The sequence below is a fragment of the Halorubrum depositum genome, from assembly GCF_007671725.1.
Lineage (GTDB): Archaea > Halobacteriota > Halobacteria > Halobacteriales > Haloferacaceae > Halorubrum > Halorubrum depositum.
Genome location: NZ_VCNM01000002.1, coordinates 448461 through 667160, shown reverse-complemented (window position 1 = coordinate 667160; position 218700 = coordinate 448461). Strand labels below are relative to the sequence as shown.

At 68.5% G+C, this 218700-nt stretch carries 229 protein-coding genes, 4 tRNA genes, 1 other RNA gene and 5 pseudogenes (2 of these 239 running past the window's edge); 136 read left to right on the top strand and 103 right to left on the bottom strand.

Annotated features, from left to right (window positions below):
- Positions 1-679, top strand: partial view of a hypothetical protein gene (locus FGM06_RS10820; RefSeq protein WP_144799261.1) — the 3' portion only. It extends 890 nt beyond the left edge of the window; 679 of the gene's 1569 nt are visible here — the last part of the coding sequence; the start codon falls outside the window, past its left edge; the stop codon is at positions 677-679.
- Between the two features lie 432 nt (positions 680-1111).
- Here FGM06_RS10820 and ffs read toward each other — a convergent pair.
- Both ffs and FGM06_RS10810 read right to left on the bottom strand, forming a co-directional pair.
- Positions 1112-1423: signal recognition particle sRNA (gene ffs, locus FGM06_RS10815), an RNA gene on the bottom strand.
- A gap of 48 nt (positions 1424-1471) precedes the next feature.
- On the bottom strand, positions 1472-1879 hold the full coding sequence (locus FGM06_RS10810) for a DUF7548 family protein (protein ID WP_144799260.1): 408 nt from the start codon (positions 1877-1879) through the stop codon (positions 1472-1474).
- A 156-nt stretch (positions 1880-2035) separates the two neighbouring features.
- Here FGM06_RS10810 and FGM06_RS10805 point away from each other — a divergent pair, with 156 nt between their 5' ends.
- Positions 2036-2494 carry a hypothetical protein gene (locus FGM06_RS10805; protein ID WP_144799259.1) on the top strand — a complete coding sequence of 153 codons (459 nt, stop codon included), beginning with the start codon at positions 2036-2038 and terminating at the stop codon, positions 2492-2494.
- A 28-nt stretch (positions 2495-2522) separates the two neighbouring features.
- On the opposite strand, the gene FGM06_RS10800 is transcribed toward FGM06_RS10805, so the two are convergent.
- Both FGM06_RS10800 and FGM06_RS10795 read right to left on the bottom strand, forming a co-directional pair.
- Complete coding sequence (locus tag FGM06_RS10800; RefSeq protein ID WP_144799258.1) at positions 2523-3548, bottom strand: aldo/keto reductase; 1026 nt, start codon at positions 3546-3548, stop codon at positions 2523-2525.
- Between the two features lie 45 nt (positions 3549-3593).
- A complete protein-coding gene (locus FGM06_RS10795; RefSeq protein WP_144799257.1) occupies positions 3594-3872 on the bottom strand; it encodes a ribonuclease P protein component 4 in 279 nt (92 codons plus the stop codon).
- Positions 3873-4009: 137 nt separating this feature from the next.
- Here FGM06_RS10795 and FGM06_RS10790 point away from each other — a divergent pair, with 137 nt between their 5' ends.
- From FGM06_RS10790 to FGM06_RS10770, 5 genes are all read left to right on the top strand, one after another.
- Positions 4010-4204, top strand: a complete 195-nt coding sequence (locus FGM06_RS10790; protein WP_186311006.1) for a methytransferase partner Trm112 — start codon at positions 4010-4012, stop codon at positions 4202-4204.
- A gap of 60 nt (positions 4205-4264) precedes the next feature.
- On the top strand, positions 4265-4846 hold the full coding sequence (locus FGM06_RS10785) for a DUF7524 family protein (protein WP_144799256.1): 582 nt from the start codon (positions 4265-4267) through the stop codon (positions 4844-4846).
- A 100-nt stretch (positions 4847-4946) separates the two neighbouring features.
- Positions 4947-5135 (top strand): hypothetical protein, encoded by a 189-nt coding sequence (locus tag FGM06_RS10780; RefSeq protein WP_004050211.1) that lies wholly within the window; start codon positions 4947-4949, stop codon positions 5133-5135.
- Between the two features lie 21 nt (positions 5136-5156).
- Positions 5157-5606 (top strand): RNA-binding protein, encoded by a 450-nt coding sequence (locus FGM06_RS10775; RefSeq protein WP_144799255.1) that lies wholly within the window; start codon positions 5157-5159, stop codon positions 5604-5606.
- 76 nt (positions 5607-5682) lie between these two features.
- Positions 5683-7113, top strand: a complete 1431-nt coding sequence (locus FGM06_RS10770; RefSeq protein WP_144799254.1) for an FAD-dependent oxidoreductase — start codon at positions 5683-5685, stop codon at positions 7111-7113.
- Positions 7114-7122: 9 nt separating this feature from the next.
- On the opposite strand, the gene FGM06_RS10765 is transcribed toward FGM06_RS10770, so the two are convergent.
- The 6 genes and pseudogenes from FGM06_RS10765 to nth form a co-directional block, all read right to left on the bottom strand.
- Positions 7123-7656, bottom strand: coding sequence for a hypothetical protein (locus FGM06_RS10765; protein ID WP_144799253.1), 534 nt, complete (start codon positions 7654-7656; stop codon positions 7123-7125).
- Entirely contained in the window at positions 7653-8147 is a 495-nt protein-coding gene (locus FGM06_RS10760) for a phosphopantetheine adenylyltransferase (RefSeq protein WP_144799252.1), read from the bottom strand. Before FGM06_RS10760 ends, FGM06_RS10765 begins: the two co-directional genes overlap by 4 nt.
- A gap of 97 nt (positions 8148-8244) precedes the next feature.
- Positions 8245-8873: pseudogene (locus FGM06_RS10755) on the bottom strand (winged helix-turn-helix transcriptional regulator).
- 109 nt (positions 8874-8982) lie between these two features.
- Entirely contained in the window at positions 8983-10062 is a 1080-nt protein-coding gene (locus FGM06_RS10750) for a glutamate--cysteine ligase (RefSeq protein WP_144799250.1), read from the bottom strand.
- A 196-nt stretch (positions 10063-10258) separates the two neighbouring features.
- Positions 10259-10813, bottom strand: a complete 555-nt coding sequence (locus tag FGM06_RS10745) for a DoxX family protein (protein ID WP_144799249.1) — start codon at positions 10811-10813, stop codon at positions 10259-10261.
- Between the two features lie 179 nt (positions 10814-10992).
- On the bottom strand, positions 10993-11676 hold the full coding sequence (gene nth / locus FGM06_RS10740; RefSeq protein WP_144799248.1) for an endonuclease III: 684 nt from the start codon (positions 11674-11676) through the stop codon (positions 10993-10995).
- Between the two features lie 140 nt (positions 11677-11816).
- Here nth and FGM06_RS10735 point away from each other — a divergent pair, with 140 nt between their 5' ends.
- Entirely contained in the window at positions 11817-12182 is a 366-nt protein-coding gene (locus FGM06_RS10735; protein WP_144799247.1) for a hypothetical protein, read from the top strand.
- An 11-nt stretch (positions 12183-12193) separates the two neighbouring features.
- Here the strand turns inward: FGM06_RS10735 and FGM06_RS10730 are convergent, their stop codons facing one another.
- Positions 12194-13477 (bottom strand): RNA-guided endonuclease InsQ/TnpB family protein, encoded by a 1284-nt coding sequence (locus FGM06_RS10730; protein WP_144799246.1) that lies wholly within the window; start codon positions 13475-13477, stop codon positions 12194-12196.
- 231 nt (positions 13478-13708) lie between these two features.
- Here FGM06_RS10730 and FGM06_RS10725 point away from each other — a divergent pair.
- The 4 genes and pseudogenes from FGM06_RS10725 (at position 13709) to FGM06_RS10710 (ending at position 16179) form a co-directional block, all read left to right on the top strand.
- A pseudogene (locus FGM06_RS10725) lies at positions 13709-14741 on the top strand (VOC family protein).
- Positions 14738-15460, top strand: coding sequence for an alpha/beta hydrolase (locus FGM06_RS10720; RefSeq protein WP_144799245.1), 723 nt, complete (start codon positions 14738-14740; stop codon positions 15458-15460). The pseudogene FGM06_RS10725 and the gene FGM06_RS10720 overlap by 4 nt, the downstream one beginning before the upstream one ends.
- A gap of 88 nt (positions 15461-15548) precedes the next feature.
- Positions 15549-15839, top strand: a pseudogene (locus FGM06_RS10715) (cupin domain-containing protein); the annotation flags it as partial.
- 55 nt (positions 15840-15894) lie between these two features.
- The gene (locus tag FGM06_RS10710) at positions 15895-16179 is read left to right on the top strand and encodes a transcriptional regulator (protein ID WP_144799243.1); all 285 of its coding nucleotides are present in this window, start codon (positions 15895-15897) and stop codon (positions 16177-16179) included.
- 27 nt (positions 16180-16206) lie between these two features.
- Here the strand turns inward: FGM06_RS10710 and FGM06_RS10705 are convergent, their stop codons facing one another.
- The 4 genes from FGM06_RS10705 to FGM06_RS10690 form a co-directional block, all read right to left on the bottom strand.
- Positions 16207-16884: a type 1 glutamine amidotransferase domain-containing protein gene (locus tag FGM06_RS10705; protein WP_144799242.1), complete on the bottom strand. Its 678-nt coding sequence runs from the start codon at positions 16882-16884 to the stop codon at positions 16207-16209.
- Between the two features lie 416 nt (positions 16885-17300).
- Entirely contained in the window at positions 17301-17870 is a 570-nt protein-coding gene (gene hpt / locus FGM06_RS10700; RefSeq protein ID WP_144799241.1) for a hypoxanthine/guanine phosphoribosyltransferase, read from the bottom strand.
- A gap of 158 nt (positions 17871-18028) precedes the next feature.
- Positions 18029-18808, bottom strand: coding sequence for an enoyl-CoA hydratase/isomerase family protein (locus FGM06_RS10695; protein WP_144799240.1), 780 nt, complete (start codon positions 18806-18808; stop codon positions 18029-18031).
- A 93-nt stretch (positions 18809-18901) separates the two neighbouring features.
- A complete protein-coding gene (locus FGM06_RS10690; protein ID WP_144799239.1) occupies positions 18902-19123 on the bottom strand; it encodes a hypothetical protein in 222 nt (73 codons plus the stop codon).
- Positions 19124-19272: 149 nt separating this feature from the next.
- Here FGM06_RS10690 and aroC point away from each other — a divergent pair, with 149 nt between their 5' ends.
- The 3 genes and pseudogenes from aroC (at position 19273) to FGM06_RS10675 (ending at position 21218) form a co-directional block, all read left to right on the top strand.
- Positions 19273-20460, top strand: a complete 1188-nt coding sequence (aroC, locus tag FGM06_RS10685) for a chorismate synthase (protein ID WP_144799238.1) — start codon at positions 19273-19275, stop codon at positions 20458-20460.
- A 110-nt stretch (positions 20461-20570) separates the two neighbouring features.
- Positions 20571-20894, top strand: a complete 324-nt coding sequence (locus FGM06_RS10680; RefSeq protein WP_144799237.1) for a MarR family transcriptional regulator — start codon at positions 20571-20573, stop codon at positions 20892-20894.
- A pseudogene (locus tag FGM06_RS10675) lies at positions 20891-21218 on the top strand (hypothetical protein). Before FGM06_RS10680 ends, FGM06_RS10675 begins: the two are co-directional and overlap by 4 nt.
- Positions 21219-21254: 36 nt before the next feature.
- Here the strand turns inward: FGM06_RS10675 and FGM06_RS10670 are convergent.
- The 3 genes and pseudogenes from FGM06_RS10670 to FGM06_RS10660 form a co-directional block, all read right to left on the bottom strand.
- Positions 21255-21464, bottom strand: coding sequence for a hypothetical protein (locus FGM06_RS10670; protein ID WP_144799236.1), 210 nt, complete (start codon positions 21462-21464; stop codon positions 21255-21257).
- A gap of 51 nt (positions 21465-21515) precedes the next feature.
- Positions 21516-21659: pseudogene (locus FGM06_RS10665) on the bottom strand (ZIP family metal transporter); the annotation flags it as partial.
- A gap of 80 nt (positions 21660-21739) precedes the next feature.
- Positions 21740-22324, bottom strand: coding sequence for a TIGR04206 family protein (locus tag FGM06_RS10660; protein ID WP_144799235.1), 585 nt, complete (start codon positions 22322-22324; stop codon positions 21740-21742).
- A gap of 126 nt (positions 22325-22450) precedes the next feature.
- Here FGM06_RS10660 and aglM point away from each other — a divergent pair, with 126 nt between their 5' ends.
- The 6 genes from aglM to FGM06_RS10630 all read left to right on the top strand — a co-directional run bounded on the left by aglM (position 22451) and on the right by FGM06_RS10630 (position 29102).
- Positions 22451-23779 carry a UDP-glucose 6-dehydrogenase AglM gene (aglM, locus tag FGM06_RS10655; protein WP_144799234.1) on the top strand — a complete coding sequence of 443 codons (1329 nt, stop codon included), beginning with the start codon at positions 22451-22453 and terminating at the stop codon, positions 23777-23779.
- Between the two features lie 194 nt (positions 23780-23973).
- Positions 23974-25377 carry a selenium-binding protein SBP56-related protein gene (locus FGM06_RS10650; protein ID WP_144799233.1) on the top strand — a complete coding sequence of 468 codons (1404 nt, stop codon included), beginning with the start codon at positions 23974-23976 and terminating at the stop codon, positions 25375-25377.
- Positions 25378-25383: 6 nt separating this feature from the next.
- Positions 25384-25713, top strand: coding sequence for a 2Fe-2S iron-sulfur cluster-binding protein (locus FGM06_RS10645; RefSeq protein ID WP_144799232.1), 330 nt, complete (start codon positions 25384-25386; stop codon positions 25711-25713).
- 79 nt (positions 25714-25792) lie between these two features.
- Positions 25793-26635, top strand: coding sequence for a DUF7847 domain-containing protein (locus FGM06_RS10640; protein WP_144799231.1), 843 nt, complete (start codon positions 25793-25795; stop codon positions 26633-26635).
- A gap of 83 nt (positions 26636-26718) precedes the next feature.
- Positions 26719-27798 (top strand): M48 family metalloprotease, encoded by a 1080-nt coding sequence (locus FGM06_RS10635; protein ID WP_144799230.1) that lies wholly within the window; start codon positions 26719-26721, stop codon positions 27796-27798.
- A complete protein-coding gene (locus FGM06_RS10630; protein WP_144799229.1) occupies positions 27795-29102 on the top strand; it encodes an outer membrane protein assembly factor BamB family protein in 1308 nt (435 codons plus the stop codon). Before FGM06_RS10635 ends, FGM06_RS10630 begins: the two co-directional genes overlap by 4 nt.
- Before the next feature lie 64 nt (positions 29103-29166).
- Here the strand turns inward: FGM06_RS10630 and FGM06_RS10625 are convergent, their stop codons facing one another.
- Positions 29167-30513, bottom strand: a complete 1347-nt coding sequence (locus tag FGM06_RS10625; protein ID WP_144799228.1) for an alkaline phosphatase family protein — start codon at positions 30511-30513, stop codon at positions 29167-29169.
- 135 nt (positions 30514-30648) lie between these two features.
- Between FGM06_RS10625 and FGM06_RS10620 the strand changes: the two genes are divergently transcribed.
- Complete coding sequence (locus tag FGM06_RS10620; RefSeq protein ID WP_144799227.1) at positions 30649-31620, top strand: phosphoadenosine phosphosulfate reductase family protein; 972 nt, start codon at positions 30649-30651, stop codon at positions 31618-31620.
- A 51-nt stretch (positions 31621-31671) separates the two neighbouring features.
- Here the strand turns inward: FGM06_RS10620 and FGM06_RS10615 are convergent, their stop codons facing one another.
- Together FGM06_RS10615 and FGM06_RS10610 are read right to left on the bottom strand one after the other, a co-directional pair.
- Positions 31672-31947, bottom strand: coding sequence for a DUF7521 family protein (locus FGM06_RS10615; protein WP_144799226.1), 276 nt, complete (start codon positions 31945-31947; stop codon positions 31672-31674).
- A 3-nt stretch (positions 31948-31950) separates the two neighbouring features.
- Positions 31951-32301 carry an ArsR/SmtB family transcription factor gene (locus FGM06_RS10610; RefSeq protein WP_144799225.1) on the bottom strand — a complete coding sequence of 117 codons (351 nt, stop codon included), beginning with the start codon at positions 32299-32301 and terminating at the stop codon, positions 31951-31953.
- Positions 32302-32415: 114 nt separating this feature from the next.
- On the opposite strand from FGM06_RS10610, the gene FGM06_RS10605 reads away from it, so the two are divergent.
- On the top strand, positions 32416-32982 hold the full coding sequence (locus tag FGM06_RS10605) for a DoxX family protein (protein ID WP_144799224.1): 567 nt from the start codon (positions 32416-32418) through the stop codon (positions 32980-32982).
- A gap of 30 nt (positions 32983-33012) precedes the next feature.
- Positions 33013-33411, top strand: coding sequence for an SHOCT domain-containing protein (locus FGM06_RS10600; RefSeq protein ID WP_144799223.1), 399 nt, complete (start codon positions 33013-33015; stop codon positions 33409-33411).
- Positions 33412-33469: 58 nt separating this feature from the next.
- Here the strand turns inward: FGM06_RS10600 and FGM06_RS10595 are convergent, their stop codons facing one another.
- Both FGM06_RS10595 and FGM06_RS10590 read right to left on the bottom strand, forming a co-directional pair.
- A complete protein-coding gene (locus FGM06_RS10595) occupies positions 33470-35695 on the bottom strand; it encodes a heavy metal translocating P-type ATPase (RefSeq protein WP_241662563.1) in 2226 nt (741 codons plus the stop codon).
- Between the two features lie 95 nt (positions 35696-35790).
- Positions 35791-36219, bottom strand: coding sequence for a universal stress protein (locus tag FGM06_RS10590; protein ID WP_144799222.1), 429 nt, complete (start codon positions 36217-36219; stop codon positions 35791-35793).
- 93 nt (positions 36220-36312) lie between these two features.
- Between FGM06_RS10590 and FGM06_RS10585 the strand changes: the two genes are divergently transcribed.
- The 4 genes from FGM06_RS10585 (at position 36313) to FGM06_RS10570 (ending at position 39768) form a co-directional block, all read left to right on the top strand.
- The gene (locus FGM06_RS10585; RefSeq protein ID WP_144799221.1) at positions 36313-37203 is read left to right on the top strand and encodes a CPBP family intramembrane glutamic endopeptidase; all 891 of its coding nucleotides are present in this window, start codon (positions 36313-36315) and stop codon (positions 37201-37203) included.
- A 98-nt stretch (positions 37204-37301) separates the two neighbouring features.
- The gene (locus FGM06_RS10580) at positions 37302-38132 is read left to right on the top strand and encodes a hypothetical protein (protein ID WP_144799220.1); all 831 of its coding nucleotides are present in this window, start codon (positions 37302-37304) and stop codon (positions 38130-38132) included.
- A gap of 91 nt (positions 38133-38223) precedes the next feature.
- Positions 38224-39033, top strand: a complete 810-nt coding sequence (locus tag FGM06_RS10575) for a CPBP family intramembrane glutamic endopeptidase (RefSeq protein ID WP_144799219.1) — start codon at positions 38224-38226, stop codon at positions 39031-39033.
- A 78-nt stretch (positions 39034-39111) separates the two neighbouring features.
- The gene (locus tag FGM06_RS10570) at positions 39112-39768 is read left to right on the top strand and encodes a hypothetical protein (protein WP_144799218.1); all 657 of its coding nucleotides are present in this window, start codon (positions 39112-39114) and stop codon (positions 39766-39768) included.
- A gap of 87 nt (positions 39769-39855) precedes the next feature.
- Here FGM06_RS10570 and FGM06_RS10565 read toward each other — a convergent pair whose 3' ends face one another.
- Positions 39856-40116: a hypothetical protein gene (locus FGM06_RS10565; protein WP_144799217.1), complete on the bottom strand. Its 261-nt coding sequence runs from the start codon at positions 40114-40116 to the stop codon at positions 39856-39858.
- A 276-nt stretch (positions 40117-40392) separates the two neighbouring features.
- Between FGM06_RS10565 and glmM the strand changes: the two genes are divergently transcribed.
- Entirely contained in the window at positions 40393-41715 is a 1323-nt protein-coding gene (gene glmM, locus FGM06_RS10560; protein WP_144799216.1) for a phosphoglucosamine mutase, read from the top strand.
- Between the two features lie 222 nt (positions 41716-41937).
- On the opposite strand, the gene FGM06_RS10555 is transcribed toward glmM, so the two are convergent.
- Positions 41938-42855 carry an NAD-dependent epimerase/dehydratase family protein gene (locus FGM06_RS10555; protein ID WP_144799215.1) on the bottom strand — a complete coding sequence of 306 codons (918 nt, stop codon included), beginning with the start codon at positions 42853-42855 and terminating at the stop codon, positions 41938-41940.
- A 201-nt stretch (positions 42856-43056) separates the two neighbouring features.
- Here FGM06_RS10555 and FGM06_RS10550 point away from each other — a divergent pair, with 201 nt between their 5' ends.
- From FGM06_RS10550 to FGM06_RS10520, 7 genes are all read left to right on the top strand, one after another.
- Entirely contained in the window at positions 43057-44373 is a 1317-nt protein-coding gene (locus FGM06_RS10550) for a sulfatase (RefSeq protein ID WP_144799214.1), read from the top strand.
- A gap of 65 nt (positions 44374-44438) precedes the next feature.
- Positions 44439-45329, top strand: a complete 891-nt coding sequence (locus FGM06_RS10545; RefSeq protein ID WP_144799213.1) for a hypothetical protein — start codon at positions 44439-44441, stop codon at positions 45327-45329.
- A 489-nt stretch (positions 45330-45818) separates the two neighbouring features.
- On the top strand, positions 45819-46718 hold the full coding sequence (locus FGM06_RS10540; RefSeq protein WP_144799212.1) for an alkaline phosphatase family protein: 900 nt from the start codon (positions 45819-45821) through the stop codon (positions 46716-46718).
- Between the two features lie 109 nt (positions 46719-46827).
- On the top strand, positions 46828-48258 hold the full coding sequence (locus FGM06_RS10535) for an oligosaccharide flippase family protein (protein WP_144799211.1): 1431 nt from the start codon (positions 46828-46830) through the stop codon (positions 48256-48258).
- A 58-nt stretch (positions 48259-48316) separates the two neighbouring features.
- Positions 48317-49702 carry a sulfatase gene (locus tag FGM06_RS10530; protein WP_241662584.1) on the top strand — a complete coding sequence of 462 codons (1386 nt, stop codon included), beginning with the start codon at positions 48317-48319 and terminating at the stop codon, positions 49700-49702.
- Positions 49699-50736, top strand: a complete 1038-nt coding sequence (locus FGM06_RS10525) for a glycosyltransferase family 4 protein (protein WP_144799209.1) — start codon at positions 49699-49701, stop codon at positions 50734-50736. Before FGM06_RS10530 ends, FGM06_RS10525 begins: the two co-directional genes overlap by 4 nt.
- Positions 50733-51650 (top strand): hypothetical protein, encoded by a 918-nt coding sequence (locus FGM06_RS10520; RefSeq protein ID WP_144799208.1) that lies wholly within the window; start codon positions 50733-50735, stop codon positions 51648-51650. Before FGM06_RS10525 ends, FGM06_RS10520 begins: the two co-directional genes overlap by 4 nt.
- A gap of 52 nt (positions 51651-51702) precedes the next feature.
- Here the strand turns inward: FGM06_RS10520 and FGM06_RS10515 are convergent, their stop codons facing one another.
- The 6 genes from FGM06_RS10515 to FGM06_RS10490 form a co-directional block, all read right to left on the bottom strand.
- Complete coding sequence (locus FGM06_RS10515; RefSeq protein WP_186311005.1) at positions 51703-52263, bottom strand: FkbM family methyltransferase; 561 nt, start codon at positions 52261-52263, stop codon at positions 51703-51705.
- 661 nt (positions 52264-52924) lie between these two features.
- Positions 52925-53833, bottom strand: a complete 909-nt coding sequence (locus FGM06_RS10510) for an alkaline phosphatase family protein (RefSeq protein WP_144799206.1) — start codon at positions 53831-53833, stop codon at positions 52925-52927.
- Positions 53830-54735 (bottom strand): alkaline phosphatase family protein, encoded by a 906-nt coding sequence (locus tag FGM06_RS10505; protein ID WP_144799205.1) that lies wholly within the window; start codon positions 54733-54735, stop codon positions 53830-53832. The genes FGM06_RS10510 and FGM06_RS10505 overlap by 4 nt, the downstream gene beginning before the upstream one ends.
- 70 nt (positions 54736-54805) lie before the next feature.
- On the bottom strand, positions 54806-55429 hold the full coding sequence (locus tag FGM06_RS10500; protein WP_144799204.1) for a glycosyltransferase family 2 protein: 624 nt from the start codon (positions 55427-55429) through the stop codon (positions 54806-54808).
- On the bottom strand, positions 55426-56514 hold the full coding sequence (locus FGM06_RS10495) for a glycosyltransferase family 4 protein (RefSeq protein ID WP_144799203.1): 1089 nt from the start codon (positions 56512-56514) through the stop codon (positions 55426-55428). The genes FGM06_RS10500 and FGM06_RS10495 overlap by 4 nt, the downstream gene beginning before the upstream one ends.
- Positions 56511-57653 carry a glycosyltransferase gene (locus tag FGM06_RS10490; protein WP_144799202.1) on the bottom strand — a complete coding sequence of 381 codons (1143 nt, stop codon included), beginning with the start codon at positions 57651-57653 and terminating at the stop codon, positions 56511-56513. Before FGM06_RS10490 ends, FGM06_RS10495 begins: the two co-directional genes overlap by 4 nt.
- 175 nt (positions 57654-57828) lie before the next feature.
- Here FGM06_RS10490 and FGM06_RS10485 point away from each other — a divergent pair, with 175 nt between their 5' ends.
- From FGM06_RS10485 to FGM06_RS10450, 8 genes are all read left to right on the top strand, one after another.
- On the top strand, positions 57829-60966 hold the full coding sequence (locus FGM06_RS10485; protein WP_144799201.1) for an oligosaccharyl transferase, archaeosortase A system-associated: 3138 nt from the start codon (positions 57829-57831) through the stop codon (positions 60964-60966).
- A 6-nt stretch (positions 60967-60972) separates the two neighbouring features.
- Positions 60973-61917 (top strand): DUF368 domain-containing protein, encoded by a 945-nt coding sequence (locus FGM06_RS10480; protein ID WP_144799200.1) that lies wholly within the window; start codon positions 60973-60975, stop codon positions 61915-61917.
- A gap of 66 nt (positions 61918-61983) precedes the next feature.
- Positions 61984-63108 carry a CapA family protein gene (locus FGM06_RS10475; protein ID WP_144799199.1) on the top strand — a complete coding sequence of 375 codons (1125 nt, stop codon included), beginning with the start codon at positions 61984-61986 and terminating at the stop codon, positions 63106-63108.
- 57 nt (positions 63109-63165) lie between these two features.
- Complete coding sequence (locus tag FGM06_RS10470) at positions 63166-64182, top strand: NADP-dependent oxidoreductase (RefSeq protein ID WP_144799198.1); 1017 nt, start codon at positions 63166-63168, stop codon at positions 64180-64182.
- Between the two features lie 110 nt (positions 64183-64292).
- Positions 64293-65573: an amidohydrolase gene (locus tag FGM06_RS10465; RefSeq protein WP_144799197.1), complete on the top strand. Its 1281-nt coding sequence runs from the start codon at positions 64293-64295 to the stop codon at positions 65571-65573.
- 94 nt (positions 65574-65667) lie between these two features.
- Positions 65668-66315: a hypothetical protein gene (locus FGM06_RS10460; RefSeq protein ID WP_144799196.1), complete on the top strand. Its 648-nt coding sequence runs from the start codon at positions 65668-65670 to the stop codon at positions 66313-66315.
- 455 nt (positions 66316-66770) lie between these two features.
- Positions 66771-68405 carry a BCCT family transporter gene (locus tag FGM06_RS10455; RefSeq protein WP_144799195.1) on the top strand — a complete coding sequence of 545 codons (1635 nt, stop codon included), beginning with the start codon at positions 66771-66773 and terminating at the stop codon, positions 68403-68405.
- Between the two features lie 68 nt (positions 68406-68473).
- A complete protein-coding gene (locus FGM06_RS10450) occupies positions 68474-69835 on the top strand; it encodes an aminotransferase class III-fold pyridoxal phosphate-dependent enzyme (RefSeq protein ID WP_144799194.1) in 1362 nt (453 codons plus the stop codon).
- A gap of 39 nt (positions 69836-69874) precedes the next feature.
- On the opposite strand, the gene FGM06_RS10445 is transcribed toward FGM06_RS10450, so the two are convergent.
- Together FGM06_RS10445 and FGM06_RS10440 are read right to left on the bottom strand one after the other, a co-directional pair.
- The gene (locus FGM06_RS10445) at positions 69875-71164 is read right to left on the bottom strand and encodes a threonine ammonia-lyase (RefSeq protein ID WP_144799193.1); all 1290 of its coding nucleotides are present in this window, start codon (positions 71162-71164) and stop codon (positions 69875-69877) included.
- Positions 71161-72483 carry an amidohydrolase gene (locus tag FGM06_RS10440; RefSeq protein ID WP_144799192.1) on the bottom strand — a complete coding sequence of 441 codons (1323 nt, stop codon included), beginning with the start codon at positions 72481-72483 and terminating at the stop codon, positions 71161-71163. The genes FGM06_RS10445 and FGM06_RS10440 overlap by 4 nt, the downstream gene beginning before the upstream one ends.
- Before the next feature lie 135 nt (positions 72484-72618).
- On the opposite strand from FGM06_RS10440, the gene FGM06_RS10435 reads away from it, so the two are divergent.
- Positions 72619-73605: a D-2-hydroxyacid dehydrogenase gene (locus tag FGM06_RS10435; protein ID WP_144799191.1), complete on the top strand. Its 987-nt coding sequence runs from the start codon at positions 72619-72621 to the stop codon at positions 73603-73605.
- 33 nt (positions 73606-73638) lie between these two features.
- Here the strand turns inward: FGM06_RS10435 and FGM06_RS10430 are convergent, their stop codons facing one another.
- A complete protein-coding gene (locus tag FGM06_RS10430) occupies positions 73639-74820 on the bottom strand; it encodes a M24 family metallopeptidase (RefSeq protein WP_144799190.1) in 1182 nt (393 codons plus the stop codon).
- Positions 74821-75046: 226 nt separating this feature from the next.
- Here FGM06_RS10430 and FGM06_RS10425 point away from each other — a divergent pair, with 226 nt between their 5' ends.
- From FGM06_RS10425 to FGM06_RS10415, 3 genes are all read left to right on the top strand, one after another.
- Positions 75047-76714, top strand: a complete 1668-nt coding sequence (locus FGM06_RS10425; RefSeq protein ID WP_144799189.1) for an aldehyde ferredoxin oxidoreductase family protein — start codon at positions 75047-75049, stop codon at positions 76712-76714.
- 102 nt (positions 76715-76816) lie between these two features.
- Positions 76817-77428, top strand: a complete 612-nt coding sequence (locus tag FGM06_RS10420; RefSeq protein WP_144799188.1) for a DUF1326 domain-containing protein — start codon at positions 76817-76819, stop codon at positions 77426-77428.
- A gap of 16 nt (positions 77429-77444) precedes the next feature.
- Positions 77445-78242: a DUF2182 domain-containing protein gene (locus FGM06_RS10415; protein WP_144799187.1), complete on the top strand. Its 798-nt coding sequence runs from the start codon at positions 77445-77447 to the stop codon at positions 78240-78242.
- Between the two features lie 72 nt (positions 78243-78314).
- Here the strand turns inward: FGM06_RS10415 and FGM06_RS10410 are convergent, their stop codons facing one another.
- Positions 78315-79676 (bottom strand): aspartate aminotransferase family protein, encoded by a 1362-nt coding sequence (locus FGM06_RS10410; RefSeq protein ID WP_144799186.1) that lies wholly within the window; start codon positions 79674-79676, stop codon positions 78315-78317.
- Positions 79677-79874: 198 nt separating this feature from the next.
- On the opposite strand from FGM06_RS10410, the gene FGM06_RS10405 reads away from it, so the two are divergent.
- The gene (locus FGM06_RS10405) at positions 79875-80024 is read left to right on the top strand and encodes a rubrerythrin-like domain-containing protein (protein ID WP_144799185.1); all 150 of its coding nucleotides are present in this window, start codon (positions 79875-79877) and stop codon (positions 80022-80024) included.
- Between the two features lie 33 nt (positions 80025-80057).
- On the opposite strand, the gene FGM06_RS10400 is transcribed toward FGM06_RS10405, so the two are convergent.
- A complete protein-coding gene (locus tag FGM06_RS10400) occupies positions 80058-80654 on the bottom strand; it encodes an NADPH-dependent FMN reductase (RefSeq protein WP_144799184.1) in 597 nt (198 codons plus the stop codon).
- The gene (sfnG, locus tag FGM06_RS10395; protein ID WP_144799183.1) at positions 80655-81803 is read right to left on the bottom strand and encodes a dimethylsulfone monooxygenase SfnG; all 1149 of its coding nucleotides are present in this window, start codon (positions 81801-81803) and stop codon (positions 80655-80657) included.
- Positions 81804-82199: 396 nt separating this feature from the next.
- On the opposite strand from sfnG, the gene FGM06_RS10390 reads away from it, so the two are divergent.
- Positions 82200-84839: an ATP-binding protein gene (locus tag FGM06_RS10390; protein WP_144799182.1), complete on the top strand. Its 2640-nt coding sequence runs from the start codon at positions 82200-82202 to the stop codon at positions 84837-84839.
- Between the two features lie 384 nt (positions 84840-85223).
- Here the strand turns inward: FGM06_RS10390 and FGM06_RS10385 are convergent.
- From FGM06_RS10385 to FGM06_RS10375, 3 genes are all read right to left on the bottom strand, one after another.
- A tRNA-Leu gene (locus FGM06_RS10385) sits at positions 85224-85308 on the bottom strand.
- Positions 85309-85392: 84 nt separating this feature from the next.
- Positions 85393-85965 carry a phosphatase PAP2 family protein gene (locus FGM06_RS10380; protein ID WP_144799181.1) on the bottom strand — a complete coding sequence of 191 codons (573 nt, stop codon included), beginning with the start codon at positions 85963-85965 and terminating at the stop codon, positions 85393-85395.
- A 63-nt stretch (positions 85966-86028) separates the two neighbouring features.
- The gene (locus FGM06_RS10375) at positions 86029-86730 is read right to left on the bottom strand and encodes an endonuclease III domain-containing protein (RefSeq protein WP_144799180.1); all 702 of its coding nucleotides are present in this window, start codon (positions 86728-86730) and stop codon (positions 86029-86031) included.
- Positions 86731-86865: 135 nt separating this feature from the next.
- On the opposite strand from FGM06_RS10375, the gene FGM06_RS10370 reads away from it, so the two are divergent.
- Positions 86866-87174, top strand: coding sequence for a transcription initiation factor IIB family protein (locus FGM06_RS10370; protein WP_144799179.1), 309 nt, complete (start codon positions 86866-86868; stop codon positions 87172-87174).
- Between the two features lie 63 nt (positions 87175-87237).
- On the opposite strand, the gene FGM06_RS10365 is transcribed toward FGM06_RS10370, so the two are convergent.
- From FGM06_RS10365 to lonB, 6 genes are all read right to left on the bottom strand, one after another.
- A complete protein-coding gene (locus FGM06_RS10365; protein ID WP_144799178.1) occupies positions 87238-87876 on the bottom strand; it encodes a fibrillarin-like rRNA/tRNA 2'-O-methyltransferase in 639 nt (212 codons plus the stop codon).
- The gene (locus FGM06_RS10360) at positions 87873-88790 is read right to left on the bottom strand and encodes an NOP5/NOP56 family protein (protein WP_144799177.1); all 918 of its coding nucleotides are present in this window, start codon (positions 88788-88790) and stop codon (positions 87873-87875) included. Before FGM06_RS10360 ends, FGM06_RS10365 begins: the two co-directional genes overlap by 4 nt.
- A gap of 78 nt (positions 88791-88868) precedes the next feature.
- On the bottom strand, positions 88869-89111 hold the full coding sequence (locus tag FGM06_RS10355) for a hypothetical protein (protein ID WP_144799176.1): 243 nt from the start codon (positions 89109-89111) through the stop codon (positions 88869-88871).
- 74 nt (positions 89112-89185) lie between these two features.
- Positions 89186-89968, bottom strand: coding sequence for a CBS domain-containing protein (locus FGM06_RS10350; RefSeq protein ID WP_144799175.1), 783 nt, complete (start codon positions 89966-89968; stop codon positions 89186-89188).
- A 64-nt stretch (positions 89969-90032) separates the two neighbouring features.
- Positions 90033-90827, bottom strand: a complete 795-nt coding sequence (locus FGM06_RS10345; protein ID WP_144799174.1) for a CPBP family intramembrane glutamic endopeptidase — start codon at positions 90825-90827, stop codon at positions 90033-90035.
- 22 nt (positions 90828-90849) lie between these two features.
- Positions 90850-93132 (bottom strand): ATP-dependent protease LonB, encoded by a 2283-nt coding sequence (gene lonB / locus FGM06_RS10340; RefSeq protein WP_144799173.1) that lies wholly within the window; start codon positions 93130-93132, stop codon positions 90850-90852.
- A gap of 170 nt (positions 93133-93302) precedes the next feature.
- Between lonB and FGM06_RS10335 the strand changes: the two genes are divergently transcribed.
- Positions 93303-93833: a nicotinamide-nucleotide adenylyltransferase gene (locus FGM06_RS10335; RefSeq protein WP_144799172.1), complete on the top strand. Its 531-nt coding sequence runs from the start codon at positions 93303-93305 to the stop codon at positions 93831-93833.
- Between the two features lie 103 nt (positions 93834-93936).
- On the top strand, positions 93937-94770 hold the full coding sequence (locus FGM06_RS10330) for an SAM hydrolase/SAM-dependent halogenase family protein (protein WP_144799171.1): 834 nt from the start codon (positions 93937-93939) through the stop codon (positions 94768-94770).
- 34 nt (positions 94771-94804) lie between these two features.
- Here FGM06_RS10330 and FGM06_RS10325 read toward each other — a convergent pair whose 3' ends face one another.
- A complete protein-coding gene (locus tag FGM06_RS10325; RefSeq protein WP_144799170.1) occupies positions 94805-95266 on the bottom strand; it encodes a DUF5793 family protein in 462 nt (153 codons plus the stop codon).
- A gap of 176 nt (positions 95267-95442) precedes the next feature.
- Here FGM06_RS10325 and FGM06_RS10320 point away from each other — a divergent pair, with 176 nt between their 5' ends.
- The 3 genes from FGM06_RS10320 (at position 95443) to FGM06_RS10310 (ending at position 100052) form a co-directional block, all read left to right on the top strand.
- Positions 95443-97122: a type II/IV secretion system ATPase subunit gene (locus FGM06_RS10320; protein ID WP_144799169.1), complete on the top strand. Its 1680-nt coding sequence runs from the start codon at positions 95443-95445 to the stop codon at positions 97120-97122.
- The gene (locus tag FGM06_RS10315; protein WP_144799168.1) at positions 97119-99269 is read left to right on the top strand and encodes a type II secretion system F family protein; all 2151 of its coding nucleotides are present in this window, start codon (positions 97119-97121) and stop codon (positions 99267-99269) included. The genes FGM06_RS10320 and FGM06_RS10315 overlap by 4 nt, the downstream gene beginning before the upstream one ends.
- 81 nt (positions 99270-99350) lie before the next feature.
- A complete protein-coding gene (locus tag FGM06_RS10310; protein ID WP_144799167.1) occupies positions 99351-100052 on the top strand; it encodes a class I SAM-dependent methyltransferase in 702 nt (233 codons plus the stop codon).
- Between the two features lie 34 nt (positions 100053-100086).
- Here the strand turns inward: FGM06_RS10310 and FGM06_RS10305 are convergent, their stop codons facing one another.
- Together FGM06_RS10305 and FGM06_RS10300 are read right to left on the bottom strand one after the other, a co-directional pair.
- Positions 100087-100371, bottom strand: coding sequence for a hypothetical protein (locus FGM06_RS10305; protein ID WP_144799166.1), 285 nt, complete (start codon positions 100369-100371; stop codon positions 100087-100089).
- A gap of 13 nt (positions 100372-100384) precedes the next feature.
- Complete coding sequence (locus tag FGM06_RS10300; protein WP_144799165.1) at positions 100385-100909, bottom strand: DoxX family protein; 525 nt, start codon at positions 100907-100909, stop codon at positions 100385-100387.
- A 242-nt stretch (positions 100910-101151) separates the two neighbouring features.
- Between FGM06_RS10300 and FGM06_RS10295 the strand changes: the two genes are divergently transcribed.
- The 4 genes from FGM06_RS10295 (at position 101152) to FGM06_RS10280 (ending at position 103830) form a co-directional block, all read left to right on the top strand.
- Positions 101152-101222: transfer RNA gene (locus FGM06_RS10295), tRNA-Gly, on the top strand.
- A gap of 698 nt (positions 101223-101920) precedes the next feature.
- Positions 101921-102292 (top strand): MarR family transcriptional regulator, encoded by a 372-nt coding sequence (locus FGM06_RS10290; protein ID WP_144799164.1) that lies wholly within the window; start codon positions 101921-101923, stop codon positions 102290-102292.
- Positions 102289-102639 carry a type II toxin-antitoxin system PemK/MazF family toxin gene (locus tag FGM06_RS10285; RefSeq protein ID WP_144799163.1) on the top strand — a complete coding sequence of 117 codons (351 nt, stop codon included), beginning with the start codon at positions 102289-102291 and terminating at the stop codon, positions 102637-102639. The genes FGM06_RS10290 and FGM06_RS10285 overlap by 4 nt, the downstream gene beginning before the upstream one ends.
- Positions 102640-103590: 951 nt before the next feature.
- The gene (locus FGM06_RS10280) at positions 103591-103830 is read left to right on the top strand and encodes a hypothetical protein (protein WP_144799162.1); all 240 of its coding nucleotides are present in this window, start codon (positions 103591-103593) and stop codon (positions 103828-103830) included.
- Positions 103831-104064: 234 nt separating this feature from the next.
- Here the strand turns inward: FGM06_RS10280 and FGM06_RS10275 are convergent, their stop codons facing one another.
- Entirely contained in the window at positions 104065-104835 is a 771-nt protein-coding gene (locus FGM06_RS10275; RefSeq protein ID WP_144799161.1) for an SDR family NAD(P)-dependent oxidoreductase, read from the bottom strand.
- Positions 104836-104902: 67 nt separating this feature from the next.
- Positions 104903-105982, bottom strand: coding sequence for an NAD(P)/FAD-dependent oxidoreductase (locus FGM06_RS10270; RefSeq protein WP_144799160.1), 1080 nt, complete (start codon positions 105980-105982; stop codon positions 104903-104905).
- Positions 105983-106131: 149 nt separating this feature from the next.
- Between FGM06_RS10270 and FGM06_RS10265 the strand changes: the two genes are divergently transcribed.
- Positions 106132-106449 (top strand): hypothetical protein, encoded by a 318-nt coding sequence (locus tag FGM06_RS10265; RefSeq protein WP_144799159.1) that lies wholly within the window; start codon positions 106132-106134, stop codon positions 106447-106449.
- Between the two features lie 40 nt (positions 106450-106489).
- Here the strand turns inward: FGM06_RS10265 and FGM06_RS10260 are convergent, their stop codons facing one another.
- The gene (locus tag FGM06_RS10260) at positions 106490-107161 is read right to left on the bottom strand and encodes a metallophosphoesterase family protein (RefSeq protein ID WP_144799158.1); all 672 of its coding nucleotides are present in this window, start codon (positions 107159-107161) and stop codon (positions 106490-106492) included.
- Between the two features lie 535 nt (positions 107162-107696).
- On the opposite strand from FGM06_RS10260, the gene coaBC reads away from it, so the two are divergent.
- The 10 genes from coaBC (at position 107697) to FGM06_RS10210 (ending at position 118195) form a co-directional block, all read left to right on the top strand.
- Positions 107697-108872 (top strand): bifunctional phosphopantothenoylcysteine decarboxylase/phosphopantothenate--cysteine ligase CoaBC, encoded by a 1176-nt coding sequence (gene coaBC, locus FGM06_RS10255; RefSeq protein WP_144799157.1) that lies wholly within the window; start codon positions 107697-107699, stop codon positions 108870-108872.
- Positions 108873-109021: 149 nt separating this feature from the next.
- Positions 109022-110239 carry a monovalent cation/H+ antiporter subunit E gene (locus FGM06_RS10250; RefSeq protein WP_186311004.1) on the top strand — a complete coding sequence of 406 codons (1218 nt, stop codon included), beginning with the start codon at positions 109022-109024 and terminating at the stop codon, positions 110237-110239.
- Positions 110236-110541 carry a cation:proton antiporter gene (locus FGM06_RS10245; protein WP_144799155.1) on the top strand — a complete coding sequence of 102 codons (306 nt, stop codon included), beginning with the start codon at positions 110236-110238 and terminating at the stop codon, positions 110539-110541. The genes FGM06_RS10250 and FGM06_RS10245 overlap by 4 nt, the downstream gene beginning before the upstream one ends.
- Positions 110541-110876, top strand: coding sequence for a monovalent cation/H(+) antiporter subunit G (gene mnhG, locus FGM06_RS10240; RefSeq protein WP_206668684.1), 336 nt, complete (start codon positions 110541-110543; stop codon positions 110874-110876). The genes FGM06_RS10245 and mnhG overlap by 1 nt, the downstream gene beginning before the upstream one ends.
- Positions 110873-111448: a DUF4040 domain-containing protein gene (locus FGM06_RS10235; protein ID WP_144799154.1), complete on the top strand. Its 576-nt coding sequence runs from the start codon at positions 110873-110875 to the stop codon at positions 111446-111448. The genes mnhG and FGM06_RS10235 overlap by 4 nt, the downstream gene beginning before the upstream one ends.
- Entirely contained in the window at positions 111445-112146 is a 702-nt protein-coding gene (locus FGM06_RS10230; RefSeq protein ID WP_144799153.1) for an MnhB domain-containing protein, read from the top strand. The genes FGM06_RS10235 and FGM06_RS10230 overlap by 4 nt, the downstream gene beginning before the upstream one ends.
- On the top strand, positions 112143-112685 hold the full coding sequence (locus tag FGM06_RS10225; RefSeq protein WP_144799152.1) for a cation:proton antiporter subunit C: 543 nt from the start codon (positions 112143-112145) through the stop codon (positions 112683-112685). The genes FGM06_RS10230 and FGM06_RS10225 overlap by 4 nt, the downstream gene beginning before the upstream one ends.
- Positions 112678-114327 carry a proton-conducting transporter transmembrane domain-containing protein gene (locus FGM06_RS10220; RefSeq protein ID WP_144799151.1) on the top strand — a complete coding sequence of 550 codons (1650 nt, stop codon included), beginning with the start codon at positions 112678-112680 and terminating at the stop codon, positions 114325-114327. The genes FGM06_RS10225 and FGM06_RS10220 overlap by 8 nt, the downstream gene beginning before the upstream one ends.
- Entirely contained in the window at positions 114324-116411 is a 2088-nt protein-coding gene (locus FGM06_RS10215; protein WP_144799150.1) for a cation:proton antiporter, read from the top strand. Before FGM06_RS10220 ends, FGM06_RS10215 begins: the two co-directional genes overlap by 4 nt.
- On the top strand, positions 116408-118195 hold the full coding sequence (locus FGM06_RS10210) for a Na(+)/H(+) antiporter subunit D (RefSeq protein ID WP_144799149.1): 1788 nt from the start codon (positions 116408-116410) through the stop codon (positions 118193-118195). Before FGM06_RS10215 ends, FGM06_RS10210 begins: the two co-directional genes overlap by 4 nt.
- A gap of 70 nt (positions 118196-118265) precedes the next feature.
- On the opposite strand, the gene FGM06_RS10205 is transcribed toward FGM06_RS10210, so the two are convergent.
- The gene (locus FGM06_RS10205) at positions 118266-118619 is read right to left on the bottom strand and encodes a helix-turn-helix transcriptional regulator (RefSeq protein ID WP_144799148.1); all 354 of its coding nucleotides are present in this window, start codon (positions 118617-118619) and stop codon (positions 118266-118268) included.
- 73 nt (positions 118620-118692) lie between these two features.
- A complete protein-coding gene (locus FGM06_RS10200; protein ID WP_144799147.1) occupies positions 118693-119511 on the bottom strand; it encodes an NRDE family protein in 819 nt (272 codons plus the stop codon).
- A gap of 106 nt (positions 119512-119617) precedes the next feature.
- Here FGM06_RS10200 and FGM06_RS10195 point away from each other — a divergent pair, with 106 nt between their 5' ends.
- The 5 genes from FGM06_RS10195 (at position 119618) to FGM06_RS10175 (ending at position 123322) form a co-directional block, all read left to right on the top strand.
- Positions 119618-120688: a glucose 1-dehydrogenase gene (locus FGM06_RS10195; RefSeq protein ID WP_144799146.1), complete on the top strand. Its 1071-nt coding sequence runs from the start codon at positions 119618-119620 to the stop codon at positions 120686-120688.
- The gene (gene gfcR / locus FGM06_RS10190) at positions 120675-121310 is read left to right on the top strand and encodes a transcriptional regulator GfcR (RefSeq protein WP_144799145.1); all 636 of its coding nucleotides are present in this window, start codon (positions 120675-120677) and stop codon (positions 121308-121310) included. Before FGM06_RS10195 ends, gfcR begins: the two co-directional genes overlap by 14 nt.
- Positions 121311-121407: 97 nt before the next feature.
- Positions 121408-121752 carry a glutaredoxin family protein gene (locus FGM06_RS10185; protein WP_144799144.1) on the top strand — a complete coding sequence of 115 codons (345 nt, stop codon included), beginning with the start codon at positions 121408-121410 and terminating at the stop codon, positions 121750-121752.
- A 149-nt stretch (positions 121753-121901) separates the two neighbouring features.
- Positions 121902-122471 carry a DUF7110 family protein gene (locus tag FGM06_RS10180; RefSeq protein WP_123114670.1) on the top strand — a complete coding sequence of 190 codons (570 nt, stop codon included), beginning with the start codon at positions 121902-121904 and terminating at the stop codon, positions 122469-122471.
- Positions 122472-122605: 134 nt separating this feature from the next.
- Entirely contained in the window at positions 122606-123322 is a 717-nt protein-coding gene (locus FGM06_RS10175) for a diphthine--ammonia ligase (RefSeq protein ID WP_144799143.1), read from the top strand.
- A gap of 33 nt (positions 123323-123355) precedes the next feature.
- Here FGM06_RS10175 and FGM06_RS10170 read toward each other — a convergent pair whose 3' ends face one another.
- Complete coding sequence (locus tag FGM06_RS10170) at positions 123356-124609, bottom strand: Glu/Leu/Phe/Val family dehydrogenase (protein WP_144799142.1); 1254 nt, start codon at positions 124607-124609, stop codon at positions 123356-123358.
- A 63-nt stretch (positions 124610-124672) separates the two neighbouring features.
- Positions 124673-125566, bottom strand: coding sequence for an HpcH/HpaI aldolase/citrate lyase family protein (locus tag FGM06_RS10165; RefSeq protein WP_144799141.1), 894 nt, complete (start codon positions 125564-125566; stop codon positions 124673-124675).
- 123 nt (positions 125567-125689) lie between these two features.
- On the opposite strand from FGM06_RS10165, the gene FGM06_RS10160 reads away from it, so the two are divergent.
- Positions 125690-126163 (top strand): MaoC family dehydratase, encoded by a 474-nt coding sequence (locus tag FGM06_RS10160; RefSeq protein WP_144799140.1) that lies wholly within the window; start codon positions 125690-125692, stop codon positions 126161-126163.
- 23 nt (positions 126164-126186) lie between these two features.
- Here the strand turns inward: FGM06_RS10160 and cyaB are convergent, their stop codons facing one another.
- Positions 126187-126828, bottom strand: coding sequence for a class IV adenylate cyclase (gene cyaB / locus FGM06_RS10155; RefSeq protein WP_144799139.1), 642 nt, complete (start codon positions 126826-126828; stop codon positions 126187-126189).
- A gap of 115 nt (positions 126829-126943) precedes the next feature.
- Here cyaB and FGM06_RS10150 point away from each other — a divergent pair, with 115 nt between their 5' ends.
- Together FGM06_RS10150 and FGM06_RS10145 are read left to right on the top strand one after the other, a co-directional pair.
- On the top strand, positions 126944-127879 hold the full coding sequence (locus FGM06_RS10150; protein WP_144799138.1) for an FKBP-type peptidyl-prolyl cis-trans isomerase: 936 nt from the start codon (positions 126944-126946) through the stop codon (positions 127877-127879).
- Between the two features lie 117 nt (positions 127880-127996).
- Positions 127997-128257 (top strand): hypothetical protein, encoded by a 261-nt coding sequence (locus FGM06_RS10145; RefSeq protein WP_144799137.1) that lies wholly within the window; start codon positions 127997-127999, stop codon positions 128255-128257.
- A 43-nt stretch (positions 128258-128300) separates the two neighbouring features.
- Here the strand turns inward: FGM06_RS10145 and FGM06_RS10140 are convergent, their stop codons facing one another.
- The 4 genes from FGM06_RS10140 to FGM06_RS10125 form a co-directional block, all read right to left on the bottom strand.
- Positions 128301-128930 (bottom strand): RAD55 family ATPase, encoded by a 630-nt coding sequence (locus FGM06_RS10140; RefSeq protein ID WP_144799136.1) that lies wholly within the window; start codon positions 128928-128930, stop codon positions 128301-128303.
- Positions 128931-129004: 74 nt separating this feature from the next.
- A complete protein-coding gene (locus FGM06_RS10135; RefSeq protein ID WP_144799135.1) occupies positions 129005-129700 on the bottom strand; it encodes a MinD/ParA family ATP-binding protein in 696 nt (231 codons plus the stop codon).
- A 62-nt stretch (positions 129701-129762) separates the two neighbouring features.
- Positions 129763-130137 (bottom strand): YlbF family regulator, encoded by a 375-nt coding sequence (locus FGM06_RS10130; protein ID WP_144799134.1) that lies wholly within the window; start codon positions 130135-130137, stop codon positions 129763-129765.
- A 103-nt stretch (positions 130138-130240) separates the two neighbouring features.
- Positions 130241-130894 (bottom strand): alpha/beta hydrolase, encoded by a 654-nt coding sequence (locus tag FGM06_RS10125; protein ID WP_144799133.1) that lies wholly within the window; start codon positions 130892-130894, stop codon positions 130241-130243.
- 156 nt (positions 130895-131050) lie between these two features.
- On the opposite strand from FGM06_RS10125, the gene dph2 reads away from it, so the two are divergent.
- Positions 131051-132094 carry a diphthamide biosynthesis enzyme Dph2 gene (gene dph2 / locus FGM06_RS10120; protein ID WP_144799132.1) on the top strand — a complete coding sequence of 348 codons (1044 nt, stop codon included), beginning with the start codon at positions 131051-131053 and terminating at the stop codon, positions 132092-132094.
- A 104-nt stretch (positions 132095-132198) separates the two neighbouring features.
- On the top strand, positions 132199-132984 hold the full coding sequence (locus FGM06_RS10115; RefSeq protein WP_144799131.1) for a hypothetical protein: 786 nt from the start codon (positions 132199-132201) through the stop codon (positions 132982-132984).
- Positions 132985-133081: 97 nt separating this feature from the next.
- On the opposite strand, the gene FGM06_RS10110 is transcribed toward FGM06_RS10115, so the two are convergent.
- Positions 133082-133534 (bottom strand): TIGR00725 family protein, encoded by a 453-nt coding sequence (locus tag FGM06_RS10110; RefSeq protein ID WP_144799130.1) that lies wholly within the window; start codon positions 133532-133534, stop codon positions 133082-133084.
- Positions 133535-133628: 94 nt separating this feature from the next.
- Here FGM06_RS10110 and FGM06_RS10105 point away from each other — a divergent pair, with 94 nt between their 5' ends.
- The 3 genes from FGM06_RS10105 (at position 133629) to FGM06_RS16060 (ending at position 137026) form a co-directional block, all read left to right on the top strand.
- Entirely contained in the window at positions 133629-134285 is a 657-nt protein-coding gene (locus FGM06_RS10105) for an HAD family hydrolase (protein WP_144799129.1), read from the top strand.
- A 91-nt stretch (positions 134286-134376) separates the two neighbouring features.
- A complete protein-coding gene (locus tag FGM06_RS10100) occupies positions 134377-136749 on the top strand; it encodes an ATP-dependent DNA helicase (RefSeq protein WP_144799128.1) in 2373 nt (790 codons plus the stop codon).
- Between the two features lie 124 nt (positions 136750-136873).
- On the top strand, positions 136874-137026 hold the full coding sequence (locus FGM06_RS16060) for a hypothetical protein (protein WP_186311003.1): 153 nt from the start codon (positions 136874-136876) through the stop codon (positions 137024-137026).
- Between the two features lies 1 nt (position 137027).
- Here FGM06_RS16060 and FGM06_RS10095 read toward each other — a convergent pair whose 3' ends face one another.
- The 5 genes from FGM06_RS10095 to FGM06_RS10080 all read right to left on the bottom strand — a co-directional run bounded on the left by FGM06_RS10095 (position 137028) and on the right by FGM06_RS10080 (position 140359).
- On the bottom strand, positions 137028-138203 hold the full coding sequence (locus tag FGM06_RS10095) for a M24 family metallopeptidase (RefSeq protein WP_144799127.1): 1176 nt from the start codon (positions 138201-138203) through the stop codon (positions 137028-137030).
- Between the two features lie 103 nt (positions 138204-138306).
- The gene (locus FGM06_RS10090) at positions 138307-138918 is read right to left on the bottom strand and encodes a translation initiation factor IF-2 subunit beta (RefSeq protein ID WP_144799126.1); all 612 of its coding nucleotides are present in this window, start codon (positions 138916-138918) and stop codon (positions 138307-138309) included.
- A 77-nt stretch (positions 138919-138995) separates the two neighbouring features.
- Positions 138996-139172 carry a hypothetical protein gene (locus FGM06_RS16055; protein ID WP_186311002.1) on the bottom strand — a complete coding sequence of 59 codons (177 nt, stop codon included), beginning with the start codon at positions 139170-139172 and terminating at the stop codon, positions 138996-138998.
- A 132-nt stretch (positions 139173-139304) separates the two neighbouring features.
- Positions 139305-139748 carry a hypothetical protein gene (locus FGM06_RS10085; RefSeq protein ID WP_144799125.1) on the bottom strand — a complete coding sequence of 148 codons (444 nt, stop codon included), beginning with the start codon at positions 139746-139748 and terminating at the stop codon, positions 139305-139307.
- Positions 139745-140359 carry a DUF7344 domain-containing protein gene (locus FGM06_RS10080; RefSeq protein ID WP_144799124.1) on the bottom strand — a complete coding sequence of 205 codons (615 nt, stop codon included), beginning with the start codon at positions 140357-140359 and terminating at the stop codon, positions 139745-139747. The genes FGM06_RS10085 and FGM06_RS10080 overlap by 4 nt, the downstream gene beginning before the upstream one ends.
- Before the next feature lie 367 nt (positions 140360-140726).
- On the opposite strand from FGM06_RS10080, the gene FGM06_RS10075 reads away from it, so the two are divergent.
- The gene (locus FGM06_RS10075; protein ID WP_144799123.1) at positions 140727-141341 is read left to right on the top strand and encodes a hypothetical protein; all 615 of its coding nucleotides are present in this window, start codon (positions 140727-140729) and stop codon (positions 141339-141341) included.
- 181 nt (positions 141342-141522) lie between these two features.
- On the opposite strand, the gene FGM06_RS10070 is transcribed toward FGM06_RS10075, so the two are convergent.
- Positions 141523-141597 (bottom strand) — tRNA-Met (locus FGM06_RS10070).
- A gap of 130 nt (positions 141598-141727) precedes the next feature.
- A complete protein-coding gene (locus tag FGM06_RS10065; RefSeq protein ID WP_144799122.1) occupies positions 141728-141937 on the bottom strand; it encodes a hypothetical protein in 210 nt (69 codons plus the stop codon).
- Between the two features lie 114 nt (positions 141938-142051).
- Here FGM06_RS10065 and FGM06_RS10060 point away from each other — a divergent pair, with 114 nt between their 5' ends.
- Positions 142052-143668 carry a long-chain-fatty-acid--CoA ligase gene (locus FGM06_RS10060; RefSeq protein ID WP_144799121.1) on the top strand — a complete coding sequence of 539 codons (1617 nt, stop codon included), beginning with the start codon at positions 142052-142054 and terminating at the stop codon, positions 143666-143668.
- 13 nt (positions 143669-143681) lie between these two features.
- Here FGM06_RS10060 and ftsY read toward each other — a convergent pair whose 3' ends face one another.
- The 7 genes from ftsY to FGM06_RS10025 form a co-directional block, all read right to left on the bottom strand.
- Positions 143682-144809 (bottom strand): signal recognition particle-docking protein FtsY, encoded by a 1128-nt coding sequence (gene ftsY / locus FGM06_RS10055; protein WP_144799120.1) that lies wholly within the window; start codon positions 144807-144809, stop codon positions 143682-143684.
- An 8-nt stretch (positions 144810-144817) separates the two neighbouring features.
- A complete protein-coding gene (gene pfdA / locus FGM06_RS10050; protein ID WP_144799939.1) occupies positions 144818-145261 on the bottom strand; it encodes a prefoldin subunit alpha in 444 nt (147 codons plus the stop codon).
- Complete coding sequence (gene rpl18a / locus FGM06_RS10045) at positions 145261-145437, bottom strand: 50S ribosomal protein L18Ae (protein ID WP_144799119.1); 177 nt, start codon at positions 145435-145437, stop codon at positions 145261-145263. Before rpl18a ends, pfdA begins: the two co-directional genes overlap by 1 nt.
- Positions 145438-145723: 286 nt before the next feature.
- Positions 145724-146389, bottom strand: a complete 666-nt coding sequence (locus FGM06_RS10040; protein WP_144799118.1) for a translation initiation factor IF-6 — start codon at positions 146387-146389, stop codon at positions 145724-145726.
- Position 146390: 1 nt separating this feature from the next.
- Complete coding sequence (locus FGM06_RS10035) at positions 146391-146669, bottom strand: 50S ribosomal protein L31e (protein ID WP_144799117.1); 279 nt, start codon at positions 146667-146669, stop codon at positions 146391-146393.
- Positions 146670-146822, bottom strand: coding sequence for a 50S ribosomal protein L39e (locus tag FGM06_RS10030; RefSeq protein WP_004050128.1), 153 nt, complete (start codon positions 146820-146822; stop codon positions 146670-146672).
- A 96-nt stretch (positions 146823-146918) separates the two neighbouring features.
- Positions 146919-148037, bottom strand: a complete 1119-nt coding sequence (locus FGM06_RS10025; RefSeq protein ID WP_144799116.1) for a M20 family metallopeptidase — start codon at positions 148035-148037, stop codon at positions 146919-146921.
- Between the two features lie 396 nt (positions 148038-148433).
- Between FGM06_RS10025 and msrA the strand changes: the two genes are divergently transcribed.
- The 9 genes from msrA to FGM06_RS09980 all read left to right on the top strand — a co-directional run bounded on the left by msrA (position 148434) and on the right by FGM06_RS09980 (position 155388).
- Complete coding sequence (gene msrA, locus FGM06_RS10020) at positions 148434-148970, top strand: peptide-methionine (S)-S-oxide reductase MsrA (protein ID WP_144799115.1); 537 nt, start codon at positions 148434-148436, stop codon at positions 148968-148970.
- A 434-nt stretch (positions 148971-149404) separates the two neighbouring features.
- The gene (ribH, locus tag FGM06_RS10015) at positions 149405-149809 is read left to right on the top strand and encodes a 6,7-dimethyl-8-ribityllumazine synthase (protein WP_144799114.1); all 405 of its coding nucleotides are present in this window, start codon (positions 149405-149407) and stop codon (positions 149807-149809) included.
- A 31-nt stretch (positions 149810-149840) separates the two neighbouring features.
- The gene (locus tag FGM06_RS10010) at positions 149841-150995 is read left to right on the top strand and encodes a pyridoxal phosphate-dependent aminotransferase (RefSeq protein ID WP_144799113.1); all 1155 of its coding nucleotides are present in this window, start codon (positions 149841-149843) and stop codon (positions 150993-150995) included.
- Positions 150996-151132: 137 nt separating this feature from the next.
- Positions 151133-151642 carry a universal stress protein gene (locus FGM06_RS10005; protein WP_144799112.1) on the top strand — a complete coding sequence of 170 codons (510 nt, stop codon included), beginning with the start codon at positions 151133-151135 and terminating at the stop codon, positions 151640-151642.
- A gap of 93 nt (positions 151643-151735) precedes the next feature.
- Complete coding sequence (locus tag FGM06_RS10000; RefSeq protein WP_144799111.1) at positions 151736-152206, top strand: universal stress protein; 471 nt, start codon at positions 151736-151738, stop codon at positions 152204-152206.
- 99 nt (positions 152207-152305) lie between these two features.
- A complete protein-coding gene (gene gatC / locus FGM06_RS09995; RefSeq protein ID WP_144799110.1) occupies positions 152306-152656 on the top strand; it encodes an Asp-tRNA(Asn)/Glu-tRNA(Gln) amidotransferase subunit GatC in 351 nt (116 codons plus the stop codon).
- A gap of 1 nt (position 152657) precedes the next feature.
- The gene (gatA, locus tag FGM06_RS09990; RefSeq protein ID WP_144799109.1) at positions 152658-153965 is read left to right on the top strand and encodes an Asp-tRNA(Asn)/Glu-tRNA(Gln) amidotransferase subunit GatA; all 1308 of its coding nucleotides are present in this window, start codon (positions 152658-152660) and stop codon (positions 153963-153965) included.
- A 90-nt stretch (positions 153966-154055) separates the two neighbouring features.
- A complete protein-coding gene (locus FGM06_RS09985) occupies positions 154056-154805 on the top strand; it encodes a hypothetical protein (RefSeq protein WP_144799108.1) in 750 nt (249 codons plus the stop codon).
- Positions 154806-154881: 76 nt separating this feature from the next.
- Positions 154882-155388: a DUF5797 family protein gene (locus FGM06_RS09980; RefSeq protein ID WP_144799107.1), complete on the top strand. Its 507-nt coding sequence runs from the start codon at positions 154882-154884 to the stop codon at positions 155386-155388.
- 264 nt (positions 155389-155652) lie between these two features.
- On the opposite strand, the gene FGM06_RS09975 is transcribed toward FGM06_RS09980, so the two are convergent.
- Together FGM06_RS09975 and FGM06_RS09970 are read right to left on the bottom strand one after the other, a co-directional pair.
- Positions 155653-155991 carry a DUF7111 family protein gene (locus FGM06_RS09975; protein ID WP_144799106.1) on the bottom strand — a complete coding sequence of 113 codons (339 nt, stop codon included), beginning with the start codon at positions 155989-155991 and terminating at the stop codon, positions 155653-155655.
- A gap of 76 nt (positions 155992-156067) precedes the next feature.
- On the bottom strand, positions 156068-156610 hold the full coding sequence (locus tag FGM06_RS09970) for a carboxymuconolactone decarboxylase family protein (protein WP_144799105.1): 543 nt from the start codon (positions 156608-156610) through the stop codon (positions 156068-156070).
- Between the two features lie 106 nt (positions 156611-156716).
- Here FGM06_RS09970 and FGM06_RS09965 point away from each other — a divergent pair, with 106 nt between their 5' ends.
- Together FGM06_RS09965 and FGM06_RS09960 are read left to right on the top strand one after the other, a co-directional pair.
- The gene (locus tag FGM06_RS09965) at positions 156717-157646 is read left to right on the top strand and encodes a 1,4-dihydroxy-2-naphthoate polyprenyltransferase (RefSeq protein WP_144799104.1); all 930 of its coding nucleotides are present in this window, start codon (positions 156717-156719) and stop codon (positions 157644-157646) included.
- Positions 157647-157648: 2 nt separating this feature from the next.
- Positions 157649-158782 (top strand): mandelate racemase/muconate lactonizing enzyme family protein, encoded by a 1134-nt coding sequence (locus FGM06_RS09960; protein ID WP_144799103.1) that lies wholly within the window; start codon positions 157649-157651, stop codon positions 158780-158782.
- 18 nt (positions 158783-158800) lie between these two features.
- Here FGM06_RS09960 and FGM06_RS09955 read toward each other — a convergent pair whose 3' ends face one another.
- Positions 158801-159223, bottom strand: coding sequence for a halocyanin domain-containing protein (locus tag FGM06_RS09955; protein ID WP_144799102.1), 423 nt, complete (start codon positions 159221-159223; stop codon positions 158801-158803).
- A 99-nt stretch (positions 159224-159322) separates the two neighbouring features.
- On the opposite strand from FGM06_RS09955, the gene FGM06_RS09950 reads away from it, so the two are divergent.
- Entirely contained in the window at positions 159323-159778 is a 456-nt protein-coding gene (locus tag FGM06_RS09950; protein ID WP_144799101.1) for a DUF5799 family protein, read from the top strand.
- Between the two features lie 31 nt (positions 159779-159809).
- Here FGM06_RS09950 and FGM06_RS16050 read toward each other — a convergent pair whose 3' ends face one another.
- Together FGM06_RS16050 and FGM06_RS09945 are read right to left on the bottom strand one after the other, a co-directional pair.
- Positions 159810-159959, bottom strand: coding sequence for a DUF7557 family protein (locus tag FGM06_RS16050; protein WP_186311001.1), 150 nt, complete (start codon positions 159957-159959; stop codon positions 159810-159812).
- A gap of 88 nt (positions 159960-160047) precedes the next feature.
- The gene (locus tag FGM06_RS09945) at positions 160048-162216 is read right to left on the bottom strand and encodes a hypothetical protein (RefSeq protein WP_186311035.1); all 2169 of its coding nucleotides are present in this window, start codon (positions 162214-162216) and stop codon (positions 160048-160050) included.
- Between the two features lie 145 nt (positions 162217-162361).
- Between FGM06_RS09945 and FGM06_RS09940 the strand changes: the two genes are divergently transcribed.
- Entirely contained in the window at positions 162362-163363 is a 1002-nt protein-coding gene (locus tag FGM06_RS09940; RefSeq protein ID WP_144799099.1) for a phosphotransferase family protein, read from the top strand.
- A 33-nt stretch (positions 163364-163396) separates the two neighbouring features.
- On the opposite strand, the gene FGM06_RS09935 is transcribed toward FGM06_RS09940, so the two are convergent.
- A complete protein-coding gene (locus tag FGM06_RS09935) occupies positions 163397-164194 on the bottom strand; it encodes an aldo/keto reductase (protein WP_144799098.1) in 798 nt (265 codons plus the stop codon).
- Between the two features lie 180 nt (positions 164195-164374).
- Here FGM06_RS09935 and FGM06_RS09930 point away from each other — a divergent pair, with 180 nt between their 5' ends.
- The 7 genes from FGM06_RS09930 to FGM06_RS09900 all read left to right on the top strand — a co-directional run bounded on the left by FGM06_RS09930 (position 164375) and on the right by FGM06_RS09900 (position 171837).
- A complete protein-coding gene (locus FGM06_RS09930; RefSeq protein ID WP_144799097.1) occupies positions 164375-165187 on the top strand; it encodes a helix-turn-helix domain-containing protein in 813 nt (270 codons plus the stop codon).
- 91 nt (positions 165188-165278) lie between these two features.
- A complete protein-coding gene (locus FGM06_RS09925) occupies positions 165279-165662 on the top strand; it encodes a BlaI/MecI/CopY family transcriptional regulator (RefSeq protein WP_144799096.1) in 384 nt (127 codons plus the stop codon).
- On the top strand, positions 165659-167737 hold the full coding sequence (nosZ, locus tag FGM06_RS09920) for a TAT-dependent nitrous-oxide reductase (RefSeq protein ID WP_144799095.1): 2079 nt from the start codon (positions 165659-165661) through the stop codon (positions 167735-167737). The genes FGM06_RS09925 and nosZ overlap by 4 nt, the downstream gene beginning before the upstream one ends.
- 48 nt (positions 167738-167785) lie before the next feature.
- Positions 167786-168553 (top strand): hypothetical protein, encoded by a 768-nt coding sequence (locus FGM06_RS09915; protein ID WP_144799094.1) that lies wholly within the window; start codon positions 167786-167788, stop codon positions 168551-168553.
- The gene (gene nosD, locus FGM06_RS09910) at positions 168553-170133 is read left to right on the top strand and encodes a nitrous oxide reductase family maturation protein NosD (protein WP_144799093.1); all 1581 of its coding nucleotides are present in this window, start codon (positions 168553-168555) and stop codon (positions 170131-170133) included. Before FGM06_RS09915 ends, nosD begins: the two co-directional genes overlap by 1 nt.
- Positions 170134-170135: 2 nt before the next feature.
- Positions 170136-170873, top strand: coding sequence for an ABC transporter ATP-binding protein (locus FGM06_RS09905; RefSeq protein ID WP_144799092.1), 738 nt, complete (start codon positions 170136-170138; stop codon positions 170871-170873).
- A complete protein-coding gene (locus tag FGM06_RS09900) occupies positions 170866-171837 on the top strand; it encodes an ABC transporter permease (protein ID WP_144799091.1) in 972 nt (323 codons plus the stop codon). The genes FGM06_RS09905 and FGM06_RS09900 overlap by 8 nt, the downstream gene beginning before the upstream one ends.
- 122 nt (positions 171838-171959) lie before the next feature.
- Here the strand turns inward: FGM06_RS09900 and FGM06_RS16480 are convergent, their stop codons facing one another.
- Together FGM06_RS16480 and FGM06_RS09890 are read right to left on the bottom strand one after the other, a co-directional pair.
- Positions 171960-172736, bottom strand: coding sequence for an HU family DNA-binding protein (locus FGM06_RS16480; protein WP_241662561.1), 777 nt, complete (start codon positions 172734-172736; stop codon positions 171960-171962).
- Between the two features lie 143 nt (positions 172737-172879).
- Positions 172880-174274 carry a hypothetical protein gene (locus FGM06_RS09890; protein ID WP_186311000.1) on the bottom strand — a complete coding sequence of 465 codons (1395 nt, stop codon included), beginning with the start codon at positions 174272-174274 and terminating at the stop codon, positions 172880-172882.
- A gap of 135 nt (positions 174275-174409) precedes the next feature.
- Between FGM06_RS09890 and FGM06_RS09885 the strand changes: the two genes are divergently transcribed.
- From FGM06_RS09885 to FGM06_RS09855, 7 genes are all read left to right on the top strand, one after another.
- Positions 174410-174685: a DUF2249 domain-containing protein gene (locus FGM06_RS09885; protein ID WP_144799090.1), complete on the top strand. Its 276-nt coding sequence runs from the start codon at positions 174410-174412 to the stop codon at positions 174683-174685.
- The gene (locus FGM06_RS09880; protein ID WP_144799089.1) at positions 174682-175251 is read left to right on the top strand and encodes a hypothetical protein; all 570 of its coding nucleotides are present in this window, start codon (positions 174682-174684) and stop codon (positions 175249-175251) included. Before FGM06_RS09885 ends, FGM06_RS09880 begins: the two co-directional genes overlap by 4 nt.
- 101 nt (positions 175252-175352) lie before the next feature.
- Positions 175353-175574: a DUF2249 domain-containing protein gene (locus tag FGM06_RS09875; RefSeq protein ID WP_144799088.1), complete on the top strand. Its 222-nt coding sequence runs from the start codon at positions 175353-175355 to the stop codon at positions 175572-175574.
- A gap of 128 nt (positions 175575-175702) precedes the next feature.
- Positions 175703-176245 carry a halocyanin domain-containing protein gene (locus tag FGM06_RS09870; RefSeq protein WP_144799087.1) on the top strand — a complete coding sequence of 181 codons (543 nt, stop codon included), beginning with the start codon at positions 175703-175705 and terminating at the stop codon, positions 176243-176245.
- 127 nt (positions 176246-176372) lie between these two features.
- On the top strand, positions 176373-177047 hold the full coding sequence (locus tag FGM06_RS09865) for a helix-turn-helix domain-containing protein (protein ID WP_144799086.1): 675 nt from the start codon (positions 176373-176375) through the stop codon (positions 177045-177047).
- A gap of 64 nt (positions 177048-177111) precedes the next feature.
- Positions 177112-177423: a CGCGG family putative rSAM-modified RiPP protein gene (locus tag FGM06_RS09860; RefSeq protein WP_144799085.1), complete on the top strand. Its 312-nt coding sequence runs from the start codon at positions 177112-177114 to the stop codon at positions 177421-177423.
- Between the two features lie 97 nt (positions 177424-177520).
- Entirely contained in the window at positions 177521-178447 is a 927-nt protein-coding gene (locus FGM06_RS09855) for a transcriptional regulator TbsP domain-containing protein (protein WP_144799084.1), read from the top strand.
- 35 nt (positions 178448-178482) lie between these two features.
- Here FGM06_RS09855 and FGM06_RS09850 read toward each other — a convergent pair whose 3' ends face one another.
- Positions 178483-180003: an aldehyde dehydrogenase family protein gene (locus tag FGM06_RS09850; protein WP_144799083.1), complete on the bottom strand. Its 1521-nt coding sequence runs from the start codon at positions 180001-180003 to the stop codon at positions 178483-178485.
- An 89-nt stretch (positions 180004-180092) separates the two neighbouring features.
- Here FGM06_RS09850 and FGM06_RS09845 point away from each other — a divergent pair, with 89 nt between their 5' ends.
- A complete protein-coding gene (locus FGM06_RS09845; protein ID WP_144799082.1) occupies positions 180093-180830 on the top strand; it encodes a helix-turn-helix domain-containing protein in 738 nt (245 codons plus the stop codon).
- A 107-nt stretch (positions 180831-180937) separates the two neighbouring features.
- Here FGM06_RS09845 and FGM06_RS09835 read toward each other — a convergent pair whose 3' ends face one another.
- Positions 180938-181810 carry a proline dehydrogenase family protein gene (locus tag FGM06_RS09835; RefSeq protein ID WP_144799081.1) on the bottom strand — a complete coding sequence of 291 codons (873 nt, stop codon included), beginning with the start codon at positions 181808-181810 and terminating at the stop codon, positions 180938-180940.
- Between the two features lie 182 nt (positions 181811-181992).
- Between FGM06_RS09835 and FGM06_RS09830 the strand changes: the two genes are divergently transcribed.
- The 6 genes from FGM06_RS09830 (at position 181993) to FGM06_RS09805 (ending at position 188108) form a co-directional block, all read left to right on the top strand.
- Positions 181993-183324 (top strand): ABC transporter substrate-binding protein, encoded by a 1332-nt coding sequence (locus FGM06_RS09830; RefSeq protein ID WP_144799080.1) that lies wholly within the window; start codon positions 181993-181995, stop codon positions 183322-183324.
- Positions 183325-183333: 9 nt separating this feature from the next.
- Positions 183334-184293: a branched-chain amino acid ABC transporter permease gene (locus tag FGM06_RS09825; protein ID WP_144799079.1), complete on the top strand. Its 960-nt coding sequence runs from the start codon at positions 183334-183336 to the stop codon at positions 184291-184293.
- The gene (locus tag FGM06_RS09820; protein WP_144799078.1) at positions 184290-185504 is read left to right on the top strand and encodes a branched-chain amino acid ABC transporter permease; all 1215 of its coding nucleotides are present in this window, start codon (positions 184290-184292) and stop codon (positions 185502-185504) included. Before FGM06_RS09825 ends, FGM06_RS09820 begins: the two co-directional genes overlap by 4 nt.
- A complete protein-coding gene (locus FGM06_RS09815; protein ID WP_144799077.1) occupies positions 185497-186285 on the top strand; it encodes an ABC transporter ATP-binding protein in 789 nt (262 codons plus the stop codon). Before FGM06_RS09820 ends, FGM06_RS09815 begins: the two co-directional genes overlap by 8 nt.
- Entirely contained in the window at positions 186282-187064 is a 783-nt protein-coding gene (locus tag FGM06_RS09810) for an ABC transporter ATP-binding protein (RefSeq protein WP_206668678.1), read from the top strand. The genes FGM06_RS09815 and FGM06_RS09810 overlap by 4 nt, the downstream gene beginning before the upstream one ends.
- A 108-nt stretch (positions 187065-187172) precedes the next feature.
- Positions 187173-188108, top strand: coding sequence for a DMT family transporter (locus tag FGM06_RS09805; protein ID WP_144799076.1), 936 nt, complete (start codon positions 187173-187175; stop codon positions 188106-188108).
- Between the two features lie 52 nt (positions 188109-188160).
- Here FGM06_RS09805 and FGM06_RS09800 read toward each other — a convergent pair whose 3' ends face one another.
- A complete protein-coding gene (locus FGM06_RS09800; protein ID WP_144799075.1) occupies positions 188161-188958 on the bottom strand; it encodes an RIO1 family regulatory kinase/ATPase domain-containing protein in 798 nt (265 codons plus the stop codon).
- Between the two features lie 201 nt (positions 188959-189159).
- On the opposite strand from FGM06_RS09800, the gene FGM06_RS09795 reads away from it, so the two are divergent.
- Positions 189160-190305, top strand: coding sequence for an acyl-CoA dehydrogenase family protein (locus tag FGM06_RS09795; protein WP_144799074.1), 1146 nt, complete (start codon positions 189160-189162; stop codon positions 190303-190305).
- A 34-nt stretch (positions 190306-190339) separates the two neighbouring features.
- Here the strand turns inward: FGM06_RS09795 and FGM06_RS09790 are convergent, their stop codons facing one another.
- Positions 190340-191449: an OBG GTPase family GTP-binding protein gene (locus tag FGM06_RS09790; RefSeq protein WP_144799073.1), complete on the bottom strand. Its 1110-nt coding sequence runs from the start codon at positions 191447-191449 to the stop codon at positions 190340-190342.
- 173 nt (positions 191450-191622) lie between these two features.
- Between FGM06_RS09790 and FGM06_RS09785 the strand changes: the two genes are divergently transcribed.
- Positions 191623-191823 carry a VNG_1110C family protein gene (locus tag FGM06_RS09785; protein WP_144799072.1) on the top strand — a complete coding sequence of 67 codons (201 nt, stop codon included), beginning with the start codon at positions 191623-191625 and terminating at the stop codon, positions 191821-191823.
- 59 nt (positions 191824-191882) lie between these two features.
- Here FGM06_RS09785 and FGM06_RS09780 read toward each other — a convergent pair whose 3' ends face one another.
- On the bottom strand, positions 191883-192305 hold the full coding sequence (locus FGM06_RS09780; protein WP_186311034.1) for a hypothetical protein: 423 nt from the start codon (positions 192303-192305) through the stop codon (positions 191883-191885).
- Positions 192306-192569: 264 nt separating this feature from the next.
- Between FGM06_RS09780 and coxB the strand changes: the two genes are divergently transcribed.
- Entirely contained in the window at positions 192570-193346 is a 777-nt protein-coding gene (gene coxB, locus FGM06_RS09775; RefSeq protein WP_144799070.1) for a cytochrome c oxidase subunit II, read from the top strand.
- A complete protein-coding gene (locus FGM06_RS09770) occupies positions 193343-195841 on the top strand; it encodes a cbb3-type cytochrome c oxidase subunit I (protein WP_144799069.1) in 2499 nt (832 codons plus the stop codon). The genes coxB and FGM06_RS09770 overlap by 4 nt, the downstream gene beginning before the upstream one ends.
- A gap of 86 nt (positions 195842-195927) precedes the next feature.
- On the opposite strand, the gene FGM06_RS09765 is transcribed toward FGM06_RS09770, so the two are convergent.
- Positions 195928-196407 carry a zinc ribbon domain-containing protein gene (locus tag FGM06_RS09765; protein WP_144799068.1) on the bottom strand — a complete coding sequence of 160 codons (480 nt, stop codon included), beginning with the start codon at positions 196405-196407 and terminating at the stop codon, positions 195928-195930.
- 79 nt (positions 196408-196486) lie between these two features.
- Between FGM06_RS09765 and FGM06_RS16045 the strand changes: the two genes are divergently transcribed.
- On the top strand, positions 196487-196633 hold the full coding sequence (locus FGM06_RS16045; protein ID WP_186310999.1) for a hypothetical protein: 147 nt from the start codon (positions 196487-196489) through the stop codon (positions 196631-196633).
- A gap of 72 nt (positions 196634-196705) precedes the next feature.
- Positions 196706-197698: an NAD-dependent epimerase/dehydratase family protein gene (locus FGM06_RS09760; protein WP_144799067.1), complete on the top strand. Its 993-nt coding sequence runs from the start codon at positions 196706-196708 to the stop codon at positions 197696-197698.
- 49 nt (positions 197699-197747) lie between these two features.
- Here FGM06_RS09760 and FGM06_RS09755 read toward each other — a convergent pair whose 3' ends face one another.
- Together FGM06_RS09755 and FGM06_RS09750 are read right to left on the bottom strand one after the other, a co-directional pair.
- Positions 197748-198497 carry a GNAT family N-acetyltransferase gene (locus tag FGM06_RS09755; protein ID WP_144799066.1) on the bottom strand — a complete coding sequence of 250 codons (750 nt, stop codon included), beginning with the start codon at positions 198495-198497 and terminating at the stop codon, positions 197748-197750.
- Positions 198498-198618: 121 nt separating this feature from the next.
- On the bottom strand, positions 198619-198894 hold the full coding sequence (locus tag FGM06_RS09750; RefSeq protein ID WP_144799065.1) for a cytochrome C oxidase subunit IV family protein: 276 nt from the start codon (positions 198892-198894) through the stop codon (positions 198619-198621).
- A gap of 166 nt (positions 198895-199060) precedes the next feature.
- Between FGM06_RS09750 and FGM06_RS09745 the strand changes: the two genes are divergently transcribed.
- Positions 199061-199579, top strand: coding sequence for a hypothetical protein (locus FGM06_RS09745; RefSeq protein WP_144799064.1), 519 nt, complete (start codon positions 199061-199063; stop codon positions 199577-199579).
- A 75-nt stretch (positions 199580-199654) separates the two neighbouring features.
- On the opposite strand, the gene FGM06_RS09740 is transcribed toward FGM06_RS09745, so the two are convergent.
- Positions 199655-200191 (bottom strand): halocyanin domain-containing protein, encoded by a 537-nt coding sequence (locus FGM06_RS09740; RefSeq protein ID WP_144799063.1) that lies wholly within the window; start codon positions 200189-200191, stop codon positions 199655-199657.
- A 149-nt stretch (positions 200192-200340) separates the two neighbouring features.
- Between FGM06_RS09740 and FGM06_RS09735 the strand changes: the two genes are divergently transcribed.
- The 4 genes from FGM06_RS09735 (at position 200341) to FGM06_RS09720 (ending at position 203712) form a co-directional block, all read left to right on the top strand.
- Positions 200341-200931, top strand: coding sequence for a hypothetical protein (locus FGM06_RS09735; protein ID WP_144799062.1), 591 nt, complete (start codon positions 200341-200343; stop codon positions 200929-200931).
- Between the two features lie 88 nt (positions 200932-201019).
- On the top strand, positions 201020-202207 hold the full coding sequence (locus tag FGM06_RS09730; protein ID WP_144799061.1) for a redox-regulated ATPase YchF: 1188 nt from the start codon (positions 201020-201022) through the stop codon (positions 202205-202207).
- Between the two features lie 85 nt (positions 202208-202292).
- Complete coding sequence (locus FGM06_RS09725; RefSeq protein WP_144799060.1) at positions 202293-203123, top strand: amidohydrolase family protein; 831 nt, start codon at positions 202293-202295, stop codon at positions 203121-203123.
- Positions 203124-203211: 88 nt separating this feature from the next.
- On the top strand, positions 203212-203712 hold the full coding sequence (locus FGM06_RS09720; RefSeq protein WP_144799059.1) for a DUF371 domain-containing protein: 501 nt from the start codon (positions 203212-203214) through the stop codon (positions 203710-203712).
- Between the two features lie 42 nt (positions 203713-203754).
- Here FGM06_RS09720 and FGM06_RS09715 read toward each other — a convergent pair whose 3' ends face one another.
- The gene (locus FGM06_RS09715; protein WP_144799058.1) at positions 203755-204102 is read right to left on the bottom strand and encodes a hypothetical protein; all 348 of its coding nucleotides are present in this window, start codon (positions 204100-204102) and stop codon (positions 203755-203757) included.
- Positions 204103-204157: 55 nt separating this feature from the next.
- On the bottom strand, positions 204158-204760 hold the full coding sequence (locus FGM06_RS09710) for an NUDIX hydrolase (RefSeq protein ID WP_144799057.1): 603 nt from the start codon (positions 204758-204760) through the stop codon (positions 204158-204160).
- Between the two features lie 174 nt (positions 204761-204934).
- Here FGM06_RS09710 and proS point away from each other — a divergent pair, with 174 nt between their 5' ends.
- The 3 genes from proS to FGM06_RS09695 all read left to right on the top strand — a co-directional run bounded on the left by proS (position 204935) and on the right by FGM06_RS09695 (position 208955).
- Positions 204935-206410, top strand: coding sequence for a proline--tRNA ligase (proS, locus tag FGM06_RS09705; RefSeq protein WP_144799056.1), 1476 nt, complete (start codon positions 204935-204937; stop codon positions 206408-206410).
- Positions 206411-206538: 128 nt separating this feature from the next.
- Positions 206539-207636: a hypothetical protein gene (locus FGM06_RS09700; RefSeq protein WP_144799055.1), complete on the top strand. Its 1098-nt coding sequence runs from the start codon at positions 206539-206541 to the stop codon at positions 207634-207636.
- 143 nt (positions 207637-207779) lie between these two features.
- A complete protein-coding gene (locus tag FGM06_RS09695; RefSeq protein ID WP_144799054.1) occupies positions 207780-208955 on the top strand; it encodes a helix-turn-helix transcriptional regulator in 1176 nt (391 codons plus the stop codon).
- Positions 208956-209012: 57 nt separating this feature from the next.
- Here the strand turns inward: FGM06_RS09695 and FGM06_RS09690 are convergent, their stop codons facing one another.
- On the bottom strand, positions 209013-209144 hold the full coding sequence (locus FGM06_RS09690) for a rubrerythrin-like domain-containing protein (protein WP_144799053.1): 132 nt from the start codon (positions 209142-209144) through the stop codon (positions 209013-209015).
- Between the two features lie 227 nt (positions 209145-209371).
- Here FGM06_RS09690 and FGM06_RS09685 point away from each other — a divergent pair, with 227 nt between their 5' ends.
- On the top strand, positions 209372-209575 hold the full coding sequence (locus FGM06_RS09685; RefSeq protein WP_144799052.1) for a hypothetical protein: 204 nt from the start codon (positions 209372-209374) through the stop codon (positions 209573-209575).
- 46 nt (positions 209576-209621) lie between these two features.
- Here FGM06_RS09685 and FGM06_RS09680 read toward each other — a convergent pair.
- The 6 genes from FGM06_RS09680 to FGM06_RS09655 all read right to left on the bottom strand — a co-directional run bounded on the left by FGM06_RS09680 (position 209622) and on the right by FGM06_RS09655 (position 216500).
- Positions 209622-209694, bottom strand: a tRNA-Thr gene (locus tag FGM06_RS09680).
- A 634-nt stretch (positions 209695-210328) separates the two neighbouring features.
- The gene (locus FGM06_RS09675) at positions 210329-211336 is read right to left on the bottom strand and encodes a class I SAM-dependent methyltransferase (protein WP_144799051.1); all 1008 of its coding nucleotides are present in this window, start codon (positions 211334-211336) and stop codon (positions 210329-210331) included.
- A 104-nt stretch (positions 211337-211440) separates the two neighbouring features.
- The gene (locus FGM06_RS09670) at positions 211441-212943 is read right to left on the bottom strand and encodes an MATE family efflux transporter (RefSeq protein WP_144799050.1); all 1503 of its coding nucleotides are present in this window, start codon (positions 212941-212943) and stop codon (positions 211441-211443) included.
- A 99-nt stretch (positions 212944-213042) separates the two neighbouring features.
- A complete protein-coding gene (locus FGM06_RS09665) occupies positions 213043-213474 on the bottom strand; it encodes an EamA family transporter (protein WP_144799049.1) in 432 nt (143 codons plus the stop codon).
- Positions 213475-213545: 71 nt separating this feature from the next.
- Complete coding sequence (locus tag FGM06_RS09660; RefSeq protein WP_144799048.1) at positions 213546-215294, bottom strand: sensor histidine kinase; 1749 nt, start codon at positions 215292-215294, stop codon at positions 213546-213548.
- An 87-nt stretch (positions 215295-215381) separates the two neighbouring features.
- The gene (locus tag FGM06_RS09655; RefSeq protein WP_144799047.1) at positions 215382-216500 is read right to left on the bottom strand and encodes a UbiA family prenyltransferase; all 1119 of its coding nucleotides are present in this window, start codon (positions 216498-216500) and stop codon (positions 215382-215384) included.
- 228 nt (positions 216501-216728) lie between these two features.
- On the opposite strand from FGM06_RS09655, the gene FGM06_RS09650 reads away from it, so the two are divergent.
- Complete coding sequence (locus tag FGM06_RS09650; RefSeq protein WP_144799046.1) at positions 216729-217499, top strand: VOC family protein; 771 nt, start codon at positions 216729-216731, stop codon at positions 217497-217499.
- 20 nt (positions 217500-217519) lie between these two features.
- On the opposite strand, the gene FGM06_RS09645 is transcribed toward FGM06_RS09650, so the two are convergent.
- On the bottom strand, positions 217520-218700 hold the 3' portion of the coding sequence (locus tag FGM06_RS09645) for a hybrid sensor histidine kinase/response regulator (protein ID WP_144799045.1). The gene runs 1669 nt beyond the window's last position; only the last 1181 of its 2850 coding nucleotides appear in the window; the start codon falls outside the window, past its right edge; it ends in the stop codon at positions 217520-217522.

Below are 218700 nucleotides of genomic sequence, written 5' to 3'. Positions count from 1 at the left end.
CGAGACCGCGGTCGACCGGATCGCCGGCGACGAGACCCTCATCCCGATGCCGGAGCCCGAGGGGACCGACCGCTTCGACGACCAGTTCGCGACGTTCCGGACGAAGCACGGCAGCTACTGGCGGTGGGTCCGCCCCGTCTTCGAGGGGGCGAGCCGGTCGAGCGCGAACGCCCGGATCGAGTTCCGCCCCATCGCGGCCCAGCCCACCGTCCGCGACTCGATCGCCTTCCAGGCGGCGTTCGCCGGGCTGATGGAGGCGCTCCCGCAGCGCGAACACCCGGTCATCCGCCTCGGCTGGGAGACCGCCCGCGACAACTTCTACGCCGCGGTCGCCGACGGGCTCGACGCCGACATCGAGTGGATCGGCCGCGACGGCGAGACCACGACCGACACCGACGCGATCTACGAGGACCTCCTCGACCACGCCGAGGCCGGCCTGTGCACCGCCGGCTGTCCCGAGGAGGAGGCGGCCTCGTGGCTCGCCCCGCTCCGGTGGCGCGTCGCGAATCGGACCACGCCGGCGAGCTGGAAGCGCGACCGGGTCCGCGCGCGCCTCGACGCCGGTGACGACTTCGAGACCGCGGTCCACGACACACAGCGCGAGTACATCGACTGCCAGTCCGACACGCTCATCGACGGCGGCTTCTCCGCGTGGAAGGACAGCGGCGAGGCGGAGTAGCTATTTATAAAACGGCCGATCGAGACCTACGACCGATCCGGCGCGTCCCGGTGAGCGGCCCGTAGGGCCGCGAACCGACGGCGCGAGGGAGTCGCTGGCGGCTGATGCCGCCAGCGACGAGGCTGGGGAGGTGTGAGGCTGTGGTGCGGTCGCGGTCGGGAGGGACTCAAAGGGGCAGCCGCGAGGACGAAGACGGGCGTTCACGAGAGCAGAGCTCTCGTGAGCCAATCAGAACGCACAGCGTTCTGATGACGACGCAAGGACCACAGGAGCGAACGACGTGAGCGACGAGGACCGCAGCGAGCCCATCGAGTTCTCGCGGCTGGGGCTTTGGCGGTGTTCACCGTCGATCCCGAGTCAATCCCTTTTAAACGAATGGTGGTGTCACCAATCGAGTATCGCTCACGCTCACCGGTTTAAAACGCGTATGAATGGCGGACAGGCGGGGTGGCCCGGCGTTCCGGCGCGGGGTATCCCGGTTGCCTTCTCCACCCCGCGACCCGACGAGCGACGGGCGTTCGGCGATGGGCTGCTCGCTTCCGCGCCTGACCCGGTGTCGCCGACGAACCGCGACGGACCGCTCCTGCGAGCGGGCGCCACGGATCGCTGTCCCCGGCGGACGAGGCTTCCACGTTGGCTCTCGGGGCCCGCGCCGGTCTGACCGGACGCGCCCGCTGTTCGGTCCCCGCTGAAGACTACCTCACGGGTGACGAGCGGGGCCTAACCGCCCGACCTAGTCCGTCCGACGATACTCGGGTCCGGCATAAGGGCCTTTCGTTCGGCGACTCCACACTACGACAGCAGCGCTCGGGCGTACGCCGCGGCGGAGACCGGAAGCGGGACCGACAGGGCGACGACGGCGGGCGCGTGCCAGCGCAGCCAGCGGTAGTCGGCGTACATCGTCGTCGGCTCGACGGCGAGCGCCCACATCGCCGCGCTGAGCGTAGTCGCGACGCCGAGGATCACCGCGACGCCCGCGAGCGTCCCGGGGTCGAGGTTGCCCTGCTCGACCGAGGCGACGACGACGGCGCTCAGCAGTGCGAACAGCGCGATCCCGCCGGCGCCGAGGGTGCCGGCGGCGTAGTAGCCGGCGAGTTGCGTCGCGTACCCCGACACGAGCGCGTACGGGGCCGCGAGCGCGACCACGGTGACGACGCCGGCGGCGATCCCCGTCCGGCGCGAGACGTCGCGGAGGTTCATGCTCCCGGATCGGTCCGGGACCGCGGTAAAAGAATCGGATCGGCGGCGGCCGCGTCCCCGCGCTGACCGTGTCCCCGCGCCGACCACGCCGACCGCACCACCGACCGCGCCGCCGACCCCCGTACCGTTTTGAGTCGCCGGCGCGGAGTGGGACGTATGAGCCTCGACGTCGACCCGCCGGAGCCGCCAGAGCTCGCCGCCGTGGACCCCAACGAGTACGAGGACGCGGAGGTCGCCGGCGGCGAGTACCGCCGCGACGATCTGGAGGAACTCCTGCACGAAGGCGCGTGGGAGGACGCCTTCGCGGAGTGGGCCGCCGGGAGCGACATGGACGAGGAAGACTGGGCTATCGCCGTCGACCTCGGGCTCGTCTCCCGGTTCGACTTCTTCTGGGACGACTTCGCCGACCGCGTCGGCTACCACGCGCCCGGGCTGCCCGAGGACTGGAAGGAGCGAGACCTCCACCCCGACCTCGACTCGTGGGGGACCGTCTCCGCGATCAACGCGGGGCTCACGGAGCTCGGCCAGATCGTCTGCGAGACGCTCAAGGAGGAGTACATCGACTGGGAGGCCGACTTCGAGGCGCCCGACGACCTCCCCGACTTCGAGGAGTAGCGGCCGCGCGAATTTCGGTGGCGACCGCTCAGTGCCCCCAGAGCGTCCCGTCCGGCGCGTACCGCGCGTCCATGATCCGGTCCCACTGGTCGTCGGACAGGTCCAGATCGGTCGCGGCGACGTTCTCCGCGAGCTGGTCGGTCGTGCGCGCGCCGACGATGGGGACGCAGGTGAACTCGTCCCACTCGGTCAGCCACGCGAGCGCGACCTGCGCCGGGGCGGCGTCGAGCTCGGCGGCGACCTCGCGCACCGCGTCCAGCACCTTCCAGCCGCGCTCGGAGAGGTAGAACCGCTCGAAGCGGTCGTCGAAGCTCGCCCGCGAGCCGTCCGGCGCGATCACCTGCTCGGGGTCGTCCGGGTCGGCGCGCTCGTACTTCCCGGTGAGGAACCCGCCCGCGAGCGGGGAGTACGGGCAGACGGCGATGTCCTGGTCGACACACACGTCGAGGTACTCCTCGATGTCCTCGTAGTAGCCGGCGTGGTGGAGCGGCTGGACCACGTCGAACCGGGCGTAGTCGTTGACGTCGGCGGTCCACAGCGCCTTCGTCAGCTGCCACGCGGCCATCGTCGACGCGCCGAGGTAGTGCACCTTCCCCTCCGAAACGAGCTCGTCGAGGACGCGCATCGTCTCCTCGATGGGCGTCTCCTCGTCCCAGCGGTGGATGTAGTAAACGTCGAGGTAGTCGGTGTCGAGCCGGTCGAGCGTCCCCTCGACCTGCGCTCTGATGTGCTTGCGGCCGAGCCCGGAGTCGTTGGGCCCGGGCTCGCCGCGCCCGTCGAACGGGAAGTACACCTTCGAGGCGATCACGTAGTCCTCGCGGTCGCGCTCCGCGAGCCACTCGCCGACGTACTCCTCGCTCGTCCCGTTCGGCGTCCCGTACACGTTGGCCGTGTCGATGAAGTTGATCCCGTGGTCCGCGGCCGCGTCGAGCAGTTCGTGGGCCTCCTCGCGCCCCGTCTCGACGACGCCGTTCGTCTCGCGCCCGAAGCGCCACGTCCCGAAGCAGAGCTCCGAGACGCTCAGTCCCGTGTTGCCGAGCCGTCGGTAATCCATACCCGACCCTCTCGTCGGCGACCGATAAAGCGTTGCGGCCCCGACTCAGTCGAACGGGTACCGCGCCGTCGACCCGCACTCGCGGCAGCGCACGACGACGCGGCCGGGCCGGAGCCGGACGCGGCCCGTCTTCCCGGGCCGGAGGTACACGTCGCAGTCGTCGCAGGTCCGTCGGGAGAAGTCGGCCGGGAGGCCGCAGCGGTTCCGCTCCGCGATCCGGCGCGCGAGCGCGACGTACTCCCGCGAGCGGTCGTACTCGTCGTCGACGACCGCCTCGCGGGCGAGCGTCAACAGGCGCTCGATCCGTTCCGACGGGATCCCCATGTCTCGCCGGGGGTGACGGACCGGCAAAGTCGTTGCCATCGAGTGCGGGCCGCGTCGGGTTCGCCGTCGCCCGACCGTGGGGTCCCCGGCGCATCGGACCCGCACGCTTTTTTATCGGTCCGCGCGAACCGCGTGGTATGAAGGAGTCACTGATGGACGTCGTCTGCTGCCCGCTCGACAAGGCCGACCTCGAACTCGACGTCGACGACCGCGACGAGGAGGAGATCCTCGCCGGCACCCTCACCTGCACCGAGTGCGGGGAGACGTACCCCATCGAGGACGGGATCCCGAACCTCCTCCCGCCGGACATGCGCGAGGAGGCGACCGCCTAGCCCGGATCGCGCCCCGAATCGTACTACATCTTTTTTTAGTGTGAGTTCGTCGACCCGTGCGTGCCGACACTCGCCGTCGAACTGAACGGGGACGCCGTCCACTCGATCCGGGCACCGGACCGGTTCGCGACGACCGGTCACTTCTCGATCGCCTTCGAGAACCTCGGCCGGTCGACGCACGTCCACCTGCACTTCGACGACGACCTCGACCGCGTCTGCTCGATCGGCGAGACGAACCACTTCGTCGACGACGAGTCGACCAGGCGGGTCCACGTCACCGCCGACGAGGTCGACGAGCCCGTCGTCGGGAAGCTGAAGATCGTCACCGGCTACGGCTCGAACACCCGGTACGTCGACGTCAGGCTCGACCCGCCGCCGGACGCCGGGGCCGACGAGGTCGTCATCGACGAGCGGTTCACCAAGCCCCCGGAACGGCCGCCCGACCCCCCGCCCCGGCAGCGCGCCGCGAACGCGATCGCGGGCCTCGTGGAGCGCGGCGGCGTGCCGGGGGCCGTCCTCGGTCTCGTCGCCGTCGTCGCCGGCGTCGCGGTCGCGCTCGCGGTCGACAGCGTGCTCGTCTCGGTCGCGGTCGGCGTCGTCCTGGCGGTGACGATCGCGGCCGTGCTGCTCGCGGTCGCGTGACCGCGTTCGTCTCGCTGCTCGATTCCTGCGCCCCCCACCCGACGGCGATCCGCCGCTCCGGATCCGCGCGCTTTTAACCGTCCCACCGGAACGAGCGGGCATGAGCTTCGAGAAGGAAGACGAGGTCGTGCTCCACGACAAACACAGCGAGTACGACGGCGAGACGGGCACGATCACGCAGGTGATGGAGACGATGTTCGGCGACGCGACCTACACGGTCAGCTTCGAGGACGGCCAAGAGACGGGCGTCCCCGAGGACGCGCTCGACGCCGTCGAGAGCGAGGAGTAACCGACCCCTTTTCCGACCGTAATGCCCAAAGTCCCCTTCCACTACGTCGACCTCCGGGCGTTCTCGTACGCCACGGAAGACGAGAAGCGGGTCGAAGACGCCCTCCGCAGGTTCCTCCCCGAGGACGCCGAGATCGACCGCGTCGAGAACGTCGGCCACCACGGCGACCGGATCGTCGTGCTCTCCGCCCGGATCGAGAACGCCGACGGGATGCGTCACGTCCTCGACGCGCTGGCCGACCTCGACGACGTCGACCGCGTGATCGACGAGCTCGACCAGCGCGTCGACGACAACTGCGCGCTGTTCCTGCGCGTCGACAAGCAGGCCGCGTTCCGCGGCGACGTCCGACTCGGTCCCGGGATCACCGTCCGCGCGAAGGTGGAGGCGTACCCGGCGAAGAAGGAGGCCGCCGTCGAGAACGCCCGCGAGACGCTGTCGCGGCTGGCCGAGGACGTCGACGGCGACGCCTGACCGGACGGGTCGGGGCCGGGCGCTCGCCCCGCACCCGCGACGTGGATTTTTGTGCGGTCCCGCCGTCGTCGAATTCATGAGCGACCCCTTCGTCGTGGTCGGCGCCGACGCGGCCGGACTGAGCGCGGCCAGCAAGTTCCGCCGCGAGGCGCCCGACCGCGAGGTGATCGTCTTCGAGAGGGGACGGTGGATCTCGTACGCCTACTGCGGCATGCCCTACTTCATCGAGGGGCGCGTCGAGCGGCTGTCGGACCTCCTCTCGCTGTCCCCGAGCGACGTCGACGAGCGCGGGATCGACCTCCGGCGCGGCCACGAGGTGGTCGCGGTGGACCCGGACAAAAAGACCGTCGCCGTCGAGACCGCCGACGGGGACTCGTTCGAGCAGCCGTACGGCGACCTCCTCGTCGCGACCGGCGGGCGCGCCTCTACCGGCCCGTTCGACGTGCGCGGGGTCGACGGCGCGTTCACGCTCCACGACATGGACGCCGCGGCCGCGATCGACGCGTACGTCGCCGAGCCGGACGCGTACGACCCGGACCGCGCCGACGTGAGCGCGGTCGACCGCGAGCGCGTCGAGCGCAACGCCGCGATGCCCGCCCCCGAGCGGGCGGCGATCGTCGGCGGCGGCTACGTCGGCGTCGAGACGGCCGAGGCCCTCTCCGATCGCGGCCTCGACGTCCACCTCTTCCAGCGCTCCGGGCACCTGCTCCCGCCGTTCGGCGAGGCGGTCGGCGACCGCGTCGAGGCGGAGCTGATCGCGGAGGGCGTGACGGTCCACACCGGGAGCCCGGTCGAGGCGCTCGTCGGCGACGACCGGATCGAGGGCGTGGCGTTCGACGGGGAGACGCTCCCCGTCGACATGGCGGTCGTCGGCGTCGGGATCGAACCGAACACGGCGCTGCTCGACGGGACCGGCGCCGAGCTCGGCGAGGGCGGCGCGGTCCTGACCGACGGGCACGGCCGGACGAGCCTGCCGGACGTGTACGCCGCCGGCGACTGCGCGACCGCGTTCCACGCCGTCACCGGCGAGCCGGCGTGGATGCCGCTCGGCCTCACCGCGAACCGCGCCGGGCGGGCGATCGGCGCCACCGTCGCGGGCGACCCCTCGCCCGTGGGCGACATCGCGGGCACCGCGGTCGTGAAGGCGTTCGACATGGAGGCCGGCCGCGTCGGCCTCGTCGAGGACGCCGCCGCCCGCGAGGCCGGCTTCGACCCCGTCCGCGAGACCGTCACCGCCGGCTCCCGGTCGGGGTACTACCCGGGCGCGGCGCCGACCGACGTGACGCTCGTCGCCGACCGCGACTCGGGGCGCCTGATCGGCGGGAGCATCGTCGGCCCCGACCGCGCCGCGATCCGGATCGACACGCTCGCGACCGCGCTGGAGGCCGACATGACCGTCGCCGAGGTCGAGCGGCTCGACCTGGCGTACGCGCCCCCGTTCAGCCCGGTGTGGGACCCGGTCCTCGTCGCGGCGAAGGTGCTCAACGGGACGCTCGCCGAGGAGTAGCGGGCCGTATCAGTCGCTCGCGTCCGCGTTCGCGTCTTCGTCCGCGGCGGCGGCCGACCCGTTTTCTCCCGCTCCCTCGTCCCCGTCGCCGCCGCCACCGATACCGGCGACGACCCGACCGACCGCGTAGCCGGCGAGGCCGACCGCGACCGCGGCCGCGAGGGCGACGCCGAGCGGTTCGGCGACAGCGACCGCGAAGGGGAGCGGATCGGTGAGGGGAATCGCGTACGGCGTCGGGCCGATCGCTCGCAGGAGAACCGCCGCGAGGGGACCGTACGCCAGCAGGACCGCGGGGAGCGCGCCGCCGCCGACGGCTGCGAACGCGACCGTGCCGACGGCGGTCAGCGTCGCGAGGGCCGCCGCGACCGGTGCGGTGACGCCGGCGGCGGGCGTCAGGCCCGCGACCGACCCGGCGAGTGAGGCCGCGTCGAAGGCGACGTACGAGACGGCGAAGCCGACCGCGCTCCAGACGGCCGCGCGCTCGAATCCGGTCTCCCCGACGGCGACGCGGGCGAGCCGTCCGGAGTCGTCGTCGGCCGTCATTCCGGCCGGGTCGCACCGCGACCCTCGCGATCCGGCGTGAGGTTGCCGTGCTCGTCGATCTCGCCCGCGACGATCCGCGTCGAGGAGATGCGCTCGCCGTCCTCGGCCGGCACGTGGTCGACGACGACGAGTTCGAGCGGGTCGTGGCCGCGCTCGCGACGGATATCGTTGATCCGCTCGCCGCCCGCCTTCGTCTCGGGGGAGACGATGAGGGCGTCGAACTCGGGCTCGACGGCGATGCCGGTCGGCTCGGTGAGCTCGCGGACCGCGAACTCGCGGTCGTACTCCTCGGCCCGCGGCGCCAGCTCGGCCTCCAGATCGCGCTTGCGGCGGTCGTACGGGCGGACGTAGCGCTCGACGTGGCGGGTCTTCGGCGCGAGCTCGTCGGAGGTGAGGCCGACGGTGACGTCCCCCAGCTCGAACGCCCGTTCGAACAGCTTCCGGTGGCCGTCGTGAACGGGATCGAAGGTGCCACCAAGCGCGACGTTCATGCCCGTCGGTTGCGCGGGCGGAACTTAAAGTGTCCCGAACTCGGGAGCGCCGCGGAAGCGGAGTCGGTCGCGTTCGCCGCGCGCCGCGGCCTCGTCCCTATCGACCCGCTCGGTCGTCGTCGCCGTCGCCACCGTCGTCGGCCTCACCGATCACGCGGTCTCGTCGTCGTCAGCCTCGTCGTCGTCAGCCTCGTCGCCGCCGACGGAGATCTGCACCGGTTCCGCGTCGCCGTCGGGCGATTCGCCGCCGAGACGGCGATCGAGGTTGAAGACGGCGTTCAGCTCGCGTTGGACGTCGCCGACCACGCCCCGGACCAGTTCGCTCGGCGCGATCGCCTCGTACTCGTAGGGGTTGTTGCCGGCGCCGCTCGCCTCGCGCTTGTCGCGCTCGACCGTCCCCTCGTCGTGGAGCTCCGCGAGCGCCTCGCGGACCGTGCTCGGGTAGAGGCCGGTGCCGTCGGCGACCTCGTCGCTCGTGCTCCGCGGGTTGTCCCGCAGGTAGACGTAGATCCGGGCGCGGGTCTCGGTGTCGAGCAGCCACGCCAGCAGGTCGACGACGTTGTCGTCGAACCCCTTGACCGCCTTGTCGGCGCCCTCGCCGAGCCGCTCTTTCGTCCTGCGGAGCTCCTCTCGGGTCCGCTCGGTCGGCGACTCGTCTCCTCCCCCGAGGGCGGCGTCGTCGCCGGAATCCGCGGCAGGGTCGTCGTCGAAATCGTCGCTCGTCATACCACGAAGTGGGATCCGCGCGCCCAAAAGGGTTTCTCGTCGCTTTCGTTCCGACGGAAAACCGGCGGCGCTCCGAGCGGCCGGGTCGCCCGCGGTGGTCGCCCCCTCTTTACGGCGACAGGATCAGGTCCTCGCACAGTGCGTCGATTCCGGACTCCTCGCGGAGCCGGCGCTGGCGCTCGGTGCCGCTCTCGGCGTCGTACACCTCGCGGATCCCGGAGATCCCGAGGCGGTCGCACTCGCGATCGACGACCTCGCCGAGCGAGACCGTCTCCTCGCCGTTCCGGTCGACGAACGAGGCGTCGTGTCCGTGGCGGATCGCGCGCCACTTGTTCTCGTCGAGGAGCTCGCGGCGGAGCGCCGGCGCGGATTCGCCGTCGGCGTAGCGCTCGGCGTAGTCGACCACGAGCGCGTGGACGTACTCGACCAAGGCGAGAGTGACCGCGGGATCGCGCTGGGCGTCGGGCGCCCGCACCTCCACCGTGCCGTGGCCGGTGTGCGGGCGCACGTCGAACCAGAGCTCGCCGCGGTCGGCGATCGACTCCGTCTCGACCATCCGGCGCTCGTAGCGCTGGAAGGCGTCGAAGTCGTCGAACGCCGACGGGATTCCCGTGTTCGGGAGGTTCTCGAATATCTTCGCGCGGGCCGACGCGAGCCCGGTGTCGAAGCCGTTCCAGAACGGGGAGTTCGCGGACAGCGCGAGCAGCACGGGGGAGTGCCAGCGGAGCCGGTTGGCGACCCACACCGCCTTGTCCGCGTCGTCGACGCCGACGTGGACGTGGAGCCCGGCCGTGGTGTTGCGGTGTTGCGGGTACTGAATGCGGTCGAGCTGCGCCTCGTACCGGGGCTTCTCGACGTGGTCCAGCTCGCGCCACTTCGCGGCCGGATGGAGCCCCGCGGCGGCGATCCGATAGCCGTCCGCGGCGGCGTGGTTGACGAGCGCCTCCCGCACCGTCGACAGGGCGTCCGCGGCGTCCGCCGGGTCCTCGATCAGCTCCGTCTGCGCCTCGATGGTGCATTTGAACAGCTCGTGATCGAATCCGTCGGGCACCGCGCTCGGCGGGTCGCGGCCGTAGACGAGGTCGTCGGTCCCCGAGGTCGGACGGCCGTCGGCATCGACGATGTAGAACTCCTCTTCGATGCCGAGCGTTCCCATCCGGGCGAACGCGTCCCGCGAACCGAGTTCCATTACCGCCCCGTACCGGCCGCGCGGTCTTATATGAATTGGAACCCGAAACGGAGCGCCGGTGTCGTCGTCGGATCCGTAACGAAAGACGGGCGGCGGCGACGCTCGCCGACGAAGCGGCTCCGAGAACCGAAGCGGTCGAAAACGAGTCAGCGGTGCGAGGGGACGCGACCGACGCCCCCGCGCGGCGTCGCCCCGTTCAGCCGAGGACGTAGCGGAGCTTCGGGAACCGCTCGGTCAGCGCCTCGCCGCCGACCTCCAGCGTCTCGATGTACGCGTCCAGCCCGAGGACGCGGCCCGCGCCGAACGCCGCGACCGTGAGGAACACGACCGCGTACACCAGCGTCGAGTCGAACAGCGCGAGGGCGTCGCCGCTCCACCCACCGAGGTAGAACAGCGCCATCTGCATCGCGCCGCCGAGCGCGGCCAGCCGGACGAACGCGCCCAGGATGAGCGCCGTTCCGATGAGCAGCTGGGTCGCGGGCACGAACACGTTGACGACCTCCATCAGCGCCGGGCTGGCGGCCATCGCGGCGAACAGGCCGCTGACCGGGCTCGCAGGGTCGACGTTCGCGAGGTACCCCGCGGCGTCGAACGGCCACTCCGAGACCTTCCCGAGACCGGCGAACAGGATCATCCCGCCGATCGTCGCCCGGAGCACGACGATGAACAGCGCCGACAGCGAGTGCGCCTTCCCCAGCAGCGTGACGCCGCCGATCTCCCCGCCGAACTCGTTTGTGGTTTTCGTGGACATTGTGTCTCTCCTCACTTACGGATACGCCGGATAGTAAGATAAACCCGGAAGCGAGTTCCCCTTCAGATGGAACGGATCGGGGACCTCCCCCGATCGTTTGGGTCTTTAAATACGTGCGTCGAACGCGCGGCCGCGTCCGTCGGTTCGAGGGACCGAATCGACCCTCGTTTTCTCACCGCTCACCACGCCTCGCCGCTCGCGAGGTCGACCTCGGCGTCGCCCTTCTCCGAGGGACAGACGTCCGCGAGCACGCACTCCCCGCAGTCCGGGTTGATCGCGGTGCACGTGGCGCGCCCGTGGTCGATCATGAGGTGCGTGAACTGCTGCCAGTCGCTCTCGGGAACGACGTCCAGCAGGTCTTGCTCGATCGCCTCGGGGCGTTCCTCCTCCGTGGTCCCCAGTCGCCGCGTGAGCCGCTGGACGTGGGTGTCGACGACGATCCCCTCGACGACGTCGTGGCCGTGCTGGAGGACGACGTTGGCGGTCTTGCGCCCCACTCCGGCCAGGTCCGTCAGCTCGGACATCGTGTCCGGGACCTCGCCGTCGTGCTTCTCGGCGATGTCCGCGCACGCCGACCGGATGTACTTCGCCTTGTTGTTGTAGTAGGTGATCGAGTTGATCGCCTCGGCCATCTCCTCTTGGGGCGCGTTCGCGTACTCCTCTGGCGTCTCGTACGTCTCGAAGAGGTCGGCGCACACCTTGTTCACGCGCTCGTCGGTGCACTGCGCGGAGAGGATCACGGCGATGAGCAGCTCCAGCCGGTTCGAGTAGTTCAGCGAGATCGTCGAGTCCGGGTACTCCTCGTACAGCCGATCGAGGACCTCCCCGACCTGCTCTTCCCGCGGCTCCAGTGGCGTGCCCATGGGGATCCCTCCGGCCGGTCGACATTGAACGATCCGGTAAGCGTCGCGGGCGGTCTCGGTGGCGAGGTCGATCCCTCCAGGGAGAGCGAAACGGACCGCCGAACCGGCAGATTCACGTCGCCACCTCGACACGTCAGGCCGTGTCCCGGTCCCGCGATCGACGCCGCCGCCGCCCGGCGTACAGCCGCCGGCCCCAGGAGTTCTACTGGCTGTGGATCGCCGCCACCGCCACGTACGGCGTCGGCGACGTCGTCTCGACGATCGCCTTCCTGGAGTACGTGCCGACGATCGACGAGGCGAACCCGGTCGTCGCGCTCGCGCTCGACTCGTTCGGGCTCTCCGGGCTCGTCCTGCTGAAGATCGTCGTCTACCTCGTGATGGTGTGGATCAGCGTCTCGGGCGCCCGCGACGGAGACGCGCTCCTCTACTACTTCCCGCCCGTCCTCCTGACGCTGGTCGGCACGTATCTCACCGCGAGCAACGTCCGGTTGCTGTGGCTGGCGTAAACTACCCCACCCTACTCGCTCACGGCTTCGCCGTTCGCTTCGTTGAGGGCGGGGCTTTCGCGTGGACTCCCGTTCTGGCCATTGCTGGCAGGCTCGTAATCACCGTTCACGTTCAACGTCCCACGATTCAAGCGCACGTTTACGGGTGCGCCTCCGCCCGCCGACGTTTGCGCCGAGCGGAGATGCTTCAGGCCGATATTCTTCGCCGCGTTGTAGTCTGCGTGCGGTGAGTATCCGCACTTGAGACACTCAAACACGTCCTGTCCGTCTGCGGTCGGGCGGTTGTTCTCATGAGTGAACCCGCACTTGGAACACCGCTGGGAGGTGTAGGCGGGACTCACCTGCTTGACCGAGATGCCGACGACTTCGGCTTTGTACTCGACGTACTCGAACAGGCGTCGGAACGCCCACGCGTGGAATTTCTTGGCGTTCGGCATCCGTTCACGAATTCCGGTCAGGTTTTCGAACGCGATCACGTGACAGTCGTGTTCGACGGCTTCTGCGACGAGTTCTTTCGAGACGGTGTGGAAGAAGTGGTCGTAGCGCCCCGTCTCGGTGCGTCCAACCGACTGGATGGTTTCGTGGGCGGCCCGCGTCCCACGCTGTTGGAGCGATCCGCGTCGCTTCTCGAACTCGCGATGCCAGTGATTCAATTCCGAGCCGTTCCAGAATGTCCCCGTTGAGGTGACGGCGACGTTTTCGATGCCGAGGTCAACGCCGAGGACTGTGCTGTGCTCGGCGGTGCCGTCGTCGGCAGTCTCGAACTCTACGTCCGCCTTTGTGCGGACGTGAAGGTAGAACTCGCCGTCGCGGTAGTGGAGTTCCGCACCCGTCACTTCGTAATCGTCGTTGAACAGGTACTCCGAGTGGGGCGTCTCGCGGTTTTCGTCGGGAAGGACGTACTCGGCGGTAATGCGGCCGTCGAGGGTTGCGAGCGTCGCGTGGTCGTCGTTGAACGTCGCACACCGCTTGTCGTAGACGAGAGTTGAGGCAGTGAAGTGCGGCTTCCCTGCGTAGTCACCCTGTTTCCAGCGGGCGACGACGCTCTGGACGGCGTCGGCGGCCTTGTTGCGAGCGTTCTGGACGAGATTCGCTTGTAACCGTGTCTCAGCCCGCACGCTGTCGTAGGTTTCACGTTGGAGTTGGGCTTTGCTCGTCGTTTTATACTCGCCTTGCCAGGCGTGGTCGACGACGTAGTTGGCGGCCCACAGGAACTCGGAGATGGTTTCGTGGAGGAGCTCGGCGTCGCTGTCGGCCACATTAAGCCTGACAGGGACGGTGCGGCGGACCTCCATCCGTACTTCAGATGTATACTCTTGTTTTTATATTAGTAACGATTCAGTGAGGAGTCAGACGACCATTGAACGTGGGTGGTACAGTGCTGTGTCGGTTTCCTCTCCGACCTACTCGCTCGCTCTGCTCGCTCCTTGAGGTCGGAGGCTCCACCTTGTATTATGCTGAGGCGTCACGGTCGCGGCCCGACACCGACCGACACCGGTTTGCGCCGCGCGCTCCACCGTGAGGGCATGCTGTCTGACAGCCCCGGGCTCCACCACGTCACGGGGATCGTCGGCGACGCGGGGGCCGCCGCCGGGTTCTACGGGGAGACGCTCGGCCTCCGGCTGCTGCGCCGCACGGTGAACTACGAGGACGTCCTCCAGTACCACCTCTACTTCGGCGACGCGACCGGATCGCCAGGCTCCGTCTTCACCGTCTTCCCGGACCCGCACGCCGACCCCGGCCGGACCGGGAAGCCCGGTTACGAGGCGGTCGCCTTCGCGGTGCCGCCCGGCTCGCTCGGCTACTGGCGCGAGCGGCTCGCCGAGCGGGACGTCCCGATCGAGGGCGACGGGGACCGCTTCGGCGACGACTTACTCGCGGTCAGCGACCCGGCGGGCACGCGGGTCGAACTCGTCGAGAGCGACGCGCCCGGGGAGCCGTGGGTCGACGCGGCCGGGGAGGTCGGGAAGGCCGGAGAGAGCGATCGACTGGGCGCCGATCCGGTACCCCAGTCGGCCGCGACCCGCGGGCTCTACGGCGTCACCGCGCTCCCGGCGGACCCGTACGGGACCGCGAGCGTCCTCGACACGCTCGGCTTCGAGTACGAGGCGGAGACCGAGGACCGAATCCGGTACCGCGCGCCGGGCGACCGCGCGACCGTCGTCGACCTGCTGGACCGCGACGCGGCCTACCTCCGGGAGGGACCGGGGACGCTCCACCACGCCGCGGTGCGCGTCCCCGACCGCGAGGCGCTCCTGGAGTGGCACGCGCTGTTCCGCGACCGCGGTTACGACGTCTCCCGCGTGAAGGATCGGCACTTCTTCCACTCGCTGTACGTGCGCGGTCCCGGCGGCCTCCTCGTCGAACTCGCGACCGGCGTCACCGACCCCGGACGGCCCCGCGGGACCGGGGCTCGTCGACCCCGAGCCGACCGGGCACGCGAGCGAGCTGTACCTCCCGCCGCGGTTCGAGGGCGACCGAGAGCTGATCGAGAATCAGCTGCCCGCGTTCGAGGTCGGCAGAGAGGCCGCCGGCGCCGACGACGCCCCCGAGCGATGAGTCGGTCGCTTCCGGGAGTCGAGGGCCCGCACGCGGACGCGACGCTGGTCACCGGGGGCGCCCCGGCCGCCGCGGCCGAGGTCGCGGTCGTGCTCGTCCACGGCCGCGGCGGCACCCCCGAGGGGCTCGTCCGGCTCGCCGACGAGTTCTACCGTCCGGGGACGACCTTCCTCGCGCCGGGCGCGGTCCGGTCGAACTGGTACCCCGCCGGCCACGACGCGCCCGTCGCCGCCAACGAGCCGGCGCTCACCTCGGCCGTCGACTGCGTCGCCGCCGCCTGCCGGGTCGCCGGCGAGGTCGGGATCGGTCGGGATCGGGTCGTCCTCGTCGGCGTCTCGCAGGGCGGGAGCGTCGTGAGCGAGTTCCTCCGGCGGCGCCCGCGGCGCTACGGCGGCGCGTTCGTCGTCTCCGCGGCGCTGCCGGGCGAGGACCTCGCGCACCGGGCGGTCGCCGGGGGCGCGGACGGGGACGACGAGGGGGAGCCGGATCCGGGTCCGCTCGCCGGCACGCCGGTCGCGCTCGACAGCAGCGCGGGCGACCCGTACGTCCCGGTCGAGCGCGTCCGCGCGACCGCCGACGTCTTCCGACGCGGCGGCGCCGGGGTCGACCTCCGGATCGACGAGGGGGATGGCCACGGCCTCTCGGACGCGACGACGGCGCGGATAGCCGACCGGATCGCGGCGTTGCTCCCGGGCGACGCGGACGCGACGTCGGAGTGAGCCGAACGTGTTCGCGACACCGCACATAGCGGTCGCGACGGATCCCGAGTTTATGGTCGAACTCGACGACTCCTCTGCCGACCGGGCCCGAATCGCCGATCTCGACGGCGAGCCGCACGCAGACGCGTTCCCCGGGCGGGAGCCGAAGACGATCCGGCTGTCGCTGGAGGCGGGCGAGGTCGTGCCCGAGCACGAGCACCCGGACAGAACCGTGCTGTTCCACGTGCTGGAGGGCGCTGTCGACGTCGCGCTCGACGGCGACCCCCACCGCGTCGAGGCCGGGGAGATCCTCCGGTTCGAGGGGGAGTCCGCGGTCGAGCCGACCGCGCGCGAGGACAGCGTCGCGCTGGTGGTGTTGGCGTCGCGGTCCGCGGAGTGAGGGCGGGCGAGAACGCCGCCGTCGCCGTTTTATCTCTCGCCCCCGAACGCCCGCCATGGAGACGACGCGCCAGCGGATCGCCGACGCGCTCCGCGAGGGGCCGGCGACCGCGAGCGACCTCGGCGAGTCGCTGTCGCTGCCGACGCCGGTCGTGTACGAACACCTAGAGCACGTCTCGCGGTCGGTCGACGACGACGGCGCCGACGAGCGGTTCCTCGTCGCGCCGCCCGAGTGCCGCGACTGCGGCTTCGACGGCTTCGACGACCCGGTCAACGAGCCGTCGCGGTGCCCGGAGTGCAAGAGCGAACGGATCGGGGAGCCGGCGTTCGTGATCCGGTGAGCGGCGCCCTCTCCGATTAAAAACGGCCTACAGCTCGTCCAGCAGCGTCGCCGCCGCGGCCGCCGAGGAGCCCGGGCCGCGGGCGGTTATCAGGTCGCCGTCGACAGTGACGCTGGTGTCGGCGTCGAGTTCGGCGTCCCAGTCGGCGCCGGCGAGGACGACCTCGTCTTCCACCCAGTACGGGAGCTTCCGGCCGTCCGGCATCACGTCCTCGTCGTCGACGATCCCGTCCTCCCACTCGTTCGGGAAGCCGGTGACGGAGCGGCCCTCCACGAGGGGCGTCCCGTCGGCCTCGCGGGTGAACGCCAGGATGCCGACCGCGTGGCAGACGACGAGCGCGACGCCGTCGTCGCCGGCGACCGCGTCCAGCAGGAGCTGGCGCGCGTGCCGGTCCTGATTCACGTCCCAGACGGTGCCGTGACCCCCGGGGAAGACGACCGCGTCGTACCCGTCGGCGTCGACCGTCGCGATCGGCTCCGGATCGTTGAGTCCCGGGTGCTCCTCGTCGACCTCTCGGAACTCCGCGACCCGCTCCTCGCCGCCCGCCGCCTCCGGATCGAGCGACCGCTCGTCGACGACCGGCGGCGACCCCGACGGCGTCGCGATCGTCACGTCGACGCCCTCCGCCTCGAGCGTCGTCAGCGGCTCGATGCACTCCTCGGCCCAGTACCCCTCCTCGCTCACGACGAACAGCGCGCTGCTCATGTGTACTCCTTCATTCACGACCGCGACATAAAAGGCGCCCGCGCCCGGCAGCGACCCGGGGCTGGCGCGGGGTTTATAACCACGATTAGTGGCGCGGTGGCGCGTGCCTCCGAGCGCCCGGAGGCTGCGAGGAGCACGCGCGAGGGAGTCGGCCGGCCCGAGCGAAGCGGAGGCCGGTCGACGAGGCTGGGGAGGCGTGAGGTGCGGTTGCTGTGCGGGGTGGGACTCAAAGGGGCAGCCGGGAGGCGGGCGCAGGTGACGTAAGCACTGGAGGGAGCGAGCAACGCGAGCGACTGAAGCGCGCAGCGAGCGTGCGCCCGCCTCCCGGCTGGGGCTTTGGAGGTGTTCTCACTGTCACCGACCGCAGCGAGCTACGGACAACCGACGAAGTCCAGTGGAAAACCGACTCGCGAGTATTACTCGTCGCCCTGCGCGTCCACGATCACGACCTCGCCGTCCTCGACGGTGACGCTGATCAGCGTCTTCACGTTGTAGTCGGTGCCGTCGAGCTCGTTGTCGCCGGCCTTCTTGATCACGGCGACGACGTCGACGACCTCCGCGCCGACCTCGTTCGTCAGCGCGTCGAGGATCGCCTTCATCGTGCCGCCGGTCGAGAGCACGTCGTCGAGCACGAGGACGCGGTCGCCCTCCTCCACGTCGTTGATGTACATCTCCGACTCGGAGTAGCCCGTCTCCTGGAACAGCGGTACCTCGCCGTCGAGCCCGTACTGGCGCTTCCGGATGACGACGAGGGGGATGTCGGTCATCAACGAGAGCGCGGTGGAGATGTGGATCCCCATCGCCGCGGGGGTGACGATCTTGTCGACGTTCTCAAGCTCCGCCTTCCGGATGATCCGGATGACTATCTCCCGGAGCAGCTCGGGTTCGAGCATGGGGACGCCGTCGCTGATCGGGTGGACGAAGTACTGGTACCCGCCTTTCTCGATGATCGGCGCGTCGAGGAGCGACTGCCGCAACTGGTCCATGTCGCCGGTACTCGGGCGGATTAATAAAGCGTGGCGATCCCCCGATCCCGTGGACGTCGGTGGCACGGGTCGCAGCGGTGCCGGGCGCGGCTTCACCCCGGCCGTCAGTCACTCCGGCCCGTCAGTCACCCCGGCCGTCAGTCACTCCGGCCCGTCAGTCACTCGAACTCCGGCTCGCGTTTCTCTAAGAACGCGCGCATCCCCTCGCGCTGGTCGTGGGTACCGAACAGCCCGGACCACGCCCGGCGCTCCAAGGCGAGCCCGCCCGTCTGAGTGCCGTCGTGGACCGCGTTGAGCGCCTCCTTGGCGGCGCGCATCGCAAAGGCGGGCTTCGCGGCCAGCGCCCCCGCCAGCTCGTCGATCCGGTCGTCGAACGCGTCGTCCGCGACGACCTCGCCGACGAAGCCGACCTCGGCCGCCTCCGCGGCGTCGATACGCTCGCCGAGGAAGACGAGCCGCTTGGCCGTCTCGTCGCCCACGAGCCGGGAGAGCCGCTGGGTGCCGCCCCATCCCGGGACGATACCGAGGTCGATCTCGGTCTGGCCGAGGACGGCGCTCTCGGCGGCGACGCGAAGGTCGCATGCCAGCGCCAGCTCGCAGCCGCCGCCGAACGCGTAGCCGTCGATCGCCGCGATCGTCGGCGCCGGGAACGACTCGATCGCGTCGGCGACGCGGTGACCCAGTTCGGCGTACGCCTGTGCCTCCGGCGTCGACAGCTCCACCATGTAGGAGATGTCCGCGCCCGCGACGAACGCCTCGTCGCCCGCGCCGGCCAAGACGAGCGCGCGGGCCCCCGCCGCCTCGGCCTCGTCGAGCGCCTCCTCGATCGCTTCGAGCGTGTCGACGGTGAGCGCGTTCAGCTGCTCCGGGCGGTCGACGGTGAGCGTCGCGACGTCGCTGTCGGCGTCGACGTCGAGCGTGATGGTGTCCCACGTCATACCGGCCCCTCGCGCGGCGGCGTGAAAACCGTTCGGCAGGCGGCGCTCGCGCCGACGGTCGAGCGGGGCGACCGCGAGGCCGCGCCGGCGACGTCAGATCTCCTCGCGGCTGTCGATCTCGCTGTAGATGAACCACGCGGAGGTGTACGCGCCGATGAACAGCAGGTAGCCGACCACGAGCCCGACCAGCTGCCGGGAGCCGAGTCCGTCCGGCAGCGTCCGCGAGAGGATCCCCAGCGCCACGGCGAACACGACCAGCGAGAACAGGCCCGAGAGGGCGTACACGCCCAGGTCGGAGGTGAGACGATCGCGCACGCTCCCACCAACGGCGTCGACTTATAAACGCCATTCGGTCGCGGCGAGGCGGCGACCGCACGGCGCCAGTTCCGAGTGGGACCGCCGCTCGCCCGGCGCGCCGTAGCGCGGATTGCAACCACTATATGCCCTCGGCCGTACGGTCGGGTATGAACGGGAACCGGTTCGGGCGGCTCTTCCAGGTGACGACGTACGGAGAGAGCCACGGCGACGCGATGGGCGTGACGGTCTCGGGCGTCCCCGCGGGGGTCGAGCTCGACGAGGAAGCCATTCAGGCGCAGCTCGACCGGCGCAAGCCGGGCCAGTCGATGATCACGACCTCGCGGGGCGAGCCCGACGAGGTGGTCGTCAACTCCGGCGTGCAGGACGGCTACACCACCGGGACGCCGATCGGCATGGTGATCCAGAACAAGGACGCCCGCTCGGGGAAGTACGAGCCGTACGTCACGGCGCCGCGCCCCTCGCACGGCGACTACACCTACTCCGCGAAGTTCGGCACGCGCAACTGGGGCGGCGGCGGACGCTCCTCCGCGCGCGAGACGGTGAACTGGGTCGCCGCGGGGGCGGTCGCCGAGCAGGTGCTCGACGCCTCCGACTACGACGTCGAGATCAAGGCGCACGTCAACCGCATCGGCGACGTCGCGGCCGACGACGTGAGCTTCGAGCAGATCCTCGCGGAGAGCGAGTCGAACGACGTGCGCTGCGCCGACCCCGAGGCGGCCGCCGAGATGCAGGAGCTGATCGAACGGTACCAGGAGGAGGGCGACTCCATCGGCGGCTCCATCTACTTCGAGTGTCGCGGCGTCCCCCGCGGGCTCGGGGCACCCCGCTTCGACGGCTTCCCCGCTCGGCTCGGCCGGGCGATGTTCTCCATCCCGGCGACCACGGGCGTCGAGTTCGGGCTCGGCAAAGACGCCGTCGACGTCGCCGGCAGCGAGCGCAACGAAGACTGGACGTTCGACGACGGCGAGTCGTTCGACCACGTCGAGAGCGAGGAGGGCGATCCGGTTCCGGTCGGCAACGACCACGGCGGGCTCCAGGGCGGGATCACGACCGGCGAGCCGATCTACGGCGAGGCGACGTGGCACGCGCCCACCTCGATCCCGAAGAAGCAGCGCTCCGCCGACTGGGAGACGGGCGAGGAGAAGGAGGTGCAGGTCGTGGGCCGACACGACCCCGTCCTCCCGCCGCGGGCAGTCCCCGTCGTTGAGGCGATGCTGTACTGCACCGTCCTCGACTTCATGCTGCTCGCCGGCCGGATCAACCCCGACCGCGTGGACAACGATCCGGGTCAGTACGACACCGACTACCACCCGAGCAGCCCGGATAACGAGTAACGGACGCACGATATTTCGGGGTCCCTTTTCCGACGGTACTGAGGTTCTCATACTCGTGTAGCCGTGACTCCGCCGTCATATTTATTACAGATTATTACATTCTATGACACATGCCGATCGGTATCGACGCGTTCGACAAAGAGCCGGAGGCCGTACTCGACGTTGCCCCCGGGACGCAGCCGTATCGCGTCCTCGCGTTCCTCGCCGAACACGACGACCAGGCGTTCACACAGACCGAGATTCACCAGCGAACGGGGATCAAACGCGGGAGCGTCGGCGCGGTCCTCTCTCGACTCGAGGACCGCGGGCTGGTCCGTCACCGTGGGCGGTATTGGGCGATCGCCGAGGACGATCGGCTCGCATCCTTCGCCGCGCAACAGGCGGCGAGTTCAGCGTCGACGACCGACGACTACTACGGCGGGGACGAAGCGTGACCGCCGAACGCGGTGCGGTGGTCAAGGGGCCGGATCTGCTCGCGGACAACGTTTCGGCCGTACGTTCGCATAAACGACGACACGCATCCGTTCGCGGACGAGGTGGCCGTCTACGTCGCCGCGACGACGACGCGTCGGTCGGTCGCGATCCCGCTCACGGCGGAGGATTTCGTCGCCGGTGGACTTCCGCGTGAAACGTACGTCAATCCGTGGACCGTCGTGACGATCCGGCACGCGGACATCCACGGCGAGGAGGGCCGGCTAACCGACGAAACGACAGAGACGATTGCGAGGGCGACCGTGGGCTATCTGGGTGTTCGGTGACCACGCTCGAATCGAACGACTTGATCTAGATCCGCTTCATCTCTCCGGCGACCACTCGCAGGCGTTCCCCGCGGTGAGGTCCTCCTCGTCGACGTGCGCCGAGAGGCAGGCGTAGTTACAGAAGTAGGCGGGCGAGCCGCAATCGTCGTCGCAGTCGCGCACGCAGATCGGGTCGTGCTCGAAGATGCGCGAGCCGCAGTAGGCGCACGTCTGGTCGGCCGTCGGCGTCGACACGGTCGTGGACATGATCGGACGATGTAGGTCGCGGCTCGAAAAACTGTCGCGGGTCCGCGCGGCTCACACGACGGCGTCGTCGACGACGGGGAGCACGAACCCGAGGAGGAACGCCCCGGTGGCGACGTCGGCGTGGCCGTGCGAGGAGGGAATTAGCTCTCGGAAGACGACCGCGAGCATCGCGCCCGCGCCGAAGCCGGCGGAGACCGAAAGAGGCCGGCCGTCCGCCCTCCTCACCGGGCGACGGCCGCTCGCACTCCTCACCGAGCGACGGCCGCTCGCACTCCTCACTGGGTGACGACCGCCCGCAGATCGCTCCCGTACGCGACGACGGCGACCGCGAGCGTCGCGAGCGCGCCGACCGGGAGCACGGTGAGAAACCCGGACGTGGTCCCGACGCCGAACCGCGTCGCGAGCCCGACGGCGACCCACAGGCTCGCGGCCGCCGCCAGGACGAGGAGCCCGCCGGTGACGCGGCGGTCCTCGCGGCCGAGCGTCGCGCCCGCGACGGCGCTGGCCGCCGCGAGGACGTGGAAGCCGACCGCGAGCGGCCACGCGCGGATCGACGCCGGGAGCGCCGCGAACGGCCGCGACTGGTCGAGGAAGTACGCCCACACGGGGTACCCGCCGAGACCGACGCCGGAGTCGGACGCCGCCGCGTTGAGGAACCCCCAGAGGCTCACGACCGTGAGCTCGCCGCCGGCCGGGATGACGGCCATCGGGACCGCGAGCAGCGCGAGTACGAGGATCCACCCGATCCGCGCGACCGGGCCGCGCGCGTCGGCGGCCGTATCGCCGGCGGACCGATCGGCGTCGGCGCGTCCGGCGTCGGACCGGTCTCCGTCGAACCCTCGCGAGGACCCCTCGGACATACCCGTGTCTCGGAGTCGCGGCGGGAAGAATCGTCCGGGACCGGTGCGGCGGCTCGTCCCGCCGCGACGGGCGTATCCGTGGGGCGACGCGCAACGCTCTTTGTGCCGGGGGTCGCTCGTTTCGGCATGCGAGTCACCGTCGTCGGCAGCGGCTACGTCGGAACCACCCTCGCGGCCTGCCTCGCGGACGCGGGTCACGACGTCACGGCGATCGACATCGATCCGGACGTCGTCGACGCCCTGAACGACGGCCACGCGGCGATTCACGAACCGGGTCTCGACGACCTCTTGGCCGAGCACGCGGGCGACCGGCTCCGCGCGACGACCGAGTACGACGGCGTCCCCGACGCCGACGTGACGTTCCTCGCGATCGGCACCCCCTCGCGCGAGGACGGGAGCATCGACCTCGGCCCGCTCACGGCCGCCGCCGAGATGACCGGCGAGGCGCTGGCGGGAGCGAGCGACGGCGACGGCGGATCCTCGTCGGCCACCGACGACGACCGCCACCTCGTCGTCGTCAAGAGCACGATCACGCCGCCGGGCGTCCGCGAGGTCCGCGAGGCGCTCCGCGCCGGCGCGGGCGACGCGGCCGACCGGGTCGAGCTCGCGACCAACCCAGAGTTCCTCCGCGAGGGCTCCGCCGTCGACGACTTCCAGCACCCGGACAAGCTCGTCTTCGGCACCGACTCCGACTGGGCGACCGACCGACTCGAGACCCTCTACGAGCCCCTGCTCGCCGCGACCGACGGGGAGGTACCGATGATCCGGACCGACCCCGAGACCGCCGTGATGATCAAGTACGCGAACAACGCGTTCCTCGCGTCGAAGATTTCGCTGGCGAACGACCTCGGGAACGTCTGCAAGCGGTTCGGGATCGACGCCTACGAGGTGATGGACGCGGTCGGCCTCGACGACCGGATCGGGGCGCAGTTCCTGCGCTCGGGGGTGGGATGGGGCGGGAGTTGTTTTCCCAAAGACGTCGATGCAATTAGGGCGGCGGCCCGCGAGGCGGGCTACGAGCCCCTGCTCCTCGACGCCGCGGTCGCGGTGAACGACGGCCAGCCGGAGCGCATGCTCGAACTGCTCGACGCCCACGTCGACGTCGCGGGCGAGCGCGTCGCCGTGCTCGGGCTCGCGTTCAAACCCGGCACCGACGACGTGCGGAACTCCCGGGCGATTCCGCTCGTCGAGGGACTGCGGGAGCGCGGCGCCGACGTGGTGGGATACGACCCGGTCGCGGCCGACAACATGCGCGAGCTGTTCCCCGGTATCGAGTACGCGGACTCCGTGGCCGCGGCGCTCGACGAGGCGAGCGCCGCGCTCGTCGTCACCGACTGGGACGAGTTCGCGGCGCTCGACGACGCCTTCGACGCGATGGCCGAGCCCGTCGTGATCGACGGTCGGCGGATAATCGAGCGGCGCGACGGCCTGACGTACGAGGGGCTCACTTGGTAGCGGCGACGATCACTCACGCGCAGCGAGTCGAGGCGGTGTGACCGTCCAGCCGTCGCTGCGCTCGACGTTGTCAGTCGTTGCTGCCCCCGACGTTGTCAGTCGTTACCGACGTGTGAACTGATAAATAACTGTATTTCGAGAATGTAACTGATACTACATTATTAATAGTGTTGAACCGGTAGTGGCGCCTCGGGATGAGCACTGACGAACCCGGTCGTACTGCGGAACAGAGCGGACACGAACACCACGAAGTCGAGGGGCCGGGGTATCCGACGCCGGCCGCGATGCGGACCGAGAGCGGTCGCGAGGAGACGGCGTTCGTGATGGCGCCGCGCGTGGGCATGGAAGCGGAGGGGCCGGACATGATCGGCGTCGTCGATCTCGACCCCGCGTCCGACACCTACAGCGAACTGATCGACGCGGTCGAGATGCCCAACAACGGGGACGAGCTCCACCACTTCGGCTGGAACGCCTGCTCGTCGTCGTGTCACGCCGAGGGGCTCGCCCGACAGTATCTGGTCGTTCCGGGCCAACGCTCCTCGCGCATTCACGTCATCGACGCCGAGGACCCGCGCGACCCCGAGCTGGTGAAGGTCATCGAACCGGAGGAGGTGTTCGAACACGACCTGTCCGCGCCGCACACGGTCCACTGCGTCCCCGGCGGGAAGATCGTCGTCAGCATGCTCGGCGACGCGAACGGCGAGCTCCCCGGCGGCTTCCTCCAATTGGACCAGGAGGACTTCAGCATCGACGGCCACTGGGAGGCCGACCGCGGCGAGATGGAGCTGAACTACGACTACTGGTATCAGCCCCGCCACGACGTCATGATATCGAGCGAGTGGGCCGCGCCGAACACCTACTACCCGGGGTTCGACCTCGACGACGTCGAGGCGGGCGAGTACGGCGACAGCATCCACGTCTGGTCGTGGGACGACCGCGAGCACATCCAGACGCTCGAGTTCGGCGAGCAGGGACAGATCCCGCTCGAGGTTCGGATGAGCCACAACCCCGAGGAGACGCAGGGGTACGTCGGCGCGGCGCTCTCCTCGAACATCATCCGGTTCTACGAGGAGAGCGACGGTGCGTGGGACTGGGACGTGGTCATCGACGAGGAGCCGCGCGAACACGAGGAGTGGGAGATGCCGGTGCCGCCGCTCATCACGGACATCCTGCTGTCGCTGGACGACCAGTACCTGTTCTTCTCGAACTGGCTCCACGGCGACGTTCGGATGTACGACGTGAGCGACGCCGGCAATCCGCGGCTGGTCGATCGGGTGTGGGCCGGCGGCCTCTTCGGCGATCGGCAGACGGTGCAGGGCGAGGAGATCCGCGGCGCGCCGCAGATGCTCCAGCTCTCCCGGGACGGCAAACGGCTCTACTGGACGACGTCGCTGTTCTCCTCGTGGGACAACCAGTTCTTCCCGGAGATCGCCGCGGACGGCTCGCTGATGCTCAAAGCCGACGTCTACCCCGACGAGGGGCGGCTGGAACTCGACGAGGAGTTCCTCGTCGACTTCGGCGACGCCCCCGGTGGACCGGCACGCGCACACGAGATCCGCTGGCCGGGCGGCGACTGCACGAGCGACGTCTGGCAGTGATCGGTCGTGACGGACGCGACGACCCACGCCGTCGAACTCGTCCGCCCGAACGGGCGGACCGTGACGATCCGAGTCGAGGAGGGCGAGACGATCGCCGACGCGGCGGAACGGGTCGACGTCGCCGTTCCGTACGGCTGTCTGTACGGGGCGTGCGGCACCTGCACCGCGGAACTGCTCGAGGGTGAGGTGCGTCACCGGCGGTCGCCGCGAGCGCTGAAGCCGTCCTCGCTCGACGCCGGGTACGTCCTCCTCTGCGTCGCCGCGCCCGAGTCCGACTGTCGACTCCGGGTCGGCCACGAGATCCAAGCCGAGGTCGTCGGCACTCCCTGGAAGTGAGGGGGGTCGGAACGGGTCGCCCGCCGAGGCGTTCAGCAATGCCTTCAATTTATATACACATCGCGTGAAACACGGTCTCATGGCGGCCCTCCACGCTCTCCGTCCGGCAGTCGGTGGCATCGTTCGCAACCCGGTCCTCCTGCTCGTCACGGCGCTGTACGGGCTCGCGCAGGTCCCGAATCTCCTCGTCCCGCCGACGCAGCCGATCCTGTCGGCGATCGTCTCACTCGCGACCTTCGGCGCGTTCGTGCTCGTGCTCCCGTTCGTCCAGGGCGGGCTGCTCGGGATGGCGAGCGAGGCTATCGCGGGCCGGACCGGCCTCGGGACGCTGGTCGCCGAGGGGAAGGCCAACTACGTGTCGCTGCTGCTCGCCTACTTCGTCCTGCTCGCGATCAACTTCGTGTTCGGCTTCGTCGCGTTCGTCGGGGGTCTGATCGCCGTCGTCGTCGGCGCGGCGTCGATGCCCGGCGACGCCCCCGGAGTCGGCGTCGACCCCACGCTGTTGGCGGTGGTCGCCATCGTGGCCGGGGGGCTCCTCCTCGCGTACCTCCTCGTCACCTTCGTCGTCCAGTTTTACGCCCACGCGATCGTCCTCGACGACGCGGAGCTCGTCGAGGGGTTCCGGCGCAGCGCGGGGCTCGTCCGGTCGAACCTCGTGAGCGTCGCCGGCTACACGCTGATCCTCCTCGTCGGGAGCCTCGTCCTCGGGACGCTGGCCGCCGCCGCCTCGATCCTCCTCGGCCCTCAGTCCGCGGGAATGCCCGGCACGCCGTTCGCCGACCTCGGGGCGATCGAGCCGACCCTGCCAGTGCTCGCCGCGGCCGCCGTCGGCTACCTCCTGCTGACGAGCGCGTTCGCCGCGTTCTACGCGACCTACTCGGTCGCCTTTTACGAGGCGATCAGCGACACCGAGGCGAGCTGACGGGAGCTTCACGGGCTCGCGACGGATCGGCGGCGACCGAGCAGATTTAACCCGCCGCCGGTCCAACTCCTCCGGCGAACACGATGTCGCCCTCCATCCCCGACGCCCTCCGTCCCCTCCGCGCGCTCGCGCCGTCGAACGGCCCCGACCGGGACCGACAGCTCCGCCTGCGGATGCTGATCGCGACCGGGCTGGTGGTCGCGCTCCCGTTCGCGTTCGTGTACGCGTTCGTCTTCCTGATCAACGCGGTCGGGCTTCCCCTCCTCGAGTGGGCGAACGAGCGCCCGTACACGGGAGAGTTCTACGTCGATCCCGTCTTCCTGACGGTCGTCGTGCTCGTCGGGCTCGCGGTACAGTACCGGTACGGTCCCCGGACCGTTCTCCGCTCCGTCGGCGGCCGGCGCGTGTCGGCCGACGAGTACCCGGCGCTCCACGCCGCCGTCACGCGGCTGGCCGCGCAGGCCGACGTTCCGAAGCCGGACGTGGCGGTCGCGCACACGGAGCTGCCGAACGCCTTCGCGGTCGGGACGCCCGGCAACGGCACGGTGGTCGTCACGACCGCGCTGGTGGAGACGCTCGACGAGGACGAGCGCGACGCCGTGCTCGCCCACGAACTCGCGCACCTCGCGAACCGCGACGCCAGCCTGATGACGGTCGCGTGGGTGCTCCCGACGGTCACCTACTACCTCGCGGTGCTCGCCTTCTACGTCCTCTACGGCCTGTTCCGATTCCTCAGCTTCGGCGGCGGCGGGTCGGGCGGGAACCGCGACGGCCGGGCGCTCGCGGTCGGGATCGTCGTGATCACGGTGAGCGCGGTCCTCACGCTCACCGTCTCGGCGATGTTCTGGGTCGGGAGCGTCCTCATCCACCGGGTGCTCTCGCGGTATCGCGAGTACGCCGCCGACCGCGCGGCCGCCGAGATCACGGGGTCGCCGGCGGCGCTCGCGACGGCGCTGGAGACGCTCGACGAGTCGATGCCGGCGGTGCCCGAACGCGACCTCCGCGAGTTCGACGGCGGCGCCGAGGCGCTGTACGTCGCGCCCCTCGAGAGCCGCGCGTTCGGCGACGAGGAGCTGGTGAGCACCGACGTGTTCCCGGAGACCCACCCCCCGACCCGCGAGCGAGTGAAGCGGCTCCGCGAGCTCGCGGGTGAGACCGCGTGACGGAGCGCGACGCGGCCGGGGACTCCACCAACTGCGTCTCTCGACGCCGGTTCCTCGCGGCCGCTGCCGTCGGCCTCGCCGGCGCGCTCGCCGGCTGCGGCTACCGCCCCGGCGGCGGCGACCTCGCGTGGGAGTCGTCGCTCGGGGGCGGCGGGCTGTTCGGCGTCGGCGACCGCTGGTTCCTCCCCGCCGGCGACCGGCTGTTCGTCGTCCGCAACCAGTCCGGTCGGACGTTCGACGTCGAGGACGACGCGTGGCGCGACTACGAGAACGCGGCGGTGACGGGGTACAATCCGGCCGGCGACCCCCGGCTCGAGGCGGAGACCGACCGACAGGCCGCGGGCGCGCCGGCCGTCACCGACGCGTCGGTGTTCGTCCCCGTCGAGGGCGGACGCGTCACCGCGATCGACCGCGAGACGGCCGCGTTCGATCTCGATGACCCGACGGTCGATAGGGGCGACAGCGACGGCGACGAGCCCGACCCGGTCCGCTGGCAGACCGACGCGCCTGTGAGAAACGTCGACGCTGTCCGCGCCGGCGAGCGTCTCGCGGTCGCCGTCACTCGGAACGACGCGGTGGTCCTCGACGCCGAATCCGGCGACCGCGCGTTCGCCGTCAGCGAGGCGTGGGCCGACGCGAGCGACGGGTCGCTGCGCTCGCTTTCCCCCGACCGCGTCGCGGTCGACGGCGACGCCGTGTGGGTCGCTCTCGCCGAGGGCGACTCGGGGGGCGCTCGCGTCGCCCGGTTCGACGCGGCCGGCGAGCGGCTGGTGACCCGATCGCTCGACGTCGGCGTCGACTGGCTCCTCGTCGTCGACGACGGCCTCGTGGCCGGGGTCGACGGCGAGCGGTCGGTACGCGGGTTCGACCGGGAGCTCGATCGGCGGTTCGCGCTGGAGGTACCGGCGCCGACCGGCCGACCGCCCATCGGCGGGGACGGCGAGGGCGACGACGCCGGTCACCGGGTGTATCTCCACCGCGGCGACCGGGTTCGCGCGCTCGACGTCGCGGCCGGCGAGGTCGCGTGGGAGCACGCCGGCCCCCCGGCCTCCCGTCCGGTCGCCGTCGACGAGCGGGGGATCTACGGGGTCGGTCGGGAGGCGGTACGGGACGGGAGTCGCGAGACCCGACCGGTGATCGTCGCGGTCGGCGCCGACGGCGCTGACCGCTGGTCGGCTCCTCTCCCGGAGGGCGTCCGCGTCGAGAAGCTGTTCGCGATCGGTGACCGGCTGGTCGTCGTCGACGACGCGAAGCTGTACGGGTTCCGGGCGAGCCCGGGCGAGCGGTGGTCGCTGCTCGGATGAGGACGGCGGCGAGGGTCTCCGTGCCGGTACGGGTGTCGGTGCCGCGGCCGCGACGGTGAGCGCCCTACTCCGCGAGGAGGCTCTCGCCGTCGAACGTCGCGTCGGCGTCGACGTCCATCAGGTCGAGGATCGTCGGTGCCACGTCGAAGAGGTTCGAGCCCGCGACGTCGACGTCGGGGTCGGTGGTGTACAGAAGCGAGTTCTCGAACTTGTGCATCCCGTTGCGCGGCCCCTCGGTGAAGACCGCCTCTTTCCCGCCGAAGCCGGACTTCAGGTCGAAGCCGTCCGCGGGGATGACGACGAGGTCCGGCGCGATCTCGTCGTGGGCGCCGTCGAAGGCGTCCTCGCCGTTCACGATCCGCTTGCATACCTGCCGGCCGTCGGGGCCGGTGAGCTCCTCGAGATCGCTTCTGAGCTCCTCGCGGACCGCCTCGTACTCCGACTCGGGAACGACGCCCTCCGGCTCGCGACCCTCGAGGTTGAGGTAGAAGCGCCCGGGAATGAGCGAGTACGCCCGCGTCTCGTCGTCGATGTCCGCGAGCGAGTCGTGGTCGTCGCCGTCGTAGGAGAGCCACCCCTCGTCGGCGAGGAACTGGTTGCAGTTCACCTCCCACTCCAGCTCGGTGAAGCCGTGGTCGGAGGCGACGATCAGGGTCGTGTCGTCGTCGAGAGAGTCACGGATCTCGCCGATGTATCCGTCGAGCTTGCGATAGAAGTCGAGGAACTCCTCGTGGTACTCGCCGTCGGTCGCGTAGTCGCGGAACAGGAAGTGGTTGACGCGGTCGGTGGTCATGAACACGCCGAAGAAGAGGTCCCAGTCGTCCTCCGCGAGGTAGTGGGTGAACACGTCGTGTCGGGCGTCGAGGGTGGCGTGAGCGTTCTCGATGAAATCGCGTTTGTCCTCGTCGTGGCCGAGCTTCGCGTTCACGTCGATGCGGTAGTTCCGGTCCTCGAGCACCCGCTCGACCGCGTCGTCGCTCGCGGCCGCGTCGATGCCGGGCGAGAGGAAGCCGGAGACCTGCCGCTGGATCCGCGTCGACGGCGGGAACGTGACGGGGACGTTGAGCACGGTCGCGTCCCGGCCCGCGTCGGTGACGCGGTCCCACAGCCGCGTCGCCTTCACGTGGCGCCCCATCGGGACGTACGTCTCGTAGGAGTCGACCTCGCGGTCCTGGAAGCCGTACACGCCCGTTTCTCCGGGGTTCACGCCGGTCGTGAGGCTCGGCCAGCACGCGCTCGACTCGGGCGGCACGATGCTCTCCAAGCGCCCGGCCGACCCCGTCTCGGCGACGTCGGTCAGGTTCTCGAAGACCTCGGGATGCTCCTGAACGAGATCGTACGGTACGCCGTCGATGCCGAGGAAGACGACACGCTCGTCGTCGTCGCCGCGCAGCCGGTCGAACAGTCCCATGACCCGGTAGTCCGGTTCCGCCGACATATCCCTTGTGCTCCGACGAGCCGGCGGGTCCGCGGTGCGTTCCCGCCGAGCGCCGGCGCGGTGCGGATTCAGAAGGCCTATTTCCCTCCGCACAGACCCTCCGGGCGTATGAGCGATGACTTCCCGGCGAGCGTCGACGTCGATTACACCGACGGCGAGGGCGAGGATCCGGCGGACTACCCGTCGCTGCAACACAAGCTCGAGAAGGCGATCGAGGTCACCAAGACGGGGCTCGAGCAGTACGAGAACCCGGCGGTGATGTGGACTGGGGGGAAGGACTCGACGCTGACGCTGTACTTCATCAACCAAGTGGCCGAGCAGTACGGGTACGAGAAGCCCACCGCGGTGTTCATCGACCACTTCCAGCATTTCGATGACATCACTGACTTCGTCGAGCACTGGGCCGCCGAGTGGGAGATTGATCTCGTGTACGCCCGCAACGAGGACGTGGGCGCGTACGTCGAGGAACATGGCCTCGAACCCGGCGACGACATCCCCGTCGACGCGCTGAACGAGCAGAACCAGCATCACATCCGGGACATTCTCGAATACGAAGAGGACACGTTCCCGTTCCTCTTGGACACGTACGTGGGCAACCACCTGCTGAAGACGGTCGCGCTCAACAACGCCCTCGAAAAGTACGACATCGACGGCGTCATCTCGGGCGTGCGGTGGGACGAACAGGAGGCGCGCGCGGACGAGACGTTCTTCTCGCCGCGCCACGACCCGGACCTGTTCCCGCCGCACGACCGCATCCAGCCCATCCTCCAGTTCGCCGAGGCCGACGTGTGGGACGCGTTCTGGAACTACGTCGTCCCCGACACCGTCGACTCCTTCCCCGACGACGGCTACGTCCCGCAGGCCGACGACGACCTCCCTGAGGGCGTCACCCAAGAGGACATTCCCATCTCGCCGAAGTACTTCGCCGGATTCCGCTCGCTCGGCAGCGAAGTCAGCACCGACAAGACGACCGAGGAGCCCGCGTGGCTCCAGGACCTCGAAGGGACGACCGAGCGCGCCGGCCGCGCCCAGGACAAAGAGGACCTCATGGAGCGGCTCCGCGACCTCGGCTACATGTAACGCTCGGCGGACCCGTTCCGTTTCGATATCGGCGTTCGGCCTGAAAGTCGCTCAGGGGTTCGGCGCGTAGAGTGCGTACAAGATGGACAGCATCCCCGCCGCGGTGACGAGCGCCGCCACGAAGCCGGCCTCGAAGATCGACACCTGAAGGACCTCGAAGAGCACGCCTTCGAGGAGGCCGCCGAGCCCGATCAGCGCGAAGCCGGCCGCGACGTAGAGTAGCAGCCGCGTGTGATGCCGCCGGTACCCGCGATACGCTTGGTACGCGATGACAAGCGCCAACGCGGTCGTGAACAGTTTGGCGATGACGAATAGCGTGTGTTCCATGAGTCAGTCTCCCCGCATCTCCTCGAAGATGGACGTGATCCGGTCGGCGGGGTCGGGCCGGACGTCGATCCGGACGTCGAACCCCTCGGCCTGCAGGAGGACTTCGACGCGTTCGAGTCGCGCCTCGTACTCGCTGTAGTGCCGGCCGCCGGGGTCGACGTGCGTGTACTCCTCGAGGAGGCCCTGCTCGACGAGGCGCGTCACGCGGCGCGAGACGGTCGGGCGCGACATGCCGCACTCCTCGCTGAGCTCCTTCGCTGACAGCCGGCCGGTCTTCGTCGCCACCAGGATGTCGCGGGCGTACTCGTCGTCGAGCGTGGCGAAGATCGCCGGCGGGTCGGGCTCCTCGGTCACAGTCGCCTACTCGCGACAGGAGGGTAATATAGCCCGCCGATTTTCCGAGTCGGAACGCCGGCTCACCGTTATATCGTCTCTCCCCGCCTACCGATAGTTGAAGGTGAAATAAGTATGTCCACACTCGACTCCGGCATGAACCAGCTCGAGAGCAGAGTCGGCGGCCTGACCGTCGGCGGGAAAGTCCACAGCCTCAGCGCGTGGTTCGTGCTCGCGCTCCGCCTCATGATGGGCATCGCGTTCCTGAACGCGGGACTGAGCAAGCTTCTCAGCGCGGAGCCGTTCAGCGCGTACGGCTATCTGGCGAACGCGGTGCCGGCGAACGGCGGCCCGTTCGTCGACCAGTTCCTCTGGATGGCCGGGAGCCCGACGGTTCTCGCGGTCGTGGACGTCGCCGTGCCGTACGGCCAGGTCGCGATCGGTCTCGGCCTCATCGTGGGCGCGTTCGTCCGCCTCGCGGCGTTCTTCGGCGCGCTCATGATGGCGACGTTCTACGTCGCCAACTGGGACATCGCCCACGGCTTCATCAACGGGGACTTCGCGTACATGCTCGTGTTCCTCGCGGTCGCCGCGTTCGCCGCGGGCCGCATCCTGGGACTCGACCGGTACATCGAACAGTACGAGGTCGGCGGCGAGGCGCTCGTCGAGCGCTACCCCGTCCTCGAGTACGTCCTCGGCTAACCACGCCGAGCGCTTTTCGGGAGTACACCAATGCAAAATCCAATTCGAGCACGCGGGATTCGTTCTCTGGGACTCGTCGTCGTCGGAGCGCTCGCTCTGGCCGTCGTCGCCGGAATGGCGCTGACGCACGCGACCGTTCCGGACGCAGTGATGTGGGGCTGGCACGACGGGATGTGGACCGACGGCCACATGGTCGGCTGGGGCGGATGGGGCTGGGGGATGCCGCTGTTCGGCCTCCTCTGGATGGCACTCCTCGTCGCCCTCCCGGTCTCTCTCGTCTACTGGCTGGCAACGCGGTCGCGATCGAACGGCTCCGCCGAGGACGGCGCGCTCGCCGTCCTCGAGGAGCGGTACGCCCGCGGAGAGATCGACGACGAGGAGTTCGACCGCCGACGCGCTCGGCTCATATCCGACGACGATCGTTCCTGATCGCCGCTGCCGGTACAACGTGAGGACCGACGGACGGTCAGCTGAACTCCCGCGGCGCCTACTCGCGGAACCCGAGCAGTCGGAGGCCGTTCAGCGAGACGATCACCGTCGAGCCCTCGTGGCCGACCACGGCCAGCGGCAGGGGGATGCCCCGCAGCAGGATCGCGCCGACCATGAGCGCGATCGCGCCGAAGGCGATCGCGAGGTTGACCGTCAGCGTCCGGCGCGTCCGCCGACCGAGTCCGAGCACGTACGGGATCTTCCCGATGTCGTCGCCCATCAACACGACGTCGGCCGTCTCGAGGGCGACATCGGTCCCGGCCCCACCCATCGCGATCCCGAGCGTCGCGGTCGCCAGCGCGGGCGCGTCGTTCACGCCGTCGCCGACCATGGCCACGTTCTCGTAACGGGAGACCAGGTCGTCGATGCGGTCGACCTTCTCTTCGGGGAGCAGTTCCGCGTGCACCTCGTCGATACCCACCTCCTCGGCGATCCTGTGGGCGACGCGTTCGTTGTCCCCCGTCAGCATCACGATGTGGTCGACGCCGAGCGCGCGGAGCCGTTCGATCATGTCCGCCGCGCCGGGACGGACGGTGTCGGTGAAGGCGAGCCAGCCGAGCACCGAGGCGCTCCGGTCGCTCTCGCGGACGACGAGCACGCTCGTTTTCCCCTCCGCTTCCAGCTCTCGTAACCTGTCCAGGCCGGCGTCCAATCCGTCGATCGACCGGTCAGCCAGAACGGTCTCGACGTAACTGCGGTTCCCGATGTGGACGACGTCGTCCCCGACGGTCGCGTGGACCCCTTTCCCGGCGGTGGCCTGGAACCCGCTCGCGTCGGGGACGTCGAGACCGCGTTCGGTCGCGGCGTCGACGGTCGCCTCGGCCAGGTGGTGTTCCGAACGCGCCTGAACGGCTGCCGACAGGCCGAGCAACTGATCGTCGTCGAGGGAGCCGGTCCCGGTCCCGGTCCGAGACGCCTCCCGCACGACCACGTCGGTCAGTCGCGTGTCGCCTTCGGTGAGCGTCCCCGTCTTGTCGAAGGCGACCGCGTCGATGGACGCCGCCGTCTCGACGTGTTCGCCGCCCTTGAAGAGGACGCCCTGTCGCCCGCCCGACGCGATCGCCGAGAGCACGGCCGCCGGCGTCGAGATGATGACCGCACACGGCGAGGCCGCGACCATGAGCGTCATCGCGCGGTAGAACGCGCCGGTGAACTCGCTCCCGAGCGCGAGCGGAATCCCGATCGCCGCGATCGTGAGCCCGAAAACGCCGAGGACGTACGGCTGTTCGAGGCGGTCGATGAGCCGCTGTGTCGGCGCCTTCTCGCTTTGCGCCTCTTCGACCATGTGAATGAGCCGGGTGATGGCCGACTCGTGGGCCCGCCGCGTGACCTCGATCTCGAGGCTCCCGCTCTCGTTGAGCGTCCCGCCGAACACCTCGTCGCCGGGCCCCTTCGAGACGGGCATCGACTCGCCGGTGAGCGACGCCTCGTCGACCGTGCTCTCGCCGGACGCGACGGTCCCGTCGAGCGGGATCTTATCGCCGGGACGGACCACGAACACGTCGCCGACGGCGACGTCGTCGATGGGCACGGTGACCTCCTCGCCGTCGCGGAGCACCTGCGCCTCGTCCGGCCGCATCTCGACGAGCGACTCGATCGCCCGGCGCGAGCGCCCGATCGCGTAGTGCTGGAGGACGTTCGACAGCGAGAACAGGAACAGCAGCATCGCGCCCTCGAACGGGGCGCCGATCGAGAGGGCGCCGAGCGCGGCGACGATCATCAACAGGTCGATGTCGACCGCGCGGTGGCGAAGCGTCTCGATCGCCCCTTTGAGCCCGTACCAGCCGCCGAAGACGTATGCGACGGCGTAGCCGGCCCACTCGAGAAGGAGCGGTCCGGCGAGCCACCCCGTCGCCAGGCCGGTCGCCATCCCGAGCAGCGTCAGGCCGACGAACGTCGCCTCCCGCCTGAGCTTCGAACGGGATCTCACGCCGTCCGTGTCCGGTTCGGCGTCGCCCCGGATCGACACGTTCCGGTCGCGGACGGCGTCTCGAATCGCTTCCTCCGAGATGACGCTCCCGTCGTAGGTGATCCGGGCGTCTCCCGTTCGAAACGAGACGTCGACGTCGCGGACGCCGGAGAGCCCCGCGAGATGACGTTCGAGCGCCCGCGCTCCCGCGTCGCCGCGGCCGCCTCGTCGTTCGACGTGGACGGTACACGTCGAGGGCGACGACGGTTCAGTGACGGCCGCGTTCTCGGCACCGCCGATTTGGTCTGATGTCACGTGTTAGGCACTCCAGTGCGTATCTGTCCGACGGCTGTGGGGGGTCGCTCGGTCCCTCGGAGCGCTCCTCGGTGTCGATACGCTGGTCGAAGCGATCATCCGACGATCGTCACCGGAATCCGCGCTCGGCGGGTGACCGTTTCGGCGACGCTTCCCAGAAGCGCCCGGTCGATTCCCGACCGGCCGTGGCTCCCCATAACGATCTGATCGACGCCGTGGCCGTCGGCGTAGTCGAGAATCGCACGCGCCGGTTTCCCGACTTCAGCGACGGTGTCGAGAACGCTATCGCGCTCCGCCGCGAGATCCGTCGCCGTCGTGAGGACCTCGGCGGCACGCTCTCGGGCGTCGTCGTACCACTCCTCCGCGACCGGCAGGCCGCCGGCCTCCACGTCGATCACCGAGTCGACCGGGTCGATGACGTACATCGCGGTGACGGCGGCGTCCGGGAAGGTCTCCAGTGCGTACGCGAGCGCGCGTTCGGCGAGCGGGGAGCCGTCGAAGGCGACGAGGACGTCGTCGGGCATATCAGCGGCTTCGAGATGAACTGAGAAGAAGGTAGTGTCGAACCCTCGGCAAGTGGGGTCACTGTTAACTGCGACGTGGTCGCAGTCGGAGCTATGTCCGGTGTCCGCGCGTGGATCGATCACCATCGCCTCCTGAGCTTCGTCGCGATCGCGTACGCGTTCACGTGGACGATCCAGGGCGCGCTCGCGTATTCGGGGATGGAAGCCTCCTGGACGCACTCGATCCTGATCGGGTTCGGCGGATTCGGCCCGCCGATCGGGGCCGCGGTCGTCGTCTGGGCCGCCGGCGGGAGCCTCCGCACGTGGGTCGGCCAGATGTTCAACTGGCGGGTCGGTGCGAGATGGTGGACGCTCGCGATCGGGCTTCCGTTCATCATTCTCTCGCTCGGCGTCCTGCTGTTCGTCCTGGCCGGCGGCCCGATCGACCTCACCGAGTTCGAGTCACCCCTCATCTACCTGTTCGCGATGGCGTGGGGGACGGTGTGGGGCGGCGGCCAGGAGGACCTCGGCTGGCGCGGCTTCATGCTGCCCGTTCTGCAGGACTCGTACAGCGCGCTGGCGTCGAGCGTCATCGTCAGCGTCACGTGGGCGGTCTGGCACCTCCCGCTGTTCCTGAACGCGACGACCACCCACGGCGGCTGGCCGCTCTCTCAGCAGCTCCTCTGGATGGTCTCCATCCTCGCGGGGTCGGTCCTCTGGACGTGGATGTACAACAGCACCGGCGGGAGCGTCCTCGTCGTCGCGGTGTTCCACGCCGGCGTCAACGCCATGGGGATCTTCCACCCCGCCGACCCGGCGGCGCTCGTCCCGAACGGCGTGCCCGACCCCTGGCTGAACCTGCTCGCCGAGGTGACCGGTGCCCTCCCGCTCGTACTGATCGCGGTCCTCCTCGTCGCCGTCTACGGCGGCGACCGCCTCGCGACACGCGACCCGCCGACGCCGCGCGACGCCGGCCTCCCACCGGAACCGAACGCGGCCGAGTGACCGCCGCCGTCCTCTCGAGCGCTCACGGCCGTCGGAGCGCTGTCGCGTGCTATCCGGCGCCACAATAGTATTATGATTGATATGAACGTACGTTCCGTATGGTCTCCTCGAAGCGACTGCTCGTTATCGCGCTCGCCCTCGTCGTCGTTCTCGTGCCGGTCGCGGCCGTCGGCTTCCTCGTCTTCCCGCCGGATTTCGCGTACTCTCACACGTCGACGTACTCCTACGCGACGTCGATCAGCACGAACTCGACGATCGAAAACGCCACCTTCCATCTCCCGTTCCCCGCAGGTGCGGACGTGGAAGCCGACGCCGCGTCGAACCTCTGGATCTACGGCGACGACGGCACGCAGATCACGGACTGGGACGCGGCCGTCGTCCAGACCGCTTCCGGACCGATGCTCCGCGTCCACGTCGACCGCCTCGTCGGCGAGGACCGCTACGTCCTCTGGACGTACGCGCCGAACGGGTCGGTGATCGATCGGGCCGAGATCGGCCCTGACGAGATTCCCGCGGACATGACCGACAAAGCGCTCTCGCCCGACCCGACCCGGTACTCGATCGCGTGGCAGCGGTCGGTCGACCACGACATCGAAACGCGGTATCCGATCGGGAACGCGTCGTTCCTCGCACCGATCACCGACGTCTCTTCGACCGACTGCGAGTACGCGTGGGACGAGTCGGACGCGTGCTGGGAGTTCACGACCGTCGCCGCGGCCACCTACGAGGCGCCGGCGGAAGCGATCGTGACCATCGATGAAATCCGGTTCGAAGCCTGGAACGAGTGGGGGTTCTGGCTCTCGAACAGCTTCAACGCGTTCGAAGCGACTACACCCCCCGCGGTCTACGCGGACGACCGACAGGGCTGGACGCGGCTCGACGGTCAGCTGCACGCCGGAATGGGACGCTACGACGGCCCGGCGCGGTGAGCGGTCGCGACGCCGGCGGCGAGCGCAACGACGGCCGCGAGCGCGACGACGGCGACACGACTTATCTCGCTGCGCGGTGAGTCGGCACCGTATGGCTCCGCCTCAGCGCACCCCCTCCTTCGCGAAGCGGTTCGGCTCGACGCTGCTCGCCGGCGTCCCCGGCGTCCTCGCCCTCGGCGGCTACGTCTACCTCACGACGCCGCCGACGGCCGTCCCGCCCGGCCTGTCGCTCCCGCTCCTCGCGGTGTCGGCCGTGGTCAACTCGCTGCTCCTGCTCGCCGTCGCGTGTCTGGTCGGGACGTACGCCGCCCCGCGAGCGGGGCTGCGTTCGTTTCTCGCCGAGTCGGCGGGGAGCGGCGCCGACGTCTGGCGACGCCTGCGGCCCGAGCTCCGAGTCGCCGTCGGCCTCGGCGTCGCCGGCGGCCTCCTGATCCTGCTGCTCGACGTCGCGCTGGCGCCGTTCGTCGCGCAAGAGCTGCCCCGGTCCGCGATCGGGGCGACCGATCCGACCGCGGCGACCGTCCTCGCGTACGCCCCGGTCCGCTTCCTCTACGGCGGCGTCACGGAGGAACTGCTGCTCCGATACGGGCTCATGTCCGCGCTCGCGTTCGTCGGCTGGGTAGTGACGGGTCGCCCGTCCGACGGCCCCGGATCGGGAGTCATGTGGGCCGCGATCGCGGTCTCCGCCGTGGCGTTCGGAGTCGGTCACCTCCCGGCGCTCGCGCAGTCCGTCGGGTTGACGCCGGCGCTCGTCGCCCGGACGATCCTCCTGAACGCGATCGCGGGCCTCGTCTTCGGCTGGCTGTACTGGCGGCGGAGCCTCGAGGCGGCGATGGTCGCCCACGCCGCGTTCCACGTCCCGCTGGTGGCGCTCTCGCTCGTCCAGGTCGCGCTGGGGTAGCCGCCACTGACGCACGGTTCGGCGGCAGGCACTCGCCCCGCGAACCTATATGTCGGGGGCGCGCGACCGGCTGTCCGTATGACAGCGCCGAAGGCGACCGGTCCGATCGGTCGAGCGTCCGCCCGAGTCGGGCGGTACGTCAACCACGACGACGTCGTCGTCCGGTTCGTCTCGCTGTGGCTCGTCGTCGCGGGCGTGTTCACGACGGCGTGGCTCCTCAGCTACGCCCTCCTCCCGCAGGGGCTGCTGCGCGGCGAGAACCCCGTCGCGACCGCGGAGTACGCGGGCAGCGTGCCGCGGGAGTTCCTGACGCTGTTCGGGTGGAACGCGGCCGTCTCGCTGGTCGCCGTCGCGGCGAACGCGTTCCGTTCGGTGAACACGCCTCTCGGCTACGTCGTCCAAGTCGTCCAGGCACCGCGCTACGGAGCCGTCTGGGGGACCGGCTCGCTCGCCGTCGGGACGGGCGAGCGTATCGCGCCGTCGCTGGCCGTGCTCGTCGAGCGGAGCGGCCCCACCGAGATCACGGCGTTAGTCGCGATCGTGGTCGCGACGCGCGGCGTGATGCTCTGGCATCAGGCGTCCGGGCCCCGGTGGAAAGAGGAGTTCGAACGGGTGCGATCCCCGAGAGACTGGTCGCTGACGCGCCGCGAGTGGGCGGTCCTCGTCGGCGGATACCTGCTGTTGGCGGTCGCCTGCTACCGGGAGGCCGTCGCGATCGCGCGAGTCGCCGGGTGAATCGGGCAGATCGTGTGAATCGAGAAGGGACACGCGGTCTGCCGAGAGCGCCGACCCGTCGCGACCACCGACGTCAGCGGTCCGCGCTCAACGGTCCGAGAGCTGTATCCCGCGCGCGACGACGTACATCAGCGTTATCCCGGTGCCGACGGCGAGAACGAACTGCGAGACGACGGTGAGGAATCCGGTGAGAAGGGTGCTCCCGCCGACCAAAAGCGTGATCAGAAACAACAGTAGGGCCGTACCGCCGAACAGGACGATGAGGCCGGCGAGGGGACCCGCTTCTGCTCGGATCTGCCGGACGTCTAGCTCTCCTGACTCCGGATCGATAAACGGGGGCGACGACATGATTGTAGACTGATCACAAACACGTATAAGATAGACGGGCGATTCGCAGGTTCCTCGAATGAGCCCCTCAAGAGCCGATTCGCCCGGCGGGTGGCGAATCGCTAGCCGGAAAACGGAGAATCACGGAACACGCACGGATCGGGAACGCCGAACGCCCGGGCGCCGGTCGTTCGCAACTATTGATGTCGCGCTCGGGGGCCTTCTACCGGCGTTCGAGGCTCCGTGTCCCCCGATCACGACCCGAAACGTCTTTTCGCCAGGCGGCGAAGCCGCGGTATGTTCGGGACGAGCGGCGTCCGGGGGCGCGTCGGCGACGAGATCACCGCGAGCCTCGCGCTCGACGTCGGCCGTGCGCTCGCGACGGACGGCGCCGACACCGTCGTCGTCGGCCGGGACGCGCGCGAGAGCGGGCGGACGCTGAGTCGCGCGCTCTCGGCCGGGGTCACCGAGTGCGGCGGCGACGTGATCGAGGTAGGCGTCCAGTCGACCCCGACCGTCGCCCGCGCGGTCGTCCGCGAGGAGGCCGACGCCGGCGTCGTCGTCACCGCCTCGCACAACCCGGCGCCCGACAACGGGATCAAGCTCTGGAGCGCTGACGGCAGCGCGTTCGACGAGGACGCGAACGCCCGGATCGCGTCGATCGTGGAGGCGGCGGACTTCGACCTCGCGGCGTGGGACGAGCTCGGAGCCCGACGTCGGCTGGAGGGCGCCCGCGCTCGCCACGAACGCGCGCTCCGGGAGTCGGTCGCGATCCCGGCCGATCTGTCGGTCGTCGTCGACCTCGGCAACGGCGTCGGACGCGTCACCGCGGACGCGCTCCACGCGGCCGGCTGCGACGTGGAGACGCTCAACGCCCAGCGGGACGGGCGGTTCCCGGGGCGGCCGAGCGAGCCGACCGCCGAGAACTGCGCGACGGCCTGCGCGGTCGTCGAGGCGACCGACGCCGACCTCGGGGTCGTCCACGACGGCGACGCCGACCGCATGATGGCGATCAACGAGCGCGGGCGGTTCGTTCCGGGCGACGCGCTGCTCGCGCTGTTCGCCCGGCGCGAGGCCGACGCGGGCGACCGCGTCGCCGTGCCGGTCGACACGAGCCTCCTCGTCGCCGACGCGCTCGCCGAGGTCGGCGCCGAGGTGACGTACACCCCCGTCGGCGACGCGTACGTCGCCGCCGAGACGCGGAATCCGGACGTCGCCTTCGGCGGCGAGCCCAGCGGCGCGTGGATCTGGCCCGACCAGACGCGCTGTCCCGACGGCCCGCTCGCCGCCTGCACGCTGGCCGCCGTCGCGGGCGCGGAGGGGTCGCTTGCCGCGCTGGTCGACGACCTTCCGTCGTATCCGATCCGCCGGGACTCGGTCCGGATCGACGAGAAGCGGGCCGTCGTCGACCGCGTCGCGGAGCTCGCCCGGGAGTCGTTCGACGACGTGTCGACGCTCGACGGGATCCGGGTGGAGACGGAAACGGGCTGGTTCCTCGTGCGCGCGAGCGGGACCGAGCCGCTGGTGCGGATCACCGCCGAGGCGCGGGACGCGGCCGACGCCGACGAGCTGTTCGAGACCGCGCGCGGGCTCGTCGACCGGGGCGCCGACGCGCGCTGACTGCGTCTCACCGAGGGGTCGTGGCACGCGTGGTCGTCGCGCCTCGCGATTCGATCGGTCTCGTCACCATCGTCGGAATCGGTGGCGATGGCGTCGGATCGTCGAGTCGGTCGAATTCCGACCGCGTATCGGCGAGGCGAGGTCGGTGGATGAGAGAGACGCCGACCGAACGAGCCTCGTCACGCTACGTGAGGACCGAGAAAACCGCTCGTCTCCGACCGGCTACTCGTCGAGATACGGCTCGCAGACGAGTTCGACGCCCTCCTCGAAGCTGATTTCAGGCTCCCAGCCGGTGGCCTCGCGGAACTGCGAGTAGTCGGCCATCGTGTCGTGGACGTAGCCGTCGAAGGGGCATTCGATGTATTCGGGGTCGACGTCGGTGCCGAGCGCGTAGTTGATCATGGCGACCATCTCGTTGAACGAGTGCGCCTCTTGGGTGCCGACGTTGTAGACGCCCGTCAGCTCGTGGTCGGCGGCGAGCTCGCAGGCGCGGGCGACGTCTGAAACGTGGGTGAAGTCGCGCGTTTGACTGCCGTCGCCGAACAGCTCGGGCGCCTCGCCGTTCGCGATGGCGTCCGCAAATTGGGCGACCGTGTTCGCGTACTCGCCCTTGTGCTCCTCGTTGCCGGCGAAGCCCTGATAGACGGAGAAGAAGCGGAGGCCCGCCATCGCCACCTCGTGGTGGTTGGCGTAGTACTCGGCGTACCGCTCGCGGGCGAGCTTCGAGGCCTCGTAGGCGGTGTGAGCCTCCACGTCCATGTCGACGGGCGAGGGCTCGGTGCGGCTGCCGTAGATCGAGGAGGTGGAGGCGTAGACGACGGTGTCGCATCCCTCGCGGCGGGCGCGCTCGACGGCGTTGACAAACCCCTCGACGTTGACGCGACAGCCGCGCTGGGGGTTCTCCTCGTGCATGTTCCGCGAGGAGAGCGCGGCGAGGTGGAAGAGCACGTCGACGTCGGCGGGGAAGTCGTCGCCGAGGACGGAGGCCTCGACAAACTCCACGTCGTCGTCGAGGTTCTCAGACGTGCCGAGGTAGGTGTCGTCGACGGCGATCACGTCGTTGTCGCTCGCGAGGCGGTTCGCGAGGTTCGAGCCGATGAACCCGGCGCCGCCCGTGACGAGGACGCGTTTGTTTTGCATGGATGTGAGTCCTTAGAGAGGAGTCATTAGGGCTTTGGTTCTCCTGATTGGCCTTCCTCTAGAATTATGAGACGGATTATATCCTACCCTCGTATCCATGGCCTCTCGATACTACCCGTATCGTCGATGTACTAACTCCGCCAGTTCTCTTCTTCACCGCAGTTTAGTAGCTAATAAGATGATCAAGCCTAGACTGGTGGTGTGAACCTTGCGCTGATTACGGTCGATTCACTCCGGGCCGACCACGTCGGCTGTTACGGATACAACCGCGAGACGACTCCGAATATCGATACACTGGCGGCCGACGCTGACGTCTTCACCAACGCAATCTCTCACGCCTGCGCCACGCGTCCCTCTTTTCCTTCGATCTTGACCTCAACACACGGGATGCTATACGGCGGCTTCGATCATCTCTCTGAGGAACAGGTCCCGATGTCTGTCCCGTTGTCGGAGAACGGATACGCGACCGGTGGCTTTCACTCCAATCCTTATTTATCAGCCCAATTTGGATACGCACGCGGATTCGACACATATAGCGATCAAGAGGAAGACCCCAACCTCACGTCGCGAATTCGACGGTATGTCGCGAACAACGTCTCGGGACCCGTCCACGATGTCCTCTCGTGGATTCACGACAAGGCCGAAGAGCACGGCGGTGTCGACGTAGGCGCATACTACCAGAACGCGACGGATCTCACTGACCAGGTCATCCAGTGGACCGAATCGGCAGAAGAGCCATGGTTTGTGTGGGCGCACTATATGGACCCACACCATCCCTACGTCCCGCCCGAAGATCATCAACTGTTCGGTGAGACATTTTCTCGACGCCGGGGAGTCAAGCTTAGACAGCAGGTGCTGGAGAATCCCGATAGTCTCTCCGAGCGTGACTGGTCGGACCTGACCGATCTGTACGACGCCGAGATACGATACACCGACGCCGAGATCGGGCGGCTCGTCGAACACTTTACCAACACGACGTGGCTCCTCACCGCCGACCACGGCGAAGAGTTCTACGAACACGGTAACTTCGGTCACAAGAACCGCTTCTACGAGGAACACGTTCACGTTCCCCTAATCGTTGGTGGCGACGCTGCAGGGTCCGGGCAGCACGACCACCTCGTCGGCCTCAATGATGTCCCGGTGACGCTCCTTGACGTAGCAAACGTCCCCACGCCGGACACCTATCGGGGTTGGAACCTGTTTGATGGAGACCGCGAGGCGGTCATGGGTGGGTGGGGTCCCGAAACAGGGTCGGACCCTAACAGGGTTCGTCTCATGCATCGGACGCCCCACCGGAAGTTCATCCGCAATACGATTGATTCGACCGAGGAATTGTACGAGCTCTCGACCGATCCCGAAGAACGGGAGAACGTCTTCGCCGACGTTGACGCAAGCAACCACATCGACGCAGTCGAGAAGTTTGAAACGGAGATTCGAGAAACGGCACGGACTACGGACGCAGTCGAAATCGACGAGGACTTACAAGAACAACTGCGCAACCTCGGCTACAAGGAATGAGTCGTCGACTGTTCACTCGGTCGCTCGTACGTCACCGATAAGTCCCCCGACGCTAGTGGTCGCTCATGAAGAACCTCGCATTCGTCTTTGCGACCGGAGAAGGCAAGTACGCCGAACAGAGCGTTTTCCTCGCCCGCTCTATCGCTCGAACGAATCCGGACTCCGAAATCTACATTTTCGTCCCCGAGGCGGAGTCGCCTGACCGCCTTTCCGAGCTCGCAGAGTACGGGACGATCCTGGAAGGGCCGCAGCGAATCTCTGACTACGGAATCTCGACGAAGATAGACGCGCTGGCGGCGGCCGAGGACGCCGCCGACGAAGAGTACCTCCTGTTGTTGGACACAGACACACTCGTCCTCGACGAAATAACCGTCCACGAACAACCCGGCGATCTGTTCTTGAAGCCCGTCGACGTTGGTCTCCAGTACTGGGGGCGACGGAATCAGTCTCTTGACGAGTGGACATCGCTCGCGGGGCGTCTCGATCTTCCAGTACCCGAGTGGCGATACAAGAGTACGTTTGACCGAAACCCGATTCCGCCGTACTGGAACGCGGGCTTCGTTCTGACAGCAAACGATGGATTCGGTGCTCGGTGGCTCGACGCTGTTGAACAAATCTATCCCGATCTCTCCTACGAGTGGCATGCTGACCAGGTCACACTCGGCCTCCTTTCACAGGAGTACAGGACGGTGCCGGTTGATAACCGGTACAATTACCCCCTACATCTTAGATTGCGAGTCCCAGACGAGGTGACGGTACTGCATTACCATAACCTACCCAACCTGAAGAAGGCCAAGCGGTACGCTCCGTTCTTTGAGGAGATAGGAGTGTGGGAACTAGCCATGGCTGAGAAGTACTCTTACTCGCGCGGAGCATGGCGGTATTTGAAGCGAAAATACCTTCCGATGAACGAGGAGCATCTGCTGGAACGACTGCAGAATCGGATTATTGGCTGACTCTGAGTAGCAAGAAGACAGAGTAAGGCTTCAACGACTATATTGAATCGTACGTCCCTGTCCTGTATTGTGTCTAACATAACTGTATCGGAAGCGATTAATGCCACCCGCCGGAAAATTCAGCGCAATGCCGCTCGCATTCGCACATGACGACCAGAACTCCGCTGACCAGTTTGAGAGGAGAGTCTGTTCGTCGGAGCAGCATCACTCCATCTACGTGTCCCGCAAAATGAGTGAGCGGCTTTCCGCCCTCCAGTTATCGACGGCAGATGCGACTCGTTCTTGCTCGGCCAAACTCGGAGTTCTAAGGGCTGGAGCGGCTGACAAGGACTACTTATTGGCTGGGCACCGATTGTTTCGTACTAAGACGATACTAGATCGCGGTATTCTCGATACTGACACTCGGCTAGACACTGTTGTTGAGAACACGGTATTCTCGCGTGACCACGGAATGGAGTATCCGAACGACGAGAAGACTCGCAAGGACGCATGACGGTCGGTGAATGGGTTGCGAAATCGGGACGTCGCGTCCGAGACAATGGGTGGTCCGGTGCGAAGCAGTCAGCGTACGAGTTTTATGTCGGGGCCTGGAGCAATATCGGTCGACGGTACAATTATGGAACCTCCATTTGGGAAGACAACTGGGATATCTGCCTTGTCCTTGATGCCTGCCGCTGGGATCTCATCCCAGAAGTTGATCGCAGTTACCTGACGGATCAATCGAAGTACTCTGTAGCGAGTAGTTCGGGTGAATGGATTTCGAAGACATTCGCCGGTCGCGACAACTCAGATATAGCCTACGTCACCGCTAATCCGTACTCGAAGACGCTCCTCGACAAGGACGACTTCTTCCTCCTCGACGAAGTGTGGGAGTACGGCTTCAACGATGATGTCCGGACAATTCCAGCGGACCTCGTGACCAACCAGGCAATCAGTGCTTGGAACTCAGGACCGGAGCAATTGGTGGTCCACTACATGCAACCGCATCACCCGTTCGTTCCGAAGCCGATGGATGAAGGGCTTCCGCGACAGGAATTCGGCAGCCAACCGTGGGACAACGTCTGGCACAAACTTCGGAAAGGAGACGTTGACCGCGAAGAGGTCTGGAGTGGATACGCGGCGAATCTCGACTACGTGCTTGAACACGTTGATACACTCCTCGAAAATACGTCCGGGGAGGTACTCATAACAGCAGACCACGGCAACCTACTCGGTGAGTGGGGGATGTATGCTCACCCGGACTGGGTACCCCTCCCTGCTTTGAAGCGCGTCCCATGGATCAAGACGGTGGCTGAAGACACTGGGAGCTATGAACCTGTACATAATTTGATCCGGCAGGATAAACGAATAGACCGGAGCGACCAACTCGAAGCCCTCGGATACAAATGAGTACTCGACAAGAATTTAATACAACTGTCCTGTGCAGCTCACTGAACGACTATCCCCTCCATAGACAAGCACTTGACCTACGTGTAACTGTGAGTTTCTCTCGCAACTGATGACTGACGCGTCTGAAGTAAATCTTAGCTTCGAAGTAGGCAAGGGATTGATAGCAAAGGTCGTAATGGCTGTGATCGGATTCTCCGGAACAATACTCTTCGCGCGTCTTCTCGGAGCATCTGATTTCGGCGGGTACTATCTCCTGCTCATGATCGCAGAGTTCCTCAAAAAACCAGTAGACGGCTGGAGTGTAGCCGCAAAAAAGCGGTACTCAGAGCTAACAAGTCCGAAGGGTGAGATCATTGCCGGTCAGATGCTACTTCCCTTGTTTCTTGTCGTCTTTGTTGCGATCGGAGCGTATCCATTCAGAACTGCCATAGCCGATTACACTGGTGTTGCTCGCTCTTACCACGTTCTCGTCTTCCTAGCAGGGTCTCTGGGTCTCTATTCGGCCTTCGAATCAATTCTTGGCGCGACTGGTCTCGTTGGAAGGCAGACCGGTATTGATACTTTCCGGTCGGTGATCACGTTGGCTCTGCAGGTGTTGTTCGTGTGGTACGGGATTGGCGTTCTTGGGATGGCTTATGGTCTCGGATTGGCAACATTAATATCCGTTCCACTCATATTCTGGTCGTTAGATATTAGTGTTAATATTCCTACTATCAACACCTTCTGGTCTCTCGCCCGGTTCGCTAAGGACAGTATACCATACACCTTTGTTTCAAAAGCGTGGGACAGATACGATATATTCCTCATCGGTGCGCTATTGTCTCCAAGTGTCGTTGGTTACTACGAGGTCGCGTACAAATTAGTCGTACCAGCGACTTTCGTCTCGGGACTAATCGGGAGTATCATGATGTCCAGAACGAGCAATCTGGCAAGCCGCGGTGAGGACGCCACTGCAGATGTCACCAACTCTCTATCATTTGCGAGCCTATTTGCCATTCCGATCTTCTTCGGTGCTTTGGCCATTCCCGAGAAACTGGTCGTCACGGCGTACGGTCCTGAGTATCGATCGGCAGCAGTGCTCCTGATCGGTCTGGCCCTGTATCAGATATTCAACACACAGTCAACGGTCTTCGGAGACATCATAGCTGGACTGGACCGCCACAACGCAAATCTGAAAATCTCATTGGTTGCGTTCACGGTGAATATTATCTTGGGATACCTCCTGATACTTCGATACGGCGCTTTAGGAGTTGTTGCAGCGACTGTCGTTGCAAGTGTCGTCGAATACGTCGCTGCAGCCTACTTGCTCACTAGATTCGATATCCCATTTATATCGAAGACAGTGCTGCAAGAAGTCCTCGCCGGTGTCTTGATGTACACCGTTCTTGTAACTCTCTCAACGGCCATCAGTATCGACTCTTGGTACTCACTCCTGCTAGTCGTCGCAAGTGGTGGTCTCTTGTATTTCGTCGTTCTAATCGCAATTAGCTTGAGGGTTCGAACCGTTATCAAGTCATTTTTAAAAACAGTCACGACATAGATTTCAAATTTTCAATACCGTGTCTTTGAAATACACCGGAACCTATTTTCCGTCAAAAATGAATATACTTTTGATAATCGCAGATTCTCTGCGGGCCCAAAACACGAGTCTTCATGATTACCACCGAAAAACAACTCCATTTTTAGAGTCCTTCGCGGACGACGCTTCTTTATATACAAACGCACATGCCGCGGCCAATTGGAGCCTTCCCAGCCACGTGAGTATCTTCACAGGGCTCTATCCCGCCGAACACGGCATCTACGATGAAGGACGAAAACTCCGCCGGGGACACTCCGTGTTCGAATCCCTGCAAGAGGACGGCTACGAGACTGGCCTTTTTTCCTATAATGGGTATATAAATGGAGGTGTGGACACAGGTTTGGAACGGGGGTTCGATACGGTCTCAGGCTACAGAGAACCTCTCTTTCCGGAGGCATACAATCCTGGGGGAATGCGCGGGGAGAAACTAAAATCCTTCAAGCGGGCCCTCACAGACGACCAACCGATTCGATCGCTACTGAACGGGGCCGCGATGAAAATCGGCTGGGACTATCCCGACCTCGCCCCCGATTGGCTCACCCGAGAGACAATGGCCGGGAAGACTCCCGACGATATTTATGTTCGAGACTTTCTCGACTGGCACAAGGAGCGCACGGACGACTGGGCGGCGTGTGTCAACTTTATGAAGACGCACAACGCTTACCGCCCATCGGAGGAGTACGACCGATGGTCCACTCAGAAAGCGCACGATATTCAGGCTGACGTGGCGTACGGAAACTGGGAATATATTTCCGGTAAGCGGCCTGTCTCAGAACTTAAAGAGCTTATTGGTCTCTACGATGGGTGCATCCTTGAGGTTGATCAAATGATTGCAAGGATAGTCGGAGAATTGAAAAACCGCGGTGACTACGACGACACACTCATAGTTATCACCTCTGATCACGGGGAGGCATTCGGTGAGAATAGTTTCCGCGACGATATCACGCTAGCACAGCACGTGATCGGTGCTCATGAATGTCTGCTCCACGTACCGTTGCTGGTGAAATCTCCCGGTCAGAAAGAAAGCGAAGTAGTTGACGCGCCCGCGACCCTGACGAAGTTCCCGGATGTCGTGAGAGATGCCGACAAGTCGTTTATTACCGAGACGGCGTACGCGATGGACAGCGGCCTTAATGAGGTTAATTCTGAAATGCTAAAAAAATGGATCGGCGAGCGAGACAAAAGGTTTTTTGAAACGCTTTGGGTGGGGTACTACGAAGATGATGGGGATGTGCATAAACATATGAAATGGAACGATAAGGAGACCAGCATCAACTTGGAGACTGGAGAGAAGGTGCAGTCTAGAGTGGAGTTTGATTTCGAAGAGCAAGACGTTCTTGAGGAAGTCGACAGCGGCGTCAATGAGAAAGTCGAAGATCGGCTGGAGGAACTAGGGTACCGATGACGGATATTGCGATCTATGGACCGCTGAAGCAGACCGAAACCGGCCCGTCTGCGGTGACCCGAGGTATCGTTGACGGACTGGCAGATATCGGACATGATGTCACGTTATATACAGCGGGCGACGACGAGCACCCCCGCGCCCACACGGTCGCTATCCCGGGATCGCTGGACTCTGTCCCGAATTACTTTAGGACGAAACGACGAGCTGCCAAACTCATAGAAGCAAACGACCACGAACTGTTTCACTCTCTGACTGGGTTGATGCACGGCTCCGATGTTCAGACCGTACAAGGTATTTTTGCCGACCTACAGATGATTATGTGGTCTCCTCAGATAATTAATCCGCGCGAATTTATTGGGGCAAACATATACAGCCTCCTGAAGACTCCAGGTTACCACTTAGCGGAGAAACTCGTCGCTATCAGTCCATTCGTGGCGAATCAAAGCAAGAAATTCATCCGACGGAACCCCGACCGAATCATTCCCTTGGGCGTATACGACTCTTTCCGGCGGCCACCCGAAAACGGAGCGAGTAATAACATACTTATCCCCGGACTTGTCGCGCCTATCAAGGGAACTCATCGAATTCTACAACATTTGGATCCGCACGACGACCGATTTACTGTTGATATTTGCGGCAGCATTCAAGATCCAACATACGTAGAGAAGTTCCCAGGGTGGAAGCACAGATTGCACGGGTACGTCGATGACATCGGTGAGTACTTTGAGAAGGCAGATATCGTTCTGATCCCGTCAGAACACGACAATTACCCTACGACTGCCATCGAGGCTGCTGGTAGAGGTTGTGTCGTCATTGTGACCGATACGTGTGGTTTCTCTACCTTCGAAGAGGTCAGAGAGTGCGACGGGATTTTTGTTGTCTCAAACGGTGAGGAGATGGCGAAGACACTCAATACATTACTAGAAAATGACATATATGACAAAAAGAAAGCAGCTTATGATCTCTCTGCAAATATGACGTGGCGTTCAGCTGCGGAGCAGTATCATGAGATTTATCAAGAGGTGTTAGCATGACGCTTCGCGAATGGGCAGAAGGTGCCCAAAACGATATACGAGAGGAAGGATTAATTCGCGGCAGCAAAGCCGGGGCAGAGGAACTTTATCTCGGAATGTGGCGGAGGCTCGGTAAACACGTCAATTACGGTCGAAGAATCTACGACTACGACTGGGACTTGCTTATTATTCTTGATGCCTGTCGTGCGGACCTGATAGCCGAGGTGGTCGACGAGTATGACTTCTTGACTGCCGAATCGGCCTACTCTTGTGCGAGTAGCTCGGGTGAATGGCACAACAAGACCTTCACGCAAGAATATTCCAAAGAGATGTCGGAGACTGCTCTCGTCAGTGGAAATCTGCACACCGAAGATCGAGTTTTACCCGAAGACCTACTCTACCTAGACAGAGTCTGGGAGCACTCATTCAACGACGAGGAGGGAACTATTCTCGCCGAAGACATGGTCAATAGGACTGTGAGTGCGTACCGAAAGTACAATCCTGACCGGCTGATATCCCACTTCATGCAGCCTCACTGGCCGTTCGTTCCGAAAACCGGCTCCTATGGGGAAGGCATTCCTCGGTATCACAGCCATACACCCTGGGAAACCGCATGGGATTACCTCAAAGATGGAAAGGTATCCAAAAAGAAAGTCTGGGAAGAGTACAAGGATAACCTCCGGTACGCGTTGGACAACGTTGAAGTGCTTCTCAACAACATCGATGCAGAGAAGGTTATAATCACAGCAGATCATGGAAACCTCCTTGGCGAGTTTGGGCTGTACGACCACCCCTCGTATGTTCCTATCCCAACGCTCAAACGAGTCCCTTGGGTCGTCACCTCCGCCTCTGACAGTGGCGAGTTCACTGTCAACGAGTCAGAAGGCACTAGTCTCAGTGTAGACGAGAAGCTACGTGCCTTGGGATATAAGTAGAACTCTTTTTTTGCCAACCAAAGATTCGTTCGGAACGGTGAAGTAGCCGTCTTCACCCCCCATCGTCATTACGAATTCCATACACCATGTTATACGGCAGATCCTCTGAGTCCGTGTTGACGTCGAATCCGGCGTCGCGCAGGATTTCGAACACCTCTTCAAACGTCGTTTCGCCGTATCGTTCGTCGTTCCCCGCGACTGCGACTCTTTTAACCGGAGCTCCGACGGCGCCTCTCACTACTTCGGGCTCCAGCCCCTCCGCTTCGACTTTGAGAAAATCAATGCTAGGCACGTCCAAGTCGTTTGCGAGCTGTTTGATGGTTTTTACCGGGACGGTGACCGTTTCTCCGGAGCCACCATCGTCGGGATCGATGAGCGAGTCGTCTGTGATATCGTTGCCGAACTGAAGTTCCAGTTCGGAACTTTTGTCGGAGACAGCACAGCTGACTATCTCGATGTTTTCGTACTCTTCTGTGTTTTTCGCAAGCGAAGTACGTGCTCTCGGGCTCGGTTCGATGGCAAATACGCGTTCGGCATGACGTGCTGCAACTCGTGATGTCATACCGATATACGCGCCAACGTCGAAAACGATATCGCCAGGTTCCACTTGCACACCGTGACCTGAGAAATAGGTCTCCTCTAAGAACTCTATATGCCGGTCGGTATGGAGGGCATGAGACTGTAGTTGAGGAAAGTAGAACCGGTTCCGACTCCTAATATCATGGAGACACCATCCATTTTCAGACCGGCGTAAGACCTTCCCTTTAGCGAGATAGTACAACTGAAGTGTGAGTCGTCCGTTCGGCATCCGAAAATAGAGAAAGCGTCTGAAACCGTTGATCAACCCGCGTAACCCTTCCGTTCGGAGAATCTTGACACCCCGAGAGAGGAGGCCCATCTACAAACTACTGAGATCTGAGCATATAAAACGATTGCGTCACCCGAGTACGATACGATTGGTAATTCACGAATATGTCTGGTTTGTCAGCAGCTTGCCTCCGTGTGTATTCTTGTCATACCTGTTGTGGTTTTTAGTGGGCTTAGCTAGCTCTGTCTGGTGTTTTCATACTTAGGTACAACCTTCTTGATCTTGAGGTCTCCGTCATACCACCAACAATCGCAGCGGCGATCTGATTCAAGATCGGTAGTAATGCCTTTTTGTTACAGATAGGCATGCAAGTAGTCGTAAAAATATAAAAAGGACTTGATTCGTCTCTATTTACAACAGCATGAACTCGGAGCTATACTCCTCTGGTCAAAGGCAAACAGTCCATTTATGATCGGTACCCTAGGTTCCGAAGCAGTTCCTCGCGGTCGTCTTTAACGGATTTATTACTCCACTCTGCCGGTTCGTACGTCCCTTCGTTCTCAGCAGTCGTACGGCACCACGGGACGCGTTTCAGCGCCGGTACCGGCACGTAATCGGGATGACCGTAGAGACCGAACTCCCCAAGCAGGTTTCCATGGTCTGCGGTGATGACCACATCGCCGTCGACGCTTTTGAGAAGTGTCCTGACGCTGTCGAGGACGTACTCCAGATTCGCCCGGTAGCTCTCCCACGCCTCCTCGCGGGAGACCGTCCCGCGGCGGAGTTTGTCCCAGACATCCTCGTGGTCGGTGCCGCCGAAGTCTTCAAGCGGGAGCCCCTCGTCCATCGGGTTCGGAACGAATGGGTAATGCGGTTGCATATAGTGAGCGACGAGACGGTCGGGGTTGATCTCACGGTGCGCACGTATTGCCCGGTCAGTCACGGCGTCGGCGGGGATGGTCCGAACCTCGTTGTCCACGGCGTACTCCCACACCTCATCGAGGAGCTGGAAGTCATTAGGGTTCAACATTTGCCGCGAGAAGGGGTTCGCTGTCACGTACCCGACGTCAGAGTTATCGACTTCACCAAATGTCTTCTCCATCCACTCCTCGGAACTGCTTGCAACGGAGTACGTCGTTGTTTTGTCGACGAAATCGTAGCCAGACACAACCTCACGCATCAGATCCCATCGGCAGGCGTCAAGGATGACAAGCACGTCCCACGACTCCTCGAAGACGTTGGTGCCGTAGTTGACCCGCCGCCCCATGTTTCGGCAGAGGCCGACGTAGAATTCGTACGCTGACTCGTGCGCACCGGCCGTTCCGTCGGTCCGAACTCGCTCGACTGATTCACTGACCCAGTCGCCGAGCGTCATATGTAACCAAGGTCCTCTAACTGGTTGGTCGGAATATCAACATTTCCTTCGTCCTCATCGGTGACTTTGTGTTCGGCGACGACTTCCTCTATCCACGCTCTGGCATCGTGGACGTCATCGAACAGACTCTTTGACGCCGTCGTCGCCGCCATCGCCCGGTAGGAGTGTCGACCTGGCTCCGTCGAGTCGGAGTCCCAGTCGGTGTGGATACCGTGATCCGACATTATGAGCAACTCGTCGTCGTCGCCGAGCCGTGACTCAATTTCAGCCACCCATTCGGCCACCCGCTCGTACACCGCCCGATACCGTTCCTCGTCGTAACGGTAAATGTGTCCACACATGTCCAGCGTGTGAATGTGACAACCTGCGAGAACTAATCCGTGGTTAAGCATTTCACGTGTCCAGCCGAACTGCTCGGCGGCGATGCCGAATATCTCTTGCTCGAAGCCCGCGACGGTCTGGTCGCCCTCGTCAGGATTGGCGGTGTCCCACACACGCTTGAGTTCCTTGGAGTTGTGGACGCCTGGCCAGTTGTGAACGACACGGTTTTCGCCCTCGAAGACGTGATTGGCATCCGTTTCGGGGATGGTGTAACTCGATCCGGTCACAGACTCGGCGATGCGCCCGAGTCTGTCACGGGTGTTGCCGCCAAGGTTGGAGGTGTACTTCGAGAGAAAATCTAGGGCAGGATTGCTCCACTCGCTGGTACCCGAGCCAGTCAAGCCGTGCTCGTTCGGACCGAGTCCGGTCGCTACTGTCGGCCAGACCTCCAGCGTGAACGGCTGGTCTTTCATGTAGGAGAACGTTGAGATCTCGCCGGACTGGTTCAGATTGAGTTCAGAATACCCGAAGTGCTCCACGTGTTCGTGGTCCAGGGCATCGAGGGCCAACACGATCAGCATTCTAATTAGAAGCCTCAATACCGACGGTCTTAATTGATCTGTTCGCAGACTCCGCGCTTACGAGTTTGTTTCAGTCCTCGTCCCGTCCGGACCATGTTACGTCGATGACTGTCCTCGGAACCATCATTTTATAATCGACACCGGTCCACTGCGCCACGTTATATGCAGCTGTGCTGGCGAGGAGATGCGGTGCATATTCTGGATGTTTCCCGCAGAGGTAGGCTAACCGCCAAGCCCGATCCCGGGTCGTTATCGACCTGCTGTGTTCCTCGTGTCTGATGATTTCACGCGGGAAGCGAACGAGGTCGTAGCCTGCGTCGTGAATCTTAATAGAAAAGTCGGTGTCGCCGTTGTGGCTTCGAAGTCGCTCGTCGAATCCGCCAACGTCGCGCCAGACATCTCGGTGGAACAGAATTACTCTACCTGCGAGAAGCCCGAATTCCCAGTCAGCTGCGCCGACAACCGTCTGTTCGTCGACCATCCCAACCAAATCATCGAACACGGATTCTGTGAAGGCGATATCGTCGTCTAGGATAGCGACGATGTCGTGTTCCGCGTGTCGGACGCCCCGATTGCGCGCCTCGTTCAGTGTTCCCTCGCGCTCAATAAACACCGGAACGTCCTCGGGAATACTCTCCACTGTTAGTACATTGTCCTTGATAGAAGGGATGACGACAGATACGTCTGAGGTCATGAATGGGGAGCCGTACTATCGCGGTGCTTATGCCTGTTTCCTTCTGCTTGATCGAGGTATCTGGTAAGAAGTTGATCGGTGATCTTTGACCAAGACGGAACATCACACTCTGGATTTTGTCCCAGAACTTTGTTGATGACCTCGGATATCGCATCTGGTGACGTGACCGTTACACCCTCAACGGCGGGACCATCCAGCCAATCCTTGAGTGCACCTGCTTCTCTCACCACGCACGATGTCCCCGCTGCTAACGCTTCGGAGACAGTTATTCCGTACGCTTCGAATTCAGAGAGGGAGAGATATACCTCTGCTCCAGCGTATAGCCTAGGGAGTCGCCTATCTTCCACATATCCAAGGAAATGGACTCGATCACTTACTTTTGTTTCACGTGCAATCCGCTCCAATTCCTCGCGGTATGGCCCGCTTCCAGCAATCACCAAGTCGTATCCTGAAAGTTCCGGCAGCGCTCGAATGACCTGCTGAATCCCTTTGTACTCCTCCAACCTCCCAACGCACAGCAGGTACGGTCGTTCTCGCTTCTCAGGGTCCGTATTTGCGAACCGATCGACATTAATTCCATTCGGAATTACGGTTGCGTTGACACCGATATCCTCGTGCAATCGGTCACATTCCCACTCACTTACTGCGATTATCTCGTCCGCCTGCCGAACCGCCCACTTTCCAAAGGGGCGATACGCGGACAACAGCAGATCTCGGAAGCCGCTTGCACTCTTTCCGTGGTAGTGAGTCGTCACGATGAACCGTTCGTCGGTGATACCAACTGCCGCGAAGAACAGCGGAAACGCGTGGTAGTTGTGCGCGTGAACTACGTCGGCGCCCACGCGACGCACGGCAGCTGCCATCTGTGGCGCGAAATAGAACGCTTCATCGGGGCTCAGAGATCGGAAGCGACGAACTCGAACGCTCTCATCGGTTGTCCGAGTTGGCACGTCATCCCCCGCGTCTGCACTGAACACAGTCACATCGTGACCCCGATCTGCGAGTCGCGTCGAGATCTCTCGAACGTGCGTCTCGACACCACCGGTCCGAGGCGGGTACCGGTGCGTAACGAACAATATCTTCACTCGAACGCCTCCCGCAGCTCCGCGTCGACGTCCCACGTCCCGTCCGCGTCACCGACCACCAGCTCAACACTTGCACGCAGCAACGATACCTGCGTGTCGAACAGTGAGTACAGCGCCTGCACCGGACCAAGCACGTCCTTCTGTCCGAGATACGTGAACAACCCGACGACGAGCGGCAACGCAAGTCCTCCTATCCCGAACGCGATCACGGCGCCAACCGTCCCGACCGCCAGCGTCAGCGCCAGCAGCCACGGCGACGCGATCATGAACCACCAGTTGAACGGCAACACCAACCCCCCGTACTTTCCGTACCTCCCGACCGCGTCTCGATGCTGCACCAGCAGTTGAATCAACCCCATCGCCCGCCGATCCTTCTGCTTCCGACGCTTGACGAATGCGGAGTGACTCGCCTCCTTGTACCGCACCGCGGGATCGAACACCACCCGCCCGCCCTGGCGACGAATCTTCAGTGCAAGCTCCGTGTCGTCCGCCAGCGAGTTCGGGTCGATCGGCAGTAACGCGTCGTTCTCGAACGCCGAGAAGGGACCGTGGAAGATGAGCGTCGAGTCGAGATGCGACTCCAACTGCTGAATGTGCGACTGCACGCCCCGGTACCCCGACTCCACTTCGCTCCCGCCGAGGACCTCGACGTTCCGTCCCGTGACGGCGTCGACCTCGTCGTCTGCGAGATTCGCGGCCGCCTCGCGGAGCACGTCCGGCGGCAGCTTCGAGTCGCAGTCGGTCTTGACGACCATCTCGTTTTGCGCGGCCTCGTACGCCTCGTTGAGCGCGGGCGCGAGCCCGCGACGCTCGTCCTCCTCGATCAACACGAGATCGAGCGCGTCCACGTTCTCGAAGTACCCGCGGATCAGCGACCGCGTCTCGTCGGTCGAGGAGTCCACGACGACGAGCTCGACCTTCTCCATCGGGTAGTCGAGTTCAAGCAGGTCGTCGAGCTTCGCCTGAATGATCCGCTCTTCGTTGTACGTCGGGAGGACGACGCTCACCGTGGGTTCCGCCGGCTCCTTGGCGGCCGGTGAGCCCTCGGGTTGGACCCACGCGTACAGCCCGAAGAAGCAGAGGTACGGCGCGGCCGTCACGCCCAGGAGGCCCAGCGCGGCCGCCGCGAACACGTTCATACGCGGCTGTTGTCGGGGCCGAATAAAAAGGCATCTTCACGGAGTCTTTCCGTTGGACTCCCGCAGATTGGCTTAACGACAATCGGCCGACTCCGGAGATCGCTCACCGGGTCCAAGTCCATCGCCGATCGGTATATAACAAGCCTTATGGAGGTTTTGGAAGTGACTTCGTGTAATGAGTCAGCAAACCGACGCCGTCGGAGACGACGAGGGATCGCCCCTCGACGTCCTCCGGGGGTGGTATCACGTCCTCATCCTCCTCGGGGCGTTCGCGTTCATGCTGTGGACACGGCTCCGCTCGTACGGCAACTTCGTTCGAAACGGCGAAGTGTACTTCCGCGGTAACGACGCCTGGTATCACCTCCGCGAGACGAGCTATCTCCTCGAGAACTGGCCGAACACCCTAGGTTTCGACGTCTGGACCGGTTTCCCGCTTGGGAACCAAGCGGGGCAGTTCGGCACCCTCTGGGACCACATCATGGCGGTCAGCGTGTTCATCGCCCGGCCGCTCATGGGCAGCACCGAAGAAATCATGCTCATCATGGCGCCCCTCGCCGGCACGCTCGTCACGATCCCGACCTACTTCATCGCGCGCCGGCTCGTCGACCGGTTCGCCGCGGTCGCCGCGGTCGTCGTCCTCGCGCTCCTCCCGGGCACCTTCTTCAGCTACAGCCTCGTCGGCTTCCCGGACCACAGCGCCGCCGAAGTGCTCTTCCAGAGCCTCGCCGTCCTCGCGTTCCTCGTCGCCTTCGCGGTCGCCGAGCGCGAGGCGCCCGTCTGGGAGCTCGTCGTCGACCGCGACTGGGACGCGCTCAAACGCCCCGCCGCGTACGCGGCCGCCGCGGGCGTCGGGCTCGGCCTCTACATGTGGACGTGGCAGCCCGGCGTCCTTCTGGTCGGGATCACCGGTGTCTTCCTCGCGGTGAAGCTCACGAGCGACACCTATCACGGGAGAAGCCCCGAACCCGTTGCGTTCGCCGGCGCGGTCGCGATGAGCGTGACGGCTCTGATGCAGCTGATCCCGCTCGACACGTTTTCCTTCCAAACCACACAGTATTCGCTCCTCCAGGTCGTGCTCCCGCTCGGCGTCGCGGTCGGCGCCGTCTTCCTCGCGTGGCTCGCCCGTCAGTGGGAGTCGCGCGAACTCGAGGTCGACACCTACCCGCCGGCCGTCGGCGGCCTCATTCTCGCGTCCGCAGGTATGGTCTGGCTCGCGATCCCGTCACTGTGGTCGACGCTCACGACGAATCTCCTGAACTTCGTCGGCTTCAGCGCCACCGCACAGTTCCGCACCATCGGCGAGGCCCAACCCCCGCTCCAGAACGCCGCCTTCTCCGACTTCGTTCTCTCGCAGTACGGCTTCGCGTTCTTCCTCGCGCTCGCCGCGATCCTGTACATCCTCGCCCGTCCCCTCTACCGCTCCGACGATCCCAACCACACGCTGTACATCCCGGCCGCGCTCGCTGTCGTCGGCTCCGTCTACGCGGTGCCCCAGCTCTACGACGCCATCGGCGGTGTCGTCGGCGTGAGCTGGCAGGTGGTCGGGCTCGTCATCGCCGCCGCGTTCCTCGTCGGCGCGACGTTCCTCGTCGAGTACGACGCCGAGGAGCTGTACTTCGTCGTGTGGGCGGCGTTCATCGGGAGCGCGGCGTTCACGCAGACCCGCTTCAACTACTACCTCGCGGTGATCGTCGCGGTCGGCGCGGCGTACTTCCTCCAGGTGACGCTCGACGCGATCAGCCTGCGCTCGCTGGACGACGTCCGCGACGTCGAGGGTTGGCAGGCGATGGTCGCCATCGCTTTAGTTGTCGTCCTCATCGTCCCGCTCGTCGCGATGGCGACGCCCGTCTGGGCCGCCGGCGCGAACACCGGCCCCGGCGGCGTCACCCAGTGGGACGGCAGCCTGCAGTGGATGAACGACGAGACGCCCACCCCCGGAGAACTCGAGGGCGCGGAAAACCCCATGGAGCTGTACGGCACCTACGAGCGTCCGGCCGACGGCGACTTCGAGTACCCGGAGGGCGCGTACGGCGTGCAGTCGTGGTGGGACTACGGCCACTGGATCACCACGCGCGCCGAGCGCATCCCGAACGCGAACCCGTTCCAGCAGAACGCGGGCGACGCAGCCGACTACCTCCTCGCGCCGAGCGAGGAAGAATCACGCGAGGTCCTCGCGAGCCAGAGCACGGAGGGCGAAAACACCCGCTACGTGATGGTCGACTGGCAGATGGCCTCGCCGAACTCCAAGTTCGGCGCGCCGGTCACGTTCTACTCCGGCAACGAGACGCGCTCCGACTTCAACCGCGTCCTCTACCAGCAGACAGAGCAGGGCGGCTTCAGCACGGTGATGCAGGTGAACACCCAGCGCTACCACGAGAGCCAGATGATCCGCCTGTACGAACACTACGGCAGCGCGGTCGACCCCGAACCCGTGGTGGTCGACTGGGAGACCCGGACCGCCCAGACGCAGGGCGGCGAGCAGGTCGAGGTGAACACGCTGCCGGCCGACCCGACGACGACGGTCCGACAGTTCGACAACATGAGCGCGGCGCGCGCCTACGTCGAGGAGGACGGCAGCGCCCAGGTCGGCGGCGTCGGCACGCTCCCCTCCGAGCGCGTCGCCGCGCTCGAACACCACCGGCTCGTCCACGCCTCGCAGGCGCAGGGGCAGTCGCCCTCGGCGCTGCAGGTGCAGGTGCTCCAGCAGCTCGTCCCCGAGGGGACCAGCGTCGAGGACGTTCTCGGCGAGTCGTTCCTCGCGGCGTTCCAGGACGACTACGTGAAGACGTTCGAACGCGTCCCCGGCGCGACGGTCGAGGGCTCGGGCGCCGAGCCCGGCCAGGAGGTCGAGGCGACCGTCGAGATGCGGAAGCCGTCGGGCGAGACGTTCGAGTACACGCAGTACGCCGAGGCCGACGAGAACGGGAACTTCGAGTTCACGGTGCCGTACTCGACGACCGGCTACGACGAGTTCGGTCCCGAGAACGGCTACACGAACACGAGCGTCCGCGCGACGGGCGCGTACACCGTCAGCACCGCGCAGACGACCGGTGACGACCTGTACACCACGCAGCGCGTCGGAGAGGTCGAGGTGACCGAGGCGCAGGTCGTCGGCGCGGACGACGCGGCAGCGACGGTCGAACTCGAAGAGGAGATCGTCGACTGTCCGAGCGGCGACCCCGACTGTCCGGTCGACGGGGGCTCCGACGGCGGCGACGGATCGGGTAACCAGAGCGCGACGCTCGCGCCCACGACGCCGGTCTTGGCGGACGCGACCGTCGACGCGACCGTCACCACAGGCGTGAGCCCGTAACCACCCATGGCTGGCCTCCGGGAGTGGGCGACGTTGTACCTGAAGGGCGTCGCGATGGGGAGCGCGGACGCGGTCCCCGGCGTCTCCGGCGGCACCATCGCGCTCATCGTCGGGATCTACGAGCGGCTGATCGCGGCGGTCACCGCGATCGACCTCACCCGCGTTCGGCGCGTGCTCGCCGGCGTCCGGCCCGCCAATATTCCGGACGCCCGCGCCGCGTTCCACGAGATCGACGGCGCCTTCCTGCTCGTGCTCGGCGCGGGGATCGGCACGGCCGTCGTCACCGTGCTGAGCGGCGTCGACTACCTCCTCGCGACCCGGCCGGTCGCGACGTACGGCTTCTTCTTCGGACTGATCGCGGCGAGCGCGGCGGTGTTGCTCCGCGGCGTCACGCTCGACACGTCACGACGAAAGGCGGCGGCGGTCGCGGGCTTCCTGCTCGCGTTTCTCGCCTCGGGCGTCGCCTCGACCGGCCTCGGCAGCTCGCTGCCGCTCGTCTTCGTCGCCGGCGCGGTCGCGGTCAGCGCGATGGTGCTCCCGGGCGTCTCAGGGTCGCTGCTGCTGATCGTGCTCGGCCAGTACGAGTACATGTCGGGGACGGTGAGCCGCGCGGTCGACGGGGTCGCCGCGTTTCTAACGGGCAACGGGAGCGACGCGCTCGTCGAGACGCTCCCCCCCGTTGTGACGTTTCTCCTCGGCGGGGTCGTCGGGCTGTTCACGATCGCGCACACGGTGCGGTACGCGCTCGCCCGCGCCCGGGCCGCCACGCTCGCGTTCCTCGTGAGCCTCGTCGTCGGCGCGCTCCGGGCGCCGCTCCTCGAGGTGTCGACCCGGCTCGCAGAGAGCGGGGAGTCGTGGCGGGCCGCCGCGCCGCGGTTCGCGCTCGCGGCCGTCGCAGGCGCGGCGTTCGTGCTCGTGCTCGACCGGTACTCGGCGGCGATCGAGTACTGATCGCGATCGGACGCCGCCGGCGCTCACTCGGTGGCTTGAAATCGACGCCGGCCGAAGCCGCGAGCGATGCGAACCCGTCGAACCCTGCTGGCGTCGGGCGTCGCCGGACTGGCGGGCGTCGCCGGTTGTGTCGCGTCTCGCTCCGGCGGACGCAGCGACGAGAGCGAGCGCGGCGACCTCGACGCCCCCGACGTCGACGCACGGATCGGGTTCGTCGGCGACTTCATGCTCGGGCGCAGCGTCAACGAGCGTTGGGCCGACGACGACCCCGCGCAGGTCTGGGGGTCGACGCTGCCGCGCCTCGCGGAGCTCGACGGGCTCGTCGCCAATCTTGAGTGTTGCGTCTCCGAGGGCGGCACGCGGTGGCCGGACAAGGTGTACTACTTCCGGTCGGACCCCGCCTTCGCGATCCCGGCGCTGGACGCCGCCGGGGCCTCGTTCGTCTCGCTCGCGAACAACCACGTCCTCGATTTCCGGGAGCCCGCGCTCCGCGACACGCGAACCCACCTCGGCGACGCCGGCATCGCCCACGCCGGCGCCGGAACCGATCTCGAGGCGGCGCTCGAGCCCGCCGTGTTCGAGGCGGGCGACCTCACGGTCGCGGCGTTCGGCCTCACCGACCAGGCAAAGGCGTTCGCCGCGACGCGAGACGGGCCGGGCACCGCCTTCGCGACGCTCGACCCCTCGGTCCCCGCGACCCAGTCGCTCGTCGAAGGGGTGCTCGGGAGCGCTCGGAGCCACGATCCGGACCTCGTCGTCGCCTCGCTCCACTGGGGCGCGAACTGGAAGACCGAACCACGGCGAGTCCACGAGCGGTTCGGGCGGTGGCTCGTCGATCAGGGGGTCGACGTCGTCCACGGCCACAGCGCTCACGTCCTCCAGGGCGTCGAGGTGTACGAGGGGCGGCCGATCGTCTACGACGCGGGCGATTTCGTCGACGACTACGTCGACTACGTCGATCGACAGGGCGTCCACAACAAGCGCAGCGCGCTGTTCGAGCTGGTCGTCCGCGACGGTGACCTCGACGAGCTGTTCGTCGAGCCGACCGCGATCGTCGACGAGGCGGCGACGCTCGCGGACCCCGAAATCGCCGAGTGGGTGCGCGACACGGTCGCCGAGCGCTCCGCCGCCTTCGGGACCGAGGTCGAACGGACTGACGGCGGCCTGTCGATCCCGCTCGGCGAGGACTGAACTCGCGCGCCCTGCTGGCGTCCAAACGCTATTGGGCCGCAGTCGACAACGGCGACCGTGACAGAGATCAACCGCGAGTGGCTGCTCGCCCAGCGTCCGACCGGCGAGCCCGACCTGGACTGCTTCGAACTGCGCGAGACCGACGTCCCCGCCCCCGCGCCGGGCGAGCTCCTCGTCCGCACCCGCTTCCTCTCGGTGGACCCGTACATGCGCGGCCGGATGCGCGACGCCGAGTCGTACGCCGAGCCGTGGGCCGTCGGCGACCCGCTCAGGGGCGGCGTCGTCGGCGAGGTCATCGAGAGCGAAAGCGACGCCTACGCCGCGGGCGACCTCGTGACGGGAGAGGGGCGGTGGGCCGACTACGCGACGCTCGACGCCGACGACGTCGCGCCCGTGGACCCGTCTGTCGCCGACCCCGAGGCCTACCTCGGCGTGCTCGGGATGCCCGGCCGGACCGCCTACTTCGGGCTCTTGGAGATCGGCGAGCCGAAGCCCGCCGACACCGTCGTCGTCTCAGGCGCCGCGGGCGCGGTCGGCTCGGTCGTCGGTCAGATCGCGAAACGCGCGGGCTGTCGCGTGGTCGGGTTCGCCGGCTCCGACGAGAAGACGGCGTGGCTCACCGACGAGCTCGGCTTCGACGCCGCGATCAACTACCGAACGACCGACGACTACCGCGCCGCGCTCGACGAGGCCGCACCCGACGGCGTGGACGTCTACTACGACAACGTCGGCGGCCCCATCACGGACGCGGTGTTCACGCGGTTGAACCTCGACGCGCGCGTCGCCGTCTGCGGGCAGATCGCCCACTACAACGACGAGGAGACGCCGACCGGCCCGCGGAAGCTCCCGGGACTGATCCCGACGCGGGCACGGGTGGAGGGGCTGCTCGTGAGCGACTTCGCGAGCCGGTTCGGCGAGGCCAGCGAGCGGCTCGGGCGGTGGGTGGCGAGCGGCGAACTCGAACACCGCGAAACGGTCGTCGAGGGCCTCGAGAACGCGCCCGACGCCTTCCTCGGACTGTTCGCCGGCGACAACATCGGCAAGCAGGTGGTGCGGGTGTCGACGGCGGAGTAAGCGAGGCCGGTCGGATCGCTCGTCGCGACCCGTGACAGAGCCCCCCGCGCGAGTCGGAGAGTGGGCCATCGGCTACGGTTAAGTAGCCTGACCGCTTTCCCTCCGGACAGATGTCCCACGACGCGCGAGCCAGACTGAGCGACCTCCGGCGGGCGTTCCACCGCCACCCGGAGCCGGGGTGGCGCGAGTTCCGGACGACCGCCCGCGTCGTCGAGGAGCTCGAACGGATCGGCGTCGACGAGATCGCGGTCGGCCGCGAGGCGCTCGCGACGGACGAGCGGATGGCCGTCCCGGACGACGACGAGATCCGGCCGTGGCTCGACCGCGCCCGTGAGGCGGGGGTCAGCGAGGACCTCCTCGAACGGACGGCGGGCGGCCACACGGGCGTCGTCGCGACGCTCTCGCAGGGCGAGGGGCCCTGTATCGGCCTGCGCGTCGATCTGGACGCGATCTCGATCCACGAGTCGGACGAGCCCGACCACCGGCCGGCGGCGGCGGGGTTCCGGTCGGAACACGACGGCTACATGCACGCCTGCGGTCACGACGCGCACCTCGCGATCGCGCTTGGCACGATCGAGGCGATCAAGGAGAGCGACTTCGAGGGGACGCTCAGGGTGTTCTTCCAGCCGGCCGAGGAGATCTCCGGCGGCGGCAAGGCGATGGCCGAGAGCGGCCACCTCGACGGCGTCGACTACCTGTTCGCGCTCCACGTCGGGCTCGGCCACCCGACCGGCGAGGTCGTCGCCGGCGTGGAGGGCCCGCTGGCGATGGCGCACCTGACGGCGACGTTCGAGGGCGCGAGCGCGCACGCGGGGAAGGCGCCCAACGAGGGGGCCAACGCCATGCAGGCCGCCGCGGCCGCGATCCAGAACGCGTACGGGATCGCGCGCCACCGCGACGGGGCGACGCGGGTGAACGTCGGCAAGATCGAGGGCGGCTCCGCGAGCAACGTCATCGCCGAGGAGGTGACGATCGAGGCGGAGGTCCGCGGCGAGACGACCGCGCTGATGACGTACGCGCGCACCGAGCTCGAGCGGGTCCTCTACGCCGCCGCCGAGCTGCACGACTGCGACGTCGCGCCGCGCGTGATCAGCGAGTCGCCGTGCGTCGACAGCCACCCGGCGCTCCGGGAGGTCGTCGGCAACGTCGCGTGGGACGTCGACGGCGTCGAGCGCGTGATTCCGTCCGAGGAGTTCGGCGTGAGCGAAGACGCAACCTACCTGATGCGACGGGTCCAGGAGTCGGGCGGGCTCGCCTCGTACCTCATCGTCGGGACGGACCACCCGACGAGCCACCACACCCCGACGTTCGACGTCGACGAGGAGAGCCTCGGGATCGGCGTCGATCTGCTTTCAGAGGCGTTCGTCGAACTGTCGCGACGGCGGCCGTAGCGGGTCGTCGGCGGGAGGGGTGGGATCGGTCGACGGGTGGGGAGTCGTTGGCACGACCAGTACCGTTAATCCGCTGGCCCTCGGTATTCGAGCCATGAGCCAGAACGACGTGCCGGAGTCGCTGGAGGCGGCGGCCGACTCGGACCGGCCTCGCGGGATCCTCACGCCCTCCGACCGTGACTTTCTGCTCGGACGCAAGACGGACTACACGGACCACTCGCGGAAACAGAAGCGGAACCGGATCCGCCGCCGCGTTCGGAACGCGATCTTAGATTTCAGCATCCTCTTCGAATGTCTGGAGGAGCGCGACCGGAAGACAGTGTTCGACCCGGATGACGAGGACCGCGAGGCGTACACGCAGGGGATCACCGACATGCTCGCGTTCCTCTACCTCGGCACGATGGGGTACCACACCCCGTTCAAGGACATGCTTTCTGAGGGCGTCGGGAAGGCGGAACAGCGGCTCGCCGGGTCGAACTACCGCATGGTCAACGTGGAGTTCAACGTCGAACCGGTCGGCCAGATCGACGTCGACGAGGTGGTCGCGAAGCTCGAGAACGACGAGTTCGCGGAGCTCACGGACGAGGAGCTCCGCGCGTTCGTCCGCCTGCTGACCATGTCGGAGTCGTTCTCGCCGGAGGAGGCCGGCGAGGAGATCAAAGACCGCGTCGACGAGTTCGCCGAGAAGCTGACGGAGAGCGCGACCTCCCACGAGCGCACGCTCGAAGAGCTGACGAACTGAAGCTGATTAACTGATGCTGCCGGACTGATCGGCCGACGGCGTCCGCCTCTTCTCTCCTCACTCGGCGCGGGACGATCTCCTCTTTCGCGGTAACGAATATCGATGACACACGGCTGAGCGGCGGCCGATCGCTCGCCGAAGAGCCGGCTCGGAGTCGAATCGGAACCGTCCAAGTCCCGATGCTGTTCGGGACGATGTTATGGGTATGCCAGCTATATGTCTTCGATCGTCCAGTATATTTCGGCAAACACCGTTGATATCGCCAACGTACGTCATCGATACAGATTGTGTTGAACATATATACAGAATACATAATACGGTTACATTCTCGCGTTTTGAGAAACACTTATTGTGTATACTTTCGATCCACCGTGCATGCCAGCACGTGGCATGGTACTCGACCGGCGGAGGCACCGTGGACCGAGCAGTGGTCGCCGTCGTGGAGGTGGCCTCTCATGAGCGGCTCCGATTCGGGCGTGTTCGACGAGTTCCGCGAGGAGATCGATCCGGTCGTCTTCGCGTTCGGTGCGTTGCTGACCGCCGGCGTGATCGTGGCGTTCTTCGTGAATGAGGCGCTCGTCACGGAGACGATCGGGACCGTCTACGGCTGGGTGACAACGTACCTGAACTGGGCGCTGTTGGTGATCGTGTTCCTGATCGTCCTCTTCCTGCTGTTCCTGATCGTCGGGCCGTGGGGAGGGATCAAGATGGGAGACTCGGACCCCGAGTACAGCTTCCTGTCGTACTTCGCGATGCTGTACTCCGCCGGGTTCGCGGCGGGCGTCGTGTTCTGGGGGCCGACCGAGGCGCTGTTCTACTACGATAACCCCTCGCCGCTGTTCGGGATCGAAGGTGGAACGGCCGAGGCGGTTCCGTACGCGATCCAGCAGACGCTGTTCCACTGGGCACTTCCCCAGCTGGCGGTGTTCACGATCATGGGGCTCGCGATCTCCTACTTCGCGTACAACTACGAGGACGTCCCCCTCCGTGTCTCGTCGGCGCTGACGCCGATCCTTGGGAAGGACAACCTCGACGGCCCGGCCGCGAAGGTCGTCGACATCCTCGCCGTCTTCGCGACGATCGGTGGCGTAGCGACGTCGCTCGGGTTCATCGGCAGCCAGTTCATCGCCGGTCTCAACTACCAGTGGGGGATCGACCTCGGGAACATCGGGATCCTCATCGTGGTCACCACGATGACGCTCCTGTTCACCGTCTCGATGGTGCTCGGCGTCGACAAGGGGATCCGCCGACTGTCCAACTTCAACATGATCCTGTTCGTCGTCCTCATGGTGGCGACGTTCATCCTGGGACCGACGCTGTTCCTGCTGTTGCTGGGGTCACAGGCGATGGGCGGAATGATCGCCGACTTCACCTCGATGAGCCTGTACACCGGTGCCGGGAGCGATGGCGGCACGTCGTGGATGAACTCCTGGACGGTGTTCTACTGGGCGTGGGCGCTCTCGTGGTCCCCGTTCGCGGGGCTGTTCATCGCCCGCATCTCCAAGGGACGGACCGTTCGAGAGGTCGCGTTCACGGGCATCGGCGCGACCTCGGCGGCGACCATCCCGTGGTTCACCATCGTCGGCGGCACCGCGCTGCAGTACCACCACACCGGCGTCGCGGACTTCAGCGCCGTCATCAACAACTTCACGCCCGAGATATCGGGCTTCATCCTCTTCGACGCCTTCCCGTTCGGGACGGTGTTCATGATCGCCTTCATGGTCCTGGTCACGACCTTCTTCATCACGTCGGCGGACTCCTCGACGCTGGCCGTCTCGATGATGACCACCGGCGGGAAGGCCAGGCCGTCGAACATCAACCGCGTCTTCTGGGGGGTCGTCCTCGGCATGACCGCCGCCATCCTCATGATCATCGGCGGTGAGGGCGGAACGAGCGCGCTCCAGGACGCGGTCATCATCACCGGTGCGCCGTTCGCGTTCGTCTGCTTCCTCGCGATGCTGTCGCTCATCCGTGACTTCGGGAAACACTACAACCAGGTGCTCTTCCAGAAGGATACCGTGCTGTACGGATCGGGCAAGGACGCCGACGGACCCAGTTCGCCTCGGTCCGCCGGATCGGACGACGACTGAGAGCCGTCGCGGCCCGCTCATCCCGATTTATACCAAGTTTTAATGTACGGTGTATACATAATCTGTGTATGGATAGGGATACGGCGGAACCCGCCGCGGACGCGCTCCCCGGCCCGAACGCGCAGCGTTGGGTCGAGTTCCATCAGTCGCACTCCGCGCCCAGCGAGTACTCCCACGAGTTCGTCTGGGACGTGACCCGCGAGGCCGACGGGCCCTTCGTCACCGACGTCGACGGCAACGTCCTCCTCGATTTCACCTGTCACATCGGCGCCGCGCCGCTCGGCTACAACAACGAGAAGGTGCTTTCGAAGCTCCGCGAGTTCGACCTCGTGGAGCCGATGAAGATCGCCGGCCAGGACATGTACTTCGGCTCCGGTCCGAGCCCGGAGGAGGCCGATTTCCCGGGGTCGAGCCACCTCATGGACCGGTTGACCGACGTCTCCAGCCAGTACGGGATGGACACCGTCTTCCTCTCGAACTCCGGCGCGGAGGCGATGGAGAACGCGATGAAGATCACGCACGACCACCGCGCGCCCGCGAAGTACGGCGTCGCCTTCGACGGGAGCTTCCACGGCCGCACGCTCGGGACCCTGTCGCTGACCAAGTCGAAGGACGTGTACACCCGCCGATACCCCGAGATCAGCGGCATCGAGACGGTGCCGTTCTGCGCGGACCGCGGCTGCGACGCCGCGAGCTGCGACTGCGGCTTCTTCGCTGCCGGCGGCTCGCGGCTCCGGAGCATGCTCGCGCCCGAGGGCGGCCACGTCGACCCCGCGGAGATCGCCTTCCTGACGCTCGAACCGATCCAAGGCGTCGGCGGCTACCGCTTCCCCAGCGAGGCGTTCATGGACGAGGTCGCGGCCGTCACCGACGAGTACGACATCCCGCTCGTCGTCGACGAGATCCAGTCGGGCGTCGGTCGGACGGGCGAGATCTGGGCGTCGGACCACTACGCCATCGAGCCGGACGTGATCGCGAGCGCGAAGGCGCTGCGCGTCGGCGCGACGATCTCCCGGTCGGAGGTGTTCCCCTCGGAGAAGAACCGCCTCGGCTCGACGTTCGGCGGCGGCGACCTCCTCGGCTCGATGATGGGGGCGTTCACGCTGGAGGCGATTCAGGAACACGACCTGCTGGCCAACGCGACCCGTCGGGGCCGCCAGGCGCGAGAGCTCCTCCGCGACGACGCGCCCGGCACCGTCGTCGACGTCCGCGGCAAGGGGCTGATGCTCGCGGTGGAGTTCGACACGGCGGAGCGACGCTCGGCCGTCGTCGAGGCGTCCCTCGACCGCGGCCTCCTCACGCTCGGTTGCGGGAAGAAGACGATCCGACTGCTGCCGCCGCTCGACGCGACCGAACGCGAGATCGCGCTCGGCACGGGGATCTTCCTCGACGCGGTCGACGCCGTCAGCGCGAGCGCGGCGGCGAACTGAGGGGCCGAATCGGGGGTGCGGGCTTCGCTGCTGATTTTCTCAAATCCCGTCGCCGACCGTTCGCTCGACGACCGACACACCATCGATCTCAGCGACCGCCGTCAGCACCGTATCGAGGTGGTCGGCGTCGCGCCCCTCGATCCCGATCGTCACGGGCGTGCGGTTCGGGTGGTCGGTCCCCGCTCGCCGCGCACGCTCCAGCGCGTCGAGCTCGGCGCCCTCGGCCGTCACCGCCTCGATCACGTCGCCGACCCGCGCCGGCCACCCCGTCAGCGCGAGCCGCGCCTCCGCGTAGCGCCCGAGTTCGAACAGTCCGGTCCGCGCGAGCTCAGCGTGGTCGGTGAGGTTCGCGTTCCCGCCCGACACGACGACGGCCGGGTTCGAGTCGGACAGGTCCAGCCGGTCCGAGAGCGCGGCGGCGAGCGGCGCGGCGCCGGCGCCCTCGGCGACCGCCTTCTCGCGCTCGGCCAGCAGCGCAACGGCCGCGGCGATCTCGCGGTCGGAGACGGTCACAACCTCGTCGACGACCTCGCTCGCGACCGCGAGGGTGGTCTCCGACAGCCGCGTGTCGGCGATCCCCTCGGCGACGGTGTCGACGCCGTCGAGCGCCCGGACCTCGCCGGCCTCCAGCGAGGGGCCAGCGTGCGCCGCGCCCTCCGGCTGGACGCCGACCACCCGGACGTCGCGGTCCGCGGCCGCCACCGCCGTCCCGACCCCCGAAATGAGCCCACCGCCGCCGATCGAGACGAGCACGGCGTCCATCGCGGGGTACTGCTCCAGCAGCTCGAGACCGACCGTGCCCTGCCCCGCGATGACGGCCGGGTCGTCGAAGGGATGGACGAACGTCTCACCCGTTTCCTCGGCGCGCTCGACGACGTGCTCGTAGGAGCGCTCGTAGATGTCGCCCTCCACGAGGACGGTCGCGCCGTACCCCCGCGTCGCCGCGATCTTCGCCGCCGGCGTCACCTCGGGGACGACGATCGTCGCCTCGATCCCGAGGAGGTCGCCCGCGAGCGCCACGCCCTGCGCGTGGTTGCCCGCGCTGGCGGCGATCACGCCGGCCTCGCGCTCGGCCGGGGACAGCCGCGCCATCGCGTTGTACGCCCCACGGATCTTGAACGAGCCGGTCCGCTGGAGCTGTTCGAGCTTGAGCCCCAGCGAGTCCGCCCCGCTCATCTCGGCGAAGGTGCGCGAGGTGTCGAGCGGCGTCCGATGCACGACGTCGTCGAGCCGGCGCCGGGCGTCCTCAACGTCGGCTCGCGTGACGATCGGTGATGCGTCCGGCTCGTCGCCTCCGGAGTCTGTATCGGCGGTGTCGCCGTCGGTCATTCGAGAGTCGGACTCGCGTCTCCGGGCGTCTCGGCCCGCGCCACGGGGTGCCGCCGTTCGAGGTCTCGGATCGCGCCGACCAGGACGTCCACGCCGTGCCGGAGGCTCCGCTCGTCGACGTCGAACGTCGGGGTGTGGTGGCTCGTCGGGTGGTCGGTGCCGACGATGAGGTACGTCGCCAGCCCGCCCTCCTCCTGTACGCGCTCCATCAGGAACGTCGCGTCCTCGCTCGCGCCGAAGTCGGCCGCCGGGAGCACGCTGTCGATCCCGTCGACCCCCTCGGCGACGGTGCTCACCAGCGCCTGCAGCTCCGGGTCGCTGTCGGCGCGCGGCGACTCGCTCACCACGTCGACGGTCCCGCGGCAGCCGTGCATCGTCGCGGCCGATCGCACGACGGTCTCGAACCGGCGTTTCATGTACTCCTTCAGTGCGGTCGTCTCGCCGCGCGCCTCGGCCTCCATGTGCGCGCGCTCCGCGATGACGTTGCTGGCGGTGCCGGCCTCGGCCTTCCCGACGTTCACCCGGGTCATCCCGTCGGCGTGCCGGGCGATTCCGTAGGCGTTCACGATCGCCGTCCCCATCGCCTGCATCGCGTTGTCGCCCTCGTTTGGCGCCTTGCCGGCGTGCGCCGACGTGCCCTCGATCGTCGCGTCCAGGTGCGCCATCGCCAGCGGCTTCTCGATCCCCGCCACGACTTCGCCGGTCGGGTGGTCGAGGCCGACGTGGACCGCGAGCAGGTAGTCGAGGCCGTCCGCGAACCGGCTCTCGGCCATGAGGTGGCCGCCGCCGCCGGTCTCCTCGGCCGGCTGGAAGAAGACGACCAGCCGCCCGGAGAAGTCGCTCTCGGCGATCGCCTCGAGGACCGCGAGCCCCCACGTCATGTGGACGTCGTGACCGCAGGCGTGCATCGTCCCGTCGATCTCGGAGCGGAACCCCTCGTCTGCGGGGTCGTGGTCGGGGTCGGTCGACTCCTCGATGAACAGCCCGTCGATGTCGACGCGGAGTCCGATCGCGGGACCCTCGCCGCGGTCGAGCACGGCGACGGCACCCGTGTTCCCGCCGGTCATACGGTCGAGCAGCTCGTCGTCCGCGCCGTGCTCGCGGGCGCGTTCGATCCACGGTCCCAAGTCGGCGTCGGGGACGGCCATGCGGTCGGCCGGGTCGTACGCGTCCGGACCGATCGCGAGCTCGTCGACGCCGATCGATCGGATCTCCTCGACGAGCGTCGCCGTCGTGAGGAACTCGCGCCACGCGGGCTCCGGATGCCGGTGGAATCGTCGGCGGACGCTGGCGAGCCGATCGCGGATCGGTTCGTTCATGCGAGTGGCTCTCTCACTCGACCCTCTTAAGCGTAGTTGATTGTACACAATTGTCGTGTACGTGAGATACACAAAAGGCTAAGAAACCCCCTCACAATAATCGGTCAACGCGTCGTTCCGACGCGCCCACCGCTCATGAGCTCAGACCAGACCGCAGATCCCGACATCGTCGTGCTGCGCGAGGGGACGGAAGGCCTGTCGATGGCGTCGTACGCCGAGGCGCTCCGCGAGCGCCTCCCGGACCGAACCGTCGCGCTCGCCCGGACGCCCGCCGAGGAGCGCGACCTCGTGCCGCGGGCCCGGGTCGTGACCGGAATCACGCTCGACGCCGACCTCCTCGAGCGCGCCGACCGGTTGGAGCTGTTCGCGTGCACCTTCGCCGGCACCGACCACGTGCCGACCGACGCGCTCCGCGATCACGGCGTGACCGTGACGAACGCGGGCGGCATCCACGCGCCGGGCATCGCCGAGCAGTCGATCGCCAACATGCTCGTGTTCGCGCGCGACCTCCACGAGGGGTTCCGCCGGAAGGGGAACGGCGAGTGGCGCCACTTCCAGTCGCGCGAGTTCACCGACAGCACCGTCACCGTCGTGGGGCTCGGCTCGATCGGGCAGGCGGTCGTCCAGCGGCTCGAGGGATTCGAGGTGGAGACGATCGGGATCCGCTACACGCCGGAGAAGGGCGGCCCCACCGACGAGGTGCTGGGCTTCGACGACGACGACGTCCACGCGGCGTTCGCCCGGAGCGACTACGTCGTGCTCGCGTGCCCGCTCAACGACCTGACCCGCGGGATGGTCGGGGAGGCGGAGCTGGCGACGCTCCCGCCCGAGGCGGTCGTCGTCAACGCGGCCCGCGGCGGGCTCGTCGACACCGACGCGCTGGTGTCCGCGCTCCAGACGGAGAGCGTTCGCGGCGCCGCGCTCGACGTGACCGACCCCGAGCCGCTCCCGCCGGACCACGTGCTCTGGGACTTAGAGAACTGCCTGATCACGCCGCACACCGGCGGTCACACGCCCAAACACTGGGACCGGCTGGCCGACATCGTCGCGACCAACGTCGCGGCGCTCGACGAGGGCGGCGAGTTGGAGAACGCGGTCGTCACGCCGGACGCGGACGGTTGATCGGAGGGGTGCGGTCGCCCGGGGAGAGCCCGGTCAGGCGGTGAACAGCTCGCGGGGGAAGTTGGCCAGCGTCTCAGCGCCCGTGGACGTGACGCGGAACGTCTCGCTGATCTCCATACCGACCTCGGAAGTCCAGATGCCGGGGATCATGTGGAACGTCATGTTCTCCTCGAGGACCGTCTCGTCGCCCGGGCGGATGCTCGCGGTGTGCTCGCCCCAGTCCGGCGGGTAGCCGAGCCCCATCGAGTAGCCGATGCGGTCCTCCTTCTCTATCCCGTACCGCTCGATCGTGGTGCGCCACGCCTTCTCGACGGTCTCGCAGGTGACGCCGGGCTCCGCGGCGTCCAGCGCAGCCTCCAGTCCCTCGACCACGATGTCGGCGGTCTCCCGCAGTTCGGTCGGCGGGTCGCCGACGAACGTCGTCCGGGCGAGCGGCGAGTGGTAGCGGTGCCGACAGCCGGAGAGCTCGATGATGACCGGGTCGCCGTCCTCGTAGCGCCGGTCCGTCCACGTGAGGTGCGGCGTCCCCGTGTGGTCGCCCGACGGCATCAGCGGGACGATGGCCGGGTAGTCGCCGCCGAACTCGTCGGTCCCGTCGATCAGCTGCTGGTAGATGGCGGAGGCGACCTCGTACTCCGGGACCCCTTCGCCGACGGCGTCGAGGCCGGCCCGCATCGCGTTCTCGGAGATTCGCGCGGCCTGCCGCATGTACTCCAGCTCCTGTTCGGACTTCCGGACGCGGATCCAGCCGACGAGCAGCGTCGCGTCCGCGAACTCGGCGTCGGGGAGGTTCCCCTGCAGGCGGGTGTACGACTTCGCGGTGAAGTAGGCGGCGTCCATCTCCAGTCCGACGCGCCCGTCCGCGACGCCCAGCTCCTCGAGGACGCCGGCGACGTAGTCCATCGGGTGGAGGTCGCGGGGCGACTGCACGTGGTCGTCGCTGTACGCGCGGACGCTCTCCTCGGCGAGGTGCGTCGTCGCCCGCGCGCCGTCGCCGTCCATGTCGCGGCCGATCCAGATCGGCTCGTCGCGGTCGGGCGTCACCACGACCGCCTGATGGACGTAAAAGGACCAGCCGTCGTAGCCGGTCAGGTAGTTCATGTTCGCCGGGTCGCTGACGACGATCGCGTCGAGGTCGCGCTCGCGCAGCCGCTCTTTCGTCCGAGCCACCCGCCGCTCGTACTCGGCCTCGTCGAAGATGTGTTCCCGTGGCATGATAACAGGGCGTCTACGAAGGGGATCAGCCAGCAGCAGTATAAATTTATCGTGTACATTAAAAACAGATACTGTGTACATCTTCCCCGCGTATCCCGTGAATTCGCCCCGAAGCGCCGCTCAGACGCCCCACGAGATGTCTCGTGAGTGCGGCCGAGAGGGCGTGAAACCCTCAATTCGGACGGGTTGGCTCGGTTTTTTGTACCGCGTCCACGGATGATCGGACATGCTTCACAGTACCGGGCCGCTGCTGTCGATCGACGTCGGCGACCGGACGACGGCCGAGACGGACATCACGGAGGTCCAGGAGCGATACATCGGCGGACGGGGCGTGGCGACGCGCCTCGCCCACGAGCGGATCCCGTTCGACGCGGACCCGCTCGGCCCCGAGAACCGCGCCGTGTTCACCACCGGGCCGATGCAGGCGTCCCAGATGAGCTTCACGGGGCGGACGAACTGCACCGCGCTCTCGCCGCTGACGGACGGGCTGCTGTCGTCGAACGCCGGCGGCTTCGTGTCGCGCCACCTCGCGGCGACGGGGTACGGGGCGATCGAGCTGGCGGGCGCGAGCGACGAGCTGGTCGTCGTCCACGTGCGCGACGACGGCGTCGAGTTCGAGGCCGTGCCGGAGCTCGCCGGGGCGACGATCTCCGAGACCGCCGGCTACCTCGACGAGGAGCACGACATCTCCAGCGACCGGACGGCGGCTATCGGGCCCGCGGGCGAGAACGAGGTCCGGTTCGCGTCGATCATGACGACCGAGGAGCGCGCGTTCGGCCGCGGCGGGCTGGGGGCGGTCCTCGGCGCGAAGAACGTCAAGGCCGTCACGTTCGGCGGCGACTCGGCGCCCGAGCTCTCCATCGACGCGACCGCGAACGACATTCACCGCGAGGCCGCCACCGAGGACCACATCATGAAAGAGCAGGGGACGGTGGCCGTGATGGACCTCGCGAACGAGATGGACGGGCTGCCGTCGTACTACTTCTCCGAGCGCTCCTTCGAGGGCGTCGAGGGGATCAACGGCGCCGCCGTCGCGGAGAAGAAGTACAAGAAGGGGACGTGCTCGGCGTGCGCGTTCGCCTGCAAGCTCCCCACCCGCGACGAGGCGCGCGGCGTCGAGACCGAGGGGCCCGAGTTCGAGGTGGCGATGGCGTTCGGCTCGAACTCCGGAGTCGACGATATCGTCGACGTGATGGAGTCGAACCGGCTCTGCGACGAGTACGGGCTCGACGCCATCTCCGCGGGCAACACGATCGCCGCCTACCTCGCCGCCGAAGAGGAGTTCGGCAACCGCGAGCTCATCTGGGACCTCGTCGAGAAGACCGCCCACCGCGACGGGGTTGGCGATCAGCTCGCGGAGGGGATCGGCCGGATCCACGAGGAACTCGGCGTCGGCAACTGGTCGGTGAAGAACATGGACTTCGCGGCCCACGAGGGGCGGCTCCTCCACGGGCAGGCGCTCTCGTACGCGGTCGCGAACCGCGGCGCAGACCACATGTACGCGACGTTCTACTCCGTGGAGTACCCCCTCGTTGAGGAGGACGAGGCGATGGAGCCCGCGGGGTTCGAGGGGAAGGCGGAGCGGCTCGTCGAGCGCGAGAACCTGATGGCGCTCAACGACAGCGGCGTCGTCTGCAAGTTCTCGCGGGACTTCATGACGCCCGAGCGCTACGAGCTCCTCTTCGACGCCGACTTCGAGGAGCTGCTCGCGGCGGGCGCGCGGACGGTGACCTTAGAGCGTCACTTCAACAACCGGCGCGGGATCGACGGCGACGACGACCGACTGCCGTACGAAGAGGAGCTCCCCGGACTCGACGACGCCGTCGAGTCGTACTACGAGGTCCGCGGGTGGAACGAGGACGGGACGGTGCCCGAGTCGGCGCTGCCGGCGTAGGGCGTCCGCTCGGGCGAGACTGTCCGACGACCCTGAATATCACGATCTTTCGTTAGGAATCTTTATCGTGTCTACCGGTGTACCGGCGTTCGGTGTTCACCAATGACACAACAGTGGTCGATCTCCGGTGACTACGTCGAAGCGTGCAACTGCGACGTCATCTGTCAATGCATCGCGATGGAGCGTCCCGACGGCGGCGTCTGTACGGGCTCGTTCGTGTTTCACATCGAGGACGGTCGGTACGGCGACGTCGACCTGAGCGGACTCGACGTCGCGCTGCTCATTCGCACGGATGAGGGGGTCATGTTCGATCCGGAGACCGCCTGGAACGTCGTGCTCATCGTCGACGAAACCGCCGTCGAAGAGCAGCGAGCCGCGATCGAGGACATCTACCTCGGCCGAGCGGGCGGCATCTTCGCCGCGGCGGCCGACGCCCATATCGAAAGCGCCGACGTCGCGACCGCTCCCGTCTCCTTCTCCCGAGACGGCGCGAACTTCTCGGTCGAGGTCGGCGACGCCATCTCCACGGAGGCGGTCGGGAAACACGGCTTCAACGGTGATCTCGGCGCGATCTCACCTCATCCGCTCACGGAGACGCTCGAAATGAGCATGGGTCAATCGACCACCGCGACCGTCTCCTACGACGACGCGTTCGAGTGGGACGTCTCGGGAAACAACTCGTTCCTCGGGGATTTCGAGCTCGCGAACGCCTGATCGCGGTCCGATTTCCATGCATCTCCGAGACTCGTTCCGAAAGCGGTTCCCCGGTGACGACGTCCCGGCCGTCGCGCTCGTCACCTACGTGATCGCGCTGCTGGCCTGGCTCGCGATCGTCACTCGCCGGCTCCCGACGACGGGGGGCGCCGTGGACGTGCGGATGCAGATGGCCGATCCCGGGGTGCCGGAGCTGACGGCGTTGTCGAACGGACTCACCGGCACCGGCCTCTACGTGGCCATGTGGGGCGTGATGATGATCGCGATGATGTACCCGTCGTCGGTGCCCTTGTTCAGACTCTACTACAAGACGCTCGAGGGGACGACGACGGCGGGGAAGGCCGCGCGGGTCGTCGCGTTCATGGGCACGTACGCGCTCGTCTGGACGCTGACAGGGATCGTGCCGCTCGCCGTCAACGCGGTGGTCCCCCTCGCGACCATCGGACACCGATACGCCGGGTTCCTGATGGGCGGAACGCTTCTGCTGTTGGCGGCCTATCAGGTGTCTCCGTACAAACGTCGGTGCCTGCGGTACTGCCGTTCGCCGCTCGGTTTCCTCATGAGTCACCACCGGCCGGGCGTCCGCGGGGCCGTCAGGACGAGCTGGGAGTTCAGCGTCTTCTGTGTCGGCTGCTGTTGGGCGCTGTTCGCGTTCATGGTGGTCGTCGGCTCGATGAACATCGTCTGGATGGCGCTCATCACGGTCGTCCTCTCGCTCGAACGGACCGTCTCATGGGGCGAGCGGTTCGCTCGCGGAACCGGTATCGCCGCCGGGATCGCGGGTGTCGCCGTCATCGCGATCTCCCTGATATAGCGCCCTCCGACGGTACGATCCCCACGTAACGGGCGGCTCAGACGCCGACGGCGTCAACGTCGCCGCACGCCGCTACTCAGCGGTCGCAGCGATCGCGTCGGCGATGATCTCGGTGCCGACTTCGGCCTGCCGCTGCGTCAGGACGAGCGGCGGGAGCAGCCGCAGCACGTTGCTGTACTGGCCCGCCGTCCAGACGAGGACGCCGTGCTCGTAGCAGTACTCCTGGATCGCCTCGACGCGGTCGTCGTCGGGGTCGCCGTTGGCGTCGACGAACTCGGCACCGACGAACAGCCCCTTGCCGCGGACCTGACCGAGCCCCGGGTCGCCGTCGCCGGCGTCGCGGAGGCGGTCGCGGATCCACGCGCCGACCTCCGTCGCGTGGTCGAGCAGGTCGTGCGACTGGATGTACTCGATCGCGCGCAGGCCGCCGACCATGGCGGGGACGTGGCCGCGGTAGGTGCCCGCGTGGTCGCCCGGCCCCCACGTGTCGAGGTCCTCGCGGTACATCGTCCCCGACAGCGGCTGGCCGTTGCCGCCGAGCGCCTTCGCCGTCGTCATCACGTCCGGCGTCACGTCGTAATGCTCGGACGCCCACCATTCGCCCGTGCGCCCCATCCCGACCTGAATCTCGTCGAACACCAGCGGGAGGTCGTTCTCGTCGGCGATCTCGCGGAGCCCGGAGAGGAATCCCTCCGGCGGGACGACGACGCCGCCCTCGCCCTGAATGGGCTCGGCGAAGATGCCGGCCGGGTCCGTGAGGCCGCCGTACGGCTCCTCGATTATCGCTCTGACCTCCTCGAGCGCGCGGTCGACCGACTCCTCGGGACTCCGCCCCTCGCGGAACGGGTACGGGAACGGCGCGTGGACCACGTCGGGGAGGAGCGGCGCGTACGGCTTCTTGAACTTCTTGTTGGACGTGATGCTCATCGCGCCGGTCGTCGCCCCGTGGTAGGAGTTCCGGAAGGCGAGCAGCCCGCGGCCGCCCGTGTTGTACTTCGCGAGCTTGATCGACGCCTCGACGGCGTCGCTGCCGGTGGGACCGCCGAAGACGAACCGGCTGTTGCCGGCGAGGTCCCCGGGCGCGATCTCGTCGAGCTTGTCGATGAGGTCGAGGCGGGGCTCGGTCGGGAAGTCGACGGTGTGCGTGAGCTTGTCGATCTGTTCGTGGACGCCCTCGTTGACGTAGGGGTTCGCGTGCCCCACGTTGTAGACGCCGATGCCGGCGAAGAAGTCGAGGAAGACGTTCCCGTCCGCGTCTTTCAGCGTCGCGCCGCGCCCCTCCTCGAACGCGAGCGGAATGTCGTTCGGGTACGCGACCGCGCTGCTGTCGATCGCCTCCTGTCTGTCGAGGAGGCGACGCGAGTTCGGACCGGGAACTTGATCGACGCTCGGTTCCTCCGCGAAGTGTAGCTCGTGGATCGGCGGTCCCGCCATGGGTCAACCGATACAATACGCCCACATATGATTGGTGCAACCAGCAATCCATGACAGTGTACACGAAATCTGTTTTCGTCACGGCGAGATCGCGGCACCCGATGTCCGGATCCTCGCGAAAATGCGGATAACAGGGAGGGCCGGCGCGCTCGGCGTCGCACCCGACGGCTTATCTCCGAGCGGCGCCTCTGATACGTGATGACAAGGAACACTACTCCATCCACCGGTGAGGCGGTGACCCACTACGAATGCCGGGAGTGTCTCGCCCGCCACGGCGTCGCTGACAGGCTCTCGACGTGTCCCGACTGCGGCGGCGAGGTCGAGAACCTCTCGAAGCCGCGCGAGTAGCGACGGTCGTTCCCACGCACGCCGGTGAGACGGCTACACCGCGGGCCCGAGCGACCCGAGCGCCGCCGAGCCGTCGATCGCCGCCGCCAGTTCGACGGTGGCCTCGCCGAGCGTCGCGAGGCGCTCGCGGACTCTCCCGTCGACGAGCTCGCCGTCCTCGAAGTCGGCGCCGCTCGCGTACGTCGCGCCCCCGACCGCGTGGGCGCCGAAGAACGCGAACGCCGGCCGGAGCTCCTGGTCGACCGCGAGGAAGTGGTGGTCGGTCGCGCCCGTCGCGACGAGCCCGACCGCGGCGTTCTCGAACGGCGCCACGTCGCCCTGCCACTCGCCGCGGGGCACCATGTCGAGGAGGTTCTTCAGCGCGCCCGAGTACGACCCGCGGTAGACGGGCGTGCCGACGACGTACGCGTCGGCCTCGACGATCAGCTCGAGCGCGTCCGCGGTGTCGCCCTCGTGGTTGTCGATCCCGCGTCCGTCCGCGGTCGCGAGGTCGTAGTCGGCGAGGTGGAGGACTTCGGTCTCCACGCCACGCTCGTCGGCCGCCGCGTCCAGCGCGATCTCGACCGCGGTCCGCGTCCGGGAGTCGGCGGAGACGCTGCCGACGATCCCGAGGAGCGTTCGGTCGGTCATCTACCGAGCCACCTTCGCGCCGCCGACCGTCTCGATCTCGTCGACCCCGTCGACCTCGTCCGGATCGAGCGGGTCGGCCGACTCGACCGCCGGGATGACCGTCTCGCCGAAGCGTTCGAGCTCCTCGCCGTAGTCGAGGAACCCCGCGAGGACGACGTCGACGCCGACGGCGTCGAGCTTCCGGACGCGCTCGATTATCTGCTCGTCGGTCCCGATGAGCCCGGTCTTGAACCCGTCGTTGTACTGGACGAGGTCCTCGAAGTCGGAGTCCGACCACATCCCGTCGCCCTCGGCCGACGACTGGCCGGCCTGTTTCACCTGCTCTCTGAACGCGTCGACCGCCTCGTCGGTGGCGTTCTCGATGATCCCCTCGAGGACCTCTTTCGCTTCCGCCTCCGTCTCGCGCTGGATGACGAACGCGTTCGCGGCGAACCGGGGCGGCTCTGTCCCGAACTCCGCGGCGTACTCCTCGACGTCCTCGATGACGGCGCGGATCTCCTGGAGGCTCCCGCCGTTGATGAAGAGGACGTCGGCGTGTTTCGCGGCCATCTCCCGGGCCGCCTGCGAGTTCCCGCCCTGGAACACCTGCGGGGACGGGTCCTGCACCGGCTTCGGCTCCAACGGCGCGCCCTCGAACCCGTCGATGTCCTTCCCGATCGTGTAGAAGCGGCCGTCGTACGTCGCCCGGTCCTCGGTCCAGAGCGCTTTCAGGACCTCGATGAACTCCGTCGAGCGGGCGTACCGCTCGTCGTGCGCGAGCCACGGCTGGCCGAACCCGGTGAACTCGCCTTTGAACCAGCCGGAGACGACGTTGATCGAGAACCGACCGTCACTGATGCGGTCGGCGGTGGCGATGAAGTTCGCGAGCGGGCCGGGCTCCCACAGGCCCGGATGCACCGCGCCGATGACGTGTAGCTCGTCGGTCTGCGCCGCGAGCGCGTTGGCGATCGACAGCGCCTCCAGCTGTTTTTCGGCGCCGTAGCTGCCGAAGAACCGCGCCTGTGCGAGCGCGTAGTCGAAGCCGACCGCCTCCGCCGTCCGGGCGAGATCGAGGTTGTAGTCGTACGTCCAGTCCGTCTCCGTCTCCCAGTCCGACACGACCAGCCCGCCGCTGACGTTCGGGACCCAGTACGCGAACTCTGTGTCCATACCCGCTCATCCGCCCGGAACGGTTTAACGCGGGTCACAACGGCGAACGCTGTCGGGGGTCTCCGATACCGGTCGCGTTTGTGCAGGGACGCAGTCGGCGGCAAGCGTTGAGGATAGCTCGGTTTCGACTGGCGGTCGGGAGTCGGAAACCGATCGGAGACGCGTGCGCGGGACCGGATTCGAGCCGAACCGATCCGCATCCGCAAACATTTTCCAGATATATCTAAATGGAACAATCTGAATGCTTGGTATACCATGCCATAACCGTGGGATTTTTATCATAGACACATTACATGTCACTGGGTGATGTTGGTTTTATGACCACCGTCGGTACCCGCTTGGCATCCGTGCTACGGCACGGCCGACTCCGGCCGTCCGCCACCGGGGTGTCCTCCGATGAGTTCTGAATCGCCGTCTACCGAGAGCCCTCACGTCGAACTTTACGAGATCGTACAGCGGGACTGCGCGTTCGAACAGAAGGCGCAGGCCGCCCTCGAACTGGGGGAACGCTATCTCGGGGTCGACCACGCCCACCTCACGCGGATCGACCGAGACACGGACTTCTGGCAGGTCATCGTCAGCACCGACCCCCCGGACGGGAGCTTTCCGACCGGGCTGACGCTGGACCCGCGGTCGACCTACTGTCGGCGAGCGATCGACGAGACGACCTCGCTCGCGCTCCACGACGCCCCCGCCCAAGGCTGGGAAGACGACCTCGCGTTCGAGACCCACGGGCTACGCTGCTATCACGGCACTCCTCTCGTTCTCGGGGAGGACGTCTACGGGACGGTCTGTTTCGTTTCGGAGTCCGCTCGAGACGAGCCGTTCGGCGAGAGCGACACGCTGTTCGCGGAGCTCATCGCTCGGCTCCTGGAACGGGAGCTCGAACGGAAACGAACCGAAGAGACGCTAACGCTGCGTGCCAACTCGATCTCCGTGCTCAGCCGGGTGTTGCGTCACAACCTCCGCAACAACATGAGCGTCGTCCGCGGTCGCGTCAGAATGCTCCTCGACAGCATTCCCGACCACGCCCGTCCGGGATTCGACGAGACGATCCTGGAGAACATCGACCAGATCATCGCCCTGGGCGACAAGGCCCGGAAACTCGAACACGTCGTCTCCACTCAGTTCAACCGGGAGCCGGTCGCCCTCGAATCGCTCCTCGATAACCTGACTTCGACCGTCGGCGTCGACGACGGCGGCGCGAGGCTCACCGTCGAAGGGGCGACCGACATCACGCTCGAAGTGATGCCCAGCCTCGAACTGGCCCTCCGGGAGCTCGTGGAGAACGCCCTCACCCACGCCGACGATCCCGCCGTCGTGGTACGCGTCGAGGCGACGTCCGAAACCGTCACACTCAGTGTGATCGATAACGGGCCTGGGCTCCCCGAGCAGGAGCGGAAAGTGCTAGACCAGGGCGTCGAGACACCGCTCGTCCACGGGAGCGGACTCGGACTCTGGATGGTCCACTGGATCGTGACCACCCACGACGGCGGTATCGACACGACCGTCACCGACGAGGGCACGACCGTAACGGTAACGCTCCCCCGAGTACGTGCGGATCCGTCACCGATTCAGAACCGACCGCCCCGGACGCTCCAGCACGGCCGCGACCAGTTCGAAGCCGTCTTCGAGGAGTCCTTCGACGCGATGGTGCTCGTCAACGACGACCGAGTGATCATGCACGCGAACGAGCACGCGACCGGGGTGTTCGGGCTCACGCAGTTCGACCTCCTCGGGCTCACTCTCGACGAGTTCGCCGGGGACGTCTCCGAGCTCGAAGCGGCGTGGTCGGAGCTCCAAGCGACCGGAACGTACGAGGGAGAGCTCCCGATGGTTCGATCGGACGGGGACGAACGCGTCGTCGAGTATTCGGCCACGGCCGACATCGTACCGGGCCAACACTTGGTTATCGGACGCGACGTCACCGATCGGAGGGAGCGGGAACGCGCGTTCACGCGGAGCGAGAACCTCTACCGGACGCTCGCCGAGAACTTCCAACAGGGGGCCGTACTCGTGTTCGGCCCCGACCTCCGGTATCAGCGTGCGCACGGAGAGGGGTTCGAAAAACTCGATATCGACCCCGAAACCGTCGAAGGCGAACATATCAGCGCGATATTCGACGGTGAGACGCTGGAAACGATTCGAGAGCTGTACAGTTCGACGCTGGACGGCGAATCCAGACGGTGTGAGCTGCAGTTTTCGGACCGGGACTACTGCCTTCACTCCATCCCGGTCAGAGACGAGACCGGCGAGATTTTTGCCGGGATCGTGACGGCCCGAGACATCACCGAATATAAGCGACGTATCCGAGGGTTAGAGGAGAAGAAGGATCGCTTAGAGGAGAAGAACGCTCGCTTGGAGGAACAGAACTCCCGATTGGAGGAACAGAACGCTCGCTTGGAGGAGTTCGCCAGCATCGTGAGCCACGATCTGCGAAGTCCGTTACAGGTGGCCGAGAGCTGGTTGGAGCTGACCCGTGAAAACGGAGAGGAGTCACACCTCGAGAAAGTGCGACACGCCCACGGGCGGATGGAGGCGCTGATAGACGACCTCCTCACGATCGCCAGAGAGGGGAAGCCGGTCAGCGAGCCGGACCCGGTCGATCTAGGCGCACTCAGCGAGCGGTGTTGGCGGAGCTTCGAAACGCGCGACGCCACGCTTGAGGTACGGACGCAACGCACGATTTGGGCGGATCCGTCTCGCCTCCAGCAGCTGTTGGAGAACCTGTTCCGGAACGCGGTCGAGCACGGCGGGGAGGGCGTGACGGTCACGGTCGGCGATCTCGATCACGGGTTTTACGTGGCGGACGACGGACCCGGAATCCCCGAGGAAGACCGTGACGACGTCTTCAGTAAGGGGTATTCGACCAGCTCCGAGGGAACCGGATTCGGGCTCGCAATCGTCAAAGAGATCACGGAGGCGCACGGCTGGGATATCCGCGTGATACCGAGCGACGCGGCCGGCACGCGGATCGAAGTCACGAACGTTGATCTCGTTGGGAACGAGTCCGTTTCCGAGGGCGGATCCGGTTGATTCGCCGCCGAGTGAGACGACTCGGCGACTGTGCGGCTCACGAACCATTCGCCGCCGCGACGCGCGGGACCGGATTCGAACCTCACTTACTCCGCTTCGCTCCGTTCCCTGCTTCGAATCCTCGTCGTGACGCTTCTCCTCGCGAGAATGCTCGGAGAAGCATGCGCGGGACCGGATTTGAACCGAGGCGAGAAATGCTCGTCACTCCGTTCGTTGCGCCTTTCTCGCTGGGCTCAAATCCGCTCCTGCTCTTCGCTCACTTCGTTCGCTCATGCGCGGGACCGGATTTGAACCGGAACCAGACGTGCTCGCTTCGCTGCGCGCGTCTGGTAGGATTCGGATCCTCGTCGGGATGCCTCTCCTCGCGAACTGCTCGGAGAGGCATGCGCGGGACCGGATTCGAACCGGCGGACCCCTACGGGATAGCGTCCTAAGCGCTACGCCTTTGGCCTGGCTCGGCAACCCGCGCACGAACTACCGTACCCGAGTCGCTCAAAAATACCTGTCGCTACGGGAGTAACGGCCGCGACGTCGACTACCGCGGCTGGCGACGCTAGATGTCCGCCTCGAACGGTAATCGGTCGAGGACCGCCTCCTCGCCGACGCGGTCGAGGAACCGCTCCGCGAACACCACCGCGGCGATCCCGAGCCCGATCCCGAAGAGGGTGTCCGAGAGGTAGTGGGTGCCGAGGTAGATCCGCGAGAAGGAGATTAGCCCGGCGAACCCCGCGGCGACCGCGAACGGGAGCTCGTCGGAGCTCCACGCGATCCCCGCGTACGCCGTCACGGCGGCCGAGTGACCGGAGGGGAACGAGCTCGTGGTCCCGCCGCCGCCCTCGGTCACGCAGACCGGGTTCGACGGGAACGGGCGCTCGACGAGCGACATCAGCGCCCAGACGACGACGCCGAGCAGCGAGAGCGCGACGACGCTCTTCACGAACTCCTCGCGCCAGCCCGCGAGGTAGAAGAGGCAGACGAACACGACGCCGGCCGTGACGGAGCCGAGCCCGGTCATCGACGTCATCATCTCGGTCAGGAACGGCGTGCGGATCGCGGCGACGAACTCGGCGGCGAGCCGGTCGACCCACCGGACCGCGCTCAGGACCGCACCGATCTGCGCGTGCATGGATGGTCGTCCCTATCGGCCGAACGACCATAGGCGCTCGTGCTCACGCGCGGACGTTCGTTCTCAGGGGCAGAACTCGCAGTCGCAGTAGCGCGCGCAGACGGGGTTGTCGCAGTCGGCGGCGCGCGCCGAGCAGTGGGTCCGACCGTGCCGGATCAACAGCACGTGCAGCGGGTAGATCAGCTCGTCCGGCACCAGCTCGTCGAGCGCGTCGTGGGCGGCCTGGTTCGAGGCCGACTCCGGGACGAGCCCGAAGCGCTTCGAGACGCGCTCGACGTGGGTGTCGACCGCCATCGTCGGCTTCCCGAAGTGGAAGTTCAGGACGACGCTGGCGGTCTTCGGACCGACCCCCTTGATGTCGGTGAGCCAGTCCTTCGCGTCGTCGGTCGCCATCGCGTCGAGGAACGCCAGCGAGTAGGCGCCGCCGGTCTCCTCGCGGATCGCGGCGAGCGCGCGCTGGATCCGGGCGGCCTTCTGGTCGGCGAGTCCCGCCACGCGGATCGTCTCGGCGAGCTCGTCGCCGTCGGCCGCCTCGATCGCCGCGAAGTCGTCGTAGCGGTCGAACAGCGCCTCCGAGGCCCGGCTCGTGTTGGCGTCGGCGACGTTCTGCGAGAGGATCGTCGTCACCAGCTGGCGAACGCCCTCGCCGGGCTCGGCGGTCGGGTCGGCGCCGTGCTCGGCGACGCGGTCCACCGGCTCGTACAGCGACGTCAGGTCGTCGTGCAGCTCGCGCACCCGCGTCTCGTCCCACGCTTGCGTGGACATATCCGTGATACGGGCGACGCCGACTTCAGGGCGACGGCCGAGGCGACCCGAGCCCCCTTCGCCCGGCTCTCGGCGGCCCGCTCCGCGGCGGCTCCCCGCGCGGCCTTTTTATATCGTACCGTCCAAGGTCCGGGCATGTACCGAGCGAGCGATCGCGTCGACAACGCGGCGTGGATCGACCGGCTCGACGACGCGTGCGCGACGCTCGACCTCGACGAGGAGGCGCTCTCGACGGCGACGGACCTCTTCCTGTCGCGGGCGCCGGACGACGAGCGCGGCAAGCGCGTCGCCGCGGCCGCCAGCCTCTACGCCGCCGCGCTGATCCGCGGACAGGAGCGCTCGCAGTCCGCCGTCGCCGACGCGATGGACGTCTCTCGGCTCTCCGTCCAGAAGCGCTGGAAGCCGATCCTGGAGGACGCCGGCTTCTCGCCGCCGACGTGGTAGGCGGACCCGCGTCGAGGCCGCGGCGTCGCCACGGTCCGTCACTGCGGCGTCGCGACGGCTACGTTACCGCGGCGTCGCGACGACGCCGAGGTGGTCCTCGTGGTACCGGTCGAGCCGCCGCGTCTCCAGGATCTCGTACGTCTCGCGGAGCTCGTCGAGCGCGGCCTCGAACACGTCGCTCGGCTCCGCGGTGGCGTCCTCGCTGCGCGCCTTCACCGCGAGCAGCAGCCGCCCGTCGTCCGCGAGGAACCGCGCGTTCCGCGCCGCCACGGTCGCCTGTCCCCGCGTCGCCACGTCCTGGACGACGACGTCGACGTCGGCCTCGACGACGTGCGCGTACGTCTCCGGCTTCCGGGCGTCCTTCAACAGCGGGAACAGCCGGTCGCGCGGCTCCGCGGCGTCGAGGAGGTCGCGGGCCGGACGCGGGGCGAACTCGACCGCGTAGGTCGGTCCCGCGAAGTCGGCGACGTGGCTGACGGTCGTCCCGCTCGCGGCGCCGAGGTACAGCACCGTCTCGCCGCCGGCCAGCCCGGTGTCGAACCCGAGCTCGAGCATCCCGCCGAGCTTCGAGCGCTCCGGGTCCCACGCCCGCCAGCCGTCGGCGGTCGGCTCGCCGTAGACGGACGGGCCGCGCGTCGCCAGCCGCGTCTCGCCGGCGATCTCGCGGCGCTCGACGCCGTCCGGCAGGTCGGGCTCGCTCACGCGTCGCCCTCCGTCTCCGCGGCGGCGTCGTCGGGACCGCCGCTCTCGTCGTCCGCCTCCGCCCGCGCCCGGATCGTCGCCATCCGCTCGCGGAGCTCCGCGTGGAGCGTCTCCCGGCGCTCCCCCGCGTAGTGGTCGACGCGGGCCGCGAGCGTCAGCTTCCCGGCGAGCGCCCGCGCGGCCGACCCCCGGTCTTCGGGCCGGGTGTTCCGGACGTAGTCGTGGGTGAAGATGATCCCGTGTTTCGGCGAGGGCGCGCGCCCGGAGAGGTGCGCGAACAGCGCGTCCTCCGCGCCGAGCACCTGCACCGTGCCGGAGGGCTTCTTCGCCAGCGACTCCAGCCCGCCGGCGAGCGCGATCAGTCGCGCCGCGAGCTCCGGCCCGGCCATCTCGGCGAGGTTCGGCGCCACCGCGGGCGCGACCCGGTCGATCGTCTCGGCGAGCGCGTCGCGCTCGGCGGCGAGGTCGGTGACTCGTTCCGCGAGCGAGACGGCCCGGCGCTCGAGTTCGGTTTCGGGCTCCCGTGCCGCCACCGCGCGGGCGCCCTCGATCCCCGGCTCCGCGTCGTCGAACAGGCTCCCCGCCCACTCGGCGGCGCGCTCGGCCAGCTCGTTGGCGGTGCGCTCGCAGTCGTCCATCGCCCGCACGGCGTGGATCAGCTGCTGATCGTCGGCGCGCTCGCGCTCGCGGACGGTCGCGCGGGTCGCCGCCACGGCCGCCTCGTGGAGCCGGTCGTAGTAGTCGTCGGTCGACTCCGCGAAGCCGGAGTCGACGGCGAGCGCCGGCCAGTCGCGCGGCTCGTCGGCCTCCCCGCTCGCGATCCGGTCGCGGGCGGCGGCGGCCGCCTCGTCACCGGCCGTCTCGTCCCCGGCGCGGCCCGCGAACCAGGCCGCGTCGTCGTCGGTGTCCGTCATTACCGGCGGCTACTCGCCCCCGGCGTATAGGCGTTCCCGAACGGCCACGGGCGCTCGGTGGCCCGGCTCGTCGCCTCGCTACGCGGTCGTCGCGTCGTCGGCCTCGTCGAGCGCCTCGTCATCGTCGTCCGACCGGAGGGCGGCGAGGAAGCCGCCCGGATCGGAGCGGACGTCCGCGACGGTCGCGCCGGCGAACGCGCCGAGCGCGGCGCCGCTGCTCGCGGCCTGTCGACTGATCAGTCCGCCGACCGCGGCGCCGGCGGCCCCGCCGACCGCGGCGAGCGTTGCCCGGGAGAGCGCGCGTCGAATACGTGATCCCATGTCTGACACGTTTCCGTCTAATTACAAAAAGCCACCTGTCGTCGACCCCGGTCGCCGACGCTCCGCGTCCCCGGTCACTGCAGCCGCTTCGTCGTCTCCACGAGGGGATGACGCGCGTAGTCGACGACCTCGATGTCGGTGATGGCGTCCAACCCCTCCTTCTCGGCGGTCTTGGCCATCCCGAGGTCGACCGCGCGCTCGGGGACGATCACGTACGCGTCCATCGTCTCGATACCCGCCTCGTGGGCGGCCATCACCCGGTGGTGACCGTCGGCGAGGTGGAGCGTGCCGCCGTTGTCGATGACGACCAGCGGCTCCGCGAGCCCGCGTTCCAGCTCGTACTGACGCCCCTCCAGCTCGTCGGCGTACACCCGCGCCTGCGTCGGAATGAGGTCGGTGAGTCGGACCTCCCGTCGCTCCTCGGTGAGCGCGACGCCGTGGATCTGCTCGAGGGTCCGCATCAGCTTCCCGACCTTGCTCGGCGTGGCGCGCTCGATCTGCGAACGGACCACGTCCGTGTTCGAGATGATCCCCACGAGGTTGTCGGCGTCGTCGACGACCGGGAGCCGCTGGATCCCGGAGCGGAGGATGACCCGGGCGGCGTCGGTCACCTTCATGTCCGGGTGCGCGACGATGAGGTCGTCGGACATCACGGTGAAGACGGGGGCCTCGTCGTCGGCGAGCAGCAGGTCGGCGGCCGAGACGAACCCCTCGACGGTCCGGCCCTGCGTGACGGGGAACCCGTTGTGGCCGTCGCTCTCGGCCATCCGCCGAGCCACCTCGCCGACCGTCTCGTCGGGGCTCACGGTCTCGACGTCGCGGGTCATGTACTCGCCGACGGTCGGTTTCCCGCTCATCGTCCGCCGTAAGTCCCGGTGGAACAAAAAGGGGGCGGAGCCGCTCCCGACCGCGACAGATTCGCTACGGCCCTTCGTGGGCGGCGAACTCGGCGGCGTTGACGACGTAATGAGCGACGACGGGGACGAGGAGGCTCCCCGTGGCGACGAACAGCCCCGCGAGCGCGAGTCCGAGCGCGCCGGCGACGGCGATGCCGAGGCGCCCCTGCGCCCCGTGGCCGAGGCCGAAGGCGACCGACGAGCCGACCGCGAGGAGCCACGGATCGACCGCGAAGCCCGCCGCGAGCGCGCCCACCAGCGCGCCGCGGAACAGCGCCTCCTCGAAGAGCGCGACGACCGGCAGCGCGACGCCGAGCAACAGGACCCACTCGCCGGCCGTCCCGGGAGCCATCGCGGCGCGGAGCCGGTCCGACGGTGCGAGGCCTGCCCGCGTCCCGAGCCGCGCGGCCGCCTCGTTGCCGGCGGCGAGCCCGACTCCCGCGGCGACGCCGAGCCCCGCGAGCGCGGGGCTTCCGAGCGACGCGAACGCCGGGAAGCCGAGCGTCGGGTGCGCTCCGCCGATCCCGAACGCCGCCGCCGGCACCGCGGTCCACCACGCGACCGCGACGAGGACGACGAACCCGACCGTCTGCGACGTCGCGGCGTTGGCCAGGAGGAGCCGCGTCGTGAGCACCGGGCGGCCGTCGGGCGGCGCGTCGGCGTCGTCGCGCTCTCCCTCGAATTCGCGTTCGACGTCGACCTCGCTCCGGGAGTCGGCGATCCGCGCCCGCTCCAGCAGGCGCTGAGAGCGACGGGTGAGATAGAGAAGCGACAGCGTCAGGGCGGCGGTCGCGAGCGCGAACGCCGCCCAATTCGGCATCGGGAGTGGTGGTGGGGCGGTCCTACTGCGGGCTCGGGCTGGAGGGGCCGGAGACGCTCCCCTCCTTCAGCGCCGAGCCGGTGATCGACTTGAGCCGGGAGACGAGCGAGTCCTTCTCGGCCTCGCCTTCGAGGGCGATGTCGAGGACCTCGCTGATGTGCGAGACCGGGATAATCTCGACCATCTCCTTGTACTCGTCTTCGATCATCACGTCCTGCTCGTTCGCCTGCGGGATGATGACCCGGGTGCAGCCGGCCTTCGCGGCCGCCTCGATCTTGTGGGTCACGCCGCCGACGGGGAGCACGTCGCCGCGCACCGACAGCGAGCCGGTCATCGCGAGGCTCTGGTCGACCCCGACGTTCTCTAACGCGGAGATGACGGCGGTCGCGACCGTGATGGACGCGGAGTCGCCGTCGACGCCCTGCTGGCCCGCCTGCACGAACTGGATGTGGATGTCCATCTCCGAGATGTTCTCGTCGGAGAACTTCTTGATGATCGCGGAGACGTTCGACACCGACTCCTGGGCCATCTCCTTCAGCTGGCCCGTGGCGATCACTTCGCCCGGGCCCTGGGAGGGCGCGACCTCGGCCATCACCGGGAGCATGATCCCGGAGTCCTCGCCCATCACGGCGAGCCCGTTGACGCGGCCGACGACGTACCCTTCGGAGACCTGCAGCTCGTAGTCCTTCCGGCGCTCGATGAAGTCGTCCGCGAGCTGCTGTTCGATGGAGCGCGAGCGCCCCTTGGCCTGCAGCACGTGGTCGCGGGTGGTCAGGTCGGCGTCCTCGCCGCGGGCGATGTCGCCGGCGACGCGGACGAGCCCGCCGAGGTTCCGGAACAGGAGGGTGAGGTGGCCCTTCCGGCCGGAGCGGCGCTTGGCCTCGAGGATGACCTCCTCGACGGCCTCGGCCGTGAACTCGGGCAGACGGCCGTCCTTCGCGACCTCCTGGGCGATGAACCGGACGTATTTCCGGCGCATCTCCGGGGTGTCCTCGATGGTGTCCTCCATGTACACCTCGTAGCCGTACCCCTTGATACGGCTCCGGAGGGCCGGGTGCATGTTCTCCATCGCGTCGAGGTTCCCGGCCGCGATCATGACGAAGTCGGTGGGGACGGGCTCGGTCTGGACCATCGCGCCCGAGGAGCGCTCGGACTGGCCCGTGATCGAGAACTCGCCCTCCTGGATCGCCGTCATGAGGTGCTGCTGGCTGCGGATGTCGAGCGTGTTGATCTCGTCGATGAACAGCACGCCCTTGTTCGCCTTGTGGATGGCCCCGGCCTCGACGCGGTCGTGGCTGGGCGTCTCCATCCCGCCGGACTGGAACGGGTCGTGCCGGACGTCGCCGAGCAGCGCGCCGGCGTGCGCGCCGGTCGCGTCGCGGAACGGTGCGGTCTTCGTGTCGCCGTTGTTCACCAGCAGGTTCGGGATCATCGCGTCGGAGCCGCGGTTGAGGTAGCGGAAGACGAGGTAGACGACCCCGGCGGCGATGATGCCGACGAGGATCTGGCCGACGATGATGAGCGCGTAGCCCAGCACGACGGCGATGATGATCCACATCAGAAGCGACCGCATCTGGTTGCGCTTGCGCGCCTCCTCCCGGTGCGCGTCGACGATCTGGTCGCCCTTGCCGGCGGGGACGGTCCGGACCTTCGGCTTGTTGCCGTCCTCCGGGTTGTGGTACACCAGCACGTCCTGCAGCTCCTCTTTCGGGAGGAGCTCGGACATCGCCTTCGCGAGCATCGACTTCCCGGTCCCGGGCGAGCCGATCATCATCACGTGGCGGCGCTGCTTGGCCGCCTTGATGATCACGTCGCGGGCGTGCTCCTGCCCGATGACCTGATCGACGAGGCGGTCGGGGATCTCGAGTTCGGCGGTGGTGTCGATCTTGAGCCCGCCGAGGAGGTCGTCCTCGTCGGGGTCGTCTTCGATCTTGGCGCCCTCGACCTCGACGGAGCTCCCGAGCTCGTCGATGCCGCCGCCCTCGTGCTGTTCGGTGACACCCTCGGGGGTGACGCCGGTCTCGTCCCCGTGACCCGTCTCGGCGTCGTCCGGGCGCGGGTCGTCGTCGACGACGATCCCGTCGTCCCAGACCCCGTCCGGCTCCTCGCCGTCCGTCGGCTCCTCACGGTCGGCCGACTCCTCGGCCTCGCCGGCCTCGTCGGGCGCGCGGGCGCCGTCGTCGGGAGCGACGTCGTCGGGGGCGTCCTCGCCGTTCCCCGCCGAATCCGAGGCCTCAGACCCGGGCTCGTCCGGATTATCGGGGTCCTCGGTCGGCGGGTCGTTCGCGTCCTTTTCGTTGCTCATAGAATCGGATATCGCTAGGAAAAACGAAGGGTCGGCTACTGATATACTTTCTCCCCGCGGACGAGTCTCAGAGACACGGAGAAAAGCCGTTGAGAGCGGCTACAGACCACGATATTCCCGTTTGGCCGGTCCCATGGGGTTTATAAATACTGGCCGCCCAACGTGGATCCATGCGCGGGTTCTACATCGGGAGGTACCAGCCGTTTCACGACGGCCACCGACACATGGTCGAGGAGATCGCCGGCGAGGTCGACGAGCTCGTCCTGGGGATCGGTTCCGCCGGCGACTCCCACACCACCCGGAACCCGTTCACGGCCGGCGAGCGCGTGATGATGGTGACGAAGGCCGTCGAGCACCTCGACGTCACCACCTACGTCGTCCCCATCGAGGACCTCGACCGCAACTCCGTGTGGGTGAGCCACGTCCAGAGCATGACCCCGCGGTTCGACGTGGCCTACTCGAACAACCCGCTCGTCGTCCGGCTGTTCGAGGAGGCCGACGTCGAGGTGCGCGGCTCACCCATGTTCCGCCGCGACGTGTTAGAGGGGACGGAGCTGCGCGAGCGGATGATCCACGGCACCGACTGGGAGGCGCTCGTCCCGGAGGCCGTGATCGACGTGATTCAGGAGGTCGACGGCGTCGAGCGCATCCGCCGGATCGCCGAGACGGACACGAACGGCGAGCCTCCGATGGACGCGTAGGCGGGTCGGTCCGCCGTCGGACGCGCAGGCGGGTCGACCCGCCTACGCGTCCGCTCCGACCGCAACGGCGTCTTTTAAGAGTCCACCGGCCCGCGGATCGCTCATGATCACGCTCACGTCCGACTTCGGCTCGCCGTACCCGGCCGCGATGAAGGGAGTGATCCGCCGCCACACCGACGCCGAGATGATCGACGTCGCCCACGACCTCCCGCGCGGGGACCCGCGGGCGGCCGCCTTCTGGCTGCGCTTCGTCCTCCCGGAGTTCCTGCCCGCCGTCCACTGCGCCGTCGTCGACCCCGGCGTCGGCACCGATCGGGACGCCCTCGTCGTCCGCGCCGGCGCCCACGTCCTCGTCGCGCCCGACAACGGGCTCGCGATGCCGCCCGCGAGGGCGCTCGCGGGGGCGGAAGCGGCGGCCGAGGTCGAGGCGTTCGTCGTCGACGTCGACGAGCCCGCGAGCCAGACGTTCCACGGCCGCGACGTGTTCGCCCCCGTCGCCGCGCGGATCCGCGCGCGGCTCGACGACGATCCCGCGAACGCGGGTCCCGAGGGGGTCGCGGCCGCGCTCGAATCGATGGTCGACCTCTCGCCCGCGACCGACCCCGTCGACATCGCGTTCCCCGAACCGACCGTCGAGCGCGACGAGGCGGGCGACCCCGTCGCCGTCGACGGCGAGGTGCTCGTGATCGACCGGTTCGGCAACGTCGTCACCAACGTCCCGGGAGAGCTGGTCCGCGGCAGCGACTGGATCCGAGTGAACGGCGAGCTCACTCCCGTCGCGGAGACGTTCGGCGCGGTCGACCCCGGCGACCGGCTCGTCACCGTCGGGAGCCACGGCTACGTGGAGTGCGACGTCAACGACGGCCGCGGCGACGGCGCGTTCGACCTGCGCCCGGGCGACGAGGTGCGGCTGGTCGGCGACAACGTGAGTTTCTGAGCGGTCGCGGAAGAAGGGGTACGGGGGACCGGCGCTACAGCTCCACGCCGGAGGGGATCAGGCTCTCGCTGCGGAGGAGGTTCCCCTCGTGGTCGTACACGAGGAACGTGTCCTTGTCGTAGGCGACGAGCCGCTCGCCCTCGACGTCGATCTCGACGCGGTAGCGGGCGTCCTCGTCGCCGGCCGAGTCGCGCGCGGCGTGGATGAACGGGAGAACGTCCGTGGCGGTCTCGTTGAGCTCCAACACGAAGTCCCCGGTGTACCGGTTCGTCACGCCGACCACGCCCTCCGGGTCGGCGGCGTCCGCGAGCGGTTCTCGGAGCCGGAACGCCACGTCGACCTCGGAGGCTTCGAGCAGCTCGCCGTCCGTGTCCGAGAGCCGCTCGCGGAGGAGCCCCTCCGGCCCGTGGAAGTCGATCCGGACCAGGGGCGTCGCCCGGTCGTCGGCGTCGTCGCCGACGCCCTCGACGGTCAGTTCGAAGTAGTCACGCCGCATTGCCTACGCGGTTGTTTGCGGTCTGCACCTATCAACGTAACGGGCCGGACCGCGCGCGGACGGCCGAGGCCGAAGCTGACGCCGCGGGTTCGGCCTCACCGATCGTCCCCGACCTCGCGGCTGATAATCGCCCGGTGGAATTTAAACCGCCACGCCGCGTACGCCCTCGTAATCAGATGGCGAGTGACGCGCGCGAGGACGCCGGGGACCGCTTCGAAGCGCTCCGGAAACGGCTCTCGCGAACGTGGGAGGTGCTGCGGGGGTCGGAGCTCGACGTCCGCCCCTTCCGGCCGGGCGAGGACGGCCAGCTCGCCTCTTTCGCCCTCCCGGACGGCGAGCGCGAGATCGACCGCTACTGGGTGAACGCCCCGTACGCGTACGTCGTGATCACCTACGACGACGCGGAGAGCGAACACCGGTACTACGCGGTCGAGCCGGACCTCGACGACTTCGAACGCGACCTCCTCGACCGCGTCGTCGACGACATCCGCGACCCCCTGCTGTACCGCGAGGGGACCGGGAAGACCGACGAGGAGACGCTCCGCGAGGAGCTGCGGGGGCTGCTGGAGGGGTACGGCGTCGACGCCGGGATGGCGACGTTCCACGCGCTCGCGTACTACCTCTACCGCGACTTCCGCGGCTACGGGAAGGTCGACCCCCTCCTGAACGACCGCCACATCGAGGACATCTCCTGTGACGGTTACGACCTCCCGATCTTCGTCTACCACGACGACTACACCGACATCGAGACGAACGTCTCCTTCCCGAAGGGGGAGCTCGACAACTACGTCATCCGGCTCGCCCAGCAGTCCGGGCGCCACGTCTCCGTCGGCGACCCGATCGTGGAGACGACGCTGCCGGACGGCTCCCGCGCCGAGCTCGCCCTCGGCGAGGAGGTGACCCCCCGCGGCTCCGCGTTCACGATCCGTCAGTACGCCGAGGACCCGTTCACGCCGATCGACCTCGTGGAGTACGGCACGTTCTCGGTCGAGCAGATGGCGTACTTCTGGCTCTGTATCGAGCACAACAAGAGCCTCATCTTCGCCGGCGGCACCGCCTCGGGAAAGACCACCTCGATGAACGCGGTGTCGATGTTCGTCCCGCCGCGCGCGAAGGTGCTCACAATCGAGGACACCCGCGAGCTCTCCTTATACCACGACAACTGGCTCTCCTCGGTCACCCGCGAGCGCCGCTACGAGGGGACCGACATCGACATGTACGACCTGCTCCGCTCGGCGCTGCGCCACCGCCCCGAGTACATCGTCGTCGGCGAGGTGCGCGGCGACGAGGCGATCACGCTGTTCCAGGCGATGAACACGGGTCACACCACCTTCTCGACGATGCACGCCGACTCGATCGAGACGGTGATCAACCGATTGGAGAACGAGCCGATCAACGTGCCGCGCGCGATGGTCCAGTCGCTCGATATGCTCTCGATCCAGACGCTCACCCGCTCGGGCGACCAGCGCGTCCGCCGCGCGAAGACGATCGGCGAGATCGGCGGCATCGACCAGCGCACCGGCGAGCTCGACTACTCGTCGGCGTTCGAGTGGAACGCGGAGACCGACGAGTTCCGCCGCAACGACTCGTCGCTCATGGAGGAGATCGCCGACGAGCGCGGCTGGTCTCGCTCGGAGCTGCTCCGCGAGACCCGTCGGCGCGAGCGCTTCCTCGAGCTGCTCCGCGCGCTGGGCATCACCGACTACCGAACCTTCACCGCCCTCGTCAACGAGTACTACGCCGACCCCGACCGCGTGATGGACCGACTTGAGGAGCGGGCGGCGGACGACGACGGCGTCGACGAGGGCGCGATCGGTGCGGCGCCCTCGTCGGGGGCCGGGGACGCGTTCGAATGATCGCCTCGCTCCCGCTCTTCGCGGCGTTCGGGCTGTGTCTGGCGCTGTTGCTCCCGGCAGTCTCCCGTCGCGCCGACCTGTTCGTCACGCGGGTCGCGCTGTCCCTGTTCGGCGACTACGTCGCGGCGGACGGCCCGCGGCGACGGCGCCAGCGCGACCTGTTGCACGCCGCCCACGTCCCCGGCACTCACCGGGCGTACGCCTCGAAGACGCTGCTGTACGCCGGCGCGCTCGGCGTCGCGGGGAGCGTGCTCGGGGTGTACGCGGCGGCCGCGCTGCTCTCCGCGCTCGACGTCGGGGCGGCGGCGATCCGCGCGGCGCTGCCACCCTCGCTGTCGTTCCTCGCCGGCGTCGCGGGGCTCTCGACACTCACCCTGCCGCGGCTGTTCCTCCTCCTCGCGTTCGCCTCGGCGACGCTCGGCTCGGCCCTCGCGGCCGGGACGTACTACGGGCGGTGGGAGCTGCTCGGGCAGCGGGCGCACGCCAGGGCGGCCGAGATCGACGCCACCCTGCCGCGCACGGTCGCGTTCATGTACGCGCTCTCGCGGTCGGGGATGGCGTTCCCGCGCGTGATGGACACGCTCGCGGAGAACGAGGCGGTGTACGGCGAGGCGGCCGCGGAGCTGTCGGTCGCCGTCCGCGACATGAACGCGTTCGGCACGGACGCGCTGACCGCGCTCCAGCGCACCGCGCGCCGGACGCCGAGCGACGACCTGGCCGACTTCTCGGAGAACCTCGCGTCCGTCCTCGGCACCGGCCAGTCGATCTCGGCGTTCCTCGCCGACCAGTACGAGCTGTACCAGGAGGAGGCCGAGTCGAAACAGGAGCGGTACCTCGAGCTGCTCTCGACGTTCGCGGAGGCGTACGTCACGGCGCTCGTCGCCGGGCCGCTCTTCTTCATCACCATCCTCGTCGTCATCGGGCTCGTCTTGGAGGACACGCTCCCGCTGCTCCGCGTCGTCGTCTACCTCGGCGTCCCGCTCGCGACGTTCGGGTTCGTCGTCTACGTCGACAGCGTGACGCAGGGCGTCGGCGGAACGGAGAGCGTCGACCTCTCCGAGTCGGTCGACGACGACCCGGCCGGCGACGAACCCGCCGTCGACGATCCGACCGGAGATGGCGGCGCCCCGAGCGTCGCGGCCGACGGCGGCGTCGCGGACGGGACCGGTCGGGATCGCTGGGCCGCCAGCCGCGAGCGGCTCCGGGCGTACGACCGGGTCCGAGGGCTGCGTCGGTGGGCCGCGTCGCCGGTCGAGAACGTGATCGAGGCACCGTGGACGTCGTTCCTCGTGACCGTTCCGCTCGCGGTCCTCGGGCTGCTCGTCTTCGCGTTCCCGGTCACGCTGGGGACGCCGACCGAGATGGTCGCGCAGATCGAGACGCCGACCGTCGTCGCGACGGCGTTCGTCCTCGCGGTTTACGCGGTCGTCTACGAGGTCCGGAAGCGCCGCGTCCGCCGGGTCGAGTCGTCGGTGCCCGACTTCCTCGACCGCCTCGCGAGCGTCAACGAGGCCGGGACTTCCGTCGTCGGCAGCGTCCGCCGGGTCGCCGACTCGAACTTAGAGGAGCTGACGGCCGACCTGAAACGCACCCGCCGCGACATCGACTGGGGCGCCGACGTGGGAACCGCGCTCCGCCGGCTGGAGCGTCGCGTCCGGTCGCCGATGACCTCCCGGGCCGTGGCGCTCGTGACGAACGCGATGCACGCGAGCGGCGACATCGGGCCCGTGCTCCGGATCGCGGCCGACGAGGCGCGCGCGACGTGGTCGCTCCGCCGGGAGCGCCGGCAGGTCATGCTCACGTACCTCATCGTGATCTACATCTCCTTCCTCGTCTTCCTCGGGATCATCGCCTCGCTGTCCGTCTCCTTCATCCCGGCCATCGAGGAGGCCGCGGTCCCGGGCGCCGGCGGCACGGGCGGCGTCCCCGGCGCGCCGAGCGGTCCCACCGGGATCACCGACGGCCTCGGCGACATCGACGCGTTCGCCTACGAGCAGCTGTTCTTCCACGCCGCGGCCGTACAGGCCGTCTGCTCGGGCCTCGTCGCCGGCCAGCTCGGCGAGGGTTCGGTCAGGGACGGCGTGAAACACGTGGTCGTCCTCCTCGTACTGACGCTCCTCACCTTCGCCGTCATCGGCATGGTGTGACGGGTCGAGCGGGTCGGGGCGTCGCCCGTCCTCGCGGCCGCCAGTCACCGGAGCTATGTCGCTCGGCGCCGACCCTCGGACATGGAGACGGACCCGCAAGCGACCTACGACCGCATCGCCGCGCACTTCGCGAAGACCCGCGAGTACGCGTGGCCCGAGGTCGAGTCGTTCCTCGAGGGGCGCCGGGCGACGCGCGCGCTCGACGTCGGCTGCGGCAACGGCCGCCACGCGGAACTGCTCGCCGCGCGCTCGGAGTCGGTCGTCGGCGTCGACCTGAGTCGGGAGCTCCTGCGCGAGGCGGCGACGCGGGCCCGCGAGAGCGGCTTCGCCGACGCGCTGGACCTCGTTCACGGCGACGCCGCCGCCCTCCCGATCGCCGACGGCGCGGTCGGGCTCGCCACGTACGTCGCCACGCTCCACCACCTCTCACCGCGCGCCGCCCGCGTCCGGAGCCTCGACGAGCTCGCGCGGGTCCTCGCGCCCGAGGGGACGGCGCTCGTGAGCGCGTGGAGCACCGCCCACGACCGCTTCGACCGGGAGGAGGGGTTCGACACGACCGTCGACTGGACGCTTCCCGGCGGGGAGGTCGTCCCCCGCTACTACCACATCTACTCGCCGGCGGAGTTCGAGGCGGACATCGCCGAGAGCGCGCTCGACGCCGTCGACGTCGACGTCTCCAGCGGGAACTGCTACGCCGTAGTCGCCGCGGCCGACGACGGGCCCGATCGGGAAGCAGAGCCGGGGCTCGTCGACGGATCGTCGAGCGCGGACGCAGAAGAGTAATCGCACCGCCTACCGCGGCGGTCGGGTCACGGGCTCAGTCGGCCACGGTCTCGTGGCCAGCCCTCGCGTCGTCCGCGAGCGGCGTCACGAGCTTGTATGCCGCGTAGAGGCCGAGCACCGCGATCCCGGCCAGCACGAGTCCGGTCCGGATCTGCGGCGAGATGAGCGGGGTCGCCACCACCTCGCCCGCCTCGTTGGTGATCGGAGCGGGACTGTAGGGCTGTCCGGCGAGGATCTCCAGGATCCCCATGCCGACGAGCCCGAGTAACATTAGTCCCGCACTCAGCGCCATCGCCGCCTTGTCGATGATGTTCGTCATTGGATGTCACCTCTTAACCGAGCAGGTAGCGGAGTTTCGGGTGCTGCTCGACGACGTCGAGCTTCTCGATGAGCGCGTCGAGCCCGTAGTAGCGCCCGGCCGACAGCATGATCACGGTGATGAACAGCAGCAGTCCCATGAAGTCGCTGTTGACCAGCCCGTGACCGAAGCCGGCGTTGCCGACCCAGAACAGGGTCATGAAGATGACCCCGCCGAACGCGGCCAGTCGGGTCACGGCGCCGAAGATCAGCGCCAGCCCGATCAGCGTCTCGAACAGGGGGACGCCCGGCTCGATGAGCCACGCGAGGTTGTTCCCCATCCAGACCGGGATGCCGCCCAGCGCGGTCCCGCTCATTCCCTGCATGTAGGTGCTTCCGTAGGTGTACGAGAACCCGCTCTCGATCACCTTCGTGATTCCCGAGTGGAAGAACCACCAGCCGGTCACCACGCGCAGGAAGGCGATCCAGTACGCCGCCCACGGACCGTCCAGCGCGAACTCGACCTCGTCGACCAGTGGATTCCCCGATTGGTATGACATGGTGCTCACCTCACGGGTGAATGTTGAAGGTCTACGCGTATATGTACCCAAGCGGCTTCTAAACGCCTGAAAAACGTTCTAAGCGTTCGGGAACGGGTCCTGATATTGTGGTGTTTTAAATACGATCCCGTCGATTCGAGGCGTATCGGCCTCCGCCGATCGGTTCGCCGTCGGGAACACGGAACGTTTATTGGATTCGTTCGGCCTACGTCTACACGCGTCAGCGACGGACGCACCCGCGCGCGCCGGTGGTCTAGTGGTAGGACCTGAGCCTTCCAAGCTCATGGCCCGGGTTCAAATCCCGGCCGGCGCATTTCTCGAACGAAGTGAGAGAAATCGCCGAGAGGGATTTGAACCCTGGAAGTCGCAGCCCGCGCAGCGAACGAAGTGGGCGAGCAGGACCGTCTTCCTCTGGTTCATAATCCCGGCCGGCGCACTCTCCGACAGAGACCTTCTCTGTAGTCAATTCTCTATCCAGTGCTATCGGAAAGAATATCAGTCGAAAAGTGGTCCTACCACTAAATCTGAGCTGGTCCAGATCTTATCATTATTCGGAAGTATTGAATAGCACAGTTCAGCTATCTCGTGGTCTGAGCTGAGAACGGTGCGAACGAGAATACTCTCCGACTCAAAGCATCGGTGACGCCGACTCGGTGCGTCGTTACGAGAAGGTGTCGTCTGTCGTGACTACCGGTTCCACCTCATCAAGTGCCGATCTCTACTCTCTCCCCGACTCGATGAGGTAATCCATCTCTGTCACCCGATATAATTGCTCGAAAATGAGAATTTTCTGGCTGAGATTCTGGGTATTGGTTTCGTCATCTTGGGTTACGAAACCACCGTTAGGTAGTTACGGTGTACTCAACGATCATAGTAGTTGAGACTGGCCGTCTCAAGGTATACGATTCTCGAACTGCTTTGACGAGGCTAGGGGCGGAGTATCCCCTTCAGCAATTTCGTCGCTTTCACACCTAACACTCATTACGATTGACACCGTATTTCTGCTCAACGATGTCCATCGACCGAGATACCTTCGAGAAGACGAGCGAGGACGAACTCGAGGAACTTTCCGTCCCGGATCAGGTTCTCGGATTTCTCGCCGCCAACGATGATCGCGCGTTCAAGGCCCGCGAAATCGCCTCTCAGATCGGTCTCGATGAGGGCGCGGTCAGCACCGCGCTCTCGAGACTGAAGGACCGCGATCTCGTCGAACACAAAGCGACGTACTGGGCGATAACCGACGACACAGAGCGACTCGACGGATACGGCGGGTACGAACGAGCGACCGCCCTGTTCAACCAGCGACTCGGTACAGAGGACAAGGAGTCCTGGCGCGAACACGCACCCGAGGAACCACATCCGAGCGTCGAGGACGAACAGTGACCGACGAAGAGAGACCGATTTTCGAGCGTGGCGACGTCGTCTACGGGGATGATCCGTTCAAAGGCGAGGAAGATGCTCGGCCTTGGCTCATTCTCTCGAATCATGAAGGCCGTCCGTTCCACGGCGAGCAGTATATTGCGCTCACCTTGACATCGAAATCCTGGATGGACGGCCTGATCGACATTCCTAGTGGGAGTTGGCTTCGTGGTGAGATCCCGGATGTGAGTCGGATTGTCCCGTGGGGAGTCCAATCAATCGACCACGAGGATATCGACTTCTGGCAAGGTCGCCTTGACAGCGATCTCGTCGACGAGGCAGTTGCTGCGCTCGTCGAAGAATTACACTAGTGGAGATCCGGTGAAATTCTATATATTCGATGATCTTCTACTGAAATCGTCATTAGGTAGAGGTGCTTATTGAACCCGGTCATAGAGTACCTACTCGTTTTGGAATTTCATTTCACCCGAAGGCACTTGTTCTCAGTCAAGTCATACTGAACCAATGAAAAGACGCCAATTTCTCGCCGGAACTGTACCTATGGCATCCGTAGTTTTGGGCGGATGCCTTAGGAGCGGTCCGTCTTGTTCGGGAGAGGATAACTGGCCACCGAATGTCCAAGTAGACGAATTGGAACTTACACCGGGTGACTCGGACACTTTCGAGATACAGGTAGACGGCATCACAGCATTCTCGTTCGACTCGCGGTTGTACAAATGTGGGTCCACTGATGCGCCCGTAAGATTTGGAGACATCGATTTCACACCATCGATAGATTCTCAAGCCGACTCCTGTCCGCCATATTATGTTTGGAATGATTGTACCCGTGTGACGCTCCATGTGCCAGTTCACGTTGCTCCGGATGCCGAAACTGGCACCTACGAATACGGTTTCACCGTTATGGAAACGATCGGCGATCGGAATTCACAAGACTACGAATATGCGATCACTGTGACTGAAAACTGAAACCTGACTGTGAAGCATTAAGCATTCTTTCTGTACTGAGCGATTGAGAGTGTGAAAACATCAACTTCAGAAGATTCCAACAGATCACCTACTATCTATATGTCTCATTTCCCGCGAGCCTTCTCGATGAAAAGCTTATAGTTACATGTTCGCCGACTCTGTTGAAATCCTTCAACTCTGACACGAATTGTGTACTGAATAGAGGGCGCGTATCTCACATGGAACCAGAAAAACAGCTGGTCGGATCAGTCAATCCAGAGGTCTCACGAATCGGTCAATACAATCAGACAAATGGGTCCCAGAAAAATTATCACTTTTGAATTATGATTGAATGTATGACTGTGGGTGAGCGCATAGCGGATTCTATCGAATTGAGGATACCGGGAATTGAAATTACATACATCTTTCTGTACAATATGTCCATGTTCTTTGATATGAGCGGGTTCCTTGATGTATATACGTATCTTCCGCGGGGGTCGATGTTTCTAGCGACTGTTATTGCCCTCACAATGGTCGTTTCTTTACTTAATAACGCAATAAACGGTACGAGTTCTTACGACTGGGACTCATTCTAAGACGATCGGTCATCGTACACCCGTATTTACCAGCTGTTGGTTAGCGTAGTTGTGGTTACAAGATTTGTTGGTGGAATAATCCAAAAACTGTTCCCGCTAAAGGCACGATTTCGGGAGGTAGAGGCCAGCTATCCTTCCAATCTCATGGCTCGGGTTCAAATCCCGGCCGGCGCATTTCTCGACGACTGCGTGAACCGTGTGAGACATCGCTCCGCTCAGCGAGTGATCACGGTCTCACAGACTCGCCCCGCCGTCGACCCACACCGTTTCGCCGGTCACGTAGCTCGCGCCCTCGGAGGCGAGGTAGAGGTACGCGCCGGGGAGGTCCGCGGGGGTCCCGGCCCGAGACGGGAGGCTCCCGGAGTCGCCGATCTCGCTCGCCTCCTCGGACCAGCCCTCGCGGATCTCGGTGGCGATCGGTCCCGGCGCGACGGCGTTCACTCTGATCCCGTGGCCGTCGAGCTCGAGCGCCGCGCTCCGGGTGAGCATCTGCACGCCCCCCTTCGTCGCCGCGTAGTGCGAGTGGTTCCGCTCCGCGCGCTCCGCCGTCGTCGACGAGGTGTTCACGATCGCACCGTCGACGCCGCGGTGGATCATGTCCCGGGCGGCGAGCTGCGTGCCGAAGAACGCGCCGCGGAGGTTGACGCCGTGGACGGCGTCGAAGTCCTCGGGGGCGACGTCGAGGAACCCGAGGCTGCGGTGGACGCCCGCGTTGTTCACCATCACGTCGACCCCGCCGAACTCGCGGGCCGCCTCGATCGCCGTCTCGATCTGCGTCGGCTCGGAGACGTCGGTCTCGACGAAGGCGGCGGTCCCGCCGCGCTCCTCGATCGCCTCGTGCGTGGGCGTCTCGGCGTCGACGTCCTTCGGCGCCGCTCGAACGTCGGCGTTGATCACGGTCGCCCCCGCGTCGCCGAACGCGGTCGCGACCGCGCGGCCGATCCCGCTCGATCCGCCCGTGACGACGACCGTCTCGCCGGTGAAGTCCGCGTCGATGGTTCCCATACGGGACCGTCGGGCGGTGCGGATCAAAAAGGGTCGGTATCGGAGCCTCGCGACCGGGGCGCCGGCCTCAGTCGTCGTCGGCCGCGGGCGCCTCGGGTTCGATCTCGCGGTCCGCCCCCTCGCGCGGGCCGCCGGCGTGCCCCTCGTGGGCGACCGCGGTCGCCATGAGCTCAGGGGGGATGGCGGGCACCTCGTCGGCGTCGACGGGGCCGTCGCGGGCGATCGCCTCGGTCGAGCGCGGGAACTCGCGGACGTCCTTGTGGATGGCCAGCCCGGCCTTCGCGCCCTGTCCCATCGCGACGGGGACCTGGTTGTGGCCGGGGGTGAGGTCGCCGACCGCGAACACGCCCTCGACGCTGGTGCGCCCGTGGTCGTCGACGTCGACCTCGCCGCTCTCGGTGAGGTCGCAGCCGAGCCCCTCGGCCAGGGCGGTGTTGTAGTCGGAGCCGTACATCGGGAAGCCGCCGCGGTACTCGCGGCGCGACCCGTCCTCGAACTCCAGCGCCTCGAGCCAGCCGGATTCGGGGTCGTTCTCGACGCCGGTCACGTCTTCATGGACGATATCGACGGGGTGCGCCTCCAGCCGTGCGGCGGTCTCCTCGCTCCACGTCGGCTCCGCACCGCGGGTCAGCAGATCCACGTCGTCGGTGACGTTCAGCATGATCATCGCGACGTGGGCGGCGGCCTCGCCGTGGCCCATCACGTACACCGGCTCGTCGACGAACATGTAGGCGTCGCAGTGGAGGCAGTAGTGGAGCCCCTTCCCCGTCCGCGGGAGCGGCGGGTCCGGGCGCTCGTCGGAGAAGCCGGTCGCGAGCACGACGCGGTCGGCGAGGATCTCGGCGTCGTTCGTCGTCAGCCGGAAGCGGCCGTCCTCGGTCTCGGTCACGTCGGTGACGAAGCCGCGCTCGAAGGCCCCGCCGTACGACTCCACCTGCTCGCGGCCGGTCGCGAGGAACTCGTTGCCGGAGACGTCCTCGGTGACGCCGATCACGTTGTGCGTGTCGGCCATCATCGCCGCGCGCCCGCCGCCGCGGTCGATCAGCACTGTCTCGTGGCCCAGTCGGGCCCCGTACAGCGCGGTCGTCAACCCGGCCGGCCCGCCGCCGACCACAGCGATCTCGTACTCGTCGTCGGACGAACTCATTACCGATCGTAGGCGGTGCGTCGGTTTAAATGGATTCGTGCTGTGCGCGGTCCGCGGCCAGCCCGGTAAGCAGGGCGTACCCGGCTCTCGTCTCCCGAATACGCGGTCTCCCCGGAAGCTTATTATGGTCCGTCGCCTGCGGTGTGGCAGTGCCCTCGCGACTCGCCGCCGCGCTCGCCCTCTTCGCCGTCGGGGTCGCCGCCGACGTGGCGTCCACGTACGTCGCGATCGGCGGCGGACAGTACGTCGAGGGCTCGCCGGTCGGCGCCGCCCTCATCGCCGCCTTCGGGCTCGTCCCCGGGATGCTCCTCACCAAGGCCGCGGGGATGGTCGTCATCGGGATCCCCGTCGCGGTCGCCGGGGGGACCCGGCGGCTCGTCGCGACGCTGATGTGCGCCGGCGTCGGCCTCCTCTCGCTCGCGACCGCCGCGCGGAACGTCCTGCTTCTCCTCGGGCTCTGGCCGTGAGGCGGGCCGTTCCGTCCCGGGCGTTCGGCCCGCTCGGACCTCACTTCCCCTGATACAACCGCTCCGCGGTGCGCTCGGGGAGCCCGGCGTCGGCGACCGCCTCGCTCACGCGGTCGACGTCGTACGCGACCCGCTCGAGGTCCACCTCGTCGGTCGCCGCGTCGAGCACGGCGTACCCCGCGTCCGGGTCGCCGTCGCGCGGCTGGCCGACGCTGCCGGGGTTGACGACGACGCCGCCGGCGACGGCCCGCTTCCCCTGCACGTGCGTGTGCCCGAGGACGATCCCGTCGTAGTCGCCCATGTGTCGGTCGAGGTTCGGGAACTCCTCGGGGTAGACGTAGGCGTCCTCGCGCTCGGCCGCGGGGTGCGAATGGACCAGCAGGTACCGGCCACCCGCGAACGTCTCGGCGCGCGGGAGCCCGCGCAGCCACGCGAGCTGGTCGTCCGAGAGCGTCTCCTTCGCGTGTTCGAGCCCGGCCTCGGCCATGCGGTTGGCGCGGTACCGCTCGGGGGTTTCGACCGTGCGGTCGTGGTTCCCCCTGACCGTCTTCGCCGCCACCTCGCGCACGCGCTCGACGCACTCGGCCGGCCACGGGTTGTACCCGATCACGTCGCCGGCGCAGACGACCCGGTCGACTGCGGGCATGTCGTCGAGGACCGCTTCGAGCGCCGGGAGGTTCGCGTGGACGTCCGAGATGAGCCCCACCTTCATCGGGCTACGGTACGGGAGCGACGCCCGAATAGGTTCGGTCGATACGGAACGGACGTGGAGTTCGAGCGCGGGAGCGTCGAAGACGTCGTACGGTTATAAATTGTCGACGACGGATCGATGGTGAACACCTCCGAAGTCCCAGCCGCTCGGCTATGCGCCGCTGCAGTCGGTGTGACCGAAAACACCCCCAAAGCCCCAGTCGCGACGGCTCGCGTGACTCGCTGTGCTCCTCGACCGCTCGCGTTGCTTTCTCCCTGCGGTCCTTGCGTCGTCAGGCTTCGCCCTCGCGACTGCCCCTTTGAGTCCCACCCCTTTCCGCACAGCACCGCAACCTCACACCTCCCCAACCTCGTCGCTGGCGCCGCCGGCGCCAGCGACTCCCTCGCGCTCGGCTCGCGCCCTCACGGGCGCTCACCGGCGCGCCACCGCAGTATCGGTTTATAAACGACGCTCGCAGAGACGCATCGAGAAGGTGTCGCCGCGCCCCTTCCGCAACGACACCTTATAAGCCGCCGGGGGCGGAACGGTCTCGGTAATGCTACAGGGGGTCAACGTCGCGCTCGGCGTCTCGGGGAGCATCGCGGCGGTGAAGGTCGTCGAACTCGCCCACGAGCTCCGCCGCCAGGGCGCGAGCGTGCGCGCCGTCATGTCCCCGGCGGCGACGAACATCGTCCACCCGTGGGCGGTCGACTTCGCGACGGACGAGCCCGTCGTCACCGAGATCACCGGCGACGTCGAACACGTGGAGCTGTGCGGCCGCGACGGGTGGGCCGACGTGCTCCTGCTCGCGCCCGCGACCGCCAACACCGCCGGGAAGGTCGCCGCCGCGATCGACGACACGCCCGTGACCACCTGCGCGACGACCGCGCTCGGCGCGGACGTGCCGGTCGTGATGGCGCCCGCCATGCACGAGCCGATGTACGACCACCCGGGCGTGCTGGAGGCGCTCGACCGGCTGGAGGCGTGGGGCGTGGCGTTCGCGGACCCCCGGGTCGAGGAGGGGAAGGCGAAGATCGCCGCCGAGGCCGAGATCGTCACCGAGGTCGCCCGCGCGACGACTCCCCACTCGCTGGCGGGCGCGCACGTCGTCGTCACGGCGGGCGCGACGAAGGAGCGCATCGATCCGATCCGGATCTTGACGAACCGGGCGTCGGGGAAGACGGGGCGAGCGGTCGCCCGCGCGCTCTACGTCCGCGGCGCGAAGGTGACGCTCGTACAGGACGGGCCGGACGTCCCCTACGCCGACGTCGTCGCCGTCGAGACCGCCGACGAGATGATGCGGGCGTGTCGGCGGACGGCGGCCACGGCGGACGCGCTGGTGTCGGCGGCGGCCATCTCCGATTTCACCGCCGACGCGGTCGACGAGAAGATCCGGTCGGGGTCGCCGCTCTCCGTCGACCTCCGCCCCACGCCGAAGCTTATCGACTCGGTGCGGGAGGCGTACCCGGACCTGCCGATCGTCGGGTTCAAGGCCGAGACGTCGGGAGACGACGCCGCGATGGTCGCGGAGGCCGAGCGGATCCGCGACCGCGTCGACCTCGCGTTCGTCGTCGCCAACGACGCGAGCGTGATGGGCGACGACGAGACGCGCGTCCTCCTCGTCGGTGGCGAGGGGACCGAGCCGGAGGAGGCGGTCGGCTCGAAGGACGCCGTCGCCGGCCGGATCGCCGACCGCCTCGCGGTCGCGCTCGGACGGGAGACGGGGGCGTAGCGGTTCCCGCTCGGCCGCGACGACGCGACGGCGCCGCCGTCGATTCGTTCGATATCGGCTGGGATACAAACTGTTTTGAGGCGGTAGGGAAAGGATCCGGATAGAGATACCCATGTGCACAGAGACGGTGGATCCCGAACCCGCCGGAGGTGTGGTGGGTGACTGACGCCGACGACGCCGACGGGGCCGTCACGGACGACGCCGGCTCGGAGCCGCGATCGACGGTCGTCGTCCCCGTCGAGCCGTCGCCGACCCTCCGAGCGACGGTCGCGCACGTCGTCGAGGCCGCGGTCGAGGGCGAGTTCTCCGCGATCCACTTCGTGGAGATCGCCTCGTGGCGCGACGGCGACCCGGGCTCCGACGACCGCACCGAAGAGGCTCAACGCGTCCTCGAGCGGGTTGTCGCGTGGGCGGAGGCGGACCTCGACGACGCCGACGGCGACGCCGGCGACGACGTGGCGGTCGCCTCGGCGCTGATCGGCGACGACGAGTACCTGTTCGGCCCGGACGACTACGTCGGGGTGCTCGCCGAGTACGCCGAGGAGCACGGCGCCGACACCGTGGTGCTCGACCCCGAGTACACGCCGGTCGGCAACACGACGCTGCTCCAGCCGCTGGAGTTCGCGCTCTCGAACACCGCGCTGACCGTCCGCACAGCGCCGGTGGGGCGACCGACCCGGCCGGAGCGGCTCCGGAGCGAGGCGACGGGCGTGCGGTTCGCGGCGATGTTCGGGCTCTCGCTCGCGTTCTACTTCGTGCTCGGCGACCCCCTCTACTGGTTCGACTGGGCGACGGGCGTCGCGACCGCCGCGATCGTCTCGATCACGCTCTCGCGGATCAGCTTCGACGCCGACCCGGCGATCCCGCGGACGCCCATGCGGCTGGTCCGCGGCGCGATCTACATTCCCGTCCTGCTGTACGAGATCCTCGTGGCGAACCTCGTGGTCGCCCGCGTGATCTTGGACCCGCGGCTCCCGATCGATCCGACGCTGAACCGCGTCCGCGTGATCGTCGGCAGCGGGCTCCCGCTGATGACGCTCGCGAACTCGATCACGCTGACGCCCGGGACGCTGACGGTCCGCGCCCGCGACAGCGACCTGTACGTCCACTCGCTGCTCCCGTGGGCCCGCGAGGGACTGTTCGACGGCTCGCTGGAGCGGTGGACGCGCTTCGTCTACTACGGGCGCTCTGCGGCTCGCCTGCCGACCCCGCGCGAGCGAGAAGACTACGCGATCCTGCAGGGCCCAGACGCGACCGAGGAGCTCCCCATCGCCGCCACGGACGGCGGGGCGGCCGACGGCGGTGCGGAGTCGGAAACGGCTAGAGACGGCGAGCCCGCCGCCGAGGAGGGGGTGACCGACGCGTGACGCTCGTCGACGCCACGGTCGCCGCCGGCTACACGGTCGGCGACTTCCTGCTCCTCGCGGCCGCCGGGTTCGCCGTGCTCGCGATCGGGATGTTATACCGGGCCGTGAAGGGCCCGACGATGCAGGACCGGGTGCTGGCGGTGAACGTCCTCGGGACGAACACCGTCGTCATCCTCGCGATCCTAGCCGCGGCACTGTCGGAGCCGACTTTCCTCGACATCGCCTTGGTGTACGCGCTGTTGAACTTCCTGATGGCGATCGCCATCTCGAAGTTCACGGTCGAGCGGGGTGGTGTGCTGTGATCGAGACGCTCGGAGCGCTCGGGACGGTCCGCGTCGCGCTGATCGTCGCGTTCACCCTGCTCGGACTGTTCTTTAGCTTCGTCTCGATGGTCGGCGTGCTCCGACTGCCCGACGTGTACTCCCGGGCGCACACCGCCTCGCAGGCGGACACGCTCGGCGCCGGGTTCGGCCTCGCCGCCGTGGCGCTGACGGTCGGCTGGGAGGGCGCCGGTTTCAAGACGGTGCTGCTGCTGTTCTTCATCTTCGTGACGAATCCGACGGCCGCCCACGCGATCGCCCGGGCCGCCTTCGAAGAGGGGATCGTCCCGTGGACCGAGGGGGATGATCGGCGATGACGGGGACCACGCTCGCCGCGCCCGTCGTCGCCCAGATCACCGCCGTGGAGGGGAGTCTGCTCGCGTTCGTCGTGTTGACCGCGCTGGCGACGGCGCTGGCGCGCGACGTGCTCGCGGCGGTCATCGTCTTCGGCGCGTACAGCCTCGGGATGGCCGCGCTGTACACGTTCTACCGCGCGCCGGACGTCGCGCTGACGGAGGCGGCGATCTCCGCCGGCGTGACCACCGTCCTGCTCCTGTTGACCCTCGCGAAGACGACCCGGATCGACCACGACGTCGCCTTCGAGTCGGTGAATCTCCCGGCCGTCGGCGCGGTCGGGCTGCTGTTCGGCGGGCTCCTGCTCACGATGGGCGACGTGCCGGCGGTCGGTTCGCCGGACGCGCCTGTCTGGTCGAACCCGGAGGTGAGCCAGTGGTACCTCCGCGAGTCGTACACACAGACCGGCGTCGAGAACACGGTGATGGCGGTGTTGGCGGCGTTCCGTGGATTCGACACCTTCGGCGAGGCGGTCGTCGTCTTCGCCGGCGGGATCGCGGCGCTCATCGTCCTCCATCGGGAGGTGTTCGCATGAGCGACGCTCGCCCCGAGGACGAGACCGCCCGCGGCGCCGTCGACGACCCCGACGAGACGGGGGTAGACGGCACCGCGGGAGGAGTCGACGAGGGCGACGCGGACGACGTGCCGCCCCACCGAGCCGTCCCCCGGTCCGGACGGCTCGACTCCGAGCAGCGCCAGGGAACGCCGTACACGGAGAGCCAGGTGATCATGCCGACGGTGAAGATCGTGGCGCCGTTCGCGTTCACCTACGGGCTGTTCATCACCTTCCACGGCGCCGGATCGCCCGGCGGCGGGTTCCAGGGCGGTGCGATCATGGCCGCCGTCGTGTTCATGATCGCGTTCGCGTTCGGGATCGAGGCGACCCGCGACTGGCTCGCCAACACCGTCGTCGTCGCGCTCGCGGTCGGCGGCGCGCTGGCGTTCGCGGGCATCGGGCTGATCCCGGTCGCTCGCGGCGGCGCGTTCCTCCAGTACGACCTGCTGCCGATACCGGTGAAGTACGGGTTAGAGAGCGTCGAGATATTCGGCATCGCGGCCATCGTGAGCGGCGTGCTCATGGGACTGTTCTTCCTGCTCGCGAACGGGTTCGACTCGGACGGGAGCGGGTTCGGCGACACCGGCTCCGTCGAGGACGACGCCGACGAAGACGCCGACCGGCCCGACGCGCCGGAGCCGGACCGCGCCGCGGCCGCCGACGGAGGTGAGCGATGACGGGGCTCGTGCTCGCCGTCACGAGCGCGGGGTCCACCCTCGCGGCCGCGGGACCCGCCGTCGCGTCAACCGGCGTCGACGCAGCCGTCGCGTCCGCGGGCGCGTTCGAGATATTCACGACGCGTCACGCCTACCTCACGTTCGCGCTGCTGCTCTGCGTCGGACTCTACATGATGATAGCCAACCCCAACCTCGTGAAGAAGATCATCGGCCTCAACCTGTTCCAGACGGCGATATTCCTGCTGTTCATCGCCTCGGCGTACGTCGAGGGCGGCGCGATCCCGATCCTTCACTCCGGCGAGGCGGCGACGGAGACGTTCGTCAGTCCGCTCCCGCACGTGATCGTGCTCACCGCCATCGTCGTCGGCGTGAGCCTCACGGCCGTGGGGCTCGCGCTCTGCATCCGGATCTACGACGAGTACGGGACGCTCCGCACCGACACGCTCCGCGAGCTGATGCGGGACGAGGGGTCGCTCCCCGCCGGCCCGACGACGGATGGAGACGACTCCGCGACCGACGGGGGTGCGACCGATGACTGACGTGCTCCTCCCGCTGGCGATCGCGGTTCCGATCGTGGCGGCCACCCTGCCGATCGCGCTCGGCCTGTGGTTCGACGACGTCGGCTGGCCGATCGCGGCGGTCGCGACCACCACGGTTGTCGGTATCGCGGCCGCGATCGCCGCCGAAGTCGCGATCGGCGGCCAGTTCGACCACGCGGTCGGCACCTACCAGCCGCCGATCGGGATCGAGCTCGTGGCCGACCCGCTGTCGGCCGCGGTGCTCGCGCTGATCGCGGTCGTCTCGCTCGCGACGCTCGTCTTTTCGCGGGTGGCGGGCCCGCGCGGGAACCCCTTCTACAGCGCCTATCTCCTCCTGGTCGGCGGGCTCTCGGGGATGGCGCTCACCGGCGACCTGTTCAACATGTTCGTCTTCCTCGAGATCGTCGGGATCACGACGTACGCGCTCATCGCGGCCGACCGCTCGGGCGCGAGCGCGTACGCCTCGCTGAAGTACCTCGTCGTCGGGACGGTCGGCGCCTCGCTATACCTCGTCGGCGTGGGCTACGCCTTCCTCGCGACCGGGACGCTGAACATGGTCGATATGCGCGAGCAGATCCTCGCGCAGGCGGGGTACGGCGACCCGCTGATTCAGGCGAGCTACGCGCTGATCGTCGCCGGGCTCGCGCTGAAGATAGCCCTGTTCCCGGTCCACACCTGGCAGCCCGACGCCTACCAGCGCGCGCCGGACGCCGTCACGGCGGTCGTGGCGGCGCTCGTGTCGACGACGAGCGCGTACGCGCTGATCCGGGTGACGTACACCGTATTCACCGTCGACTTCCTCGCCGCGAACGACGCTATCACGACGGCGATGCTCGTCGTCTCCGGCGCGTCGATCCTCGCCGGCTCGGTGCTCGCCGCGATGCAGTCGGACCTCAAGCGCATGTTCGCCTACTCCTCGGTCGCGCAGTTCGGGATGATCGGGGCCGCGATCGCGTTGGCGAACGAGACCGCGCTGCTCGGCGGGATCGTCCACCTGATCGGTCACGGCCTGCTCAAGTTCGGGCTGTTCCTCGGCGTCGGCACCCTCGCGCTCGGCTACGGCGTCCGGCGGATCGAGGACGCCGCGAGCGCCGCGCGCGAGGCGCCGTTCACGGCCGGAGCGATCGCCGTCCTCGGCCTCGGGCTGGTCGGGATCCCGCCGTCGGTCGGCTTCCTCGGGAAGTGGTACATCGGCGTCGGCGCCGTCGAGTCCAGCATGGCCGGCGCCGGGCCGGCCGGGATCGGGATCGCCGCCGTGATCTTCGTCAGCACCCTGTTCACGCTGTCGTACGTCGCGCGGCTGATCGAGCGGTTCTACTTCGCCGGTGTCGGGCTCCCGGGCGGCCACGGCGACGAGGCGGCGACCGGTCACGGCGACGATCGGCCCGGCGGTCACGGTGACGACGCCGCCGGCGTCGCCGCCGACGGCGGGGCCGAATCGGGTGACGACGAGACGTCGGCCGGTGGGACCCCCGTCGCGCCCGTCGAGGGCGCGCCGCGGCCCTCGCTGGTGCCCGACCGAGTCCCGCCGGCGTCGCTGGCGGTGCTCCTCGTCACGACGCTCGTCACGGTCTCGCTCGGCTTCGCCGGCTTCGCGCTGGCCGAGTGGTTCGGTCCGTTCCTCACGGAGGTGTTCGCATGACAGACGCTTTCATTTCAGACCCACGTCCGCTGCTGGCCGTCCTCGTCTCGTTCGTCGCGGCGTTCCTCATCGTCGCGTCGCACCGCTCGCCGAACGTCCGCGAGGGGTGGACGATCGCCGCGGCGGTCGCGAAGTTCGGGATCGTCGCCTCGATGCTCCCGGCCGTCCTCGAGGGCGCCGTCTTCGAGTGGTCGCTCGGGGCGTTCCTCCCCGGGATCGAGTTCGCGCTGCGCGCCGACGCGCTCGGCATGCTGTTCGCGTTCCTCGCCAGCGGGCTGTGGATCGTCACCTCGTTTTACAGCATCGGCTACATGCGCGGAAACGACGAGACGAACCAGACGCGGTACTTCGCCGCGTTCGCGGTGTCGCTGTCGGCGACGATGGGGATCGCGTTCGCGGGCAACCTCGTGACGATCTTCGTCTTCTACGAGATCCTCTCGATCGCGACGTACCCGCTCGTCGCCCACGACGAGACGCCGGAGGCGCGCTCGGCCGGCCGGAAGTACCTCGCGTACACGATGTTCGGCGGCGGCGTGCTCGTGCTCGCCGGGACCGCCCTCGTCTACCTGATCGCCGGCAACGTCTCCTTCACCGCCGGCGGGATTCAGGAGCTGGCGAACGCCGACCCCGGGCTCGCGATGCTCGCCTTCTTCCTGCTGGCGATCGGGTTCGGGGTGAAGGCCGGCATCATGCCGCTCCACCAGTGGCTCCCCGAGGCGATGGTCGCGCCGACGCCCGTCTCCGGGCTCCTCCACGCGGTCGCGGTCGTCAAGTCCGGCGCGTTCGGGGTCTCTCGCGTCGTCCTCGACGTGTTCGGCCCGGAGCTCGTGTTTAACCTCTCGCTCCCGTTCGGCTTCTCGGCCGGCCTCGTGCTCTCGACAATCGGGGCGATCACGCTGACGGCGGCCTCGATCATCGCGCTGCGGAAGGACCACCTGAAACAGCGGCTCGCCTACTCGACGGTGAGCCAGCTGAGCTACATCATCCTCGGGCTCGGCCTCTTCGGCTGGTACGGGCTCGTCGGCGCGCTGTTGCACATCCCGGCGCACGCGTTCATGAAGCTCACCCTGTTCTTCTGCGCGGGGAATCTCCACGTGTCGACGCACACCGACTACATCTCCGAGATGGCGGGGATCGGCAAGCGGATGCCCCTGACGATGGGCGCGTTCACGGTCGCCTCGCTCGGGATGGCGGGGATCCCGCTTCTGGCCGGCTTCGTCAGCAAGTACTACATGCTGATCGGCGGGATCCGGATGGGCGCCCGGCTGACCCCGATCGCCTACTACCTCGCCGGCGCGCTGCTGCTCTCGGGCGTGCTCAACATCGCGTACTTCTGGCCGGTGATCTACACCGCCTTCTTCGAGGCTGAGGACGACCACGACGCGAAGCCGCTCGTCGACTTCCGGATGGGCGGCGAGTCGCGGTCGACGCTGCCGGCGACAGATGGGGGTCACCCTGAGGACGACGCCGACGAGAGCGCCGACGTCGACGACGTCGTCGAGCGTGCGGAGGGCAGCGAGGGACACTCGGAACCCGGCGACGCCGACGCCCGCGCCGACTCCGACATCCCCGACGCGGAGCTCGATGACCTCCCGACCGACGAGGAGGGCGTCGTTCGTCCGGACTTCAACACGAGCGAGCGCGACTTCTCAGAGCCGGCCGAGCGCGTCGACACCGGCGACTACGCGGTCGACTCGCGACCCTCCGACGCCGACGTGCCCTTCGGGGTCGGACGCGGCGACGACGACGCGGTGGAGCGCACCGAAACCGGCGACGATGCCGATGACGATGTCGGAACCGAATCCGGAATCGCGGATGCCCACGGGGATAGCGACGACACCGACGACCACGGAGACCACGACGACCACGGCCACGCCGGCGGGCCGCCCGCGGGCGGCTGGCGGCACATCCGTGGACTCGACGTCCTCCGCGGGCGCGAGTCGACGTGGTTCACGCTCGGGCCGATCCTCACCGCGATGAGCCTCGCGGTGCTGCTCGGCGTGATTCCATACGAGATGGGCTTCCTGGAGCTGATCGAGCTCATCGTCGACACGCGGCTCCCAGAGGAGGCGATGCGCCCATGAACGCGGCCCTCACCTCGCTTCCGCCGTACGTCGTGCTCGCGGCGGCGGCGTTCCTCGTGCTCGGCCTCCCGCGGCGCGCCGGTCACGCGGCGGCCGCGCTGGCGACCGCGTTCGTCTTCGCGCAGGCTGTGCTGCTCGGCGACGGCGGCACGGGCACCTACCTCGCGACACAGCTGTTCGGCTTCGACGTGGTCCTGTTCAACGTCGACCAGTTCTCGCTGCTGATGGGGGTCGTCGTCGGCTTCCTCGCGACGGCGGCGGTGCTGTACGCGTACGGCACCGAGGCGCCGAAGTGGGTGACGGCGTTCGCGCTGGTGTACGTCTCCTCGACGCTCGGGACGATCTACGCCGGCGACTGGCTCACGCTGATCTTCTTCTGGGAGCTGATGGCCGTCACCAGCACGCTGCTGGTGTGGCAGTACGGCGGCGCGGCGGTGCGGGCCGGCTACCGCTACGCGCTGTTCCACGGGATCGGGGGGACGTTCTTCCTCGGTGCCGTCGTCGTCCACGGCGCGTCGATGCTCGGCAGCGTGCCGGCCGCCGAAATCTTCCTGTTCTCGTCAACGACCGGGATCCACGCCAGCGCGACGCTGCTCGCGGCGATCGGCGTCGGCGTCAACTGCGGGTTCATCTTCCTGCACACGTGGCTGCCGGACACCTACCCCCGCCCGCACGTGGCGGCGTCGGTGTTCCTCTCCGTGTTCACGACGAAGACCGCGGCGTACGTGATGTACCGGACCTTCCCCGAGGGCGGCATGTGGCTGGCGTACCTCGGCGGGTTCATGGCCGTCTACGGCGCGTTCTTCGCGCTGCTGCAGTACGACCCGCGCCGGCTCCTCTCGTACCACATCCAGGCGCAGCTCGGCTACATGCTGGCCGGGTTCGGGCTCGCGACGTACGTCGGCGAGTTCGCCGTCACCGGCGGCTTCGCCCACCTGTTCAACAACGTGCTGTACAAGAGCCTCCTGTTCATGGCCGTCGGCGTGGTGATCTACCGCACCGGCGTCGAGGACATCCGGGACATGGGCGGGCTCTGGCGGGAGATGCCGGTCACGTTCCTCGTCTACGTCGTCGGCGCGGCCTCGATTACCGCCGTCCCCGGGTTCAACGGGTTCATCTCGAAGGGGATGGTGATCGACTCCGCACACGAGGTCCACAACTTCGAGCTGCTCTTCGGCGAGGGGCTCCTCTGGTGGCTGCTGATCCTCGGCGGCGTGGGGACGTTCATGTCGTTCATCAAGCTCGGCTACTACGTGTTCTTCCACGGCTCGGCGACGCTGTCGCCGAAGGACGCCACGCCGTTCCAGACCGCCGGAATGCTCCTTGCCGGCGGGGCCTGCGTCTTCTTCGGCACGCCGCTCACCTACGGCTACCTCGTGGAGCTGATGCCGTTCACGGCGGCGGTCGCGCCCGAGCTCCACCCGTACAGCACGAGCCACCTGACGGAGAGCGCGGCGCTGCTCGTCGCCGGGTTCGTCGGTTTCTTCGCGCTGAAGCGACCGCTCGGCTGGCTCGCCCACCGGATGCACGACGTCGACGCGGTGACCTACCCGGCCGCGTTCTACCTCGGCCGGGCGTCGATCTGGGGCGTCACGGAGCTGTGGGCCGCGGTCGACCGCGCCGTGATGCGGCTTGTCGCCGGTGTCAAGCGAACCGCGATGCAGCCGCGGGCGGCCGTCGCGGGACTCGGCGTCGACGTCGAGATCCGCACGGGGATCGGCCGGAGCGTCCTCTTCTTGACGCTCGCGGCCGGCGTCGCGCTGTTCGCGTTCCTGCTCGGCTGAGGGGGAGCACAGAGGAGTTCGGGAGGGAAAGCGGACGGCTCCGGTTTCGATTCGACGCCGACGCGGCGACTCAGTACTCCTCGTACGCGAGGTTCATCATCCACTGCGAGAAGGCGTCCGCCTGCGCGTCTACCTCCTCCTCGCCGATGAACGGCGACAGCATGTCGCCGGCCATCAGCAGTGAGAAGTCCAGGTCGCGGGGCGCGGGCTCCAGGTAGAACGTGTTGTGTCCGTCGTAGACGGTGTCGGCCCGCTGGATGAGGCCCGACTCCTCTAACGCCTCCGCGATGCGGCTCCCCTTGCGCGAGGAGACGTCGAGTTCCTTCCAGAAGTCGCTCTGGTGGATACCACCGGTCTCGCGGATGAGTTCGAGGCCGGCGCGCTCGTCCTCCGACAGCTCGGCCTCGAGTTCGGACACGCTCATGCTCCAACACGCGCCCGCGACTCGCTTAAAACTGGCTTTCCGTCCCGTCGCGGCTCCTCCGGACGCGACGGGCTCACCGGGCGTCGCCGCCCTTCCCGTCCGTTCGCCCCCGTCCGAACCCCGTCGGCAGCGACACCGGCTCCGCGGGCGTCTCGCAGGGGGGACCGTCGGCGTAGGCGAACTCGGGCGACTCGGTCGGGTCGTCGCTCGTCCGAACCCGGGTGAACGACCGAGTCCCGAACCCGTCACCGTGGAGGCAGGCGCCGTACTCGTGGTCGGCGAGGACGTAACTCGCGCGGTCGAGCCACGCCTCGCCCGTCTCCCCGGGTTCGGGGACCAGTTCGGCCGCGACCCGACGGGCGCTGTCTGCGCGCTCCTCGGCGAACTCTCGGCGGCGCTCCGGCACCGCGAACCGCTCGACGCCGTTGACGACGCCGCCGACGTTGCCGACGACGTGGACGCCGGGGTCGAGCCGCGTGACCGCGAGCCCGCCGTCGTACGAGAGGAGGAACGCGGCGGCGTCGTCCGCGATCACGAGGTTGAATCCGTCGTACGACCGTTTTTCGAGCTCGCGCTCGACCGCGCGGACCGCGGTCTCGGCGGAGTCGGTCTCCAGGCAGTCCCGCACGAGGAGCCCCCTAGAACGGTCCCCGTCGCGGTCGGCGTCGAGCCAGCGGTTGGTGACCGCGACGGCGACGCCGGACTCCGAGAACCCGATCCACGTCCCGCCGGCCTCGGCGTCGCGCGGGGCGACGTACCTGACGCCGTCGTCGCCGGCGGGGTCTCGCACAGTCGGCGGTTCGGACGGCCTGTCGAGGGCCTCGTCGCGGTTGGCCGCGAGCGCGATCGGCGCGTCGGCGAACGCGCGCCACGCGAGGGCGAGAGTACACACGACCCACCCTCCGAGCGACGGCGAGGAAAAACCCGCGGTCAGATAGGTGACATTCTTTACTCACAATAAAAGAAATCTTTTGGTGGCTGACCACGTCGGTTCGCGTATGAACGCGATAGCCGTGTACGAGGGGGCCGACGAACCGGTCGTGACGGAGAAGCCGCGACCGGAGCCGGCGCCCGGCGAGGCGCTCGTCCGGACCCTCCGGGTCGGCGTGGACGGGACGGACCACGAGGTGATCGCCGGCGGGCACGGGGGCGCGCCCGAGGGCGAGGACCACCTCGTGTTGGGTCACGAGGCGGTCGGCGTGGTCGAGGACCCGAACGACACGCCGTTCGAGGCCGGTGACGTGGTCGTGCCGACGGTGCGACGCCCGCCCAACGGTGCGAACGAGTACTTCGCGCGCGGCGAGCCCGACATGGCACCGGAGGGCCGCTACCACGAGCGCGGCATCGTCGGCGCGCACGGGTTCATGGCCGAGTACTTCACCAGCCCCGCGGAGTTCCTCGTCGAGATTCCGCCCGCGCTCGCCGAGTGGGGGTTCCTCGTCGAGCCGATCTCGATCGCGGAGAAGGCGATCGAGCACGCGTACGCCAGCCGGTCGGCGTTCCACTGGGAGCCGGAGTCCGCGCTGATCCTGGGCAACGGCTCGCTCGGGCTGCTCACGGTGGCGGCGCTCGACGCCGACTTCGACCGGCTCTACTGTCTGGGTCGCCGCGAGCGACCGGATCCGACGATCGATATCATCGAGTCGCTCGGCGCGACGTACGTCAACTCCAACGATACGCCCGTGCCGTCGGTGCCGGAGGCGCACGAGCCGATGGACTTCGTCTTCGAGGCGACCGGCTACGCGCCCCACGCCTTCGAGACCATCGAGGCGCTCGCGCCCAACGGGGTGGGCGCGCTACTGGGCGTGCCGGGCGACTGGGAGTTCGAGATCGACGGCGGACGGCTCCACCGCGAGTTCGTCCTCCACAACAAGGCGCTCGTCGGGAGCGTCAACTCCGGCTACGAGCACTTCGAGGCCGCCGTCGCCTCGCTGTCGCGGTTCTCCGACGGGTTCCTCGACGATCTGGTCACCGGCGTCTACGGGCTCGACGAGTTCGAGGCCGCGTTCGCGGATGACGACACGACTATTAAAACGGCGGTCGAATTCGGGTCATATGAAGAACGTTGACGACCTGATAGACAGCGCGGCCGAGCTCGCGGACCACGGTCTCTCGAAGGGAGAGATCGCCGACGAGCTGAACGTCTCCAGAGAGACCGCGAGCTGGCTCGTCGAACGCGGCGGCGGAGGCAACGCCGCGGCCGAGCCTGCGGCCGCCGGGACGACGGCCGACATCCACGTCGACTGGTCGGCGCTGGGGCGCGACTCGACGCGGCTCCGGTACGCCGCGAGCGCGATGGCCGACCTCCTCGCGAAGGAGGGCGACGAGGTCGACCTGACGGTGGGGATCGAGAAGGCCGGCGCGCCGCTCGCGACCGCGGTCGCGAGCCGCCTCGACACCGACCTCGGCACGTACGCCCCCGCGAAACACCAGTGGGAGGAGGGCGACATCGACGAGCAGGGCGGCGGCTTCTCCCGGAACTTCGCCGGGATCCGCGACCGCGACTGCTACGTCGTGGACGACATCATCACCTCGGGGACGACGATGCGGGAGTCGATCAACGCGATCCGCGATCAGGGCGGCGAGCCCGTCGCCTGCGTCGTGCTCGTCGACAAGCGAGGGTACGACGAGATCGACGGCGTTCCGGTGTACTCGCTCGTGGACGTCGTCCGCGTCGACCGCGACGAGTAAGCGACCGCGACGCGGACGGGGTCGCCGGAGCGTCGTCTCGCGGAACGCCTCGCTCCCGTGCGGAACCCATTTGCCGCGGCGGCGCGTACCGACGCCCATGACGTTCCAGCCCGAGTCCGAGGCGGACCCCGACGAGATCGAAGCGCGCGTCCAGGAGACGATCGCCGAGAACGACGTGGTCCTGTTCATGAAGGGGAACCGGCTGATGCCCCAGTGCGGCTACTCGAAGCGCGCGGTCGAGCTCATCGGCCAGCACGTCGAGGAGTTCGAGACCGTCGACGTGCTGCCCGCGCTGCCTCACTACCGCGAGGCGCTGGAGGCCGAGAGCGGGTGGGAGACGATCCCGCAGACGTTCGTCGACGGCGAGTTCATCGGCGGCAGCGACGTGCTCGCGGAGCTGGAGGAGCGCGGCGAGCTGGCCGCCGAGCTCGGCGCCGAGTGAGCCGCCCGTTCCCCGTCGGCCGCAGCGAGGCCCGATCCTGAACGATCGAAGGGTAGGCCATATAAACCTACGGTGCCTAGGTGCGGGTAGGAGGAGCCGTTGCCGCTGCCGCCGTGCCGACCGTCTCGACCCATCTCACCCAACCAACAATGACAGGCCGCGTGTTCAGACTTCATTCGACGCTCGAACTGCCACTCGAAGACGTGGAGACGTACTTCGAAGAAGACCCCGACCTCCCGCCGGAGATCGACGACATCGACATCACGCGTCGAAACAACACCCTCATCATCAAGGCCCTGTCCGACGACGAGTCGATCAGCAAGTACACCCCGACCGCCCAGCTGAAGGCGTCCGTCACGGAGACGCGCGTCTGGGAGGAGGAGCCGCCCCGCGCCGGCGGCCCGCAGTGGATGGACGACGAGGAGGAGGAGATCCCCTCCGAGCTCGTCGAGTTCGCCTGCTTCAAGGGCGACCGCGAGACCGTCCTCCAGAACTCCGCGCTCCAGTACCCCATGTTCCTCGTGCTCCGGGAGCTGGCGCAGCTCTCTGAGAAGGGGACGCTGACCGCGATCACGGAGGAGGACGACGAGCTCGAAGCGACGCGGATCGTCGAGGGTGAGCCGCGCCCCGCGAGCATCGAGGTCGTCGAGAGCCCGCAGGGCGCCGGCGACGGCGACGGCGGCGTCAACTGGCGCGACAACGAGTTCATCTCGGACTGAATCCGGCTCTCGGTCGTCCGGCGGACGGCCGTTCTCACGCACGCTACACGCGTCGAGCGACCGCGCTCCGGACCGCCGACCTTTCGGCACCCCGGACCGCCGACGCTTTAGGCGTTCCGAGCGTTCCCCCGCCAATGACCGACGACTGGGTGAGCCTCTTTTCGGGTGGGAAGGACTCCTCGTGGGCGCTGTACCGCGCTCTGGAGGAGGACCTCGACGTCTCGCGGCTCCTGACCGTCCACCCCGCGGGCGACTCCTACATGTATCACACGCCGGCGACGGAGCTCGCCGGGCTCGCGGCCGAGAGCGTCGGGATCGACCTCGTCGAGGTGTCGCCGGACGACTTCGGGGCGGACGACGTCGACGACGCGGGCGCGCAGGGCGACGCCGAGCTGGAACCGATGGAGGCGGCGCTCCGTGAGATCGCCGCGGGCGACGACGTCGACCTCGCGGGCGTCACCGCCGGCGCCGTCGAGAGCGAGTACCAGACCAGCCGCATTCGGGGGATGTGCGATCGCCTCGAGATCGACCTCTTCGCCCCGCTGTGGGGCGAGGACCCGGTCGCGCTCGCGGAGGCGATGTTCGACGCCGGCTTCGAGATCCGGATCGTGCAGGTCGCGGCCTACGGGCTCGACGAGTCGTGGCTCGGACGGCGGTACGACGCCGACGCGCTCGCGGAGCTGCTCGACCTCCGCGAGGAGTACGGAGTTCACCCGCTCGGCGAGGGCGGCGAGTTCGAGACGTACGTCGTCGACGGCCCGCATATGGACCGCCGGATCGCGTTCGAGTACGACGCGGTGTGGGAGGGCGACCGCGGTCACGTCGAGATTCGGGACGCGCGGCTGGAGTGACCGAGCGGGTCGAAGAGTCGGGAAACCGAACCGTTACGGCCAGCTGCCGGCCTGATCGTAGGCGTTCACGATCCGGCCGATTGCGACGACGTAGGCCGCGGTGCGGAGGTCGCGGACGCCGCGCTCCTCGTACGCCTCGACGATCCCGTCGAACGCCTCCGTGATCACGCGTTCGAGCTCCTCGTTGACCCGCGACTCCGTCCAGCTGAACCGCTGTCGGTTCTGGACCCACTCGAAGTACGAGACGGTGACGCCCCCCGCGTTGGCGAAGATGTCGGGGACGACGTGGACGTCCTTCCCGGCGAGGACGTCGTCGGCGTCGGGCGTGAGCGGTCCGTTCGCGGCCTCGACGATCACGTCGGCCGCGACGTCGGCGGCGAGGTCGCCGTCGATCGCGTTCTCCAGCGCCGCAGGCACGAGCAGGTCGACGTCGAGCGTCAACAGCTCCTCGTTCGTTATTGACGCGGCGTCGCCGTAACCGGAGACGGCGCCCGTCTCGGCCTTGTGGTCTTTCACCGCCCGCGGGTCGAACCCGGCGGGGTCGTGGATTCCGCCAGACGAGTCGGAGACGGCCACCACGTCGGCGCCGAGGTCGTCGAGGAGCGCGGCCGCGATCGAGCCGGCGTTGCCGTACCCCTGCACCGCGACCGTCGCGTCCGCGACGTCGCGGTCGAGCCAGTCGAACGTCTCGCGCGCGGCGAGCGCGACGGAGCGACCGGTCGCCTCGACGCGCCCCTCGCTGCCGCCGGAGTCGAGCGCCTTCCCGGTGATGACGCCGGGGGCGGTCGTGTTCTCCAGCGTCTCGTAGGTGTCTTTGATCCAGTTCATCTCCCGCTGGCCGGTGTTGACGTCCGGCGCCGGGATGTCGCGGTCCTCGCCGATGAGCGGCCGGAGCTCCGTCGCGAACGCGCGCGTCAGTCGCTCCAGCTCGCTCTCGGAGTAGTCGGCGGGGTCGATCGCGATCCCGCCCTTCCCGCCGCCGTAGGGCACGTCGACGACGGCGCACTTGTACGCCATCCAGCCCGACAGCGCCTTCACCTCGTCGCGGGTGACGCCCGGGTGATACCGGATTCCCCCCTTGTACGGCCCGCGGTCGCCGTTGAACTGCGACCGGTACGCGCGGACCGTCTCCAGCGAGCCGTCGTCGAGCTCGAACGTCAGGTTCGTCTCCAGCAGCCGCTCGGGATTCTTCAGCCGGGTGAGAACGCCCGTCGGGGCGTCGAGGTGCGCCGCGGCGTCGTCGACCTGTTCCTGCAGACTTTCGAACGGGTTCGCCTGATCGGACATGGTGGAACGTCCTGCGGGACCCCGGTTAATTGTGACGGACGATCAGCGCGGGAGCGGCCGTCGCTATCGCGGGTCGAGTCCGGCGGCCGCGGCCCGCTCGACGATCCGCTCCGCCCGCGCGATCAGCGGGGCGTCGATCATCTCGCCGTCGACGCCGAAGACGCCGCGCCCCTCGCGGTCGGCCTCGTCGCGGGCGTCGAGGACCCGCGACGCCCACTCGATCTCGTCCGGGTCGGGCGTGAACGCCTCGTTGATCGGGTCGACCTGCGACGGGTGGATCGCGAGCTTCCCGTCGTAGCCGAGCGTGCGCGCGAACGCCGTCTCCTCGCGGAGCCCCTCGGCGTCGGAGTAGTCGGTGTACACCGTGTCGAGCGCGTCGACGTCGGCGGCGCTCGCCGCGAGGACGGCGTGTTCGCGGGCGTACAGCACTTCGGTCCCCTCGTCGGTGCGCGTCGCGCCCAGGTCGGCCGCGAGGTCCTCGGCGCCGAAGACGAGGGCCTCCGTCGCGGCCGCGTCGGCGATCCCCTCGGCGGCGAGCACGCCGCCCGCCGTCTCGACGAGCGCGAACACCGCGAGGTCGAGTCCCCGGTCGGCGCACAGCGCGGCCGCGTCCGCAACGCGGTCGGCGTCCTCGACCTTCGGGAGCATGACCGCGTCGAGCCGGAGCGAGCGCTCCGCGCCGTCGTCGGCCGCGGACGCGCCCCGCGCGTCTTCCCCGACCAGCGCGTCGAGGTCGGCGGCGGAGTCCGCGACCGTGAGCCGGACGCACACCTCGGCGTCGGGGTCGAAGTCGGGGTCGGCGAGCACGCCGCGGACGGCGGCGCGGGCCTCGTCCTTCCGACCGGGCGCGACCGCGTCCTCGAGGTCGAAGCAGATCACGTCCGCGCCGGTCGCCGGCGCCTTCCGCATGAGCTCCGGGCGGTCGCCGGGGGAGAACAGGAGGCTTCGTCGGGCCATGTCGGGGACTCCCCGTCGCCGGACATAAAAATCGGGGACGGCCGCGTCCGGGACGTCCCGACCGCGGGCCGGATCGGCGTCCGGAGCGGTACCGATTTGACGCGGGGGGGCGACGGTCGGGCCATGACGGGACGCTACTACGAGGAGTTCGCGGTCGGCGAGACGATCGAACATGCGAAGCGGCGGACGGTGAGCGAGGCCGACAACCAGCGCTTCTGCGACATGACGATGAACCAGCAGCCGCTCCACCTCGACGCCGACTTCGCCGCGGAGACGCAGTTCGGCGAGCGGCTCGTGAACGGGTTGTACACCCTGTCGCTCGCGGTCGGCGTGTCGATCCCGGAGACGACGGACGGGACCATCGTCGCGAACCTCTCGTACGATAACGTCGAACATCCGAACCCGGTGTTCCACGGCGACACGATCCGCGCGCGGTCGACCGTCACCGACAAGCGGGAGACGAGCGACGGGGAGCGCGGCGTCGTCACGATGCACGTCGAGGCGTTCAAAGTGGTCGAAGGGGGCGACGACGTCCTCGTCTGCGAGTTCGATCGGACCGCGCTCTCGAAGAAGCGGCCGGACGGCGACGAGCGCTGAGTTCGGTTCGGAATCGAGGCCGGCTACTCGTCGTCGCCTGCACCCTCGTCCGCCAGCAACAGCCCGAGGTACGACGTACGGATCTGCTCCGCCCCGTCGAGGCCGATCCGGTCGAGCGCGTCGAGCGCCTCGCTCCTGACCGACTCGATCGCGGCCTCGTCGTCGACGGCGCGCTCGATCTCGACGAATTCGCCGAGCCCGTCGACCGCGTCCAGCGTCACCGTGAATCCGTCGTACGCCCAGAACTCACGGAGCTTCACGACGGTCGCCGCCGGCTCGAAGCCGAGCCCGGAGAGGATGCCGGCCGCGGCCTCGGGGTCGGCCACCTCGGTCTCGTGTTCCGCGCGGGTCTTCGACCCCTCGTCGAGCAGCGGTCCCTTATACGTGATCTTGGTCGTCTCGGTGACGGCCGACGATTCACTCGACTCCCCCGTGCCGCCCGAGCCGCCGGAACCCTCCGCCGCGCCGGCCGAACCGATCCCGTCCGGGAGCGGCGTCTCGCGGCGCACCCGGAGCGCCTCGTCCGTCTCGGCGAAGTCGCGGTGCGGCGCGTCGTAGTAGACGTCGCGCTGGCGACGCGCGTCGACGCGCTCGGCGCCGACCTCGCGCAGGCGCTCGCGGACCGCGTCGACGTCGGCCGGGACCTTGACCTCGACCTCGAACATACCCGGATTCCGCCGGGCGCGTTCTTAAGCGCCGCGGGACGCTGATTCCGGTGCGTCGCCGCTCTCGCCGCGCCGAACCGTGCTCCTTAAGGGTGTAACAGGTGACGTTCAGGGTATGAGCGATCAGGAGCAAGCGGACGCGGCCGAGGACGCCGACGAGGCCGAGACCGAAGCCGAGACCGAGAGCGCCGGACTGGCGGACGGCGACTTCGTGCGGGTCGCGTACACGATCCGAACGGCCGACGACGGCCGGGTCATCGACACCACCGACGAGGAGACCGCCGAGGAGGCCGAGATCGACACCGAGGACCACGAGTTCGAGCCGCGCGTCATCGCGCTCGGCGCCGGCCACGTGTTCCCGGCCGTCGACGAGGCGTTCGTCGGCGCCGAGGTCGGCGACGAGGGCGTCGTCGACGTGCCCGCCGAGGACGCCTTCGGCGCGTACGACCCCGACGAGGTCGAGACGGTCAAGGCCGACAAGATCCCCGAGGACAGCCGCTACCCCGGCGCGCAGGTTCAGATCGACAACCAGCAGGGCTACCTCGAGACGATCATCGGCGGCCGCGCCCGCGTCGACTTCAACCACCCGCTGGCCGGCGAGGACCTCGAGTACGAGTACGAGATCCTCGAGCTCATCGACGACCGCGAGCAGCAGGCCGCCGGCATGCTCGGGATGTACCTCCAGGAGGCGCCCGAGGTCCGCATCGAGACCGTCACCGAGGAGGAGGAGACGGTCACCGAGGACGACGACGGCGAGGAGGTCGTCGAGACCGAGGAGGTCGAGAAGGACGTCCTCTACGTGACGGCCACGCAGGCGATGCAGATGAACCAGCAGTGGATGTTCCAGAAACAGCAGATCGCGCAGGACCTCATGGGCCGACTCGACCTCGACCGCGTCGTGGTCGAGGAGGTCATCGAGGGCGGCGGCATGGGCGGTCTCGGCGGCATGATGGGCGGCATGGGCGGCGCCGGTGCGGGCGACATCGAGGACGCGCTCGAGGACGTCGACGTCGACGCCGACGAGATCGTCGACGAGCTCGACGAGGAGTAGTCCTCACCCGAGGCGTCTCGACCGGACGACGAACCGATCCCTTTTGAACGCCGCTCGACCCACGGAGAGACATGAACGGCGTTCGACCGGCGGAGAGAGACGCGGAGGGCGACTGAGATGGAGATCGAACGCGCACGGGACGACCTGATCGTCGCGGCGAGCGCCGGCGCCACGACCGTCGCGGTCGCGCTCCTGTCCGGCGTTGCGAACGTCGTCGAGGTGGGGACGGTCCCGACCCTCGCCCCGCTCGGGGTGTACGCCGTCTACCTCTTCTCCCGGAAGGGCGGCCCGTACGGCTCGCTCGACGAGCCGCGGAACTGGGCGATCGCGGCGCTGCTCGCGGGTGTCGTCGTCGTGGTCGCGGCCGCAGTGCTGTAGCTCCGGTGCCGCCGAGAGCGACGATCGATCAGCGGATCTCCGATCAGGCGATGTCCCGGCTCGTGTCGACCGAGACCGAGTCGGTGAGTTTCAGCTTGAGCGGCTCCTCTAACGCCGCGCCGCCGCGGAACTTGGGCACGACGAGCCGGTTCGCGATCTCGGTCCCGGTCACCGTCGTACGGAGGTCGAAGACGACGTCGGCGACCTGTTCGGTGACGACTCGGTTCCGGTCGGGGCCCTCCCCCTTGAGTGCGTGCAGCACCGCGAGCCCGTCGACGTCGTCGACGTGCCGCCGGAGGTCCTCGAGGAACGCGCCGTACTCCCCGCGATCGCGGGCCTCCAGCGGCTCGACGGAGTCGACGACGACGGTTCCGCCGTCGGGGAGCTCCGCGGCCGCGTCGAGTGCCGCCGAAAACGGGTCCTCGCCGCCCGCGTCTCGGACGACCGTCCTGTCGTCCTCGTCTTCCCCGTCGGCGAGCGTGAGGTTCGCCTCCACGGCGTCGACCGAGCGGACCGTCGTCAGGTACCGGCACTCCCGGACCCGCGCGAAGCGGTCGAGGATGAGCTCGGACTGACTGGCGGGGTCGGCCTTCAGCGCGACGACGCTGCCGCTCGGGATTCCGCCGCCGAACTCCCTGTCCAGCACCGAAATTCCGGTCGGGAGCGGCTCCATACGATCGCTGCCGGCTCCGGAGGTTTGGCTCTGTCGGTGACCGACAGGCCGCGATCGGGAGGCGGGGTCGACGGTCACGCGACGCGCCAATGCTCCGCTCCGTACCCGTGCGCGAGCCGCCGCGCCAGGTCGTCGTACGCCGACCGGACGGTCGGGTCCGAGAGCGGCGCCGGCGGTCGCGAGGGGATCCGCCCCACCACCGGGCAGCCCAGTAGGTCGGCGACCGGATCCGGTACGGACGAGGCGCGGACGGCGACGACGCCCAGCGGCGGGCAGTCCAGCCGCCGCGCGACCGCGGCCGTCTTCGCGGCGTCGCGCAGGGCCGACCGCCGGAGCGGCGTCACGAGAATCGACCGATCGGCCGCGCGGAGCGGGGCCGCCGCGTCCGGCGAGGCGCCGGCCGGGCAGTCGAGGAGCGTGGCGGCGTCGCCGGGTACCGCCTCGCCGAGCGCCTCGAACGCCGGGGCGGGATCGACGGCATCGGGGTCGTCCGGCGCGGCGAGCACCGCGGGCGACGAGCGGTCCGGGGAGACCGAGCCGCGGTCGCGGGTTGCCTCGACGACGGTCGTGGGCGACCCTCCGCGGCTCGCGGCGGATCCGCCGCCCGCGACCGAGTCGCCCGTCTCCGACGCCAGTCGGGAGAGGTTCGGGAGATCCCAGTCGGCGTCGGCCGCGACCGCGGGCGCGCCCCGCCGCGACAGCGCCCGCGCGAGCCCGAGGGTCGTGGTCGTCTTCCCGCTCCCGCCCTTGCCGCCGGCGACTGCGATCACGCGCCGGGTTGCGGCGCTATCGGTGATAAAGAGCGGGACGAGAGAGGCTCCGGGGGCGGCCGTCAGTCCTGACAGCAGCCGCCGGCCTCGCCGCCGAAGTCGACCGCGAGGGGTTCCGAGATCGCCTCGTTGACCGACTCGAGGGTGTCGTTCAGATCGTCTTGCGCGTCGAGGAACTCCCGCATCGCGGGCATCGAGTGGAGCTCGTCCTGGGCCGCCTGCACCTTCTGGAGCCCGGAGTTCGTCGCCTGTCCCGTCTCGCGGGCCTGCATGAACTCCGCGCGCAGCTGTTCGAACTCGTCGATCTTCGCCTGCACGTCCTCGTCGCGCTGTACCGCCTCGCGCGCCTCCTCGAAGCGCTCGTACTCGGGGGTTCGGGCGATCTGTTCGCCGAGCTCGCGACCGAGGTCCTCGATGGAGGCCTGTTCGACGCTCATAGATCGAAGTTGGCGCGGAGGGGTTTCAACCTGCCGGAGCCCGGGGTCCCGCGCGACGAACCTGCGGTGTGCCTGCGGTCAGGGGCGCGGACCCGGACCGCCCTCACGCCACCCGCGACTCGACGAAGGCGACGACGTCGGCCAGCTCTCCCTGCCCGATCCCGTGGCCGCCCGGGTAGCTGCCGCGGGTGACGTCGGCGCCGATCTCCTCGAAGCGGTCGGCGGCGGCGGCCGAGCGCGACTCCGGGATCACGCGGTCGCCGGCCCCGGCGCCGACGAAGACGGGCTTCCCCTCGATACCCTCCGGTGCGAGGTCCGAGTGCGCGTCCGCGAGGTAGCCGTGGAGCGCGACGACCCATGCGTAGCGGTCCGGCTCCTCTAAGGCGAGCGAGAGGCTCGTGATCGCGCCTTGGCTGAAGCCGAGCAGCCCGATCCGGTCGGGATCGAGCGCGTACGCCTCCGTCGCGGCGTCGACGCTCTCGGCGACCAGGTCGAGGCTACGCCGGAAGTCGGCCGCGTCCGGCTGGCTCGACTCGAGGCCGCCGGCCGAGAGGTCGAGCTCGTACCACGTGTACCCGCCCTGCAGCGGGTCGGGGGCTCGGAGGCTGATCACGTGGAGTTCGTCGGGGAGGTGTCGCGCGACGGGCAGGAGGTCCTCCTCGTCGGCGCCGCGGCCGTGGAGCACGAAGACGGCGGGCGCGTCCTCGGGGTCGTCATCGGGCGCGACGTGAACGTGCTCCAGCGGAATCTCGGTCATGTCTCCCCGGTTCGTCGGCTCGGGGGTTGTATCCGTCGGCCGCGGCAGGCGGTCCGTGGGCGCGAGGAGTGGGCCGAAGGCGTCAGGCGTCGCCCGGCGACGGCTCGCGACCGTCGAACGCGCGGTTTAACCGTCCAGCCGCACAATTCGGTCGACATGAGCGGCTCCACGGAGGGCGACCTCACCAAGACGGGGATGGCCCTGAAACACGACCGCGAGTGGGACTACGAGCTCGACCGGATCGTCGAGGCCATCGAGGAGCGCGACGCCTCGAAGGTCGGCCTCCAGTTCCCCGAGGGACTGAAGCGCCGCGGGCCGAAGGTCGCCGACGACCTCCGCGAGGCGGCGCCCGACGACGTCACGTTCATGCTGTCCGGCCAGCCCTGCTACGGCGCCTGCGACCTCGACACGTACCTGATGCGCCGGACGGACGTATTCGTCCACTTCGGCCACACGCCGATGAAGGAGTCCGACAGCATCGTCTACGTCCCGCTCTTCTCGAACGTCGACCCGTTCCCGATCATGGAGGACGCGCTCGATGAAGAGCTCGACGACCCCGAGGAGAACCCCGACGTCGGGCTCGTCACCACCGCCCAGCACATGAACCGGTTCGAGGAGATGACCGACTGGTTAGAGGAGCGGGGATACGAGGTCCACACCCGCCGCGGCGACGACCGCCTCACGAAGGAGGGGCAGGTGCTCGGCTGCAACTACGCCTCCGCCGACATCGACGCCGACCAGGTGCTGTACGTCGGCGGCGGGAAGTTCCACCCCGTCGGGCTCGCGATGGAGCACCCGGAGAAGCGCGTGGTCATCGCCGACCCCGTCAACAACGCCGTCTCGGTCGCGGAACACGACCAGTTCCTCAAGCAGCGGTACGCCTCGGTCCACAAGGCGATGGGCGCCGAGAAGTGGGGCGTCATCTTCTGTACGAAGATCGGTCAGGGCCGGTGGGAGACGGCCCAGGAGATCGTCGAGAACAACGAGAACGCCTACCTGATCACGATGGACGAGGTGACCCCGGACCGCCTCCGCAACTTCGACATGGACGCGTTCGTCAACACCGGCTGTCCCCGGATCACCACCGACGACGGCCCGCGGTTCCACAAGCCGATGCTGACTCCCGGCGAATACGAGGCCGCCATCGGCGAGAAGCCGCTCGACTCGATCGAGTTCGACACGTTCCACGACACCTGGTGAGCGGCTCGGCACGGAACCGCTGACATCTCGACCGCAGCGGACTCGGTCGGTTTAGCGCACTTGGAATGGAGAAACGGTTTCACTCGTGAGAGTGATCCCCCCTCATGGTCCCGACACAGGCTGCGTCCCTCCTCTCGCGCGTCGTCGCCGCGATCGGTCCCGCACTCGAACGTCCGTCGCAGTGGACCGGTGTCGAACTCCTCGGATCGGCGGCCGTCGAGTTCGTCGTGACCGCTGTCGGCGTCGCCCTCGTCGGCGTGGTCGTCTCGGCGGTCGCGCCCGAGTTCACCGACGACGGCGTTGAGTACCTCCGCGCAGAACCCGGAGAGGCGTTCCTGTACGGCGTCGCAGCGTACGTGGGGATCGCCGTCGCGATGTTTCTGCTCGCGATTACCGTCATCGGTCTCGTCGTCGTCGTCCCCGCGGTGATCGTCATCGCGATCCTCAGCTTCGGCGGGACGGCCGTCTCCGCCATCGCCCTCGGGACGTGGATCCGATCGGCGCTCGGGAGCGGCGCCGAGAGCGGGCGCGAGACCGCGCTCGTCGTCGGCGCGGTGGCGTGGGCGGGGCTCGGACTCGTCCCCGTCCTCGGCGGACTCGTGCGGTTCGTCGTCGGCGCGATGGGGTTCGGTTACCTCGCGCTCTGGCTCGCCAACGGTCGGTTCGACCGCGATTACGGCTCCGTCGACGCCGGCGGACACGGGACATCCGGCGGCCCGACGCGCGGTCCGGACGTCATCGGCGAGGACGCCGCTGATGAGAGTTCGGCGGACGACCCCGACCGCTTCCGCAACATCGCGGCGGTGGACGCCGAACGTGAGGCGGAAGAGGACGATCGCGACCCCGACGGGACGACCGGCGGGAGCGGTACGGCCGATCGCGATCGGTAGTGCGAACGGCGGGAGACTGCCGACGGTCGGCAGCGGGGAGCAGGCCGGGTTACGGTTCCGCGACCGGGTCGCGGTTCCGCGCCGCAGACGGGCGGGCTCACGGCCTCGTTTCGGTCTCGCGCTCCACGTAGTCGACGGCGTCCGCGGGCGATGCCACCGCTTTCACCCCCTCGACGTCGTGCGTGTCGAGCCCGGCGACCGCCCGGCCGTGAGCGAGCGCCATCCCGATCTCCGAGAGCGTGCCGTGCGAGCCGTCGACCGCGACCGCAGCGTCGCCGTTCATCACGACGAGCGCGTTGCGGGCGTGCCCGAGTCCCGTCGCGATCGGGACCGTGACGTGCCGGTTCGCGTCGGCCCGCCTGTCGGTCGGGAGGATACCGATCGTCTCACCGTCGGCCTCGCGGGCGCCCCGGCAGACGGCCTCCATCACACCGCCGAGCCCGCCGCAGACGACCGTATGCCCGCGGTTCGCGAGCCGCTCTCCCAGCTCCTCGGCGACCGCCGCCGTCTCCGCTGAAACCGAACTGCCCCCGATGACGCTGACGCGCATACCGCGTGACGGGCGGCGGACGCGTATAAATGAGGCGGCGGTCGCGACGCGGCGTTGGTGAAACCCTTTTAAGCGCTGAGCGACTCCGGACTGTATGACGTACGATACCGTCGTGTTCGACAACGACGGTGTCCTCGTGGGCCGCACGCGCTTCGACGTGCTCCGGGATGCAACCCGGGACGCGTTCGAGGAGTGCGGCGTCGAGGAGCCCGATCCGGACGACGTAGAGCGCATGACCATCGGTGCGACCCCCGGCAGCGTGGGGACCGTCTGTCAGACGTACGACCTCGATCCGGGGTCGTTCTGGCGGACCCGCGACGACGTGGTCTCGAAGGCCCAACAGCAGGAGGCCCGCGAGGGACGCAAGACCCCGTACGACGACCTCGACGAGCTCCAGAGCCTCGACGTGGAGATGGGGATCGTCTCCTCGAACCAGCAGGCGACCGTGGACTTCCTCGTGAACCACTTCGACGGCTTCGAGCGGTTCGGCGCCGCCTACGGCCGCGAGCCCACGATCCACTCGCTCCAGCTCCGCAAGCCGAACCCGCACTACATCGAGCAGGCGCTCGGCGACCTCGACGCCGGCAACGCGCTGTTCGTCGGCGACAACGAGTCCGACGTCCGCGCGGCCGAGAACGCCGGCATCGACTCCGCGTTCATCCGTCGGCCCCACCGCCGCGACTGGGAGCTGAACGTCTGGCCCACCTGGGAGATCGAGCGGCTCTCCGACCTCCACGACATCGTCGGGTGAGGGGTCGGCGGTCGGCGGTACTCGCCTGCCGAGCGCCGCGGCCGACCCGCTCTCTCAAGGTTTAACTCCGATGGGGAGCTACGCCGCCACAGTGACGAACCCCCCGCCGTGGGCCGACATCTTCGGCCACGAGGAGCCGTATCCGGAGCAGGCCGACGGGATCGACGCCGCCGTCGACGCCGCCGATGACGGCGGCTTCCTTGCCTTGGAGGGCGCGTGCGGGACGGGCAAGACGATGCTCGCGCTCACCGCCGGGCTCGACCGCGTCCGCGACCCCGACTCCGACTTCGAGCGCGTCTTCGTCCTCACGAGCGTCAAACAACAGCTGCGCCAGTTCGAGACCGACCTCGGGACGATCAACGCGAACCTCCCGGACGGGTACGACCCGGTCTCCGGACTGACGCTCGTCGGCAAGGCCGACGTCTGCCCGTACGCCCGCGAGAACCGCGGCGGGATCGACCGCGAGAACGTGTACGAGCGCTGCGAGGGGCTCCGCGAACGCACCCGGAACCTCGTCGGCGACGGCGGCGCGACGACGACGTCGAACCTCGTGAGCGAGGCGCGCGGCCAGCAGGTGGGGCTGATGGACTCGGGGAGCGACGCCGGCGGCTCGGCCGCTAGCGACGGCGATTCCGGCGCCGCCGACTACCTCAGCGTCGACGGCGAGCCCACCCCCTACCGCCCCGACACGGAGGAGTACGAGGGGACGGAGTTCTGCCCCTTCTACGCCGGCTTCCTCGACGACCTCCCGGAGGACGGCGACCCCGCGGAGGCGGTCCCGTTCGACGTGACGGACCTCGGCCACGTCGACAGCGACGAACTGGTCCGGCTCGCCGCCGGCCACGGCTCCTGTCCCCACTCGATCATGGGCGCGCTCGTCCCCGAGATCGAGGTCGTGATCGGGAACTACTACCACGCGTTCGACCCGGTAACCACCGGGACGTTCACCGGCGCGCTCTTGGACGACGCGACGTTCGTCGTCTGCGACGAGGCGCACATGCTCGAACCGCGGGTCCGCGACCTCGTGAGCGACGCCGTCGCCGACGCCAGCCTCCGCGACGCCGAGAACGAGCTCACCCGCGTCGTCCAGCCGCTCTCCTTCGAGACGGCCGGCGCGGAGTCCGACGACGCCGAGCTCGTGCGCGGCGAGCTGGCGGACGCGGACGTGACCGTCGAGGAGATCGAGTCCGTCCGGGAGTTCTACGCCGACCTCCGCGGCGAGCTCGACCGCCGGGTGACCGAGCGGCTCGACCGCGAGCGCCCCGACTGGCGGGCGTCGATGCGCGAGCTCGACGACGACGAGATCGCGCTCCGCGACCCCGAGGAGCCGGCCGAAGACGAGATCACGGCGTGGGCGGAGCGCGAGGGGTACGGCGACCGCGTCTGGGCCCGCGCGCGGCAGGTCGGCGCGGTCGTCAAGCGCGTCCTCGACTCGCTGGAGGGGGAGGACAAGAAGCGGGCGGCGCCGGGCGTCGGCCGCACCCTCAACGCGTGGTACCGCGAGGGCCACGAGGAGTTCTTCCGCGCGATCGACTTAGAGCGGACGTGGGACGAGACGGCGCCGCCGGACTCGTGGCGCCGCGCGTACAACGCGAGCCTCGCGCTGTACAACTGCCTGCCGAGCGAGCCGATCGGCGACCGGCTCGCCGAGTTCGGCGGCGGCGTCCTCATGAGCGCGACGCTGGAGCCGATGGACGTGTTCCGGGAAGTGACCGGGCTCGACCACCTCGAAGCGCAGGGGCGACCGGTCGTCGAGCGGACGTACGGCCTCTCGTTCCCCGAATCGAACCGCGCGAGCCTCGCCGTCGACGCGCCGAAGTTCACGCACCAGAACCGCGGCGCCCCGGGCGAGGAGAACGACACTCGTCTCGCGCACCTCGACGCGACGGCGACGGTGGCGGGCCGCGAGGGCAACGTCCTCGTCGGCACGCCGAGCTACGCGGAGGCGACCTGGATGGCCGACTCGCTCTTGGCCCGGCTCGACAAGCCCGTGCTGCTCGACGAGTCCTCGGGCGACCGCGCCACGGAGTCGCTGAAGGACGACTTCTTCGCGGGCGAGGGGAAGGTGCTCGTGACGAGCCTCCGCGGCACGCTCACCGAGGGCGTCGACTACCGCGGGGACCGACTGTCGGCCGCCGTGGTCTGCGGCGTCCCCATCATCAACACGTCCCGACCCCGGACGCGGGCCGTGATCACCGCCTACGACCGCCGGTTCGAGTCCGGGTTCGAGACGGCGCTCACGGTCCCGGCGGTGCGAAAGGCCCGCCAGGCCGTCGGCCGGGTCATCCGCGGGCCGGACGAGCGGGGGGTCCGGGTCCTGCTCGACGCCCGGTACGCCCGCGAGTCGTGGAACAGCGTGCGGGGGTACCTCCCGGAACACGAGCGCGAGGAGTACCAGCCCGTGAGCCCCGACATGCTCGGCCTCGCGCTCGATCGGTTCGAGCGGCGGGCCGGCGGTGAGTGACTCCGAACCCCTGCGGCGGGCTGCAGTGATGCGCGGCGTTGCGGCCCTGAAACGGTCAACTAACAATTGCTTAAACCGCGGTACGATGCGTTTAACTAGGTCACGACGGCGCGTGCCCGGATGTATGAGTTCCACAGCGCAAAAGCCGAAGTACCACGTCGTCTGCCGGGAGTGTTCGGTCGAGCGTCTGTACGACGACGGCGACGAGGCGACCGATCTGGAGCGGAAGCACACCAAAGAGACGGGTCACCGGATCGTCGTCGGGCGGGTCAAGTAGCTCACACCACGTTCGCGTCGATGTCGCGCGGGAAGTGCGTCAGCGTCTCCGTCCCCGACTCGGTGATCGCGACCGTGTCCGAGTGGCGGTAGCCGTACTCGTCGGTGTAGAGGCCGGGCTCGATCGTGTACACCTGTCCGGGAGCCATCACCGCGTCGTCGCCGTCGTATCGGTCGCCCCAGCCGCGGTCGATGTACGGCGGCTCGTGGGCACCAAGCCCGATGTTGTGACCGACGTGGTGTCGCGCGAGATCTGTCACGCCCTGCTCCTCGAAGTACTCCCAGACGACTTCGTCCACCTCGGCCACCGGGACGCCCGGCCCGAGCGCGTCGATCGCGAGGGTCTGCGCCTCCAGCATCAGCTCGAAGTAGTGCTCCTGCTCGTCGGAGTAGTCGCCGACGAACATCGTCCGCTCCAGTTCGGAGCGGTAGCCGTCGACGTCCGCGGTCGCGCCCGTGACGAGGACGTCGCCCTCGGCGAGCCGCTCGTTCGGGGTGTGGCCGTGGGGGAGCGCGGTCTCGCTGCCGGAGATGTAGCCCGCGTGGACGGGACCGCCGCCGCGGACCCGGACGCTGTACGCGTCGCCTAAGGTGTCGAGCATCGCCCGCGACGCCTCCGTCGAGGCGCGCTGCGAGACGGTCGCCGGGTGCGCGCCGGGCTCGGAGAAGTCGGCGAGATAGCGGTGACCGAGGTTCGCCCACTTGGCCGACTCGCGGATCAGGTCGACCTCGGCGTCGGACTTCTCCCAGCGCATGCGGTCGATCCACGACTGCGTCTCGACGTCGACGAACTCGGAGAGCGCGGGGCCCTCGTACCCCATCACGCCCGGCGCGCCGTCGGCGTCGGTCGCCGCGCGGTCGACGTCGAGCCCGTTCAGCATCTCGACGGCGACGCGGATCGGGTCGCCGCCGGGGTAGTCGAAGTAGTGGTGGACGGCGCCGATCCGGGGATTCGGTTCGACGCGCTCGACCTCCAGTCGCGGGACCGTGATCTCGACGCGGTCGGCCGTCACCGCGAGGACGACCGGGCGCTCGGTCTGGATGTGGTGGAAGCCGGTGAGGTACTCGATCGCGGTCGCGCCGAACCACGTCGCGGCGTCGGCGTCGGTTGCCGCGAGCCGGTCGCGGACCGCCGCGAGCCGGTCGTCGAACGCGGCGGCGGGGAGGCGTGTCGCCATGGCACACGATCCGCGAACGCGCGGATAAACGGTCGGGTTGCGGAACGAGTCAGGTAAAATCGCGAGCGCCTCGGTCCGATAAGAACCGGACGAGTCGACCCGGTCAGTCTTCGCGGCGGGCGAACGCGAGGTTGCCGGAGACGTTCTTGATGTACGCTTTCACGGTCTCGCCCTCCTGCGCGCCGGGGACGAAGACGGTGTACTCGCCGACCTCGGCGACGCCGTCGCCCTTGCGGCCGGTGCCGACGATCTCGAGCTCGTACGTTTTGCCCGACTCGATCGCCTCCTCCTGGCGCTGCGTGTTCGAGGTGTTCTGCTTCGCGACCGGCCGGAAGGCCCCGCAGGCCTCACAGCGGAGCATCGGGGTGCGGTTCTCCGTCTCCAGTCGGGTGTCGGGGAGGCCGCACTCCGAGCAGGTGACGAACGACTCGATGTACGAGTCGATCGCGGCCTGGAAGTCGCGCTCGCGGAAGTTCCCGCTGTAGCGGGCGCGGCCCGACTCGTACTGGCCCGCGGTGCCGAGCTCCTGCTGGATCTTCGAGTGGACGTGCTCGGGGTCGCGGCTCAGCGCGTCGGCGATCGCCGAGAGGTTCGTCAGTCGGGTGAACGCGCCGTCCTTCTGCGCCTCCGGGTCGGGCACCGACAGCCGCTCGTCGGAGCCGCCGAGGTCCGGTACCTCCTCCATCGCGCGGTCGAGGCTCGATTCGTAGTCCATGCTCGACGGAAGGCGGGGCCGACGGAAATCGCTTCCGGGTTCGGGAGGGCGCGAGGCGGCCTCTGGTCCGTCCGCGGTTAAAGACCCGTCCAGAGTATTCCGGCGAGGAGGAGGAACGCGAAGGCGTAGACGAGAACGACGAGCGCGTTCCGCTTCGGAGCGTTCAGCGCCGTTCCCGGGAGGTATCGCGGAAGCGACCGGAGAATCTCGACCGGCACGCGGGGGATTCGGAAGCGATCGTTCGAGTCGGTCATCGTGTCACCGTATCGAGCAGTACGTTAGCAGTTTGTACGGTTAGGTATACGGCGCGATACGGTCTTAACACCGAATTAACGACCGACGGTACGAATGTAATGGTCGCTTCCATCTCCGGGTCGGAGCCCCGATCAGCGACATGTCACCCTCCGTTCGAGACGCACGGCCACGCCGTCTCCGGACGCATCGATCCGGATCGGGTCACCACAGGAGACGGACGAAAACGTGTGCGTCTCGTCCTCGCCGGACGCGAGCGGAGCGAGATCGGACGACGTGCCGTTGGCGGTGACCGCGACCGTCGTGAGTTCCGTTCCCGTCGGGAACTGGTTGGCCACCGTCACGTCCACGTACGCGGTCTCGTTTCCGCTACGATTCTCGGTAACGTTCACGTTCGCGGTCACGTTTTCGGTGCTATACTGCGTCTGGTCGAAGCCCAAGTACGCGTTCGGGTCCTCGGCGACTTCGACGGAGACGTCCCGGTCGGCCGCCGTCGCGCTGAAACCAGTGGTGCTCGTCACGAGCACCGTGACGGCGAGGAGCGCGACGACCAGCAGTACGCGTCTCCGTCGACTCATTCCTCATCGACCTCGGGCGGCCTGTTTCTCGCGCCGAGTCGCATTCGACAGTAGTTGTCGTACAGGTGTCCCACCGACGACACCGACAGCGCCGTCACGAGGAAGACGCCGAAGTGGAGCGGCGACAGCAGCGAGAACGGATACAGGCTCGCCCAGATTCCGAGCAGGCAGACGACGCCGAGCAGGGAGAGCCCGCAGTAGTAGGCGCTCCACGGGATGTCTCGGCCGGTCAGCGAGTCGACGTAGAAGTTGGCGTCCGAGGCCGCCTCCGTGAGTTCAATGACGCCGCGCCGGGAGTCGTACTCGACGAACCCGTACTCGTCCATCTTCGGCAGGTGGAACTGTCGGAGCGCGTTCCGCACGCGCTTTCGCTCGCGGTGGGTGAGCGCGTCGATCTCCTTCCCGTACTCCCAGCTCGCGACCCAGTCCGTGAGCTCCGAGACTGTGACGGACTCCCCGTTCCGTCGCTTGAGGTAGTGAATCGCGTAGCGGCGGCGCTGGTTGCTGAGCACTTCGAAGACGTCGTCTCTGGTGAAGTCCGCTTCCTCTCTCGACGGCAGCTCAGCCTCGCCGTCGACCGCGTTACTCGTCTCTGTCTGTGCCTCAGCCATGCTCCCTCCCCCCTACACACATCTCGCCAGTAGGGTCAATTGAGTATCACTTTAGTATAGATCGCGGAAACGATGACAAAGCCCCTCTACCGCCGGTCGAGAGATAGATATTCGATATGACACATCATTCGGACAGATCCATGGCTATCGTCGCTAAACAGCTCCCACCCTGGATTAATTGTACAGAAAATAATGAATACTCTCATTCATGATCTCTTGTGTTCGGCGCGTGAGCGTTAAGCCCATGTAAAGAAACTCAGGCAGTTCGACAAAGGGGCCTTGATCGCTTGTCATAGATCCTATTCCGCATTTACAGACACTCCCTCTCGGTTTCGCTGGCGGTATATTCCAAAGGGGGTCCCGCCTCATGAGCGGAATACGCCCCGCGGACGGCGACAACGGATCGGCGTCGGAAGTCATCGTCGTTCGTGAACGGGCGCGTCACAACGAGGTAGCAAACCAATGCAACGACGCAAATTCGTGGTCGGAATGGGATCGCTCGCCGCCGGGGGGGGCGGCTGCAATGGGTAGTAATGCTTTTGCCGTTGAATTAGTGGATCGTGATGCAAATGGTACAATCGAAAGTGACCTGAATGCATATCTTCAACTACAACCGAACGGCGAATACTCCGAAATATCCAATTCAGGAGACAATGAACTTAATGTCACTCTGCAGCGGCTGAATAGTGATTCTATTACTGAACTCGAGGATATATTCTTCATCCGGAACGGTGGGCAAGATACAGTTGATGTTGCCATTACCGGTGTGGGTGGTTTTGATACAGACGTCACTGTAAACGACATTTTCGTGTCGAGTAAAAGTGCTGGAGGTGCCTCCGTCGGTGCATCGCTAGTTAACAATAGAGAGCCCCTCCCCGTCGGAGAGCGAATTGGGGTTGGGGTTGAAGTGGAAATTGATGGTAAGTTGCCCGCTGGAGCAGACACCTCTGGAACCTTCCACGTTGACGCCGACAATCCGTGAGGAGTCCATCCACTGAGCATTCAGTGGGATTCTCTACAGAACTTTCTCCTTCTCGGAGCCGGTAATTAAGAGATTTGGAAAGTGTCACTCATCACTTTTGACATACGTTCATCACGCGTAGTCGACGAGTGCACCGTTCTCGGTGACAAACATCGAAGAGGACTCGTCGACAATCGAACAGTAGCGGGAGGTAGATTTGAACTACCGATCTCCGGGTTATGAGCCCGGCGGAATCTCCTGGCTATCCCATCCCGCTATCGTATCAAAACCCGTTGCGACTGTTAAGGGTTCTGATCCCGTCGCCCGTGTGCGATTCGGCCACGCACGATTTATATACCTCGACGGCGGTCGAGGCCCTCGAAATCGGGTCACTCCGCGGGGCCGACTCACTCCGACCCGGCGTGTCGCTGTCGGAAACGGATCGCGAGGACCGCACCGATGGCGAACGCGACCGGGAGGACCGCGTCGGCGGGGTCGCCGGAGAGCGCTCGGCCCGCGGTCAATCCCGCCATGAGGGCGAACAGCAGCGCCAGCAGTCCGGAGATGGGGACCACGTATCCGTCCGTGAACGTCGATCGACCGGATCCGTCGCTCATACGCTCATCCTCGGCGGGAGACGGGTAAAACCCCGCGGCGCCGGGGCGACCGTCTGCGACGTCGCCTCGCGCCGGCCGCAAACGCTTTTATCAATCAAAAATAATGATAGATCGATGCGAAAACCGCTACTGACGACGGACTTCCTGGATCGGGCGCGCCGGCACTACGCCGACGAAGAGGCCGTCCTCGCCACCGACGGGACGCGGTACACCTACGCCGAGCTCGGCGAGCGCGCGGACCGGTTCTCGGCCGCGCTGCAGGCGCGCGGGATAGAGAAGGGCGACCGCGTCGCGGTGTTGGACCCGAACACGCACTACCACCTCGAAGCGGCCTACGGCGCGATGCAGGTCGGGGCGGTGCACACCCCGCTGAACTACCGGCTCACGCCGGACGACTTCGCGTACATGCTCTCGGACGCCGGCGTCGACGCGATCTACGCCGACGCCGAGTACGCCGCGCGGATCGAGGCGGTCCGCGACGAGGTGCCGACGGCGACGTTCCTCACGAACGACGCCGACACGGTCGCGGGCGACTGGGAGTCATTCGACGAGGCGCTCGCGGACGCGGACCCCGACGCCTACGAGCGCCCGGAGATGGACGAGGACGAAGTGATCACGATCAACTACACCTCGGGGACGACCGGCGACCCGAAGGGCGTCTGCCGCACCCACCGCGCCGAGACGCTCCACGCGTACCTCATCGCGATCCACCAGGAGATCACCGACGACGACGTCTACCTCTGGACGCTCCCGATGTTCCACGTCAACGGCTGGGGGCACATCTACGCGATCACGGGGATGGGTGCCCGACACATTTGCACCCGCGGGGTCGACGTCGCCGAGGCGTTCGACCGGATCCGCGGGGAGGACGTCTCCTACTTCTGTGCGGCGCCGACCGTGCTCAACATGCTCGGCGACCACTACGCCGAGCACGGCGGCGCGACGACCGGCGACGGCGACGTGCGCGTCGCGACCGCGGGCGCGGCGCCGCCGGAGGCGACGATCCGCACCGTCGAGGAGGAGTTCGGCTGGGAGCTCAAACACGTGTACGGCGCGACCGAGACCGGCCCCCTCATCACCACCTCGGACGCGAAGCGCCACTTCGACGCGGACTCGTCCGACCGCTTCGCGGTGAAGAAGACCCAGGGCATCGGCTACCTCGGCACCGACGTGCGCGTCGTCGACGAGAACGGCGAGGACGTGCCCGCAGACGGCGAGACGATCGGCGAGATCGTCGTCCGCGGCAACCAGGTGATGGACCGCTACTGGAACAAGCCGGAGGCCACCGAGCGGGCGTTCTCCGAGCGGCTGGAGGGGTACTACCACATGGGCGACCTGGCCGTCGTCGACGAGGACGGCTTCGTCTCGATCCAGGACCGCAAGAAGGACATCATCATCTCCGGCGGCGAGAACATCTCCTCGATCGAGCTGGAGGACACCCTCTTCGAGCACGAGGTCGTCTCCGACGCCGCCGTCATCCCCGCGCCGGACGAGCGGTGGGGCGAGACCCCGAAGGCGTTCGTGGTCCCGGAGAGCGGCGACCCCGACGACCCGGGCGCGACGCCCGAGGAGCTGAAGGCGTTCGTCCGCGAGCGCGTCGCCGACTACAAGACGCCCGGCGAGGTGGAGTTCGTCGCCGAACTCCCCACGACGGCGACGGGGAAGATCCAGAAGTACGAGCTGCGCGAGCGCGAGTGGGACGAGGAAGAGCGGATGGTCGGCGAGGGGTAGCTGAAAAAGCGAACTACTCCTCGTCGAGCAGGCTCGCGACGAGCTCCTCGGGGTCGAACAGCGTGAGGTCGTCGTACCCCTGTCCGGTCCCGAGGAAGAGGATCGGTTTGCCGGTGACGTACGCCACCGAGATCGCGGCCCCGCCGGAGGAGTCGGCGTCGGCCTTCGTCAGGATGGCCCCGTCGATCTCGGCGGCGTCGTTGAACTCCTTCGCGCGGTTCACGGCGTCTTGGCCCGCGACCGCCTCGTCGACGAACAGCGTCATGTCCGGGTCGACGACGCGGTCGATCTTCTCTAACTGCGCCATCAGGTCGTCGCTGGTGTGGAGCCGCCCGGCGGTGTCGCCGAGCACGACGTCGACGTCGTTGGCCTGGGCGTACTCGACGCCGTCGTAGATGACGGCCGCGGGGTCGCCGCCCTGGTCGTGGGAGATGAGCTCCCGGTCGAGGCGGTCGGCGTGCTCCGCGATCTGCTCGTTGGCGCCCGCCCGGTAGGTGTCGCCGTTCGCCAGCACCGACGTGTAGCCGCGGTCGGCGAGCCACTCGGAGAGCTTCGCGATGCTCGTCGTCTTCCCGACGCCGTTGACGCCGGTGAAGACGATGGTGACGGGCTTGTCGGCCGCCGCGATCCGCTCCTCGAAGTCGAACTGGCCGACGGCGATCACGTCGAGGAGGGCGTCGTGGAGCGCCGACTCGACCAGCTCGCCGGTCGTCTCGACCTGCTTGCGCGACTCGCCGAGCATCTTCTCGCGGACGGTGTCGAGGATCTGCTCGGCGACGCTCATCTCCACGTCGCTCTCTAAGAGGGCCATCTCGAGGTTCCACAGCGGCTCCTCTAAGTCCTCCTCCTCGATGATGATCCGGCCCGTCGCGAACGCTTTCGCGCGCTGGAAGGTGCTCGGCTCGTCGTCGCCGGCGTCGCTCTCGGCGGGCTCCTCAGTTGCGTCGGCGCCCGCTTCGGTTTCGGTCGCGGCCGCCCCCGCGTCACCGCCCGCGTCGACGCCGTCGCTCGCGGTCGTCTCGTCGGGGGCCGACTCGTCGGGGGTCGTCTCGTCGCCCTCGGCGGGCTCCTCCTCGACGTCGGCGCTCTCCTCGACGTCCTTCCGGAACCCCGAGAGCTTGTCTTTCAGTCCGTCGAACACGGTCTACCTTACTCCTCGTCGCCCTGGCCCTGCTGCATCTGCTGCATCTGCTGCTGTTGCATCTGCTGGGCCTGCTGTTCGAGCTCCTGGCTCTCGGACTCGAGCTCGTCGACCTCCTCTTCCGTCTCCTCGATGCGGTCGTCGAGCGCCTCCTGCTTGCGCCGGAGCACGTCGACGGCGTCGCCCTCGCTCTGCTCCGCGGAGTAGTTGCCGCCGAGCGAGACGATGATCTCGTCGATGTCCTGGACCTCGGCGCGGACGTAGGCGCCGCCGCCGAGCGGGACCTGCACCGTCGAGCCGGTGTCGAGCGTCTCGATCGCCTCGACCGCGTCGTCGATGTCGGACTGCTCCTCGCGGTAGTCTGCGATCTCCGCCTCGAGGGCTTCGATCTCCTCGTCGAGCGCCTGCAGCTCCTGGGAGAGCTGCTGGAGCTGCTGTTGTCCGCCGCCCATCATGCCGCGGACACCTCCTCGATCTCGATCTGGGTGCGCTTCCGGTTGTGCTGGCTCCCGACCGTCGTGTAGATGCGCTCGCGGGCGAGGTCCTCGTTCTCGGCCTCGACATCCTTCGTGAACGGCTGGTAGTCGCCTCGACTCTGGAACCGTCCACTCACCGTGTAGGTACTCATGTTCTCCGATCCGGCAGGGACAGGGAAGTATCTTCCTAAAAAGCGAGGAGCCGACGCCGAGAAGAGAACGCCTCAGATCGGGCCGCAGTCCGCGAATTCCGGAGGATTCGGCGCGGCGGCGACGGGAGCGTGCCGACGGCGACGGAAGCGTACCGACGGCGACGGGAGCGTGCCGACGGCGACGCGCACTCGTAGGCAGTCGCGCCGCCCTCGGCTCGTCGGCGGTTCGAGAGTGGCGGGAGAAGCGGGAGTCGGGGGAGTCGATCGGGCCGCGAAAAGCTCGGCGTCAGTCGATGAAGCCGAGCGTCTCCTCGATGCGCCCGAGCTCGGGACCGGTGGTGTCCTCGCCGACGACGTACCCCTCGTCGGTGGCGACGAGGCCGGATCCGACGAGCGGCGCGCCGTAGTTGACCGTCCCGAGGTCGGCGCGGACGTCGAGCGCCTCCTCGACGGCCTGCAGCTCCGACTCGGTCGACTTGGGGTGACAGAGCACGCCGGTGTTGTTGGCGACCGCCGCCGTCCCGACCGTGCGGACGTCGCCGAGGTCGCCGCGCTCCACGGGGACGCCGAGGGTCTCTCTGACCGTCACGATCGACTCGCGCGGGAGGTCCGGGTGGACGTAGGCGCCGTAGTCGTTCGCGAGGACGACGTTGCCGGCCGCGTTGATCTCGCCGGGGAGCTCGCCCACCTCGCGGTCGGCGGCCTCGGCGATCCGCGACTGCTCCCGGTCGGTCGCCCGCGCGGAGACGAGAACGCCGTTCTCGTTGCCCGTCGCGAGGGAGCCGACGGTGTTGGCGCCGCCGACCGTCGTGAGGAGGGGCTCGGCGCCCAGCTCCTCGCCGAGCGCGTCGGCGAGCTCCTCGTCGACGTCCGGCCGGACCAACAGGAGGTCGTCGATGGCGCGGGCGAACACGCCCACGTACGACGAGCCGGTGAAGGTCGCCCGTAACACGTTACTCGGCGTACTCGGCTTCGACGACGGGCTCGCCGTCCTCGACGAACCGGGCCGCGCGGACGCGGACCTTGCTCGGGGGGTTCTCGCGTCCGTTCGCCCAGACCGCCTCGTTGACCGAGGTGTCGATGACGACCTCCTCCTCGTCGACGGAGAAGTGCTGCGCGAGGTGCTCGCGGACGATCCGCATCGCGAAGTCGGCGCGCTCCTGTACCGGCTTGTCGTTGGCGTCGCGGAGCGGAACGGTGACGACGCGCTCTTCGAAGTCGCTGGTGCTCATCTATTCGTCCAGGTCGTTCCGGCGCCAGTTGCGCCGCTTGGGGTTTCGCGTCACGTTCATGTCCGTCTTCATCATGACCCACGCGGGGACGCGGGTGTTCTGGCGTTCCGCCTTCGCCAGACGCTTCTTTTGAGCCTTCGATTTGTCTCCCATAGTAGCCCACAGTTCCCGCGGGTCGCATAAAACCCCTTCCATACCGCGTCGCTCGGCGGCGACGAGACGCCACGCGGCCCGTCCCCTCGCCCCCACTCAGAACGAGCGTTCGGCGACGCGCTTATAAATACGGTAACAGCGGTCGAGGACGTCGATCCCGACGCTCTCCGTGTCGGTGTGCGCCTCGCCCGGCTCGGAGGCGCCGCAGACGAGGCAGTCTGTCCCGGCCTCGGCGAGCCAGCCGGCGTCGGTCGCGTGCGGCTTGACGACGTGTTCGGGTACGGCGAGCCCGAGATCGTCGTGGACCTCGCGGGCGACCGCGAGCGTCCCCTCGGCGAACGCGTCGTCGCCGCAGGCCATCGGCGGGAGGTCCTGTTCGACCTCCCACTCCACGCCCGCGACCGCCTCGGCGGCGCGGGCGAGGTCGGCGCGGTCGCCGGGGACGGTGCGCTCGTCGATGGTCACCTCGCAGCGCTCCGGGATCACGTTCCACGTCTCGCCGCCCTCGACGATCGTGACCGCGAGCGACCCGGTGACGGACTCGCCGAAGACGGTCGCCGACGGCGCGTCGAGCCCGCGGACGACGTCGATCGCGTCGCTGGCGCGGTAGATCGCGTTCTCGCCGCGCTCGGGCTCGGACGCGTGCGCCGCGGTCCCGCGCGCGACGAGCGTCGAGGCCCGGCGCCCCTTGTGCGCGACGACGACGTCGGTGACGCCCGGCTTCGAGTAGTCCGTCGACCCCTCCGCGACGACCGCGCGGTCGGGGGCGAACCCAGCCTCGATCGCGTGGCGCGCCCCGGTCCCGCCGATTTCCTCGCCGACGAACGAGGCGACCGCGAGCTCGCGGCCCGCCGGCGGCTCGGCCTCGCGGAACGCGAGCATGCAGGCCGCCACCGCGCCCTTCATGTCTGCCGCACCGCGCCCGTGAATCCGCCCGTCGCGGCGCTCGACGACGTACGCGCCGGCGTTCCTCTCCCCGGTCGTCTGGCGCGCCGCCGGCGGGACGACGTCGTGGTGGCCGACCAGCGCGAGCGTCTCGGCGTCCGGGTCGTCGGTCGCCCCCTTCCGAGCGATGACGTTGCCGACCGCGTCGCGCTCGACCCGCGCGTCGGTCTCCGCGCGGAGCCACTCCTCGATGGCGTCGCCGGCATCGGTCTCGTCCTCGTGGGAGGAGATGCTGACCAGCTCCTCGGTCAGGTCCGCGAGTTCGTCCATGTACGGGTTTGAGCGGCTCAGCGAATTAAATAGCGGTGGTGAGGGTTGTTCATAACTGAAAACTGAACCGTGTGCGGCGGCGCGCGCCTGCGAGCGGCCGCCACGGGCGGCCGCGGCGAGGTTGGGGAGGCGTGAGGTGCAGTTGCTGTGCGGGGCGGGGAGGGACTCAAAGGGGCAGCCGCGAGGTGGGCGCAGGCGATGTAAGCACTGCAAGGAGCGAACAGAGTGAGCGACTGAAGCGCGCAGCGAGCGTGCGCCCACCTCGCGGCTGGGGCTTTGGAGGTGGTCACCGTCGATCCGGCGTCAGCGACTTATTAACGAGCGTCCGCGTTCGCCACCATCACTCATACATAAGCGCGCGTGATTAATACGTCTCCGAGCCCTTGTGATGAGTATATGTCCGATCAGCTCGAAACCGCGACGCTCGGCGGCGGGTGCTTCTGGTGTGTCGAGGCCGCGCTCGAACAGCTCGCCGGCGTCGAGTCGGTCACCTCCGGCTACGCGGGCGGGGGGGTCGACGACCCCACGTACAAGCAGGTGTGCTCCGGAAACACCGGCCACGCCGAGGTCGTGCAGGTCGAGTTCGACCCCGACGCCATCGCCTACGACGAGGTCCTCGAGGCCTTCTTCGAGATCCACGACCCGACCCAGCTCAACCGCCAGGGCCCCGACGTGGGGAGCCAGTACCGCTCGATCGTGCTCTACCACGATGAGACCCAACGCGAGGCCGCCGCGGCCTACATCGAGGCGCTCGACGAGGAGTACGACGACGACGTGGTGACGGAGCTCGACCGGCTGGAGACGTTCTACCGCGCCGAGGAGCACCACCAGGACTACTTCGCGAAGAACCCGAACGACGCCTACTGCAGTTTCCACGCCAAGCCGAAGATGGAGAAGGTGCGCGAGAAGTTCGAGGCGAAGGTCGCGAAGTAAGCGGTAGATTCCCCAGCGAACGTCTTCTGAGCACCGACCGCTCGCAGACGGCTGATTGACTACTCTGCGGCGAACACCGCCAAAGCCCCAGCCGCGAGAACTCGCGCGACTCGCTGCGGTCCTCGATCGCTCACTTCGTTCGCTCCCTGCGGTCCTTGCGTCGCCGTGCTTCGTCCTCGCGACTGCCCCTTTGCGTCCCACCCCGCACAGCACCTCACGCCTCCCCAGCCTCGTCGGTCGGCCTCGCTTCGCTTCGGCCGACCGACTCCCTCGCACGCGCTCCTCGCGGCCTGTCGGCCGCTCGGTGGCGCGCGCCAACCGCCTCGGCTATTTATAAGCAATAATCGCCACTCCGCCGCCGTTACCGAAGACGTTCGCCCGGCAACCTTCCGCCGGAACGGTAGACCTTTGCCGCCGCCGGTGTGAGCGAGCGTATGGTCTCGCTGGGACTGGTGGTGGCGCGGTTCAACGACGCCGTCACGGAGCCGATGGCCGAGGCCGCCCGCGAGGCGGCCGCCGACCGCGACGCCGTCGTCGTCGACGAAGTGAGCGTGCCGGGCGCGTACGACAGCCCGCTGGCCGCCGACCGGCTCGCGCGCCGCGACGACGTCGACGCCGTGGCGGTGATCGGCGCCATCGTCACCGGCGACACCGACCACGACCGCGTCATCGCGAGTGCGACCGCCGAACAGCTCACGCGAGTGAGCCTCGACCGCGACACCCCCGTCACGTTCGGCGTGAGCGGTCCGGGGATGTCCGGCGCGGAGGCGCGCGAGCGGATCGACAAGGGCGCGGAGGCCGCGAACGCCGCGATCGACCTCGCGACGGAGCTCGAATGAGCGCCGGAGACGACACACGGAGCACACGACAATGAGTCACGCATACGACTTCTCGGACCGGATCGGACGCGTAGAGCCCAGCGCGACGCTGGCAATATCGAACCTCGCGGCGGAGAAAGAGGCCGAGGGCGCCGACATCGTCGACCTCTCGGTCGGCGAGCCCGACTTCGACACCCCCGAAAACGTCGTCGAGGCCGGCAAGGACGCCCTCGACGCGGGTCACACGGGCTACACCTCCTCGAACGGGATCCCGGAGCTGCGGGAGGCGATCGCGGCGAAGCTCCGCGGCACGGGGATCGACGCCGACGCCGACGAGGTGATCGTCACCCCCGGCGGCAAGCAGGCGTTATACGAGACGTTCCAGACGCTGATCGGCGACGGCGACGAGGTCGTCCTGCTGGACCCCGCGTGGGTCTCCTACGAGGCGATGGCGAAGCTCGCCGGCGCCGACCTCTCCCGCGTCGACCTCGCCCCCCACGGCTTCCAGCTCGAGCCCGCGCTCGACGACCTCGCCGAGACGGTCTCCGACGACACCGAGCTGCTCGTCGTCAACTCCCCGTCGAACCCCACGGGCGCGGTCTTCTCGGAGACCGCGCTGGAGGGCGTCCGCGACCTCGCGGTCGAACACGACGTCACCGTGATCTCCGACGAGATCTACGAGCGCATCATCTACGACGCCGAGCACGTCTCGCTCGCGAGCCTCGACGGGATGGCCGACCGCACGGTCACGATAAACGGCTTCTCGAAGGCGTTCTCGATGACCGGCTGGCGGCTCGGCTACCTCCACGCGACCGAGGAGTTCGTCGGACAGGCCGGCAAGCTCCACTCGCACTCCGTCTCCTGCGCGGTCAACTTCGTCCAGCGCGCGGGCGTGGAGGCGCTGGAGAACACCGACGACTCCGTCGAGGAGATGCGGCGGGCGTTCGCGGACCGCCGCGACCTCCTCGTCGACCTGTTCGACGAGCACGGGGTCGACGTCGACGTCGGCGACGGCGCCTTCTACATGATGCTCCCCGTCGACGAGGACGACCAGGCGTGGTGCGAGGCCGCCATCGAGGAGGCGTCCGTCGCGTGCGTGCCTGGCAGCGCGTTCAACGCCCCCGGCCACGCGCGTATCTCCTACGCGGCCAGCGAGGAGCGCCTGCGCGAGGCGGTCGACCGACTCGTCTCGAACGACCTGCTGTAACCGCGGCCGGTTCGACGCGGCTTCGCGGCCGCTTTCGCGTCCGCTTCTCATCACCGCCAGACGACCGGATCGGTCGCGAGCGCCGATCTGCGGTGGGTTTTTACCGCTGCTCCAATAAGTTTCAGCTTGGTGGCACGATGTACGACGACATCCTGTATCCGACAGACGGGAGCGCCGGATCGGAGGCGGCGGCAGCGCACGTCAGAGAGCTCGCGTCGGCGTTCGACGCGACCGTGCACGTGCTGTACGTCGTCGACGCCCGCGAGGGCGGGCTGGGCCTGAGCGGAGCGTTCCTCGACGAGGAGAGCCAAGCGATGAGCGGGCGGTCACCGGAAGAGGGGTACATCGGCGGGCACGAGGAAGGGCCCGACACCGACGACGTCGAGGAGCGGCTCACCGTACATGTGACGGAACTCCTGGAAGAGTCGTCCGAATCGTTCGACGGGATCGACGTGCGGACCGCCGTCAGAAAGGGGGACCCGCATACGGCCATCCTCGAACACGCCGACGAGAACGACGTCGACATCATCGTGATGGGGACTCACGGTCGGACCGGCGTCGAACGCTACCTGCTCGGTAGCGTCACGGAGAAGGTGGTGCGCCTCTCGGACCGGCCCGTGGTGACGGTCCGGGCCGACGAGGAGTGACGGCGCGGATCCGTCGGACCGCTCTCCCGACGCTCGACCGCTCCCGCCGGTGGGACTTTATGTAACTGTGCGGATGGTTGGATTGGTGACACCATGTACGATCGCATCCTGTATCCCACGGACGGGAGCGACGGTTCCGAGGCCGCGATAGCACACGTACGGGAGATGGCCGAGGCGTTCGACGCGACGGTACACGTGTTACACGTCGTCGACACGCGTCAGTTCACGCTCGGGTTGGGCGGGAACTACATCTCCGGGCCGAAGGGCTACGCGAAAGACCAGCCGTCCACAGAGGACCGGAAGCGCGAGCTCGAGGAGCGCGCCAGGCCGTTCGTCGAGGAGCTGGCGGCCGATTTCGGGGGGATCGACACGGTCTCCGCGGTCCGGGCGGGAAACCCCCACAGGGCCATTCTCGAGTACATCGACGAGAACGACATCGACCTCGTCGTGATGGGCACCGAGGGTCGCACCGGCGTCGAGCGCTACCTGCTCGGCAGCGTCTCCGAGAAGGTCGTGCGGCTGGCCGGCCCGCCCGTGGTGACGGTGCGGGCCGAGGAGGAGTGATGGCCGGCGACCGCCGCTCGGCACCGGTCGGCCGCCGGCTCGCTCCCGGACGGTCCGCCGTTCCGAAACCCTTACTCCCGGTCCGGGACACCTCGACGTATGAGCGATACGTCCGAGTCGACGGGTGACGCGGGGGCGGGCGAGTCGGGCGACCCCGACTCGCCCGCCGGTTCCGATGCGGCCGCCGTCGACGCCGAGGAGGTCCGTCACGTCGCGGAGCTGGCCAGAGTGCGCCTCGCCGACAACGAGGTCGAGGCGTTCGCCGCGCAGTTCGGCGACATCCTCGACTACTTCGAGGCCCTCGACGAGGTCCCAGAGACCGAGCGCGAGGAGGAGCTCGTCAACGTGATGCGCCCCGACGAGGTCGAGTCGGGGCTCTCCCAGGAGGAGGCGTTGTCGAACGCCGAGGAAACGGAGGACGGCTACTTCGTCGGGCCGAAGGTGTCGTAAGATGGCGGCCGACCTCAACGCCTTCATCACGGAGGCGACGATCGAGGGCGACGCGGACGCCGAGGGCCCCCTCGCGGGGGCGACGGTCGCGGTCAAGGACAACATCTCCACCGAGGGGATCCGGACGACCTGCGGCTCCGAGATGCTCGCCGACTACGTCCCGCCGTACTCCGCGACGGTCGTCGACCGGCTGACGGACGCCGGCGCGACGGTCGTCGGCAAGGCGAACATGGACGAGTTCGGGATGGGGACGACCACCGAGACCTCGGCGTTCGGCCCGACCCGGAACCCCGCCGATCCGGAGCGCGTCCCGGGCGGCTCCTCGGGCGGATCGGCGGCGGCGGTCGCCGCCGGCGAGGCCGATCTCGCGCTCGGCTCCGACACGGGCGGATCGGTGCGCTGTCCGGCCGCGTTCTGCGGCGTCGTCGGGATCAAGCCGACGTACGGGCTCGTCTCGCGGTACGGGCTCGTCGCGTACGCGAACTCGCTCGAACAGATCGGCCCGATCGCGGGCACCGTCGAGGAGGCGGCCGCCGCGCTCGACGTCATCGCGGGGCCGGACCCGAACGACGGGACGACGCGGGACCTCGCCGAGGTCGACGGCGCCGACCCGGACGCGAGCTACGCCGCGGCCGCCGACGGCGACGTCGACGGGCTCACCGTCGGGATCCCGACGGAGCTGTTCGAGGGTGCCGACGAGCGCGTCGTCGAGACGGTCGAGGCCGCGATCGCGGGGTTGGAGTCGAGAGGAGCGGAGACGGCTGAGATATCGCTCCCCTCCGTCGAGCACGCGGTGCAGGCGTACTACGTGATCGCGATGGCGGAGGCCTCCTCGAACCTCGCGCGCTTCGACGGCGTGCGGTACGGGACCCGCTCCGAGTCGGACGGCAACTGGAACGAGTCGTTCGCGGAGACGCGCGAGGAGGGGTTCGGCGCGGAGGTCAAACGCCGGATCCTGCTCGGGACGTACGCGCTCTCGGCGGGGTACCACGACAAGTACTACGAGAAGGCGCAGGACGCCCGCGCCTGGGTCCGTCAGGACTTCGAGGAGGCGTTCGCAGACGTCGACGTGATCGCCTCTCCGACGATGCCGGTGCTCCCCTTCGAGCTCGGTGAGAGCCTCGACGACCCGCTGCGGATGTACCTCGCGGACGCCAACACCACCCCGGTCAACCTCGCGAACCTCCCGGCGATCTCGGTGCCGGCCGGCGAGGCCGACGGGCTCCCGGTCGGCCTCCAGATCGTCGGCCCGAAGTTCGACGAGGAGACGGTGATACGCGCCGCGAGCGCGGTCGAAGCCGCCGACTGAGGCTCGCTACCGGCGGTTCTTAATCCGCGTAAAACCGCGTTGAGCGTCTCACCCGATTATCTGTATCGCGCCCCTCCTCCCGGGCGCATCATGACCGACACCGAATCGACGGCGACGGACGCGTTCGATCGCGACTCCGTTCGCTCCGCCAGTCGGATCGCCATCGCGGCGCTCGCGCTGGTGGGCGTGTTGTACCTGTTCACGCTGCTCCCGGGCGTCGACCGACTGGTCCCGCTGACGCCGATCACGTTCGCCGCGGTCGCCAGCGCCGCGGTGACGGCCGCGGTCGTCGCCCTCCTCGCGTACGCCGCGCCGAAGGTCGCCTCGCTGACGCGCGCCGCCCTCCACCGGACCGACGCCGCGGAGCACGTCGAGCGCATCGCGGAGAACGGCGGCGCGATGGCGTACTGGCTCGTCGTGCTCGCGGCCGTGCTGGTCGCGCACCGCGGGTTCGCCGGGGCGATCGTCCCCCTGATCGACGGGTTCGCGTGGGCGTACGACGCCGCGTTCCTGATCGCGTCGTTCGTCCCGCTCGTCTTCGTCGTGGCGCGGCTGACCGTGACCGTCGACCCGCTCTCGGAGCTCGTCGCCGACCGCGTGGCGGGGCCCGAGTCGTCCGGAGAGGCCGACGACGCGGGCGCGGACGAGTCCGAGGCGAGCGCGGGCGGCGACGACGCCGGCGAACCCTCGACCGCGACGAACGAGCGCGACGCGACCGATTCGCACACGCACTGGGCCGACGACCGGTGGGACGCCGACGGCGCCGACGGCGAGGGCGGCTCGTCCGACGACGCGGACGACGTTTCCGACGACGCGGACGACGAGTCGACGACCTCCTGAACGAGTCGACGGACCCTGCCCCCCGCCTCGGATCGCGATCCGGAACGTCCATACCTGCCCCGGTGAACGGGGACGTATGGCGCTGACCGACGAGGAGCGGAGCCGGCTCGCCGACATCGTCCGCCTCCAGCCGACGAAGAACGGCGAGCTGCAGGACGCGTGGGGGCTCGAGAGCGGCAGCGAGGTGCACCAGTACCTGCAGAACCATCTCGAGGAGTACTACTACCGCGACGACGACAGCCTGATCCGGTCGACGGCCGAGGCGAACGGCCTCGTCGACGTCGAGCCCGGCATCGAGGCCGACGCGGTCGCGAAGGGTGGTGCGCCCGACACGATCCGCGTCCCGGAACTGGTGGCGCAGGTGTTCGAAGTGGTGGCCGACCCCGACGAGCGCTCGCAGTCGGTCGTCAGCGTGCTCAACGCGGTTCGGGAGGCGTTCGACGTCGACCCCGACGTCGACGAGGTGCGGCGCGCCCTCCGGACCCTCGAACGCAAGAACGTCGTCGAGGTCGTCTACCGGACCGTCCCGACGTTCAAGCTCGCCGTGGCGCGCGACGAGATCACGGTCGAAGTGAGCGAATAGTTGATTTAAAAGGCAGTTGTCGGAGCGGAGATAGTCGACGGAGAAAGAACCCGTACCGACTCAGTCGCCGTTTTGTAACCGTCCAACCCGCAGTCGACGACGACCACCCCCAAAGTCCCACCTCCTCACCGCCCAGAACCACACCTCACACCTCCCCAGCCTCGCGGTTCGCGCTCTCCGAGCGCTCACCGCGTCCCTCGCGCGTGCACCTCGCGCCCTGCGGGCGCTCGGTGGCACGCGCCACTGTATCGAAACTCCCTCGCCTCACATCCCCATGTCGGCGGCGGCGTCGGGGACCGGCAGGTCGCCGACGGTGACGCCGAGTAGCTCCGCGGCGTGGTCGAGCGCCATGTCGAACCCGTAGTACCGCTCCAGCTCGTCGCCGGTCGGTCCCGAACGGACCTTCAGCATCGCGTACCCCTCGGCGTTCTGGGCAATCGTCGCCTCGGCGCCGTCGGCCGAGAAGGTGAGCAGGCGCTCGCCGTCGGCCTCCTCGTAGCGGGCCGCGATCCCGTTCGCTTCGGCTTCGGTGGATTCGGCTTCGGTGGACCCGGCCTCGGTCGACTCCGCGCCGGCCTCCCCGCCGCCCGTCGTGTCGCTCATACTCCGGGTACGGACCGGGCCATGTCGTATCTGTCGGTCGTCGGGGCGGGAGCCGCGTTCGGCCAGTCCGCCCGCCTCACCGCGGGTCCCAGCCGTGGAACTCGGTGCCGGCCTCCAGTTCGAGGTCGAACGCCTCGATCATCCCGCCGAGGCCGGCGTACCCCTGCGCGAGCGCCGCGATCCCGACGACGGTCTCGTCGTCGTACAGGGCGGCGACCTCGTCGTGAACGATCGCGTCGACCTCGCGGCGGGCGACCGCGACCGCGTACTCGACCAGCGTCGTCTCGGCGGCGTCGAGTGGGGCGAGGTCCTCGGTGCCGATCCCGGCGATGACGTCGTCGTCGATGCCGACGCCGCGGGCGATGTTGACGTGCTGGTGCCACTCGTAGCGGTTCCGCGTCTCGCTCGCGGCGGCGAGGATCACGAGCTCGCGCTCGCGGTCGGAGAGGCCGCTGTCGGTCCACAGCGAGCCGAGGAACGAGCGCAGTCCGGCGAGCACCTCCGGGTTGTTGCCGAGCGACCGGTAGACGTGGAGCGGCTTCCCCTGGAGCGACGACTCCAACAGCTCCTCGTACTCCTCGGGCACGTCCGACGCGTCGACGTATGGAACGCGGGCCATACGGTCCCCTCGGCGTCAACCGGGATAGCTGTGTGCGACTCGGTCACGCTCGCCGGATCGATCCGGGATGGCAAGGTTAAGGGACGCGACGCGCCTATCGCCGGTAATGAGTACCGAGGTGTCGCGGCGTCGGGCGTGGGTGATCGCCGCGCGGCCGCAGACGCTGCCCGCGGCGGCCGCGCCGGTGATCGTCGGCGTCGGGCTCGCGCTCCGGACGGGCGCGTTCGCCCCGCTCCCGGCGCTCGCGGCGTTCGTCGGCGCGGCGCTGATCCAGGTCGGCACCAACTTCGCGAACGACTACTACGACGCGATCCAGGGGGCCGACACGGACGATCGCGAGGGGTTCACCCGCGTCGTCGCCAGCGGCCTCATCGAGCCGGCCGAGGTGAAGCGGGCGATGTGGCTGACGTTCGCGGCCGCGATCCTCGTCGGCACCTCCCTCGTCTTTATCGGCGGCGTCCCGATCCTCGTGATCGGCCTGGCGTCCGTCGCCGCGGGGATCGCCTACACGGGCGGGCCGTACCCCCTGGGCTACCACGGGCTCGGCGACGTCTTCGTGTTCGTCTTCTTCGGCGTGATCGCCGTCACCGGCACCTACTACGTGCAGGCGGCCGCCCTCGTCGGCGGCGCCTTCCCCCTGTGGATTCCCGAGGGCACGGTCACCCTCGCGGCCGTCGTCGCCAGCCTCCCGATCGCCGCGCTGTCGACGAACATCCTCGTCGTCAACAACGTCCGCGACCGCGAAGAGGACGCGGCGACCGGCAAGCGCACCCTCGCGGTCCGGTTCGGCTACCGGTTCTCGCGCGCCCAGTACGTCGGCCTGCTCGCACTCGCCTACCTCACGCCCTTCTGGTTCCTCGTCCGCGGGGACGGCCCCGCTGTGTTGCTCCCGCTCGTCACGCTCCCGCTGGCGGCCACCGTCGCGCGCACCGTGCTGACCGAGACGTCCGGCGACGCGCTCAACCCCGCCCTGGAGTCGACCGGGAAGCTCCTCGCGGCGTACGCGGTCGCGTTCGCCGTCGGCCTCGCGCTCTGACCGTGCGGCTCCGCCCCTTCTCGCTCGGCCTGACGACGCCGCTCGGCACGGCGAGCGGCGAAATAACCGAACGCGAGGGGTTCCTCGTCGGCGTGGGGTCCGGGGACGTTCGCGGCGACCGGCAGGAGCGTGGCGACGGAGCCGGCGTCTCGACTTCGGGACTCGGCGAGGCCGCCCCGCTTCCCGGGTGGACCGAGTCGCTCTCGGAGTGCGAGTCGGCGTTGCGCGGCGTCAACGACGCCGACGGCACCCTCGTCGACGGCGCGCTCGACCGACTCGATCCGCGGGAAACGCCTGCGGCCCGGCACGGTCTCGCGCTCGCGCTCGCGGACGCCGCGGCGAGGGAAGAAGGCCGGTCCCTGGCGGCCCGCCTCGCGGCCGAGCGCGATCTCCCGGCGCCGGCCGAGACCGTCCCGGTCAACGCGACGGTCGGCGACGGCGACCCCGAGGTGACCGCCGTCGCGGCGGAGCGAGCCGTCGCGGATGGGTTCGGCTGCGTAAAGGTGAAGATCGGCGCGCGCTCGCTTGACGCCGACGTCGAGCGCCTCCGCGCGGTCCGGGAGGCGGTCGGCGACGAGGTCGCGCTCCGGGCCGACGCGAACGGGGCGTGGGACCGGGCGACCGCGCGGAAAGCGCTCGACCGTCTCGCGCCGCTGGACCTCGCCTACGTCGAGCAGCCGCTCCCCCCCGACGACCTCGACGGCGCCGCGGCCCTCCGGCACATCCGGACCTCCCGGGACCGCGACGGCGACGGCGCCGACTCCGCGGTACCGATCGCCCTCGACGAGACGCTGTCGAACCACGGGCTCGACGCCGTCCTCGACGCCGGCGCGGCCGACGTCGTCGTCCTGAAGCCGATGGCGCTCGGCGGGCCGGACCGCGCGCTGGCGGCGGCGGCGACCGCGCGTGCGGCGGGCGTCGAGCCCGTGATCACCACCACGATCGACGCGGTCGTCGCGCGGACCGCCGCGGTCCACGTCGCGGCCGCGGTGCCCGAGGTCGCCCACTGCGGGCTCGCCACGGCCTCGCTGCTCGACGAGGACCTCGCGTCGGACCCCTGTCCGGTTGCGGACGGGGAAGTGCCGGTGCCGGACGGCCCCGGACTCGCGGGCGACGCGTTCGACGGGCTCCCCTGAGCGCTCACCGGCCGGCCGTCAGCGGTCCGGCTCGACGACCTCGATGACTCCTTCCATGTCCCGCGTCTGGTGCGGCGTGCAGACGTACTCGTAGGTACCGGGCTCGGTGAACCGGTGTTGGAAGGTGTGACCCTCGGCCGCGGCGAGCGAGGAGTCGAAGGCGCCGCCCCTGTCGACGACGTTGTGGCTCCCGCCGACGCCGGTCCACTCCCAGACGACGGTCGCGCCGACGTCGACCCGGACGGCCGCGGGCGCGAACGAGAAGCCGCCGTCCGCCCCGACGGCGACCGAGACGGCCCCCTCGCCGGTTCGGTCGACCGTCTCCGCGCCGTCGTCTCCGCCGTCGCCCCCGGGGAGGAGCGCGCCGGTACACCCCGCGAGCCCGGCGATCGAGGCGGCGCCGGCGGCCGCGAGCAGCTCTCGTCGCGTTCGTCCGTTCATGCCGGAGCGAGGGCTCGGACGGTATAAAGCGTCCCGAGAGCGTCGGCCCGAGGGCGGCGAGGGAAAGGGGCTTGTACGGCCGCGTCCGAACTGGAGGGTATGAGCGAGTGGACCGACGCGATCGTCGGCGATCGGATGACCGTCGACAACCAGTTCACGGAGCGGGTGGCGGCCTCGCGGTTCTCCAGCCAGGAGTGGGGCCTGATCATGACCGCGACGGAGTTCGAGATCGAGGACGCCGCCGATCCGGACGACGCCCGCATCGTCGCCGACACCTCCAGCCTCCCGGCGATCATGCCGGAGCTCGAGAACGTCCGATCGCAGGTCGCGGCGATGGGCGGGGCGCCGGGAGGACAGGACGGCGGGGGCTCCGGTGGCGGCCTCGTCGACTCGATCAAGGACGCGCTCGGACTCGGCGGCTCGGGCGGCGGGGGCGCCAGCGACGAGGAGCTCGACGCCGCCGAGCGACTCGTCCAGGAGTACGCCGACGAGCTCCAGGCGCACCTCGAATCCAACGGCAAGTGGGAGCAGGTCAGGCTCGCGTATCAGGAGTAAACGGGGGTCGCGACCGGCTAGGGGTCGGTCGCTACTCCATGTCGCCGCTGCGGAACAGCGTCAGCTCCTCGGCCTCGTAGATGCCGATCAGCTCGCTGACGATCGCGTCGTACTCCTCGTCGTCGACCCGGAGCGCGTCGAGCCGCTCGACCGTCTCCTCGTCGAGGTGGATCTGGGGCATACGTGGCGGTTCGTGGTCCGGCAAATAAAAAATACCGGCGGCGACAGGGTCGTACCCGAGAGATCGCGAGCGATCACGGTCTCGCGATTCAATCACTCGTCCGGGACTCGAGGTCGGACGCGTTCGACTCGCGGGACGAGAGCGCCCGCCGGACCGACTCCGCGACGTCCTCGGCGGAGAGGCGGTCGCTCCAGAGGACGAGGTCGTCCCCGATCCGGATCACCGGTGCCTTCTCGTCGTGAATGCCGAGGAGGCCGGACGCGTCCGTTTCTCCGATCCCGCGCCACGGACTACCGGCGAGGAACGGCTTCGAGTCGAAGGGGTCGAGAATCCACGACTCCATGCCGAGCCGTGCTCTCGCCGACAGGAACGACCGAAGCAGAACCCGGTACGATCCCTCCGTAACGGGCCGAACCGAATACAGGTACGTCGGAAGCCCCCGATCGACGGCGACGGCGGTCGCGGGATCACCGGCGAAGCGCGCCGCCGGGCCGTCGGCGCCGAACGCCAGTCGGACCGCGACCGCGATCGAAGACCCGGAGCTGAGCAACCCGACGAAGGTCCGGATCCGATCCGGTTCTGCGACCGTGTCGAGCGCGACGGCGCTCGAACCGCCTCGCTCGACGGTGCCGGCCGCGAGGGCGGCGTCGGTCCCCTCGAACACGGTTACACCCGGTGCCTCCCGCTCCGCCTCCGCGCTCCGCCCCGCGACGTCCGCGGGCCCGTCCGCCGCCTCGACGACGCCATCTTTCACCGGGAGCCCACAGAAGACGACGTCGAACGCGGGATCGGACAGCGTCCCGACGACGGTCTCCCGGTTCGGGGCGGCGGATACGGTCCACGACCCGATCCCGTCCGGGAGCTCCGGGTCGGTCATCGACCGCCGGATCGCTCGTGCGCGATCGGCGTCGGCGACGAGGAACGCGACGGCGACGTCGCCGCGCTCGACCGTGGGTCTACGAAGGGCGTTCTCGTACGCCGCCGGGGTCAACACCGACGCGCCGGCCGGGATCGGGGCCACGTCCGGACTCGGGATCGACCCGCCGTTCGCGTTCGCCACCGGGTCCGCGTCCGGGTCCGAGAGCGCGCCGGCGGTCGCGTCCGGTCCGAGTGTGTCGGCGGCCTGCGGCGACGTAGCGAGGGCGATCGGCGCGTCCGGCCGCGGCGGGTCCGGGGAGCCGCGAACGCGGATCGGCGCCAGCCCGTGTGCGAGATGCGGCAACAGCTCGGCGGTCGCAGGCCCGGGGCGCAGTACAGCCTCGGTCGGCCACGTGGGGACGTACGGCGCCACCGTGTCCGGGTCGACCTCGAGGTATTCCATCAGCCGCTCGCTCATCGAGAGATCCGCGAGGTTCGGCGGGTAGAAAGGGAGCTCCGGGCCGACCCGTTCGTACTCCGCTCTGTCCGACGGGACGTATCCCTCCGTCCGCGCGAGCGTGTCGAGGAAGAACCACGTTCGAAGCAGCTCCGTGGCCCGCTCTTCGAGGGCCTGTCCCTCGGAAGGAAGCCGTTCCACGTATCCGGTATCGAGCCGTATCGCGGGCGCGTCGCCGGTCACCATCTCCGCCCCGAGGTAGTACGACAGCGTCGCGAGCCGGTAGACGTCGGCGTACGTCGGCCGAACGACGACCTCGACCCCCGTGTCGGGCACGGTCAGCGGGCTCGGGATATCGAGTTCGTCGCCGCGCTCGATCCGGGGCGGATAGCCGCGTAGCGTCGGCCACGACCGCTCGGGGGAGAACTCCTTTATCGACGAGCCCAACACGGACACCGCCTCCGCCAGCGCGGTCGGGTCGTCCGGGACCGTGATCGTCGCCTCCGGGCGGGTGTGGAGCGACCGCGCGCCGACCGTGACCGTCCGCGGACGGTCGAACGCGATTTCGACGGGGTCCGGGCCGGCCGAACCGCTCGTCTCGATTTCGACGTCCGTCACTCGGATGAGCGCCTTCGTGACCCCGTTCACCTCGATACAGTAGGACCCGCGCGGGAGCTCCAGCGGCTCATTCAGTTGGGCGACGAGGTCGCCGTCGTCGTCGCGAACGCTGATCGAACCGTACTCGGGGACCGACAGCGACTCGGCCTCGAAGCTGACCGCACCGTCGACCGGGAGCGGGAATAGCTCCGGGAGCGCGGGCCGCAGATCGGGTTCGCGGTCGAGGACGAGCCGGAGTTCCGCTCCCTCCAGCTCGTCGCGGACGCGGAGCGTCCCCTCGTCGACCTCGAATCCCACTCGCCCCCCGAACGCGTCGTCTCTCACTGGCATCTGATGCATCTTCAACAGTTATGAGGGTGTCGGTGATTTCCGCGGTTCGGCATCTCTCGCCCGCCACGACCGGAGTTCATCGTCTCGTGTTAGCAGCCGTGACAGCAGTCTTAACAGCCACCGGACGCGATGCGTCGACATGGACGAGGCCGTGACGACCGCTCTCGACGCGGCGTTCACGGAGCGGTCGGTCGAGCGGCTGACCGATGTCGGCCCCTCGTGGAACGGCGCCAACGAGACGGTCGGCGTCGTTTTCGCGGACGGCGGTCGGGCGTTCTGTAAGGTCGCGATCGACGGCGACGGCACGCGGATCGCCCGCGAGCTGGCGGTGTTGCGGTACGTCGCCGCCGAGCGACCGATCGCCGTCCCCGAGGTGCTCGCGGCCGATCCGGACGCGGACCCGCCCTATCTCGTTACGGGACCCGCTCCGGGACGCGAACTCCTCGACGCGTGGGAGGAGCGCGAGTGCGACGCCGAGGGTGGGCCCCGGTGCGAGGCGCTGCTCCGGCGCGTCGGCGCGACGCTGGCGACCCTCCACGCTGAGCGGTTCGAGACCCACGGCGAGATCGTCGGGAGCCACGACCGCGACGGGCTCGCCCTCGAACGGGCGCCGTGGCCGGACGTCCTTTTAAAAACGATCGAGCGAACCCGGGAGATCGGCACGTCGGAGCGACTCGGCCACCACTACGACGCCGTGATCGACTGCGTCGAGGCGAACCGCGACCGCCTCGGCGACGCCCCGGCGGCCCTCCTCCACGGCGACGTCGCGATGCCGAACCTGTTCGTCGTCGGCGATGAACCGGTCGGGGACGCCGACGCCGGCGGAATCGCCCCGATCGACTGGGAGCTGGCCCACGTCGGCGACCCCGCCCGAGACCTCGTCAGGGCGGAGGACCAGCTTCTCAACGGATTCGACACGCGGGGACCGGACCGGTACGCGGCGGCGCTCCGCGCCGGATACGCCGAGCGCGCCGGCGGACTCCCGGCGGGGTTTGCGGCCCGGCGCCCGATTTACGAGGTCGTCCGAATGCTCGGGCGCTCGGGGTTCGTCGACCAGTGGACGACCTACGTCGACGAGCCGATGGACGCCCTCGTCGACCGGGCGGAGGCGGAGCTGCGGGCGCGGTTGGAAGCGGTCTGAAACGCCTCCCGGCGCCGGCGCGTCGGCCGTCTCTCAGCGGTTCCACGCCGCGTCATCGGGGTCGATCTTCCGATCGCCCGGCTCTAACGCGTCGATCTCGTCGAGGACGGCCGGGTCGATCTCGGCGTCGACGGCGGCGAGGTTCTCGGCGACGTGGTCGCCCGTCGCTTTCGGGATCGGCGTGACGCCGCGAGCGAGCGCCCACGCGAGCGCGAGGACCGCCGGCGATCGGTCGGCCCGCTCGGCGATCGCGAGGAACTCCTCGTCGTCGAAGAGGTCGCCGCGGGCCAGCGGGGAGTAGCCGACGAGCCGGTGGTCGAACTCGGCGGCGAGCCCGCGGAGCTCCGCCTGCGGGAACCGCGGGTGACACTCGACCTGGTGGGCGGCGATCGGCGCGTCGAGGATCTCGCGGGCCTCGCGGAGCAGCTCGGGGGTGAAGTTCGAGACGCCGACGTGGTCGGTGAGCCCCGCGTCGCGGAGCTCGTCGAAGACAGGGAGGGTCGCCGGGGCGTCGTACGCGCGGATCGGCCAGTGGACGTACAGCAGGTCGACGCGGTCGAGCCCGAGCCGGCCGAGGCTCTCGCGGGCGGTCTCTCGCACGTCCTCGGGCGCGAGGTTCTCCGGGTGGACCTTCGTGGCGACGACGACGTCGTCGCGGTCGACGTCGGCGGCGGCGATCCCCTCGCCGACCGCGGCCTCGTTGTCGTACATCTGCGCGGTGTCGACGTGGCGGTAGCCGGCCTCGAGGGCGGCGGTCACGGTCGCGGCGCACTCCGCGGGGTCGTCGAGGCCCGACGTGCCGAGCCCGAGCGGGAGTTCCAGTGGCGGCATACCGCCCGTTCCGACCCCGGATTGAAAAGGGCGCGCTCACCGGAACGGATCGCGGACTCCCGCCGAACGGCGGCGGAGGGTCCGACGCGAAGGGGCGCGACCGCGGAGCGCGTCCCGGTCTTTTCACCGCGCTGGAAACCGCTCGGCGTTATATGAGTCTCGGAGCGCCTATCTCCGCACATGACCGACGGGATCCACGTCGAACTCGCGATGTCGGCCTGCGACGGCTGTCCCGTGGCCGCGCTCTCGTCGAGCACCGCGGTGGAGGACCTGCGGGTCGACTCGGCGGACGACCGGGTCGAGTTCGTCGCCGCCGACCCGCCCGAGGAACCGCCGACGGGCCTCGACCTCGTCGAGTTCGGCGGCCGGGCGCACGGCCGGTACGAGATCGCCTGCGAGCGTCGGGACGCCGACGGGGACCGCGCAGCCGACGACGCGGCCACCGACGGAGGCGTCGTTGTCGACGCATCGGGCGCTGACGCACCGTCCGACCCGGCCGACGGAGCGGGCGCCCACGCGCCGGACCGCTCGCTCGTGGCCGAGAGCGACGCCCCCTGCGCGGGGTGTTCTTGCGGCGGACTCCCGGCGGCGTTCGGGAGCTTCCCGGTGTCGCCGCGGCGGACCGAGATCGTCGACGGCGAGATCCAGGTGTCGTTCGTCCTGAGCGGCCACGAGGAGCTGCAGGCGATCGTCGACGAGTGCGAGGCCGCCGGGCTCGACGTCGAGCTCCGCCGGCTCTGCGTCGACCGCGGAGGCGGCGACGAGGCCGGCGGCTGCGATGACATCGTCCCGGTGGACCTCGCGGGCGTGACCGACAGGCAGGCCGAGATCGCGACGGTCGCCGCCGAGAAGGGGTACTTCGAGACCGGCGGCGTCTCCGCAGCCGACGTCGCGGCCGAGTTCGATCTCGCGAAGTCCACGGTGTCCGAACACCTCCGAATCGTGACGGCGGCGCTCTTCTCGCAGACGTTCGGGACCGGGGATAGTACTTAAACCCCCGAACAGTTCGCCGACAGCTACCCCCGGGGTTAGACCGTACTGATCAGTAGCGGGGTCGAACCACGGCGTTCGGCTCCGACCACCCATGACCCAGTGGACACAGCTCGGACCGCGGGAACGCGAGCTCCTCGCCGTCCTGCGCCGCGCCGACGACTCCCTCACGGCCCGCGACCTGCACGACGCGGTCACGGGCCGCGGCGACGACGTCGCGTACACGACGGTGAAGCGGACCGTCGACCGGCTCGTCGAGAAGGGGCTCGTCGACCGTGGCGCGGAGCGGCTCCGGGGGACGACGCGACACCGCTACCGCTTCGACGCCGAGGCCGCCCGCGACCGGCTCGTTCCGCAGATCGAAGCCGAACTGCGGACGGTCCTCGGCGACTCGGCGGTCGAGCGGATCGCGGTCCGAACGGAATCCGACGGCGACGGCGGAGCGGACGACGGAGCCGACGCCACCACCCGACAATGACTTCCCAACCCAACGCCAGCGACGAGCGGACGGCAGCGGCCGACGAACAGCGCGACGAGACGCCCGCGGACGCGGGCGAGACGGAACCGGCAGACGGAACGGACGCGGCCGACGGAGAGCCGGAGATCGTCGACGGGCGGACGATCGAGCACCTGCTCACCGACCACGAGCGCGACATCGCCTCGACCGCCGAAGGAACCGACGCGACCGCGGCGAAGCGCCCGAGCCTCGACCTCCCGCGCCTGGAGCTCGGCCGGCGAGACTTCATGAAGGCGGGCGCCGCCGTCGGGGCGATGAGCGGGCTCGCGGGCTGTACGAGCATCCTCGCGGACGAGGACGACGACTCGGGCGGCGCGGCCGGGAGCGGCGAGCACTCGGTCGCGCCCGGCGAGCACGACGAGTACTACGGCTTCCTCTCCGGGGGTCACACGGGCGAGATCCGCGTCGTCGGTCTCCCCTCGATGCGCGAGCTGATGCGGATCCCGGTGTTCCAGGCCGAGAGCGCGCGCGGCTACGGCCACGACGCGAAGACGAGTCGGATGCTGGAGGAGGAGGGCGACGGCCACGTGTGGGGCGACACCCACCACCCGCGCGTCTCCCAGACCGACAACGACTACGACGGCCGCTGGCTGTTCGTCAACGACAAGGCGAACGGGCGGATGGCCCGGGTCGACCTGGAGTACTTCGAGACGGACGCGATCACGAACGTCCCGAACTGCCAGGGCGTCCACGGCGCCTGCATGCAGCTGCCGGACACGCAGCTCGTCTTCGGCGTCGGCGAGTTCCGCGTCCCGATGCCGAACGACGGCCGCGACGTGCAGAGCCCGGACGAGTACGGCTCCGTCATCACCGCCATCGACCCGGAGACGATGGACGTCGAGTGGCAGGTCGAGGTCGACGGCAACATGGACAACGGGGACGGCGGCAAGGAGGGCCGCTGGTTCTTCGCGACCGGCTACAACAGCGAGGAGGGGACCACCGAGGGCGAGATGGCCCGCTCCGACCGCGACTACGTGAAGGCGTTCGACATCCCAGCGATCTGGGACGCCGTCGAGGCCGGGAACTACGAGGAGATCAGCGGCGTGCCCGTCGTCGACGGGACGATGGACAGCTCGCTCAACGAGGGCGACCGCCCGATCGTCCGCTACGTCGCGACGCCGAAGAGCCCGCACGGGGTCAGCGTGACGCCGAACGGGAAGTACGCCATCGCCTCCGGGAAGCTCGACCCGAGCTGTACGGTCATCGACATCGAGGCGATCGCCGAGGTCGACGACCCGCAGGACGCCATCGTGGGCCAGCCCCGGATCGGGATGGGGCCGCTCCACACCGCCTACGACGGGCGGGGCCACGCGTACACGACGACGTTCATCGACAGCGAGGTCGTCAAGTGGGACTACGAGGCCGCCGTCGAGGCCGAGGCCGGCTCCGAGGAGCCGGTCGTCGACCGCCACGACGTTCACTACAACCCCGGCCACCTCATCGCCGCGGAGTCGTACACGGCGTCGCCGCAGGGCGACTACCTCGTCTCGCTGAACAAGCTCTCGAAGGACCGGTTCCTGCCGGTGGGGCCGATCCACCCCGAGAACGACCAGCTGTTCTACATCGGCGACGACGACGCCGGGATGCAGCTGGTGAAGGACAAGCCGTCGTACCCCGAGCCGCACGACGCCAGCATCGTCCACAAGGACAAGATCGACCCCGCGAAGACGTGGGACCCGGACGACTACGAGCTGGAGTACGTCGCCGAGGGCGAGGAGTCCTTCGAGCGGGTCGACGAGAGCACCGTCGAGATCGAGATGTGGGCGCGCCGCAACCAGTACGCCTTCCCGGAGGTCACCCTGCGGGAGGGCGACGAGGTTCACCTCAAGATCTCGAACGTCGAGACCACGAGCGACGTGATCCACTCGATCGCGATCCCGGAGTACGACATCAACCTCGCGTTAGCGCCCCAGGACACCCGCGAAGTGACGTTCACGGCCGACCAGCCGGGCGTGTTCTGGGCGTACTGCGCGTACTTCTGTAGCGCGCTCCACCTGGAGATGCGCTCGCGATTCCTCGTCGAGCCGAGCGAATAGGAACGAACGACCGCCCGATCACCACCCCCGACCCCACACCCCCACGCCATGAGACCCGCATTCGACCGACTGACGGAGCTCAGACGGGCTCTACCCGTGACCGCGGCGGTCCTGTTCGTCGCGGCGCTCGCGGTGCCCGTCTGGAAGATCGCCTTCGAGGCGCCCCAGTATCCCGAGGGGCTGCTCGTCGAGCTGTACGCCTACCCCCGGCTCGGCGGCGACTACGCCGAGGTGCAGGCGCTGAACCACTACGTCGGGTTCTACTACCCGGACCCGGTGTTCGTGGACCCGAACTACGCGGTCCACCCGGACGCGATCGCCGCGCCGGAGTGGATCCTCGGCCCGGTCGTGTTCCTCGCGGTGGCGGCCGCGGGCGCCTTCGTGGCGGTCGCGCCGACCGAGCGCAAGCTCCGCTACGGCCTCCTCGGCCAGCTGATCGGGGCGACCGTCGCGTTCGTCGGCACGTTCGCGATCGTCCAGTACCGGCTGTACCAGGCGGGTCACGCGCTCGGCGAGGACGCGCCCGTCGTCGGCGTCGCGGAGTTCACGCCGCCGCTCCTGGGCGCCTACGAGATCGCCAACATCAGCGGGGTGGCGTGGTTCGGTCCCGGGGGGTACATGACCGGACTCGGGTTCCTCCTGCTGGTCGCGGCGTACCTGCTCCGCGACTCGCGGATCACCGTCGGCGAGGCCGCGGAACGGCTCCGCGAGCGCCTCGCGGACCGGCGCGAGGGCGACGGGTCCGAGGGCGAACGGGACCGATCGAGCGACGAGCCGGCTCCGACCACTGACGACTCCCGCGCGGGGGTGAACTGATGACCCGGCGCCCGTCGGTCGCCGGCCTCGTCTCGGCGCGCGCGGTCTTCGTCGCCGCCGCCGTCGTGCTCGCGGCCGTCCTCGGCGGCGTCGTCGCGGCGACCGGGGGTGGCGCCGTGGCCGGCGACGGAGCCGGGAGCACCGCCGCCGGCGCCGCGAACGGGACCGACGAGCCGGTCGTCGACCCGCCGACGTACGACCCGGCGCGGCCGACGGCGTCGGGAACCGCGACGGTCGTGAGCGCGGGCGGCGGCGGATCGTATGACGCGAGCGAGGGCGACGCGACGGGCGACGACGCCGGTGACGCGCCGGGCGAGACGTACGACGACCTGAACGCCGCGGTCGACGCCGCGGAGCCCGGCGATACGGTCGAGCTCTCCGGCGTCTTCGAGCCGGCGGAACCCGTCGTCGTCGACGAGCCGAACGTGACGGTCCGGGCGGCCGAGACCCACGAGGCCCTGATCGACGGCGGCGGCGACGACAGCGTCGTCGTCCTCGAGGCGCCGAACGCGGCGGTCGAGGGCGTCTGGATCGACGACACCGGCGAAAATCTCGAATCGCAGGACTCCGCGGTGTACGTCGCCGAGAACGCCTCGGGCGCGACGCTCTCGGAGCTGTACCTCACCGACGCCGCCTTCGGCGTCTGGGTGAACGGCGCCGACGAGGTGACGGTCGCCGACTCGCGGATCGAGGGCACCGAGGCGCCGCGGTTCGCGAACCGCGGCAACGGGATCAACCTCTGGGAGACGGAGGGGACCGAGATCCGCGACACGTCGATTACGGACGTGCGCGACGGGATCTACTACTCGTGGGCCTCCGACGTCGAGGCGACGGGGAACACGCTGTGGGACCTCCGGTACGGCGTCCACTACATGTACTCGGACGACAACCGGATCGCCGACAACGTCGCCTTCGAGAACGACGTGGGGTACGCGCTGATGGTCAGCGACTCCATCGAGGTCGTCAACAACACCGCGGTCGCGAACCGGGGCGAGAGCGGCCACGGGATCCTGCTCAAGGAGATCGACCGCAGCGTCGTCCGCGACAACGACCTCGTCGCCAACGACCAGGGGATGTTCCTCTACAACGCCCAGCACAACGAGGTCCGCGGGAACCTCCTGTACGCGAACGGCGTCGGAGTCCACCACTCCGCCGGGACTTCGGGGACGACCGTCGTCGGCAACGGCTTCGTCGAGAACGAGGTGCCGGTGTTGACGACGACCCGCGAGCTCGTCGCTTGGAACGGTACCGACCGCGGGAACTACTGGTCGGACGCCCGCGTCGCCGACGCCGACGACGACGGGCTGAGCGAGACGCGTCACCGGCCGGCCGGCGCGGCCCAGCGGATCGTCCAGGAGCACCCGACCGCGGCCGTCTTCGCCGACGGCCCCGCGTTCGACGCGATCCGGCTGGTCGAGAGCCGGTTCCCCGCGGTCGAGACCGCCGGAATCGTCGACCACCGCCCGCTCGCCGACCCCGTCCGCGACGTCGAGCCGTATCGCTCCTACGCGGCGGCCGTCGACGCGACCGTCGAGTACGACTCGGACCCGGGAGACGACCACCACCAGCGGAACCAGTAACCATGCGCATCGAAATTTCGGACGTTCACAAGCGGTACGGCGACGTCGAGGCCCTCGCCGGGCTCGACCTCGCGGTCGAATCGGGCGAGGCGTACGGCCTCGTGGGAACCAACGGCGCCGGCAAGTCCACGCTGTTCGGGCTGATCGCCGGCCACGAGCGCCCCGACGCGGGGTCCGTCTCGGTCGGCGGCCGCGATGTCGGCGAGATCGGCTGGCGGATCCGCGAGGCGATCGGAATCTTACCCGAGAACCCCGGCTTCCCGCCGGGCGAGACGGGGCGAGAGACCCTGCAGTTCCACGCCGACGTCCGCGGGGTGGGGTCGAGCCCGGAGGACGCCGCCGAGCGCATCGCCGGCGCGGCCGCGACCGTCGGCCTCGCGGACGCGATCGACCGCCCCATCGACGGCTACTCGAAGGGAATGTCCCGCCGGCTCGGGCTGGCGGCCGCGCTCCTCGCGAACCCGTCGGTGCTCCTGCTCGACGAGCCGACCGCGGGGCTCGACCCGAACGGCGTCGCCGCGCTCCGCGAGGTCCTGACCCGCGTGCGCGACGAGACCGACGTCACCCTACTGATGGCGACCCACGCGCTGCGCGAGGCCGAGCGCGTCTGCGACCGCGTCGGCGTCCTCGACGAGGGCCGACTGGTCGCCGAGGGGACGCCCGACGGGCTCGGGGCCGACCACGAGGACGGGCTCGAGGGCGCGTTCGTCTCGCTCACCGGGGGTGGTCGCGATGCCTGAGCGCGGACGCGACGGAGACGAGTCGACGCCTCCGGCCCCCGACGGCGGCGTCGTCGACGGCGCGACCGCCGCCTCGCCGACAGACGCGCCCGCGGAGGCGACGGAGACCGGGACCGCCGACGAGACCGCGACCGACGCGGAGCGTATCTCCGTCCCGCTCCCGCGCCCCGGGATCGTCCTCCGGATCGCCCGCCGCGAGACCCGGCTGACCGCCCGCCGGGGGTGGGCGGTCGGGCTGACGGTCGTCTTCGCCGCGTTCGGGCTCCTGCTGGCGACGTTCAGCGGGTCGAGCGTGGCGCCGACCGGCTACGAGCCGGTGGTCGCGAGCTACGTCGAACTCGCGACGTACCTCGTGCCGCTGGCCGCGCTGGCGTTCGGTCACGGCGCGGTCGTCGGCGCGGCCGAGCGCGGGCGCCTCGGCGTCGTGCTGACGTTGCCCGTCTCGCGGGTTGAGGCCGCGATCGGCGTGTTCGCCGGGCGGGCCGCGGTGCTCGCCGCCTCGGTCGTGGTCGGTTTCGGCGTCCCCGGACTGCTCCTCCTCCGGGAGTTCGGGCTCGCCGGCTGGCCGACGTTCGCGTGGTTCCTGCTCGCGACCGTCGCCGTCGCCGTCGCGCTCCTCGGACTCGGGGTGGCGATCTCCGCGGTCGCGCCGACCTCGACGGTCGCGCTCGCGGGGGCCCTCCTCGTCTGGGCGTGGTTCGCCCTCGTCCACGACCTGCTCGCGCTCGGCGTGCTGGCCGCGCTCGACGGCGCGGGCGGGTTCGTCGCCGCCGCGGTCGCCGCCAACCCGGTCTCGACGTACCGCCTGCTCGCGCTCGCCCCGACCGACGCGGGCGGCGCCGGGCTCGCGGCCGCGCTCGACGGCAGCGGGCTCTCGGTCGGCGCGCTCGTGGCCGTCCTGCTCGGCTGGATCGTCGTCGGGGTCGGTGTCGCCGCGGTCGCGATGCGGTCGAAGCGGATCTGAGAATCGCTGCAGACAGGGCTCAAAAAGAGTTTCAGAACGTTTCGAAGGCGATCGGAGCGGATCCGCGCAATCGGTTATTGGAGACGACACTCGGGGAGATATCCGGCAGGTCGGGCGGAGAACTAGTTCACGGCTTTGGACAGCTCGGCGCCCGCCTTGAATTTGACCACGTTCTTCGCCGCGATCCGGATCTCCTTCCCCGTCTGCGGGTTGCGCCCGGTTCGGGCGGACCGCTTCGAGATGCTGAACGAGCCGAACCCCGCATCGTCGACCTCTCCGTCACTCCCATCGCCGTCCTCTGTCCCGCCCAACGACAACCTATCACCCTTCTTCAGGGCCTTCGTCGCCGCGCCGACGAACGCCTCGATCGCCAGCTTCGCGTCCGCCTCCGATAACCGGATCTCCGAGTCGTCTTTCGCCCTCTCCGCCGTGAACTTCGCGATACACTTCGCGTCGATCACCACGTCGGCGTCCCGGCACTTGGCGCTGGCCTCGTCGCCCCTGCCGGGGTTGAGGTCGAGCGCCTCCACGAACGCCGGACACGGGTCGAACGTCACCGGCGAGTCGTCGGCTGCCCCGCGCGTGGACCCCGGATTCCGCCCGGTTCGGGCGGACCGCTTCGAGATGCTGAACGAGCCGAATCCGACTAGTACGGCGCTATCTCCCTTCTTCAGGGCCTCCGTCGTCGTGACGGTGAACGCGTCCAGCGCCGCTTCGATCTCCGACTGCTTCAGCCCGGCTTCGCTCGCCATCGACTCGATCAGCTCCGCTTTGTTCATCGCCGCGGCCGGACCCGTCGTCGTCAACAGGGCCAGTCCGAGGGAGGTCGAGAGGATAGCGCCCTTCCGCAGTACGGCTCGCCGCGAGTGATCGGTGTTTGTCATGAACTGTTCTCTCACAGCCCTCTATCACTCGGTGAATATATAAATATATTGTAAATTCACCATTACGTATACTTCTCCGAATCACCGATTCGGCCGAAATCGAACGCCGACCGCGACGTTCCACGTGGCACGGAAATGCTCCCCGGCGGGGCCGTCGCTCACCGCTCCGGGACGTCGGACGCCTCCGAGCCCGCGGTCGACTCCGGTCCGGCCCGGCCGAGCATCGCGGCCCCGCCGTGGCGGAGGACGGTCGCGACCATGTTGCCGGCGAACAGCAGCGCGCCGGCGACGACGAGCGCGCCCCCGAGGGGTCGAACGAAGCCCGCGGAGAGACCGGCGTTCGCCCAGAGCGACCCGGCAGCGGGCCGGGCCGCGGCCGCGAGCAGGAGGCTGGCCCCGAGGACGGTCGCGACGAGGTCGACCGCGGCGACGCGCGCGTGATACAGGTCGTCGATGGAGGGGACGCGCTCCAGCCCGACGCGGTCGGCGTACCGGTCGAGCCACACGATGAACGGGACGACGTGGTAGAGGCTCCCGACGACGACGAAGCCGATCAGCGCACCGAGCAAGACGGGTCCGACCGCGGGGTGTCCGAACCGGACGGCGGGCCCGAGGGGGTCGACGACCCACGTCGCGGCCGCGGTCGCGCTCCACGCGAGCGTGGCGACGGCGACGACCGCGTACCGCGAGAGCATCGGCGTCGCCGTCGCAGTCGCGTCGCGGAGCCGCCGGAGGAGGATCCCCCCGGCGACCGCCGCCCCGCCCGCGACGAGCAGTCCGCCCGCGGTCGCGAGCGGGGCGACCCCGAACAGCCGCCCGGCGGCGAGCAGGGCGACGCCGATCGGATACGCCGCGGTCTCGACGCGCGCGAGCCGATCCTCGATCGGGAGCGCGTCGGTCTGCGTGAACATCGGGCCGAGCTGGTAGAGGGCGCCGAAGACGGTCGTGACGACGACGCCGAGGACGGCGAGCGTGACGTGCGCGCCGACGACCGCCGTCCGCGAGAGGCCGAGCGGGGCGAGCACGCCCCAGCGGTAGTCGGCGGCGAGGCTCCCGCCGAGGACCGCCGCGAGCGCGAGGAAGCCGAGCGCGAGCGCGAAGTGCCCCTCCGTGACGTCGAGGGGACGGGCGCGCCACAGCGTCCGGCCGAGATTGTACGCGAAGGCGGCGAACCCGAGGAGGATGAGTCCCGCGAAGAGGGCCGCGTTCGCCGGGCGGCCGAGCCAGAGCCCGCCGGCGAACCCGCTCACGCCGACGGCGACGGCGACGAGCTGGAGCGTCGCCAGGCGCTCCGAGTGGAGCTCGACGCCCGACCAGACGGGGACGAACTGGGTCATCGCGCCGAGTATCGTGAGACACACCCACCCGACGAGCAGGAGGTGCGCCGCGGCGATCCCGCCGAGAGCCGCACCCGTTCCCTCGATCCCTGTGACGCGCAGGAGCGCGAGCGTTCCGCCGCCGGCGAGGAACGCCAGCGCGACGAGGAAGTGCCGAAGCGGGATCGTGGTCGGCGGTCGCGTCGAGGTCGTGAGATCGCCGGGGACGCCTCGCATGCGAACGCGTACGTTCCGCGCGTCCCTGTTCGCGTCCCCGAACGTGTTCGGGGGTCGCCGTCCTCCGGCCCTCCGGCCGAACCCCCGAACACGTTCGGGGTAAACGACGGGCGCGTGGGGGACGAACGCCCGCCTATGCCACGGGAGACATCGGTCCTCGGGGAGACGGAGGCGCCGACGGACCGGCCGGTCGAGACGCTCGACGTCGCCGACCTCGGCCCGCCGGAGCCGCTCCGGCGGACGCTCGAGCTGCTCGCGGACCTGCCGGACGAGACCGTCCTGGTCCAGCGCAACGACCGGGTCCCGCAGTTCCTGTTCCCGAAGCTCGACGACCGCGGCTACGCGTACGACACGGTCGAGGCGGACGACGGCGTCGTCACGGCGATCTGGACCGCGGGGGCGGACCGATGAGCCTCCTCGGCGGCTCCGAGCCCGAGTTCGACGCCGTGGACGAGTACGTCCCGGAGCACGTCCCGGAGCCGGGCGCGTTCCTCGCGGACCACGACGTCCTCGCGGGTGAGGACCACGTCGCCGTCCACCAGCACACCAGGGACGCCTTCGAGGAGCACGGCGTGTACGACGCCACGTTCGGCTACAACCTCGCCCGGCTCAACCTCGATCCGCGGCACCCCGACGCCGGATTCCGCTACGCCGAGGAAGCCGACGACCCGGCGACGCTCCGCGCCGAGTTCACGCCGACGACCGCGTTCTGCCCGCAGGCCGAGCCCCTGGCGGTGGGCGCGTTCCGCGCGTTCGACGCCGTCGACGACCTTGGGTACGACCTGGTTCGGGTCCGCGTCGATCCCTCGCTCAACGGGAGCGAGGCGGTCAACGACCGGCTCGAACGGCTCGAGTCCGGCGACTCCGACCCGGTCGCCGTCGACGAGCGACCCGACGCCGCCCGCGAGGGACCCCCTGACGTCGCCCACGGAGGATCACCTGACGACGGAGAGAGCGGGCCGACGAGCCCCTTCTGAACGCTCGCCGGCGAGTCGGACACCGCGGGGGCGTCTCCCCGACGCGTCGGTCGAACATGTTCCCGCGAACGGCCATACCCGACCGTCCCGTGCGTCCGAGTATGAGCGACGCCGAATCAGTCCTCGACGTGCGCGAGCGCGACGATCCCCCGTTTCCGGTCATCAGCGACGCGCTCGACGAGCTCGGGTCCGACGAGCGGCTGCGGCTCGTGAACGACTTCGAACCGGTCCCGCTGTACGACGTGCTGGCGGACCGCGGATTCGAACACGAGACCGAGCGGGTCGACGACGACGAGTGGCACGTCACCATCGAACACGCCTGAGCGGCGGTCGCGGGCGGCGTCCCCGGTCACCTCCTTTTATACTCCGACCCGAATAGTTCGCCTCACGGCCCCGCACGCCGAGAACCTCCGCCGAAGATATTCCCCCTACTACCCTACGTCGAGACGCAATGACCCGAGGCACACTCGACCGGCGAACGTTCGTACGAACGACCGCTGCGCTCGGCGTGACGACCGCGCTCGCCGGCTGCGGCGGCAGCAGCGGCGACGGCGGCGGAGACGGCGGTGACGGCGGTGACGGCGGTAGCGACGGCAGCGACGGCGGTAGCGACGGCAGCGACGGCGGGAGCGGCGACCAGCAGTACCTCTCGGAGGAGCCGGACTACGGCGGGTTCCTCGACGAGGCCAACAACTACGAGCAGACGGTCGACATGACCGACGCCGACTCGGTGACCGTCAACGTCGGCGCCGGCGACGGGCTGGCGTTCGGCCCGGCGGCGGTCGCGGTGTCGTCCGGGACCACCGTCACCTGGGAGTGGACCGGCGAGGGCGGCCAGCACAACGTCGCCGGCTCCGACGGCGACTTCGAGAGCGAGACCGTCGGCGAGGAGGGTCACACCTTCGAGCACACCTTCGAGGAGTCCGGGACGTACACCTACGTCTGTACTCCCCACGAAGCGGTCGGCATGAAGGGCGCCGTCTACGTGGAGTGACCCTTCGGCGACCGGATTTCGACTGAGAACCGGCACCGACCACCGACCCCGACCGACCACCGACCCCGACCGACCACCGACCCCGACCGACCGACCCCGACCACCGACCGACCACCGACCCACACAGATGCCACAAGCACGACTCCTCGTCGACCTGCCCGACGGTCCGTGGATAGCCGACGTCTCGCGCGAGTTCCCCGACGCGGGGTTCCGCGTGCTCACCGCGGTCCCCGGCGAGAGCGCCGGCTTCGCCCTGGTCAGGGTCACCGCTCGCGACGTCGACGCGGTGTTGGCGACGATGGAGTCGCACGACGCGCTGGCCTCGGTGTCGGTGATGGCGCGGGAGGACGGCGTCGCCACGATCCGGATCGAGACCGACGCGCCGCTGCTGCTGCTGGCCGCGAAGCGCTCCGGACTCCCGATCGAGATGCCGCTGGACATCGAGGACGGGGTGGCCGAGGTCGAGGTCACCGGCGAACACGAGCGCGTCGCGGAGATGGGCCGGCGGCTGAGCGAGCTCGGCCTGGAGTTCGAGGTCGAGCGCGTGCGCCAACGCGTCAACCCCGCTCGCCTGTTGACGGACCGACAGCGGGAGCTGCTGCTCGCGGCCGTCGACCTCGGCTACTACGACGTGCCGCGCCGAGCCACCCTGACGGAGGTCGCGGAGCACGTCGGGATAGCGAAGTCGACCTGTAGCGAGACGCTCCAGCGCGTCGAGCGGACGGTGGTCAGGGAGTTCGTCGACGACCTCCCGAGCCACCCCGTCGACGACGAGACGGAGATCGCGACCGTCGATCCGTAGACGCGAAGCCGACCCCGCCGATCCCGACGACTACCGACGATCCCGACGACTACCGACGACCCCCATGACCACCACTACCGACGATCCCGACGAGACCGCCGAACCGATCACCGACCGAGTCCACGACAACTCCTGGTCGGCGAACTTAGAGAAGCCGAAGTACGCCGACGACCCGGAGCTGGCGGTCCGCGACGCGCTCGCGGCCGTCGACCACACGGCCTCGGGGAACCACGTCAACCTGGTCACCCACGGCGACCTCGGCCACCCCGAGGAGTTCCTCTACGACGCGCTCCGCGAGGAGCGCGACGACCTCGACCCGGAGTACGTCGAGCAGTGCGGCTGCGGCGGTCACGTCACCCGCGTGGACGTTCCCTGAGACGAGCGCCCCCACAGATTGACCGCGACCGTCTCCGCCGACTGACCGCGACCGTCTCCGTCGCCATTCTTAATTCGTCAGCCGCGTAGTTGCGGGTGTGCTCCCCGAGCCGACCCTGCCGTTCGCGGACGGACCGGGGCCGATCGGGGAGTTCGACGACCCGGTGCTCGTGGACCCGCCGCCGTCGCTGTTGACGGCGGTGATCGAGGCGTACCGCGAGGCGGCACCGGAGGTCGTCGAGCCGGACCTGCGGACGCTGCGCGCGCTGGCGTCGACCGACGGTTCCCCGGCGTCGCCGTCGGACTCGGCCGTCTCTGACCTCCCGACGCTCACCGTCCTCGCGAGCGACCGCGCGGTCGACGCCGTCGCCAACGGGTTCCGCCCCGCGAGCCGGCTCGCCGCGCTCGCTGAGGCGGGCACACTGGAGCTCCGAACGCTGTCGGAACCGCAGCCGAACACGGCCCTCGTCGGCCGAGAGACGGGACACGTGCTCGTCGCCGGCGGGCGTCGAGGCGAGGCCGACGGCGACGCGACCGAGCCGTGGTGTCGCGTCGGCGACGACCCGGCGCTCCGGGAACGCTACGCCCCGCTCGTCGAAGCGGCGGCGGAGCGTCGCCTGCGGACGCCGAGTCGCCACCGCGTCTACGAGGCGGTCCGGGAGCGCTGCGGCGACGACGTCGCGGACGACGTGATCCGAGCGCTCGACGCCGGAGACGTCGACGGCGACGGGGTCGAAACCGATGCGCCGGACCTGGCCGGGGCGCGACGCCGCGCGTACGTGATCGGCGTCCACCGCGGCGCGCTCGACCGCGACCTGCGCCGCGCCTGCGAGGAGGCCGGGCTCGGGAGCTCGGCGACGTTCACGCGGATAAAGCGGGAGCTCCGCGAGGCGGGACTGCTCTCGACGGAGTCGGTCCCGCAGCCGGTCGGCCGGCCGCGGGAGCGGCTCGTCGCTCGCGGCGCGCTCGCCGAGGCCGACGGGCCGGACGAGGCCGTCGCCGCGGCGCTGGACGCGGCCGAATAACGGATAAAACGGGTGCGGCGCGGCGGTGGCCGGTCTCAGTCGTCCTTCGTCTTGATGTCGGCCGAGAGCCCCTGCGCCATCTCGATCTCCTTCGAGTTGTTCAGGGTCCACGCGGTGCGGTCGGTGACGGCCTCGATGGCCTCCCGGGCCGAGGGGTAGCCGTTGCCCGACTTCTTGACGCCGCCGAAGGGAAGCTGGACCTCGGCGCCGATACAGGGGAGGTTCCCGTACGCCAGCCCGACCTCGGCGCGGTCGCGGTAGTAGTTGATCTGCCGGTAGTTTTCAGAGACGATAGCGCCGGCGAGCCCGTACTCGGTGTCGTTCTGGATCTCGACCGCGCGCTCGATGTCGCCGTCGTACTCTAAGAGCGCGACGTGCGGCCCGAACACCTCCTCGTGGGTGCACCGGAGGTCCTCGTCGGGGTCGGCCTCGTAGACGAACGGGCCGATCCAGTGGCCGTCCTCGTGGCCGTCGGGGACCTCGTCGGCGTCGAGGTCGGTCCGGTCGACGAGGACGTTCACGCCCTCGTCGCGGGCGAGCTGGTTGTACTCGGCGACCTTCTCGTAGTGCTCGGCCTCGATGAGGGGCCCCATGAACGTGTCCTCGTCGAGCGGATCGCCGACGGCGACGTCCGCGGCGACCTCGACGAACCGCTCCTTGAACTCGTCGTACACGTCGGTGTGGACGATCAGGCGCTCGGAGGAGACGCAGCGCTGGCCGGTCGTCTTGAACGACGACATCACGGCGGAGTGGACCGCGACGTCGAGGTCGGCCTCCTCGGTGACCACGATCGCGTTCTTCCCGCCCATCTCGCAGGCGACGCGCTTGCCGGCGACGCCGCCGAGCTTGTCCTGAATCAGGTGGCCGACCTCGGCCGAGCCGGTGAAAATCACCGTCTCGACGTCGTCGTGCTCGACGATCGCGTTGCCGGCGTCGCCGAAGCCCTGGACCATGTTGAACACGCCGTCCGGGATCCCGGCGTCGTCGAACATCTCCGCGATGATCTGCGCGCACCACGGCGTCTGCTCGGCCGGCTTGAACACGACCGTGTTCCCCTCCACCAGCGCGATGGCCATGTGCCAGTACGGGATCGCGACGGGGAAGTTCCACGGGGTGATACAGCCGGTGACGCCGCGGGGCTTCCGACGCATGTACGCGTCCTTCGCCGGGATCTCCGAGGGGACGATGTCGCCCGACGGGTGGCGGGCGTCGCCAGCGGCCCACTCGACCATGTGGGCGGCCTCGACGACGTCGGCTTTCCCCTCGCTGATCTCCTTGCCGCACTCCTTGGAGACGATTTCCCCGAGTTCGTCCGTGCGCTCACGCAGCTCGTGGTACACGTCCCAGAGGTACTCGGCGCGCTGAATCCGGGAGAACTCGCGCCACTCGTCGAACGCCTCGTCGGCGGCGTCGACCGCGCGGCCGACGTCGTCGGGGGTTCCCCGCCGGAACTCGCCGAGGGACTCCCCGGTCGCCGGGTTCTCGCTCTCGAAGGTCTCCGAGCCCGCGCCCGAGACCCACTCGCCGTCGATGTAGTGTTGGTACGGCTCCGACATGGACGGTGATTGCCGCCGCCGCGCCCAAACATCCCACCCGACCATGGTCGGCAGAGTCTTTGTGATGCGGTGCCACGGATACGACAGCAATGGCAACGACCGACGCGACCGGGGCGGACGAGTGGTCCGGGACTCGCCTCACGCTCGACCTGTGGCATCCGAACTGCTGGGCGATCGAGGCGACGAACAGGACCGACGGCGGCGTCCTCGCGCACGCCATCTACAACTCGCCGCGGACCGACGCCGACGCGCCGAACTCGGTGAACGGCCTGTTCACGGCGTTCGCCGACACGAACGAGGAGGTCGAGGCGCTGCTCGACGCGATCCGCGACTCCGACCGCGCGGGTAGCCTCTTGGAACTGCAGGAGCGGTTCGGGCGCGCGCGGGACGCCCCGGGCAACGTCGTCCGCGAGTTCTTCTTAGAGTACGACCCGGCGGACATGGTGTGCCCGACGCTGCTCGAACACGGCTTCGTCCACAGCGCGCCGGTCCGGATCGAGAACGGCCGCGAGGAGTGGCAGGTGTGCTTCGTCGGCGAGCGCACCGATATCCGGGAGTCCCTCGACGGCGTTCAGGCGGACTCCGGCGCCGAGGTGACGGTGGAGTCGATGTCGTCGTCGGGATACGCGGGACGGACCCCCCGCGAGCAGCGGCTCGACACGCTGACGACGACCCAGCGCGAGGTGTACGAGCACGCCCGCGAGGCCGGGTACTACGAGTGGCCCCGCGAGGCGTCGACCCGCGAGCTCGCCGACGACCTGGACGTCTCGAAGACGACCCTGCTCGAACACCTCCGAAAGGCGGAGTCGAAGCTGCTGGACCCGTAGCTCGGGTCGACGCCCGCTCGGTTCCCGAGGACCGTTCGGCTCCCGAGGACCGCTCAGTTCCCGAGGACCGCTCAGTTCCCGAGGACCGCTCAGTTCCCGAGGACCGCTCAGTTCCCGACGATCGCCCGCAGCGCGAACAGCGCGTTCGACTTGCGCTCTCGGATCCGCCGGTAGAAGTAGGAGAACCACTTGGAGCCGTACGGGATGTACTGGTACACCTCCGCCTCGGTGTCGGGGTCAGCCGCGAGCTCGAACTGCGCCGACTCCCGGACCCCGGTCAGCATCTGCACCTCGTAGGGGGTGCCGTGTTCGTCGTACAGCTCTTTCGCGTGCGCGATCATCGCGGGGTCGTGGCTCCCGACGGCGACGCCGTCGTCGAACGCCTCGAACATGTACGCGAGGCAGTCGCGGTACGACTCGTCGACGCGGGCCTTCTTTTTATACGACAGCTCGGCGGGTTCGTCGTACGCGCCCTTGACCAGCCGGACCTTCCCCGGGAGGTCGGCGAGCCGTTCGAGGTCGTCGCGGGTTCGCTTCAGGTTCGCCTGCACGCAGACGCCGACGTTGCCGTCGGTCGCGATCGCGTGGCGCTCGAAGGCGTCGAGCGTCACGTCGGTGGTCTCGTGGTCCTCCATGTCGATCCAGACGAACGTGCCCCGTCCGTCCGGGTCAGTCGCCGCCGTGGCGTTCGCCGCCTCGACGATGCGCGCGAGGTTCTCCTCGAAGACGTGGTCGCCGACGTCGAGGCCGATCTGGCTCGACTTCACGGAGACGCAGGCGTCGACGCCGCGCTCAGCTATGGCCTCTACGAGGTCGACGTACGCGTCGGCGTCGGCGTCGGCGGGCGATCGCTCCTCGTAGTGCTCGCCGAGCAGGTTCAGGATGCCGGCCACGCCGCGGTCGTTGAGCGCCTCGACGTGGTCGAGCGCTGCCTCCGGCGTCTCCCCGGCGACGAAGTTGCTCGCGATGGGCGGTATCACGAGAGTACCGCGGATCTCCATCGGTATATATTGGGACCCGACCAATTGTTTCTGGAATGAGCTGGCGGATAAAAATCCGATGCCGTCGCTATCGCCGGATCCGTCGAGCGGATTGCCTCGCCCCGACCATGGACGGGCCGGGGTTAAGATACCCGACAGTCTACAGGGCTAGTAGGTCATATATGTCACGAGATACCACGGACGTGGCGGACCGGCGAACGCTGCTGAAACTGACCGGCGGTGCGGGGCTCGTCGCCCTGTCGGGCTGTCTGAGCACGACTGACGACGGGGGCGACGGGAGTGATGGCGGCGACGGGAGTGACGGAAGCGACGGGAGCGATGGCGGCGACGACGGAGGCGACGGCGACGACGGAGGCGACGGCGACGACGGATCGACCGAGGCCTACGAGATCGGGATGGTCGACTCGCTGACGGGGTCGCTGTCGGCGTTCGGCGAGCGGAACCAGCGCGGCGTCGAGCTCGCCTTGGGTCGCGTCAACGACGTCGGCATCGACGGGCGCGAGCTCTCGCTGGCCGTCGAGGACTCCGAGAGCGAGAACCAGGGCGGGATCGCCGCCGCCCAGAAGCTCGTCAACCAGGACGGCGTGCCGTTCCTCATCGGCGCGGTCGGATCGGGCGTCTCGCTCGCGATCTACGAGAGCGTCGTCGAGGGCACCGACGTCGTCCAGCTGAGCCAGAACTCCACCGGGCTCAACCTCACGGAGTTCCCGGGGCTGCTCCGGATGTCGCCGTCGGGCCGCAGTCAGTCGCTCGCGCTCTCGAACATCATCGCCGACGACGGCTACGACGAGGTGGCGATCACCTACGTCAACAACGACTACGGCCAGAGCCTCACCGACGCGTTCGTCGAGGCGTACGACGGGGAGGTCGTCTACAACACGCCCCACGACCAGGAGCAGCAGTCGTACTCCGGCGTCGTCTCGGAGATGAACGGCTCCGGCGCGGACGCGTGGCTGTTCATCACCTACCAGGCGGAGTTCGCGACGATGGTCAACGAGGTGTACTCGTCGGGCTACGAGGCGCAGTTCTACGGCGCCGACTCCGTCTCCGGCGACAACGTGCTAGAGAACACCCCCGAAGGGAGCATCGACGGGATGAAGATCGTGGTGCCCTCCGCGCCGGTCGAAGAGGAGAACTACCAGTCGTTCGCGGACACCTTCGAGTCTGAGTACGGTCGACAGCCGACCTCGTGGGCGGCGTACGCGTACGACTGCGTCATCAACGCCGCGCTCGCGATCCAGGCCGCCGACGAGTTCACCGGCGCGGCGCTCCAGGAGACCGTCCGACGCGTCTCCGGCCCCGAGGGCGAGACGGTGACGTCGTTCGAGGCCGCCAGCGAGATCCTCGCGGACGGCGGCGGGCCCGACGACGTCGACTACCAGGGAGTCAGCGGTCCCATCGACTTCGATGAGAACGGGGACCCGGTCGGCTTCCTTCAGGTCCTGGAGGTACAGGACCACGCGTACGAAGGCATCGACTTCGTCGAAGGCTGATATCGACCGATGACCGTCCTCGGATACCTGGCTAACGGCCTGGTCTTCAGCAGCATCATCGTCCTCGGGAGCATCGGGCTCTCGCTGGTGTACAGCATCGCGGACTTCGCCAACTTCGCGCACGGCGACACGATGACGATCGGGGCGTACGCGGCGCTCGTGACCTTCGGCGCCATCGGAGGCCTCGGGGGAGCCGTCCTCGGACTCCCGTACGGCTTCTTCGTCGCGCTGGTGGTCGGTATCGCCGCCGCCGCGGCCGTGGCGGTCGGCACCGAGAAGCTCATCTACGAACCGCTCGACGTCGACTCGATCGGGCTGCTGATCACGTCGATCGGGATCGCGTTCATCTACCGCGCGCTGGTCCAGATCCGGTTCGGCTCCGACTTCACGCGGTTCGAGGTGCAGCCGCTGCGACCGATCGAGTCGCTGGTGCCGTACGGCGTCCGGGTGACGCTCCACGACGTCGCGATCGTCGGCTCGGCGGTCGTGCTCGTCGTCGGCCTCCACGTCCTGCTCCAGTACACCGACCTCGGGCGGAAGATGCGCGCGATGGCCGACAACCCGGACCTCGCCCGCGTCAGCGGCATCCGGACCAAGCGCGTCAAGCTGTGGACGTGGGTCATCGGCGCCGGGCTCGCCGGCGCGGGCGGCGTGTTCCTCGGGCTGTTCAACCAGCTCGCCCCGCGGATGGGATTTAACCTCCTGCTGGTGATCTTCGCGGCGGTGATCCTCGGCGGGATCGGCTCAGTGTACGGCGCGATGGCGGGCGGCTTCCTCATCGGTATGATAAACCAGCTCACCCCGTTCTTCTCCGGCGTCGTCGAGGCGCTCCCGATCTGGCCGGGATGGCTCGCGGCGGCGTTGGAGAGCCTGATAAGCATCGAGTACGCGAACGCGATCGCGTTCGTGATCATGGTCGCGGTGCTGCTCGTCCGGCCGAACGGGATCGCCGGGGAGGCGGCAACATGAGCGCGCTCTCCGATCCGAAGGGAGCGCTGGAGGGGCTGACCCGCCCCGAGGGGTGGGTGCTCGGCGTCAGCGTCGCGTTCCTGCTGTTCCTCCTCGTCGCGCTTCTCACCGGGGCGCTCGGTCCGACGTACTTCCTGTTCCTCGTCGGCCTGGCGGGGATGTACGCGCTGCTGTCGTTCGGCCTGAACTCCCAGTGGGGGTTCGCCGGGCTGATCAACTTCAGCGTCGCCGCCTTCTTCGGGGTCGGCGCGTACGGCTCAGCGCTCGTCACCGCGAGCGGCTCGCCGGTCGGCGAGATGCTCGCCGACGTGCCGGTCGTCTCCTCGCTGCTCGGGCTTCCGATCGTCGGGCTCGTCGTCGGCCTCGCCGTGGCGTTCGTGCTGGCGATCCTGATCGGCATTCCGACGCTCCGGCTCCGCGCCGACTACCTCGCCATCGCGTCGCTCGGGCTGGCGGAGGTCGTCCGGCTGATCGTGTTGAACGAGCGCTGGCTGACGAACGGCAGCGCGGGGATCCGCGGCATCCCGGGGTTCTTCGCCGGGTGGCCGGTGTTCTCGACGTTCCCGGAGACGATGCCCGGGCTCCGCCTCGAGGTGATCCCCGGGTCGCCGGTGCTCCTCGAGACGGCGTTCTGGCAGGCGCTGCTGAACGTCCTGTTGGTGCTCGCGTTCGCGGGGGCGGTGTACCTCGTCCTCCGGCGCGCGCACCGGTCGCCGTGGGGGCGCGTGCTGCGGACGATCCGATCCGACGAGGACCTCGCGCGGGCGCTCGGGAAGAACACCTACTCGTTCAAGATGCAGTCGTTCGTCATCGGGAGCCTGATCATGGCGCTGGCCGGCGTCTTCTACACGCACCTGAACCTCTACGTCGGGCCGGGCGATCTGGACCCGATCACGACGTTCTACGCGTGGGTCGCGGTGATCTTGGGCGGCAGCGGCTCCAACCGCGGGGCGCTGTTCGGCGGTATCGTCATCGTCACGATCCGGGAGGGGACCCGCTTCCTGAACGACGTGGCGCTGCCGGTCGACCCCGCGCCGCTTCGGCTGCTGCTGATCGGGGTCGTGATCGTCGCCGTCATGCGCTACCGGCCGCAGGGAATCTTACCGCCGCAGCGGGAGCTGATATGGCCGAGCGCGGTCGACGGGGGCGGGGCGCCCGAGACGCCGGACAACGGTGTCCGGGAGCGCAAGGGAGGTGGGGGCGATGAGTGAGGGCGCCCTCCCCAAAGAGGACGCCGTCCTGCGCGTCGACGACCTCCAGAAGTCGTTCGGCGGGCTCGCGGCGACCGACCACGCGACGTTCGCGGTCGAGCGCGGCACGATCACCGGGCTCATCGGCCCGAACGGCGCCGGGAAGTCGACGCTGTTCAACCTCATCTCCGGCTTCTACGACCCCGACGGCGGGACCGTGGAGGTGAACGGGACCAACGTGACCGGGATGGAGCCGTACCAGGTCGCCGACCACGGGCTCATCCGGACGTTCCAGACCCCGCGCAAGCTGGAGGGGATGACGGTCCGCGAGGCGATGCTCGTCGGACCCCGGAAACAGCCCGGCGAGTCGTTCCTGCGGCTGTTCGCCTCGCCCGGCGCGGTCGGCGAGAGCGAGTCGGCGAATCTCGCCGAGGCGGAGCGGATACTGGAGGAGTTCGAGATCGACCACCTCGCGACCCAGCCCGCGACCGACATCTCCGGCGGCCAGATGAAGCTCGTCGAGCTCGCGCGGGCGATGCTCGCCGAGCCGGAGGTGCTGCTGCTCGACGAGCCGGTGGCGGGGGTGAACCCGACGCTGGCGAAGAAGCTCAAAGACCAGATCCGGCGGCTCAACGAGCAGGGGACGACGTTCCTGCTCATCGAGCACGACATGGAGTTCGTGATGGACCTGGCGGACCCGATCGTCGTCCTCGATCAGGGGCACGTCCTGACGGAGGGGACGCCGGAGGGGGTCCGCAGCGACGACCGCGTCATCGAGGCGTACCTCGGAGGCGGCGCATGAGCGACGACACCACCGGCCCCGCGGAGGGGGCTCACGACACCACCGGCCCCGCCGACGGGGCCCACGGCGGGACCGACCCCGTGCTCTCGCTGTCGGGCGTCGACGGCGGGTACGGCGAAGTGCAGGTGCTCGACGACTGCTCGATCCGGCTCGACCCGGGTGAGATCGTCTGTCTCGTCGGTCCGAACGGGGCCGGGAAGTCGACGGTCCTCAAGACCGCGTTCGGGATGTTGACCCCGTGGACGGGGGCCGTCGAGTACCACGGTCGCGACATCGGCGGGATGGCGCCCGAGGAGATCGTCCGCGAGGGGATCGGCTACGTTCCCCAGACCGACAACGTGTTCGGCTCGCTGACGATCGACGAGAACCTGCGGATGGGCGGCGTCGCCCGCGACGGCGGCCTCGAGGAGGTGATCGAGACCTTGTACGACCGGTTCCCGATCATCGACCGGAAGCGGACCGCGAAGGCGCGGACGCTCTCCGGCGGCCAGCGGCAGGTGCTGGCGTTCGCTCGGGCGCTCGTGATGGAGCCCGACGTGCTCCTCATCGATGAGCCGTCGGCGGGGCTCGCGCCGAACACCGCCGACGACGTCTTCGAGGACGTGCGGGAGGTCAACGACATGGACACGGCGATCCTCATGGTCGAACAGAACGTGACGAAGGGGCTCGGCATCTCCGACCGCGGCTACGTCCTCGACCAGGGGACCGTCCGGTTCGAGGGCACCCCGGAGGAGCTGTTGAACGACGACGAGGTCTCGCAGCTGTACCTGGGCGGCTGAGCCCGCGTCCCGCTCCGATCTCCCCCTCGGCTGCTCCGCCGCGTATCGCCGTATTCAACACCCGTCGCCGACCTCCGGCGAACGAACTGCGGTTCCTCGATCCATCCCATGCAAGCGACCCTCGGACGGTACGCGTTCGCGCTCGCGCCCCTCGCAGCCGCGGCGCTGTGGGGCGGGATGTACGTCGTCAGCAAGTGGGGGTTCGCGCTGGTCCCGCCGGTGACGCTCGGATTCCTCCGAGTCGCGCTGGGGGCCGCGGCGCTCTGGCTCGTCCTCGCCGCTCGCGGCGGCCCCGCCCCGTCGCGCGACGAGTGGGCGACGTTCGCGGCGCTCGGCGGCTGGGTGACGCTGACGGTCGCCACGCAGTTCGTCGGCACCGAGCTGACGAACGCCAGTCAGGGGTCGCTGCTGACGGTGCTGACGCCCGTGTTCACCGTGGCGTTGGGCGCGCTCGTGCTCGGCGAGCGCGTCACGGCGACGAAGGCCGCGGGGATGACGGTCGCGGGCGTCGGCACCGCGGTCGTGCTCGCGGGGCAGTACGATCTCGCATCGATCGCCGCCGGCAACCTCCTCGGGGTGGGACTGCTGCTCGTCGGGAGCGCGGCGTGGGCGGGGTACACCGTCTGGGGCCTCAGGGCGGTCAGGCGCCACGGGGCGCTCCGCGCGGCGACGTACTCCTCGCTGGCGAGCGTCCCGATGCTGGGGATCCTCTCCGCAGGCGAGCTGTGGTACCTCGGCAGGTCGCCCGCCGACCTCCCGCTGACCGTCGAGTCGGCGGGCGCCGTGTTATACCTCGGGCTCGCGTCGACGGCGGCGGCGTGGTTCCTCTGGTACAAGGGGTTGGAGTACGTCTCCGCGGGGACCGTCGCCGCGTTCTTCTTCGCCCAGCCCGCCGTCGGGGCGGCGCTGGGCGCGGCGCTGCTCGGGGAGGCGCTCGGATCCGGCTTCCTCGCCGGCGGCGCGCTGATGGCCGTCGGCATCTGGACCGTCAGCCGGGAGCGCGCGGACCCCGCCGACGAAGCGTCGGACCCGGCCGCGGGGTGAGCCGGGGCGGCCGGTGGCGGGGGCGATCACCGCCGGTGGCTCCGATCTCCCCCTACGTCGTCCGCTTCTCCAGTTCTCCCTTCAGCTCCGCGGCGTCGAAGTCGTGGTCAGGCCGGATCGCGACGAAGTCGAGGAACTGACGCGCGGCGAGCAGTTCGTCCGTCGAGTAGCTCTCCAGCGCGGCGTCGATCGCGTCTGGCGCGCCGATCAGGGGCTCTAACGCCGCGAGCGCGCTCGCGAGGTCGTACGACCGCGCCGACTCGCGGCCCTCCTCGCTCACGCTCGTCGCGTCGATGACGTACAGCTCGCCGTCCCGAACGAGGACGTTCTCCGCGCGGAGGTCGCCGTGGGCGAGCCCGGCGTCGTGGATCGTCCGAAGCGTCGCGAACAAGGCGGGCGCCAGCCCGGCGACGGCCTCCCGGTCGAGCTCGTCGAGCGCCCGGTACTCTGGGAGGTACTCTAAGACGACGACGCCGAGGTCGCCGACCTCCAGCGCCTCGACCGGCTCCGGGGCGTTGACGCCGAGCTCCCTGACCTCGCGAGTCGCCTCCAGCTCGTGGCGAGCCATCTCGTAGGGGGTCTCGTAGCGCTCGAAGAAGCCCTCGGTGCCGGCGGAGACGGCGCCGAGGTTCCGCCCGGTGGTGAACAGCGTGTGGACGAGCGTGTTCTGTTTCGTGATCACCTTCACGAACAGGTCGTCGTCGAGGACCATCGGCGTCGACAGCCAGTTGTCGGCGTCGAGGAACCGGACCCGCATCTCCTCGCGGTCGTACCGGTCCGCCAGCTCCCGAACGACCCGCTCGATGTCGGGCCAGTCGACGCGACCGCGGACGAGCCGGCGGAGCTCCATGTCAGGACCGAACGCGGCGACGACGGTTAAATGGCGTCCTCGGGCGGACCTCTCGGAGGGGACGCCGCGGACGGACTCCGAAAGCGAAACACCGCGGGCGGACTTCGAAAGCCGGGCACAGGGAACGAGACGACGGGGGAGGCCCCGGGATCGATCACGGTCGTTCGCATCGTTTATGCCGGCGGGTCGCAATTCTTGCCTATGGACTTCGAGCTACCCGCGGAACACCGGATGATACGCGACACCGTCCGGGAGTTCTGCGAGGAGGAGATCCGGCCGATCGCCCAGGAGATCGAGGACGAGCACCGGTTCCCCGACGAGGTCTTCGCCGACCTGAACGACCTCGATATGATGGGCGTCCCCGTGAGCGAGGAGTACGGCGGGCTCGGCGGCGACCAGCTCATGTACGCCCTCGTCACCGAGGAGCTGGGTCGCGTCTCCGGCGGGATCGGCCTCTCGTACGCCGCCCACACCTCCCTCGGCGCGAAGCCGATCGAGCTGTTCGGGACGTCCGAGCAGAAGGAGGAGTGGCTCCGCCCGCTCGCCGAGGGCGGCGGGATCGGCGCGTGGGCGCTCACGGAGCCCGGCAGCGGCTCCGACGCCTCCGACATGGACACGACCGCGGAGCACGACGCCGACGCCGGCGAGTACGTGCTCAACGGGACGAAGCAGTTCATTACGAACGCGAACGTGGCCAACAGCGTGCTGGTGAAGGCCGTCACCGACCCCGAAGCCGGCTACGACGGGATCTCGACGTTCATCGTCGACCCCGACGACGACGGGTTCGAGATAACGACCGTCTGGGACAAGATGGGGCTCAACTGCTCGCCGACCTGCGAGATCAAGCTGGACGACGTCCGGATCCCGGACGACCGGCTGCTCGGCGCGGAGGGGGAGGGGTGGACGCAGACGATGAAGACGCTCGACGGCGGCCGGATCTCGATCGCGGCGCTGTCGGTCGGGCTCGCGCAGGGCGCCTACGAGGCCGCCAAGGAGTACGCCGGCGAGCGCGAGCAGTTCGGCAAACCGATCGCGAAGTTCGACGCGATCCGCGACAAGGTCGTCCACATGCACCGGCAGACGGAGCGCGCGCGACTGCTGACGCATAAGGCCGCCGCGAGGTACGACGCCGGCGAGTCCGTCACCCGGGAGTCGGCACTGGCGAAGCTCGACGCCAGCGAGGCCGCCCGCGAGGTCGCCGAGGAGGCGGTCCAGACGCTCGGCGGCTACGGGTACACGACCGACTTCGCGCCGCAGCGCTTCTACCGCGACGCGAAGCTGATGGAGATCGGCGAGGGGACCAGCGAGATCCAACACGTCGTGCTCGGGCGGGAACTCGGGCTGTAGCCCGGGGGGTCGCCTGCGCGAGCGGTCCGCGCGTTCACTTCCGCGCCACGATCCGGAGCACGTCCTCGTCCGCCAGCTCGTGGCCCTTCCCGACCTGCTGGTCGTCGTGTTTCGCGCTCTCGCCGGAGACGCGCGCGAACTTGAACCGCTCGTCGAACTCGCCGCCGATCTTCTCGCAGGCGTCCCCGACCGTGTCGCCCTCGAACAGGATCAGCGGCTCCTCGTAGTCGACGCCGCGACCGGGCTTGTCCATGTAGATCCGGATGAGGCCGAGCTCCTCCCAGAGCCGGTCTTTGAGCCCGTCGAGGCCGAGCTCCTTCTCCGCGGAGATGAAGAGCACGTCGTCGGGGTCGAGGTCGCGCTCGCGGAGCTCCTCTTTGACCGTTGGGAGGTAGCTCTTGTCGATGAGGTCGGCCTTGTTCACCGTCACCATCGACGGGAGGTACTCCCGGTTGTCCATCACGGCGTCGACGAGCTCGTCGATCGTCAGGTCGTGGGGGATCGTCACCTTGGCGTTGACGTAGCCGTACTCGCGGAGCACCTGCTTGACAGTCCCCTCTTCGAGGCCCACGTCGTCGCTCATCGTCACCCCGATGCCGTCCTTGTGGGTCTTCCGGATGTTGATGTTCGGCGGCTCCGCGTCGAGTCGGATGTTGGTCGCGTACAGCTCCTCGCGGAGCCGGTCGTACTGCTCGATCTCGAAGACAGAGAGCATGAACACGACGAGATCGGCGGTCCGGACGACCGAGAGGACCTCCTTGCCGCCCCCGCGACCGCCCGCGGCGCCCTCGATCAGCCCCGGCACGTCGAGGATCTGGATGTTCGCGCCGCGGTATTTCAGCATGCCCGGGTTGACGTCGAGCGTCGTGAATTCGTAGGAGCCGACCTCGCTGTCGGCGTTGGTGAGGGCGTTGATGAGGGTGGACTTTCCGACGCTCGGGAACCCGACCAAGGCGACCGTGGCATCGCCGTGCTTCTCGACCGCGTACCCGTGGCCGCCGCCGGCGGAGGACTGGTTCTCCAGCTTCTCTTTCTTCTCCGCGAGCTTCGCCTTCAGGCGCCCGATGTGGGCCTCCGTGGCCTTGTTGTAGGGCGTGTCGGCGATCTCCTCGCGGAGGTCCTCGATCTCCTCTTCCAGTCCCATTGGCGTACAGTCGGCCGTTCGTCTCGTTAAAGGTGTTCCTTCGGTCCGCCGGCCGGCCCACCTGCGAACCGTTTACGGGTCGGTCACGGGGGCGATCCGTGCGAACGCTCCCCGCATCGTGTCGGCGATTCGACACCGTTATATCGGAGAGAAGAGTGTACCACGCAAGACGAATGCCCGATCCGTTGAGCCTCCGTGACAGCACGCAGATCGTCCTCCCGTGTCCCGCCCTCGACGCACTCGGGGAGCGGTTCGAGGAGCGGTTCACCGTGACGATCGTGGAGAACGACGGCTACTGTCGCATCATCGGGAGCCCGGTCGAAATCAAGGCCGCGAGCGCTTACCTCGCCCGGAACGGCGTCGCCGTCGCGTAACGCGAAAAAATGCGCGAGCCGGTCGACCCCTCCCGACGACGAGGCGGACCGAACCGTCCTCAGCCGACGACGCCGACGAGGAGCTGGACCGCGATGAGGACGAGGAAGACGAGTCCGGCGGCGAACGAGCCCGCCGCGACGCCGTGGGCGTTGCCGAGCCCGCGCCCCCGAGTGGCGAAGTACGCGCCGAGGAAGACGAACCCGGTCACCAGCAGTCCGACGGCGGCGTAGGCGACGCCGAGGAGGCTCCCGGAGAGCCCCTCGGGGAGCCCGAAGTCGCCGACCGCGAGCAGGGCGACACCGCCCATGCCGACCGCGATGGCGACGAACGCGACGGCCCAGACGACCGGTTTCTGCGCGACGTCCCGGAGCGCGCCGACGACCGCGGCGTATCTGTCGGGCGATTCGTCCGTCCCGGGCGCCGTTCGCTGCGCGCCGATCTTCGCGACGGCGAGGAAGGTGGCCGCGACGAGCAGCCCCATTAGTGCCGTGCTCAAGAGCGTGAGTGAGACCATGGTGGGTTTCGTTATTAGGCGGTCCGTTCGCGTGTACAAATAGCCTTCGTATACACGTCCGGAGTGACGTCCCAAAGGCGTTCGGTCCGACGCGGATCGGCCGGTGTCAACCCCCTTCGGTCGCCGTCCTCCGAACCGTTCGTCCGGGAGCACGGAGCGGGCCGTCTGGCCGCGCTACACAAGAGCTAAGTGTGCCATCGCCAAGGGGGAAACAAGAGCAGACAGACGAACATGATAGATCCAATTATCCTGCAACAGGGGAGCGGCTGGCGCGCGCAGGCGGAGGTCTTCGACGAGATCTTCTTCGTCTTCCTCGCGCTCGGTACGCTCGTCGGCACGATCGTCGTCGCGTACACGCTGTGGAACGTGTACAAGTACCGGGACGACGGGGGCGAACGGAAAGGGGACTTCGACGCGCCGGTCGTCGGCGAGCTCCCGACGGGACAGGGCGGTCCGAAAGCGAAGAAGCTCTTCCTCTCGTTCGGACTGAGCGCGATCGTCGTCATCAGTCTGGTCGTGTACGCGTACGGGATCCTCCTCTACGTCGAGGAGGGCCCCGACACGAACGAGGAGAGCGACATCGAGATCCTCGTCGAGGGGTACCAGTTCGGCTGGGAGTACGAGTACCCGAACGGCCACACCACGACGGGTGAGATGGTCGTGCCGGCCGATCACCGGATCAACCTCGATGTGACCTCACGCGACGTGTGGCACAACTTCGGATCGTCGGAGTTACGGATAAAGTCCGACGCTATCCCCGGAGAGACCAGCGAAGTCTGGTTCTCCGTGAGTTCCGAGGAGGTCGAGGCGCAGGGCGGCGAAGCGACGTACAGGGTCGAGTGCTTCGAGCTGTGCGGGCAGGGGCATTCGGCGATGAAAGGACAGATCACGGTCCTCCCGCAGGACGAGTGGGAGGAGTGGTACGAGGGCACGGGCGGTAACTCCTCCAGCGGTAACTCCTCCAGCGCGAGCCTCGACGCCGCCGCAGTCGGAGGTGTTCCCGCATGAGCGAGCTCCCGCCGACGACCTCGGTCAAGCGCTGGCTCGTGACGACGAACCACAAGGACATCGGGATCCTCTACACGATCACCGCGCTGTTCTTCCTGCTGTTCGGCGGCGTGCTGGCGCTGCTGATCCGCGTCCAGCTCTGGGACCCGGCGAACCCGGTGCTCTCCGGGCTCGCGTACAACGAGGCCGTCACCGCTCACGGGCTCATAATGGTGTTCTGGTTCCTCTCTCCGTTCGGCTTCGGCTTCGCGAACTACTTCGTTCCGCTCCAGATCGGCGCGGACGACCTCGCGTTCCCGCGGCTGAACGCGCTCTCGTACTGGATGTACCTGTTCTCCGGCGTCCTGCTGGGGATCAGCTTCTTCCAGGGCGGCACGCTGAGCGCCGGGTGGACGATGTACGCCCCGCTCAACATCCCGATGTACACGCCGAGCATCGGATCGACGGGGGCGGTGATGGCGCTCGCGATGTTCACCATCGGGATCACCGCCTCGACCGTGAACTTCCTCACCTCCATCCATCACTCGCGCGCCGAGGGGATGGGGATCATGGACATGCCGATGTTCACCTGGGGGATCCTCGCGACCGTGTGGATGATGCTGTTCGCGTTCGCCGCGCTGCTCGCCGTCGGACTCATCCTCGCGTCCGACCGCGTGCTCGGCTCGGTGTACTTCTCGGCGACCGAGGGCGGCTCCCTGCTTTGGGGTCACCTGTTCTGGTTCTTCGGTCACCCGGAGGTGTACATCGTCTTCTTCCCGGCGCTCGGGGTCATGCTAGAGCTGTTCCAGACGTTCTCCGGCCGCCGGCTCGTCGGGCGTAAGTGGGTGATCATCGCCATCTGTCTCATCTCCGTCCAGTCGTTCCTCGTGTGGATGCACCACATGTTCCTCACGACGATCAACCTGGAGATCAAGACGCTGATGATGGCGACCACCATCGGGATCTCGCTCCCCTTCGACCTGGTCGTGTTCTCGCTGATCTACACGCTAATTAAGGGGCGGATCCAGTTCACGACGCCGTTCCTCTTCGCGTTCGGCGCGCTGCTCCTCTTCATCCTCGGCGGCATCACCGGGGTGTTCCTCGGCGCCATCGTCCTCGACTACGAGTTCCGCGGCACCTACTGGGTCGTCGCGCACTTCCACTACGTGATGTTCGGGGGCGCGACGGCGCTGTTCGGCGGCGCCTACTACTGGTTCCCGAAGGTGACCGGGAAGATGTACGACGAGCTGCTGGGGAAGCTTCACTTCGTGATCTTCTTCGTCAGCTTCAACATGGTGTACTTCTCCATGTTCCTCGGCTGGGAGACCCCGCGCCGCGTCTTCGAGTACAACCCCGAGTTCCAGACCTTCCACCAGATCGGGACGATCGGGGCGTTCATCCTCGGGTTCTCGTTCTTCATCATGTTCTACAACTTCGCGAAGTCGTACGTCTCCGGCCCGGAGGCGGGCGATAACCCGTGGGACTACTCGCGGACCGCCGAGTGGGCCATCTCCTCGCCGCCGCCGCTCGAGAATTGGCCGAATCGCCCCTCGTACGCGTCCGGCAAGCTCGAGTTCGTGAAGGACTACGTGCCCGACGGCGGTCCGGCGGTGAAGACCGACGGCGACGGCAACGCCGCGACCGACGGCGGGGACAGCCACTCCGAGCACATCAAGAAGTATCCGTACTGGGACAAACATCCGAGCCACGCGAGCATCTGGCCGTTCGCCCTCTCGCTGATGACCGGGTTCTTCCTGTTCGGGCTGTCCGGCTTCGCCGACTCGGTGACGTTCATCGTCGGCGAGTCGCTCGCGTCGACGAGCGTCGAGATCTCGAACATCGTCTATCCCGTGTTCATCGTCGTCGGCCTCGTCGGACTGATCGCCAGCGGCGTGAAGTGGGGGTTAGAGGACTTCTACGCGCCGCCCAGCGAGTTCGCCGAGCGGTGGCCGTTCAACGGCGTCGAGAAGGTGAAGCTGGGGATGTGGTTCTTCCTGGCGTCCGACGTGATCGTCTTCGGCGCGTTCCTCTCGGCGGCCATCTTCGTCCGGTACAACGCCGGCTGGCGCACGTGGGAGCCCCTGACGGAGTCGCTGCCCGGGCTCATTAACACGTTCGTGCTGATCACCTCCTCGTTCACGGTGATCTTAGCGCTCGTCGCCGCCCACCGGAACAGCCGAAAGGGCCTGCTGGCCTCGCTCGGCGCGACGATCGCGCTCAGCCTCACGTTCCTCTCGATCAAGATGTGGGAGTGGGAACACGAGATCTTCGACCGCGGCGTGATGATCGCGTCGAACGCACACGGCGACCCGATCCAGGCGTCGATCTACTACGTCACGACGGGGCTCCACGGCCTCCACGTCGTCATCGGCCTCCTGATCGCCTGCTTCCTGTTCGTCAGGGCTTACCAGGGGCACTACCTGGACGACGAGCGCCCGGTGGAGTACTTCGGCCTCTACTGGCACTTCGTCGACATCGTCTGGGTGTTCATCTTCCCGCTGTTCTACCTCTTCTGAGGCGGGATCTCCCGTCTCGGTCTCGTCGGATTCCCCTTTAATACGGTTGCACCCACTAGCTCCCGCGTCGTTCGTTTCTACCGACCTCACTCGTCGACCGGTTCGGCACACCACTGACAGAAGTCGAACGCCGGATCGGTGTCGCGGCCGCAGTGCGGACACGACACCGCGTCCGCCTCTCGGTCCCGGTCGACCGCCGATCCGTCGGAGCGGTCCGCGGGCGACGCGGCAGACGACGGGGGCGTCGTCGCGCCGGATTCAACGCGCTCCGCCGCCCGTTCTTCGCGGTCGTACTCTCGGTTGTTCCGGAGCGCGAGGACGTACGCGTCGATCACGCTGGCGGCGACGACGAGCACGGCCGGCGCGACGTCGGCGATCGGCGGCGCGTCGCCGGCGATGAGCCGCTCCACCGCCGCGTCGGGAACGATCACGACGAGCGTCGCGGTGACCGCGACGTACCAGCCGAGCGCGCGCGCCCAGCGGCGGAGATACGCGTGTCCGAGCCCGGAGACGACGAGCGCCAACAGGGCGGCGAGCCACGGTCGACGGCGACTGCGGTCTGTCATGGGGCGACGTACGAGCGCCGGGACCGTGTAACTGACCCTCGCTCGGAGCGTTTATGTGGTCGAGACGCCGAATCCGAGTATGTTCGGAGTGCCGACCGGAGAGTTCCTGATCGGGGTCGGATACGCCGTGTTCGGGGTCGGCACGTGGTTCCTCGGGCTCGGAATCGCGTACCTGCTCTATCGTCGGTGGCGCGGCGAGGGGCCGCGCGGGAAGTACGACGAGTGAGGGCAGCGCGGTCCTCCGCCCGCTCCGTTCCGGTTCGGTCACGCTTTTGAACTCGCTGGACCGAGGGTGGATATGACCGACACGGCGCTCGTCGTCGGCGGCACGCGGTTCATCGGCCGGCACACCGTCTCCGACCTGCTCGCGAACGGGTACGCGGTGACGATGTTGAACCGCGGGAATCACGAGAATCCCTTCGCCGCCGACGAGCGCGTGACGCACGTCGAGGGCGACCGGACGAACGAGCGCGACCTCCGGGCGGCGAAGCTCTCGGCAGAGCCCGACGTCGTGATCGACTGCGTCGCCTACCATCCGACCGACGTGGCGGCCGCGGTCGACGTGTTCGCCGACGTCGACGGCTACGTGTACGTCTCCTCCGGGTCGAGCTACGCGGCCGAGGAGATCCCCAAACGCGAGGGAGAGACGCCGCTGCGTCCCTGCACGCCCGAACAGGCGACCGACGAGAGCATGGAGACGTACGGCAACCGGAAGGCCGAGGGCGACCGAATCGTCTTCGAGGCCGCCGAGGAGGGAGTCAACGCGACCGCGGTCCGGCCCTGCATCGTCTACGGCCCCGACGACTACACCGAGCGGCTCGACTACTGGATCGACCGCGTACTCTCGCACGACCGCGTCGTCGTCCCCGGTGACGGCCAGAACCTCTGGCACCGCGCGTACGTTGAGGACGTCGCGAGCGCGCTCCGGGTCGTCGCCGAGCGCGGCGAGCCCGGCGCCGCCTACAACGTCGGCGACCGCCGGGCGCTCACGCTCGAGGAGACGCTGGAGGCGATCGCCGACGCCGCCGGCACCGACTGCGAGGTCGTGCCCGCGAGCGGGGACGCGCTCGCGGCCGGCGGGCTCGAACCGGACGACTTCACCCTCTACCGCGAGTACCCCCACCTGCTCGACACGTGTGCCCTCGCCGAACTCGGCTGGGAGTCGACGCCCGTCGACGAGGCGATGGCACGCACCGTCGCCGACCACCGGGAGGCCGAGCGCGACGGGAGCGAGTGGGACCCCGGGCGCGAGGCGGAAGAGCGCGTGTTGGGCGTGAAGGAGACGCTGTAGGACGGGGAATCGTCGCGGGTCGGGCCGAGGCGACCGGGGTGCGCGCGACTCAGTAGGCGGCGTCCCAGCGCGACGGCTTCCGTCGGTTCCCGCAGTCGCCGCACTCCATGCGATCCATCGTGTCGATGGCGACGTCGGTCCCCTCGCAGTTCCCGCAGAAGTAGCCGTAGCGGCGCTCCCGGTCCGGGTCGGCGTAGGCGACGTAGAACGGGCCGTCGGAGCCGCGCTCGCTCTCGTCGAAGGCGACGTAGACGGTGTCGCCGGCGTCCGTCTCGACGACGCCCTCCGAGATGCCGGTCAGCCGGCTGATCTGCTTGCGGTACTCGCGCTCGTCGAACGTCTCCTCGCCGATCTCCACGCGGCGCTCCCCGACGAGCTCGTACCCCTCGCCCTCGTAGAACGCTGTGCCGGCCTCGTTGGCGACGAGGACGCGAGCCTCGATGCGGTCGACGTCCGCCTCCCGGAGCTCCGCCTCCACGCGCTCGAGGAGCGCGGAGCCGATCCCGGACTCGCGGTGGTCGGGGTGGACGTGGAGCCAGTCGATTTCGCCGACCCGCTCGCGGCGCCCGACGACGTAGCTCTCGGCGAACCCGACCACGTCGTCGTCGACGACGGCGACGGGACACACCGTCCCTTCGTCGCCGACGTCCGCGACGAGGTCGTCGGGGTCGTACCACTCGTCGACAGCCTCGGCGAGCAGCGCCTCGTCGACGGCGTGGCCGTAGGAGGCGAGCAGCGATTCGCGGGCGACTTCCCGGATCGCGTCGACGTCGGCTGCGGTGGCGTCGCGGAGTTGCATACGGGTACTGTGCGCGTACGAGTACAAAAAACACGGCCGAACGTGTCAGAACTGCTGCACTGGAATCGACCGGAGACGGCGAGGGATGAGGCGGTGGCGGCTGAGAAGAAGGGAGACCGCGTTACGAGATGGAGTACGTCGCCGCGGCCATCAGCAGCATGGTGAGCGCGAGCGCGAGCGCCATCACGTAGGTGAGCGAGCGGTTCTCCCACCGGAGGTGCTGGAAGTAGGCGACGATGAGCAGCGTCTTGACCGTCGCGATCACCAGCGTCCCGCCGAGCGCCTGGGCGTACGTGAAGTTGAGGAACGTGGCCTCGAAGAGAACGAAATTCAGCGTCGCCGCGACCAGGAGCGCGACGTAGATCGCTGTGTACAGTTTGAGCGAGTCGTCCGACATTGCTTGCCCTCACCTTCGTCCGTGTGCTTAAAGAATTAACCATCCGACCGGGCGCCGGCCGGCCGTCCGGGCGCGACGGCGGACGCCGAGCGGCCCTCGGCCGTCCCCGAAACGCCTTTTGCCTCGACGCGCCGAACTCGCGACGATAACGCACCGAGGCGCCACCGTGAATCCGCTCGAACCGACGGACGATCTGCTCGAATCGCTGTACGTCGTCAACAAGGTCGCCAAGCAGTTCGCCGACGAGGCGACCGCCGCCTACGACCGCGGCGACGTCACCGAGAGCAACGTCCGTTCCGCCCGAAAAGACGCCCTCTACCGGACGAAGACGGCGGTCCTGTCGCGGGTCGTCGCCCACGAGGACGCGCGCGTCACCGGCGAGTACCACGCCATCAACGGCGACGTCTGGCTGTTCCTCACGGTCGGCGACTGGCGGTTCCACCAGCCGCCGCGCGCCATCGGCGGTGACCTCGCGGACGCGGTCGACGTCGCGAACACGCCCGACGAGCCGATCGACGCCCCCTACGAGCGCGACTCGTCCGTCGAACGCTCGGACCGGTCGCTCGAAGACGCGCTCACCGGGCTGGCGGAGGCGGGAGTCAACGCGAACGACCACCTCGCGCGCCCGACCGTGACGAGCGAGCACGACCGCATCGTCGACGTGCGGTGGTCGTTCCTCCCGTGAGTCGGAGTCGGACCCGCGGCTGTGGGTGTCGACGACGTTCAAAACGTCGGAACCCGCGGAGAAAGCGGACCGGCGTTACTCGACGACTTCGATGGCGCCGAGCATCCCGACTCCCTCGTGAGGCGTGCACCGGTACAGCTGGATCCCGGTGTTGTCGAACGACTGCTCGAAGGTCGTTCCCTCCTCGCTGACCGCGCTTCCGCTCTCGAAGTCGGACTCGGAGCCCTCCACGGAGGCGACGTTGTGGGCGCCGCCCTCGCCGGTCCACTCCCAGACGACGGTCGTACTGGAGCTGATCCGGATCGCCGCGGGATCGAACGCCAGCCCCTCGCCGGCGCCGACGGAGACGGTGACCTCGTCCTGCCCGGTGTAGTCCGCGATGGTGCCCTCGTACAGCCGGGCCTCCGAGAGGTGGTCGTCGATCTCGCTGGGTACGTCGTCGAGGGGCTCCCCGGCGCCGCCCGACCCGCCGTCGGAGCCGTCTGAACCGTCGGAGCCGTCTGAACCGTCGGAGCCGTCCCCACCGCCGCCGGAACAGCCGGCGATCGTTCCGAGGGCGAGCGCGGCTCCGGTTCCGGCGACGTACCGCCGTCTACTCAGTCTATCAGACATCACTGTTTGTAGGGGTTCGAGCCTTACAAACCCCTTGACGAAACCCGGATCGGGAGAAGGATCCGGGGGTCCAAACGTCGGGTTCCGGCGCGGCGGTCCCGGCCCCGCGGCGGCGCCTTTATTCTCCGTCGGCGCCGAGGTCGCGACGTATGCGGGAGGACGAACTGGCGACGCGCGTCGTCGACCACTACGCGGCCGCCCACGACGACCCGGAGGTCCGGCTGGAGGAGCCGTACGACGCCGAGGGCCGCCGCGGGGTCGTCGACGTCTACGTCCGCCTGCGGACGCCAGAGCGCGTCGATCACGTGATCGAGCTCAAGGGCGACGCCGCCGTGCGCCACGCGACCGGCGCGAACGAGATACTGCGGCAGTACCGGCGGATGGAGCGGTACTTCCACGCCGACGACCGCCACGCGATCCGACCGAAGCTGGGCCGCACCGAGCCGGGCGCGCGCTACCTGCTGCTGTTCGCGCCGACGCCGACCTGCGTCCACCACGTGGCCACGCACCGCTCGCTGTACGGCTCCGTCGACGTCGCGGCCCGCGTCGACGACGTCCCCGCGGTCCGCACCGTCGCGTTCCTCACCGGTCTCGACGGCGACCCCGCCGACCTGGGGATGGTGTCGGTCAACGGGGACGCCTCGTTCGGCTCCGAGGCGTTCCTCGACGCCGTTCCGCCCGATTCGCGGCTCGCGGAGAGCCTCCGCGGCGTCGACGACGACCTCGTCGAGTTCTCGTGACCCTCGCGGCGGGGGCGACGGCGGCGGGAACGCCGACCGCGGCCCGGCCGACCGAAAGGCGCTTTTCGCCGCGCCGCGACCCACGACCATGATCACGGTCGCGTTGGCGGGGAAGCCGAACGCCGGGAAGTCCACCTTCTACACGGCCGCGACGATGGCCGACGTCGACGTCGCGAACTACCCGTTCACGACGATCGACGCGAACCGCGGGGTCACGCACGTCCGGACCGAGTGCCCCTGCCTCGACCGCGAGGAGCGCTGCGGAACGGAGAACTGCCGCGACGGGAAGCGATACGTTCCGATCGAGCTCCTCGACGTGGCCGGGCTCGTGCCCGGCGCACACGAGGGGAAGGGGCTCGGCAACCGGTTCCTCGACGAGCTGACGAACGCCGACGTCGTGTTGAACGTCGTCGACGCCTCGGGCGCGACGAACGCCGAGGGCGAGCCCGTCGAGGTCGGCTCGCACGACCCCCTCGACGACGTCGACTTCGTCGAGGAGGAGATGGACCTGTGGCTCGCGGGTATCGTCGACCGCAACTGGGAGAGCGTCGAGCGCAAGTCGCGCTCGCCCGACTTCGACTTAGAGGAGTCGGTGACGGACCTGCTGACCGGGTTCGGCGCGACCGAGCACGACGTGACGGCGGTCCTCCGCGGGCTGGAGTACCCCGACGATCCGAAGGCGTGGAGCGGCGACGACCGCGAGGCGCTCGCGCGGGCGGTCCGCCGGCGCACCAAGCCGATCGTCGTCGTCGCCAACAAGGTCGACGCCGCGCCCGACGGGGCGCTCGACCGGATCCGCGAGGGGACGGACAAGCCCGTGGTCCCGGCGACTGCCGACGGCGAGCTGGGCCTGCGCCGGGCGGCCGAGGCGGGCGTCGTCGACTACGACCCCGGCGACGACGGCTTCGAGATCGTCGGCGACGTCTCGGCGGAGCAGCGCCGCGGGCTCGACGCGATCCGCGACGCCATGAGCGAACACGGCGGGACCGGGGTCCAGACCGCACTGAACGCCGCCGTCTACGACCTGCTCGACCGGATCACGGTGTACCCGGTGCAGGACGCCTCGAAGTGGACGGACGGGACGGGGAACGTCCTCCCCGACGCCTTCCTCCTCCCGTCGGGCGCGACGCCCCCGGACCTGGCGTACGCGGTCCACACCGACATCGGCGAGGGGTACCTCCACGCGGTCGACGCGCGCTCCTCGCGGCGGATCGGCGAGGGTCACGAACTGGGTGAGGGCGACGTGGTGAAGATCGTCTCGACCGCGGGGCCGTGAGGGCGGGCGCGACCGGCCGCGGCCTCCCCCGGCGGCGCGCGTGAGACCGACAGGCACATGCGGGTCCTCCGAGACGGACGGGTAGATGCTCGGGCTGGAACACGACTTCCGGATCGTCGACACCCGCGCGACGCTCGACCCCGACGAGTCTTCGGTCGCCACGCACGGCCGGGACATCTCCCCCGAGCGGCTGGAGCGCGAGATGCTGCAGGCGGGCGTCGTGCGCGCGGTCGCGAGCCCCGGCCGACGCGCCCCCGGGCGGAGCTACCTCCGGGCGAACAACGCGGTCGCGCGGCTCTCGATCGACCGACCGTTCGTCGCGTTCGCCCGGCTCAACGGTCCGCGAGACCCGGGCGACGGCCCGATCGCGGCGGTCCGGAACCTCCGCGCCGAGCGGGACGACCACCACGCCAGGCCGGACGACGTCGAGCAGTACTCCTACGACGACCGGTTCCACGGGTTCACGCTCGTCCCCCACGTCGACGGCCTCCCGAACGAGGACGTGTTGACGCGGCTTGAGGCGGCCGACCTCCCGCTCATCGTCCACGCGGGCAGGGAGTTCCCGCCCGAGGCGGTCGAGCGCGAGCTGCTCGGCTACGACCTCCCGCTCGTCCTCGCGAGCTTCGGCGGCTACCCGCTCGACGCCGACCTGATGAACGAGACGCTCGACCTGCTCGACGAGCACGACCGGCTCTACGTCGACACGAGCGCCGTGCGCTACCGGGAGGTCCTCGAGCGCGGCGTGTTGGAGCACCCGGACCGCGTCCTCTTCGGCTCCGGCGCGCCCGACGTCCACCCGAACGTCGGCGTGATGGAGGTGCTCACCCTCGACGTCTCGGAGGACCTGATGCGCCGCGTCCTCGCGAAGAACCCGGCCCGGCTGATCCCCGCGCTCGCGGAGGGCGCGGACGCCTGAGGCGGCGACCGCCCCAAGCGGCGGACGTCCGAAGCGACGGACGCCTGAACCGACGCTCACTTGTCCCGTCGCCGCCGACTCGTCGAGCATGAGCGACGCCGAGAGCGAGATCGACGACGTCGACCCCCTCGTCGAGGTCGTCCGCGCGACCGGCCACGAGCACGTCACCGCCGAGCACGCGAGCACCTTCGAGCTCACGTCCGACGACTGGCTCACGCCCGCCGGCGACTGCATCGTCGGCGTCGAGGCCGATCGCACCCCCCGCGACTTCTCGGCGGCGTTCCGGGAGGCGTGCCGGGACGCGGACGCGGCGATCGCCGCGACGATCGCCGTCGGAGAGCCGGACGCCGAGGCGGTCGACCTCGCGGACCCCACGTACGTCGACCGGATCGTCGGGCGCGGGGATCCCGGTCTCGCGCTCCTCGACGACCGCTCGATGGTCGGGCGGACGAGCGACTACACCGACGACGAGCGCACGATCCTCGTCGACGGCGACGGCGCGGCCGCCGACCTCGACCGCGACCTCGTCGCCGCGCTCGCGGAGGGCGCGCCGGTCGCGCTGCGGCTGGAGGTCGAACCGGCGGAGTGAGGCGACGCGAGACGGCGTGCGGGTGTCTCTCCTCCGCCCCGGTCAGAGCCGACCGGCGGCGTCGATGAGATCGGTGATCGGGAACGGGTCCTCGCGGTCGAACGACGCGAAGACGGCCTCGTAGCGCGCCGCGGGCAACACGAGCACGACGACGTTCTCGAAGAAGAGGGTCTGTACCTCGAACTCCTCGCCGATGAGCGCTTTGAACTCGTCGCCGGTGACCTGGTTCGCCATGATCAGCCGATACGCGGACTCGAGGTCCCGGTCGGAGTACCGCGATTCGAGCTCCGTGCGAACGTACTCGATCGTGAAATCGAGGGGGTCGAGAGAGGCTATCACGCGCGCCTCGGCGCCGTCGACGCCGCGGAGCGTCTCGACGAGATCGGACACGCCGGCGGATTTTGCTGGTACGTACTAAAAACGCTCGTTCGGGACCGGTCCGCACTCAGATCGGGAGCTCCGCGTCCGCCCCGACCTCCCGATCGACCTCCTCGGGGGCGCGCCAGTCGGTCGTCCGTTCCAGCAGTTGGACGACCATCCGGCCGGTCACGCCCCAGACGGTGTAGCCGCCGACGTGGAAGAAGTGGACCCGGTGGTCGCCGTACTCCGGGTGGCCGAGGCGGCGCTCCGACTCGTAGTTCGCGGGGTCGGTCAGCCCGCTCACGGGGAGGACAGCGACCTCCGCCACCTCCGACTCGTCGGGAACGTACTCGCGGTCGGGCGCGACGCCGACGAACGGTCGGATCCGATAGGCGGAGGAGCTCCGGGTGTCGTCGAGCCGTCCGACGACGTCGACCTCGTCCGGCCGCATGCCGACCTCCTCGCGGGCCTCGCGGAGCGCGGTGTCGGTCAGGGTCCGGTCGATCGGTTCGCGTCCGCCGCCCGGGAAGCTCATCTGGCCGGGGTGTTCCCCGAGGTGGGCCGCGCGCTTCGTGAACAGCAGGTGGGCCTCGCCGCCGCGCTCGACGACGGGCGCCAGCACCGCCGCCTCGCGGCGCGCCCGGGTCACTTCCTCGGGCGTGTACCGACGCAGCCCCGACAGGTCCATACCGGCGGTAGGCGCCGGGGAGGGGTTAACGTTTCTCTGCGTTCCCGCGGCCTGAAACGAGCGGGCGTCGACGGTCGGCGGGGTCCCCGACCCGTGTCGGCGCCGCGCGGCCGCGTCCGAACGACTCGCCAGGCTTCGGACGTTTTAAGCCCGCGACCGACCCTTCACACGACAATGAGCGACGACGACCAGGAGCTCGGCATCACCGAGTCCAAGTCTCACAACACGGGCGAGTGGTACGCCGAGGTCGTACAGAAGGCGGGGCTGGCCGACTACGGCCCGGAAGGGATGAGCGGGTTCATCGTCACCCGGCCGCGCGCGTACGCCGTCTGGGAGCGCCTGCAGGGGTTCCTCGACGCGAAGTTCAAGGACACCGGCGTCCAGAACGCCTACTTCCCCCTCTTTATCCCCGAGTCGTACCTCGAGCGCGAGAAGGACATCGTCGAGGGGTTCGACCCCGAGGTCGCGTGGGTGACCGAGGCCGGAACGAAGGAGCTCGAAGAGCGGCTCGCGGTCCGGCCCACCTCCGAGTCGATCATCACGCCGTACATCTCCCAGTGGGTGCGGAGCCACCGCGACCTCCCGCTGCGCGTGAACCAGTGGTGCTCGGTCGTGCGCTGGGAGGCGACGGAGACGAAGCCGTTCTTCCGCACGAAGGAGTTCCTCTGGCAGGAGGGCCACACCGCGCACGCGACGAGCGATGGCGCGTGGGCGGAGACGATGACGCGGCTCGACCAGTACGAGTCCGTCTACGAGGACCTGCTGGCGCTGCCCGTCCTGAAGGGGCAGAAGCCCGACCACGACAAGTTCCCCGGCGCCGACACGACGACCACCGTCGAGGCGCTGATGCCCGACGGGAAGACGGTGCAGGCCGGGACCTCTCACCACCTCGGGCAGTCGTTCGCGGAGGCGTTCGACATCACCTTCTCCGACGAGGACGAGGAGGAGCGGCTCGCGCACACGACCTCGTGGGGGCTCTCGTGGCGCGCGCTCGGCGCGCTGATCATGACCCACTCCGACGAGCAGGGGCTCGTGCTCCCGCCCGGCGTCGCCCCCGAGCAGGTCGTCGTCGTCCCGATCTGGCAGGAGGACACCAAAGACGACGTGCTGGAGTACGCCGAGGAGGTCGTCGACGACCTTGACGACGCCGGCGTCCGCGTCGAGCTCGACGACCGCGACGAGCGCAACCCCGGCTTCAAATTCAACGAGCACGAACTCAACGGGGTCCCGCTCCGGATCGAGATCGGCCCCCACGAGGTCGAGGACGGCGAGCTCACGCTCGTCCACCGGCCCGACGGCGACAGCGTCGTCGAGGAGCGCGAGGGCGTCGCCGAGACCGTCCGCGACCACCTCGACGAGGTGTACGCGAAGCTGTACGCGGCCGCCGAGGGGACGCTCGACGGCGAGGTCCGCGAGGCAGACGACCGCGCCGGAATCTTAGGCACGCTCGGCCAGCACGGCGGCTACGTGAAGGCGCCGTGGTGCGGCGACGAGGAGTGCGAAGAGCCGATTAAAGAGCCGATGGCCGCCGAGATCGTGATGGTGCCGTTCGAGGAGGAGGACCCCCTCGTCGACGGCGGCCACGACGAGACGTGCGCGATCTGCGGCGAGGACGCGGAACGGACCGCCTACTTCGCGAAGTCGTACTGAGCCGGACGTCGATCGCGCCGGGGGTCTCCCCGGTCACGGCCCTCCCGACGCCGTCCCGCGTTTAATCCGGGTTGATCCGACTTAACGGAGATCGGTTTATATACGGATACGTCGCGTACCCTCAGGTGATGAACCGAGGAACCGCGCTCCTCGTCGCCGTGGTCGTGCTGGTCGGCGTCGCCGGGATCGCCGCGGCCGGCCCCGTCGGGACGGCCGTCGCGCAGGACGACCCGGCGGCGACGAACGAGACGGGCGAGGGCAACGAGACGGCGAACGGAACCGACATCAGTCCCGGAGAGCGCCTCTCCGGGGTGATCGGGGTCCAGCGGGCCGAGATCGCCGGCGAGGTCGATTCGCGGGCGTTCGAGGTCGGGCTCAATCGGACGGAGACCCCTGAGGAGCGCGCCGACTTGGTCGCGGAGCGGTTGAACCGCACCGAGGAGCGGCTGGCCGAGATCGAACGACGCCAGCGGGAGCTCCGCGAGCGCCGCGAGGCCGGCGAGCTGACTCGCGGCGAGTTCGCCGCCCGGATGGCCGAGACGGGCGCCCGGGCCGAGACGGTCAAACGCGAGGCGAACCGGAGCGCCGACGTCGCTCGCGGGCTGCCCGAGTCGGTCAGGGCGGACCGCGGCCTGAACGAGGAACGCCTCGGCGAGCTCCGCGATCGGGCAGGTGAGGCGAGCGGCCCGGAGGTCGCGGCGATCGCCCGCGGCGTCGCCGGTAACGACGTGGGCGGCCCGCTGGCGTCCGAGCGACGCGGGCCGCCGGCGGACGCGGGTCCGGGGTCAGGAACCGGCCCGGGAGCCGGTGAGGGCGGCGACGCTCCCGGAGTCGGCGGCGGACCGGCCGGTGACGGACCGTCCGACCGCGGCGGCGAGGCGGGCGACGACGGCAACGGAACGAACGCGACCGACGGCTCGACGAACGCGGCCGGCACCCCGATGGACGGTTCGGCGAACCCGAGCGACGGTGCCGGTCGAAGAGGCGACGGTGCAGACGGTGCAGACGGTGCAGACGGAGGGAACGCGACGCCTCCGCGCGACGATCCGTCCCCGCCCGGCGCCGATGACGACCGAGGTGCCGGTGGCGACCGCGGCGCCGGTGGCGATTCCGTCCCCGGCGCCAACGCCGCGGGCGCGGTCGACGCCGTCGCGGATCGCCTCGTCGGACCGCTAACGGGCGGTGTCGACTTCGTCCGGGAAATCGTCGGCGGCGTCGATGGATAGGTCGCCACGGCTCCGACCGCGATACGAGGCGACCGAGACGGACCGAAGCGGTCGCTTCGGGCGCTCGCCGAGCCGCCCGATCCGTTCCCGACCTCGCTTCGGAGATGGGAAGCGATTTATCCGTGCCTCGTAACAGTCCGTCCGTGCAGCGAACGGTGCTCCTTCTCGTCGTCGTGCTCGCCGCCGGCGCCGGCCTCGTGTCTGTCGGGGCCGCCCAGAGCGGTGCGGGCCTCCCGCCAGGGGGGTTCGACCAGATGGACGTCAGCCCGGACGACGTCCTGATAGAGGTCGATCTCGAGCCCGACGGCGACGCGGTCTGGGAGACCCAGTACCGGATCCGTCTCGCGAGCGACGACGAGCGACAGGCCTTCGAGGAGCTCCGCGCGGACGTGGAGTCGAACCCGGACGCGTACATCACTCGGTTCGGCGATCGGATGCGCACGACGGCGACCGCCGCCGAGAACGCGACGGGCCGCGAGATGAACGTCACGAACGTCACGGTGACCGCCGAGCGGCGCGAGCTCCCGCAGTCGTACGGCGTCCTGACGTACCGGTTCGAATGGAGCAACTTCGCGGCGGTCGAGGACGACCGCCTCCTCGTGGGAGACGCCATCGACGCGCTGTTCCTCGACGAGAGCACGTCGCTCATCGTGTCGTGGGACGACGGCTACCGGCTCGGCGAGGCGTCCCCGTCGCCGACGGAGACCCGCGACGACGCCGTCGTCTGGGAGGGACCGGTCGACTTCACGGAGGGGGAGCCTCGCGTGACCGTCGAGCCGGAGGGGCTCGCCGCTGGGCCGCTCCCGCTCGTCGCGCTCGGGGTACTTGCGGCGGCGGTCGTCGCCGCGATCGGTTACCGACGGCGCCCGTGGAGAGCGTTAGACGCGGGCGGGACGACGGCGGAGGCGACCGAAGCCGACGCAGCCGGCGGGGCCGAAGGGGCGGTGGACGGCGACGGAACGATCGACGCGGGCGCCACCGCCGCGGCCAGTGGCTCGGACGCCGGGGATGGCGAGCCGGGGAGCGACGCGGAGGAGGACGCCGACGGGACGGCGCCGCCGGTCGACGAGGACCTGTTGAGCAACGAGGAGCAGGTGATCCGTCTCGTCGAGGCGAACGGCGGCCGGATGAAACAGAAGCGGGTCGCCGAGGAGCTGGACTGGACCGCCGCCAAGACGAGCCAGGTCGTGACGGGCCTCCGCGACGAGGGCGACCTCGACGGGTTCCGGCTCGGCCGCGAGAACGTGCTCTCCCTGCCCGAGTACGACGCGGCCGGCGAGGGCGACGCCGCCGGCGACACCGACGAAGACGACGAGTGACGCGTCGGACCGTCGCTCCGGCGGGCAGACCGACCCGTCACCGGCGCTCGACCCGGGTCAGAGATCCCGCGACCGACCGAGGTGTTTGAGCTCGCCGCCGCACTCGCACGTGCCGCCGGAGTCCGTGCGCGCCCCGCATTCGAAACACTCGTACAGTTCCTGTCCCTCGCTCTCGGATTGTGGTCGCATATTACGGGATTTGGTGGCAAGTAACATAGTCTCGGGCCTATTATTCTTTATAGAATACGGTATCCCGTCTCCGAATGGGTAGACGAACGATCAGATTCGAGACGAGAGCGCGTTCGGCGTTGACGCCCCGTCTGCGGGCCGATCGCGGATCGCCGCGACGAGTCGGAACGGTGGAACGAGCGTTCCGGGACCCGGTCGTTTTTCACCGGAACCGGCGTACGATCGGCATGGAGATCGGCTTCACCCTCGGGGCGAACGCGCCGACCGGTGTCTTCGCCCTCCACGCCGCGGTCGCCGCGTTCTTCCTGTACGTCGGGCTCGCGAACGCGGCCGCCGGCGAATCGATCGGACTCGCGTTGAACGCGCTCATCGGCGTCATGCTCGTCGCCGCCGGCGTCGCGGTGGCGGGGATCACCGAACGGCGGACCTGATCGCGGGATCGCGCCGCTCTTCGATTCCGTATTGTTCCGTCAAAAGAGCCGGAGGAGGGATTTGAACCCCCGACCTATTCCTTACGAAGGAATCGCTCTGCCAGCTGAGCTACCCCGGCGCGCGTCTAACAATTCCCGAACGGCAAAATAAGGGTTCCGAAACGACGACGGCGCGGGGCACGACCGCGCGGCCGTCTCTCGAAAACGGCGGATCACGCGACGAAATCAGACAATCTCCGTCCGTTTCAAAATACTAGGATTACTTATTAGACACGTCTGTTTATCTGGTGTAAATCACAAGTATATAAGGAAAAGGCATAAATACTTGTTTGAATCTCCATCGTAGTGTGGTCGCACCGCGACAGCGGGGATCGACCCCCTCGACGGTGCGTGTCCGGTCGAAGCCCGTGCCGGGCGTCGGTAGTCCCGTCGGTCGCACCCCCACGGCGACTCGACGTGGCGGTCACCACTATCAGCGATCCACCGCGGCCGCCGTGTGATCCACGTCTCCGACGTGCCAAGCGCGAAATCGCCTCTGGCCCCGACGCTCCGCCGGCCGTGGTCTCTTGTCATGTGACGGGCCGTGCCGTCCCGGCCCGCTCGTTCCCGGGCGGGACGGCTGTCGCGCTGTCGATCCGTACTCGATCCCGTCGGCGGTTGCCGGCGGGAGCGCCACCTGCCGAGCCACGGGGTCGCGGGGCCGTGGTGCCGCGGGCGTCATGAGCGTCCCGGGAGAGAACGTCCTGCCGAGTCTCAGTTTCGCGTCAGCCTGACGTCGAGACAGACGTTGTACTCGTGGGGCGCGTACGACCTGACGACGCGCTCGGTCTCGACGACGACGTCGTAGTCGTCGCCGGCCGCCTCGCGGATCGCCCGCGTTCCGGGACCGAACGGGTCGTCCTCGTGTTGGATGTCGTAGTAGTGGACCACGCAGTCATCGCCGGCCAGCGCGACGGCGGTGTCGAGGAACTCGTCGGCGGAGTGCGGGAGGTTCATCACGAGCCGGTCGGCCGCGTCGGCGTAGTCGATCGCTCCGTCCGCGCCGCCGACGAGGTCGCGCACGTCCCCCGCGATCGCGGTCACGCGGTCGGCGACCCCGTTGCGGGCCGCGTTCTCGCGGAGGTACTCGACGGCGCGCTCGTTGAGGTCGCAGGCGACGACGTCGGCGCCGCGGGACGCCAACGGCACCGCGTAGGGGCCCACGCCGGCGAACATATCGATCGCGGTCTCGCCCGACTCCGCCTGCTCGACCACGCGGTGGCGCTCGGTGGCGAGCCGCGGCGAGAAGTACACTTCGGCGACGTCGAGCAGGAACTCGTGGCCGTACTCGCGGTGGACCGTCTCCGTGCCGTTCCCGGCCAACACGTCCCACCGACGGACGCGGAGCTCGCCCTCGATCGGGGAGGCGCGGTTGAGCACCGTCTCGCAGGGCACGTCGGAGGCCATCACCGCGTCGGCGATCTCGCGGGCGCGCTCGTCGTCGTCTTCGTCGACGATGACGATGTCGCCGAGCCGCTCCAGCGAGGGCTCGTACCCGAGTATCTCGGCCGGAGTCAGCGGGCGATCGCGCTCGGCGGCGTCGCGCTCGACGATCGTCGCGTCGAGGTCGGCGGGGACGGCGTCGGGGTCGACGACCGGGATGTAGATCGCGTCGCCATCGACCGCGATCTCGTGGTCGCCGTCGAGGACGCCCGCCTCGGCGAGGCGCTCGCGGACGGCCTCGCCGCGCTCGCGCTCGACGGCGACGCAGGGAACGCTCATTGGTTCCGAAAGGCGGAGCGAGCCATAAACGCTGACGCTTTCGATCGTCGGGCCGCGGTCGGCCCCGGTCGGCCCCGGTCGGCCGACCGCGGCGGTGACGGCCCTCAGTCGTCCGCGGACGCCTCGGGCCGGTACGCCTCGCTTATCCCCTTCCACTTCCCGGAGCGGAACCGCCAGTAGTTGATCGCGGCGGGGATCGTCGTCTCCGCGAGGAACGCCAGGTAGAGGCCCCACAGCCCGATCGCGGGGAGCGCGACCTCCGGGACCGTGAGCCCGGTCAGGGGCACGTCTATCGCGGGCGTCGCGTCGTTGGCCCCGACGTACGCGAGCGGGATCGAGACGCAGAACATCCCGAGGAACTGGCTCGCGAAGGGGATCTTCGTGTCGCCGGCCGCGTCGAGCGGCCCCGCCGCCCCGCCCGAGACGCCCTGGAACACGACGGCGACGCAGGCGGCGTACACGAGGTTCACGGCGATGGGGACCTCCGGACTCTGCGGGCTCTCCGCGAACAGCGTCACGATGTCGGTCGCGAAGACGGCGATCAGCGCGGCGGAGACGACGTACGTCGCCACGGAGAAGCGGATGATGTCGCGGGCGTACGCCTCGGCCTCGCCGGGGTCCTCGACGCCCAGTTCCTGCCCGACAAGGCTGGAGGAGGCGAGGCCGAACCCCCAGCCGGGCGTGTTCATGATCCCCCAGATGCGCCGGGCGATGACGAACGCGGCGACCGTGTTCTCGCCGAACACGTCGAGGATCGCTAACATCGGGAACTCCGCGGCCGTCCACACGAGGTTGCGCGCGCCGACCGGGAGCCCGATCTCGACGAGGTCGCGGAGCATCTTCGGGTTCAGGTAGGAGCCGAAGGGGTCGACGGCGACCGGGAACTCGCCGATCAGCGGGGCGCTGCCGCGGACGATCCCGACGGTGAAGCCGGCGACGGCGAGGACGTTCGAGAGGACGGTGCCGACCGCGGCGCCCTCGACCCCCCAGCCGAAGCCGAAGATGAACAGCGCGCTGAGGACGACGTTCGCGACCGCGCCGCCGGCCCGGACCTGCATCGCGGTGTACGCGTCGTCGCAGCCGACGAGCACGCGGCTCCCGACGAGGTTGAGGGCGGCGAACGGTACGCCGAGGCCGACGATCCGGAGGTAGTCGGCCCCCAGCGCGATCGCGGCCTCGTTGCTACTCAGGACGTCGATAAATGCCGGCGCGTACAGCCAGAACGCCGCGCTGACGGGAACGGTGATCGCGACGGCCAAGAGCACGCTCGACCGCACCGCGTCGCCGAGTTCGACGTACGCCTCGGCGCCGTAGCGCTGGGATACCAAGGCGATGGTACCGCCGGCGACGCCGCCGCCCAGCGCGAACGAGAGCCCCCAGTACGGGCCGGCGAAGCCGACGCCGGCGACCGCGCTGGTGCCGACCGCGACGCCGACCATCGCGACGTCGACGGCGTTCTTCGACATCCGGGCGATCCCCGTGACGATCCGCGGCCACGCGAGGTCCGTCGTCCGGACCACCCGGTGGCGGTCGATCAGCCCCGCCCTCGCGAGGGCGAAGCCGATGTACAGGATGAGCGCGCGGAAGGGGTTCGGGAGGCGGACCACTGCGGGTACGCCCCTTTCCCGGTGGGCGCTAAAGGGATTTCGTCACGCGGCGGGAGTTTCCGGATCGGTCGACTGCGGCGGAGGCGAACGCGGCGGCGTTCAGGCGCCCGAGACGAGGTACACCGACGCCGCGGCGAGGACGATCCCGAGCGCCTTGCGGGCCGTGAACGACTCGCCGAGGAAGAGGAAGCCGATCACCGACGAGAAGACGAGAAACATCGCGAAGATGGGCGTCACGACGCTCACCGGCCCTAACGCGAGCGAGCGATACAGCGCCAGGATGCCGATCCCGAGGAACACCCCGGCCGCGAGCACGTGGAGGATCTTCGGCGAGCCGAGGTGGACCGCGAACCCCTGACCGGTGTACGCGAGCACGCCGACGGCCATGCAGATGAGCAGGGTGTTGGAGATCACGACGGCGACGTCGCTCGGGACCGCGTCCGGTCCCGTGGTCGCGACCCGCATCAGCGGCGAGACGAGCGCGTACGCGCCCATCGCGAGGAGCGCGTAGGGGAGGTAGGTGGCGTCCATACCGACCGGTCGGTCGGCTCGAACTAGTGCCCACCGACTCGCGCCTATCGGCCCGCGGCTGTCGCCCTCGTCTACCGACCCGCACCCGCGGAGTCCGCGGACGCGAGCGTCTCGCCGCGCTCCGTCTCTCTCCCGTCGGCCGGAGCCGACTCGCCGACGGGGACGGAGACCGTGACGACCGTCCCGCGCGGCTCCCGCTCCGCGAAGGAGACGCTCCCGCCGACCTGGTCGATCCCCCACTTCACGATCCACAGGCCGATCCCGCTGCCGTGTTCCAGCGGCGTCTCCGCGCCGTGCGCCAGGACCCGGTACTCCGCCGGGTCGATCCCCGGGCCGTCGTCGGCGACGGAGAGCTCGACCCAGCCGTTCGAGACGGTCGCCTCGATCCACACGGACGGCGCGTCCGCGTCGTTGTGCTCGACCGCGTTCGAACAGAGGTTCGCCGCGACGACGCGGAGGGTCGCCGGCACGCGCACGTCCGGCACGTCGCCGTCGATCGACACCCGAACGTCGGGGAACTCCGCGCGGAGGTCGGCGACCGCCTCGTCGACGACCTCGGACAGCGGTATCGGCGACTCCGGCTCCGAGACCGGGTCGAACAGCTCGCTCGCGGTCCGGGTCCGTTCGCTGAGACCGAGGATCCGCGAGGCGCTCTCCTTGACGACCGACAGCGCCCGCTCGTCGCTCGGGTCCTCCGTCAGCCGGTCGGCGTAGCCGTGGATCAGGTTCGTCTCGGTCCGGACGTCGTGGCGGAACACCCTGTTGAGCACGTTCAGCCGCTGTTGCTGCCCGAGGTACTCGCCCACGTCGTGGAAGACGACGAGGCGGCCGACCGCCCGGCCGTGGTCGTCGGTCACGCGTCGCACCGTGACTTCGTACGGTCTGCGGCCGTTTCGCCCCACTATCGAGAGCGGCCCGACGTCGCCCCGCTCGCCCGCGAGCGCGTCGTAGCGGGGCACGACCGCGCCCGCCGCCTCGCCGACCGCCGTCCGTCGGTCGACCTCGAACACGTCGGCGGCGCTGCGGTTCAGGTCGAGCACGTGGCCCTCGGTGCCGACGACGAACACGGGGTCGTGGAGCTGCTCGAAGACGAGCTGCCGCGCCCGGCGGCGCGGCGCGGGCGTGAGCGTGAGCAGCCGGAACCGCGAGAGCGCGAGGAGGTACGCGACCCCGGAGACGGCGAACGCGAGCGGCGTCGGGTCGAGCCCGGGCACCGGGATCGCTCCGGTGATGTGGAGGAGGCTGCTGACCCACGGCGCGGCCGTCCCCATGAGCAGCGCCGCGCTCTGTCCGCGGAACGAGCGGGCGTCGTCGCGGACGAGCTGGAGGATGGGGACCGACCCGATCAGCCCGAGCAGATAGGTGTAGCCGGCGATGACGTAGTACCACGGTCCGGGGTCGACGCGGAGGAACGAGCCGACGGCGGTGTCGGCGACCTCGCGGTCGGCGACGACGAGTCCGGCCGGGTCGCCCGTCGCGACCACGAGGACGGTTATCGCCGGCGCGACGCAGGCCGCCGCCGCGACGCTTGGCCGCACGTACCGGTCGCGGCCCGTGTACTCCAGCGCGAACAGCAGCCACCCCACCGGGACCACCACCACGCCGAGCCACTGCACGTCGTACCACAGCGCCTTCGCGGCGAGCGTCGACGCCTCCAGCTCGAAGACGAGGAACGTCGTCCACCACACCTGCCCGACGAGCAGCAGCGCGAGCCACGTCGCGCCCGCCTCCGGCCGCTCCCGCCACGCGAGGATCGCCGCCGACGTGCCGGTCACGACCGCGGCGAGCAGCGCGACGGAGAGCGGACTCAGCCCGATCACTGTTTATTCCAGAAGAAGGAGATATAAATCATTTTGCTCTGTCGATTTGGCATCCCCGATCGGCCGCTGATCGAAGTCGGACGCGGATCAACCGACCAGGGTCACCCCCGCGATCGCGACGCCGACGAGGAGGTAGGTGCAGTCCGGCGCGACGCCGAGGACCGACGCGTCGTCGATCCGGCCGGCGAGCGAGGTGACGCAGACCGACGCGGCGACGCCGACGCCGAGCGCCCCGACGAGCGGCCACGCGAGCAGGCCCGCGACGCCCGCGGCCGTCACGGCGCCCGCCGCGAGGAGGTCGACGCCGTACAGCAGCCGCCGGGTTCGGACGACGCCGACCGCGACGGGGAGCGTCTCGACGCCGACCGCCGTGTCGGCGGCGACGTCCCGGACGTTCGGGAGCTCGGCGTCGACGAACGACCGCAGGAAGAAGTACGCGAAGACGACGGGAACGGCCGGTCCGACCGCCGCCCCGGTGAACGCGACGGGAAGGAACGTGAGGGCGGTCGCCCACCCCGCGGCGACGACGACGGAGTTGACGACGAGCACGTCCTTCAGGCGCGGGACGTAGCGGCGCCCGCCGTCGGTCGCACCCGCGGCCGCCCCGGGGCTGAGCCGACCGCGGGGGACGACGGCTGAGAGGGCGGCGCTCACGGCTTGGCCGAGGTCGGGCAGCCAGTCGGAGGCGTACGCGACCCAGAACGCACCGGGAAGCAGCGTGACGGCGAGCGCGAGCGGTCCGCCGGTGATCGCGAGCGCGACCGCGGTACCGTACGCGAGCGTGGCGGCGATCATCAGCTGGTCCCCGTAGCGCCGGGCGAGCAGCGCCCGGTGCGGGGTCGAGACGGCGTCGGCGTCGGCGTCGGCGACGTGGTCGACGGTGTACACCGCGAAGGTAACCAGTGCGACGACCACCGGGGCGGCCGTCAGCTGAACGCCCAGCAGGACGGTCGCGATGAGCGTCTCGACGGCCGCAACGAGCGCGATGAACGGGGCACCCGACGCGAACGCGCCGAGGAGGCGCATGGGGTCGGTGGTCGTCCCGACCGCGGCCGGAGACGCGCCCTTCGGGGCCGCGGACTCTCGACGCGGCGGCGTAGACGCCGTCGAGGCGCGCGGTGGCGTCTCGGACGGGAACGGTTCGATGCGATTCGGCGAGTCGGTGCCGTCGATGAACTCCGACGGCGGATCTGTCTTGTTTGACATTGTTCGCGGCCGGCGCCCCGACTGTCGGTGGCACCCGCCATCTATATTCGAACCACCGAACCTATTTATACATAGTAAAATGAATAAATAAATTGATAATAGTGGTCGTTTTATTCCCGACCTAGCCAGTTCGATCCGGGTGAGTCGGCCGTCGGCGGTTCGGCGGCGGTCCGAGTCGGCCGCGACCCCTTCAGTACGCTTTTGAGGCGAGCGGCCGATCCGTCGGGTATGGACGGAACCTTCGACCACACGATGATCCGCGTCGAGGACTTAGAGGAGAGCCTCGACTGGTACCAGACGCACCTGAACTACGAGGAGAAGGGCCGCTGGGAGGCCGACACGTTCACCAACGTCTACCTCGGCCCCGAGGACGTCCACGAGGACGGCGCGCTGCTGGAGCTCACCTACAACCACGGCGATCACGCGTACGAGATCGGCGACGCGTGGGGCCACATCGCCGTGCGCGTGCCCGAGGACGCGCTCCAGGAGTCGTACGACCAGCTGATGGACGAGGGCGTCGAGGACTACCGCGACCCCGAGTCCTGCGGCGACCGCTACGCGTTCGTGAAGGACCCGGACGGCCACGAGATCGAGATCGTCAAGCGCGACTACGGCGAGAAGTGGAGCATCGACCACACGATGATCCGCGTCGAGGACGCCGACGAGGCGCTCGGCTACTGGACCCGCAAGTTCGAGTACGCGGAGCAGCCGAGTGGCCGCTGGGAGGCCGACAGCTTCTCGAACTACTTCATGGCCCCCGAGGACGCCCCGAAGGAGGCGATGAAGCTGGAGCTCACCTACAACTACGACGGCCGCGAGTACACGATGGGGGACGGCTGGGGCCACCTCTGCGTCCGCGTCGACGACCTCGACGAGGCGTGGGAGACGCTGATGACCCGCGAGGCGCCGGACTACCGCGACCCCGCCTCCTGCGACCACAACTACGCGTTCACGAAGGACCAGGACGGCCACGAGATCGAACTGCTCGTCCGGGAGTAGGCCGCCCCGCCCCGCGACGTCTACTCTTCGACCGCTCGCTCCGCGACGTCGACGCCGCTCACCTCGAACCGGGCGCCGCCGAGCTCGGGGTCGTCCGTGATCCGCACGTCCCAGCCGTGCGCGGTCGCCACCTGCTCGACGATCCGGAGGCCGAACCCCGTCCCCTCCCGCGAGGTCGAGTAGCCGACGTCGAACACGTCGGACCGCTCGTCGGGCGGGATTCCGGGCCCGTTGTCGGCGACGAAGAACCCGTCGCCGTCGGTCAGGGCGCCGACCGCGACGACGACGCGGTCGCCGCCCTGACCGACGGCGTCGCCGGGCTCCGCCCGGCCGCCCGTGGAATGGTTCGAAAACTCCGTCTCGGAGTTTTCGTCATCACGAGAGACGGCGGTGCCGTCTCTCGAACGACCGTGTTCCACGCTGTTGCGCATCAGGTTCTCCAATAGCTGTTGCAGGCGGCTCTCGTCGGCGTGCAGCGTGAGGTCGGTCTCGACCGAGAGCGTCGCGTCCCCGGTGTCGACGTTCAGCCAGCAGGACTCGACGACGGCGTCGAGCGCGACGAGCTCCGTGTCGCTCACGCGCTCGCCCTCGCGAGCGAGCGTGAGCAGGTCGCTGATCAGGCCGTCCATCCGCTCGTGGGCGCCGACGGCGGCGTCGAGGTGCGGCGAGTCGCACTCGTCGCGGGCCAGCTCCACCCGCCCCTGCGCCACGTTGAGCGGGTTCCGGAGGTCGTGGGAGACGACGCTGGCGAACTCCGCGAGCCGGTCGTTCTGCCGCTCCAGTTCGGCGCTCCGCCGGTGGAGTCGTTCGGTCCGAGCCTCCGACTGGAACGCCGTCTCCGCCGCGGTCGCGAGTATCTTCGCGAGGAACTCGTCGGTGCCGTCGAACACGTCCGGCTCGGTCTCCCCGATCGAGATCGTCCCGTACTCGCCGACCGGGAGGATCAGCAGGCTCCTGAGCCCCGTCCCGTTGTCGACGGCGTCGACGGTCTCGATGTCGTCGTACAGCCGCGGCTCCCCCGCCTCGAACGCCGCCCAGTTGAGGCTGCCGTCGTCGGGCGTGAACACGCGCCGAGGCGGGAGGAGGTCGCCCGCGATGTCGGAGACGGCGACCGGGGCAAGCCCGCCCGCGTCCTCGTCGTAGAGCCGGACGGTCGTCACGGAGAACCCGAGTACCTCCTCCGCGGCCTCGACGACGCGCT

What these genes read in the sequence shown, in the direction of transcription:
- FGM06_RS10810 (WP_144799260.1), bottom strand. Translation starts at nt 1,879, where the DNA reads ATGAACCTCCGCGACGTCTCGCGCCGGACGGGGATCGCCGCCGGCGTC.
- FGM06_RS10805 (WP_144799259.1), top strand. Translation starts at nt 2,036, where the DNA reads ATGAGCCTCGACGTCGACCCGCCGGAGCCGCCAGAGCTCGCCGCCGTG.
- FGM06_RS10800 (WP_144799258.1), bottom strand. Translation starts at nt 3,548, where the DNA reads ATGGATTACCGACGGCTCGGCAACACGGGACTGAGCGTCTCGGAGCTC.
- FGM06_RS10795 (WP_144799257.1), bottom strand. Translation starts at nt 3,872, where the DNA reads ATGGGGATCCCGTCGGAACGGATCGAGCGCCTGTTGACGCTCGCCCGC.
- FGM06_RS10790 (WP_186311006.1), top strand. Translation starts at nt 4,010, where the DNA reads ATGAAGGAGTCACTGATGGACGTCGTCTGCTGCCCGCTCGACAAGGCC.
- FGM06_RS10780 (WP_004050211.1), top strand. Translation starts at nt 4,947, where the DNA reads ATGAGCTTCGAGAAGGAAGACGAGGTCGTGCTCCACGACAAACACAGC.
- FGM06_RS10775 (WP_144799255.1), top strand. Translation starts at nt 5,157, where the DNA reads ATGCCCAAAGTCCCCTTCCACTACGTCGACCTCCGGGCGTTCTCGTAC.
- FGM06_RS10770 (WP_144799254.1), top strand. Translation starts at nt 5,683, where the DNA reads ATGAGCGACCCCTTCGTCGTGGTCGGCGCCGACGCGGCCGGACTGAGC.
- FGM06_RS10765 (WP_144799253.1), bottom strand. Translation starts at nt 7,656, where the DNA reads ATGACGGCCGACGACGACTCCGGACGGCTCGCCCGCGTCGCCGTCGGG.
- FGM06_RS10760 (WP_144799252.1), bottom strand. Translation starts at nt 8,147, where the DNA reads ATGAACGTCGCGCTTGGTGGCACCTTCGATCCCGTTCACGACGGCCAC.
- FGM06_RS10750 (WP_144799250.1), bottom strand. Translation starts at nt 10,062, where the DNA reads ATGGAACTCGGTTCGCGGGACGCGTTCGCCCGGATGGGAACGCTCGGC.
- FGM06_RS10745 (WP_144799249.1), bottom strand. Translation starts at nt 10,813, where the DNA reads ATGTCCACGAAAACCACAAACGAGTTCGGCGGGGAGATCGGCGGCGTC.
- nth (WP_144799248.1), bottom strand. Translation starts at nt 11,676, where the DNA reads ATGGGCACGCCACTGGAGCCGCGGGAAGAGCAGGTCGGGGAGGTCCTC.
- FGM06_RS10730 (WP_144799246.1), bottom strand. Translation starts at nt 13,477, where the DNA reads ATGGAGGTCCGCCGCACCGTCCCTGTCAGGCTTAATGTGGCCGACAGC.
- FGM06_RS10720 (WP_144799245.1), top strand. Translation starts at nt 14,738, where the DNA reads ATGAGTCGGTCGCTTCCGGGAGTCGAGGGCCCGCACGCGGACGCGACG.
- FGM06_RS10710 (WP_144799243.1), top strand. Translation starts at nt 15,895, where the DNA reads ATGGAGACGACGCGCCAGCGGATCGCCGACGCGCTCCGCGAGGGGCCG.
- FGM06_RS10705 (WP_144799242.1), bottom strand. Translation starts at nt 16,884, where the DNA reads ATGAGCAGCGCGCTGTTCGTCGTGAGCGAGGAGGGGTACTGGGCCGAG.
- hpt (WP_144799241.1), bottom strand. Translation starts at nt 17,870, where the DNA reads ATGGACCAGTTGCGGCAGTCGCTCCTCGACGCGCCGATCATCGAGAAA.
- FGM06_RS10695 (WP_144799240.1), bottom strand. Translation starts at nt 18,808, where the DNA reads ATGACGTGGGACACCATCACGCTCGACGTCGACGCCGACAGCGACGTC.
- aroC (WP_144799238.1), top strand. Translation starts at nt 19,273, where the DNA reads ATGAACGGGAACCGGTTCGGGCGGCTCTTCCAGGTGACGACGTACGGA.
- FGM06_RS10680 (WP_144799237.1), top strand. Translation starts at nt 20,571, where the DNA reads ATGCCGATCGGTATCGACGCGTTCGACAAAGAGCCGGAGGCCGTACTC.
- FGM06_RS10670 (WP_144799236.1), bottom strand. Translation starts at nt 21,464, where the DNA reads ATGTCCACGACCGTGTCGACGCCGACGGCCGACCAGACGTGCGCCTAC.
- FGM06_RS10660 (WP_144799235.1), bottom strand. Translation starts at nt 22,324, where the DNA reads ATGTCCGAGGGGTCCTCGCGAGGGTTCGACGGAGACCGGTCCGACGCC.
- aglM (WP_144799234.1), top strand. Translation starts at nt 22,451, where the DNA reads ATGCGAGTCACCGTCGTCGGCAGCGGCTACGTCGGAACCACCCTCGCG.
- FGM06_RS10650 (WP_144799233.1), top strand. Translation starts at nt 23,974, where the DNA reads ATGAGCACTGACGAACCCGGTCGTACTGCGGAACAGAGCGGACACGAA.
- FGM06_RS10640 (WP_144799231.1), top strand. Translation starts at nt 25,793, where the DNA reads ATGGCGGCCCTCCACGCTCTCCGTCCGGCAGTCGGTGGCATCGTTCGC.
- FGM06_RS10635 (WP_144799230.1), top strand. Translation starts at nt 26,719, where the DNA reads ATGTCGCCCTCCATCCCCGACGCCCTCCGTCCCCTCCGCGCGCTCGCG.
- FGM06_RS10625 (WP_144799228.1), bottom strand. Translation starts at nt 30,513, where the DNA reads ATGGGACTGTTCGACCGGCTGCGCGGCGACGACGACGAGCGTGTCGTC.
- FGM06_RS10620 (WP_144799227.1), top strand. Translation starts at nt 30,649, where the DNA reads ATGAGCGATGACTTCCCGGCGAGCGTCGACGTCGATTACACCGACGGC.
- FGM06_RS10615 (WP_144799226.1), bottom strand. Translation starts at nt 31,947, where the DNA reads ATGGAACACACGCTATTCGTCATCGCCAAACTGTTCACGACCGCGTTG.
- FGM06_RS10605 (WP_144799224.1), top strand. Translation starts at nt 32,416, where the DNA reads ATGTCCACACTCGACTCCGGCATGAACCAGCTCGAGAGCAGAGTCGGC.
- FGM06_RS10600 (WP_144799223.1), top strand. Translation starts at nt 33,013, where the DNA reads ATGCAAAATCCAATTCGAGCACGCGGGATTCGTTCTCTGGGACTCGTC.
- FGM06_RS10590 (WP_144799222.1), bottom strand. Translation starts at nt 36,219, where the DNA reads ATGCCCGACGACGTCCTCGTCGCCTTCGACGGCTCCCCGCTCGCCGAA.
- FGM06_RS10585 (WP_144799221.1), top strand. Translation starts at nt 36,313, where the DNA reads ATGTCCGGTGTCCGCGCGTGGATCGATCACCATCGCCTCCTGAGCTTC.
- FGM06_RS10580 (WP_144799220.1), top strand. Translation starts at nt 37,302, where the DNA reads ATGGTCTCCTCGAAGCGACTGCTCGTTATCGCGCTCGCCCTCGTCGTC.
- FGM06_RS10575 (WP_144799219.1), top strand. Translation starts at nt 38,224, where the DNA reads ATGGCTCCGCCTCAGCGCACCCCCTCCTTCGCGAAGCGGTTCGGCTCG.
- FGM06_RS10570 (WP_144799218.1), top strand. Translation starts at nt 39,112, where the DNA reads ATGACAGCGCCGAAGGCGACCGGTCCGATCGGTCGAGCGTCCGCCCGA.
- FGM06_RS10565 (WP_144799217.1), bottom strand. Translation starts at nt 40,116, where the DNA reads ATGTCGTCGCCCCCGTTTATCGATCCGGAGTCAGGAGAGCTAGACGTC.
- glmM (WP_144799216.1), top strand. Translation starts at nt 40,393, where the DNA reads ATGTTCGGGACGAGCGGCGTCCGGGGGCGCGTCGGCGACGAGATCACC.
- FGM06_RS10555 (WP_144799215.1), bottom strand. Translation starts at nt 42,855, where the DNA reads ATGCAAAACAAACGCGTCCTCGTCACGGGCGGCGCCGGGTTCATCGGC.
- FGM06_RS10545 (WP_144799213.1), top strand. Translation starts at nt 44,439, where the DNA reads ATGAAGAACCTCGCATTCGTCTTTGCGACCGGAGAAGGCAAGTACGCC.
- FGM06_RS10540 (WP_144799212.1), top strand. Translation starts at nt 45,819, where the DNA reads ATGACGGTCGGTGAATGGGTTGCGAAATCGGGACGTCGCGTCCGAGAC.
- FGM06_RS10535 (WP_144799211.1), top strand. Translation starts at nt 46,828, where the DNA reads ATGACTGACGCGTCTGAAGTAAATCTTAGCTTCGAAGTAGGCAAGGGA.
- FGM06_RS10530 (WP_241662584.1), top strand. Translation starts at nt 48,317, where the DNA reads ATGAATATACTTTTGATAATCGCAGATTCTCTGCGGGCCCAAAACACG.
- FGM06_RS10525 (WP_144799209.1), top strand. Translation starts at nt 49,699, where the DNA reads ATGACGGATATTGCGATCTATGGACCGCTGAAGCAGACCGAAACCGGC.
- FGM06_RS10520 (WP_144799208.1), top strand. Translation starts at nt 50,733, where the DNA reads ATGACGCTTCGCGAATGGGCAGAAGGTGCCCAAAACGATATACGAGAG.
- FGM06_RS10510 (WP_144799206.1), bottom strand. Translation starts at nt 53,833, where the DNA reads ATGACGCTCGGCGACTGGGTCAGTGAATCAGTCGAGCGAGTTCGGACC.
- FGM06_RS10505 (WP_144799205.1), bottom strand. Translation starts at nt 54,735, where the DNA reads ATGCTGATCGTGTTGGCCCTCGATGCCCTGGACCACGAACACGTGGAG.
- FGM06_RS10500 (WP_144799204.1), bottom strand. Translation starts at nt 55,429, where the DNA reads ATGACCTCAGACGTATCTGTCGTCATCCCTTCTATCAAGGACAATGTA.
- FGM06_RS10490 (WP_144799202.1), bottom strand. Translation starts at nt 57,653, where the DNA reads ATGAACGTGTTCGCGGCGGCCGCGCTGGGCCTCCTGGGCGTGACGGCC.
- FGM06_RS10485 (WP_144799201.1), top strand. Translation starts at nt 57,829, where the DNA reads ATGAGTCAGCAAACCGACGCCGTCGGAGACGACGAGGGATCGCCCCTC.
- FGM06_RS10480 (WP_144799200.1), top strand. Translation starts at nt 60,973, where the DNA reads ATGGCTGGCCTCCGGGAGTGGGCGACGTTGTACCTGAAGGGCGTCGCG.
- FGM06_RS10475 (WP_144799199.1), top strand. Translation starts at nt 61,984, where the DNA reads ATGCGAACCCGTCGAACCCTGCTGGCGTCGGGCGTCGCCGGACTGGCG.
- FGM06_RS10465 (WP_144799197.1), top strand. Translation starts at nt 64,293, where the DNA reads ATGTCCCACGACGCGCGAGCCAGACTGAGCGACCTCCGGCGGGCGTTC.
- FGM06_RS10460 (WP_144799196.1), top strand. Translation starts at nt 65,668, where the DNA reads ATGAGCCAGAACGACGTGCCGGAGTCGCTGGAGGCGGCGGCCGACTCG.
- FGM06_RS10455 (WP_144799195.1), top strand. Translation starts at nt 66,771, where the DNA reads ATGAGCGGCTCCGATTCGGGCGTGTTCGACGAGTTCCGCGAGGAGATC.
- FGM06_RS10450 (WP_144799194.1), top strand. Translation starts at nt 68,474, where the DNA reads ATGGATAGGGATACGGCGGAACCCGCCGCGGACGCGCTCCCCGGCCCG.
- FGM06_RS10445 (WP_144799193.1), bottom strand. Translation starts at nt 71,164, where the DNA reads ATGACCGACGGCGACACCGCCGATACAGACTCCGGAGGCGACGAGCCG.
- FGM06_RS10440 (WP_144799192.1), bottom strand. Translation starts at nt 72,483, where the DNA reads ATGAACGAACCGATCCGCGATCGGCTCGCCAGCGTCCGCCGACGATTC.
- FGM06_RS10435 (WP_144799191.1), top strand. Translation starts at nt 72,619, where the DNA reads ATGAGCTCAGACCAGACCGCAGATCCCGACATCGTCGTGCTGCGCGAG.
- FGM06_RS10430 (WP_144799190.1), bottom strand. Translation starts at nt 74,820, where the DNA reads ATGCCACGGGAACACATCTTCGACGAGGCCGAGTACGAGCGGCGGGTG.
- FGM06_RS10425 (WP_144799189.1), top strand. Translation starts at nt 75,047, where the DNA reads ATGCTTCACAGTACCGGGCCGCTGCTGTCGATCGACGTCGGCGACCGG.
- FGM06_RS10420 (WP_144799188.1), top strand. Translation starts at nt 76,817, where the DNA reads ATGACACAACAGTGGTCGATCTCCGGTGACTACGTCGAAGCGTGCAAC.
- FGM06_RS10415 (WP_144799187.1), top strand. Translation starts at nt 77,445, where the DNA reads ATGCATCTCCGAGACTCGTTCCGAAAGCGGTTCCCCGGTGACGACGTC.
- FGM06_RS10410 (WP_144799186.1), bottom strand. Translation starts at nt 79,676, where the DNA reads ATGGCGGGACCGCCGATCCACGAGCTACACTTCGCGGAGGAACCGAGC.
- FGM06_RS10405 (WP_144799185.1), top strand. Translation starts at nt 79,875, where the DNA reads ATGACAAGGAACACTACTCCATCCACCGGTGAGGCGGTGACCCACTAC.
- FGM06_RS10400 (WP_144799184.1), bottom strand. Translation starts at nt 80,654, where the DNA reads ATGACCGACCGAACGCTCCTCGGGATCGTCGGCAGCGTCTCCGCCGAC.
- sfnG (WP_144799183.1), bottom strand. Translation starts at nt 81,803, where the DNA reads ATGGACACAGAGTTCGCGTACTGGGTCCCGAACGTCAGCGGCGGGCTG.
- FGM06_RS10390 (WP_144799182.1), top strand. Translation starts at nt 82,200, where the DNA reads ATGAGTTCTGAATCGCCGTCTACCGAGAGCCCTCACGTCGAACTTTAC.
- FGM06_RS10380 (WP_144799181.1), bottom strand. Translation starts at nt 85,965, where the DNA reads ATGCACGCGCAGATCGGTGCGGTCCTGAGCGCGGTCCGGTGGGTCGAC.
- FGM06_RS10375 (WP_144799180.1), bottom strand. Translation starts at nt 86,730, where the DNA reads ATGTCCACGCAAGCGTGGGACGAGACGCGGGTGCGCGAGCTGCACGAC.
- FGM06_RS10370 (WP_144799179.1), top strand. Translation starts at nt 86,866, where the DNA reads ATGTACCGAGCGAGCGATCGCGTCGACAACGCGGCGTGGATCGACCGG.
- FGM06_RS10360 (WP_144799177.1), bottom strand. Translation starts at nt 88,790, where the DNA reads ATGACGGACACCGACGACGACGCGGCCTGGTTCGCGGGCCGCGCCGGG.
- FGM06_RS10355 (WP_144799176.1), bottom strand. Translation starts at nt 89,111, where the DNA reads ATGGGATCACGTATTCGACGCGCGCTCTCCCGGGCAACGCTCGCCGCG.
- FGM06_RS10350 (WP_144799175.1), bottom strand. Translation starts at nt 89,968, where the DNA reads ATGAGCGGGAAACCGACCGTCGGCGAGTACATGACCCGCGACGTCGAG.
- FGM06_RS10345 (WP_144799174.1), bottom strand. Translation starts at nt 90,827, where the DNA reads ATGCCGAATTGGGCGGCGTTCGCGCTCGCGACCGCCGCCCTGACGCTG.
- lonB (WP_144799173.1), bottom strand. Translation starts at nt 93,132, where the DNA reads ATGAGCAACGAAAAGGACGCGAACGACCCGCCGACCGAGGACCCCGAT.
- FGM06_RS10335 (WP_144799172.1), top strand. Translation starts at nt 93,303, where the DNA reads ATGCGCGGGTTCTACATCGGGAGGTACCAGCCGTTTCACGACGGCCAC.
- FGM06_RS10330 (WP_144799171.1), top strand. Translation starts at nt 93,937, where the DNA reads ATGATCACGCTCACGTCCGACTTCGGCTCGCCGTACCCGGCCGCGATG.
- FGM06_RS10325 (WP_144799170.1), bottom strand. Translation starts at nt 95,266, where the DNA reads ATGCGGCGTGACTACTTCGAACTGACCGTCGAGGGCGTCGGCGACGAC.
- FGM06_RS10320 (WP_144799169.1), top strand. Translation starts at nt 95,443, where the DNA reads ATGGCGAGTGACGCGCGCGAGGACGCCGGGGACCGCTTCGAAGCGCTC.
- FGM06_RS10315 (WP_144799168.1), top strand. Translation starts at nt 97,119, where the DNA reads ATGATCGCCTCGCTCCCGCTCTTCGCGGCGTTCGGGCTGTGTCTGGCG.
- FGM06_RS10310 (WP_144799167.1), top strand. Translation starts at nt 99,351, where the DNA reads ATGGAGACGGACCCGCAAGCGACCTACGACCGCATCGCCGCGCACTTC.
- FGM06_RS10305 (WP_144799166.1), bottom strand. Translation starts at nt 100,371, where the DNA reads ATGACGAACATCATCGACAAGGCGGCGATGGCGCTGAGTGCGGGACTA.
- FGM06_RS10300 (WP_144799165.1), bottom strand. Translation starts at nt 100,909, where the DNA reads ATGTCATACCAATCGGGGAATCCACTGGTCGACGAGGTCGAGTTCGCG.
- FGM06_RS10290 (WP_144799164.1), top strand. Translation starts at nt 101,921, where the DNA reads ATGTCCATCGACCGAGATACCTTCGAGAAGACGAGCGAGGACGAACTC.
- FGM06_RS10280 (WP_144799162.1), top strand. Translation starts at nt 103,591, where the DNA reads ATGACTGTGGGTGAGCGCATAGCGGATTCTATCGAATTGAGGATACCG.
- FGM06_RS10275 (WP_144799161.1), bottom strand. Translation starts at nt 104,835, where the DNA reads ATGGGAACCATCGACGCGGACTTCACCGGCGAGACGGTCGTCGTCACG.
- FGM06_RS10270 (WP_144799160.1), bottom strand. Translation starts at nt 105,982, where the DNA reads ATGAGTTCGTCCGACGACGAGTACGAGATCGCTGTGGTCGGCGGCGGG.
- FGM06_RS10260 (WP_144799158.1), bottom strand. Translation starts at nt 107,161, where the DNA reads ATGAAGGTGGGGCTCATCTCGGACGTCCACGCGAACCTCCCGGCGCTC.
- coaBC (WP_144799157.1), top strand. Translation starts at nt 107,697, where the DNA reads ATGCTACAGGGGGTCAACGTCGCGCTCGGCGTCTCGGGGAGCATCGCG.
- FGM06_RS10235 (WP_144799154.1), top strand. Translation starts at nt 110,873, where the DNA reads ATGACGGGGACCACGCTCGCCGCGCCCGTCGTCGCCCAGATCACCGCC.
- FGM06_RS10230 (WP_144799153.1), top strand. Translation starts at nt 111,445, where the DNA reads ATGAGCGACGCTCGCCCCGAGGACGAGACCGCCCGCGGCGCCGTCGAC.
- FGM06_RS10225 (WP_144799152.1), top strand. Translation starts at nt 112,143, where the DNA reads ATGACGGGGCTCGTGCTCGCCGTCACGAGCGCGGGGTCCACCCTCGCG.
- FGM06_RS10220 (WP_144799151.1), top strand. Translation starts at nt 112,678, where the DNA reads ATGACTGACGTGCTCCTCCCGCTGGCGATCGCGGTTCCGATCGTGGCG.
- FGM06_RS10215 (WP_144799150.1), top strand. Translation starts at nt 114,324, where the DNA reads ATGACAGACGCTTTCATTTCAGACCCACGTCCGCTGCTGGCCGTCCTC.
- FGM06_RS10210 (WP_144799149.1), top strand. Translation starts at nt 116,408, where the DNA reads ATGAACGCGGCCCTCACCTCGCTTCCGCCGTACGTCGTGCTCGCGGCG.
- FGM06_RS10205 (WP_144799148.1), bottom strand. Translation starts at nt 118,619, where the DNA reads ATGAGCGTGTCCGAACTCGAGGCCGAGCTGTCGGAGGACGAGCGCGCC.
- FGM06_RS10195 (WP_144799146.1), top strand. Translation starts at nt 119,618, where the DNA reads ATGAACGCGATAGCCGTGTACGAGGGGGCCGACGAACCGGTCGTGACG.
- gfcR (WP_144799145.1), top strand. Translation starts at nt 120,675, where the DNA reads ATGAAGAACGTTGACGACCTGATAGACAGCGCGGCCGAGCTCGCGGAC.
- FGM06_RS10185 (WP_144799144.1), top strand. Translation starts at nt 121,408, where the DNA reads ATGACGTTCCAGCCCGAGTCCGAGGCGGACCCCGACGAGATCGAAGCG.
- FGM06_RS10180 (WP_123114670.1), top strand. Translation starts at nt 121,902, where the DNA reads ATGACAGGCCGCGTGTTCAGACTTCATTCGACGCTCGAACTGCCACTC.
- FGM06_RS10175 (WP_144799143.1), top strand. Translation starts at nt 122,606, where the DNA reads ATGACCGACGACTGGGTGAGCCTCTTTTCGGGTGGGAAGGACTCCTCG.
- FGM06_RS10170 (WP_144799142.1), bottom strand. Translation starts at nt 124,609, where the DNA reads ATGTCCGATCAGGCGAACCCGTTCGAAAGTCTGCAGGAACAGGTCGAC.
- FGM06_RS10165 (WP_144799141.1), bottom strand. Translation starts at nt 125,566, where the DNA reads ATGGCCCGACGAAGCCTCCTGTTCTCCCCCGGCGACCGCCCGGAGCTC.
- FGM06_RS10160 (WP_144799140.1), top strand. Translation starts at nt 125,690, where the DNA reads ATGACGGGACGCTACTACGAGGAGTTCGCGGTCGGCGAGACGATCGAA.
- cyaB (WP_144799139.1), bottom strand. Translation starts at nt 126,828, where the DNA reads ATGTTCGAGGTCGAGGTCAAGGTCCCGGCCGACGTCGACGCGGTCCGC.
- FGM06_RS10150 (WP_144799138.1), top strand. Translation starts at nt 126,944, where the DNA reads ATGAGCGATCAGGAGCAAGCGGACGCGGCCGAGGACGCCGACGAGGCC.
- FGM06_RS10145 (WP_144799137.1), top strand. Translation starts at nt 127,997, where the DNA reads ATGGAGATCGAACGCGCACGGGACGACCTGATCGTCGCGGCGAGCGCC.
- FGM06_RS10140 (WP_144799136.1), bottom strand. Translation starts at nt 128,930, where the DNA reads ATGGAGCCGCTCCCGACCGGAATTTCGGTGCTGGACAGGGAGTTCGGC.
- FGM06_RS10130 (WP_144799134.1), bottom strand. Translation starts at nt 130,137, where the DNA reads ATGAGCGTCGAACAGGCCTCCATCGAGGACCTCGGTCGCGAGCTCGGC.
- FGM06_RS10125 (WP_144799133.1), bottom strand. Translation starts at nt 130,894, where the DNA reads ATGACCGAGATTCCGCTGGAGCACGTTCACGTCGCGCCCGATGACGAC.
- dph2 (WP_144799132.1), top strand. Translation starts at nt 131,051, where the DNA reads ATGAGCGGCTCCACGGAGGGCGACCTCACCAAGACGGGGATGGCCCTG.
- FGM06_RS10115 (WP_144799131.1), top strand. Translation starts at nt 132,199, where the DNA reads ATGGTCCCGACACAGGCTGCGTCCCTCCTCTCGCGCGTCGTCGCCGCG.
- FGM06_RS10110 (WP_144799130.1), bottom strand. Translation starts at nt 133,534, where the DNA reads ATGCGCGTCAGCGTCATCGGGGGCAGTTCGGTTTCAGCGGAGACGGCG.
- FGM06_RS10105 (WP_144799129.1), top strand. Translation starts at nt 133,629, where the DNA reads ATGACGTACGATACCGTCGTGTTCGACAACGACGGTGTCCTCGTGGGC.
- FGM06_RS16060 (WP_186311003.1), top strand. Translation starts at nt 136,874, where the DNA reads ATGAGTTCCACAGCGCAAAAGCCGAAGTACCACGTCGTCTGCCGGGAG.
- FGM06_RS10095 (WP_144799127.1), bottom strand. Translation starts at nt 138,203, where the DNA reads ATGGCGACACGCCTCCCCGCCGCCGCGTTCGACGACCGGCTCGCGGCG.
- FGM06_RS10090 (WP_144799126.1), bottom strand. Translation starts at nt 138,918, where the DNA reads ATGGACTACGAATCGAGCCTCGACCGCGCGATGGAGGAGGTACCGGAC.
- FGM06_RS16055 (WP_186311002.1), bottom strand. Translation starts at nt 139,172, where the DNA reads ATGACCGACTCGAACGATCGCTTCCGAATCCCCCGCGTGCCGGTCGAG.
- FGM06_RS10085 (WP_144799125.1), bottom strand. Translation starts at nt 139,748, where the DNA reads ATGAGTCGACGGAGACGCGTACTGCTGGTCGTCGCGCTCCTCGCCGTC.
- FGM06_RS10080 (WP_144799124.1), bottom strand. Translation starts at nt 140,359, where the DNA reads ATGGCTGAGGCACAGACAGAGACGAGTAACGCGGTCGACGGCGAGGCT.
- FGM06_RS10075 (WP_144799123.1), top strand. Translation starts at nt 140,727, where the DNA reads ATGAGCGGAATACGCCCCGCGGACGGCGACAACGGATCGGCGTCGGAA.
- FGM06_RS10065 (WP_144799122.1), bottom strand. Translation starts at nt 141,937, where the DNA reads ATGAGCGACGGATCCGGTCGATCGACGTTCACGGACGGATACGTGGTC.
- FGM06_RS10060 (WP_144799121.1), top strand. Translation starts at nt 142,052, where the DNA reads ATGCGAAAACCGCTACTGACGACGGACTTCCTGGATCGGGCGCGCCGG.
- pfdA (WP_144799939.1), bottom strand. Translation starts at nt 145,261, where the DNA reads ATGGGCGGCGGACAACAGCAGCTCCAGCAGCTCTCCCAGGAGCTGCAG.
- rpl18a (WP_144799119.1), bottom strand. Translation starts at nt 145,437, where the DNA reads ATGAGTACCTACACGGTGAGTGGACGGTTCCAGAGTCGAGGCGACTAC.
- FGM06_RS10035 (WP_144799117.1), bottom strand. Translation starts at nt 146,669, where the DNA reads ATGAGCACCAGCGACTTCGAAGAGCGCGTCGTCACCGTTCCGCTCCGC.
- FGM06_RS10030 (WP_004050128.1), bottom strand. Translation starts at nt 146,822, where the DNA reads ATGGGAGACAAATCGAAGGCTCAAAAGAAGCGTCTGGCGAAGGCGGAA.
- FGM06_RS10025 (WP_144799116.1), bottom strand. Translation starts at nt 148,037, where the DNA reads ATGGACGAACTCGCGGACCTGACCGAGGAGCTGGTCAGCATCTCCTCC.
- msrA (WP_144799115.1), top strand. Translation starts at nt 148,434, where the DNA reads ATGTCCGATCAGCTCGAAACCGCGACGCTCGGCGGCGGGTGCTTCTGG.
- ribH (WP_144799114.1), top strand. Translation starts at nt 149,405, where the DNA reads ATGGTCTCGCTGGGACTGGTGGTGGCGCGGTTCAACGACGCCGTCACG.
- FGM06_RS10010 (WP_144799113.1), top strand. Translation starts at nt 149,841, where the DNA reads ATGAGTCACGCATACGACTTCTCGGACCGGATCGGACGCGTAGAGCCC.
- FGM06_RS10005 (WP_144799112.1), top strand. Translation starts at nt 151,133, where the DNA reads ATGTACGACGACATCCTGTATCCGACAGACGGGAGCGCCGGATCGGAG.
- FGM06_RS10000 (WP_144799111.1), top strand. Translation starts at nt 151,736, where the DNA reads ATGTACGATCGCATCCTGTATCCCACGGACGGGAGCGACGGTTCCGAG.
- gatC (WP_144799110.1), top strand. Translation starts at nt 152,306, where the DNA reads ATGAGCGATACGTCCGAGTCGACGGGTGACGCGGGGGCGGGCGAGTCG.
- gatA (WP_144799109.1), top strand. Translation starts at nt 152,658, where the DNA reads ATGGCGGCCGACCTCAACGCCTTCATCACGGAGGCGACGATCGAGGGC.
- FGM06_RS09985 (WP_144799108.1), top strand. Translation starts at nt 154,056, where the DNA reads ATGACCGACACCGAATCGACGGCGACGGACGCGTTCGATCGCGACTCC.
- FGM06_RS09980 (WP_144799107.1), top strand. Translation starts at nt 154,882, where the DNA reads ATGGCGCTGACCGACGAGGAGCGGAGCCGGCTCGCCGACATCGTCCGC.
- FGM06_RS09975 (WP_144799106.1), bottom strand. Translation starts at nt 155,991, where the DNA reads ATGAGCGACACGACGGGCGGCGGGGAGGCCGGCGCGGAGTCGACCGAG.
- FGM06_RS09970 (WP_144799105.1), bottom strand. Translation starts at nt 156,610, where the DNA reads ATGGCCCGCGTTCCATACGTCGACGCGTCGGACGTGCCCGAGGAGTAC.
- FGM06_RS09965 (WP_144799104.1), top strand. Translation starts at nt 156,717, where the DNA reads ATGAGTACCGAGGTGTCGCGGCGTCGGGCGTGGGTGATCGCCGCGCGG.
- FGM06_RS09955 (WP_144799102.1), bottom strand. Translation starts at nt 159,223, where the DNA reads ATGAACGGACGAACGCGACGAGAGCTGCTCGCGGCCGCCGGCGCCGCC.
- FGM06_RS09950 (WP_144799101.1), top strand. Translation starts at nt 159,323, where the DNA reads ATGAGCGAGTGGACCGACGCGATCGTCGGCGATCGGATGACCGTCGAC.
- FGM06_RS16050 (WP_186311001.1), bottom strand. Translation starts at nt 159,959, where the DNA reads ATGCCCCAGATCCACCTCGACGAGGAGACGGTCGAGCGGCTCGACGCG.
- FGM06_RS09940 (WP_144799099.1), top strand. Translation starts at nt 162,362, where the DNA reads ATGGACGAGGCCGTGACGACCGCTCTCGACGCGGCGTTCACGGAGCGG.
- FGM06_RS09935 (WP_144799098.1), bottom strand. Translation starts at nt 164,194, where the DNA reads ATGCCGCCACTGGAACTCCCGCTCGGGCTCGGCACGTCGGGCCTCGAC.
- FGM06_RS09930 (WP_144799097.1), top strand. Translation starts at nt 164,375, where the DNA reads ATGACCGACGGGATCCACGTCGAACTCGCGATGTCGGCCTGCGACGGC.
- FGM06_RS09925 (WP_144799096.1), top strand. Translation starts at nt 165,279, where the DNA reads ATGACCCAGTGGACACAGCTCGGACCGCGGGAACGCGAGCTCCTCGCC.
- nosZ (WP_144799095.1), top strand. Translation starts at nt 165,659, where the DNA reads ATGACTTCCCAACCCAACGCCAGCGACGAGCGGACGGCAGCGGCCGAC.
- FGM06_RS09915 (WP_144799094.1), top strand. Translation starts at nt 167,786, where the DNA reads ATGAGACCCGCATTCGACCGACTGACGGAGCTCAGACGGGCTCTACCC.
- nosD (WP_144799093.1), top strand. Translation starts at nt 168,553, where the DNA reads ATGACCCGGCGCCCGTCGGTCGCCGGCCTCGTCTCGGCGCGCGCGGTC.
- FGM06_RS09905 (WP_144799092.1), top strand. Translation starts at nt 170,136, where the DNA reads ATGCGCATCGAAATTTCGGACGTTCACAAGCGGTACGGCGACGTCGAG.
- FGM06_RS09900 (WP_144799091.1), top strand. Translation starts at nt 170,866, where the DNA reads ATGCCTGAGCGCGGACGCGACGGAGACGAGTCGACGCCTCCGGCCCCC.
- FGM06_RS09890 (WP_186311000.1), bottom strand. Translation starts at nt 174,274, where the DNA reads ATGCGAGGCGTCCCCGGCGATCTCACGACCTCGACGCGACCGCCGACC.
- FGM06_RS09885 (WP_144799090.1), top strand. Translation starts at nt 174,410, where the DNA reads ATGCCACGGGAGACATCGGTCCTCGGGGAGACGGAGGCGCCGACGGAC.
- FGM06_RS09880 (WP_144799089.1), top strand. Translation starts at nt 174,682, where the DNA reads ATGAGCCTCCTCGGCGGCTCCGAGCCCGAGTTCGACGCCGTGGACGAG.
- FGM06_RS09875 (WP_144799088.1), top strand. Translation starts at nt 175,353, where the DNA reads ATGAGCGACGCCGAATCAGTCCTCGACGTGCGCGAGCGCGACGATCCC.
- FGM06_RS09870 (WP_144799087.1), top strand. Translation starts at nt 175,703, where the DNA reads ATGACCCGAGGCACACTCGACCGGCGAACGTTCGTACGAACGACCGCT.
- FGM06_RS09865 (WP_144799086.1), top strand. Translation starts at nt 176,373, where the DNA reads ATGCCACAAGCACGACTCCTCGTCGACCTGCCCGACGGTCCGTGGATA.
- FGM06_RS09860 (WP_144799085.1), top strand. Translation starts at nt 177,112, where the DNA reads ATGACCACCACTACCGACGATCCCGACGAGACCGCCGAACCGATCACC.
- FGM06_RS09850 (WP_144799083.1), bottom strand. Translation starts at nt 180,003, where the DNA reads ATGTCGGAGCCGTACCAACACTACATCGACGGCGAGTGGGTCTCGGGC.
- FGM06_RS09845 (WP_144799082.1), top strand. Translation starts at nt 180,093, where the DNA reads ATGGCAACGACCGACGCGACCGGGGCGGACGAGTGGTCCGGGACTCGC.
- FGM06_RS09830 (WP_144799080.1), top strand. Translation starts at nt 181,993, where the DNA reads ATGTCACGAGATACCACGGACGTGGCGGACCGGCGAACGCTGCTGAAA.
- FGM06_RS09825 (WP_144799079.1), top strand. Translation starts at nt 183,334, where the DNA reads ATGACCGTCCTCGGATACCTGGCTAACGGCCTGGTCTTCAGCAGCATC.
- FGM06_RS09820 (WP_144799078.1), top strand. Translation starts at nt 184,290, where the DNA reads ATGAGCGCGCTCTCCGATCCGAAGGGAGCGCTGGAGGGGCTGACCCGC.
- FGM06_RS09815 (WP_144799077.1), top strand. Translation starts at nt 185,497, where the DNA reads ATGAGTGAGGGCGCCCTCCCCAAAGAGGACGCCGTCCTGCGCGTCGAC.
- FGM06_RS09810 (WP_206668678.1), top strand. Translation starts at nt 186,282, where the DNA reads ATGAGCGACGACACCACCGGCCCCGCGGAGGGGGCTCACGACACCACC.
- FGM06_RS09805 (WP_144799076.1), top strand. Translation starts at nt 187,173, where the DNA reads ATGCAAGCGACCCTCGGACGGTACGCGTTCGCGCTCGCGCCCCTCGCA.
- FGM06_RS09800 (WP_144799075.1), bottom strand. Translation starts at nt 188,958, where the DNA reads ATGGAGCTCCGCCGGCTCGTCCGCGGTCGCGTCGACTGGCCCGACATC.
- FGM06_RS09795 (WP_144799074.1), top strand. Translation starts at nt 189,160, where the DNA reads ATGGACTTCGAGCTACCCGCGGAACACCGGATGATACGCGACACCGTC.
- FGM06_RS09790 (WP_144799073.1), bottom strand. Translation starts at nt 191,449, where the DNA reads ATGGGACTGGAAGAGGAGATCGAGGACCTCCGCGAGGAGATCGCCGAC.
- FGM06_RS09785 (WP_144799072.1), top strand. Translation starts at nt 191,623, where the DNA reads ATGCCCGATCCGTTGAGCCTCCGTGACAGCACGCAGATCGTCCTCCCG.
- FGM06_RS09780 (WP_186311034.1), bottom strand. Translation starts at nt 192,305, where the DNA reads ATGGGGCTGCTCGTCGCGGCCACCTTCCTCGCCGTCGCGAAGATCGGC.
- coxB (WP_144799070.1), top strand. Translation starts at nt 192,570, where the DNA reads ATGATAGATCCAATTATCCTGCAACAGGGGAGCGGCTGGCGCGCGCAG.
- FGM06_RS09770 (WP_144799069.1), top strand. Translation starts at nt 193,343, where the DNA reads ATGAGCGAGCTCCCGCCGACGACCTCGGTCAAGCGCTGGCTCGTGACG.
- FGM06_RS09765 (WP_144799068.1), bottom strand. Translation starts at nt 196,407, where the DNA reads ATGACAGACCGCAGTCGCCGTCGACCGTGGCTCGCCGCCCTGTTGGCG.
- FGM06_RS16045 (WP_186310999.1), top strand. Translation starts at nt 196,487, where the DNA reads ATGTTCGGAGTGCCGACCGGAGAGTTCCTGATCGGGGTCGGATACGCC.
- FGM06_RS09760 (WP_144799067.1), top strand. Translation starts at nt 196,706, where the DNA reads ATGACCGACACGGCGCTCGTCGTCGGCGGCACGCGGTTCATCGGCCGG.
- FGM06_RS09755 (WP_144799066.1), bottom strand. Translation starts at nt 198,497, where the DNA reads ATGCAACTCCGCGACGCCACCGCAGCCGACGTCGACGCGATCCGGGAA.
- FGM06_RS09750 (WP_144799065.1), bottom strand. Translation starts at nt 198,894, where the DNA reads ATGTCGGACGACTCGCTCAAACTGTACACAGCGATCTACGTCGCGCTC.
- FGM06_RS09740 (WP_144799063.1), bottom strand. Translation starts at nt 200,191, where the DNA reads ATGTCTGATAGACTGAGTAGACGGCGGTACGTCGCCGGAACCGGAGCC.
- FGM06_RS09735 (WP_144799062.1), top strand. Translation starts at nt 200,341, where the DNA reads ATGCGGGAGGACGAACTGGCGACGCGCGTCGTCGACCACTACGCGGCC.
- FGM06_RS09730 (WP_144799061.1), top strand. Translation starts at nt 201,020, where the DNA reads ATGATCACGGTCGCGTTGGCGGGGAAGCCGAACGCCGGGAAGTCCACC.
- FGM06_RS09725 (WP_144799060.1), top strand. Translation starts at nt 202,293, where the DNA reads ATGCTCGGGCTGGAACACGACTTCCGGATCGTCGACACCCGCGCGACG.
- FGM06_RS09720 (WP_144799059.1), top strand. Translation starts at nt 203,212, where the DNA reads ATGAGCGACGCCGAGAGCGAGATCGACGACGTCGACCCCCTCGTCGAG.
- FGM06_RS09710 (WP_144799057.1), bottom strand. Translation starts at nt 204,760, where the DNA reads ATGGACCTGTCGGGGCTGCGTCGGTACACGCCCGAGGAAGTGACCCGG.
- proS (WP_144799056.1), top strand. Translation starts at nt 204,935, where the DNA reads ATGAGCGACGACGACCAGGAGCTCGGCATCACCGAGTCCAAGTCTCAC.
- FGM06_RS09700 (WP_144799055.1), top strand. Translation starts at nt 206,539, where the DNA reads ATGAACCGAGGAACCGCGCTCCTCGTCGCCGTGGTCGTGCTGGTCGGC.
- FGM06_RS09690 (WP_144799053.1), bottom strand. Translation starts at nt 209,144, where the DNA reads ATGCGACCACAATCCGAGAGCGAGGGACAGGAACTGTACGAGTGTTTC.
- FGM06_RS09685 (WP_144799052.1), top strand. Translation starts at nt 209,372, where the DNA reads ATGGAGATCGGCTTCACCCTCGGGGCGAACGCGCCGACCGGTGTCTTC.
- FGM06_RS09675 (WP_144799051.1), bottom strand. Translation starts at nt 211,336, where the DNA reads ATGAGCGTTCCCTGCGTCGCCGTCGAGCGCGAGCGCGGCGAGGCCGTC.
- FGM06_RS09665 (WP_144799049.1), bottom strand. Translation starts at nt 213,474, where the DNA reads ATGGACGCCACCTACCTCCCCTACGCGCTCCTCGCGATGGGCGCGTAC.
- FGM06_RS09655 (WP_144799047.1), bottom strand. Translation starts at nt 216,500, where the DNA reads ATGTCAAACAAGACAGATCCGCCGTCGGAGTTCATCGACGGCACCGAC.
- FGM06_RS09650 (WP_144799046.1), top strand. Translation starts at nt 216,729, where the DNA reads ATGGACGGAACCTTCGACCACACGATGATCCGCGTCGAGGACTTAGAG.